Annotated in this window: 220 protein-coding genes, 2 tRNA genes, 2 pseudogenes and 2 riboswitches (1 of these 226 cut by a window edge); of the genes and pseudogenes, 133 read left to right on the top strand and 91 right to left on the bottom strand. The window is 63.1% G+C overall.

The features are described from left to right. From E2A64_RS01105 to E2A64_RS17965, 3 genes are all read left to right on the top strand, one after another. Nucleotides 1-650, top strand: the 3' portion of a protein-coding gene (locus E2A64_RS01105; RefSeq protein WP_133282605.1) for a LysR family transcriptional regulator. It extends 244 nt beyond the left edge of the window; 650 of the gene's 894 nt are visible here — the last part of the coding sequence; the start codon falls outside the window, past its left edge; its stop codon occupies nt 648-650. Between the two features lie 136 nt (nt 651-786). Continuing rightward, nucleotides 787-1,491, top strand: a complete 705-nt coding sequence (locus E2A64_RS17970) for a hypothetical protein (protein WP_206662410.1) — start codon at nt 787-789, stop codon at nt 1,489-1,491. A 46-nt stretch (nt 1,492-1,537) separates the two neighbouring features. Beyond that, complete coding sequence (locus tag E2A64_RS17965; protein ID WP_244598106.1) at nt 1,538-1,921, top strand: DUF4268 domain-containing protein; 384 nt, start codon at nt 1,538-1,540, stop codon at nt 1,919-1,921. Nucleotides 1,922-2,133: 212 nt separating this feature from the next. Here E2A64_RS17965 and E2A64_RS01095 read toward each other — a convergent pair. Further along, nucleotides 2,134-2,208: transfer RNA gene (locus tag E2A64_RS01095), tRNA-Gly, on the bottom strand. A gap of 283 nt (nt 2,209-2,491) precedes the next feature. On the opposite strand from E2A64_RS01095, the gene E2A64_RS01090 reads away from it, so the two are divergent. From E2A64_RS01090 to E2A64_RS01070, 5 genes are all read left to right on the top strand, one after another. Next, the gene (locus tag E2A64_RS01090) at nt 2,492-3,025 is read left to right on the top strand and encodes a prolyl-tRNA synthetase associated domain-containing protein (RefSeq protein WP_133282604.1); all 534 of its coding nucleotides are present in this window, start codon (nt 2,492-2,494) and stop codon (nt 3,023-3,025) included. Nucleotides 3,026-3,103: 78 nt separating this feature from the next. Then, nucleotides 3,104-4,105: a thioredoxin gene (gene trxA / locus E2A64_RS01085; RefSeq protein WP_133282603.1), complete on the top strand. Its 1,002-nt coding sequence runs from the start codon at nt 3,104-3,106 to the stop codon at nt 4,103-4,105. A gap of 87 nt (nt 4,106-4,192) precedes the next feature. Continuing rightward, nucleotides 4,193-4,870 carry an LON peptidase substrate-binding domain-containing protein gene (locus E2A64_RS01080; protein WP_133284198.1) on the top strand — a complete coding sequence of 226 codons (678 nt, stop codon included), beginning with the start codon at nt 4,193-4,195 and terminating at the stop codon, nt 4,868-4,870. A gap of 29 nt (nt 4,871-4,899) precedes the next feature. Continuing rightward, on the top strand, nt 4,900-5,112 hold the full coding sequence (locus E2A64_RS01075; protein ID WP_133282602.1) for a Trm112 family protein: 213 nt from the start codon (nt 4,900-4,902) through the stop codon (nt 5,110-5,112). 87 nt (nt 5,113-5,199) lie between these two features. Continuing rightward, nucleotides 5,200-5,790, top strand: coding sequence for a TetR/AcrR family transcriptional regulator (locus tag E2A64_RS01070; protein WP_133282601.1), 591 nt, complete (start codon nt 5,200-5,202; stop codon nt 5,788-5,790). Nucleotides 5,791-5,802: 12 nt separating this feature from the next. Here E2A64_RS01070 and E2A64_RS01065 read toward each other — a convergent pair whose 3' ends face one another. Continuing rightward, on the bottom strand, nt 5,803-7,029 hold the full coding sequence (locus E2A64_RS01065; RefSeq protein ID WP_133284197.1) for a ubiquinone biosynthesis hydroxylase: 1,227 nt from the start codon (nt 7,027-7,029) through the stop codon (nt 5,803-5,805). 148 nt (nt 7,030-7,177) lie between these two features. Between E2A64_RS01065 and tesB the strand changes: the two genes are divergently transcribed. From tesB to E2A64_RS01020, 9 genes are all read left to right on the top strand, one after another. Beyond that, nucleotides 7,178-8,050, top strand: a complete 873-nt coding sequence (gene tesB, locus E2A64_RS01060; protein WP_133282600.1) for an acyl-CoA thioesterase II — start codon at nt 7,178-7,180, stop codon at nt 8,048-8,050. A 245-nt stretch (nt 8,051-8,295) separates the two neighbouring features. Beyond that, complete coding sequence (locus tag E2A64_RS01055; RefSeq protein WP_174235735.1) at nt 8,296-8,646, top strand: P-II family nitrogen regulator; 351 nt, start codon at nt 8,296-8,298, stop codon at nt 8,644-8,646. A gap of 17 nt (nt 8,647-8,663) precedes the next feature. Beyond that, nucleotides 8,664-9,998, top strand: a complete 1,335-nt coding sequence (locus E2A64_RS01050; RefSeq protein ID WP_133282599.1) for an ammonium transporter — start codon at nt 8,664-8,666, stop codon at nt 9,996-9,998. A 386-nt stretch (nt 9,999-10,384) separates the two neighbouring features. Continuing rightward, nucleotides 10,385-10,723 (top strand): P-II family nitrogen regulator, encoded by a 339-nt coding sequence (locus E2A64_RS01045; RefSeq protein ID WP_133282598.1) that lies wholly within the window; start codon nt 10,385-10,387, stop codon nt 10,721-10,723. 17 nt (nt 10,724-10,740) lie between these two features. Further along, a complete protein-coding gene (locus E2A64_RS01040; protein WP_133282597.1) occupies nt 10,741-12,084 on the top strand; it encodes an ammonium transporter in 1,344 nt (447 codons plus the stop codon). 213 nt (nt 12,085-12,297) lie between these two features. Next, nucleotides 12,298-14,952 (top strand): FtsK/SpoIIIE family DNA translocase, encoded by a 2,655-nt coding sequence (locus E2A64_RS01035; protein ID WP_133282596.1) that lies wholly within the window; start codon nt 12,298-12,300, stop codon nt 14,950-14,952. Between the two features lie 105 nt (nt 14,953-15,057). Continuing rightward, nucleotides 15,058-15,711, top strand: coding sequence for an outer membrane lipoprotein carrier protein LolA (locus tag E2A64_RS01030; RefSeq protein ID WP_133282595.1), 654 nt, complete (start codon nt 15,058-15,060; stop codon nt 15,709-15,711). 70 nt (nt 15,712-15,781) lie between these two features. After that, on the top strand, nt 15,782-16,606 hold the full coding sequence (locus tag E2A64_RS01025; protein WP_133282594.1) for an exodeoxyribonuclease III: 825 nt from the start codon (nt 15,782-15,784) through the stop codon (nt 16,604-16,606). 11 nt (nt 16,607-16,617) lie between these two features. Further along, nucleotides 16,618-17,004, top strand: a complete 387-nt coding sequence (locus tag E2A64_RS01020) for an ester cyclase (RefSeq protein WP_133282593.1) — start codon at nt 16,618-16,620, stop codon at nt 17,002-17,004. A gap of 3 nt (nt 17,005-17,007) precedes the next feature. Here E2A64_RS01020 and E2A64_RS01015 read toward each other — a convergent pair whose 3' ends face one another. Both E2A64_RS01015 and E2A64_RS01010 read right to left on the bottom strand, forming a co-directional pair. Then, a complete protein-coding gene (locus tag E2A64_RS01015) occupies nt 17,008-17,487 on the bottom strand; it encodes a cyclic nucleotide-binding domain-containing protein (protein WP_133282592.1) in 480 nt (159 codons plus the stop codon). 55 nt (nt 17,488-17,542) lie between these two features. Continuing rightward, a complete protein-coding gene (locus tag E2A64_RS01010; RefSeq protein WP_133282591.1) occupies nt 17,543-18,226 on the bottom strand; it encodes a response regulator transcription factor in 684 nt (227 codons plus the stop codon). Nucleotides 18,227-18,447: 221 nt separating this feature from the next. Here E2A64_RS01010 and E2A64_RS01005 point away from each other — a divergent pair, with 221 nt between their 5' ends. Next, on the top strand, nt 18,448-18,903 hold the full coding sequence (locus E2A64_RS01005) for a L,D-transpeptidase family protein (protein ID WP_133282590.1): 456 nt from the start codon (nt 18,448-18,450) through the stop codon (nt 18,901-18,903). 6 nt (nt 18,904-18,909) lie between these two features. Here the strand turns inward: E2A64_RS01005 and E2A64_RS01000 are convergent, their stop codons facing one another. From E2A64_RS01000 to tsaD, 4 genes are read right to left on the bottom strand one after another with little or no spacing between them, the layout of a single operon-like run. After that, a complete protein-coding gene (locus E2A64_RS01000; protein WP_133284195.1) occupies nt 18,910-19,566 on the bottom strand; it encodes a class I SAM-dependent methyltransferase in 657 nt (218 codons plus the stop codon). A 22-nt stretch (nt 19,567-19,588) separates the two neighbouring features. Beyond that, a complete protein-coding gene (locus E2A64_RS00995) occupies nt 19,589-20,026 on the bottom strand; it encodes an EVE domain-containing protein (protein ID WP_133282589.1) in 438 nt (145 codons plus the stop codon). 44 nt (nt 20,027-20,070) lie between these two features. After that, complete coding sequence (locus tag E2A64_RS00990) at nt 20,071-21,072, bottom strand: NAD(P)H-dependent glycerol-3-phosphate dehydrogenase (RefSeq protein WP_133282588.1); 1,002 nt, start codon at nt 21,070-21,072, stop codon at nt 20,071-20,073. Nucleotides 21,073-21,074: 2 nt separating this feature from the next. Beyond that, on the bottom strand, nt 21,075-22,193 hold the full coding sequence (gene tsaD, locus E2A64_RS00985) for a tRNA (adenosine(37)-N6)-threonylcarbamoyltransferase complex transferase subunit TsaD (protein WP_133282587.1): 1,119 nt from the start codon (nt 22,191-22,193) through the stop codon (nt 21,075-21,077). Nucleotides 22,194-22,273: 80 nt separating this feature from the next. Here tsaD and hemC point away from each other — a divergent pair, with 80 nt between their 5' ends. The 8 genes from hemC (at nt 22,274) to E2A64_RS00945 (ending at nt 30,775) form a co-directional block, all read left to right on the top strand. After that, on the top strand, nt 22,274-23,203 hold the full coding sequence (gene hemC, locus E2A64_RS00980) for a hydroxymethylbilane synthase (RefSeq protein WP_133282586.1): 930 nt from the start codon (nt 22,274-22,276) through the stop codon (nt 23,201-23,203). 4 nt (nt 23,204-23,207) lie between these two features. Next, complete coding sequence (locus E2A64_RS00975) at nt 23,208-23,939, top strand: uroporphyrinogen-III synthase (protein ID WP_158285656.1); 732 nt, start codon at nt 23,208-23,210, stop codon at nt 23,937-23,939. Nucleotides 23,940-23,990: 51 nt separating this feature from the next. After that, nucleotides 23,991-25,763: a mitofilin family membrane protein gene (locus tag E2A64_RS00970; protein WP_133282584.1), complete on the top strand. Its 1,773-nt coding sequence runs from the start codon at nt 23,991-23,993 to the stop codon at nt 25,761-25,763. A 12-nt stretch (nt 25,764-25,775) separates the two neighbouring features. Continuing rightward, complete coding sequence (locus tag E2A64_RS00965) at nt 25,776-27,644, top strand: heme biosynthesis protein HemY (protein WP_133282583.1); 1,869 nt, start codon at nt 25,776-25,778, stop codon at nt 27,642-27,644. Between the two features lie 25 nt (nt 27,645-27,669). Continuing rightward, complete coding sequence (locus E2A64_RS00960; protein ID WP_133282582.1) at nt 27,670-28,146, top strand: tellurite resistance TerB family protein; 477 nt, start codon at nt 27,670-27,672, stop codon at nt 28,144-28,146. Further along, nucleotides 28,143-28,898, top strand: coding sequence for a glutamine amidotransferase (locus tag E2A64_RS00955; protein ID WP_133282581.1), 756 nt, complete (start codon nt 28,143-28,145; stop codon nt 28,896-28,898). Before E2A64_RS00960 ends, E2A64_RS00955 begins: the two co-directional genes overlap by 4 nt. Nucleotides 28,899-28,990: 92 nt before the next feature. Continuing rightward, nucleotides 28,991-29,977 carry a D-erythronate dehydrogenase gene (denD, locus tag E2A64_RS00950; protein WP_133282580.1) on the top strand — a complete coding sequence of 329 codons (987 nt, stop codon included), beginning with the start codon at nt 28,991-28,993 and terminating at the stop codon, nt 29,975-29,977. A gap of 15 nt (nt 29,978-29,992) precedes the next feature. Further along, entirely contained in the window at nt 29,993-30,775 is a 783-nt protein-coding gene (locus tag E2A64_RS00945; RefSeq protein WP_133282579.1) for a hydroxypyruvate isomerase family protein, read from the top strand. On the opposite strand, the gene E2A64_RS00940 is transcribed toward E2A64_RS00945, so the two are convergent. After that, nucleotides 30,772-32,043: an MFS transporter gene (locus E2A64_RS00940; RefSeq protein WP_133282578.1), complete on the bottom strand. Its 1,272-nt coding sequence runs from the start codon at nt 32,041-32,043 to the stop codon at nt 30,772-30,774. The two genes, E2A64_RS00945 and E2A64_RS00940, sit on opposite strands and share 4 nt — an antisense overlap. 104 nt (nt 32,044-32,147) lie before the next feature. On the opposite strand from E2A64_RS00940, the gene E2A64_RS00935 reads away from it, so the two are divergent. From E2A64_RS00935 to E2A64_RS00925, 3 genes are all read left to right on the top strand, one after another. After that, on the top strand, nt 32,148-32,819 hold the full coding sequence (locus tag E2A64_RS00935) for a transglycosylase domain-containing protein (protein WP_133282577.1): 672 nt from the start codon (nt 32,148-32,150) through the stop codon (nt 32,817-32,819). A gap of 112 nt (nt 32,820-32,931) precedes the next feature. Beyond that, the gene (locus E2A64_RS00930) at nt 32,932-33,231 is read left to right on the top strand and encodes a YggT family protein (protein WP_133282576.1); all 300 of its coding nucleotides are present in this window, start codon (nt 32,932-32,934) and stop codon (nt 33,229-33,231) included. Between the two features lie 17 nt (nt 33,232-33,248). Continuing rightward, nucleotides 33,249-33,551 (top strand): DUF167 family protein, encoded by a 303-nt coding sequence (locus E2A64_RS00925; RefSeq protein ID WP_133282575.1) that lies wholly within the window; start codon nt 33,249-33,251, stop codon nt 33,549-33,551. A 7-nt stretch (nt 33,552-33,558) separates the two neighbouring features. Here the strand turns inward: E2A64_RS00925 and E2A64_RS00920 are convergent, their stop codons facing one another. Then, nucleotides 33,559-34,728 carry a beta propeller repeat protein gene (locus E2A64_RS00920; protein ID WP_133282574.1) on the bottom strand — a complete coding sequence of 390 codons (1,170 nt, stop codon included), beginning with the start codon at nt 34,726-34,728 and terminating at the stop codon, nt 33,559-33,561. Nucleotides 34,729-34,889: 161 nt separating this feature from the next. Here E2A64_RS00920 and E2A64_RS00915 point away from each other — a divergent pair, with 161 nt between their 5' ends. Then, nucleotides 34,890-35,372: a hypothetical protein gene (locus E2A64_RS00915; protein WP_133282573.1), complete on the top strand. Its 483-nt coding sequence runs from the start codon at nt 34,890-34,892 to the stop codon at nt 35,370-35,372. 54 nt (nt 35,373-35,426) lie between these two features. On the opposite strand, the gene E2A64_RS00910 is transcribed toward E2A64_RS00915, so the two are convergent. The 6 genes from E2A64_RS00910 to E2A64_RS00885 form a co-directional block, all read right to left on the bottom strand. Next, nucleotides 35,427-36,203 carry a succinate dehydrogenase iron-sulfur subunit gene (locus E2A64_RS00910; RefSeq protein WP_133284194.1) on the bottom strand — a complete coding sequence of 259 codons (777 nt, stop codon included), beginning with the start codon at nt 36,201-36,203 and terminating at the stop codon, nt 35,427-35,429. Nucleotides 36,204-36,330: 127 nt separating this feature from the next. After that, nucleotides 36,331-37,101, bottom strand: a complete 771-nt coding sequence (locus E2A64_RS00905) for a sulfotransferase family 2 domain-containing protein (RefSeq protein WP_158285655.1) — start codon at nt 37,099-37,101, stop codon at nt 36,331-36,333. Nucleotides 37,102-37,124: 23 nt separating this feature from the next. Next, a complete protein-coding gene (gene sdhA / locus E2A64_RS00900; protein ID WP_133282571.1) occupies nt 37,125-38,966 on the bottom strand; it encodes a succinate dehydrogenase flavoprotein subunit in 1,842 nt (613 codons plus the stop codon). 6 nt (nt 38,967-38,972) lie between these two features. After that, nucleotides 38,973-39,353 (bottom strand): succinate dehydrogenase, hydrophobic membrane anchor protein, encoded by a 381-nt coding sequence (sdhD, locus tag E2A64_RS00895; RefSeq protein WP_133282570.1) that lies wholly within the window; start codon nt 39,351-39,353, stop codon nt 38,973-38,975. 11 nt (nt 39,354-39,364) lie between these two features. Then, nucleotides 39,365-39,754: a succinate dehydrogenase, cytochrome b556 subunit gene (gene sdhC, locus E2A64_RS00890; RefSeq protein ID WP_133282569.1), complete on the bottom strand. Its 390-nt coding sequence runs from the start codon at nt 39,752-39,754 to the stop codon at nt 39,365-39,367. Between the two features lie 185 nt (nt 39,755-39,939). Continuing rightward, the gene (locus E2A64_RS00885; protein ID WP_133282568.1) at nt 39,940-40,425 is read right to left on the bottom strand and encodes a GNAT family N-acetyltransferase; all 486 of its coding nucleotides are present in this window, start codon (nt 40,423-40,425) and stop codon (nt 39,940-39,942) included. Nucleotides 40,426-40,624: 199 nt separating this feature from the next. Between E2A64_RS00885 and E2A64_RS17945 the strand changes: the two genes are divergently transcribed. Further along, on the top strand, nt 40,625-41,158 hold the full coding sequence (locus tag E2A64_RS17945; RefSeq protein WP_194086910.1) for a hypothetical protein: 534 nt from the start codon (nt 40,625-40,627) through the stop codon (nt 41,156-41,158). Nucleotides 41,159-41,320: 162 nt separating this feature from the next. Here the strand turns inward: E2A64_RS17945 and leuC are convergent, their stop codons facing one another. From leuC to rplS, 5 genes are all read right to left on the bottom strand, one after another. After that, a complete protein-coding gene (gene leuC, locus E2A64_RS00875) occupies nt 41,321-42,727 on the bottom strand; it encodes a 3-isopropylmalate dehydratase large subunit (protein WP_133282567.1) in 1,407 nt (468 codons plus the stop codon). Between the two features lie 83 nt (nt 42,728-42,810). Continuing rightward, the gene (locus tag E2A64_RS17770) at nt 42,811-42,963 is read right to left on the bottom strand and encodes a hypothetical protein (RefSeq protein WP_158285654.1); all 153 of its coding nucleotides are present in this window, start codon (nt 42,961-42,963) and stop codon (nt 42,811-42,813) included. Between the two features lie 59 nt (nt 42,964-43,022). Beyond that, nucleotides 43,023-44,015: a glycosyl transferase family 90 gene (locus E2A64_RS00870; RefSeq protein WP_158285653.1), complete on the bottom strand. Its 993-nt coding sequence runs from the start codon at nt 44,013-44,015 to the stop codon at nt 43,023-43,025. Between the two features lie 50 nt (nt 44,016-44,065). Next, the gene (locus E2A64_RS00865; protein ID WP_244598105.1) at nt 44,066-44,587 is read right to left on the bottom strand and encodes an MgtC/SapB family protein; all 522 of its coding nucleotides are present in this window, start codon (nt 44,585-44,587) and stop codon (nt 44,066-44,068) included. 79 nt (nt 44,588-44,666) lie between these two features. Then, entirely contained in the window at nt 44,667-45,194 is a 528-nt protein-coding gene (rplS, locus tag E2A64_RS00860) for a 50S ribosomal protein L19 (protein ID WP_133282565.1), read from the bottom strand. A 341-nt stretch (nt 45,195-45,535) separates the two neighbouring features. Between rplS and E2A64_RS00855 the strand changes: the two genes are divergently transcribed. Beyond that, entirely contained in the window at nt 45,536-46,276 is a 741-nt protein-coding gene (locus E2A64_RS00855; RefSeq protein WP_133282564.1) for a sulfite exporter TauE/SafE family protein, read from the top strand. Nucleotides 46,277-46,280: 4 nt separating this feature from the next. On the opposite strand, the gene trmD is transcribed toward E2A64_RS00855, so the two are convergent. From trmD to ffh, 5 genes are all read right to left on the bottom strand, one after another. Continuing rightward, a complete protein-coding gene (gene trmD, locus E2A64_RS00850) occupies nt 46,281-46,979 on the bottom strand; it encodes a tRNA (guanosine(37)-N1)-methyltransferase TrmD (RefSeq protein WP_133282563.1) in 699 nt (232 codons plus the stop codon). Beyond that, the gene (gene rimM / locus E2A64_RS00845) at nt 46,976-47,590 is read right to left on the bottom strand and encodes a ribosome maturation factor RimM (RefSeq protein ID WP_133282562.1); all 615 of its coding nucleotides are present in this window, start codon (nt 47,588-47,590) and stop codon (nt 46,976-46,978) included. The genes trmD and rimM overlap by 4 nt, the downstream gene beginning before the upstream one ends. Nucleotides 47,591-47,730: 140 nt before the next feature. After that, entirely contained in the window at nt 47,731-48,144 is a 414-nt protein-coding gene (gene rpsP / locus E2A64_RS00840) for a 30S ribosomal protein S16 (RefSeq protein WP_133282561.1), read from the bottom strand. Between the two features lie 112 nt (nt 48,145-48,256). Next, complete coding sequence (locus E2A64_RS00835) at nt 48,257-48,562, bottom strand: chorismate mutase (protein ID WP_133284193.1); 306 nt, start codon at nt 48,560-48,562, stop codon at nt 48,257-48,259. A gap of 14 nt (nt 48,563-48,576) precedes the next feature. Next, nucleotides 48,577-50,160 carry a signal recognition particle protein gene (ffh, locus tag E2A64_RS00830; protein WP_133282560.1) on the bottom strand — a complete coding sequence of 528 codons (1,584 nt, stop codon included), beginning with the start codon at nt 50,158-50,160 and terminating at the stop codon, nt 48,577-48,579. A 350-nt stretch (nt 50,161-50,510) separates the two neighbouring features. On the opposite strand from ffh, the gene E2A64_RS00825 reads away from it, so the two are divergent. From E2A64_RS00825 to E2A64_RS00800, 6 genes are all read left to right on the top strand, one after another. Beyond that, nucleotides 50,511-51,554 (top strand): MBL fold metallo-hydrolase, encoded by a 1,044-nt coding sequence (locus tag E2A64_RS00825; protein WP_244598104.1) that lies wholly within the window; start codon nt 50,511-50,513, stop codon nt 51,552-51,554. 66 nt (nt 51,555-51,620) lie between these two features. Then, nucleotides 51,621-51,782: a DUF1328 family protein gene (locus E2A64_RS00820; RefSeq protein WP_133282558.1), complete on the top strand. Its 162-nt coding sequence runs from the start codon at nt 51,621-51,623 to the stop codon at nt 51,780-51,782. A gap of 77 nt (nt 51,783-51,859) precedes the next feature. Beyond that, nucleotides 51,860-52,738, top strand: a complete 879-nt coding sequence (gene dapF, locus E2A64_RS00815; RefSeq protein ID WP_133282557.1) for a diaminopimelate epimerase — start codon at nt 51,860-51,862, stop codon at nt 52,736-52,738. 8 nt (nt 52,739-52,746) lie between these two features. After that, nucleotides 52,747-54,069, top strand: a complete 1,323-nt coding sequence (mtaB, locus tag E2A64_RS00810) for a tRNA (N(6)-L-threonylcarbamoyladenosine(37)-C(2))-methylthiotransferase MtaB (protein WP_133284192.1) — start codon at nt 52,747-52,749, stop codon at nt 54,067-54,069. Beyond that, nucleotides 54,060-55,724, top strand: a complete 1,665-nt coding sequence (ftsY, locus tag E2A64_RS00805) for a signal recognition particle-docking protein FtsY (protein WP_133282556.1) — start codon at nt 54,060-54,062, stop codon at nt 55,722-55,724. The genes mtaB and ftsY overlap by 10 nt, the downstream gene beginning before the upstream one ends. Continuing rightward, complete coding sequence (locus tag E2A64_RS00800; protein WP_133282555.1) at nt 55,721-56,395, top strand: septation protein A; 675 nt, start codon at nt 55,721-55,723, stop codon at nt 56,393-56,395. Before ftsY ends, E2A64_RS00800 begins: the two co-directional genes overlap by 4 nt. A 31-nt stretch (nt 56,396-56,426) precedes the next feature. Here E2A64_RS00800 and E2A64_RS00795 read toward each other — a convergent pair whose 3' ends face one another. From E2A64_RS00795 to ccmA, 5 genes are all read right to left on the bottom strand, one after another. Then, nucleotides 56,427-57,044, bottom strand: a complete 618-nt coding sequence (locus E2A64_RS00795; RefSeq protein WP_133282554.1) for a DsbE family thiol:disulfide interchange protein — start codon at nt 57,042-57,044, stop codon at nt 56,427-56,429. Next, a complete protein-coding gene (gene ccmD / locus E2A64_RS00790) occupies nt 57,041-57,229 on the bottom strand; it encodes a heme exporter protein CcmD (RefSeq protein ID WP_133282553.1) in 189 nt (62 codons plus the stop codon). Before ccmD ends, E2A64_RS00795 begins: the two co-directional genes overlap by 4 nt. Continuing rightward, entirely contained in the window at nt 57,226-57,990 is a 765-nt protein-coding gene (locus E2A64_RS00785; RefSeq protein WP_133282552.1) for a heme ABC transporter permease, read from the bottom strand. Before E2A64_RS00785 ends, ccmD begins: the two co-directional genes overlap by 4 nt. 374 nt (nt 57,991-58,364) lie before the next feature. Continuing rightward, nucleotides 58,365-59,027, bottom strand: coding sequence for a heme exporter protein CcmB (ccmB, locus tag E2A64_RS00780; protein ID WP_133282551.1), 663 nt, complete (start codon nt 59,025-59,027; stop codon nt 58,365-58,367). Beyond that, complete coding sequence (gene ccmA / locus E2A64_RS00775; protein ID WP_133284191.1) at nt 59,024-59,674, bottom strand: heme ABC exporter ATP-binding protein CcmA; 651 nt, start codon at nt 59,672-59,674, stop codon at nt 59,024-59,026. Before ccmA ends, ccmB begins: the two co-directional genes overlap by 4 nt. A 319-nt stretch (nt 59,675-59,993) precedes the next feature. Between ccmA and acnA the strand changes: the two genes are divergently transcribed. The 3 genes from acnA to E2A64_RS00760 all read left to right on the top strand — a co-directional run bounded on the left by acnA (nt 59,994) and on the right by E2A64_RS00760 (nt 64,474). Next, nucleotides 59,994-62,687 (top strand): aconitate hydratase AcnA, encoded by a 2,694-nt coding sequence (acnA, locus tag E2A64_RS00770; RefSeq protein WP_133282550.1) that lies wholly within the window; start codon nt 59,994-59,996, stop codon nt 62,685-62,687. Nucleotides 62,688-62,891: 204 nt separating this feature from the next. Continuing rightward, the gene (locus E2A64_RS00765; RefSeq protein WP_133282549.1) at nt 62,892-63,650 is read left to right on the top strand and encodes a DUF1223 domain-containing protein; all 759 of its coding nucleotides are present in this window, start codon (nt 62,892-62,894) and stop codon (nt 63,648-63,650) included. 425 nt (nt 63,651-64,075) lie between these two features. Continuing rightward, nucleotides 64,076-64,474: a DUF2794 domain-containing protein gene (locus tag E2A64_RS00760; protein ID WP_133282548.1), complete on the top strand. Its 399-nt coding sequence runs from the start codon at nt 64,076-64,078 to the stop codon at nt 64,472-64,474. Nucleotides 64,475-64,487: 13 nt separating this feature from the next. Here the strand turns inward: E2A64_RS00760 and E2A64_RS00755 are convergent, their stop codons facing one another. From E2A64_RS00755 to E2A64_RS00740, 4 genes are all read right to left on the bottom strand, one after another. Continuing rightward, nucleotides 64,488-65,042, bottom strand: coding sequence for a GNAT family N-acetyltransferase (locus E2A64_RS00755; protein ID WP_133282547.1), 555 nt, complete (start codon nt 65,040-65,042; stop codon nt 64,488-64,490). Nucleotides 65,043-65,183: 141 nt separating this feature from the next. After that, the gene (locus E2A64_RS00750) at nt 65,184-65,927 is read right to left on the bottom strand and encodes a Bax inhibitor-1/YccA family protein (RefSeq protein ID WP_133282546.1); all 744 of its coding nucleotides are present in this window, start codon (nt 65,925-65,927) and stop codon (nt 65,184-65,186) included. Between the two features lie 188 nt (nt 65,928-66,115). Continuing rightward, a complete protein-coding gene (locus E2A64_RS00745) occupies nt 66,116-68,605 on the bottom strand; it encodes an ABC transporter permease (protein ID WP_133284190.1) in 2,490 nt (829 codons plus the stop codon). A gap of 53 nt (nt 68,606-68,658) precedes the next feature. Continuing rightward, nucleotides 68,659-69,372: an ABC transporter ATP-binding protein gene (locus E2A64_RS00740; protein WP_133282545.1), complete on the bottom strand. Its 714-nt coding sequence runs from the start codon at nt 69,370-69,372 to the stop codon at nt 68,659-68,661. Between the two features lie 70 nt (nt 69,373-69,442). Between E2A64_RS00740 and E2A64_RS00735 the strand changes: the two genes are divergently transcribed. Together E2A64_RS00735 and thpR are read left to right on the top strand one after the other, a co-directional pair. Beyond that, nucleotides 69,443-70,108 carry an arylesterase gene (locus E2A64_RS00735; RefSeq protein ID WP_244598103.1) on the top strand — a complete coding sequence of 222 codons (666 nt, stop codon included), beginning with the start codon at nt 69,443-69,445 and terminating at the stop codon, nt 70,106-70,108. A gap of 80 nt (nt 70,109-70,188) precedes the next feature. Then, nucleotides 70,189-70,782, top strand: a complete 594-nt coding sequence (thpR, locus tag E2A64_RS00730) for an RNA 2',3'-cyclic phosphodiesterase (protein WP_133282543.1) — start codon at nt 70,189-70,191, stop codon at nt 70,780-70,782. Here the strand turns inward: thpR and E2A64_RS00725 are convergent. Further along, complete coding sequence (locus E2A64_RS00725) at nt 70,707-71,225, bottom strand: low molecular weight protein-tyrosine-phosphatase (protein WP_133282542.1); 519 nt, start codon at nt 71,223-71,225, stop codon at nt 70,707-70,709. The genes thpR and E2A64_RS00725 overlap by 76 nt on opposite strands. A 26-nt stretch (nt 71,226-71,251) precedes the next feature. Between E2A64_RS00725 and E2A64_RS00720 the strand changes: the two genes are divergently transcribed. Both E2A64_RS00720 and E2A64_RS00715 read left to right on the top strand, forming a co-directional pair. Further along, nucleotides 71,252-71,554 (top strand): 4a-hydroxytetrahydrobiopterin dehydratase, encoded by a 303-nt coding sequence (locus E2A64_RS00720; protein WP_133282541.1) that lies wholly within the window; start codon nt 71,252-71,254, stop codon nt 71,552-71,554. Between the two features lie 102 nt (nt 71,555-71,656). Next, nucleotides 71,657-72,061, top strand: coding sequence for a YkvA family protein (locus E2A64_RS00715; RefSeq protein WP_133282540.1), 405 nt, complete (start codon nt 71,657-71,659; stop codon nt 72,059-72,061). A gap of 28 nt (nt 72,062-72,089) precedes the next feature. Here the strand turns inward: E2A64_RS00715 and E2A64_RS00710 are convergent, their stop codons facing one another. Further along, nucleotides 72,090-72,662 carry a sigma-70 family RNA polymerase sigma factor gene (locus tag E2A64_RS00710; RefSeq protein ID WP_133282539.1) on the bottom strand — a complete coding sequence of 191 codons (573 nt, stop codon included), beginning with the start codon at nt 72,660-72,662 and terminating at the stop codon, nt 72,090-72,092. A 339-nt stretch (nt 72,663-73,001) separates the two neighbouring features. On the opposite strand from E2A64_RS00710, the gene E2A64_RS00705 reads away from it, so the two are divergent. The 5 genes from E2A64_RS00705 (at nt 73,002) to E2A64_RS00690 (ending at nt 75,971) form a co-directional block, all read left to right on the top strand. Next, nucleotides 73,002-73,505 (top strand): invasion associated locus B family protein, encoded by a 504-nt coding sequence (locus E2A64_RS00705; protein ID WP_133282538.1) that lies wholly within the window; start codon nt 73,002-73,004, stop codon nt 73,503-73,505. 169 nt (nt 73,506-73,674) lie between these two features. Then, nucleotides 73,675-74,916, top strand: a complete 1,242-nt coding sequence (gene rlmN, locus E2A64_RS00700; protein ID WP_133282537.1) for a dual-specificity RNA methyltransferase RlmN — start codon at nt 73,675-73,677, stop codon at nt 74,914-74,916. Between the two features lie 93 nt (nt 74,917-75,009). Beyond that, nucleotides 75,010-75,153 carry a hypothetical protein gene (locus E2A64_RS17765; RefSeq protein WP_158285652.1) on the top strand — a complete coding sequence of 48 codons (144 nt, stop codon included), beginning with the start codon at nt 75,010-75,012 and terminating at the stop codon, nt 75,151-75,153. Beyond that, nucleotides 75,153-75,344: a hypothetical protein gene (locus E2A64_RS00695; protein WP_133282536.1), complete on the top strand. Its 192-nt coding sequence runs from the start codon at nt 75,153-75,155 to the stop codon at nt 75,342-75,344. Before E2A64_RS17765 ends, E2A64_RS00695 begins: the two co-directional genes overlap by 1 nt. A gap of 99 nt (nt 75,345-75,443) precedes the next feature. Further along, entirely contained in the window at nt 75,444-75,971 is a 528-nt protein-coding gene (locus tag E2A64_RS00690; RefSeq protein ID WP_133282535.1) for a hypothetical protein, read from the top strand. 9 nt (nt 75,972-75,980) lie between these two features. Here E2A64_RS00690 and E2A64_RS00685 read toward each other — a convergent pair whose 3' ends face one another. After that, the gene (locus tag E2A64_RS00685; RefSeq protein ID WP_133282534.1) at nt 75,981-76,625 is read right to left on the bottom strand and encodes a LysE family translocator; all 645 of its coding nucleotides are present in this window, start codon (nt 76,623-76,625) and stop codon (nt 75,981-75,983) included. Between the two features lie 160 nt (nt 76,626-76,785). On the opposite strand from E2A64_RS00685, the gene E2A64_RS00680 reads away from it, so the two are divergent. The 5 genes from E2A64_RS00680 (at nt 76,786) to typA (ending at nt 83,875) form a co-directional block, all read left to right on the top strand. Continuing rightward, nucleotides 76,786-78,009 (top strand): argininosuccinate synthase, encoded by a 1,224-nt coding sequence (locus E2A64_RS00680; RefSeq protein ID WP_133282533.1) that lies wholly within the window; start codon nt 76,786-76,788, stop codon nt 78,007-78,009. 153 nt (nt 78,010-78,162) lie between these two features. Then, nucleotides 78,163-78,453: a Dabb family protein gene (locus E2A64_RS00675; RefSeq protein ID WP_133282532.1), complete on the top strand. Its 291-nt coding sequence runs from the start codon at nt 78,163-78,165 to the stop codon at nt 78,451-78,453. A gap of 144 nt (nt 78,454-78,597) precedes the next feature. Further along, nucleotides 78,598-80,655 carry a M3 family metallopeptidase gene (locus tag E2A64_RS00670; RefSeq protein ID WP_133282531.1) on the top strand — a complete coding sequence of 686 codons (2,058 nt, stop codon included), beginning with the start codon at nt 78,598-78,600 and terminating at the stop codon, nt 80,653-80,655. Between the two features lie 225 nt (nt 80,656-80,880). After that, a complete protein-coding gene (locus E2A64_RS00665) occupies nt 80,881-81,870 on the top strand; it encodes an aldo/keto reductase (protein WP_133282530.1) in 990 nt (329 codons plus the stop codon). 172 nt (nt 81,871-82,042) lie between these two features. Beyond that, nucleotides 82,043-83,875 carry a translational GTPase TypA gene (gene typA / locus E2A64_RS00660; protein WP_133282529.1) on the top strand — a complete coding sequence of 611 codons (1,833 nt, stop codon included), beginning with the start codon at nt 82,043-82,045 and terminating at the stop codon, nt 83,873-83,875. A gap of 79 nt (nt 83,876-83,954) precedes the next feature. On the opposite strand, the gene E2A64_RS00655 is transcribed toward typA, so the two are convergent. Beyond that, the gene (locus E2A64_RS00655) at nt 83,955-84,701 is read right to left on the bottom strand and encodes an SDR family NAD(P)-dependent oxidoreductase (RefSeq protein ID WP_133282528.1); all 747 of its coding nucleotides are present in this window, start codon (nt 84,699-84,701) and stop codon (nt 83,955-83,957) included. 103 nt (nt 84,702-84,804) lie between these two features. On the opposite strand from E2A64_RS00655, the gene E2A64_RS00650 reads away from it, so the two are divergent. From E2A64_RS00650 to lpdA, 15 genes are all read left to right on the top strand, one after another. Then, nucleotides 84,805-85,185 (top strand): winged helix-turn-helix transcriptional regulator, encoded by a 381-nt coding sequence (locus tag E2A64_RS00650; protein ID WP_206662407.1) that lies wholly within the window; start codon nt 84,805-84,807, stop codon nt 85,183-85,185. A gap of 200 nt (nt 85,186-85,385) precedes the next feature. Next, a complete protein-coding gene (locus E2A64_RS00645; RefSeq protein ID WP_133282526.1) occupies nt 85,386-85,892 on the top strand; it encodes a GNAT family N-acetyltransferase in 507 nt (168 codons plus the stop codon). Nucleotides 85,893-86,028: 136 nt separating this feature from the next. Continuing rightward, nucleotides 86,029-86,568 (top strand): inorganic diphosphatase, encoded by a 540-nt coding sequence (ppa, locus tag E2A64_RS00640; protein WP_133282525.1) that lies wholly within the window; start codon nt 86,029-86,031, stop codon nt 86,566-86,568. Between the two features lie 193 nt (nt 86,569-86,761). Then, nucleotides 86,762-87,340: a peptide-methionine (S)-S-oxide reductase MsrA gene (msrA, locus tag E2A64_RS00635; RefSeq protein WP_174235759.1), complete on the top strand. Its 579-nt coding sequence runs from the start codon at nt 86,762-86,764 to the stop codon at nt 87,338-87,340. A 214-nt stretch (nt 87,341-87,554) separates the two neighbouring features. After that, a complete protein-coding gene (locus E2A64_RS00630) occupies nt 87,555-88,091 on the top strand; it encodes a protease inhibitor Inh/omp19 family protein (RefSeq protein ID WP_133282523.1) in 537 nt (178 codons plus the stop codon). Between the two features lie 21 nt (nt 88,092-88,112). Beyond that, nucleotides 88,113-89,255 carry a cell division protein ZapE gene (zapE, locus tag E2A64_RS00625; protein WP_133282522.1) on the top strand — a complete coding sequence of 381 codons (1,143 nt, stop codon included), beginning with the start codon at nt 88,113-88,115 and terminating at the stop codon, nt 89,253-89,255. A gap of 186 nt (nt 89,256-89,441) precedes the next feature. Next, the gene (gene mdh, locus E2A64_RS00620; protein ID WP_133282521.1) at nt 89,442-90,404 is read left to right on the top strand and encodes a malate dehydrogenase; all 963 of its coding nucleotides are present in this window, start codon (nt 89,442-89,444) and stop codon (nt 90,402-90,404) included. 50 nt (nt 90,405-90,454) lie between these two features. Next, entirely contained in the window at nt 90,455-91,648 is a 1,194-nt protein-coding gene (gene sucC / locus E2A64_RS00615) for an ADP-forming succinate--CoA ligase subunit beta (protein ID WP_133282520.1), read from the top strand. Between the two features lie 11 nt (nt 91,649-91,659). Beyond that, nucleotides 91,660-92,562, top strand: a complete 903-nt coding sequence (gene sucD / locus E2A64_RS00610) for a succinate--CoA ligase subunit alpha (RefSeq protein WP_133282519.1) — start codon at nt 91,660-91,662, stop codon at nt 92,560-92,562. 287 nt (nt 92,563-92,849) lie between these two features. Further along, nucleotides 92,850-95,747 (top strand): 2-oxoglutarate dehydrogenase E1 component, encoded by a 2,898-nt coding sequence (locus E2A64_RS00605; protein WP_133282518.1) that lies wholly within the window; start codon nt 92,850-92,852, stop codon nt 95,745-95,747. A gap of 49 nt (nt 95,748-95,796) precedes the next feature. Then, a complete protein-coding gene (gene odhB / locus E2A64_RS00600) occupies nt 95,797-97,044 on the top strand; it encodes a 2-oxoglutarate dehydrogenase complex dihydrolipoyllysine-residue succinyltransferase (RefSeq protein ID WP_133282517.1) in 1,248 nt (415 codons plus the stop codon). Between the two features lie 91 nt (nt 97,045-97,135). Further along, on the top strand, nt 97,136-97,774 hold the full coding sequence (locus E2A64_RS00595) for a LysE family translocator (RefSeq protein ID WP_133282516.1): 639 nt from the start codon (nt 97,136-97,138) through the stop codon (nt 97,772-97,774). A gap of 1 nt (nt 97,775) precedes the next feature. Next, the gene (locus E2A64_RS00590; RefSeq protein WP_133282515.1) at nt 97,776-98,267 is read left to right on the top strand and encodes a hypothetical protein; all 492 of its coding nucleotides are present in this window, start codon (nt 97,776-97,778) and stop codon (nt 98,265-98,267) included. Beyond that, complete coding sequence (locus E2A64_RS00585; protein WP_133282514.1) at nt 98,264-99,016, top strand: SDR family oxidoreductase; 753 nt, start codon at nt 98,264-98,266, stop codon at nt 99,014-99,016. Before E2A64_RS00590 ends, E2A64_RS00585 begins: the two co-directional genes overlap by 4 nt. 63 nt (nt 99,017-99,079) lie before the next feature. Further along, nucleotides 99,080-100,519, top strand: coding sequence for a dihydrolipoyl dehydrogenase (gene lpdA, locus E2A64_RS00580; protein ID WP_280177532.1), 1,440 nt, complete (start codon nt 99,080-99,082; stop codon nt 100,517-100,519). A gap of 117 nt (nt 100,520-100,636) precedes the next feature. On the opposite strand, the gene E2A64_RS00575 is transcribed toward lpdA, so the two are convergent. After that, nucleotides 100,637-100,846 (bottom strand): hypothetical protein, encoded by a 210-nt coding sequence (locus E2A64_RS00575; RefSeq protein ID WP_133282512.1) that lies wholly within the window; start codon nt 100,844-100,846, stop codon nt 100,637-100,639. Between the two features lie 186 nt (nt 100,847-101,032). Between E2A64_RS00575 and E2A64_RS00570 the strand changes: the two genes are divergently transcribed. Continuing rightward, nucleotides 101,033-101,536 (top strand): cytochrome b, encoded by a 504-nt coding sequence (locus E2A64_RS00570; protein WP_133282511.1) that lies wholly within the window; start codon nt 101,033-101,035, stop codon nt 101,534-101,536. Nucleotides 101,537-101,539: 3 nt separating this feature from the next. On the opposite strand, the gene E2A64_RS00565 is transcribed toward E2A64_RS00570, so the two are convergent. Together E2A64_RS00565 and E2A64_RS00560 are read right to left on the bottom strand one after the other, a co-directional pair. After that, complete coding sequence (locus E2A64_RS00565) at nt 101,540-102,628, bottom strand: TraB/GumN family protein (RefSeq protein WP_244598101.1); 1,089 nt, start codon at nt 102,626-102,628, stop codon at nt 101,540-101,542. Between the two features lie 124 nt (nt 102,629-102,752). Further along, nucleotides 102,753-103,688 (bottom strand): tyrosine recombinase XerC, encoded by a 936-nt coding sequence (locus E2A64_RS00560; RefSeq protein WP_133282510.1) that lies wholly within the window; start codon nt 103,686-103,688, stop codon nt 102,753-102,755. A gap of 162 nt (nt 103,689-103,850) precedes the next feature. Here E2A64_RS00560 and E2A64_RS00555 point away from each other — a divergent pair, with 162 nt between their 5' ends. Continuing rightward, the gene (locus E2A64_RS00555; RefSeq protein WP_133282509.1) at nt 103,851-104,774 is read left to right on the top strand and encodes a GNAT family N-acetyltransferase; all 924 of its coding nucleotides are present in this window, start codon (nt 103,851-103,853) and stop codon (nt 104,772-104,774) included. An 81-nt stretch (nt 104,775-104,855) separates the two neighbouring features. Here E2A64_RS00555 and fsa read toward each other — a convergent pair whose 3' ends face one another. Next, on the bottom strand, nt 104,856-105,509 hold the full coding sequence (gene fsa, locus E2A64_RS00550; protein ID WP_133282508.1) for a fructose-6-phosphate aldolase: 654 nt from the start codon (nt 105,507-105,509) through the stop codon (nt 104,856-104,858). A 94-nt stretch (nt 105,510-105,603) separates the two neighbouring features. Here fsa and E2A64_RS00545 point away from each other — a divergent pair, with 94 nt between their 5' ends. Continuing rightward, a complete protein-coding gene (locus E2A64_RS00545) occupies nt 105,604-107,808 on the top strand; it encodes a primosomal protein N' (protein ID WP_133282507.1) in 2,205 nt (734 codons plus the stop codon). 100 nt (nt 107,809-107,908) lie between these two features. Here E2A64_RS00545 and E2A64_RS00540 read toward each other — a convergent pair whose 3' ends face one another. Further along, nucleotides 107,909-108,148: a DUF2061 domain-containing protein gene (locus E2A64_RS00540; RefSeq protein ID WP_133282506.1), complete on the bottom strand. Its 240-nt coding sequence runs from the start codon at nt 108,146-108,148 to the stop codon at nt 107,909-107,911. 144 nt (nt 108,149-108,292) lie between these two features. Here E2A64_RS00540 and E2A64_RS00535 point away from each other — a divergent pair, with 144 nt between their 5' ends. The 7 genes from E2A64_RS00535 to E2A64_RS00505 all read left to right on the top strand — a co-directional run bounded on the left by E2A64_RS00535 (nt 108,293) and on the right by E2A64_RS00505 (nt 114,950). Continuing rightward, the gene (locus E2A64_RS00535) at nt 108,293-109,165 is read left to right on the top strand and encodes a helix-turn-helix domain-containing protein (protein ID WP_133282505.1); all 873 of its coding nucleotides are present in this window, start codon (nt 108,293-108,295) and stop codon (nt 109,163-109,165) included. A 66-nt stretch (nt 109,166-109,231) separates the two neighbouring features. After that, nucleotides 109,232-109,621, top strand: a complete 390-nt coding sequence (locus E2A64_RS00530) for an AGROH133_08824 family phage infection protein (RefSeq protein WP_133282504.1) — start codon at nt 109,232-109,234, stop codon at nt 109,619-109,621. Nucleotides 109,622-109,881: 260 nt separating this feature from the next. Continuing rightward, nucleotides 109,882-110,442: a F0F1 ATP synthase subunit delta gene (locus tag E2A64_RS00525; RefSeq protein ID WP_133282503.1), complete on the top strand. Its 561-nt coding sequence runs from the start codon at nt 109,882-109,884 to the stop codon at nt 110,440-110,442. Next, nucleotides 110,442-111,971, top strand: a complete 1,530-nt coding sequence (gene atpA, locus E2A64_RS00520; protein WP_133282502.1) for a F0F1 ATP synthase subunit alpha — start codon at nt 110,442-110,444, stop codon at nt 111,969-111,971. Before E2A64_RS00525 ends, atpA begins: the two co-directional genes overlap by 1 nt. A 28-nt stretch (nt 111,972-111,999) precedes the next feature. After that, nucleotides 112,000-112,884, top strand: a complete 885-nt coding sequence (locus E2A64_RS00515; RefSeq protein ID WP_133282501.1) for a F0F1 ATP synthase subunit gamma — start codon at nt 112,000-112,002, stop codon at nt 112,882-112,884. 24 nt (nt 112,885-112,908) lie between these two features. Beyond that, nucleotides 112,909-114,441 carry a F0F1 ATP synthase subunit beta gene (gene atpD, locus E2A64_RS00510; RefSeq protein WP_133282500.1) on the top strand — a complete coding sequence of 511 codons (1,533 nt, stop codon included), beginning with the start codon at nt 112,909-112,911 and terminating at the stop codon, nt 114,439-114,441. A 101-nt stretch (nt 114,442-114,542) separates the two neighbouring features. Further along, nucleotides 114,543-114,950: a F0F1 ATP synthase subunit epsilon gene (locus E2A64_RS00505; protein WP_133282499.1), complete on the top strand. Its 408-nt coding sequence runs from the start codon at nt 114,543-114,545 to the stop codon at nt 114,948-114,950. Nucleotides 114,951-115,012: 62 nt separating this feature from the next. On the opposite strand, the gene E2A64_RS00500 is transcribed toward E2A64_RS00505, so the two are convergent. The 14 genes from E2A64_RS00500 to rplU all read right to left on the bottom strand — a co-directional run bounded on the left by E2A64_RS00500 (nt 115,013) and on the right by rplU (nt 127,589). Then, entirely contained in the window at nt 115,013-115,528 is a 516-nt protein-coding gene (locus tag E2A64_RS00500) for a GNAT family N-acetyltransferase (RefSeq protein ID WP_158285651.1), read from the bottom strand. Further along, nucleotides 115,528-116,064 (bottom strand): RNA pyrophosphohydrolase, encoded by a 537-nt coding sequence (locus E2A64_RS00495; protein WP_133282497.1) that lies wholly within the window; start codon nt 116,062-116,064, stop codon nt 115,528-115,530. Before E2A64_RS00495 ends, E2A64_RS00500 begins: the two co-directional genes overlap by 1 nt. Before the next feature lie 28 nt (nt 116,065-116,092). After that, nucleotides 116,093-117,316 carry a divergent polysaccharide deacetylase family protein gene (locus E2A64_RS00490; RefSeq protein WP_133282496.1) on the bottom strand — a complete coding sequence of 408 codons (1,224 nt, stop codon included), beginning with the start codon at nt 117,314-117,316 and terminating at the stop codon, nt 116,093-116,095. 151 nt (nt 117,317-117,467) lie between these two features. Further along, nucleotides 117,468-118,790, bottom strand: a complete 1,323-nt coding sequence (locus E2A64_RS00485; RefSeq protein ID WP_133282495.1) for a S41 family peptidase — start codon at nt 118,788-118,790, stop codon at nt 117,468-117,470. Continuing rightward, nucleotides 118,780-120,222 (bottom strand): murein hydrolase activator EnvC family protein, encoded by a 1,443-nt coding sequence (locus E2A64_RS00480; RefSeq protein ID WP_244598100.1) that lies wholly within the window; start codon nt 120,220-120,222, stop codon nt 118,780-118,782. The genes E2A64_RS00485 and E2A64_RS00480 overlap by 11 nt, the downstream gene beginning before the upstream one ends. An 80-nt stretch (nt 120,223-120,302) precedes the next feature. Continuing rightward, nucleotides 120,303-120,785 (bottom strand): 23S rRNA (pseudouridine(1915)-N(3))-methyltransferase RlmH, encoded by a 483-nt coding sequence (gene rlmH, locus E2A64_RS00475; RefSeq protein WP_133282494.1) that lies wholly within the window; start codon nt 120,783-120,785, stop codon nt 120,303-120,305. 99 nt (nt 120,786-120,884) lie between these two features. Then, entirely contained in the window at nt 120,885-121,376 is a 492-nt protein-coding gene (gene rsfS, locus E2A64_RS00470) for a ribosome silencing factor (protein WP_133282493.1), read from the bottom strand. A 97-nt stretch (nt 121,377-121,473) separates the two neighbouring features. Then, on the bottom strand, nt 121,474-122,100 hold the full coding sequence (locus E2A64_RS00465) for a nicotinate-nucleotide adenylyltransferase (RefSeq protein ID WP_133284187.1): 627 nt from the start codon (nt 122,098-122,100) through the stop codon (nt 121,474-121,476). 43 nt (nt 122,101-122,143) lie between these two features. Then, nucleotides 122,144-123,427, bottom strand: coding sequence for a glutamate-5-semialdehyde dehydrogenase (locus E2A64_RS00460; protein WP_174235734.1), 1,284 nt, complete (start codon nt 123,425-123,427; stop codon nt 122,144-122,146). A gap of 111 nt (nt 123,428-123,538) precedes the next feature. After that, nucleotides 123,539-124,678 (bottom strand): glutamate 5-kinase, encoded by a 1,140-nt coding sequence (gene proB / locus E2A64_RS00455; protein ID WP_133282492.1) that lies wholly within the window; start codon nt 124,676-124,678, stop codon nt 123,539-123,541. Nucleotides 124,679-124,683: 5 nt separating this feature from the next. Then, complete coding sequence (obgE, locus tag E2A64_RS00450; RefSeq protein ID WP_133282491.1) at nt 124,684-125,727, bottom strand: GTPase ObgE; 1,044 nt, start codon at nt 125,725-125,727, stop codon at nt 124,684-124,686. A 157-nt stretch (nt 125,728-125,884) separates the two neighbouring features. Continuing rightward, on the bottom strand, nt 125,885-126,517 hold the full coding sequence (locus E2A64_RS00445; RefSeq protein ID WP_133282490.1) for a GNAT family N-acetyltransferase: 633 nt from the start codon (nt 126,515-126,517) through the stop codon (nt 125,885-125,887). A gap of 130 nt (nt 126,518-126,647) precedes the next feature. After that, complete coding sequence (gene rpmA / locus E2A64_RS00440) at nt 126,648-126,917, bottom strand: 50S ribosomal protein L27 (protein WP_133282489.1); 270 nt, start codon at nt 126,915-126,917, stop codon at nt 126,648-126,650. A 60-nt stretch (nt 126,918-126,977) separates the two neighbouring features. Beyond that, a complete protein-coding gene (gene rplU / locus E2A64_RS00435; RefSeq protein ID WP_133282488.1) occupies nt 126,978-127,589 on the bottom strand; it encodes a 50S ribosomal protein L21 in 612 nt (203 codons plus the stop codon). Nucleotides 127,590-127,971: 382 nt separating this feature from the next. On the opposite strand from rplU, the gene E2A64_RS00430 reads away from it, so the two are divergent. The 8 genes from E2A64_RS00430 (at nt 127,972) to E2A64_RS00395 (ending at nt 137,730) form a co-directional block, all read left to right on the top strand. Then, nucleotides 127,972-128,061, top strand: a tRNA-Ser gene (locus E2A64_RS00430). A 612-nt stretch (nt 128,062-128,673) separates the two neighbouring features. Further along, nucleotides 128,674-129,132: a helix-turn-helix domain-containing protein gene (locus tag E2A64_RS00425; RefSeq protein ID WP_133282487.1), complete on the top strand. Its 459-nt coding sequence runs from the start codon at nt 128,674-128,676 to the stop codon at nt 129,130-129,132. Between the two features lie 151 nt (nt 129,133-129,283). Beyond that, entirely contained in the window at nt 129,284-131,482 is a 2,199-nt protein-coding gene (locus E2A64_RS00420) for a TonB-dependent siderophore receptor (RefSeq protein ID WP_133282486.1), read from the top strand. 6 nt (nt 131,483-131,488) lie between these two features. After that, nucleotides 131,489-132,307, top strand: coding sequence for an ABC transporter ATP-binding protein (locus tag E2A64_RS00415; RefSeq protein WP_133282485.1), 819 nt, complete (start codon nt 131,489-131,491; stop codon nt 132,305-132,307). A 9-nt stretch (nt 132,308-132,316) separates the two neighbouring features. Next, complete coding sequence (locus E2A64_RS00410; RefSeq protein WP_133282484.1) at nt 132,317-133,198, top strand: ABC transporter substrate-binding protein; 882 nt, start codon at nt 132,317-132,319, stop codon at nt 133,196-133,198. Beyond that, entirely contained in the window at nt 133,195-135,156 is a 1,962-nt protein-coding gene (gene fhuB / locus E2A64_RS00405) for a Fe(3+)-hydroxamate ABC transporter permease FhuB (RefSeq protein ID WP_133282483.1), read from the top strand. The genes E2A64_RS00410 and fhuB overlap by 4 nt, the downstream gene beginning before the upstream one ends. 48 nt (nt 135,157-135,204) lie before the next feature. Further along, the gene (locus E2A64_RS00400) at nt 135,205-136,911 is read left to right on the top strand and encodes an ABC transporter ATP-binding protein (protein WP_133282482.1); all 1,707 of its coding nucleotides are present in this window, start codon (nt 135,205-135,207) and stop codon (nt 136,909-136,911) included. A gap of 3 nt (nt 136,912-136,914) precedes the next feature. Further along, nucleotides 136,915-137,730, top strand: a complete 816-nt coding sequence (locus E2A64_RS00395) for a ferric iron reductase (RefSeq protein ID WP_133282481.1) — start codon at nt 136,915-136,917, stop codon at nt 137,728-137,730. Between the two features lie 20 nt (nt 137,731-137,750). Here the strand turns inward: E2A64_RS00395 and E2A64_RS00390 are convergent, their stop codons facing one another. Continuing rightward, the gene (locus E2A64_RS00390; protein ID WP_133282480.1) at nt 137,751-138,566 is read right to left on the bottom strand and encodes an IclR family transcriptional regulator; all 816 of its coding nucleotides are present in this window, start codon (nt 138,564-138,566) and stop codon (nt 137,751-137,753) included. 182 nt (nt 138,567-138,748) lie between these two features. Between E2A64_RS00390 and E2A64_RS00385 the strand changes: the two genes are divergently transcribed. Then, the gene (locus E2A64_RS00385; protein ID WP_133282479.1) at nt 138,749-140,200 is read left to right on the top strand and encodes an NAD-dependent succinate-semialdehyde dehydrogenase; all 1,452 of its coding nucleotides are present in this window, start codon (nt 138,749-138,751) and stop codon (nt 140,198-140,200) included. A 75-nt stretch (nt 140,201-140,275) separates the two neighbouring features. Here E2A64_RS00385 and E2A64_RS00380 read toward each other — a convergent pair whose 3' ends face one another. The 11 genes from E2A64_RS00380 to chvE form a co-directional block, all read right to left on the bottom strand. Further along, on the bottom strand, nt 140,276-141,781 hold the full coding sequence (locus tag E2A64_RS00380) for an aldehyde dehydrogenase (NADP(+)) (RefSeq protein ID WP_133282478.1): 1,506 nt from the start codon (nt 141,779-141,781) through the stop codon (nt 140,276-140,278). Between the two features lie 12 nt (nt 141,782-141,793). Continuing rightward, nucleotides 141,794-142,708 (bottom strand): SMP-30/gluconolactonase/LRE family protein, encoded by a 915-nt coding sequence (locus E2A64_RS00375; protein WP_244598098.1) that lies wholly within the window; start codon nt 142,706-142,708, stop codon nt 141,794-141,796. Nucleotides 142,709-142,755: 47 nt separating this feature from the next. Then, complete coding sequence (locus E2A64_RS00370; RefSeq protein ID WP_133282477.1) at nt 142,756-143,673, bottom strand: dihydrodipicolinate synthase family protein; 918 nt, start codon at nt 143,671-143,673, stop codon at nt 142,756-142,758. 11 nt (nt 143,674-143,684) lie between these two features. After that, a complete protein-coding gene (locus E2A64_RS00365; RefSeq protein ID WP_133282476.1) occupies nt 143,685-144,710 on the bottom strand; it encodes an aldose epimerase family protein in 1,026 nt (341 codons plus the stop codon). Beyond that, nucleotides 144,707-145,312, bottom strand: coding sequence for a 2-dehydro-3-deoxy-6-phosphogalactonate aldolase (locus tag E2A64_RS00360; RefSeq protein ID WP_133282475.1), 606 nt, complete (start codon nt 145,310-145,312; stop codon nt 144,707-144,709). Before E2A64_RS00360 ends, E2A64_RS00365 begins: the two co-directional genes overlap by 4 nt. Continuing rightward, the gene (locus tag E2A64_RS00355) at nt 145,309-146,247 is read right to left on the bottom strand and encodes a 2-dehydro-3-deoxygalactonokinase (protein WP_133282474.1); all 939 of its coding nucleotides are present in this window, start codon (nt 146,245-146,247) and stop codon (nt 145,309-145,311) included. The genes E2A64_RS00360 and E2A64_RS00355 overlap by 4 nt, the downstream gene beginning before the upstream one ends. A gap of 7 nt (nt 146,248-146,254) precedes the next feature. Continuing rightward, entirely contained in the window at nt 146,255-147,187 is a 933-nt protein-coding gene (locus tag E2A64_RS00350) for a Gfo/Idh/MocA family protein (RefSeq protein WP_133282473.1), read from the bottom strand. Next, nucleotides 147,187-148,929 (bottom strand): L-arabinonate dehydratase, encoded by a 1,743-nt coding sequence (araD, locus tag E2A64_RS00345; protein ID WP_133282472.1) that lies wholly within the window; start codon nt 148,927-148,929, stop codon nt 147,187-147,189. The genes E2A64_RS00350 and araD overlap by 1 nt, the downstream gene beginning before the upstream one ends. 50 nt (nt 148,930-148,979) lie before the next feature. Then, on the bottom strand, nt 148,980-150,224 hold the full coding sequence (gene mmsB / locus E2A64_RS00340) for a multiple monosaccharide ABC transporter permease (RefSeq protein ID WP_133282471.1): 1,245 nt from the start codon (nt 150,222-150,224) through the stop codon (nt 148,980-148,982). A gap of 12 nt (nt 150,225-150,236) precedes the next feature. Further along, entirely contained in the window at nt 150,237-151,751 is a 1,515-nt protein-coding gene (gene mmsA, locus E2A64_RS00335; protein WP_133282470.1) for a multiple monosaccharide ABC transporter ATP-binding protein, read from the bottom strand. 116 nt (nt 151,752-151,867) lie between these two features. Further along, nucleotides 151,868-152,935: a multiple monosaccharide ABC transporter substrate-binding protein gene (gene chvE, locus E2A64_RS00330; RefSeq protein WP_133282469.1), complete on the bottom strand. Its 1,068-nt coding sequence runs from the start codon at nt 152,933-152,935 to the stop codon at nt 151,868-151,870. 152 nt (nt 152,936-153,087) lie between these two features. Here chvE and E2A64_RS00325 point away from each other — a divergent pair, with 152 nt between their 5' ends. Continuing rightward, on the top strand, nt 153,088-154,014 hold the full coding sequence (locus E2A64_RS00325; protein ID WP_133282468.1) for a LysR family transcriptional regulator: 927 nt from the start codon (nt 153,088-153,090) through the stop codon (nt 154,012-154,014). A 5-nt stretch (nt 154,015-154,019) separates the two neighbouring features. On the opposite strand, the gene E2A64_RS00320 is transcribed toward E2A64_RS00325, so the two are convergent. The 5 genes from E2A64_RS00320 to ytfQ form a co-directional block, all read right to left on the bottom strand. Then, nucleotides 154,020-154,760 (bottom strand): FadR/GntR family transcriptional regulator, encoded by a 741-nt coding sequence (locus E2A64_RS00320; protein ID WP_244598097.1) that lies wholly within the window; start codon nt 154,758-154,760, stop codon nt 154,020-154,022. Between the two features lie 14 nt (nt 154,761-154,774). Beyond that, a complete protein-coding gene (yjfF, locus tag E2A64_RS00315) occupies nt 154,775-155,755 on the bottom strand; it encodes a galactofuranose ABC transporter, permease protein YjfF (protein WP_133282467.1) in 981 nt (326 codons plus the stop codon). After that, nucleotides 155,752-156,777, bottom strand: coding sequence for an ABC transporter permease (locus E2A64_RS00310; RefSeq protein ID WP_133282466.1), 1,026 nt, complete (start codon nt 156,775-156,777; stop codon nt 155,752-155,754). Before E2A64_RS00310 ends, yjfF begins: the two co-directional genes overlap by 4 nt. Then, nucleotides 156,774-158,300 (bottom strand): galactofuranose ABC transporter, ATP-binding protein YtfR, encoded by a 1,527-nt coding sequence (ytfR, locus tag E2A64_RS00305; protein ID WP_133282465.1) that lies wholly within the window; start codon nt 158,298-158,300, stop codon nt 156,774-156,776. The genes E2A64_RS00310 and ytfR overlap by 4 nt, the downstream gene beginning before the upstream one ends. A gap of 116 nt (nt 158,301-158,416) precedes the next feature. Continuing rightward, nucleotides 158,417-159,379: a galactofuranose ABC transporter, galactofuranose-binding protein YtfQ gene (gene ytfQ / locus E2A64_RS00300; protein WP_133282464.1), complete on the bottom strand. Its 963-nt coding sequence runs from the start codon at nt 159,377-159,379 to the stop codon at nt 158,417-158,419. Between the two features lie 211 nt (nt 159,380-159,590). Between ytfQ and E2A64_RS00295 the strand changes: the two genes are divergently transcribed. Continuing rightward, nucleotides 159,591-160,391 (top strand): DUF2189 domain-containing protein, encoded by an 801-nt coding sequence (locus tag E2A64_RS00295; protein WP_133282463.1) that lies wholly within the window; start codon nt 159,591-159,593, stop codon nt 160,389-160,391. Nucleotides 160,392-160,407: 16 nt separating this feature from the next. Here the strand turns inward: E2A64_RS00295 and E2A64_RS00290 are convergent, their stop codons facing one another. Then, the gene (locus tag E2A64_RS00290) at nt 160,408-160,782 is read right to left on the bottom strand and encodes an ArsR/SmtB family transcription factor (protein WP_133282462.1); all 375 of its coding nucleotides are present in this window, start codon (nt 160,780-160,782) and stop codon (nt 160,408-160,410) included. Nucleotides 160,783-160,865: 83 nt separating this feature from the next. Continuing rightward, nucleotides 160,866-161,723 carry a MurR/RpiR family transcriptional regulator gene (locus tag E2A64_RS00285; RefSeq protein ID WP_133282461.1) on the bottom strand — a complete coding sequence of 286 codons (858 nt, stop codon included), beginning with the start codon at nt 161,721-161,723 and terminating at the stop codon, nt 160,866-160,868. Nucleotides 161,724-161,904: 181 nt separating this feature from the next. Between E2A64_RS00285 and E2A64_RS00280 the strand changes: the two genes are divergently transcribed. The 9 genes from E2A64_RS00280 (at nt 161,905) to pyc (ending at nt 174,415) form a co-directional block, all read left to right on the top strand. Beyond that, a complete protein-coding gene (locus E2A64_RS00280) occupies nt 161,905-162,651 on the top strand; it encodes an N-formylglutamate amidohydrolase (protein WP_133282460.1) in 747 nt (248 codons plus the stop codon). 39 nt (nt 162,652-162,690) lie between these two features. After that, a complete protein-coding gene (locus E2A64_RS00275) occupies nt 162,691-163,218 on the top strand; it encodes a TRAP transporter small permease subunit (protein WP_133282459.1) in 528 nt (175 codons plus the stop codon). Continuing rightward, nucleotides 163,215-164,549 (top strand): TRAP transporter large permease, encoded by a 1,335-nt coding sequence (locus tag E2A64_RS00270; protein WP_133282458.1) that lies wholly within the window; start codon nt 163,215-163,217, stop codon nt 164,547-164,549. The genes E2A64_RS00275 and E2A64_RS00270 overlap by 4 nt, the downstream gene beginning before the upstream one ends. 48 nt (nt 164,550-164,597) lie before the next feature. Then, on the top strand, nt 164,598-165,644 hold the full coding sequence (locus E2A64_RS00265; RefSeq protein ID WP_133282457.1) for a TRAP transporter substrate-binding protein: 1,047 nt from the start codon (nt 164,598-164,600) through the stop codon (nt 165,642-165,644). A 98-nt stretch (nt 165,645-165,742) separates the two neighbouring features. Beyond that, entirely contained in the window at nt 165,743-167,107 is a 1,365-nt protein-coding gene (locus E2A64_RS00260) for a glutamine synthetase family protein (RefSeq protein ID WP_133282456.1), read from the top strand. A 136-nt stretch (nt 167,108-167,243) separates the two neighbouring features. Further along, complete coding sequence (locus E2A64_RS00255; RefSeq protein WP_133282455.1) at nt 167,244-168,629, top strand: aldehyde dehydrogenase family protein; 1,386 nt, start codon at nt 167,244-167,246, stop codon at nt 168,627-168,629. Continuing rightward, on the top strand, nt 168,626-169,771 hold the full coding sequence (locus tag E2A64_RS00250; protein WP_133282454.1) for an iron-containing alcohol dehydrogenase: 1,146 nt from the start codon (nt 168,626-168,628) through the stop codon (nt 169,769-169,771). Before E2A64_RS00255 ends, E2A64_RS00250 begins: the two co-directional genes overlap by 4 nt. 252 nt (nt 169,772-170,023) lie before the next feature. Next, entirely contained in the window at nt 170,024-170,764 is a 741-nt protein-coding gene (locus tag E2A64_RS00245) for a helix-turn-helix transcriptional regulator (RefSeq protein ID WP_133282453.1), read from the top strand. 189 nt (nt 170,765-170,953) lie between these two features. Continuing rightward, nucleotides 170,954-174,415 (top strand): pyruvate carboxylase, encoded by a 3,462-nt coding sequence (gene pyc / locus E2A64_RS00240; protein WP_133282452.1) that lies wholly within the window; start codon nt 170,954-170,956, stop codon nt 174,413-174,415. Nucleotides 174,416-174,528: 113 nt separating this feature from the next. Here the strand turns inward: pyc and E2A64_RS00235 are convergent, their stop codons facing one another. Continuing rightward, nucleotides 174,529-174,678, bottom strand: a complete 150-nt coding sequence (locus tag E2A64_RS00235) for a DUF3309 family protein (protein ID WP_133282451.1) — start codon at nt 174,676-174,678, stop codon at nt 174,529-174,531. A gap of 194 nt (nt 174,679-174,872) precedes the next feature. On the opposite strand from E2A64_RS00235, the gene E2A64_RS00230 reads away from it, so the two are divergent. Together E2A64_RS00230 and E2A64_RS00225 are read left to right on the top strand one after the other, a co-directional pair. After that, a complete protein-coding gene (locus tag E2A64_RS00230) occupies nt 174,873-175,643 on the top strand; it encodes a DeoR/GlpR family DNA-binding transcription regulator (protein WP_133282450.1) in 771 nt (256 codons plus the stop codon). Beyond that, the gene (locus E2A64_RS00225; RefSeq protein ID WP_133282449.1) at nt 175,640-176,824 is read left to right on the top strand and encodes an MFS transporter; all 1,185 of its coding nucleotides are present in this window, start codon (nt 175,640-175,642) and stop codon (nt 176,822-176,824) included. The genes E2A64_RS00230 and E2A64_RS00225 overlap by 4 nt, the downstream gene beginning before the upstream one ends. On the opposite strand, the gene E2A64_RS00220 is transcribed toward E2A64_RS00225, so the two are convergent. Further along, nucleotides 176,816-177,721, bottom strand: a complete 906-nt coding sequence (locus E2A64_RS00220) for a LysR family transcriptional regulator (protein WP_133282448.1) — start codon at nt 177,719-177,721, stop codon at nt 176,816-176,818. The genes E2A64_RS00225 and E2A64_RS00220 overlap by 9 nt on opposite strands. Nucleotides 177,722-177,816: 95 nt before the next feature. Here E2A64_RS00220 and E2A64_RS00215 point away from each other — a divergent pair, with 95 nt between their 5' ends. Continuing rightward, a complete protein-coding gene (locus E2A64_RS00215; RefSeq protein WP_158285650.1) occupies nt 177,817-178,770 on the top strand; it encodes an NAD(P)H-binding protein in 954 nt (317 codons plus the stop codon). Between the two features lie 13 nt (nt 178,771-178,783). On the opposite strand, the gene E2A64_RS00210 is transcribed toward E2A64_RS00215, so the two are convergent. From E2A64_RS00210 to E2A64_RS00200, 3 genes are read right to left on the bottom strand one after another with little or no spacing between them, the layout of a single operon-like run. Then, entirely contained in the window at nt 178,784-179,422 is a 639-nt protein-coding gene (locus E2A64_RS00210; protein ID WP_133282446.1) for a hypothetical protein, read from the bottom strand. Nucleotides 179,423-179,433: 11 nt separating this feature from the next. After that, nucleotides 179,434-181,671 carry a xanthine dehydrogenase family protein molybdopterin-binding subunit gene (locus E2A64_RS00205; protein WP_133282445.1) on the bottom strand — a complete coding sequence of 746 codons (2,238 nt, stop codon included), beginning with the start codon at nt 181,669-181,671 and terminating at the stop codon, nt 179,434-179,436. Nucleotide 181,672: 1 nt separating this feature from the next. Then, nucleotides 181,673-182,137 (bottom strand): (2Fe-2S)-binding protein, encoded by a 465-nt coding sequence (locus tag E2A64_RS00200; RefSeq protein WP_174235758.1) that lies wholly within the window; start codon nt 182,135-182,137, stop codon nt 181,673-181,675. A gap of 54 nt (nt 182,138-182,191) precedes the next feature. Between E2A64_RS00200 and E2A64_RS17960 the strand changes: the two genes are divergently transcribed. Both E2A64_RS17960 and ispG read left to right on the top strand, forming a co-directional pair. Beyond that, entirely contained in the window at nt 182,192-182,806 is a 615-nt protein-coding gene (locus E2A64_RS17960; protein WP_206662405.1) for a TetR/AcrR family transcriptional regulator, read from the top strand. 127 nt (nt 182,807-182,933) lie between these two features. Continuing rightward, nucleotides 182,934-184,193 (top strand): flavodoxin-dependent (E)-4-hydroxy-3-methylbut-2-enyl-diphosphate synthase, encoded by a 1,260-nt coding sequence (gene ispG / locus E2A64_RS00190; RefSeq protein WP_133282443.1) that lies wholly within the window; start codon nt 182,934-182,936, stop codon nt 184,191-184,193. 25 nt (nt 184,194-184,218) lie between these two features. Here the strand turns inward: ispG and E2A64_RS00185 are convergent, their stop codons facing one another. Both E2A64_RS00185 and E2A64_RS00180 read right to left on the bottom strand, forming a co-directional pair. Next, nucleotides 184,219-186,699 (bottom strand): response regulator, encoded by a 2,481-nt coding sequence (locus tag E2A64_RS00185; RefSeq protein ID WP_133282442.1) that lies wholly within the window; start codon nt 186,697-186,699, stop codon nt 184,219-184,221. Nucleotides 186,700-186,808: 109 nt separating this feature from the next. Continuing rightward, nucleotides 186,809-187,723 carry a polyprenyl synthetase family protein gene (locus E2A64_RS00180; RefSeq protein ID WP_133282441.1) on the bottom strand — a complete coding sequence of 305 codons (915 nt, stop codon included), beginning with the start codon at nt 187,721-187,723 and terminating at the stop codon, nt 186,809-186,811. A gap of 187 nt (nt 187,724-187,910) precedes the next feature. On the opposite strand from E2A64_RS00180, the gene E2A64_RS00175 reads away from it, so the two are divergent. From E2A64_RS00175 to E2A64_RS00160, 4 genes are all read left to right on the top strand, one after another. After that, nucleotides 187,911-188,630, top strand: coding sequence for a biosynthetic peptidoglycan transglycosylase (locus tag E2A64_RS00175; RefSeq protein ID WP_244598096.1), 720 nt, complete (start codon nt 187,911-187,913; stop codon nt 188,628-188,630). Nucleotides 188,631-188,695: 65 nt separating this feature from the next. After that, complete coding sequence (locus E2A64_RS00170) at nt 188,696-189,343, top strand: glutathione S-transferase family protein (RefSeq protein WP_133282439.1); 648 nt, start codon at nt 188,696-188,698, stop codon at nt 189,341-189,343. 187 nt (nt 189,344-189,530) lie between these two features. Then, nucleotides 189,531-189,716, top strand: a complete 186-nt coding sequence (gene rpmF, locus E2A64_RS00165; RefSeq protein WP_133282438.1) for a 50S ribosomal protein L32 — start codon at nt 189,531-189,533, stop codon at nt 189,714-189,716. Between the two features lie 189 nt (nt 189,717-189,905). Then, on the top strand, nt 189,906-190,310 hold the full coding sequence (locus E2A64_RS00160) for a hypothetical protein (RefSeq protein WP_133282437.1): 405 nt from the start codon (nt 189,906-189,908) through the stop codon (nt 190,308-190,310). On the opposite strand, the gene E2A64_RS00155 is transcribed toward E2A64_RS00160, so the two are convergent. Further along, entirely contained in the window at nt 190,307-190,738 is a 432-nt protein-coding gene (locus E2A64_RS00155) for a GlcG/HbpS family heme-binding protein (RefSeq protein ID WP_133282436.1), read from the bottom strand. The two genes, E2A64_RS00160 and E2A64_RS00155, sit on opposite strands and share 4 nt — an antisense overlap. A 154-nt stretch (nt 190,739-190,892) precedes the next feature. Further along, complete coding sequence (gene phaR / locus E2A64_RS00150) at nt 190,893-191,483, bottom strand: polyhydroxyalkanoate synthesis repressor PhaR (protein ID WP_133282435.1); 591 nt, start codon at nt 191,481-191,483, stop codon at nt 190,893-190,895. Between the two features lie 253 nt (nt 191,484-191,736). On the opposite strand from phaR, the gene E2A64_RS00145 reads away from it, so the two are divergent. The 7 genes and pseudogenes from E2A64_RS00145 (at nt 191,737) to E2A64_RS00115 (ending at nt 200,424) form a co-directional block, all read left to right on the top strand. Next, nucleotides 191,737-192,918, top strand: coding sequence for an acetyl-CoA C-acetyltransferase (locus E2A64_RS00145; RefSeq protein WP_133282434.1), 1,182 nt, complete (start codon nt 191,737-191,739; stop codon nt 192,916-192,918). 84 nt (nt 192,919-193,002) lie between these two features. Then, nucleotides 193,003-193,728 carry a beta-ketoacyl-ACP reductase gene (gene phbB / locus E2A64_RS00140; RefSeq protein ID WP_133282433.1) on the top strand — a complete coding sequence of 242 codons (726 nt, stop codon included), beginning with the start codon at nt 193,003-193,005 and terminating at the stop codon, nt 193,726-193,728. A gap of 636 nt (nt 193,729-194,364) precedes the next feature. Then, entirely contained in the window at nt 194,365-197,394 is a 3,030-nt protein-coding gene (locus E2A64_RS00135) for a helicase-related protein (RefSeq protein WP_133282432.1), read from the top strand. A 14-nt stretch (nt 197,395-197,408) separates the two neighbouring features. Further along, nucleotides 197,409-197,702 (top strand): annotated as a pseudogene (locus E2A64_RS00130) (RNA-binding S4 domain-containing protein); the annotation flags it as partial. A gap of 213 nt (nt 197,703-197,915) precedes the next feature. Beyond that, nucleotides 197,916-198,254 (top strand): ferredoxin FdxA, encoded by a 339-nt coding sequence (gene fdxA, locus E2A64_RS00125; protein WP_133282430.1) that lies wholly within the window; start codon nt 197,916-197,918, stop codon nt 198,252-198,254. Between the two features lie 382 nt (nt 198,255-198,636). Continuing rightward, nucleotides 198,637-199,209 (top strand): CarD family transcriptional regulator, encoded by a 573-nt coding sequence (locus E2A64_RS00120; protein ID WP_133282429.1) that lies wholly within the window; start codon nt 198,637-198,639, stop codon nt 199,207-199,209. 351 nt (nt 199,210-199,560) lie between these two features. Next, complete coding sequence (locus tag E2A64_RS00115) at nt 199,561-200,424, top strand: RNA polymerase factor sigma-32 (RefSeq protein ID WP_133282428.1); 864 nt, start codon at nt 199,561-199,563, stop codon at nt 200,422-200,424. Between the two features lie 81 nt (nt 200,425-200,505). Here E2A64_RS00115 and E2A64_RS00110 read toward each other — a convergent pair whose 3' ends face one another. The 4 genes from E2A64_RS00110 to thiB all read right to left on the bottom strand — a co-directional run bounded on the left by E2A64_RS00110 (nt 200,506) and on the right by thiB (nt 205,634). Further along, the gene (locus tag E2A64_RS00110; protein ID WP_133284183.1) at nt 200,506-202,002 is read right to left on the bottom strand and encodes a M48 family metalloprotease; all 1,497 of its coding nucleotides are present in this window, start codon (nt 202,000-202,002) and stop codon (nt 200,506-200,508) included. Nucleotides 202,003-202,256: 254 nt separating this feature from the next. Then, complete coding sequence (locus E2A64_RS00105; protein WP_133282427.1) at nt 202,257-202,976, bottom strand: thiamine ABC transporter ATP-binding protein; 720 nt, start codon at nt 202,974-202,976, stop codon at nt 202,257-202,259. Further along, the gene (gene thiP, locus E2A64_RS00100) at nt 202,973-204,604 is read right to left on the bottom strand and encodes a thiamine/thiamine pyrophosphate ABC transporter permease (protein ID WP_133282426.1); all 1,632 of its coding nucleotides are present in this window, start codon (nt 204,602-204,604) and stop codon (nt 202,973-202,975) included. Before thiP ends, E2A64_RS00105 begins: the two co-directional genes overlap by 4 nt. A gap of 10 nt (nt 204,605-204,614) precedes the next feature. Continuing rightward, nucleotides 204,615-205,634 carry a thiamine ABC transporter substrate binding subunit gene (gene thiB / locus E2A64_RS00095; RefSeq protein ID WP_133282425.1) on the bottom strand — a complete coding sequence of 340 codons (1,020 nt, stop codon included), beginning with the start codon at nt 205,632-205,634 and terminating at the stop codon, nt 204,615-204,617. A 41-nt stretch (nt 205,635-205,675) separates the two neighbouring features. After that, nucleotides 205,676-205,779, bottom strand: a riboswitch (TPP riboswitch). Nucleotides 205,780-205,795: 16 nt separating this feature from the next. Here thiB and E2A64_RS00090 point away from each other — a divergent pair. Then, nucleotides 205,796-206,491, top strand: coding sequence for a thiamine diphosphokinase (locus E2A64_RS00090; RefSeq protein ID WP_244598095.1), 696 nt, complete (start codon nt 205,796-205,798; stop codon nt 206,489-206,491). A gap of 1 nt (nt 206,492) precedes the next feature. Further along, complete coding sequence (locus tag E2A64_RS00085; RefSeq protein WP_133282424.1) at nt 206,493-208,325, top strand: ABC-F family ATP-binding cassette domain-containing protein; 1,833 nt, start codon at nt 206,493-206,495, stop codon at nt 208,323-208,325. 24 nt (nt 208,326-208,349) lie between these two features. Here E2A64_RS00085 and E2A64_RS00080 read toward each other — a convergent pair whose 3' ends face one another. Next, the gene (locus E2A64_RS00080; protein WP_133282423.1) at nt 208,350-208,721 is read right to left on the bottom strand and encodes a hypothetical protein; all 372 of its coding nucleotides are present in this window, start codon (nt 208,719-208,721) and stop codon (nt 208,350-208,352) included. A gap of 153 nt (nt 208,722-208,874) precedes the next feature. On the opposite strand from E2A64_RS00080, the gene E2A64_RS00075 reads away from it, so the two are divergent. From E2A64_RS00075 to E2A64_RS00005, 15 genes and pseudogenes are all read left to right on the top strand, one after another. Next, nucleotides 208,875-209,717 carry an AAA family ATPase gene (locus tag E2A64_RS00075; RefSeq protein ID WP_133282422.1) on the top strand — a complete coding sequence of 281 codons (843 nt, stop codon included), beginning with the start codon at nt 208,875-208,877 and terminating at the stop codon, nt 209,715-209,717. A 95-nt stretch (nt 209,718-209,812) separates the two neighbouring features. Further along, nucleotides 209,813-210,976 carry a histidine kinase dimerization/phosphoacceptor domain -containing protein gene (locus E2A64_RS00070; protein ID WP_133282421.1) on the top strand — a complete coding sequence of 388 codons (1,164 nt, stop codon included), beginning with the start codon at nt 209,813-209,815 and terminating at the stop codon, nt 210,974-210,976. A 33-nt stretch (nt 210,977-211,009) separates the two neighbouring features. Further along, a riboswitch (SAM riboswitch) is annotated at nt 211,010-211,087 on the top strand. 61 nt (nt 211,088-211,148) lie between these two features. Further along, complete coding sequence (locus E2A64_RS00065; protein WP_133282420.1) at nt 211,149-212,093, top strand: homoserine O-succinyltransferase; 945 nt, start codon at nt 211,149-211,151, stop codon at nt 212,091-212,093. After that, complete coding sequence (locus E2A64_RS00060; protein WP_133282419.1) at nt 212,090-212,545, top strand: GNAT family N-acetyltransferase; 456 nt, start codon at nt 212,090-212,092, stop codon at nt 212,543-212,545. The genes E2A64_RS00065 and E2A64_RS00060 overlap by 4 nt, the downstream gene beginning before the upstream one ends. Before the next feature lie 66 nt (nt 212,546-212,611). Further along, complete coding sequence (locus tag E2A64_RS00055) at nt 212,612-213,127, top strand: hypothetical protein (protein WP_244598094.1); 516 nt, start codon at nt 212,612-212,614, stop codon at nt 213,125-213,127. Nucleotides 213,128-213,192: 65 nt separating this feature from the next. Then, nucleotides 213,193-214,374, top strand: a complete 1,182-nt coding sequence (locus E2A64_RS00050) for a vWA domain-containing protein (protein ID WP_133282418.1) — start codon at nt 213,193-213,195, stop codon at nt 214,372-214,374. A gap of 170 nt (nt 214,375-214,544) precedes the next feature. Continuing rightward, nucleotides 214,545-215,036 (top strand): (2Fe-2S)-binding protein, encoded by a 492-nt coding sequence (locus E2A64_RS00045; protein WP_133282417.1) that lies wholly within the window; start codon nt 214,545-214,547, stop codon nt 215,034-215,036. Nucleotides 215,037-215,171: 135 nt separating this feature from the next. Then, nucleotides 215,172-217,514, top strand: a complete 2,343-nt coding sequence (locus tag E2A64_RS00040; RefSeq protein ID WP_133282416.1) for a xanthine dehydrogenase family protein molybdopterin-binding subunit — start codon at nt 215,172-215,174, stop codon at nt 217,512-217,514. 16 nt (nt 217,515-217,530) lie between these two features. Continuing rightward, nucleotides 217,531-218,325: an FAD binding domain-containing protein gene (locus E2A64_RS00035; protein ID WP_133282415.1), complete on the top strand. Its 795-nt coding sequence runs from the start codon at nt 217,531-217,533 to the stop codon at nt 218,323-218,325. Between the two features lie 232 nt (nt 218,326-218,557). Continuing rightward, nucleotides 218,558-220,150, top strand: a complete 1,593-nt coding sequence (locus E2A64_RS00030; RefSeq protein WP_133282414.1) for an ABC transporter substrate-binding protein — start codon at nt 218,558-218,560, stop codon at nt 220,148-220,150. 62 nt (nt 220,151-220,212) lie between these two features. Further along, on the top strand, nt 220,213-221,217 hold the full coding sequence (locus E2A64_RS00025) for an ABC transporter permease subunit (RefSeq protein WP_133282413.1): 1,005 nt from the start codon (nt 220,213-220,215) through the stop codon (nt 221,215-221,217). Further along, nucleotides 221,214-222,143, top strand: coding sequence for an ABC transporter permease subunit (locus E2A64_RS00020; protein ID WP_133282412.1), 930 nt, complete (start codon nt 221,214-221,216; stop codon nt 222,141-222,143). Before E2A64_RS00025 ends, E2A64_RS00020 begins: the two co-directional genes overlap by 4 nt. A 4-nt stretch (nt 222,144-222,147) precedes the next feature. Continuing rightward, on the top strand, nt 222,148-223,137 hold the full coding sequence (locus E2A64_RS00015) for an ABC transporter ATP-binding protein (protein WP_133282411.1): 990 nt from the start codon (nt 222,148-222,150) through the stop codon (nt 223,135-223,137). Then, nucleotides 223,134-224,078, top strand: a complete 945-nt coding sequence (locus E2A64_RS00010) for a peptide ABC transporter ATP-binding protein (RefSeq protein WP_133282410.1) — start codon at nt 223,134-223,136, stop codon at nt 224,076-224,078. Before E2A64_RS00015 ends, E2A64_RS00010 begins: the two co-directional genes overlap by 4 nt. A 116-nt stretch (nt 224,079-224,194) precedes the next feature. Further along, nucleotides 224,195-224,374, top strand: a pseudogene (locus E2A64_RS00005) (5-aminolevulinate synthase); the annotation flags it as partial.

The raw sequence follows: 224,374 nt of genomic DNA, 5'->3' as shown, positions 1-224,374 counted from the left end.
TCGACGCGCTCAGCGAGCTTCGCGACAAGCCTGCCGGAACGATCAGGATCAACTCGTCGGTCCACGCGATGGAGACGGCCGTGAGGCCGCGCTTGCGGACGTTTCTCGCAGCCTATCCCGACATCAACGTCGAAGTGTCCGTCAATGACGGCTTTGTGGATATCGTCGGAGAGCATTTCGACGCCGGTATCCGGCTGGGAGAGGCGCTCGGCAAGGACATGATCGCCGTCCGCATCGGGCCGGACTGGCGATTTGTCGTGGTCGGTACGGCCGACTATTTCCGCCGCCGTTCAGTGCCCGGGCATCCGGGTGAATTGACTAGTCACCAATGTATCAATCTGCGTTTGGCCTCGTCAGGCGGCCTTTATGCGTGGGAGTTCGAAAAGGACGGTCGCGACATCGAGGTCAAGGTCGGCGGGCAGCTGGTTCTCGACAATATCGTTTCGGTGCTTCACGCCGCGCTCGACGGACTGGGCCTTGCCTTCGTTCCGGAAGATCTGGCGCAACCCCATATCGAATCCGGCCGGCTGATCGCGGCGCTGGAGGACTGGTGCCCGAAGATACAGGGCTATCACCTCTATTATCCGCATCGCCGCCTGGCTTCTCCCGCGTTTGCGCGGTTCGTCGAGGCAATGCGCTATCGCGCCTGATCGGGCGTTCCGCTTCCGGCAAGCCCTCCGCCACAGCCCAAACGCAAAAAAGCCCCGGTAAACCGAGGCCTTGTAAAGCGCAATTCGAAGTTATCCGCAAAGGGTCCGGCAGATTTGGGGGCTGTTGGACGCGGATGTGCTGAAACAAGATATGACGATTGCAATTATCGTGAACCATGAGAGCTTACAAGCTGCAAACAAATTTGGCTGTTTAAAATTCTGTGCAATCGTACTTGGCCTGGCCGAAAGGGGTGAAATGAGCGAATACAATTTGGGAAAGCTCGAAAAGATTGAGCTTCGCGATATTTGGACAAGTGAATCATCCCACTTTACGCCTTGGCTGGCAGGAGAAGAAAATCTTCTTACACTGGGTGAAACGCTCGGACTTGAGCTGGAGTTGGAGGCTCAGGAGCGCGCGGTGGGACCATTCCGAGCCGACATACTTTGCAAGGACATCGGTACAAATGCGTGGGTTCTAATTGAGAATCAGCTTGAGCGCACAGACCATACTCATCTCGGACAACTGCTGACGTATGCTTCTGGACTGGAAGCAGTCACGATCGTTTGGATTGCCGCGCGGTTTACCGAAGAGCATCGCTCGACCCTCGATTGGTTGAACAGGATAACTGACGAAACATTCCGATTTTTCGGCGTGGAAGTGGAGTTGTGGAAGATCGGCGAATCCCAGGCTGCGCCACGCTTCAACGTTGTGTCAAAACCGAATAATTGGAGCAAGCTCGTTACGAAAGCCGCACGAGCAATTGATGAGGCTGAGCTCTCTGATACCAAATCGCTCCAGTTAGCGTATTGGGGGGAAATTTGGTGGCGCACTAGTGGCTAAGGGCGGTCCATTGGCGAGAGAACGGAAGCCGCAACCCCAGTCTTGGATGTCATACCCAATCGGACGGAGTGGTTTTGGCGTCAACGCTGCGATGGTCAGGCCCAAAAGGCAGCTGCGTGCTGAGCTGTACATCTCAAATCCTGATGCAAAAGCTTTTTATCATCTCTTGAATAAGCAGAAATTGGCAATCGAGACTGAACTTGGTTATCTGCTTGATTGGGAAGAGTTGCCGGAAGGCAGAGACACGCGGATTTCGATTTCGCTTGGAAATTGTAATCCTGAGGACCGGAACGACTGGCCCCGCCAACATAATTGGCTAGGCGAGCGCCTTAACGAATTTCACGCAGTGTTTGCCCGCCGCGTGAAGCTCTTGGATCCAGATACATGGGTTCCCGATGTTTCACAGGGCGCCGAAGAGCGCGCTGTTTAAGCATCTCTTGTGAATCCGGAACATGGCGTTGTGAACTACAACGACACCGAAATTTCACGCAGCGTCAAGGCCGAAAACGTGTAGCCGGATGGTAACTCGAGCCCATGACAGACCCTGAGTGGCCTTCGAAACAACAGCCTTCGCCACGCCCCAAACGCAAAAAAAGCCCCGGTAAACCGAGGCCTTGTGCGTCTTTGTCTCTGAAGAGAATTTGGAGCGGGCGAAGGGATTCGAACCCTCGACCCCAACCTTGGCAAGGTTGTGCTCTACCCCTGAGCTACACCCGCTCATCGAACGATCTCCGAGGTAGGTGAGACCGTCGTTCCGGCGCCAGTGGCGTCCGGACGGGCGCTATATGGCGCAAGCCGGATGAGAATGCAACAGGGAATTTCAAATTCGTTGCAGGCAATTCCGGCTTCGGTCGGCACGGGTCGTGCGAGGCGGGACCATGGCGGTTGCATCCTCCCGCATTGCCACGCGTCGCCATGACGGCTAACAAGGCCGGCAACCAGCCAATTGCGGCCTTCATGCCCGGTTCGAGCCGGGTCGCGCATTCGGAGTTCGAGCCAGATGACCAGCGAAACCACGACCGAAATTCCACAAGCCCAGCCGCGCGAGCCGGAGGATCTCTTCGCTGTGCTCGACCAGCTTGGAATCGCGCACAGGACGCATTGGCATGAGCCGGTCTTCACCGTGGCCGAATCGCAATCGCTGCGCGACGAGATCGCCGGCGCGCATACCAAGAACCTCTTTCTCAAGGACAAGAAGGGGCAGTATTTTCTCGTCACGCTCGAGGAAGACGCAAATGTCGATCTCAAGCAGATCCACACCCTGATAGGCGGGTCGGGCCGGGTGTCATTCGGCAAGCCGGACGCGCTGATGGATCTTCTCGGCGTCATCCCGGGTTCGGTGACGGTGTTTGCAGCCCTCAACGATACGGACGGCAAGGTGAAGGTGGTTCTCGACGCGCCGCTGGCCGAAAGTGCGCTGATCAACGGCCATCCCTTGCGCAACAACGCCACCACCACGGTTTCGAGCGCCGACCTGATGAGCTTTCTTGCCCATACGGGTCACGAGCCGCTGGTGGTGAGGGTTTCCTCGTGAGGCCGGGCCTCGAATTTCCTTCTTGAAACCGGCGCCTGCCGCTACAATCTGGGCTGAAACGAAACGGATCCCACACATATGACCAATTCCGACAATCCCTTCGCCCCCGCTCCCGGCTCGCAGATGACCGGCACCGTCAATTTCGGCGGCCAGCAGGCGGCTCCCGCCGCTCCCTCAGTGGCGCCGCAGCAGGGGGGCGCGGGTCCGCTCGTCAGCGATACGACGACCGCGGATTTCTCGCGCGACGTCATCGAGGCCTCGCGCCGGCAGCCGGTGATCGTCGACTTCTGGGCGCCCTGGTGCGGTCCGTGCAAGCAGCTGACGCCGATCATCGAGAAGGTGGTCAACGAGGCCGGCGGTGAGGTCAAGCTCGTCAAGCTCAACATCGACGACCATCCGGCCATTCCCGGCCAGATGGGCGTGCAGTCCATTCCAGCCGTCGTCGCCTTCGTCGATGGCCGTCCGGTCGACGGGTTCATGGGGGCGCTGCCCGAAAGCGAAGTTCGCAATTTCGTCGCCAAGCTCGGCGGCCAGGCCGATCAGGGACCGGATCCGCGCATCGCGGCGGCGATGGAGAAGGCCGACGCCTCGCTCGCCGAAGGTCAGATCGAACAGGCCGCACAGCTTTATTCCGCCGTGCTGCAGGCCGACCAGTCCCATGCCGGAGCCATGGGCGGGCTCGCATCCGCGATGATTGCCGCCGACGCGCTCGACCAAGCCCAGCAGCTCATCGACCAGGCCCCCGAGGACATGCGCGCCAGGCCGGAGATGGCGTCCGCCATCAAGAAGCTCGAACTGGCCCGTGAGGTCGCCTCGCTCGGGAACCCGGCGGAACTGGAAGCGCGGATCGCGGCCGATGAACGCGATTTCGAAGCCCGGTTGCAGCTTGCCAAGATCCTTGCCGCAAGGGGTGAGCGCGAGCAGGCCGTCGAACAGGTCTTCGCCGTGATGCGCCTCGATCGTGGCTGGAACGACGACGCCGCGCGCAAGCAGCTGCTCGAATTCTTCGAGGCCTGGGGCCCCGCCGATCCGGTGACCGCATCCGCGCGGCGTCGGCTTTCGTCGATGCTGTTCTCGTAAGCCGCCTTCGCAGCGCGGCATTTCCGCCCCTTGAGCTTTGGGCTCAACGCTCCACTTGAGGGGTGAAAGGGAACGGAAAACGGAATGATCAAGGTCGGAAACACCGAATATGATGCGGCGTCGGATCTGCCGGGCGAAGTCCCGGTCTTTCCGCTGTCCGGCGCATTGCTGCTGCCGGGTGCCCAGCTGCCGCTCAACATTTTCGAACCGCGCTATATTTCCATGTTCGACGACTGCCTCGCCGGCTCCAGGCTGATCGGGGTGATCCAGCCGTCGCTGGAGCACGACCAGTCGGAGGAGCGCCCGGTCAGGGATCTCTGCACGGTGGGCTGCCTGGGCCGCATTCTCGGCTATGGCGAGACCGGCGATGGCCGCTACGTGCTGACGCTTGGCGGTGTGTGCCGGTTTCGCGTGACCAAGGAGGTTCTCGACCCCGAGCGCGCCTACCGGGTCTGCTCGATCGAGCCTGAAATGGCGGATCTGGCGAGGACCGATATGGGCGAGGAGGTGGACCGGGACGAGCTGCTCCGGAGCTTCCGCGCCTATCTCGACGCCAACGACCTGGAAGTCGACTGGAAGAGCGTCGAGAAGGCCAGCAACGCCACCCTTGTCAATTCGCTGTCGATGATGTCACCCTACGGTCCGGCCGAGAAACAGGCGCTGCTCGAGGCGCGCGACATCAAGGCCCGCGCCGATACGCTGATCGCCATCACCGAAATGGTGCTGGCGCAGAACGACGAGGACACGAGCTGGCGGCTGCAATAGCGCAAAGCAGCGCCAGGTGAAGGTGTGAGATGGACAGCGTTCGCAAGGAACATCCCGACACGAAGCTTCTCGAACTGCTGGTGTGCCCGCTCACCTACGCGCCGCTGACCTATGACGCCGAGAAGGGCGAGCTGATTTCCGAAAAGGCGCGGCTCGCCTTTCCGGTGCGCGACGGCATTCCGATCATGCTCGTCTCCGAGGCTCGCCAGCTGGAAGACAAGGCGCCCGGTTCCGCCGGGTGAAGCGTCTTCCCGGCATCTGGCCTTCCGCCCGCCTGATGAGATAATAAGTCAGTCGAACGACCAATTTTCCGGGGCGACGGGACCAGCATGGCCAAGAAGGGTGATGAACGACGGGAGGCCATCGCCGCAGCGGCGGCCGATCTGTTCTGGCGATGCAGCTTCGCCGGCAGCTCCATCGGCGACATCGCCAGGGCGGCCGGCGTGCCGCAAGGCAACATGTTCTACTACTACAAGACCAAAGCCGACATCGCGCTGGCGGTGGCCGACATCTTTCTCAGCGAGACCAGCGCGCTGGTGGCGGAAGCCGCCAATGTCTCCACCGAGGCAGAGGAGCGCTGCCGCTTTCTTCTGCGCCGGTTGCAGCAATCCAACCGCAGCCGCATGGAACGGGGCTGCCCGATTTCGCTCGCCGTGCGCGACTTCCGCGACGGCGCGCCGGACGCCTCGGCGCGCGCCGCCGAGAGTTTCACCCGGCTGATGGAGTTTCTTGCCGGCGAATTCGGGCGGTCGGGGCAGAGGCCCTCTCAGGCGCTTTCACACGCGCGTTCCCTGATCGCCGAGTGGCAGGGCGGCATCGCGCTGGCGCATGCCTTTTCCGACATGACCATCCTGGCCGAGAGCTTTCGGCGCATGGACGCCACGCTCGGTCGCGCCTTTTCCGGCAATCAGCCGGGCTGACCGGCACACTCCTCAGATGGCTTCGCCGCGCAGAAGCTTCGGCGCATCGGAGCTGGCAAGGCCTGCCGCCTGCTTGATGAAATAGGTCTTCAGGCCCGGCAGACGGTCGACGACCGAGAGACCGAAATCGCGAACCATGCGCAGCGGTGTGAAGTCGTTGGAGAACATGCGGGTCAACACGTCGCTGGTCACACCCATCTGGAAGGTGTCGAAACGGCGCCAGACCTGGTAGCGCTCGAGCACAGAATAGCTGCCGATATCGAGACCGAGACGTGCCGCCTCGACGATGGTTTCGGCAAGTGCCGCGACATCCCGGAAGCCCAGATTGAGGCCCTGGCCGGCGATCGGGTGAATGCCGTGGGCGGCGTCGCCGGCAAGCGCGAAGCGCGGCTTGACGAAATCATGGGCGAGCGTGAGCCCCAGCGGAAAGGCCTTGCGGGCGCCTTCGACGGTCAGCGCGCCGAGGTGATGGCCGAACCGTCGTTCCAGTTCGGCCTCGAAGACCAGATCGTCGCCGTTGACGATCCGCTCGGCATCTTCCGTCCGTTCGGTCCATACCAGCGAGGAGCGATTGTTCCTGAGCGGCAGGATGGCGAAAGGTCCCGAGGGCATGAAGTGCTCCTCGGCGCGGCCGTTATGCGGGCGCTCATGGGCGACGGTGGCCACGATGCCGGACTGGCCGTAATCCCACCGCGTGTGCTTGATGCCCGCGAGATCGCGGAGTTTCGAGCGCACGCCGTCGGCGGCGACAACGAGTTTCGCCGCGAAGGTCCGGCCATCCGCGGTGGTCACAATGCCCTTGTCCGGACCTATTTCGAGGCCGTCGGCGACGGCAGACTGGCAGATCTTGACGCCGAGCTCTTCCGCCTTTGCGCGCAACGGCCCAACCATGGCGACATTCGGAATCATGTGGGCGAAAGGCTCGCCGGGATTCACGTCGCCGCCGAAGGTCAGGAAGGTCGGACGGACGGGATCGGAGGTGCGTGAATCGGTGACGATCATGTCGCGGATCGGTTCGGCTTCAGGAACGATCTCGTCCCAAACGCCGAGCGTTGCCAGCATGCGCGTCGCCGCAGCGGCGATGGCCGACGAGCGCGGATCCTTCTTCCATACGCCTTCCGGGGCGGCATCGATAAGGGTGACCGATAGATCGGGTGCGGACGTCTTCACGGCCACCGCCACGCCAAGGCCGACATATCCGCCGCCGCAGATCAGGAGATCGCTGGTTTCCGTCGTCATCATGTTTCCTTCCCTGTCGACCCTGTATATTCAGTCGATATGGCGCTCTTCCGGTGCTTCGTCCACGGTGCGCGCCCGGTTCGTCCAATTGCTGCCGGTTGGTATATCCCAATGCGGGCCGCTGATACAGATTTGCAATGGAGCGATAATGTCGCGCACCAGGTTCAATTCCGCCGACGGTCTCGTCGAATATCTCGATCTGGAAAAACTCGAGGAGGACCTGTTCCGGGGCCAGAGCCCGCAGGTGGGCTGGCAGCGGGTTTTCGGCGGGCATGTGATCGGCCAGGCGCTGGTTGCGGCGCAAAGGACGGTCGGGTCGGATCGGGGGGTGCACTCGCTGCACGGCTATTTCATGCGGCCGGGCGATCCGTCCCAGCCGATCATCTACGAGGTCGAGCGCATTCGCGACGGATCGAGCTTTTCGACGCGCTGGGTGGTGGCGATCCAGCATGGCAAGGCGATCTTCTCGCTGCAGGCGTCCTTCCAGACGGATGAGGAGGGGCTCGAATATCAGGACAAGATGCCCGAGGTGGCCGCGCCGGAAGATCTTCCCGGTCCGGATGAGATCCGCTCGACCTTTCTCGAGGGCGCTCCCGAGCACATCATAAAATACTGGCGCACCGAGCGCCCGATCGAGGTGCGGCCAATCATGATGGAGCACTATTTCACCGACAAGTCGCTGCCCCCGGTCCAGCATGCCTGGGTCAGAACGCTCGGCCCAATTCCCGACGATCGCGTGGTCCAGGCCTCGGTGCTGGCCTATCTTTCCGACATGCTGCTTCTCGATACGTCGCTGTTCTTTCACGGGCGCAGCGTCTTCAGCAGGGACATCCAGGCGGCCAGTCTCGATCATGCGATGTGGTTCCATCGCCGCTTCGATTTCTCCGACTGGCTGCTCTACACGATGGATTCGCCATCGACATCGGGTGCCCGCGGCTTTTCGCGCGGCAGTCTCTATTCCCGCGACGGAAGGCTGATCGCCTCTGTCGCGCAGGAAGGCCTGATCCGGATGAAAAACTGACCTGCCCATTTCCCGGGCAGGGGTAAATTCGCCGATAATTTATGCACAAAAATTGTGCAAAGAAATGCGCTGCACTGCACACTATTGCAGCGCAAACGGCTGAATTGCGGCTTATTTCCGGCAAAAAACGCTGAATCCCCCCATTCCGCTCAACTGGCACGGCTCTTGTTTGAGAAGGGCAGGCAGGAGTGTGCGGCTGTGCGCGATCCTGTCAGGAGAGGCGGCACGGCCGCAGCTAAAAAAGGATGGGAAACCAGATGAAAATTGTGATGGCCATTATCAAGCCGTTCAAGCTCGATGAGGTGCGCGAAGCCCTCACGGCGATCGGCATCCAGGGCCTTACCGTCACGGAAGTCAAAGGCTACGGGCGGCAGAAGGGGCACACTGAAATCTATCGCGGCACCGAATATGCGGTGAGCTTCCTGCCGAAACTCAAAATCGAAATCGCAGTCGCCAGCTCGGCGGTGGAATCGGTCATTGATGCGGTCGCATCGGCCGCCAAGACCGGCCAGATCGGCGACGGCAAGATCTTTGTCTACTCCATCGACCAGGCCATGCGTATCCGCACTGGCGAAACCGACGCCGACGCGTTGTGATCACGGGGAATCGTTACATGACAACCAAGAAACACCTTCTCCGCGGCGCCCTGACGCTCGTCAGCGTCGCCGCCCTTTCGCTACCGGCGCTTGCCCAGGACGCAGCTCCCGAAGCTGCAGCCGCGCCGGCGGCCGTTTCCCCGGAAGTGGCCTATATCTTCAACACGCTCCTCTTCCTCATCGGCGGTTTCCTCGTCATGTGGATGGCAGCGGGCTTCGCCATGCTCGAAGCGGGCCTCGTGCGTTCGAAGAACGTCTCGATGCAGTCGCTCAAGAACATCGCCCTCTTCGCCGTGGCCGGCATCATGTACTGGCTCATCGGCTACAACCTGATGTACGGCAATGTCGATGGCGGCTATATCGGCACCTTCTCGCTGGGCTATCCGCTCGATGAAGTCGGCGGCGCCGCCCTCGACACCGGTTACTCGACGGCGTCCGACTGGTTCTTCCAGATGGTCTTCGTGGCAACCGCTGCCTCGATCGTCTCCGGCACGCTCGCCGAGCGTATCAAGCTCCTGCCGTTCATGCTCTTCGTGGTCGTTCTGACCGGCTTCATCTACCCGATCGCCGGTTCCTGGCAGTGGGGCGGCGGCTGGCTTTCCGAAATGGGCTTCTCCGACTTCGCCGGTTCGACGCTCGTTCACTCGGTCGGCGGCTGGGCCGCGCTCGCCGGTGCCATTCTTCTCGGCGCTCGCTCGGGCAAGTATGTCGACGGCAAGGTTCATCCGATGCCGGGTTCGTCGATCCCGCTCGCAACTCTCGGCACGTTCATCCTGTGGCTCGGCTGGTTCGGCTTCAACGGTGCATCGCAGCTCGCCATGGGCACCATTAGTGACGTCTCCGACGTGTCGCGCATCTTCGTCAACACCAACATGGCTGCTGCCGGCGGCGTCGTGACCGCGATGATCCTGCTTGCCATCATGTACAAGAAGGTCGACGTGACCATGGTTCTCAACGGCGCGCTTGCCGGCCTGGTCTCGATCACCGCGGAACCGCTGGCTCCGGCCATCTGGCAGGCCATCGTGATCGGCGCCATCGGCGCGGCGATCGTGGTCTTCACCGTTCCGCTTCTCGACAAGCTGAAGATTGACGACGTGGTCGGCGCAATCCCGGTCCACCTCTTTGCGGGTATCTGGGGCACCATCATCGTGGCATGGACCAATGCCGACGCTTCCTTCGTCACGCAGTTCATCGGCGTGATCGCCTATGGCGTCTTCACCCTGGTCTGCTCCTTCGTCGTCTGGGCGATCCTGAAGGCCACCGTCGGCATGCGGGTCTCGCTCGAGGATGAAATGATCGGTCTCGACAAGGCTGAAGTCGGCGTCGAGGCCTATCCGGAGTTCTCCCAGTAGTCGCCGGACCGCCAAACATACGGGCCGCCTTTCGAGGCGGCCCGCTCCCAGGGCAGGGAAAGGGCCTGGTCGCGGCGGCCGGGCCCTTTTCTTTGTCCGATTTCCACCGCCCTGTCCTTCCATGCCGGCGGAAGGCCATGCCCGGGTGGCACGACTCGCGATTGTGCAGGCTGCTCAATTAACGGGCATGTGGCGCAGCAAGTCGATCAAATATTATGCGGTTCTCCCGCCGTATCGCGCAGAAACAGCGCCTTCGGCCCGTTTCGCACGGGTTGATGGGGCTGCGGGCGAACTTGGCACGGCTCTTGATAGCAGTGGATGTGCGAGCCGGCATTTCGCCGACTAGGCGGGCGGCAAATGGCTGCCAACAGGAGGACGCTTCCATCATGAAACTCGTGACGGCAATCATCAAACCGTTCAAGCTCGACGAAGTCCGCGAGGCGCTGACCGCCGTCGGAATCCAGGGCCTGACCGTGACCGAGGTCAAGGGCTACGGCCGCCAGAAGGGCCATACCGAGATCTATCGCGGCACCGAATACTCCGTCAGCTTCCTGCCGAAACTGAAGATCGAGATCGCCGTTTCCGCGGCCTCCGTCGACAGTGTCATCGAAGCGGTCTCGGGCGCGGCCCAGACCGGCCAGATCGGCGACGGCAAGATCTTCGTTTCATCCATCGAGCGCGCACAGCGCATCCGCACCGGCGAGACCGACGCCGAGGCATTGTGACCAAGGGGAATACACACATGTCCGATAAATTCCATTCGCGGCCCTGGGCGGGGGCTGCAGCTCTCGCCGTCGCCGCACTCACCCCGATTGCCGCCTTCGCGCAGGATGCCGCGGAGGCAGCCGCTTCCGTGGTCGACAAGGGCGACACCGCCTGGATGATGGTTTCCACACTGCTCGTGCTGTTCATGATCATCCCGGGCCTCGCGCTGTTTTACGGCGGCCTGGTGCGCGCCAAGAACATGCTGTCGGTTCTCATGCAATGCACGCTGGTTGCCTCGGTGGTGATGATCATCTGGGTTCTGTGGGGCTATTCCTTCGCCTTCGGCGGCTCGACGTCACCCTATTGGGGCGGGATCGGAAAAGTGTTCCTTTCCGGGGTGAACATGGATTCGACGGTCGCGACCTTCACCGACGGCGTCGTCCTGCCGGAATATGTCTTCATCTGCTTCCAGATGACGTTCGCGGCGATCACGCCCGCGCTCATCGTCGGCGCCTTTGCGGAGCGGGCCAAGTTCACCGGTGTCGTCCTCTTCACCGTTCTTTGGGTCACCTTCGTCTATTTCCCGATCGCGCACATGGTGTGGGACGGTGCCGGCCTGATCTTCAACTGGGGCGCGATCGACTTTGCCGGCGGCACGGTGGTGCACATCAATGCCGGTATCGCCGGCCTCGTATGGGCCATCCTTCTGGGCAAGCGAATCGGTTACGGCCGTGACAACATGGCACCGCACTCGATGACGCTGACCATGGTCGGCGCCGCCATGCTCTGGGTCGGCTGGTTCGGCTTCAATGCCGGCTCCAACCTGGAAGCGACGGCCAATGCGACGCTGGCGATGATGAACACCTTCATCGCCACCGCCGCCGCCGTCGTCTCCTGGTCGATCGTCGAAGGGATGATCCGCGGCAAGGCCTCGGGTCTGGGTGCCGCCTCCGGCATGGTCGCGGGCCTGGTGGCCGTGACGCCGGCCTGCGGCACCTCCGGCCCGATCGGGGCGTTGTTCCTGGGTCTTGCCGTTTCGCCGATCTGCTACTTCTTCGTCTCCACGGTGAAGTCCAGGTTCGGCTATGACGACAGTCTCGACGTCTTCGGCGTCCATGGCGTGGGCGGGATCGTCGGCGCCGTCGGAACCGGCATCCTGCTCGCTCCGTCGCTCGGCGGCACCGGCGGCGAGGATTTCGTCATGGCCTCGCAGGTCTGGATCCAGATCAAGGCCGTGCTTCTCACCATCGTCTGGTCGGGCATCGGCTCTTTCGTGATCCTCTACATCACGAAGATCATCGTCGGCATCCGGGCCGCGGAAGAAGACGAGCGGGAGGGCCTCGACCTCGCCTCCCACGGGGAAAGCGCCTATCACTCCTGAGAGTGAAGGCCTTCTCAACCGACAGGCGGCCCGGGCAACCGGGCCGCTTTTTTATTGTTTGCGGCATGGGCGAGAACCTGCCCGCGCGCGGGCCCATGGTTAATGCCTAATTAACCGGGGGCGCGTTAGTCTCACGCCAGAAAGGCGGAATCCGTGCGCGGCTCCGCCCCAAAAGACGAGACAGTACGAGTTCGGCCGAAAGGGCGCCCGATCATGCAGCCAGGTTCCTCAGCTTACGCTTCCGATTCCCGCAGACGCGACGACTATCTGACCGCGCTGGTCCGGCGGCAGCTGCGTTATCTCGGCGGACTGGCGATCTTCATCGCGCTGGCGCTGGCGGCGGTGGCCCTGTCGACCTGGAACGTCAACGATCCGAGTTTCTCGAATGCCAACGGCGCGGTCCCGAGCAACGTGCTCGGCCATGCCGGTGCGAGCTTCTCCGACCTCATCATGCAGTTCTTCGGCCTCGGCGGCATTCTCGGCCTGGTGCCGGCGCTGTTCTGGGGTATCGGCCTGGTGCGCAACCGTCCCGTGGACCAGATGCCCAAGCGAGCGGCTGCATGGTTCGGGGCAGCCTGGCTGTCCTCCGCCTTCTTCGGTCTGATGCCTGTCAGTGAAGCCTGGCCGCTGCCCAACGGGCTTGGCGGGGTGCTCGGAGACATGGCACTGAAGTTGCCGGCCGCATTTACCGGCGGCTTTCCTTCCGGCCTTTTCGCCGTGATCCTCGGCTTGCTGCTGGTGGTCCCGGCGGGCTGGTGCTTCCTGTTTGGTTCGGGGCTGATCGGCCGTCACTATCCGGCGCCCGCAACGGCTGAAGATACGGACGAGGAAGACGAATACGAGGAAGATGGCGGCTTCCTGGCGCTCGGTGCCTTGACACATGCCTGGTACACCACCCGCGCCCGTCTGCGCCGCATGACCGGTCTCGGCCTCCTTGCCCGCCGTCACTCCCGTCCGGAAGATCCGCTCGATCTCAACGAAGACGGCTTCATCTCGCCGGTCGACAATGCCGATCGCTGGGCGGAACCGGTCGCCGTCAGCCGCCGCGCTCCGGTCGAGCGCCGCGAGCCCGGCTTCGATACCGGGATCGTACCCGAAGACGACGAGCCGCCTTTCGACATGGAGGATGACGGTCCGCTGCCCGAAGGTGTGCTGTCGGCCGATTTCGATCCGGAACCCGCACCCGCCCGCCAGACCCGCATCCATCAGCCGCCGGCTGCCGTCCAGCCGCAGACCCATGCGCCGGTCGCCCCGGCAGCTCCACGGGTGGTGGCCCAGGCCGAGCGTGTGCGACCGGGTTCGCGCGTCCAGCGCGAGGCGCAGACATCCTTCATCGAGGACAGCGACTTCACGCTGCCGTCCATGCATCTCCTGAACGAAGCCAAGAGCGTGGCCCGCGATCATACCTTGTCGCCCGAAGCGCTCGAACAGAATGCGCGCATGCTCGAAGGCGTGCTCGAGGATTTCGGCGTCAAGGGCGAGATCATCCATGTCCGTCCAGGCCCGGTCGTCACCCTCTACGAGCTCGAGCCGGCCCCCGGTATCAAGTCCTCCCGCGTTATCGGCCTTGCCGACGACATCGCCCGCTCAATGAGCGCCATCGCCGCGCGTGTGGCCGTGGTGCCGGGGCGCAACGCCATCGGTATCGAACTGCCGAACGAGAAGCGCGAAACCGTTTATCTGCGCGAACTGGTCGCCAGCCGCGATTTCGAGGCGTCCAAGGCCAAGCTCGCACTGACGCTCGGCAAGACGATCGGTGGCGAGGCGGTGATCGCCGATCTCGCCAAAATGCCCCACCTGCTCGTGGCCGGCACCACCGGTTCGGGTAAGTCGGTCGCCATCAACACCATGATCCTGTCGATCCTCTATCGCCTCGATCCGTCGAAGTGCCGGCTGATCATGATCGACCCGAAAATGCTCGAACTCTCCGTGTATGACGGCATTCCGCACCTGCTTTCGCCGGTCGTGACCGACCCGAAGAAGGCGGTCGTGGCGCTCAAATGGACCGTCCGCGAGATGGAAGAGCGCTACAAGAAGATGTCGAAGATCGGCGTGCGCAACATCGACGGGTTCAACAACCGCGTCGAGCAGGCGCTCGCCAAGGGCGAGCAGATCACCCGCACGGTGCAGACCGGCTTCGACCGCGAAACCGGCGAGGCGATCTACGAGACCGAGGAATTCGATCTCGAGCCGATGCCCTACATCGTCGTCATCATCGACGAGATGGCCGACCTGATGATGGTGGCAGGCAAGGATATCGAGGGCGCGGTCCAGCGTCTCGCACAGATGGCGCGCGCCGCCGGCATCCACGTCATCATGGCGACCCAGCGTCCCTCGGTCGACGTCATCACCGGTACCATCAAGGCCAACTTCCCGACCCGCATCTCCTTCCAGGTGACATCGAAGATCGACAGCCGCACGATCCTCGGCGAGCAGGGCGCGGAGCAGCTTCTCGGCATGGGCGACATGCTCTACATGCCGGGCGGCGGCCGTATCCAGCGTGTTCACGGCCCCTTCGTGTCCGACAAGGAGGTCGAGGACGTCGTCAACTACCTCAAGACCCAGGGCGTGCCGGAATATCTCGACGCCATCACCGAGGATGACGACGAGGAAGGCGGCCCGGGCGGCGGCGGCGACGGTGCGACCAGTTTCGAAGACTCCGACGACCCCTATGATCAGGCTGTCGCGGTCGTGCTACGTGACGGAAAGGCATCGACGTCCTATATCCAGCGAAGACTCGGCATCGGTTACAACCGTGCGGCTTCGCTGATCGAGCGGATGGAAGAGGAGGGTGTCATCGGCCCCGCCAACCATGCCGGCAAACGCGAGATCCTGGTTCCGACCGAATCCGACATCGATCCGCGCTAGCGCGCCCTTGCGCCGGCACGCACAGAGCCCGACGGACAGCTGCCCGCCGGGCCAAACTTACGCCTCACTTGCCCGGCAGGGAGGGGTGAAAAGGAGAATGCCGAGATGAAACCGACTTTTTCACGCCTGACTTCGGCAAACCGCCGCGGCTTCATGCTCGGCGCCGCTGCGTCGCTCATGCTTGTTCCGTTCTCGTCGGTTCCGGCCGACGCGCAGAACTCCGCTGCCGCCCAGCGGATCGCCAACCACTTTTCCTCGGTCAAGTCGATGGCCGGCGAGTTCGTTCAGTTCGGGCCGAAGGGCGAGCAGACCGGCGGAAAATTCTTCCTCAGCCGCCCCGGCAAGCTGCGCTTCAACTACGAGGCGCCCGCGTCGATCTACGTGATCTCGGACGGCAAGTCGGTGGCGGTGAGAAACGAAAAGCTCAAGACCTGGGAGATGTATCCGCTCTCCTCGACGCCGTTGAAGCTGCTTCTGTCCAACCAGATCGACCTCAGCCAGCAGATGGTCAAGGATGTGAAGGAAGACCCGGACCTGATCACCATCGTGCTGGGTGACAAGAGCGTCTTCGGCAATTCCACCATCTCGATGATGTTCGACCCGAAGAGCTACGAGCTCAAGCAATGGACGATCCGCGATGCCCAGGGCAAGGATACGTCCGTGATGATCTACAATGTGCAGACCGGCGTGAACTTCGACAACTCGGCTTTCACGATCCCTTACAACGAGGCCCGGCCGGGCGGCACGATGCGCAATTAGTTTTCAAGGGCGGGCTTGAACCGGGACCGCCTATCAAGCAAAAAGGCCCCCTCTCGTCGGGGGCTTTTTCATGTCGTTTTCACTGACCACCTGGAACATCAATTCCGTCCGCCTGCGCATGCCGCTGGTGCAGGATTTCCTGAAGGCGAAAGGGCCGGATGTGCTCTGCCTGCAGGAGACCAAATGCGAAAACGATTCCTTCCCGATGGCCGCCTTCCGGAAAGCCGGCTACGAGCATGCCGCCATCCACGGCCAGAAGGGCTATCACGGCGTCGCAATCCTCTCGAAACTGCCGCTTTCGATGATCGACCGCCGCGACTACTGCAACATGGGTGACAGCCGCCATGTCTCGGCGATCGTGGAGCCGGAAAAGGGCCGCAGGATCCGGGTTCACAATTTCTATGTCCCGGCAGGGGGCGACGAGCCGGATCCCGAGATCAATCCGAAATTCGCGCACAAGCTGAAATTCCTCGACGAGATGCGCCTGCTCCACGCCGAGGCGGAGCGACATGCCGGTGTGTCGACCATTCTTGTCGGCGATCTCAATATCGCGCCGCTCGAGACGGATGTCTGGTCGCACAAGCAGCTTCTCAAGGTCGTCAGCCATACGCCGATCGAGACCGAGACGCTTCTCGACATCCAGTCGTCCGGCGCCTGGGTCGATCTGATGCGCGAGTTCATTCCGCCATCGGAAAAGATCTACACCTGGTGGAGCTACCGCGCGAAAGACTGGAAGGCAGCCAATCGCGGCCGCCGTCTCGACCATATCTGGTCGTCCGCCGATCTCGCGCCGGCGCTCGCCTCGATCGAGGTGCTGGGTGCTGCGCGCGGCTGGGAGCGGCCATCGGACCATGTTCCGGTGACGGCCGCCTTCCAGTTGCGGACCGCGCAATAGGGAGAAGGGATATGGACCGGCAGATGCTCGCCGCAGCCTATCGCGGCTATATCGATTGCCTGAACCGGCAGGACTGGGACAATCTCGGCCTGTTCGTCCATGAGGATGCTCATCACAATGGCGTCCGTGTCGGGCTAAATGGGTATCGCGCGATGCTGGAAGGCGACTTCCGGGCGATCCCGGACCTGTCGTTCAATATCGCGCTTCTCGTCTGCGAGCCGCCCCATGTGGCCAGCCGGCTGTGCTTCGACTGCACGCCCGTGGGCAGTCTCTTCGACCTGGCCGTCGACGGCCGGCGTGTCCGGTTCGACGAGAATGTCTTCTACGAATATCGCGATGGGCGGATTTACGACGTCCGGTCGATTATCGACAAGGCTGCCATCGCCGCGCAGCTCTGAGGCCTATTTGGCGTCGTCGTCGCCGTCGTCTTCGAAGCGCGGCGCCATTTCCTTGAGATTCCGGCTCAGCTGATTGAGGTTCTCGGTAATGCGTTCGCGCACGATATCGGCAATCTCGGGATATTCCTCGAGCATGCGATGAAACAGCGGACGGTTGATCCGCATGACTTCGACATCGCTTTCGGCGGTTGCGGTCATCGAGCGCCTGATCGGCGAGATCAGCGCCAGTTCGCCGAGCAGCGTACCCGGACCGACATCCACGAGCGCGCGGTCGGTGCCGTCACGGGTCTTCTGGCTGAGAGAGACAGTGCCTTCGGCAATCACGAAGGCCGCATCGGCAGGCGCATCCTCGCGAAAGAGGACCTGACCGGACTGGAACCGCCGACGTTCTGCGCCGAAGGCGATCAGGCGCAGCTTTTCATCGCCAATTGAACGCAAAAGCTCGACCTGCGAGAGCAGGGCCATGTCATCCAGCAATGCCAAGCGATTTTCTCCGTGGTCGTATTTTTATTATTTCACGATCGCCGCATATATCTATTTACGGGACTATTTTATAGCCCCCGCTTTCGGTGACAAGAATTTCCGCGTTGGCGGGATCGGATTCGATCTTCTGGCGCAGCCGGTAGACGTGAGTTTCAAGCGTGTGGGTGGTGACGCCCGAATTGTAGCCCCAGACCTCCTCCAGGAGCGTATCGCGGGTCACGACCTTCTGGTCGGCGCGATAGAGATAGCGGATGATGGCCGTTTCCTTCTCGGTCAGGCGTATCTTGCCACCCTTCTCGTCGAGAAGCAGTTTCTGGCTCGGCTTGAAGGTGTAGGGGCCGACGGTGAAGGTGGCATCCTCGCTCTGCTCATGCTGGCGCAACTGCGCGCGGATGCGCGCAAGCAGCACGGCAAAGCGAAACGGCTTGGTGACGTAGTCGTTGGCGCCGGCCTCGAGGCCGAGAATGGTATCGGAATCGGTGTCATGGCCGGTCAGCATGATGATCGGCGCCTTGAAGCCGCCCTTGCGCAACAGCTTCACCGTCTCGCGACCGTCCATGTCGGGAAGGCCCACATCCATGATCAGGATGTCGATCTGGTTGTTCCGCGCGGTCTGGATGCCCTTGGCGGCACTCGATTCCTCGAGGATGGAGAACTCTTCATAGAGCGACAATTGCTCGACGAGCGTTTCCCGAAGATCGTCGTCATCATCAACAATCAGGATGGTGCGCGCTGTCATGCAGTCCTCCAGACAGAAATTCGCGGGATGCGCCGGATAGCCCCATGATTAGGCAGTTTCGGGGCAGGCGCAAAGTGCTAAATACGGACGGTGGATAACATGCAAGGCACAAGCCCGTGAATGGCGCGTCAGAATTGCCCGTGAAATCAACGATACGGCCCGTGATCTCGGTTCGGCCTTCGCCGCTTGATCCGCGGCGGGCGCATCTGCGATTCGGCACCATGACCATCGATGCCGCACTCGGGCGCGGTGCGATCAGCGCCTTCAAACGGGAAGGCGATGGCGCCACGCCGCTCGGCGATCTGGAGGTCGTCGCGGGGTTCCGGAGAGGCGGCAGCCTCACCCATGCGCCCTCCGCCGTCCCGCTGCGCCGTGTCGGCAAGGCGGATGGCTGGTGCGACGCCCCCGCCCACGCCGCCTATAACCGGCCGGTCCGGTTGCCTTTCCCCGCAAGCCACGAGACGCTTCTGCGGTCGGACCGGCTCTATGATTTCGTGCTGGTGCTGGACTGGAACATCCGCTCGCGGCGTCGCGGCAGGGGCAGCGCCATCTTCCTGCATGTGGCGCGGCCCGGATATCAGCCGACGGAAGGCTGTATCGCGCTCGAGCGCCGCGACATGATCCGGCTGCTGCCGTATCTGCGCAAGGGTACGGTGTTTCGGGTCAGCCGGGGTTGAAGACGCTCAGTCGGGAACACATTCGAGCACGGCGGTGCGCTTGACCTCGCTGTCCTCCAGCACCCGGGTCACGGGGACCGAATAGACCGCCCGCTCGATAAAGCCGGTCTTCGGGCGGTAGGCGCGGCCGGGATCACCGACGAGAACGCGGGTGCCATTGCGGGCCAGGCTTTCGAACCAGGGCGCGATCATGCCGGTCATCTCCGCATCGTAGAAGACGTCGCCGGCAAGCACGACATCCCAGGAACCTTCGGTGCCGACGACGTTGCGGCCGGAGACCGAGATCGTGCCGCCGACCTCGTTGACGGCGGCATTCAGCCCGGTCGCCGCGATCGCCCAGGGATCGATGTCGACCGCCTCGACGTGTTTCGCGCCGGCCTTCGCCGCGGCGATGGCGACGAGGCCGGAACCGCATGCGAAGTCCAGGACCGACTTGCCGCTCACAAGATCCGGGTGAGCGAGAATATGGCGCGCGAGCCCCTGACCACCCGCCCAGGCAAAGGCCCAGAAGGGCGGCGGCAGTCCTATCTCGCCCAGTTCCTCCTCGGTCCTGTGCCAGAGGTCATGGGCTTCGTCGGCGAGATGAAGGTAAATCTCCGGCACATGCGGTGGCGCCGAGATCGACGTGTTCATGCGGATGAAATCGGCCGGCGCGGTCTTCATCTCCGACAGACCCGGACCGGTGTCACGCGCCGGAGCGCGGCGGGTTGTCGAGGCCACCCATGCGGCAGACTTCGAGATACTCGTCCTCGGTCACCGGCTGCACCGAGAGCCGCATGGAGGTAACGAGCGACATGTTTTCGAGCTTCGGGTTGGCCTTGACGTCCTTGAGCGTGACTGGCTTCGGCATGTCGGTCACCGCCTTGATGTCGACGCACTCCCAGCGCTCGTCATCGGTGGTGCTGTCGGGATGGGCGAGCTTGCAGACCTCGACGATGCCGACGACCTCCAGCCCCTCGTTGGAGTGGTAGAAGAAGCCCTTGTCGCCGAGTTTCATGGCCCGCATGTTGTTGCGCGCCTGGTAATTGCGCACACCGTCCCACTGCTCGCCTTTTTCGCCTCTGGCCTTCTGCATGTCCCAGGACCATTTGAAAGGTTCGGATTTGAACAGCCAGTAGGCCATGGGGAACTCCAGTTTCTTTTGGCAATCGACGAGGCGGTTTAGACTCAAGCGGTTTCGGAGCGCAAGGGGCGCGACAGCAGGCGGTCGACGACGGTCGCCACATCTTCCTTTCCGGTCACCACCGCCGCTACCGCTTCCGTGACCGGCATCGGCACATGCAGCGCCGCCGCCGCCTTCGCCGCCGTGACCGCCGCATTGGCGCCTTCGACAAGCGGCTGGCCTTCGCCGGAAAGTTCGGAGGGAGACTGGCCACCGCCGACGGCCAGGCCGAAGCGGTAGTTGCGCGATTGCGCGCTGGTGGCTGTGAGCACCAGATCGCCGAGACCGGAAAGCCCGGCTGCGGTTTCCGGCCGGCCGCCGTTCGCGACGACAAAGCGGGTGAGTTCGGCCAGACCCCGGGCAATCAGCGCTGCCCGCGCGCTTTCCCCCAGGCCGGCACCGATCACGATGCCCGCGGCAATCGCCAGGACGTTCTTGAGCGCGCCGCCGAGCTGCACGCCTGTCATGTCGTCGCTGGCATAGAGCCGGAATGCCTTTCGCGAGAGCGTGGCTGCTATGCGGTCCGCGTCGGTCTGGCCGCTGGCCGCCAGGGTCATGGCCGTCGGCAGGCCGGAGGCGATGTCGGCGGCAAAGCCGGGACCGGAGAGGACCGAGATGACATGACCGGGCAGGCGATCGGCAAGCGCATCGGTGATCGTGTGGCCGGTCTCGCGGTCGAGCCCCTTGGCGCACATCACGATGGCTGCCGCAGACGCCAGATGCGGGGCGAGCCTGGTCGCGGTTTCGGCCTGCGCGGCGGAGGGAACGGCAAAAAGCACCGTGCCGTGCGTATGGATCGTGCTGTCATCGGCCGAGGGCACGAGGCCATCCGGCAGGGTCACGGAGGGCAGCCGCGGATTGGTGCGGCGTGCCGCCATCTCTGCCATCAGCCCGGGATCGCGGCCGTACAGGGTGACGGGTGCGTTCCGGTCCGCCAGCACGCAGCCGAGCGCGGTGCCGAAGGCGCCGGCGCCGATGATTCCGATCGAGTTGGTTCTGTCCGTCATCGTCATACTTTCGCGCCGCGCTTGCCGGAGCCCACCACAGTTTCCGCCTGTCGGTCGAGCGGCCAGCGCGAGCGCGGTGCCGTGTCGAGCGGATCGCCTTCGATACCGGCGGCACGCCGTTCGGCTGCAGCCCAGGCGATCATTGCCGCATTGTCGGTGCAGAGTTCCAGGGGTGGTGCCACGAGGCGGAACCCGTGTTTCTCCGCAGCCTCGGCCAAGGTGCTGCGCAAGGCCTTGTTGGCGGCCACGCCGCCGGCAATGACCAGTGCCCTGTCGGCTGTTGCGGGAAACCGTTCCGAGAAACGGGAGAAGGCGATATCGAGCCGGTCGGCCAGGCTCAGGCAGACCGCGCGCTGAAAGCTCGCGCAGATATCGCAAATCGTCTGGTCGGACACCGGCGCCTGGGCTTCGGCGAGCTGGCGGACGGCCGTCTTCAGGCCGGAAAAGGAGAAGTCGGGATCCGGCGTGCCCTTGAGCGGGACCGGCAGGCGGAAGCGTTTGGGGTCGCCGCCGCCGGCCGCCTTTTCGACGGCCGGGCCGCCGGGATAGGGCAGGCCAAGAAGCTTGGCTGTCTTGTCGAAGGCCTCGCCCAGGGCGTCGTCGATGGTGGTGCCCCAGCGCTCGTATTCGTCGACCCCCCTGACCAGTGCGATCTGCGTATGGCCGCCGGAGACGAGAAGCAACAGATAGGGAAAGTCGAGATTGTCGGTGAGGCGGGCGGTGAGCGCGTGGCCTTCGAGATGATTGACCGCATAAAGCGGCTTGCCGGTGACCTGCGCGAGGGCCTTTGCGGTCATCAGCCCGACCATCAGTCCGCCGATCAGGCCCGGCCCTGACGTGGCCGCGATGGCGTCCATGTCATCGAGCGTCCTGCCGGCGTCCGACAGCGCGGCCGCAACCAGCGAATCAAGCACGGAAACATGGGCGCGGGCGGCAATTTCCGGCACCACGCCACCATAGGCCGCGTGTTCCTCCAGCTGGCTGAAGACGACACTGGAGAGAATGTCGCCCGTTCCGTCCGGGCGGCGTAGAACCACCGAGGCGGCGGTTTCGTCGCAGCTCGTCTCAATTCCGAGGATGGTGGTTTCGGGCCCGCGAATGGAGGTTTCGGGGTGCGTCATCTTCTTCTGTCCGCTCCACGGAGTTGCGCCGGATCGCCAAGCGCTTTACGTCTCCTGCAGGTAGCAACCGACAGGATAGCATGCAAATGAAACCTTACCGGATCGGCACGAGGGGCAGTCCGCTGGCGCTGGCCCAGGCCCATGAAACGCGCGATCTTCTGATGAAGGCGCACGGCCTGGCCGAGGAGGATTTCGAGATCGTGGTACTGTCGACCCAGGGCGACCGGATCATCGACAGGTCGCTCTCGGAAATCGGCGGCAAGGGACTTTTCACCTTCGAGCTGGAAGAGCAGCTGGCGGACGGCCGGCTGGATTTCGCGGTCCATTCCTCCAAGGACATGGCGACCGGCCTGCCGGACGGCCTGGGCATCGTGGCCGCCCTCGAACGGGAAGACGTGCGCGACGCCTTCATCGGCAAGGCGGCCCCGACGCTTGCCGAACTGCCCGACAATGCAGTTGTCGGCACGTCGTCGCTGCGGCGGCAGGCGCTGGTCAAGCGGCTTCGTCCGGACATCACCGTGGTCGGCTTCCGCGGCCAGGTGGAAACCCGGCTGCGCAAACTATCCGAAGGGCAGGCGGATGCGACGCTTCTCGCCTATGCGGGCCTGCGGCGACTGGGCCGGCCGGAGATCGCCACCGCGGTGATCGACCCGGAGGATTTTCCCCCCGCGCCGGGGCAGGGCATCATCTGCATCGAAACGCGGCTCGATGACAGGCGCATCCGCGACTTCCTCGAGCCGATCAACCATGCCGCTTCAGCCACGGCCCTTGCCTGCGAGCGCGCATTTCTCGCGGTTCTCGACGGATCCTGCCGGACGCCGATCGCCGCCCATGCGAAGATCGGTGGTGCAGCGCTGAGCTTCCACGGCATGGTGCTGACACCGGACGGCGTGACCGTGCACGAGGTCCGCCTCGACGGCATGGCAGAGGATGCGGTCACCATCGGTCACAAGGCCGGCGAGGACGTCCGCGCCCGTGCCGGCGCCGGTTTCTTCGAAAGCTGGGTCTGAAGCAATGCGGGTGCTCGTAACCCGCCCGGAGCCCGCGGCGTATCGCACCGCAGAACGGCTGGTGGCGCTCGGTCACGAGCCGGTGCTCCTGCCGCTGTATGAAACCAGGCTTCTCGAACCGGAGCCCGGATTCACGGGGCGGCCCTGGCCGGCGCTGGTCTTCACATCCGCCAATGCGGTGAAGGCCGTCGGGAACCGTTTCGCCGCCGCCGGTCGACCGGTCTATACGGTCGGTGCGGCCACCGCTCAAGCGGCGCGCGGGGCCGGCTACGAGACTGTCCGCGCCGGTTCCGGTTCCGGCCGTGACCTCGCGGAACTGATCGCCGGGGAAGCAGCCTCCGGCGTGCTCGCAGCACCGGAAGGCGCACCTGTTCTCTACCTCACGACCGACGATCGCCGCCGGGACCTCGAGGAGGGACTGGCGAAGGCCGGCATTCCCGTCGAGGCCCTGTGCGTGTACCGGATGGAAGAAATAAGTTATACGACTGACTTTGTGCTTTCGGTTAAAATCACGCCACTCCCTGACGCCGTCCTGCTCTATTCGCCAAAGGCGGCGCGCCGCTTTTTCGAGCTTGTCGCCGCGCAAACCCTTGACTCTCCGGCAGGTGGCACGATCGTCAGCTGTCTTTCGGCAGATGTTGCCGCAGCGTGTCCCCGATCGCTCGGCGATGGCATACGAATTGCCGAGGCTCCCAACGAGGCGGCCCTCCTTGAAACCTTGGGTTCACTGCGCTGATTTAAGGGCCATGTTCCCAATTCGCGAGACGCTCGCCTACCTGGAGATTTCATGACCAAGCCGACCACGCCGCGCCATTCTAAAAAGTCCAAGCCGGTCACCATCGATCTCGAGGCGGAAAACGTGACCCGCGCCGAAGAGGGAAGCGACGGCAAGGACGAGGTTTCCGCAACCGCTCCGCAGACGCCCCCTTCCTCGGATGACCGCAGCGCGGCGCCGAAGGGCGAGAACCCCGGCAAGCCGGAGGATGCCAAGCGCGGCAGTGTCGACAAAAGCGCTGCGAGCGGGCTCGGTGCGGCTTCGGCGACAGATGTGAAAAGGGACGCCCCGAAGTCGCAAGATGCAAGGACAGGTGCCGGCGCCACGGCAGCCAGCGGGCTTGCAGCATCCCAGACGGGTCAGGCAGGAAAATCGTCGCCCGGGCATGACACGTCGAGCTTCGACGGCAAGCCGACCACCGCCTCGGCGATGGGGTCGGCCTCTTCGGCTGCGGCGGCCTCCGCCGGCGCAAAGTCGACATCCGTGCCGGGTACCGCCTCCGCGTCGACGACCGGCGACGACACCAGGGCGTCGGCCAGCTCATCCGGGAAAACCTCGGGTTCGTCCGGCGGCCGCTCCGGAGGAGCTTTCGTCGGGGGCGTGGTCGGTGCGGCCCTCGGCGTCGTTGCGCTGTTCGGCCTGCAGGCTGTCAACATGCTTCCCGCTCCCGGCGGATCGTCCGGCGGGACCGAAACGGCATCGCTGGAAAACGAGATTTCGACGCTCCGTGCGAGCCTCGACGACTTGCGTACAAGCGTGGCCGCGGTACCGGGTGCGACCGACAATTCCGATATCACGAGCCGGCTCGATGCGCTCGAAGCCGGCGCCGGGACGACGGATGCCGGCTCCGCGCTGAGCGAACTCTCCAGCCGGCTGGACCAGATTTCCGAAAAGGTCGACGGTCTGACCGGTGCGGCGGGCGGAGATGCGGCAGGTATCCGCGAGGAGATCGCCGGACTTTCGGGCCGTGTGGACGACATGTCGGGGAATGTTGCCGATCTGCAGACCCGGCTCGGCGCGTTGAACGGGCGCATCGATGGTATCGAGAAAGGCCAGTCCGATCTGTCAGCGTCTCTCGGCGACAGGCTCGCGAAGGCCGAGCAGGCCATCGAGGACCCCGGGCGCGAGCTCGAGATGGCCAAGGCGATCGCCGTTTCAGGCCTGAAATCGGCGGTCGATCGCGGCGGTTCCTTCGCGCCTGAACTCGAAGCCTTCGCTTCGGTCGCGCCGGACAATCCGGCGATCGGCAGGCTGCGCGAATTCGCCGCCTCCGGAGTGCCGACGCAGGGCGAACTCGTGGAACGGTTCCCCGATGCCGCCAAAGAGATGATCGCGGCGATGGACCCGGTTTCCGAGAATGCCGGAATCCTCGACCGACTGGCAGCGAGCGCGAAATCCATGGTCACGGTCCGCAAGGTCGGTGATGTGGAGGGCGACAGCACCGAAGCGATCGCCGCGCGGCTCGAATATCAGCTGAAGAACGGCAATCTCGATGCGGCCGTCGCCGAATGGGATGCCCTTCCTGAAAAGGCCAGGGATGCGGCACCCGCGTTCGGCCAGGGCCTCAAGGCCCGTGCGGAGGTGGAGAAGCTCCTGACGGACGTTCAGCTTCCGGCGGTTGCACAGAGCCAGCCCGAGATTGCCCCCGCGCCTGCGGATGAGGCCGCATCTCCGGATGCGACAGGGGAGACCGCGCCGGATGCGGAAGCGCCGGCCGAGAACACTGCGGGTGGATCGTCAGGCAGTGGCGAAATGTCCGGCGATATGCCGGCGCAGAGCGAATAAGGAGAGAACACCATGATCAAGATCCTCTTCTTCGTCGTTCTCGTCTTGGCGCTGGCCTTCGGTTTCGCCTGGGTGGCCGATCATCCGGGCGACCTGACGCTCAACGTGGACGGCAACCAGATCGAGATGTCGCTGATGACCGCGGTGGCGGCCATCGTGTCGATTGTTGCCGCGGTGATGATCCTGTGGTGGATCGTCAAGGTGATCTGGACCTCCCCGCACATGATCCGCCGCTATTTCCGCGCCTCGCGCAGGGATCGCGGCTATCAGGCGCTTTCGACGGGCCTGATCGCCGCAGGGGCGGGCGACGCGCCGACCGCACACAAGATGACCAAGCGCACTAAGAGCTTCCTGAATGCCGATCAGGAGCCTCTGATCCACCTTCTGGAGGTGCAGACCGCGCTGATCGAAGGCCGCAACGACGAGGCCCGCAAGATGTTCGAGGATCTCGCGGAAGATCCCGAGACGCGTCTTCTGGGCCTGCGCGGCCTTTACCTCGAAGCCCGCCGCCAGGGTGCCGACGAAGCTGCCCGTCACTATGCCGATGTGGCGGCCGAACAGGCGCCGCAACTACCCTGGGCGGGCGAAGCGGCACTCTCCAACCGGACGGTGGAAGGCGACTGGAACGCGGCCCTTTCGCTTCTCGACAAGCAGCGTCTTGCCGGAATGTATCCGAAGAACGAAGTGAGCCGTAAGCGCGCGGTGCTTCTGACCGCGCGTGCCAAGGACAAGGCGGAAGCCGATCCGGCGGCCGCGCGCATCGATGCACTGGCCGCGCTCAAGCTCGAGCCGGACTTCGTGCCGGCAGCCCTCATCGCCGCGCAGGCGCTGTTCCGGGAGGACAAGACGCGGCGCGGCGCCAAGCTTCTCGAATCCGCCTGGCGCGCCGAACAGCATCCCGACATTGCCGAAGCCTATGTGAATGCACGGCTCGGCGATACGCCCAACGACAAGCTGAAGCGGGCGCAGAAGCTCGAACAGCTGCGTCCCAACAATGCCGAATCGTTCTATGCGGTGGCCCGGGCAGCGCTCGATGCGCGCCGCTTCGAACTGGCGCGGGAAAAGGCGGAGGCGGCGTCCCGGCTCGCGCCACGGGAAGGGATCTATCTGCTCCTCGCCGATATCGAGGAGGCAGAAACTGGCGACCAGGGCCGTGTCCGGCACTGGCTCTCGGCGGCGCTACGCGCGCCACGCGATCCGGCCTGGACGACCGACGGCCTCGTCTCGGAGGAGTGGGAGCCCGTTTCACCGGTTACCGGCAGGCTCGACGCCTTCGAATGGAAGGTTCCGGTCGCGCGTATCGGCGGCACCATCGATAATCGCGAGGAAGGATCCGCGCCCGCCGACAAGGCGATCGCCAGCCTGCCGCCGCTTGCCGCGGAAGAAGACCATGACGATCTCGACGAAAGCGATGACGAAATCGTCGAGGCGGTTACACCTGTCATCGAAGCCGAGCCGGTCAGCACGGAAAAGCCCAGGCCGTCACGGGTGGCGGTGAAGCCGAGCGAGCCGAAGCGGGAACCTGCGACGGCCGGTGAGCCTGCCAAGGTGACCCCGCTGACCGGTGCGCCGGAGCCGAAGGCATCCGGCCTCGGCATCGAGGAGACCGCCAGGCCGGCGACGAACGTGACGGCTGCCGTCGCTAAAACACCTGCCGCGGACAAAAAGGCCGCCATGCCGGATGAGAAGGCGAAAAAGGTCGAAACCGCCGAGCGGGTACCTATATCGCAGGACAAGCCCGTGCCTTCCGGCGCGAAAAGCAATCAAGAGCCCGGAAAGGCGCAGGAGGAGGACCACGCCTTCCTCAAGCATCTTCCGGACGATCCGGGAATCGACGAGACTGCCGAACCCGAGACGAAACAGAGGTTCCGGCTGTTCTAGCCGGAACCGGGACAAGGCCCGCCGCATGTTCGATATACTTCGTGACTTCATCAACGGCCTCTCGGAAGGAGAGAGCCGCAGCAAATCCCCCCGTGACAATGCCGATGTCGCCGCCGTGGCCCTCTTCTTCTCGGTGATCGGCGCGGACGGTGAGGTGACCTCCGCCGAGCGCGCAATGCTGCGCGATCTGGTTGCGCAGGGTTATGCCGATTCAGATGCCGACATCCGCGATCTTCTGAGGGAGGCCGAGGCGGCGGATCGTGATTCCGTCGATCTCTATTCCTTCACCAGCGTGCTCAATCGCAAACTGGAGCCGGAAGAGAAGATCCATTTCATCGAGCTATTGTGGGAACTCGCCTATGCCGATGGCGAGCGGCACGAGCTCGAGGACCACGTGGTCTGGCGCATTGCCGACCTGATGGGCGTGGATGGCCGCGACCGGGTGTTTGCCCGTCAACGTGTCGCCGAACGCCGGGGCATAACGGGGGAAACGGACGCGTGACACGTCACGATCATTCGCTGGGGCAAAAACCGCGCATTCTCGTCGTTCTCCACCAGGAGAGTTCCAGCGCCGGCCGGGTGGGGCAGGTGCTCATCAGGATGGGCTATGACCTCGATATCCGCCGTCCGGTTCTGGGCGATCCGCTGCCGAGCTCCCTCGAGCGGCATGCCGGCTCGGTGATTTTCGGCGGTCCGATGAGCGCCAATGACGACGACATCGAGGGTATCCGCACAGAGACTGCGTGGATGGAAACGGTTCTCAAATCGGGCAAGCCCTATCTCGGGATCTGTCTCGGCGCGCAGATCCTCGCGCGGCATCTCGGTGCGAAGGTCTATGGGCGCGAGGATGGCCATGTGGAGATCGGCTGGTATCCGATCCATCCCACCGAAGCCGGCAGCGCGCTGATGACCTGGCCATCGATGGTCTACCAGTTCCATCGCGAGGGTTTCGAACTGCCCGAAGGCGGCGAGCTTCTGGCCTGTTCGGAGGCCTATCCCAACCAGGCCTTCCGCTACGGCGAGAACGCCTGGGGCATCCAGTTTCATGCGGAACTGACGCTGGCGATGATGCACCGCTGGGCCGTCCGCGGTGCGCAGCGATTCGAGTTGCCGGGTGCTCAGCTGGGTGCCGCTCACCTGTCCGGCCGCCTTGTCCACGATGCAGCGCTTTTCGAGTGGCTCAACCGCTTCCTCATGCGGGTATACGGCCCGGCCTCTGCGCATGGCCGGACAATCGCGTCCAGTTCGCTCTAGGACCGGCTCGGCGACGGGTATTCAAGAAAAGCCCGAAACATGCGTGACACCTTCGTTCCGACTGGGCTAGTTTTCGGGAGGAGGATTTTTGCATGCATGTCATGATCATTGGAGCTGCGGGCATGATCGGCCGCAAGCTGATGGCCGCTCTGGCTCGACAGGGCGCAATCGGCGGTCAGGCGATCGGGCGGTTGACCGGCGTGGATATCGTCACGCCCGACATGCCGGATTTCTCCGGCGGAGGCGAAGCGATCGCAGCGGATCTTTCGGCCGATGGCGCCGCCGAGCGGCTTGTCGCCTCCCGGCCCGATCTCATCTTCCATCTCGCGGCGATCGTCTCAGGCGAGGCGGAAAGCGATTTCGAAAAAGGCTATCGCATCAACATGGACGGCACGCGGGCGCTGTTCGAGGCGATCCGGCGCGAAGGCGAGAAGCGGGCCTGGTGTCCGAAGGTGGTGTTCACCTCGTCCATCGCCGTCTTCGGCGAGCCGTTGCCGGAAGAGATCGACGACACGTTCGTCCTTGCGCCGCTGACGAGCTACGGAACGCAGAAGGCGATCGGCGAATTGCTGCTGGCCGATTATTCGCGTCGCGGCTTTCTCGATGGAATCGGTATTCGTCTGCCGACGATCACCGTCAGGCCGGGAAAACCCAACCTCGCGGCCTCCAGCTTCTTCTCCTCGATCCTGCGCGAACCGCTTTCCGGCAAGCCGGCAATCCTGCCGGTCGACGAGAGCCTGCGTCACTGGTTCGCCAGCCCGCGCGCGGCCGTCGGCTTCCTCCTGCATGCGGCGGAGCTCGATACCGGAACGCTCGGCGCCCGACGCACGCTTTCGATGCCTGGGCTTTCGGCAACCGTCGGCGAGGCGATCGAGGCGCTCAGGCGGATCGCGGGCGACAGGGCAGCCGATCTCATTCGCCGGGAACCGGACGAAGCCGTTGCGCGGATCGTCGCAAGCTGGCCGAAGAAGTTCGCCGCCCATCGGGCAACCGAACTCGGGTTCAGGGCCGAGACCTCGTTCGACGAGATCATCCACGCCCATATCGAGGATGAGCTGGACGGCAACCTGCCGGCGTAGCGGAGAGGTCAGCGCATGCCGAAATTCTCAGCCAATCTCGGTTTTCTCTGGCCCGGGCTCGACTTGCCCGCGAAGCTGCAGGCGGCCGCAAAGGCAGGCTTCCGGACTGTCGAACTGCATTGGCCCTACGAGATGCCGGCCGCGGATCTGCGCAAACATCTCGATGATGCGGGGCTTGCGCTATTCGGGCTCAACACGCCGGTCGGACATGCCGGGAACGGCGATTTCGGGCTTGCCGCGCAGCCGGGGCGGGAGGACGAGTTTCGCGACACGTTTCGCAATACGCTCGAATACGCGCGCAAGGCGGGGGCCTCGGCGATCCATGTGATGGCCGGGACCGTAACGCCGGAAACGCGAATGAAGGCCAGCGACGTGCTTGTCGGGAATCTCGTTCATGCCGCTGCCTCGGCCCCCGACATGACGCTATTGCTCGAACCGATCAACCAGCGGGACAAGCCGGGCTATTTCTATTCGACGATCGCCGAGGCGGTGAAGATCATCGGCGCAGTGGGCACGGCGAACGTCAAGGTGATGTTCGACTGCTACCATGTCGGCGTCACCGGCGGGGCCGACGATGTGGTTCCGCGGCTCGAGGAATTCATCGACGACATCCACCATGTCCAGATCGCCGCCGTCGACAGCCGCGCCGAGCCGGACGAGGGCGATCTCGATTACCGGACAGTGTTCAGCGCACTCGAGCGGCTCGGCTATGAGGGCCGGATCGGCTGCGAGTACAAGCCGCGCGGGGATACTGACGAGGGACTTGCCTGGGTGAAGACGCTCGGCGTCGCGCTTTAGGGCGCCGAGACTTCCTCCAGCGTCTTGCGTTCGCGTTCGAGTGTCTGGATGGTCCTGAGCTGCGGGAACATCCAGGCCCAAAGGCCGGCCACGCCGACAGCCGCGACGCCGCCGAGCGTGACGGCGGCAACGGGACCGATGAAGGCCGCCATGGTGCCGGCGCGAAACTCGCCCAGCTCGTTGGATGCGCCGATGAAGACCATGTTGACCGCGCTCACGCGGCCGAGCAGTTCGTCGGGCGTCCAGAGCTGGATCAGCGTCTGGCGGACATAAACCGAAATCGTATCGGCGGCTCCGAGACAAGCCAGTGCCAGAAGCGAAACCTCCATATTGGTGGAAAGCCCGAAGACAATCGTCGCCAGCCCGAAAAGTCCGACACCGATGAACATCTTGATGCCGGCACCGGTCTTGATCGGGCGGGAGGCGAGGTAGAGGGCCATCAGCACTGCGCCGACGCCGGGGCTTGCGCGCAACAGGCCGAGCCCGACGGGCCCGAGTTCGAGAATGTCACGGGCATAGACGGGCATCAGCGCAATCGCGCCGCCCAGAAGGACTGCAAACATGTCGAGCGATATGGCGCCGAAGACCACCCGCTCGCGGCGGATGTAGCGGAAGCCCGCCATCAGGCTGTCCCAATTCTGTTTCTCGCGGCTGATCCGGTGCGGTTGGGCGGGGACGAGAGAAATCGCCGTCGCCGCCATGAGCAGGAAGACCATGCCGGTCACATAGGGCACCAGCGGCCCGAGGCCGTAGAGAAGTCCGCCGACCACCGGTCCGACGACCCCTGCGGTCTGCCAGGCGCTGGAATTCCAGGCGACCGCGTTCGGCAGATCCTTCGCCGGCACGAGGTTGGGCGCAAGAGCCTGTGCTGCAGGGCCGAGAAAGGCGCGGGCGATGCCCATCACCAGAAGCACGGCGAAGATCGGCAGCGGCGAGGTGAGCCCCGCCCAGGTGATCAGCAGCAGAACCAGAACGCTGACGGCTTCGACCAGGTCACAGCCGAGAATGATGCCGCGCCGGCTGAAGCGGTCGGCCACCGAACCGGTGACGAGGATCAGGAGAAGAGCGGGCGCGAACTGGATCAGTCCCACGAGGCCCAGGTCGAAAGGGTCGCGGGTCAGATCGTAGATCTGCCAGCCGACCGAGACGATGACGATCTGCAGAGCGAAGTAGGAGAGAAACCGGGCGAGGAAATAGCGCGCATAGGCCTTGTGGCGGAAAGCGGCAAAGCGGTCTTCGACGGGAGCGGCTGCGGGAGATGTTGGCATCGGGGAAAGTTCCGGGGTGAGAGCGGCAGTCTTTGCACCTTTGCGGCGAGAAGTCGAGCGGCCTCATCTTGGCTTTGCCATAAACGCTCGCTAATTCAGCAAGCATGAAAAAGCTTTTGAGGATCTCGCTCCGCCTGCTCGGGCTGCTCATTCTCCTCCTTTTCGCTGTGATCCTGTGGTCCGGCGGAAAGGGCTATTACGATGCGCTGGCCGATTCCGGCGCTCTTGCCGAGCGAGCCGATCGGCTGATCGAGGATGGCAGGGGCGGCACCTCGCTCGGGGAGAGCCAGCTCGCCATTCTCATCAAGGTGCAGGATCCGGGCTTCGGGAACCACAAGGGTGTGGACCTGACCACGCCGGGCGCGGGGTTGACCACGATCACCCAGTCGCTCTCCAAACGCCTCGCCTTCGAGACTTTCCAGCCGGGTTTCGCCAAGATCCGGCAGACCGGCTATGCGCTGGGACTGGAGGCGAGGCTGGGCAAGCAGCAGATTCTCGCCCTGTGGCTTGCCACCGTGCCGATGGGCGAGGGGCCGGATGGCTGGATCACCGGGTTTCATGCGGCAAGCCAGGCGATCTATGACCGCGCGCCCCCGGAGCTCGATCGCGACGAATTTCTGCGGCTGGTCGCGGTGCTTATCGCGCCGGGCGCCTACGATCTTTCAGGTGCGGATACGAAACTCGATGATCGTGTGAGCCGCATCGAGAAACTGATCGCGGGCGAGTGCAGGCCGACCGGCCTGAATGACGTCTGGCTCGAGGCTTGCGGCAACTAGCGATTTGCCTTGCGGCAACAAAGCCCGGCCTTGCGGGCTTGCCGCACCGGAAGTGAATGGCTACATGTCACAAAACTCAGGGGCCTTGCCGCCCCCAAGTCCGGAGCCGAACATGTTTGCCCTTTTCGTGACGATCGACGTTGCCCTGAACCTCTACTCCTGGCTTCTGATCGCCAGCGCCATCTTCTCGTGGCTCTATGCCTTCAACGTCGTCAATCCCAATAACCGCTTTGTCGGCATGATCGGCGAATTCCTCTACCGCGTCACCGAACCGGCGCTGCGGCCGATCCGGCGTATCCTGCCCGATCTCGGCGGCATCGACATCTCGCCGATCGTGCTGCTTCTCATCATCATGTTCCTGCGCACCTTCCTCAGGACCTCGATCGCGCCCGCCTTCGGCGTTCTCTACTAGGCGTGACAGCCGGCTGGATGACGAGGCTCGAGGGCCGCATCCGTTTCGAGGTGCGGCTCACGCCCAATGCCGGTCGCGACGAGGTGTCGGGTCTTGGCGAAGATGCGGATGGCAAGCCGCATCTCAAGATACGTGTGACGGCGATCCCGGAAAAGGGAAAGGCCAACAAGGCGCTCATTGCGCTTCTCTCGAAGAGCCTGCGCGTCCCCAAGGGCGCAATCGCTATCGTCTCGGGCGAGACGAACCGCGTGAAGACCCTCGAGATCGAGGGCCAGCCGGCCGAAATCGAAACCGCGTTGAACGAACTGGTGGCCGGCTAGCGCGGGCTCATGCGACTTCGATGATCTCCACGGACAGGACCGTCGGCAAATGGCGGGCGATTTCCTCCCACCTGTCGCCCTCGTCGAAACTGGCGAAGACGGAGCCGCTATTGGTGCCGAAATAGACGCCGGCCGGCTCCTGACGGTCCGTCGCCATGGCCTGGCGCAGGACGGTGAAATAGCAGCCCTTTTGCGGCAGCCCGTCGCGCAGCGCTTCCCAGCTCGCCCCGCCATCGCGCGAGCGCCAGACGGCCGCCGCGGCGTCGATCGGGAAACGCTGGAAGTCGGTATTGAGCGGCAGCGTCCATAGCGTGTCGGCATCGCGCGGATGAACGGAGACAGGAAAGCCGAAGGTCGAGGGCAGGCCGGCCGTAACGTCCTGCCAGCTGCGCCCGCCGTCCGGGCTGCGATACACGCCGTGATGGTTCTGCTGGTAGAGAATCTCGCTGGTCTCGCCGGGCGCCTTGACCATGTTGTGCACGCAGAGCCCCGTCGCCCCATCCGCCGTCCCGTCCGTCAGTCCGGCAGGATGGTCGTGCCCGTCGCAGGCTTCGGCATTGGCGAGACGGTTGCGGCTTTCCCAGCTTTCGCCGCCGTCCTCGGAGGCGAAGACGCCGGCCGCCGAAATCGCCAGCCAGACTTTCCGCGGGTCGGTACAGTCGGGCACGATCGTATGCAGCGTCAGGCCCGCGCCGCCGGGGTTCCAGCTTCCACGGTCCGGATGCTTGTTGAAACTGTCGACCGGCTGCCATGCCAGGCCGTCGTCGGTGCTCCGGAACAGCGCGCCGGGCTTGCCGCCGGCCCAGAGGACGCCCGGCCCCGGCGCGATCGACCAGATCGTCTGCACCACGTCGTCGAACTCGGTTCCGGGATCGGACCAGCCGATCATCTCGGCGAATTCGGCATCATTGGCCGCCCATTCGTCCATGCTGCCGCGCGAGAGCTTGACGAGCGTCCAGGTCTCGCCGCGATCGGTCGATCGCCATATGCCGGCGCCGGTCCATTCGCTGCCGCCACCGGCCCAGAGCGTGCCGGACGCGGGGTCGCCCTTGATGTGGTTGATCACCCAGCCGTCGCAATAGGGTCCGCGCACGGCCCAGCCGCCGCGCGAGCCGTCATCATCGATGATAAAGGCTCCCTTGGTGGTCCCTATCAGAACGCTCACGCCGCTCGCCATGCCCACTCCTCCCTCGAAAAGACGGGCAAAATATCACGATGCACGGAAAGCGGGTAGTGGGGATTAGAAATTGCTTGAATGTTCGCCATAAGAACCGCATATGTTCTACATCAGTGCATGTTGAGAATATTTGTCCGATTTAAAAAAACGCGGGTGCGAATATGAAACTTGAGAATGCAAAAAAAGCTGTAAAGAGCCGCTTAGCCCAGATAGCCGATACCCTTACACAACAGAATCGATCTTTTACGACTGCCGAGGTCTTTGCGGAATTCAATAAAAGCGTCGATCGACTCAGTGATGAAGAGAGAAGTGTTCTTATTGGTGTGGGTGCAAGAGTGCTGGCTGGGCGACTGCCAACTAGCAGGTCGGCAGTTAATTGGCAAAGTCCAACTATCGCGGGATTAGGCCTTCCCAAATGTATGAGGTTAAAGCTGAAGGGGTCGGATGGAAAATACCATAGCCGTAACTACCCAGTCGGGGACATTACGCGAAGCATGATTGAAGAGCACCTAAGTGCGCCTTCTGCGGCAAAGGAAGAGAAAGATAGCAATCAATCTCAACGGGAAAAGTTGAAAGCGATTTTGGATGATATGAAGAAGGTCAACTATGCCGAAGATGGGAGGCTATTAGATTATCGAGGCTGAAAAACAAAAAAGGGGAGCCTGAGCTCCCCTTCATATTCGCGAATGGCCGAGCCGCTAGACCCTGCGTTCCACCATCATCTTCTTGATTTCCGCAATCGCCTTGGCCGGGTTGAGCCCCTTGGGGCACGCCTGGGTGCAGTTCATGATGGTGTGGCAGCGGTAGAGGCGGAACGGGTCCTCGAGATTGTCGAGGCGTTCGCCGGTGGCTTCGTCTCTCGAGTCGATCAGCCAGCGATAGGCCTGCAACAGCACGGCGGGGCCGAGATAGCGATCGCCGTTCCACCAGTAGCTCGGGCACGAGGTCGAGCAGCAGGCGCAGAGGATGCACTCGTAGAGGCCGTCGAGCTTGGAGCGGTCCTCATGGCTCTGCTTCCACTCCTTGGCCGGTTCCGGCGTGGTGGTCTGCAGCCAGGGCTCGATCGAGCGGTGCTGGGCGTAGAAGGTCGTCAGATCCGGGATCAGGTCCTTGACCACCGGCATGTGCGGCAGCGGATAGACCTTCACGGCCCCGTCGATCTCGTCCATGCCCTTGGTGCAGGCAAGCGTGTTGGTCCCGTCGATATTCATCGCGCAGGACCCGCAGATGCCCTCACGGCAGGAGCGGCGGAGCGTCAGCGTCGAATCGATCTTGTTCTTGATGTACAAGAGCGCGTCGAGGACCATCGGTCCGCAATCGTCGAGATCGATATAGAAGGTGTCGAGACGCGGGTTCTTTCCGTCGTCCGGCGACCAGCGGTAGACCTTGAACTCGCGGACGTTCTTGCCGTCCGGCTTCGGCCAGGTCTTGCCCTCGGAAACAACCGAGTTCTTTGGAAGTGTGAGTTCAACCATCATAGAACCTCATAATTTGAGAGGTGGCGCCGTGTTGCGCCGGTCGCGGCCTGCAGGAAGCGGCATGCCGCTTCTTTACCTGACTTGGCAGCGCAAACATCCCGCACGTCTTGAAGCATCTCAGGCATCAGGCCGTCACCCGTCCCGTCGTCTGCGAACCGAAGTCGAATTCCGCATAATCGAGGAAGTAGAGATCCTTGATCACTTCGATGTCTTCCTCGGAGATCGCCAGAGCCGTTTTCGGCGTGGCATTGAGGCTCGGCAGAGGCAAGATCGCGGCAAGCAGGCCATCCTCCACGCCATAGGCCCGCAGGGTCTCCGGCAACGCCTCGTTCAACTGTTCAAGGTGGAGCACGTCCGTAAAGCGGACTGTTGCCTTGCGAACGGCCAGGGCCTGGGGCACCAGGTGCAAATCCCAGGTCAAGCCGGTCCGTTGAAGGCCGCGGACGAAATCGCCAAACGAAATCGCCGACCAAAGTCTCGCCATTTGCGCCCGGCGGCCATCCTGGCCCTTCAGCCGGGCCGCTGCCTTGAACATGCCGGCCCTGAAATAGGTAAGCTTGTCGAAGAAGCGGGCATAGACATAAAGCCGGTATCGGTAATTCGACATCAGGCGGCCTTCGGGCGCGCGAATAATCGTGAAGGTCCGAAAGCCCTGGTGCATGCCGAGGAACTTCGGCAAATTCGCGTCGGTGAGCCGAAACCATGCCGCATCGGTGACGGGTGCGGCACCCGTCCCGGTCCAGTCTTGCTCCGGCTGAACGCCTTGCTCGCCATATAGCTTGACCAAAACGGTCCGCATCGTGGTCGAACCGCATTTGGGGACGGGAAAATACATGAAACGATGACGATAGGAGACGAACACGGAGATGTTCGCCGTCCGGGGGTCAACGATCATGTATTTCCGGTTTTCCGCTTCCATCAGTAGACGCGCGCCTTTGGCTTGATCTTGTCGTAATCAATTCCGTCGGCGATGAGTTCGGTGTGGACGGGGCGGTAATCGAGCGAAACCTTGCCGGACGCATCGACCCAGGACAGCGTGTGCTTGCGCCAGTTCTCGTCGTCGCGGCCGCCCATCGGGCCGTCCTTGTAATCCTCGCGGGCATGCGCGCCGCGGCTTTCCTTGCGGGCCTCCGCCGAATAGACGGTGGTGATGGCGTTGGCCATCAGGTTCTCGAGTTCCAGCGTTTCCATCAGGTCCGAGTTCCAGATCAGCGAACGGTCGGTGACCTTCACGTCGGGAAGTTCGGTCCAGAGCTCGGAAATGCGCTTGCAGCCTTGTTCGAGCGATTCCTGGGTGCGGAAGACGGCTGCGTCTTCCTGCATGGTGCGCTGCATCTTCTCGCGCAGTTCGGCCGTCGGCGTCGAGCCATCGGCGTAGCGGATGCGGTCGAAGCGCTCGAGAATCTTCTCGGACGCCGACGCATTGATCTGCGGGATGGCGCTCGCGCGGTCGATCACCTCGCCGGCGCGGATGGCGGCGGCGCGGCCGAAGACCACGAGGTCGATCAGCGAGTTGGAGCCCAGACGGTTGGCGCCGTGCACCGAGGCGCAGCCGGCTTCACCCACGGCCATCAGGCCCGGGGTCACGCGGTCGGGTTCGGCTTCGGTCGGGTTCAGCACCTCGCCCCAGAAGTTCGTCGGAATGCCGCCCATGTTGTAGTGGACGGTCGGCAGCACCGGGATCGGCTCGCGGGTCACGTCGACGCCGGCGAAGATCTTGGCGCTTTCCGAGATGCCCGGAAGGCGCTCGGCGAGAACGGCCGGGTCGAGGTGGTCGAGGTGAAGGAAGATGTGGTCCTTGTTCTTGCCCACGCCGCGGCCTTCGCGGATTTCCATCGTCATGCAGCGCGATACGACGTCACGCGATGCGAGATCCTTGGCCGATGGCGCATAGCGCTCCATGAAGCGCTCGCCCTCGGAATTGACGAGATAGCCGCCTTCGCCGCGTGCGCCTTCGGTGATCAGGCAGCCGGCGCCGTAGATGCCGGTCGGGTGGAACTGCACGAATTCCATGTCCTGCAGCGGCAGGCCGGCGCGGGCGATCATGCCGCCTCCGTCGCCGGTGCAGGTGTGCGCCGAGGTGGCCGAGAAATAGGCGCGGCCGTAACCGCCGGTCGCGAGAACCACCATCTTTGCGGCAAAGCGGTGAATGGTGCCGTCATCGAGGTTCCAGGCGATCACGCCGGTGCAGCGCCCATCCTCCTCCATGATGAGGTCGAGGGCGAAATACTCGATGAAGAATTCCGCGTTGTTGCGGAGCGACTGGCCGTAGAGCGTGTGCAGGATGGCATGGCCGGTCCGGTCGGCGGCGGCGCAAGTGCGCTGCACGGGCGGGCCGTCGCCATAATTCTGCATGTGCCCGCCGAAGGGGCGCTGGTAGATGCGGCCGTCCTCGGTGCGCGAGAAGGGCACGCCGTAGTGTTCGAGCTCGTAGACTGCCTTGGGGGCCTCGAGGGCGAGATACTGCATGGCGTCGACGTCGCCGAGCCAGTCGGAACCCTTGACGGTGTCATAGAGGTGCCACTGCCAGCAATCGGGCGTCATGTTCTGCAGGCTGGCCGCAATCCCGCCCTGGGCGGCAACCGTGTGCGAGCGGGTCGGGAAGACCTTCGAGATGCAGGCTGTCTTGAAGCCCTGTTCGGCCATGCCGAGGGTGGCGCGCAGACCGGCGCCGCCGGCACCCACCACCACCACGTCATAGGCGTGGTCGACGATGGTGTAGGCGCGGCCGTTGACGTTCATTTCATTTTTCATTGCCATCGGGGCTCAACCTCCGAAGCCGAGTTTGAGAACGGCGAAGAGGCAAAGTGCGCCGATCATTATCGTGAAGAAGGTGTTGGCCATGACGGCCAGGAACTTGGTCTTCTCGCCATGGACGTAGTCGTCGATGATCTCCTGCATGCCGATGCGCATATGCACGAGGCCGGCAATCAGCATCAGGCCCAGCAGCACAGCGATGAAGGGGTTGGACAGCGAGCCCACGACTTCTTCGTAAGGCGCGCCGGCATGGGCGATCAGGAAGACGACAAAGAAGATGACGAGGGGAATGAAGGCGAGCGCCGTGATGCGCTGTTTCCAGAATGTATCCGTGCCGTCCCTTGCAGAACCCAGGCCGCGAACTTTGCCGAGAGGTGTGCGCATATCCATGATCTGTTCTCCTAGACGGCCAGCACGATGAGCCAGATGACGACGGTCAGCAGCACCGAGGCGACCGGCAGCGCCTTGGCGAGCTTCGTCGTGAAGTGCTTGTCGAAGCCGTAGCCGAGGTCCCACATGAAGTGGCGCAAGCCGCCGAGCATGTGGTGAATGAGCACCCAGGTATAGGCGAACAGAACGATCAGGCCGAACCACGAGCCGTAGATCCCGTTGACCCAGTCGAAGTATTCCTTGCCGCTCGCCGCGGCGATCAGCCACCACGCCACCAGGATGGTGCCGAAATACATCGCGCCGCCGGTGATGCGGTGGATGATCGACATCGCCATGGTGGGAATGAACTTGTAGACCTGCAGATGCGGCGAAAGCGGGCGGTTCTGGCTCATTTCGGACATGAGGATCCCTTTGATCTTCCCGGCCCGCATGAACGACGCGCGGGCGTTGACGGCCTTTTAGTGTGTTATGTGCACCGCGTCAAAGTCGTGATGCATCAGAGGGGGCACATCTTTCGTCCTATATTGCAGGGTGCATCTGCAGGCTGCAACGGACCCGGGCGGTGCCCCTCCGCCCGGTTGTAATCTTATCGGCCGGCGCCTTTCGGCGCCTGGGTCTGGTCGAAGGATATTTGCCAGCTCGTGTGATCGGCGGCGGATGCGATCTTCTCGTAGAGCTTGCGGCCGTCCTCGGGCAGGCGCGGGGCATTCAGCATCAATCGCGACCAGCCATAGGTATCCGCGCGGTCGGCGAGCATGTCGATCATGGCGCGCGCGATGCCGAGACCGCGTCGCGCGTGACTGACATAGATATGATCCACCTGTCCCTGCCGCATGCCCGTCACCGGATCCGGCAGGTCGTAGAACATGACGAAGCCGACCAGTTCGCCGTCGAGCCGGGCGCCGAAGACCTGGGCCGAACGATCCTGAAGAAGCTGTTCGGCATAAAATTCGTCAGGCCGGCGCGGCGCACCGCGCTTGAGCGATTGCACATAGCTTGCCAGAAGCGGCGCAAGCTGGTGCGCATCATTGAGATGAAGAAGCCCGATGTCGATGTTTTCGTCGTCAGTCATGGAATTCCTGTCGCTTTCGGGCTGCATGTTTTTCGCGAATCAGCGGCCCGGTCAAGCTTGCCGCGCCTGTTCCATCTGCGATCTTAAGGTTAAAATCGATCTAATAGCCGCCGGCCTTGGCTGCGGAACCGTTATCAGCGACAATCGTTATTGCTAAAGTACGTCTGTGCGACGCAATCCACGCCTGAAAGGCAGGGTAATGAGTATGTATATAGCGGCGAAAACGAAGATCCTGATCTCCCTGACGGTGCTGGCGTTGGCGGCGCCGTCCTATGCAAGCGCGCAATCGGCTGTTCCTCTTCCGCCGAATGGTGGCCCGACATGGAAGTTCGAGCGTGATCGCGACCGCCATCACCACAAGGGTGGCCACCACGGTCGGGACCGTGACGACTGGAAGAAGCACCGCCGCAGCGACCGGCGTGACCGCGACGAATGGGGACGCCGGGGCTCCGACAAACACCACTGGGGCAAGCGCCGCGACGAGCGCTACGGCAAGGATTTCTACTCCGGCGACGTGCCTGCCGGGACCTATTCCGGCAGCTGGTCGGCCTGGGAAGATCCAGGCAACGGCACCTACACCTATTCGCAGGGCAATGGCGTGGGCGGCGACGGGATGCGCATTTTCGAAGTGCCGACCCGGGCAGGCCCGAAGGTGCTCGGCGTGACCCCGGAAAGCTTCGAAGGCGCCTGCGACACGTCCGGTGGTGTCTGCATCATCCGCCCGGGCAACTAGACTGTCCGGACGAGCGGCCGGATCCAGTCACGCATGTCGAATGCGGTGAATTGCGATCGCTCCCGCGATGCTCATTCGGCCTTGCGGCCCGCATAAGGCAAAGAAAAACCCCCGGCAGCGATGCTTCCGGGGGTTTCCATTTTCAGGTCCCGTCCGTCCGGCCTATTTCCACTCGCGGATGTCGACGAAGTGACCGGCGACGGCCGCAGCGGCGGCCATTGCGGGCGAGACGAGATGAGTCCGGCCCTTGAAGCCCTGGCGGCCCTCGAAATTGCGGTTCGAGGTCGAGGCGCAACGCTCTTCCGGCTTCAGGCGGTCGTCGTTCATCGCCAGGCACATCGAGCAACCCGGTTCGCGCCATTCGAAACCGGCTGCGAGGAAGATCTTGTCGAGCCCCTCGGCTTCAGCCTGTTCCTTCACCAGACCCGAGCCGGGAACGACCATCGCGTTGACGGTCGCGGCAACCTTGCGGCCTTCGATAACCTTGGCGGCGGCACGCAGGTCCTCGATCCGGCCATTGGTGCACGACCCGATGAAGACGCGGTCGATCGCAATGTCGGTGATCGGGGTGCCGGGCTTGAGGCCCATATAGTCGAGCGCGCGCTGCTTGGAGGCGCGCTTGTTCTCGGGCATGTCGGCCGGATCGGGCACGACGCCGTTGACCGAAATCACATCCTCTGGCGAGGAGCCCCAGGACACGATCGGCGGCAGATTGGCGGCATCGAGCTTGACCACCTTGTCGAAATGGGCGCCTTCTTCGGTGTGCAGCGACTTCCAATAGGCGACCGCCTGATCCCAGGCCTCGCCCTTGGGCGCGCGGGGACGGCCCTTGATGTATTCGAAGGTCTTTTCGTCGGGCGCGATTAGGCCGGCACGGGCGCCGCCTTCGATCGTCATGTTGCACACCGTCATGCGGCCTTCCATCGTCAGGTCGCGGATGGCTTCGCCGGCGAATTCGATGACGTGGCCAGTGCCGCCGGCGGTGCCGATCTCGCCGATGATGGCCAGGATGATGTCCTTGGCGGTGACGCCCTCGGGCAGCTTGCCGTCCACCTGGACGAGCATGTTCCTGGCCTTCTTCTGGATCAGCGTCTGGGTGGCGAGCACGTGCTCGACTTCCGAGGTGCCGATGCCATGGGCCAGCGCGCCGAATGCACCATGCGTCGAGGTGTGGCTGTCTCCGCAGACAATCGTCATGCCCGGCAGGGTGAAGCCCTGTTCGGGGCCGACAATGTGGACGATGCCCTGACGCTTGTCCTTCTCGGAATAGTATTCGACGCCGAACTCGGCGGTGTTGGCGGCCAGCGCCTCGACCTGGATGCGGCTTTCCTGGTTCTTGATGCCCTCGACACGGTCCGGCGTGGTCGGCACGTTGTGGTCGACGACGGCGAGCGTCTTCTCCGGTGCGCGGACGGTGCGATTGGCATTGCGAAGGCCTTCGAAAGCCTGCGGGCTGGTGACTTCGTGGACCAGATGGCGGTCGATATAGAGCAGGCAGGTGCCGTCATCCTGGCGGTCGACGACATGGTCGTCCCAGATCTTGTCGTAAAGGGTGCGGGGTGCGCTCATTGTTTTCTCTTCTATGTCAAAAAGTTCGTGGTGGGCCGGGCTCGCACGCTTTGGGGAGCCTCCGGCGGTGACGGGCATGCGGTTCAGCCGAGGAAGCTTCCGTCAGCGCCCGTCAGGGCCGCGAAGAACCGCGCAGGCAGCCGCTTGTGGTCACCGACAGGCAGGAACTCGAGCGAGGTCCGTCCGTGGGTGCGACCGGTAAAGCGCATGCCGTCAAGGATCGAGTAGGTGATCATGGCCGCTCCAATACCAGCGTTTCACGTGAATCGCAATTGAAACGGCAAAACCCGGCATGTCAGCTCTCCCCGAAAAACAGGGGGGAGAAGGTCGATGGCGGGAGTTGTGCCGTCGCCTCGAAATACTTCTGCAGCACCAGAAGCGAAACGATGCGCTCCAGCTTCCTGTCCGCCATGTGGCGGACATAGGCGTTGGCGTTCGCGACGATGCGCAGGGCCCGGTCGGGATCGGCTTCCAGCGCGTCGATCTTCTCGTCGAGATCGGAGAAGTCGTCGGCGAGTTCGACATAGTGCAAGTCGGGGACCAGTCGGCTTTCGAGAAACCAGGTCTCAAAGCGTGGGCGCGTCATCAGGCATACACTGCCCGAGGCCATGATCCATTTGAGGTTGGTCGCCACGTCATTGCCTTCCACGGAGATGATGTAGCGATAGGCCATCTGCTCCTCCCGGGTCATGAACGATTTCGGCGCAATTCCTTCGAAAGGTTCACCGATATGGCCCACATCTGCCGCGGGGTTTCCCGCGTGGCGACGCACAAGCGCGGTTCGCAGGCGGTTATGAATACCGCCGCGCCAGACCGCGCGTCCGGCTTTGTCGTTCCAGGCTCGCCTGTCGCTCGTCAGTTTGAAATGCCTTAGCTTGTCGAGATTGAGCAGAACCGAATTGACGTTTTCCCGGCTGATTGGCCGGCTCTTGACCAGGCTGGCATGGCCGGGGACGTGGGTGATGTCACCGAACAGGTAATCAACGCGAAGATGCGCCGGAAAATACTTCAGATATTCGTTGAGATCGTAGAAATAGCGGCTGCTTCGCCGGCTGATGCGGCGGAGGCTGCATTCCGGGTTTGCCGCAGTGGCGGCGGAGAGCTGGTTGCAGAGGTTGACCCGTTTGAAGATTTCGGGTTGCTCCGAAGCAGCCTCGCCAAGACGGGCAAAAAGCCGTTCCCGATATGCGTAGAACGGAGTTCGAGGCGCGATGTCGCAAACGGCGCCCTTGCCGTAAAAGACGAGCCGCTCAGCAATCGGTTCAAGTTTGCCCCGTATGAATGCCATTTTGCCGCATAACATCCAGGGATCACGATATAAAGAATAATAAGTTCGCCCTATGTGTCGCCCTTGAGTTCCCAGGCGCCTTCGAACCATCTCAGCGCCACGAGGATCAGCAGGCCGAAAACCGCTGCCGCAAGGCCGATGCCCCAATAGCCGAAGCCGACGGACAATCCGGTCGCCGCGGCAAGCCATATGCCGGCACCCGTCGTCATGCCGCGGATCTTGCCCTGGTTGAAGATGATGAAACCGGCGGACAGAAATGCCACGCCCGCCGTGACCGCCTCGATGATGCGCAGCGGATCGAGCCGCACCGTGTCGCCAAAATCAGGGCCTGCGGCGACCTCAATCGCGATGATGGCGAAGAGGGCGGCGGACAGCGAGACAAGCATGTGCGTTCTCAGGCCCGCCGCGCGGGACTTGATCTCGCGCTCGTAACCGATGCCGGCCACCAGAAGCGTCGCTCCGATCAGCCGTGTGACGATGACCGGGTAGGGAATTTTCGTGGGTGTGAAGATATCGGCGATAATGGCGTCGAGCATCTGGTGGAAATGCCGGAGCGCGAGTGTTTGTTCCACCCCGGGCAGCGGGCCCGCAGAACAAAAAACGCCGGAAACCTGCGTTCCCGGCGTTCTCTAAATTCGATGGAAGCAGATCTTATTCTGCGTTGCCTTCGGTGTTTTCTGCAGCGGCAGCCTTCTCGGAGGCTTCGGCAGCGGCCTTTTCAGCGGCGAGAGCCTCGGCTGCTGCGATCTTCTCGGCTTCGATGCGGGCCTTTTCCTCGGCGAAAGCGGCGCGCTCGGCATCGTTGAGCTTGCGGGCGCGGGTGCCGGTGTTCTCGACGATACGGGCCGACTTGCCGCGGCGATCGCGGAGGTAGTAGAGCTTGGCGCGGCGGACGCGGCCGCGGCGGACCACTTCGACGCCCTCGACGAGCGGGGAGTAGACCGGGAACACGCGCTCGACGCCTTCGCCATAGGAGATCTTGCGAACGGTGAAGTTCTCGTGGAGGCCCGAGCCGGAGCGTGCGATGCAGACGCCTTCATAGGCCTGCACGCGGGTGCGGGAGCCTTCCGTCACGCGGACGTTGACGCGCACTGTGTCGCCGGCGGAAAATTCCGGAAGCTTGCGCTTCTCTTCGATACGGGCGGCCTCTTCGGCCTCGAGCTGCTGAATGATGTTCATCGGACGAACCTTTTATTTGTTCTCGACAGCCAGAGCGCTCTGCGTGGACCTGTCGGTTCATGCTCCATCAGGGGAGCCATCCCTTCAAGTCTTGTCCGGTCGAGGTTTGTGACCGCTTCCGGACAGGAGCGAATACGCCATTCATTGATTGACGGTTGCCGGGTAGACCCCGATCCGGGCGGGCATTTACACCAGTTTTCCCCGCTTGTCACGCCCGAACGCCGAGATTCTCGACGGGGCCAGCGTCGTTGTCTATTGCTGGTGCATTGCGAATTCGGCTAAATCCGGGCCTCCGTCCCGACCGGCATTCGGTCGGGCATCCGCTTCCGCAAGGCGCCTTCATGCCGATCTTCGATATCATTCTCCTGTTTTCCGCCGGCTTCGTGGCCAGCGCCGTCAATGCAATCGCCGGTGGCGGCACGTTCCTGACCTTTGGCGCGATGAGCCTGACAGGCGTTCCGCCGATCATGGCGAATGCCACGTCGTCGGTCACACAATTTCCCGGCTATGTGACTTCGGTGCTCGCTTATCGCGACGAGATCCGTCGCGATTTCCGCGAGGTCATGCTGATCGGAGGCCTTTCGATCCTCGGCGCCATCGTGGGTTCGCTGACGCTGCTGTCGCTTTCCAATCCGGCCTTCAAGCAGATCGTTCCGTGGCTGCTGATTGCAGCCACCATGCTGTTTGCGGTCGGACCCTATATCAAGATCAAGCGTGCGCAGGACCGGCCGATGGGAATCGATGGCTGGATCGCGCAATTCGCGACCTCGATCTATGGCGGGTTCTTCGGCGCGGGCATGGGCATCATGATGCTCGCCGTGCTCGGCCTGTCGAAGGGCGGGGACTATCACCGGCTCAACGCCATCAAGAACTTCGCCGCGGTGCTGATCGCGGGGGTTGCCATCTGCGTGTTCTTCACCGGAGGCGTCGTTGCCTGGCTGCCGGCCGCCATCATGATCCCCGCCGGCGCGCTCGGCGGTTATGCCGGGGTATGGGCCGCGCGCCGGGTGCCGCAAGCAATCATCCGGGCGGCCGTCATCGCCGTGGGGCTGGCGCTCAGCTGGTACTATTTCACCAACTGATCAGTCAGTCCGCATCGGGGTGGCCGGCGAGAAGGTCCGGTCTGCGTTCGCGGGTCAGCGCCAGCGACTGCTCGTGCCGCCATTTGCGGATCGCGGCGTGGTTGCCGGACGTGAGGATCTCGGGAATGGTGCGGCCTTCCCATTCGGCGGGCCGCGTGTAGTGCGGATATTCGAGAAGCCCGTTCTCGAAGCTTTCCTCGCCACCGGATTCCGCGGAGCCCATGACCCCCGGCAGCAGACGGATCACCGCGTCGAGCAGGGTGAGCGCCGCCGGTTCGCCGCCCGAGAGAATGTAGTCGCCGATCGAGACTTCCTCGAGGCCGCGCGCGTCGATCACGCGCTGATCGACACCTTCGAAGCGTCCACAGACGATGGTGACACCCGGCCCCTCCGCGAGTTCGCGCACACGTGACTGGGTCAATGGCCTGCCGCGCGGGCTCATCAACAGCCGGGGGCGTCGATCGCTTTCGGCGGAGGCATGGTCGATGGCCGCGGCAAGCACATCGGCCTTGAGCACCATGCCGGCCCCACCGCCGGACGGCGTATCGTCGACCGAGCGATGCTTGTCCGAGGCGAAATCGCGGATCTGCAGCGTCTCGATCGACACATCGCCGCGTTCGATCGCGCGGCCCGCCAGCGAATGGCCGAGGTGACCGGGAAACATCTCGGGATAGAGCGTGAGAACGGTGGCGCGGAAGCTCATGCCGCGCCGTCTCCGCCGGATTTCGGCTTCTGCTTGGGCTTGCGCGGCTTCCTGGCCGGCGCGGGCTGCTCGTTGGCCTGCGCCTCGCTGCCGTCGTCGAGCAGACCGGCTGCGTCGGGGTCGACGAGAATGCGGCCGGCCTCGATATCGATCTCCGGCACCGCTGCGAGCGAGAAGGGGATGACGACGGACTTGCCGTTTGCTCCCCGCAACTCGAGCAGATCGCCGCCGCCGAAATCGAAGATCGCGGTAATGACCCCCCAGGACCTGCCTTCGGCGTCGAAGGCTTCAAGGCCCTCGAGGTCGGCATGGAAGAACTCGTCTTCCTCGAGTTCGTCATCCGGCAGGCTGGAGCGGTCGACAAACAGCTCGATGCCGCGCATCGCCTCGGCCTGGTTGCGGTCGTTGACCCCCATCAGGCGCAGAACGACGACATTGCCGTTGGGGCGGGCCGACAGCACTTCGTAGCGCTCGCCCTTGGCGTCGTGGAGCACGCCGTAGCCGGCAAGGGCTGTCGGTTCGTCGGTATAGGGCTTGACCCGCAGCTCGCCCCGGATTCCCTGCGGGGCACCGATCACGCCGACGAGAACGGGGTTTAGCAAAGACTTCATGGTCCGATGTCCTTCCGGAGGCGCCGTTTCGACAAGTCTGACGTCCCGGACTGTGCGCGGAGAGGTCCGCGAAGGCAAGTCGGGCGGCCGTTCCGTCGCCGGAAGGCCGCCCGATGCAAAGGTTTCGAAAGAGCGCCGGATTACTCGGCGGCTGCTTCCTCGGCCGGTGCTTCTTCAGCCGGAGCGGCGGCTGCTTCGGCAGCGGCTGCAGCGGCTTCTTCCTGCTTGGCCTTGCGCTCGGCTTCGCGTTCCTGAGCCTTCTTGCCCGGCTTCGCCTTGTTGGGGTTGTTGCGGGCATCACGCTCCACCAGGCCGGCCTCGGCGAGGAAGCGGGCAACACGGTCGGTCGGCACGGCGCCGTTTTCGATCCAATGCTTGGCGCGGTCGGTGTCGATCTCGACGCGGTTTTCGGAATCGCGCGGCAGCATCGGGTTCCAGTGGCCGATCTTCTCGATGAAGCGGCCGTCACGCGGGCTGCGGACGTCGGCGATGACGACGTGGTAGTACGGGCGCTTCTTGGAGCCGCCGCGGGCCAGACGAATTTTCAGTGCCATGTTGTTTCTCCTTAGGCAATGTCGCGGGTGCTTCGCACCCATTTCGTGGTCTCGGGCGCTCGGCGCCCATTCTTGTTGACGGGCGCTTGCGCCCGCTTTCTTCGGGTAAGGCTCAGTCGTCGCTCAGTTCGGCGGCGATGGCCTTGTGATGCTGGATGACTTCCTTGATCACGAAGTTCAGGAAAGTCTCGGCGAAGTCCGGATCGAGATCGGCATCGCGGGCCAGCTGGCGCAGCCGTTCGATCTGGTATTTCTCCCGCTCCGGATCGCCGGGAGGAAGATCGTTGGTGGCCTTCAGGCGTCCCACCGCCTTGGTGCAGCGGAACCTTTCGGCCAGAATGTGGATCAGCGCGGCATCGTAATTGTCGATAGACCGCCGGTATTCGGAGAGCTGCTGAATGGCCTCTGCCTGTGTCATCGCGCCATCACCGCTCATTTCTTCTTCGGCAGGCCGGGAAGGCCGCCGCCCATGCCGGGCAATCCACCCGGGCCACCCGGGCCACCGAGACCCGGCAGCTTGCCGCCAGGCATGCCCGGAAGTCCGCCGCCCGGCATCTTGCCGAGACCGACCGCCTCGGCCTGCTTCTGCAGTGCTTCGAGTTCCTTCGGGCTCATCTTGGAAAGATCGGGCATGCCGCCCATTCCACCCATGCCGCCAAGACCCATCTTGCCGGCCATGCCGCCCATCAGGCCCTTCATCATGCCGCCCTTCTTGCCCTTGCCGCCCATGGCTTTCATCATGTCGGCCATCTGCCGGTGCATCTTGAGAAGCTTGTTGATCTGGGCTGCGTCGGTGCCGGAACCGGCGGCAATGCGCTTCTTGCGCGAATGTTTGAGGATGTCGGGATTGGCGCGCTCGGCGCGGGTCATCGAGGAAATGATGGCGAGCTGGCGGTTGAAGATGGAATCGTCCATGCCGGCGGCGGCCATCTGATCCTTCATCTTCCCCATGCCCGGCATCATGCCCATGATGCCACCCATGCCGCCGAGCTTCTGCATCTGGCGAAGCTGGTCGGCGAGGTCGTTGAGGTCGAACTTGCCGGCCTTCATCCGCGCGGCCATCGCCTGCGCCTGTTCGGCGTCGATGGCTTCCGACGCCTTCTCCACGAGCGAGACGATGTCGCCCATGCCGAGGATGCGGTCGGCGATGCGGCGCGGATAGAACTCTTCCAGCGCGTCCATCTTCTCGCCGGTACCGATCAGCTTGACCGGCTTGCCGGTGACCGCGCGCATGGAAAGCGCCGCGCCGCCGCGGCCGTCGCCGTCCATGCGGGTCAGAACGAGACCGGTGATGCCGACGCGTTCGTCGAAATTGCGGGCGAGGTTGACGGCGTCCTGACCGGTCAACGAATCGGCGACAAGCAGGATTTCATGCGGGTTCGAACGGGCCTTGATATCGGCCATCTCGACCATCAGCGGCTCGTCGATATGGGTACGGCCCGCGGTATCGAGAATGACGACGTCATGGCCGCCGAGCCTGGCTGCCTGCACCGCACGCGCGGCGATATCGGTCGGCGACTGGCCGGCGATGACCGGCAGCGTGTCGACGCTGGCCTGCTCGCCGAGCTGCCTGAGCTGTTCCTGGGCAGCCGGACGACGGGTGTCGAGCGAGGCCATCAGGACCTTCTTGCGGTCCCGGGTTTCCAGACGCTTGGCGATTTTCGCCGATGTCGTCGTCTTGCCCGAGCCCTGCAGGCCAACCATCATGATGACCACGGGCGCGGCTGCATGCAGATCTATGCCGATCCCTTCGGATCCCAGCATCTCGACCAGTTCGTCATGGACGATCTTGACGACCATCTGGCCGGGTTTGATCGACTTGACGACCTGCGCGCCGATGGCCTTTTCGCGGACCTTTTCAGTGAAGTCGCGCACCACCTCGAGGGCGACGTCGGCTTCCAGCAAGGCGCGGCGGATTTCGCGCATCGCCTGGGCGACGTCCTTTTCCGACAGCGCACCGCGGCCGGTCAGCCCGTTGAGAATGGATCCAAGGCGATCCTGAAGGTTTTCGAACATCCAATCGTCCTAACGTTCCGGAGTTTCCTCCGGCTCATATGGGCCGCAAAGGGCGCTGCGCCAAACCGCGCGCCTTCCGCGTCTTCGAGGACGGGCCATGCACAAAGCCGAACGGCACCCGAGGGCGCATCGCGCTGTCGGGTGTTGACCTCCGGGATCGGCCCCTTCGGGCGCCCCGGTCGGCGGCTCGCAATAAGCTCGTCGCAGAATTCGCTGCGCTTAAACAGGAGATGGACCGGAAAGTCAAGCTCGGCGGGGTGTTGCGGTCGCCGGGAGGCTTGATCGGCGGGTTGGCGCACCCATATCGTCCAGACGAGCGAAGCATGATCCCCTTGCAGCCGGAGCCGCCTGTGCCGAAGAAAAATCCCTACTACTCCGGGCCGGAGAGCGATCATTTCGACGGCACCCGCTTCTTCAATCCGGAAGGCATGACGCCGCACGGGCTCAAGGACGTCTTCAAGTGGAAGATGCAGCCCATGGCCAAATGGCCGAAGCACACCGAAAACAAGGCGGCACCCGCTGCGCCGCCGGCGCGCGTGGAGGGCGACGGCATCCGGGTGACGGCGATCGGCCATGCCGCCCTGTTGATCCAGACCGCCGGAGTGAACATTCTCACCGATCCCGTCTGGTCCGAACGTGCCAGCCCCGTGCCCTTCATCGGCCCGAAACGCCGGCGTGAGCCGGGCATGCCGCTCGATGATCTGCCGGATATCGATCTGATCCTGCTGTCGCACAATCATTATGACCATCTCGATCTGGCGACCCTGAAACGGCTTCATCAGCGCAACGCCCCGCGGGTCGTCACGCCGCTCGGCAACGACCGGATCATCCATGCCAAGGTTCCGGACATGGACGTCGAGACCGGTGACTGGGATGACGTGACGCAATTCGGACCGCTGACCATCCATTTCGAACGCTGTCACCATTGGTCGGCGCGGGGTGTGGGAGACCGCTCCATGGCCTTGTGGTCGGGCTTCACCGTGGAGACGGGCCAGCGCCGCATCTTCCACATCGGCGATACCGGCTATGACCACGGACGCCCTTATGAGCTGGCCAGGAAAAAGCATGGCGATTTCGATCTCGCGATCCTGCCGATCGGCGCCTACGACCCGCGCTGGTTCATGAAGGACCAGCACCAGAACCCGGAGGAAGCGGTCAAGGGGTTCGAAACGCTCGGCGCAACCCACGGGATCGGCCATCACTGGGGGACCTTCCAGCTCACCAACGAATCCATGCACGATCCGCGCAAGCAGTTGGCCGAGGCGCTGGAAAGCCGCGGCATACTCGCCCATCGCTTCCGGGCGCTCGAGCCGGCCGAACATTGGGACATTCGGGAAACCGGACCCGATCCCAGGCGCGGCGATAGTGCGGATATCCACGCACCGGCCGTGTAAGCAGGGAACCTGCGCCGCTCCGGCCGCGTTTAGCGGGTGGAAAATTTCACGCGGAGGCAATTTCCAATGATTAAATGGATTCTCATTCTACTCGTCGTCGCAGCCGTTGCCGGTCTGCTCGGCTTCAATTCGATTTCCGGTGCGGCCATGACCGGCGCCAAGCTGCTGATCGGCATCGTGCTGATCCTCTTCCTGCTTGTGCTCTTCGGCATAGTGGCGATCGCCTAGACAAGCTCACCCCAGAGACGAGACGTAAAGGGAACCGGCACTGGTAATCAGTGCCGGTTTCAGCCATATAGCAGGGCATGAACACCCAAGCGCCATTCGCCCGCATGAACGGGCTCGGAAACGAAATCCTCGTCATCGACATGCGCGGGCGGAACGACCGCGTCACGCCCGAGGCGGCGATCGCGCTTGCGTCTGGCGAACATACGCATTTCGACCAGATCATGGCCATTCACGACGCCCGGCTTCACGGAACCGATTTTCGTGTCGAGATCCTGAACGCGGACGGCAGCCAGGCGGAAGCCTGCGGCAACGGCACGCGCTGCGTCGTGCAGGCGCTTTCGGCCGAGACGGGCCGCATGTCCTATACATTCGAGACACGGGCAGGCATCGTGAACGCCGAGGAACATGCCGACGGCACGATATCCGTCGACATGGGCAAGCCCGTATTCGACTGGGACAAGATCCCGCTTGCCGAGGAATTCCACGACACCAGCCGCATAGAGTTGCAGATCGGGCCGATCGATGCGCCGATCCTGCATTCGCCGTCGGTTGCCTCGATGGGCAATCCCCATGCGATCTTCTGGGTCGAGAGGGACATCCACGACTACGACATCAGGCGCTTCGGTCCGCTCCTGGAAAACCATCCGATCTTCCCCAACCGCGCCAACATCACCATTGCCCAGGTGACGTCTCCGACGAGCATCGAGATGTGGACCTGGGAGCGCGGCGCGGGGTTGACGAAGGCCTGCGGTTCGGCGGCCTGTGCGACGGCGGTAAGCGCCGCGCGCACCGGGCGCACGGGTCGCAAGATGACGGTGACCGTTCCCGGCGGTCCGCTCGAGATCGAATGGCGCGAGAACGACCACGTCATCATGACGGGCCCCGCCGAATGGGAATGGTCGGGTCATGTCGATCCCGCAACCGGCTCCTGGGAGCGCGAAGGGGAGACGGCGTGAGCGAGACCTTGCGCCCCGTGAAAACCCTCACCTTCGGTTGCCGTCTGAACATCTACGAATCCGAGGCGATCTCGAAAGCTGCCGCCGAGGCCGGGCTTTCCGATACGCTCGTGGTCAATACCTGCGCGGTGACGGCGGAAGCGGTGCGTTCGGCGCGTCAGCAGATCCGCAAGGCGCGGCGCGAGAATCCCGACATCCGCATCGTGGTGTCGGGCTGCGCGGCGCAGACCGAGCCGGAAACCTTCGCCGCCATGCCGGAAGTGGACGCGGTGATCGGCAATGATCTGAAGACAAGGGCCGAAACCTATCGCAGCCTGCCGGATTTCGGCGCGAGGGACAGCGAGAAGATCCGCGTCAACGATATCATGAGCGTGCGCGAGACGGCGCCGCAGATGGTCGATTCCATCGAGGGGCATACACGCGCCTTCGTCCAGGTCCAGAACGGCTGTGACCACCGCTGCACCTTCTGCATCATTCCCTATGGTCGCGGCAATTCCCGCTCGGTCCCGATGGGCGCGGTGGTCGAGCAGGTCGGCAAACTGGTCGACAACGGCTATCGCGAAATCGTGCTGACCGGGGTGGATGCCACGAGCTACGGCACCGATCTTCCGGGAAGGCCGACGCTCGGTCGTCTCGTGCAGACGGTCCTGCGCGAGGTTCCGGATATCGAACGGCTTCGCCTGTCGTCCATCGATTCCATCGAGGTGGACGAGGCGCTGATGGACGCGGTGGCGACCGACCGCCGCTTCATGCCCTATCTCCATCTGTCGTTGCAGCATGGCGACAACCTGATCCTGAAGCGGATGAAGCGGCGGCATTCCCGCGAGGAAGCGCTGGCCTTTGTCGAGACGATGCGCTCGCTGCGTCCCGGTTTCGCCTTCGGCGCCGATCTCATTGCCGGTTTCCCGACAGAAACGGACGCGCATTTCCAGCGCTCGCTCGATCTGGTCGAGGAGGCGGGGATCGCCTTCCTGCATGTCTTCCCCTACAGCCCGCGGCCGGGCACGCCGGCGGCCCGCATGCCGCAGCTCGATCGCGGTCTGATCAAGGACCGCGCCGCGCGGCTGCGCCAGGCCGGTGCCCGCTCGCTCGACCGTCATCTCGATGCGATGGTGGCGCGGGGCGGGGTGCATGACGTGCTCGTCGAGCGCAACGGCATCGCCCGGACCGAGAATTTCACCCCGGTGCGGGTGCAGGCCGATTGGTCGCCGGGTCCGCGCAGCATTCGCATTGCCGGTCATTCGGACGGTATGCTGACCCTCATGGACGAACCGGTGCGTGATCGCGCGCCTGCCGGCGCAAGACAACTCGAGGTCGCGACATGGCGATGAATTTCATCAAGAAGGTCTTCTCCTTCGGCAAGAAACAGGCCGAGGAAAAATCCGAGGAGACAGCGCCGGAGGCCATCCCCGCAAGCGCCGTGCCGGATGCCGAACCAGCGGCTGAAGCGGCCGCCGAAGTCGGTCATTTTCCGCGGGACGGCGGGATGCAGTTCACGCCGGAAACGGCCGCCGGGACCGATCTCGCACCGGCTCCTCCGGCCGACGAGACACATGCTGGCGAAACGCCGCCTGTCGATGACGAAGCAGCAGATGAGCCGGACAGTGTCAGCGATCTGAAAGCCGCCCCGGAAATCGAGGAAGCCGAGGCAACGGAAGCTTTCGCCGTCGATGCGGCGGAGAGTGTGCCGGAAGCGCCAGAAGGCCCAGCAGCGGCGGCCGAGGACACGCCGCTTGCTGAGCCTGCAGCAGACCTCGAAGAGGCGATGGATACGCTCGAGGGTGCGATTGGTGATGTCGAAGCGGCTGTGGAAGCGGTGGTGGAAGAGATGGCCACCGAGCCGGCGGTCGCCGAGCCTGTTTCCGAACCCGAACCCGAACCCGAACCCGAACCCGAACCCGAACCCGAACCCGAACCCGAACCCGAACCCGAACCCGAACCCGAACCCGAACCCGAACCGAAGCCTGTCGGCTATTCGGGATCGTCGCAGGTACGCATCGGACGGGAGCTGACGGATGCGGGTGCGGATGCCGGCGCATCGGTGGAACCCGAAAGCTCCGTCGAGCGGCGGAGCTGGTGGCAGCGCCTGCGTGAAGGCCTGTCGCGCTCGTCGGCTCAACTGTCCAACCAGGTCACCGGCATCTTCACCCGCCGCAAGCTCGACGAGGATACGCTGCAGGATCTCGAGGACGTGCTGATCCAGGCGGATCTCGGGCTCGAGACGGCGCTCAGGATCACCGATACGCTATCTGCGGGCCGCTACGGGCGCGATGTCTCCTCAAAGGAGGTCGCGCAGGTGATGGCGACCGAGATCGAGACCGTGCTGACGCCCGTCGCAAGGCCCCTGGAACTCGATCTGAGCCACAAGCCGCACGTCATTCTCGTCGTCGGCGTCAACGGAACCGGCAAGACCACCACGATCGGCAAGCTGGCCGCCAAGCTGACCGCTGGCGGACTGAAGGTCACGCTGGCCGCAGGCGACACGTTCCGCGCCGCCGCGATCGAGCAGCTGAAGATCTGGGGCGAGCGGACAAATTCCGAAGTGGTGGCGACGAAGCTCGGCGCGGATGCGGCCGGCCTCGCCTATGAGGCGATCGAACGGGCGCGCGAGAACAGGTCGGACGTCGTCATCATCGACACGGCCGGCCGGTTGCAGAACAAGGCCGAACTGATGGACGAGCTCGCCAAGGTCGTCCGCGTGATCGGCAAGCTCGACCCGGACGCTCCGCACACGGTGCTGCAGACGCTCGATGCGACGACCGGACAGAATGCACTCAACCAGGTCGAAATCTTCCGCAATGTCGCGGGCGTCAACGGGCTGGTGATGACCAAGCTCGATGGAACGGCACGGGGCGGCATTCTTGTCGCCATCGCCGCCAAGCACAAATTGCCGGTCTACTTCATCGGCGTGGGCGAGGGGGTCGACGATCTCGAGCCTTTCGAGGCAAAGGATTTCGCGCAGGCGATCGTTGGAGAGACGGAATGAACACCCAGCCCGATAATGACGAGACCATATTCGAGCGCGATCCCGGCGACCCGAAGCGCAAGCACATCAACCCCATGCTCAAGCTGGCGCTGGAACTTGGGCCGCTTCTCGTCTTCTTCTTCGCCAATTTCAGGGGCGAATGGATCGGCGAGAAAATTCCATTTCTCGCCCAGCTCGGCGAACCGATCTTCATCGGCACGGCCTGCTTCATGGTGGCCACCGCGATCGCGCTCACCATCTCCTGGGTGCTTACGCGCACCATTCCCATCATGCCCGTTCTTTCCGGGGCCATCGTGCTCGTCTTCGGCGCGCTGACGCTCTGGCTTCACGACGAAACCTTCATCAAGTTGAAGCCGACGATCATCAACACGATGTTCGGCGTGATCCTGCTCGGGGGGCTCGCCTTCGGAAAGTCGTTTTTGGGCTACGTCTTCGATTCCGCCTTCCGGCTCGATGCCGAAGGCTGGCGCAAGCTGACCTTCCGCTGGGGCCTGTTCTTCCTGTTCATGGCGGTCCTGAACGAATTCATGTGGCGCAATTTCTCGACCGACACCTGGGTCGCCTTCAAGGTCTGGGGCAACATGCCGCTGTCGATCCTGTTCATGGCCGCGCAGATGCCGCTGATGATGCGTCACGCGCTGCCGGAAGAGGGCGAGGCAGAGAAGAAGTGACCGTCACTTTTACGCCTGACGGCCAAGCCGCCTATTTGACCGCATGTTCGGCGATGAGCGGCTCGAGCTTTTCCGCGATCAACTCTTCCGTGAAAGGTCCGATCTGCTTGAACAGGATCGTGCCGTCGGGACCGACGAGATAGGTTTCGGGAATGCCGTAGACGCCCCAGTCTATCGAGGCCTGGCCGCGTGGATCGATGCCGACGGCGGCGTAGGGATTGCCGAGTTCGTCGAGAAATTGCAGCGCGTTCTCGGTCTTGTCCTTGTAGTTGATCGCGACCACTTCGATGCGCGGGTCCTTCGACAGTTCCAGCAGATAGGGGTGTTCCTGCCGGCAGGGTACGCACCAGGATGCAAATACGTTGATGAGCGTCAGCTTGCCGGCGATCTCGCCGTCCGTGAGCGCAGGCACCTGCGAACCGTCATGCATGAGCCCTTCGAGTGGCGGCAGGTCGAGCAAGGGTGCCTTGGTGCCGATCAGCACGGATGGCACCTCATTGGCGTCACGGCCGGAAATGAGCTGCACGTAGAAGAAGATGGCCAGCAGGGCGAAGACGATGAGCGGCAGAAAGGCAAATATGAAGCGGCTGCGGCCGCTTCTGCCTGAGGATGCCTCGTCGTGATGCGGCTCGGAATGATCTGAACTCATGTGTCGGCCTGATCCTGCCCGGGTTCCTGGGCGGCGGACGAGCGACGGCGGATGCCTTGCGCTTCGAGTTCGGCCAGATCGCGCTTGCGGGCGCGCCCGTCGAGAAGGGTCATCAGCACAAGGCCGCCGATCAGAACGACGGCAGCCCCATAGGAGAGGGCGACATAGGTCGCGTGCGTCATCATGATTTCGCTCCGATGCGGCGGGCCGCATTCTGGCGCATCACGTTGACCCTGCGGCGCCAGATCTCGTTGCGCATCGCCATCAGATGCAGGGTGAAGAACAGAAGCGTGAAGCCGATCGCCATGACGAGAAGCGGATAGAGCAGCGTCGGATGAATGGTCGGGCCATCGGCGCGCAAGACGCTTGCCGGCTGGTGCAGCGTGTTCCACCAGTCGACCGAGAACTTGATGATCGGGATGTTGATGAAACCGATGAGCACGAGCACCGCCGAAACGCGGGCCGAGCGGTTCGCATCGTCCATGGCGCGATCGAGCGCTATCAGGCCGAGATACATCAGAAACAGCACGAAAAAGGACGTCAGGCGCGCGTCCCAGACCCACCAGGTGCCCCACATGGGTTTGCCCCAGAGGCTGCCGGTAACCAGGGCGAGCGCGGTGAAGACCGCTCCGATAGGAGCTGCCGCCCTGACCGAGACGTCGGCCAGCGGGTGTCGCCAGACGAGCGATCCGATCGCCGATACCGCCATGATGGAATAGCACATCATGGCAAGCCAGGCCGAGGGCACATGAATGAACATGATGCGCACGGTGGAGCCTTGCTGGTAGTCCTCCGGTGCCGTGAACGCCATGTAGAGGCCGATCACGAGCGTGATCGCCGTGAGGCCGGCAAGCCATGGTGTCAGCCGTCCGGCCAGACCGAGGAAGCGGGTCGGGTTGGCGAGACTGGTGAACCAGCCGGGGCGGGATGCGGTCGTTTCACTCATAAATCACTGCACGTCTTTGCAACGGTTTCCATGGCGTGCGTTGGTCCTGAATTGCCTGCCTATTAGGGTCAGGACCTGTTAATCTGGTTGGAATGGTCTGATCGAATTTGTGCGGATGCGCGAAGCGAGGCCGCAGGAAGGCTCAAGCCTTTCAAGGCCTCGCGACAAAGCAGCCCGTACAAATTCGTCCGATCCGAAGGACGCCTGATCTGGCTGCGATCTGCCGCGTCAAAGTCCTCGACCGGGGCGACGGCCCCGCTCTTCGGACTTTTCCTTACATATCTTGCCACCTCAAGCGCCATTCCAATCATATTAACAGGCCCTGACCCTTAAGCTATCAGGCTTTTCATAACAATGATCTCAATCAAAGGTGATCAATCCGCCGCAGCCCTGAGCGCCAGTGCGGCGGCCAGCGGACCGATGACGGCGAAGAACAGCGTGATCGCGCAGAGGATCAGGAAGGGCGGCATGAAGGGGTCGGGATCGGTGACGGCCGCATAGGCAGCGCTCACCCCGAAGATCAGTACCGGAATCGTCAGCGGCAGGATCAGCACCGAAACCAGAAGTCCGCCGCGCGGCAGCGACACCGCGATCGCAGCACCCGCAGCCCCGATGAGGGCGACCGCCGGCGAGCCGACCAGAAGCGTCAGCAGCACCGCGCCGGATGCTTGCAGGTCCATGTTCATCATCAGCGACAGGAGCGGCGAGGCGACGACCAGCGGCAGGCCGGTCGCGACCCAGTGGGCGGCGGTCTTGACCAGGATCGTGATCACCAGACCGGCAAAATCCTGCATCAGGAGAATGTCCAGGGAACCGTCCTCCCGGTCGGCCTGAAACAGCCGGTCGAGCCCGAGAAGGGAGGCCAGCAGGGCGCCGATCCAGAGAATGGCCGGCCCGATGCGCGCAAGCAGGTTGAGATCGGGGCCGACGCCGAAGGGAATGACCGCGACGACGGCCATGAAGAACAACAGCCCCAGCATGGCGGCGCCACCGGAGCGGCCGGCGATCTTCAGGTCGCGGAAAAAGAGCGCGCTCATATCCAGCCCTCCGCACCGGTCTCGCTGCCGATTGCCGCGGGTGCAATTTCCAGATTGCCGACGCCCGGAATGTCGAGCGGCAGATGGGTGGCCGCAATCATCATCCCGCCATTCGCCAGATGGCCGGAAGCGAGGGAGCCGAACAGCTTGTCGGACCGCCTGTCGAGCGCCGCGGTCGGTTCGTCGAGGATCCAGAGCGGGCGGGCGGTCACCAGAAGCCGGGCGAGAGCGATCCGTCGCTGCTGACCTGCCGAGAGATAGCCGAAAGGCAGATGGCCGATGCCGTCGAGTTCGACCGCCGAAATCGCGTCGGGAACCGAAAGTCCTTCCGCGGTCTCATTGGCCTGGAATGACTTCCAGAAGGCGAGGTTCTCGGAAACGGTCAGTTCGCGCTTCATCGCATTGCGGTGACCCAGATAGTGGACCGCGTCAAGAACGGGAACCGATGTTCCCGCGTCATCCCGGACGGCGAATGTTCCGGCCTCGGCAGGCAGAAGGCCCGCAATGATTCGCAGAAGGGTGGACTTGCCGACGCCGTTGGGGCCGGTGATCGTCAGCCCCTCGCCCGAACAGAGCCTGAAACTCACCTCCGAGAACAGCAGGTTCGCACCCCGTCGCCCCGCCATCCTGTCCGCTTCAGCCCGCATTTCACCCCTCGGATATTCGTCTTCGTCCGGGCGCGACCGGCGCGCCGCAGCGACCCCCAATCTCATACCCAAGTCCTAATGCCAAATCGACAATAAGCTCTGGATCGCTTTTAGGAAATTATCTATAAGGCCAGCAACACGCCAACGGCCGGCGTGATTGTCATTTAGAGCCGAACATGGCGGTTTTTCCCGACCGTCACGGGCGGACAGCGGAAATGGTCGTACCCGCACCCTCGTCACGTTCCCAGCGTGGCAGGTGTTCGCCAGTGATCCTGACGGATCCACAGCTTCGGCCGAACAAGAAGAAAGCGGGTAGCAAGTGGCCAACTCACTCGACAGCTTCAACTGCCGATCCACCCTGACGGTCGACGGCAAGGACTATACCTATTTCAGCCTGACGAAGGCCGAAGAGAACGGATTGAAGGGCATTTCCCGTCTGCCCTATTCGATGAAGGTTCTTCTCGAAAACCTGTTGCGCAACGAAGACGGCAACTCGGTCAAGAAAGCCGACATCGAAGCTGTCGCCTCCTGGCTCAACGACAAGGGCAAGGACGGTTACGAGATCGCCTACCGTCCCGCCCGCGTTCTCATGCAGGACTTCACCGGCGTTCCGGCCGTCGTCGACCTTGCCGCCATGCGCGATGCGATGGTCTCGCTCGGCGGTGATCCGGAAAAGATCAACCCGCTGGTTCCCGTCGACCTCGTCATCGACCATTCGGTCATCGTCGACGAATTCGGCACCCCGCGCGCCTTCGCCCAGAACGTGGAGAAGGAATATGAGCGCAATGGCGAGCGCTACCGCTTCCTCAAATGGGGTCAGCAGGCGTTCAAGAACTTCCGCGTCGTGCCCCCCGGCACCGGCATCTGCCACCAGGTGAACCTGGAATATCTCGGCCAGACCGTCTGGACCAGGGAAGAGGGCGACGAGACGATCGCCTATCCGGATACCTGCGTGGGTACCGACAGCCACACCACGATGATCAATGGCCTGGGCGTTCTCGGCTGGGGCGTCGGCGGTATCGAAGCCGAAGCGGCCATGCTCGGCCAGCCGATCTCCATGCTGCTGCCGGAAGTCATCGGCTTCAAGCTGACCGGCAAGATGAAGGAAGGCGTGACCGCGACCGACCTCGTGCTCACCGTCGTGCAGATGCTGCGCAAGAAGGGCGTGGTCGGCAAGTTCGTCGAATTCTTCGGCGACGGCCTCGATCACCTGACGCTCGCCGATGCGGCCACCATCGGCAACATGGGTCCGGAATATGGCGCAACCTGCGGCTTCTTCCCGATCGATTCGGAAACGCTGAACTACCTCAACATGACCGGCCGCGAATCCGACCGTATCGCGCTCGTGGAAGCCTATGCGAAGGAGCAGGGCATGTTCCGCGAAACCGGTTCGGAACAGCCCGTCTTCACCGACACGCTGGAACTCAATCTCGGCGCCGTCGTGCCCTCGATGGCAGGTCCGAAGCGTCCGGAAGGCCGCCAGTCGCTCGAAGATGTCGGCGCGCGCTACCGCGAAGCCTTCACCGCCGAGTACCGCAAGGATGCCTCCGAGATCGACAGGCGCTACAAGGTCGAAGGTGAGGATTACGATCTCGGTCACGGCGATGTGGCAATCGCGGCGATCACGTCGTGCACCAACACCTCGAACCCGAGCGTGCTGATCGGCGCTGGCCTCCTGGCCCGCAATGCCAACCGCCTCGGCCTCAAGCAGAAGCCGTGGGTGAAGACCTCGCTGGCGCCCGGATCGCAGGTCGTCGCCGAATATCTCGAGAATTCCGGCCTGCAGAAGGAACTCGACCAGATCGGCTTCAACCTGGTCGGCTTCGGCTGCACCACCTGCATCGGCAACTCCGGCCCGCTGCCGGCGCCGATTTCCAAGACCATCAACGACAAGGGTCTGATTGCCGCAGGCGTCCTGTCGGGCAACCGCAATTTCGAGGGCCGCATCTCGCCCGACGTGCAGGCGAACTATCTCGCCTCGCCGCCGCTGGTGGTGGCCTATGCGCTGGCCGGCAACGTCAACATGGATCTGACCAAGGAGCCCCTCGGCCAGGACAAGGACGGCAACGACGTTTTCCTCAAGGATGTCTGGCCCTCGAACGAGGAAATCCAGGAATACATCCTGAAATACGTCACCCGTGCACTGTTCGCGACCAAGTATGCCGACGTGTTCAAGGGCGACGAGAACTGGCAGGCGGTCGAAGCGCCGAAGAGCCAGACCTACGCATGGGACGACAACTCGACCTATGTGCAGAACCCGCCCTACTTCGTGGGAATGGGCAAGAAGGCCGATGCCGTCTCCGACATCAAGGGCGCCCGCATCCTGGGCCTCTTCGGCGACAAGATCACCACCGACCACATTTCGCCGGCCGGTTCGATCAAGGCGCAGTCTCCCGCCGGTGCCTATCTCATGGATCACGGCGTGGGCGTTGCCGACTTCAACCAGTACGGCACGCGTCGCGGCAACCATGAAGTGATGATGCGCGGCACCTTCGCCAATATCCGCATCCGCAACCACATGCTCGGCGCGAATGGCCGTGAAGGCGGCTACACGATCCACTATCCCTCCAAGGAGGAGATTTCGATCTACGACGCCGCCATGCGCTACAAGGAAGAGGGTGTGCCGCTGGTCATCTTCGCCGGTGGCGAATACGGCAACGGATCGTCGCGCGACTGGGCTGCGAAGGGCACCAACCTTCTCGGCGTCAAGGCCGTGATCGCCGAATCCTACGAACGCATCCACCGTTCGAATCTGGTCGGCATGGGCGTCGTTCCCTTCACCCTCGAAGACGGCACGTCCTGGGAATCGCTGGGCCTGAAGGGTGACGAGACCGTCACCATCGATGGTCTGTCGGACATCAAGCCGCGCCAGAAGATGGTCGCCAAGATCACCTTCGCGGACGGCACCACCAAGGATGTTCCGATCCTCTGCCGCATCGATACCGCCGACGAGCTCGGCTACGTCAACAATGGCGGCATCCTGCAGACCGTGCTGCGCGACCTCGCCGCGTAAAATGCACATGCAGGGCTAGAACGCGAAACCCGCCGGGACTGCCCCGGCGGGTTTTTTGATGGGCTCCGACATGCCATGCCGCTGACACGGCAGATGTGATCGCTCTCACCCCAATGTGATTTGGACGTGTGCAGAGGCGGGGCGTAGGAAAAAGGCGATTGCCGGGCTTGCTTCCCGTCCCGGCCGAACACGATAGTGCATGTCATGATCCGTCACCTGCAATCCGCCCTGTTGTTCCTGTCTCTTGCCGTTCCCGCCTTTTCGGCACAGGCCGGAGAGCTGCGCGGCGTGGTGGAGCTGTTTACCAGCCAGGGATGCTCGAGCTGTCCGCGTGCCGATGCCGAGCTGGGGCGTCTGGTTGAGGAGGGCGATATCCTCGCTCTGTCCTATCATGTCGATTACTGGAACTATCTGGGCTGGAAGGACACGTTGTCGGATGCGGCGAATACCGAACGGCAGAAGGGCTATGCCCGCACGCTCGGCAGCGCCTCGGTCTACACGCCGCAGGCGGTCGTCAACGGTCGTGATCACGCCAATGGCGGCGACGATGCTGCAATCAAGGCCCTGCTGGCCGGCTTCGAGAAGAAGGGCATGGGGCTGACCGTCGACGTCGGGCTGAAGCGGAGTGGCGACACGATCGATGTCACAATCGGCGAAATGCCTGCGGGTGGAGATGCTGCGGGCCGCGCCGAAATCGTGGTTGCCTATTTCGACAAGGCAAACACCGTCGAGATTCCACGCGGCGAAAATCGCGGCAAGCGCATCACCTATCACCACAGCGTGCGCAATTTCGAGATTATCGGCATGTGGTCGGGCGAGCAGATGGAAATCAAGCTGCCGCGCTCGGTGCTGGGTGAAGACGGGCAACGCGGTTGCGCCATCATTCTTCAGCGCATGGATGCAAAGGGCCGTCCGGGCGCGATCCTCGGCGCGGCGATGCTTGCTTCCGGCGAGGCCGGCTGAGCCGCCTTCGATCCGAAGACAAAAAAAGACCGGCGCGCGGCCGGCCTCTGAGCAATGATGGGGGTGTTGCCATCCACCGACCCGGGAAAGAATCGGAAGATTTCGACCCGGCCTGATATGGGCTTCGAGGGGGCTGGGGGGCAATTTGGCCGAAGCCCTCAGACCGGGTCGATGAGGCAACACAGACAGAGTGTCGGCGAATTCCGGCGTCGATTTGTTTGAATTACGGCCAAAATGCGTTCCCGCTCATATTCGATCCTCCCCGCGGTAAAGTGACGAAACGAATTGTTTCCGCGCGTGATCGGACTGCAGGAAATCCCCGGGCAGAATCCACACGGAGCGGGAGTATCCGGCATGAAAACGCGCCTCTTGCATTCCCTGGATCATCGGTCACACTGTCACCAGCGAAACAAATCGGATGGAACATGGTAGACAGAGGCAATTCCCACCTGCCGCAGCATGGCGCGGGAGGCGCGGGACAGGCCGACCTGGTCGACTTGTCTGAACATCGCAAGCGCCAGAAGGTCGAGATCGTCACGTTCCAGCGCCGCGAACTCGACCAGATCCTGAGCCTTTACGGCCGAAAGGTTGCCGATGGCGAATGGCGTGATTACGCGATCGACCATCTGAAGGACCGGGCCGTCTTTTCCGTATTCCGCCGAACCAGCGAGGTGGCGCTCTTCCAGATCGTCAAGGATCCGTCGCGGGCGCGCAAGCAGGGTGCGTTCTCCGTCGTGGCCGCCTCGGGCGCCATCCTCAAGCGCGGGCATGACCTCGCACAGGTGCTGAAGGTCTTCGACAAGCCCACGCCCCGTCTCGTCTGAGGCGCCTGCCTCTTCAGGCGCGGTAGAGCGTACCGGGATATGTCCGGGTATCCGGATCGGTGGTCGAACCCTCGCCGAGCGCCTTTTCCATGAAGGTGGTATCGAGCCAGCGGCCGTGCTTGTAGCCGGTCGCCTTCAGCGTGCCCTGATGCTCGAAACCGGCCTTCGCGTGAACCGCCACGGAAGCCGGGTGCGCGCCGCCGATCACCGCGATCATCTGCCGGAAGCCCAGCGCCTCGCAGCGGGCAAGAAGTTCCGACAACAGCGCGGACCCCACGCCCTTTCCTCTGGCTTCGGGCGCGAGATAGATCGAATCCTCGCAGATCCAGTTATAGGCCGGCCGCGTCCTGAACGGTCCGGCATAGGCGTAACCGAGGATCGTTCCGTCGTGTTCGGCCACGATATAGGGATAGCGGTTGCCGGTGACCACACCGAAGCGCGCCGTCATCTCCATGATGCTGGGCGGTTCCAGCTCGTAGGTCGCGACGCCGTTGTTCACGCTCTCGGCATAGATCTCGGTGATGGCCGAAAGGTCGGCCTGGGTGGCGTCTCTGATGATCATGGGAATGGTCCGCAGTGTGGATTGGTCGGCAGGATCTTATGCGAGCAAAACCAGTGGCGGTAAAGAGTGCTCGTGCCTGCCCGGGCGGCAAAGAAAAAGGGCGACCCGCGGGGGCCGCCCTTTCCGATTTTCAGGTTCCGTGTGCGACTACTCGCGATTGCCCATGAACTGGAGCAGGAACATGAAGAGGTTGATGAAGTCGAGGTAGAGGCGGAGCGCGCCCATGATGGCCGCACGGCCGGTCATGGTCTCGTTGGCCTCAACTTCATAGTACATGTCCTTGATCGACTGGGTGTCGTAGGCGGTCAGGCCGGCGAAGATCAGCACGCCGATCGCGGAAATCGCGAACTGCATGGCGCTGGACTGCAGGAAGATGTTGACCACCATGGCGATGATCAGGCCGAACAGGCCCATCATCAGGAACGAACCCATCGCCGAGAGATCACGCTTCGTCGTGTAGCCGTAAAGCGACAGCGCACCGAATGCGGCCGCGGTGACGAAGAATGTCTGGACGATGCTCGTGCCGGTGAACACCAGGAAGATCGAGGAGAGCGAAAGACCCATGAGGGCCGCATAGACCCAGAAGGTCGTCTGGGCCGCAGCTACGCTCATCTTCTGAATGCGGAAGCTCAGGAAGAAGACCATTGCCAGCGGAGCCAGCATGACGACCCACTTCAGCGGGCTCGCGTAGAGCATGGTGCCGAACTGGGTAAGCTGTCCGTTGGAAACCGCGGCGGCGAAGGTGCCGTAGGCGGCAACACCGGTAATGGCGAGGCCGAGGGCCATGAGATTGTAGACCCGCAGCATGTAGGTGCGCAGGCCTTCGTCATAGGCTACACCGGCGGTCTGGCGGGACGCGGTGTGGACGTTCGTATTGCGAAAGTCAGCCATGTTTTCCTCTATCAGCCCCGGATTGAACAGATGGGATATCCCCAGGTGCCGCTGCGGGGCTCAGCATCACTGGTCATAATATGTGCTGTCTGCGGTATGGCCGCAAGGTTATTCGCCTTCAATTTCGCGTCAGAAATCAGCCAAATGGCCGGTTTCGTTAACACCGGACCCCGATTCGGCATTGAATCCTAAAGCTCACGCAGCATCGGCGCGGCTTTTTGTCCCAACACGCGCCAGGTGCCTATCAGGCCTATACCGATGGTGGTGACAAGCGCGGCGATGATCGTCGCGATGGCGATTTCTGGTACGAAACTCGATGGCAGCGACATGATGCGGGTCAGGACGAACCACGAGGCGAGTGCGCCGAAACCAAGCGCGAAGAGCGCCGTCGACAGTCCGATCAGCCCGTATTCGAGCGAATAGGCGCCGATCAGCGTCTTGCGGGTGGCGCCGAGCGTCTTCAGCACCACCGCATCATGGCCGCGGGCGCGATTTCCTGCGGCGAGTGCGCCTGACAGAACCAGGACCGAGGCGATCAGCGCGATCGCGGCTGCGGCGCGGATTGCCGTGCCGATCTGGCCGACAAGCCGATCGGCAAGTTCGATCGCGTCCTTCACGCGAACCGAGGTCACGGTCGGAAAATCGGCGGTGATTGTCCGCAGCAGCTGGCCTTCCTGCTCGTTGGTCGCGCCGGGTTCGGCGAGGGTGGCGAGCCAGGAATGCGGCGCGCCGGCAAAGGCGGATGGCGAGAAGACCATGACGAAATTGATCGACAGCGATTCCCACTCCACCTCGCGCAGATTGGCGATTTTCGCCGTTATGGTGCGGCCGAGCACCGAGACGGAAACCGTGTCGCCGAGCTTCAGTCCCAGTTCGCCGGCTTCCTCGGCGGAGAAGGAAACGAGGGGTTCACCGGTATAGTCTTCCGGCCACCATTCGCCGGCCGTCAGCGCCGAGCCCTCAGGCAGTTTCGGCGCGTAGGTGAGGCCGCGATCGCCGCGCAGCACCCAGCGTCCTTCAGGCGGCACATTCTCGGCATTGGGCGTTTCGCCGTTGAGCGCTGTAATGCGTCCGCGCAGCATGGGCACGGTTTCGATATCGCTTTCGGGGGCGAGTTCGGCGAGACGGGTGCGGAAGGCCTCGATCTCGCTGGCCTGGATGTCGACAAAGAAGAAGTTCGGCGCACGATCGGGAAGGTTTCCGGAAATTTCGCGACGCAGATTGGTATCGATCTGGGCCAGGGTCACGAGAAGGGCGAGGCCGAGGCCGAGCGACAACACCACGGATGGGGTGAGCGCGCCGGGCCGGTGAATATTGCCGATGGCGAGCCGCAGCGGCGTCGAGCGCACCGTGGGAGCACGCCTCGCGATCGCCTGCACCACCCGGCTGACGAGATTGAGGACGACGAAGGCGGCGGCAACGGCGAGCAGGAAGATGCCGGCCACGCGACGATCGTCGGCGAGTGCCACGGCAAGGGCGCAGAGAATGGCGAGCGCGGCACCGGAACCCAGAAGATAGGGCCAGCGCGGCCAGGCCGTGCCGTCGAAACTCAACTGGCGGAAGAGGGCGGTGGCGGGCACGTCTCCGGCACGGCCGAGCGGCGCAAGCGCAAAGGCGAAGGCGACCAGCAGGCCGAAGACGGCCGCCTGCAGGAGTGCCACCGGATAAAGCGCAGCCTTGCCCGCGACGGGCAGGATGGCCGACAGGGCGCCGGCCGCGAGGAAGGGGATGGCGGCGCCGATCACGAGCCCGATCAGTATGCCCGCGGAGGCGATCAGCATCACCTGGATCAGATAGACGAGGATGACGAAGCGGGAGGAGGCGCCGACGCATTTCAGCGTGGCGATGACGCCGCGCTTGCCATCGATGAAGGCGCGCACGGCATTGGCGACGCCGACGCCGCCCACGATCAGCGCGGTCAGTCCGACGAGGGTCAAGAACTGCGAGAAGCGCTCGATATTGTTTGAAAGGGCGGGGGCCGCGTTGTCGCTGGTACGGACGGACCAGCCGGCATCGGGGAAATCGGCCTTGGCGATGTCGGAGACCGCCCGGGCGGTCCGATCGCCAGCAAGGCGCACGCGATAGGAATATTCGACAATGCTGCCGGGGCGGATGAGGCCGGAAGCGTCGAGCCCTTCCATCGAGATCATCAGGCGCGGCGCGAAGCCGAAACCCTCGGACAGCGCATCCGGTTCGTCGGTTATCTGGGCGCGAAGCTCGAATTCCGAGCGTCCCACGGTAATGCGATCGCCGACCTTGATGCCGAGCCGCTCGAAGAAGATCGGCGCCGCGACCGCGCCATAGACGCCGTCTGTCTGCGCCAGTGCGTTTTGCGGCGTCATGTCGGGTGACAGGCCGAGCGCGCCATAGAGCGGATAGGCGCCGTCGAGGGCGCGCAGCTCGATGAGGGTCTGGTCGCTCTCGTCGGCGGTGCGCGCCATCGTGCGAATGCCTGCTCCCTCGGTGACAGTGCCGAGGGAATCGATGAATTCGCGTTCCTTGCCGCCCGCGGGCTGGCCGACGGTCTCGAAGCGAATGTCGCCGCCGAGGATCGTCCGGCCCTCGGAGCGGATGGATTCGGTCATCATCTGCGAGACCGAATTCACGCCGGCAATGGCCATGGTGCCCAGAAGCACGCAGGCTATGAAGATGTAGAAGCCCGAAAGCCCGCCACGCATTTCGCGCAGCGCAAGTCTCAGGGCGAGGGCAAGGCCGGGGCGGGAGGGCGCGTTCACGCGACGACCGTCTTGCGGTCGTCGGCAGGAGCGAGGCTGTCGCCGACCACCTCGCCGGAGCGGACGGAAACCTGCCGGTCACAGCGGTTGGCGAGCGTTTCGTCATGAGTGACGAGGATCAGCGTTCCGCCACGTTCGGCCTGCTTGGAAAACAGAAGATCGGCGATCTGGCGACCCGTATCGCCGTCGAGGTTGCCGGTGGGCTCATCGGCCACGATCAGCGCCGGGTCGGGGGCGAGGGCGCGCGCAATGGCCACGCGCTGCTGTTCGCCGCCGGAAAGCTGCCCGGGGAAGTGGGACAGGCGCTTGCCCAGGCCGACGGCTTCGAGTTCGGCGCGAGCCCGTTCGAACGCATCGGTGCGACCGGCGAGCTCCAGCGGCACGGCGACATTTTCGAGCGCGGTCATGTTGGGAATCAGGTGGAATGACTGGAAGACGATGCCGATGGAGCGTCCGCGCACGGCGGCGAGTTCGTCCTCGGCGAGTTCGTGCAGCGGTTCGCCCGCGACATGGATCTTGCCGGCGTCGAGCCGTTCGAGACCCGCGATCACCATCAGCAGCGTCGATTTTCCGGACCCGGAGGGGCCCACTATGCCAACCGACTGTCCGGCCTGCACCTTGAGGTTCATCCCCTTGAGGACGCGCACGGATGACGCGCCGGATCCGAGGGTGAGATCGGCCGATTCAAGCTCAACGATGGTTTCCGCCACGTTTGGGCTTCCTATATTGTTCGGGAGATGGACCCGGAATTGCGTGAATTCCAAAGTTAGGAGCGGCATCGTGCGTTTTAAAGTCCTTCCCGCCCAATTCCTCGTGATCGCGGGGCTTCTGCTGGCCTTCGCGCTGCCCGTGCGCGCCGAGACGCTCAAGCTCGTAGGCTTTGGCGACAGCCTGATGGCAGCCTATGATCTTTCGAAGGAAGAAGGGTTTCCGGCGCAGCTCCAGGCGGCTTTGCGGGAGCGCGGGCACGACGTCGAGATCGCCGATGCAGGTGTCTCCGGCGATACCACCTCGGGCGGATTGTCGCGGCTGGACTGGTCGATCCCCGACGGCACCGACGGCGTGATCCTGGAACTCGGCGCCAATGACGCCTTGCGCGGCGTATCGCCTGAGAAGACCCGTGAAAACCTGGAGGCCATGATCGAGCGGCTCGGGGAACGCGGCATTCCCGTGCTTCTGGCCGGCATGCTCGCGCCGCCGAACATGGGGCCGGGTTACGAGGACAAGTTCAACGCGATCTATCCCGGCCTCGCTGAAAAATACGATCTCGTCCTCTACCCGTTCTTCCTCGACGGGGTGACGGCCGAGCCCGGCATGGTGCTGGCGGACGGCATGCATCCGAGCGCTGCCGGCGTGGAGGAAATGGTCAAGCGCTTTCTTCCGGTCGCCGAGGAATTCATCGCTCGTATCGGGCAGACCCGTCCACAGGGCGATGGCGGCAACTGAACTCATCTGGCGAATTCGCTTGCCCCGGCGGCGCGGGCGTGATTCGCTCGGTCTATCAGGTTGATTCGGGGGATCTGGCCATGCCAAGGCTCTTTACCGCTCTCGAAATTCCGGCTGACGCGGCCATGTCGCTGTCATTGCTCCGGGGTGGATTACCGGGTGCCCGGTGGATCGACGTCGAGAACTATCACCTGACATTGCGCTTTGTGGGCGACATCGACGGCCCGGCCGCCGACGAGCTGATCCACGCCCTCGACCGCATCGATCGGGCCCCTTTCACGATTTCGCTCAATACGGTGGGTTCCTTCGGCTCGAAGAAGCCTCACTCGATCTGGGCGGGTGTCAGCCCCTCGCCGGAACTGATGGCGCTGCAGGCGGAAATCGCCCGTATCTGCGATCGGCTCGGCATGCCGGCGGATCCGCGCAAGTTCGCGCCGCACGTGACGCTGGCGCGGCTTCGCAATGCCCGTCTCGAGGACGTGGTGAACTACCTCCACGCTTTCGGCAATTTCCGCACGATGCCGTTTACGGTGAACCGGTTCGTGGTCATGTCGTCGAAGGATTCGGTCGGCGGCGGGCCCTATATCGTCGAGGAGCCCTATCCGCTTGTCGAGCGGCGGCCGCCGAACAGGTTCTCGACCAGCGCCGAACTGCCCTCGACCAGCATCCGGTAGACGGCCTCGAAACCGTCGCCCTCGCCGTAATAGGGATCGGGCACATCCTGCGGGATCCCGAGCGCATGCTCCATGAACAGGTGAATCCGGTCCCGGGCCGGGTTCGGTGCGCGCGCCAGAAGCGTGTCGCGGTTGGAGCGGTCCATGGCGAGGATCAGGTCGTGGTCGCGAAAGTCGCTGTCGGTTATCCTTCGGGCGCGCTGGCCGGTGATGTCCAGCCCGTGGCGTGCGGCGGTGGCGATGGAGCGGCGGTCGGGCAGGCCGCCGGCATGCCAGGCGCCGGTGCCCGCGGAATCGATGCGCACCTTGTCCGAAAGCCCGGCTTCCCCGACGTGGTGGCGGAATATGCCTTCCGCGAGCGGCGAACGGCAGATGTTTCCGAGACAGACGAAGAGAACCGATGACGGGGGCTGTGCGTTGGATTGCCGAGACCTATCTGTCATGCAAGCACCAGAAACAGGAGGATATCATGCCGGCCGAAAAGCTCGACGGTGACACCCTTAAAGCGCGGCTGTCCGAGACGCCAGACTGGGAACTCGATGTCAGCGGCAATGCGATATCGCGCACATTCACCTTCAAGGATTTTTCCGAGGCTTTCGGCTTCATGAGCCGGGTGGCGCTGGCGGCCGAAAAAATGGACCATCATCCCGACTGGAAGAATGTCTACAAGACGGTCGAGGTCTCGCTGTCGACGCATGACGCCGGCGGATTGACGGACCTGGATTTCAGGCTCGCCAGGAAGATGGATGCCTATGCCGGCAAGGCCGGTTGAACGGCGCAAGCGCGGCATCCCGTTGATTGGGCGCGTGCCGATGCCCATATTCAACGGATCGGCGTGGTCGCGACGTCATCGCCTGAGGAAGGAGCACACAGCATGCCCGCACTCGACGGAGAAATTCTGCAGCCCGGCGACAAGCCGGATCCCGCGCCGGATCCTGCGGATGAGAAATCCGTGCTCGACGGCTTCTGGGCGACGTTCGGCAAGGCCGCCAAGCGCATCCCCTTCGCCGAGGACGTCGTTGCGTCCTATTATTGCGCCTTCGATCCGCAAACGCCGAGCCGCGTGAAGGCGATCCTGATCGCGGCGCTGGCCTATTTCGTCTTTCCGCTGGACGCTGTCCCGGACATGCTCGCGCTGGTCGGCTTCGGCGACGATATTGCCGTCCTGACGGTGGCGATCTCTTCCATACGGTCGCATATCACCGACGCCCATCGTGAGGCCGCGAAGGCGGCGATCAGGCGCATGGGTGAGGGGCAATCACCGCTCAAGGCGCGCTAGGCACGCCGGGTTTCCGGACTTTCCGGCGCTAGACATCCTCAACGCTTGCCTGCCCCAGATTGCTTCGCATGCGCGTGAATGCAAGGCGGATGCGTGATTTCACGGTACCGAGCGGCAGGCCCGTCTCGGCGGCAATTTCATTGTGTGACTTGCCGAGGAAGAACGCCATCCGCAACAGGTCGTACTGCTCTCGCGGCAGATCGATCATCGCCGCGCGAACCTGCCTGTCGCGATCCCGAGCCTCCAGCATGTTCTGGGCCGATTCGATGGGCTCGGGCAGGATCATCGGGTCGTCGAGATCGGCGGTACTGCGTGATTTCGCCCGTCGGACCGCATCTATGCGCCGGTTCCGCGCGATCCGGAAAAGCCAGGTGGACAGCGAGGATTTGCAGGGATCGTAGAGGTTCGTGCGATGCCACAGGACCATCATCACTTCCTGGACCAGTTCCTCGGCTTGCAGGTGTGGGGTGCCCAGCCGCAGGAGATAGGCCTTCAGCCGCGGGGCGAAATGGTCGAAGATTTCGGCAAAGGCGGTCTGGTCGCGATTCTTCGCGACGCACAGCGCCAGATGCGAAAAATCTCTCTCAACCCTGTCGGTCATGTTGTGTTTGTTATCTCGTTCGGGCCGTGTCTCATTAGGTCCGGTTTTCAACCCTGCGTCAATCTTCGGATGCGAAAAGTTGTGCCCGCCCTTTATTGGTGTGTCGGCAAGGACAAACTCTTGCCTGATTCCAATTGTTACAGAATGTCATGACTAGCGAGGGCATCATGCTCAATTCGCCTTTCAAGCCCGTCCCGATCGGGAACGGAATTTGTGCGCAATTGACGATTTGGTAACCTGAATTAAGTCAAAATGAATTGATCGATCCGGGGCAACGCGTCCTGTGCGCTGCACGGCGCGGTCCGGCCCTCAAAATTCACGACTACCGGTAGGACAGCTATGATTGGGAAAACCATTGCAACCGCGATTACGGCCCTCTTCGCCCTGACGGCCGCCGCCGCCGCGCAATCTCCGACCCGCATCAAGCAATTCGACGCCTGGGGTGCCTATTCCTACAATTCGGGCAACTCCAAGGTTTGCTATGTGCTTTCGGTGCCGACTGCGAAGAACCCGGCAGATGTGGACCATGGCGACATCTTCTTCCTCGTTTCGCAGCGGCCCGGCCAGAACATCAGCTACGAGCCACAGGCCATGATGGGCTATCCGCTCAAGGAAGCCTCGAAGGTCGAGGTCGATGTCGATGGCAACAAGTTCACGCTTTTTACCCGCGGAAATTCCGCCTGGGTGGAAAATGCTGCGCAGGAACCCCAGCTTGTTGCGGCGATGCGCGGTGGTTCGACGATGACCGTGAAGGCCACGTCACGTCGCGGCACCGCCACCTCCTACAGCTACTCGCTGAAGGGTGTGACGGCCGCGCTCAACCAGATCAATTCCTGCAACTAGCCGCATAGCGCCCTTTCGGGCGTCTCCGGCAAACGCAGTTCAGAGAAGAAGCCGGAGAGCCGCTGCGAACCAGCGGCTCTCCGGTATTTTGCGTATTCCCCTTGCCGCGCCCACGGGATGACCTGGGGCGCGAAAGCTGATACAGGGGCGAAAACGGATCATGGATGCCATGGCACTTTCAATCGACATCGATCACAAGACAGACGCCACCAATGCGGCCTCGCCCGCGCCGGCGAAATCCTCCGAGAAGACCGAGCTGATCGGCCTCGACCGCGAGGAACTCGGTGCAGCGCTCGCCGAACTGGGAATCCCGCAGAAGCAGATCCGCATGCGGGTCAGCCAGATCTGGCACTGGCTCTATGTGCGCGGCGCTTCCGATTTCGCCGACATGCACAATGTCGCCCGCGATCTGCGCGAGAGGCTGGATACGGCGTTCACCATCGCCCGGCCGGACATCATCGAGGAGCAGGTTTCCACCGACGGGACCTGCAAATGGCTGATGCGCTTTCCCTCCCGCGGCGCCGGACGCCCGGTTGAGGTCGAGACCGTCTACATTCCCGAGGAAGGCCGCGGCACGCTTTGCATTTCCAGCCAGGTCGGCTGCACGCTTACCTGTTCCTTCTGCCATACCGGCACGCAGAAGCTGGTGCGCAACTTGACCGCCGGCGAGATCCTCGCCCAGCTTCTGGTCGCGCGCGACCGGCTCGGCGACTTCCCGGACAAGGATACGCCCGCCGGAGCCATCGTCCCCTCGGAAGGCCGCAAGGTGTCCAACATCGTGATGATGGGCATGGGCGAGCCGCTCTACAATTTCGAGCATGTGAAGAAGGCGCTGCTGATTGCTTCCGACGGCGACGGGCTGTCGTTGTCCAAGCGCCGGATCACTCTGTCGACATCCGGCGTGGTGCCCGAGATCTACCGTACCGGCGATGAAATCGGCGTGATGCTGGCGATCTCGCTGCATGCCGTGCGCGACGACCTGCGCAACGAACTGGTGCCGATCAACAAGAAGTACCCGCTCGAAAAGCTGATGGAGGCCTGCCGCGCCTATCCTGGGCTGTCCAATGCCCGGCGCATCACCTTCGAATATGTGATGCTCAAGGGCGTCAACGACAGTCTCGAGGATGCGCGCGATCTGGTGAAACTGCTCAAGGGCGTTCCGGCAAAGATCAATCTCATTCCGTTCAACCCGTGGCCGGGTTCGGACTACGAGTGTTCGGACTGGGAGCAGATCGAGAAATTCGCCGATTTCGTCAATCAGGCGGGCTACGCCTCGCCGATCCGCACGCCGCGCGGCCGCGACATCCTCGCGGCCTGCGGCCAGCTGAAGTCGGAATCCGAACGCATGCGCAAATCCGAGCGCCTGGCGCTGGAATCGCTGATGATCGCGGGCCACGGCGCCGACGAATAAAAATCTTTCGGGCGCTGTCGATCGGCTTGTCTTCCGTTCGTTACCGGTCAACCTTCACAATCGTGCGAAGGGGTAACGAACAGGAGATGCCTCATGAAGTACATTGCGCTGATCTATTCCGATCCCGCCCGGCAGACGCCGCCCGACAGCCCCGAGTTCGGCAAGATGATGGCCGGCTACCAGGTCTGTAACTCGCCAACTACCAGCCCTTCCACGCCGCCCACGCGGATCTCCTGATGCGGACCGGGCGGCTGGTCGAGGCGGAGGTGGCGTTCTCGCTGGCGATCGGCCTGTCGCAGAGTTACTCCGAAAAGCTCTTTCTTGCGCGCCGAACGGCTGCCTGCGAGGCTCTCAGGCGCGGCGGCCCGTCCGCAGACCCCGAGACGATACGGCCGGCAGGTGCCGCCGACACCCCTCCGCCGGATTGACCTGCAGCCGGCCGGCCTCTAGTTGCCTATGCAGGGCGGGCGCCGAATGCGGGTCGAACCGCGGCGAGCAATGACAAGTTGGGCGAGGACGAACACATCATGGGATCGATCGGCGACCTCATCATCCGTTTCATCGCGATCGGTTTCGGCTATCTCGTCGCCTGCCTCGGCGCCGGCATTTCCTATGTCTTCCTGTCGGGTCTTGTAAGGCCCGAGGATTTCGGCCGGGTTCCGGGCATCGAGATCACATTCACCCTCATCGTCGGCGTCATCGGGGTCTCGGCCGCCTTTGGCCGGGCCGCCCTTCTGCCCGCCTTTCTCGCGATCGGCATCCTGGAAGTGACCGCGCGGCGCGACTGGCTCTATTTCGTGGTCGGCGGGATGCTGATCGGTGCTGCCACCGGAGCCTTCGCCATTGCCGGTTCCGAGGGTGAGGCGGTCGCCTGGCCGCTTGCAGTCTCCGCCGTCGCGGGTGCGGTGGGTGGAAGCGTCTACTGGTTGTTTGCCGGCCGATCCTCCGGCTCATGGCTGCCGAGCGAGAGGCGTCGCCGTGCGGAACAGTGGATCGTCAAGCAGGATTCCTCCGCCGGGCGCGGTTCCGATAAAGAACCGCCACCGCTTGCCTGATCGAATGCGCTAGCGTGATTGCGCCAGAAGAATCCGCACCGCGAAGAGCGAGAAGACTCCGGCGAACAGCCAGTCAATGGCCCGCGTGACCGAAGGTCTGGCCCTGAGCCAGTTCGTGAGCTGGTGAGCGCCGAGAACGATCGAGATCATCAGCGGGATAGACAGCACCGTGAACAGTCCGCCCAGGAACAAGAGCTTTCCGGTGATATACGGATCGCCGGCGCGCACGAACTGCGGCAGGAACGTCATGAAGAAGAGCACGATCTTCGGATTGAGCAGATTGACTGCCACCCCTTGCGAGAAATGAGACAGGAGGGAGCGTTCCCGTGCCGGCTTTGCCGGGCGAAGATCGAATGTGGAGCCGTGGCGGATGGCCTGAATGGCCAACCAGAAGAGATAGACGGCGCCGCAGATCTTGAGTGCCAGAAAGGCAAGGGGAGCCGCGACCACCAGCGCCGAGATTCCGAGCGCCACCAGCAGCGTGTGAACGGCAAGGCCGGTGATGGCGCCGAAACCGCAGGCGAGCCCGGCAGCGCGCCCGCTCGACATCACCCGGGCGATCTGCAGCGTCATGTCCGGACCGGGCGTGATGCCGATGACGAACCATGCGGCGAGAAAGGCGAGAAGGGTCGGCGCGTCGGGAACATAGGTCATCGGTTTCTCCAGGCGGAGTGGGGACAGCGCCCAATTCCACGCCTTCACGCCGAAAGCAAGCTTGTGTCGGCCAAACTTATGGCTAAAGTGCCGCCCGACCCGCGGCCCAAGGCATTTTGGCCCCCGAATGGAGGCCGCACGACACGACAGGATTTTTGAAATGGCATCGCACAAGGACGTCAAGAAGGTCGTTCTCGCCTATTCGGGCGGTCTCGACACCTCCATCATTCTCAAGTGGCTGCAGACCGAGCTGAACGCCGAAGTGGTGACGTTCACCGCCGATCTGGGGCAGGGCGAAGAGCTGGAACCGGCGCGCAAGAAGGCCGAGATGCTCGGCATCAAGGAAATCTACATCGAGGACGTGCGCGAAGAGTTCGTCCGCGACTTCGTCTTTCCGATGTTCCGCGCCAATGCCGTTTACGAAGGCACCTATCTGCTCGGCACCTCGATCGCCCGTCCGCTGATCTCCAAGCGTCTCGTCGAGATTGCCAGGGAAACCGGCGCGGATGCCATTGCGCACGGCGCGACCGGCAAGGGCAACGACCAGGTTCGTTTCGAATTGTCGGCCTATGCGCTGAACCCGGACATCAAGATCATCGCGCCGTGGCGCGACTGGCAGTTCAAGAGCCGCACCGACCTGCTCGAATTCGCCGAGAAGAACCAGATCCAGGTGACCAAGGACAAGAAGGGCGAGGCCCCGTTCTCGGTCGACGCCAACCTCCTGCACTCCTCGTCCGAAGGCAAGGTTCTGGAAGATCCGGCCGAATCGGCGCCCGAATATGTCCACATGCGCACGATCTCGCCGATGGACGCGCCCGACGCAGTCACCGAGATCCAGATCGGGTTCGAGAAGGGTGATGCCGTTTCGATCAATGGCGAAAAACTCTCGCCGGCCACACTTCTGGCGCGCCTCAACGATCTCGGTCGCGACAACGGCATCGGCCGTATCGACCTCGTCGAGAACCGTTTCGTCGGCATGAAGTCGCGCGGCGTCTACGAGACCCCGGGCGGCACCATCCTGCTCGCCGCCCACCGGGCGATCGAATCGATCACGCTCGACCGGGGTGCCGCGCACCTCAAGGACGAACTGATGCCGCGCTATGCGGAGCTGATCTATAACGGTTTCTGGTTCTCGCCCGAGCGCGAGATGCTGCAGGCGGCCATCGACCACAGCCAGCGCGACGTCGAGGGTACGGTCACGCTGCGGCTTTACAAGGGTAACGTCATGGTCGCCGGCCGTTCGTCGCCGAAGACGCTCTATTCGGATTCCCTGGTGACGTTTGAGGACGATCAGGGCGCCTACGACCAGAAGGACGCGGCAGGCTTCATCAAGCTCAACGCCCTGCGCCTCCGGACACTCGCCGCCCGCAACCGCAAGGGCTGAGTGATCGCCTGACACGGATATCCGGCGGAGCTCGTCCGCCGGATATCCTGTTCTGAACCGGTTCAGCGAAGCAATCTGCCGGCCCGGCGTTTGACGATTGCATCCATGCCGCGAATTTCTATTGTGGTGTCGATTGCACAGGCGGGAATGGGAATGATCAGACATACGGTCGTGTTCACCTTGAAGCATGAAGCCGGTTCGGCGGAAGAACGGGACTTTCTGGAAAGCGCCCGGCAACTGGCGGGCATTGCGACGGTGGAGAAATTCGAGCAGCTCCGGCAAGTCAGTTCCAAATGCGACCATGCCTTTGGGTTCTCGATGGAGTTTGCCGATCAGGCGGCCTACGACTTCTACAATGATCACCCGATGCACCGCGATTTCGTCGAGAATCGCTGGATGCGGGAAGTCGCCGACTTTCAGGAGATCGACTACCAGCCGCTTTAGGCCGGCCGCCATGGTGCACCGGCATGCCGGAGTCCGGCCTGGCCACCTCAGCCGGGCAGGGACTTGCGTGAATTGCTCATGGCCCACCTTGCCGGATCGGCGGCTCATGCCTAAGTCGGGAAGGCCTGAAAGGAAATCTCACCCATGACCACGCACGTTAACGAAGCGCTCTTCACCTGGACCGGCCCCCTCGGCCTTCCCGATTTCAAGGCCATTGCCGACGGAGATTTCGCGCCCGCCTTCGACACCGCGCTCGCCGCTCACGCGGCCGAGATCGAGGCGATTGCTTCGCGGGAGGATGCGCCGACCTTCGACAACACCATCGTGGCGATGGAGCTGGCGGGCGAGGAGCTGTCGCGGGTTTCGGCGATCTTCTGGAACCGTGCCGGTACCGACACCAACGACGCCATCCAGGCGCTCGAGCGCGAGATCGCGCCGAAGATGTCACGGCATTACTCGAAGATTGCAATGAACAAGCCGCTGTTTGCGCGGATCGATGAACTTTACGTGCGGCGCGCCGAGCTCGGCCTTTCCGCCGAAGCGGGCAGGCTGCTCGAAAAGCTCTGGAAGTCCTTCGTCAAGGCCGGCGCCAGGCTCGATGACGCGGGGCAGGCCAGGCTGGCCGAAATCGGCGAAAGGCTTGCGGGTCTGGGCGCGCAGTTCGGCCAGAACGTGCTGGCGGACGAGCGCGACTGGATGATGCTGATCGACGAGGGCGAGGAGCTGGAAGGCCTGCCCGACTATCTGCGCGACGCTATGGCGGCAATTGCCGCCGATCGCGGTCACGAGGGGCGTTTCGCCGTCACCCTTTCCCGCTCGATCATAGAACCTTTCCTGTCCTTGAGCTCGCGGCGCGACCTGCGTGAGAAAGCATTCAATGCCTGGATTGCGCGGGGCGACAATGGTGGCGACACCGACAATTGGGCGATCATCTCCGAGGTGGTCAAGCTGCGCGACGAGAAGGCAAAGCTTCTCGGCTACGGATCCTATGCGGCCTTCAAGCTCGACGACACGATGGCCAAGACGCCGGAAGCCGTGAGCGATCTGCTCGGCGGCGTCTGGAAACGGGCGATCGCCAAGGCCGACGAAGAACGCGAGGCGCTTTCCCGGCTCGTCGCCGAGGACGGTGCCAATCACCCGGTCGCGGCCTGGGACTGGCGCTATTACGCAGACAAGCTGAAGGCGCGGAAGTTCGATTTCTCCGACAGCGAGCTCAAGCCTTACCTTTCGCTCGATCGCGTCATGGATGCCTGTTTCGACGTGGCCGGCCGGCTGTTCGGAATTTCGCTCGAGGAGCGCGCCGATCTGTCGGGGCCGCACCCGGATGCCCGCGTCTTCGAGGTGAAGGACACCTCCGGCGAACGTATTGCCATATTCATCGCAGACTATTTCGCCCGGCCCTCGAAGCGCTCCGGAGCCTGGATGAGCGGGCTGCAGGGCCAGCACAAGCTTGAAACGCCTGACGGACGGGCGGGCCAGAAGCCGATCATCCTCAACGTGATGAACTTCTCCAAGCCTGCGAAGGGGCGCCCCGCGCTTCTCTCTCTCGACGATGCGCGCACGCTGTTCCACGAATTCGGCCATGCGTTGCACGGCATGTTGTCGAACGTGACCTATCCTTCGCTTGCAGGCACGTCCGTGTCGCGCGATTTTGTCGAACTGCCGTCGCAGCTCTACGAGCACTGGCTGACGGTGCCCGAAATCCTTTCGACGCATGCGCGTCACCATGCGACCGGCGAGGCGATGCCCAGGGACTTGCTGGACAAGGTGCTCTCCGCGCGGACCTTCAATTCCGGCTTTGCGACCACGGAATTCACCGCTTCGGCACTGGTGGACATGGCGTGGCACACAGGAGAGGCCGATGGCGCCGAGCCCGCGGCTTTCGAGGCGGCCAAGCTTGCTGAACTCGGCATGCCGGACGCGATGGTGATGCGTCACCGAAGCCCGCATTTCCTGCATGTATTTTCAGGAGAGGGCTATTCGGCCGGCTACTATTCCTACATGTGGTCCGAGGTGCTCGATGCGGATGCCTTCGCCGCCTTCGAGGAAACCGGCGATCCCTTCAATGCCGAGATGGCAGACAGGCTGAAGTCCAATATCTACTCGGCCGGCAACAGTCGGGACCCGGCGGAACTCTATACGGCGTTCCGCGGCCGCATGCCGACCGTCGAGCCGATGTTGGCGAAGAAGGGGCTTGCCTGATCCGGAATTGGATCAGGACGAGGCTGCGCCCGGAGGGTCGAAAGTCTGGGCGAAACTCCGGGCGAACCACGCTATTCGCCAGTTGAAGTAACGGCCTTGCTTCGTATCAATCCTTAAAGATATTTCGACGCCTTAAGAAAGATATTACTAAAGTATTGCAAATCGGACTCTTTCCTTGCGTAATAGCTTACCCTGAGTGAGACTACGTCATTGGCGGGGTAAGTGATGCGAAAAGTCAGACTTGGTGAAAATGGCCCCCTTGTTGGAGCTGTAGGCCTCGGGTGCATGAGCTTCGGGGGGATTTATGGTTCGACGACCCGTGAAGACAGTCATGCGACGCTGAAGACGGCACTTGATCTCGGGGTCAATCACCTCGACGTGGCCAATATCTACGGTGCGGGGGTCTGCGAGGAGGTCATGGGCGACTTCTTCCGCGCCAACGGCAATCGCGATCAATTCGTCATTGCGACAAAGGGCGGAATCCAGACCGGACCGAACCGCGACTTCATCAATACGAAAGCGTATCTCACCGCGTGTATCGACGCCTCGCTGAAACGTCTCGGCACCGATCACGTCGAGCTCTATTATATCCACCGCCGCGATCATCGCGTACCCATCGAGGATGTGATGGAGACCCTCATCGGCTTTATCGAAGCCGGCAAGATCGGGGCTATCGGCTTTTCCGAAATCGCCCCGGCCACACTGGTTCAGGCGGCGGAAATTCACCCCGTAGCGGCGGTCCAGAGCGAATACTCGTTATGGACCCGGCTTCCTGAACTCGGCATGCTTCGAACCTGCAAGTCGCTCGGCACCAGCTTCGTGTCCTTTTCGCCGCTCGGCCGGGGGATGTTGACCGATGTGGAACTCGATCCGGCCTCCTTCGCCGCGGATGATTTCAGAAAGCCGAACCCGCGCTTCACCGAGCCGCACTTCTCCTCCAATGTCGGATCGGTGCGCCAGCTCAATGCGATCGCCAGGCGCGAAGGCATACCGACGGCGACACTGGCCCTGGCCTGGACCTTCCACCGGGCGGAGGATTCGATCGCCATACCCGGAACCCGCAGCGCCGATCACCTGACTGAAAACGCAGCGGCTGCCGATTTCGTGCTGTCGTCCGACCTGCTCGACGAGATCGAGGACCTTCTGCCGTTCGGCTGGGCCGAGGGGTCACGCTATACCGAGGCCCAGAGCCGGGGCGTCGAAAACTCGTACTGACGCTTCTGCAGGTCCGCCGGTGTAGCGAATTCACCACGTCTGCGGGCTTTTGCTGCCACCCCCCATTCCGTTTTGCCGCAAACTGGTTTATGTGCGCTGCAAACAAAACCTGACGCACGCCCATAACCGCTCCCTTTTGGACCCGGCTTGCGCAATCCCGAGACCAAGATCCATGTCCTCCATTCGCAACATCGCGATCATCGCACACGTCGACCATGGCAAGACCACACTCGTCGACGAACTTCTCAAGCAGTCCGGCTCGTTCCGCGAGAACCAGCGCGTCGATGAGCGCGTGATGGATTCCAACGATCTGGAAAAGGAACGCGGCATCACCATCCTCGCCAAGGCGACGTCGGTGATCTGGAAAGACGTCCGCATCAACATCGTCGATACCCCCGGCCACGCCGACTTCGGCGGCGAGGTCGAGCGTATCCTGTCGATGGTGGACGGCGCGATCGTGCTGGTCGATTCCTCGGAAGGCCCGATGCCGCAGACCAAGTTCGTGGTCGGCAAGGCGCTCAAGGTCGGCCTCAAGCCGATCGTGGCGATCAACAAGATCGACCGCCCGGACGGCCGCCACGAGGAAGTCATCAACGAGGTGTTCGACCTCTTTGCAGCCCTCGACGCCAGCGACGAGCAGCTTGACTTCCCGATCCTCTATGGTTCGGGCCGCGACGGCTGGATGAACGTCAATCCGGAAGGGCCGAAGGAAGAGGGCCTCGGCCCGCTTCTCGATCTCGTGCTCAAGCACGTGCCGGAGCCGAGCGTCGGCGACGAGGACGGCGCTTTCCGCATGATCGGTACGCTGCTGGAAGCCAATCCGTTCCTCGGCCGCATCATCACCGGCCGCATCCATTCGGGCTCGATCAAGCCGAACCAGGCGATCAAGGTGCTTTCCGCCGATGGCAAGACCGTCGAGACCGGCCGCATCTCGAAGATTCTCGCTTTCCGTGGCATCGAGCGTCAGCCGATCGATGAAGCCCATGCGGGTGACATCGTGGCGATCGCCGGCCTGTCGAAGGGCACCGTCGCCGACACGTTCTGCGATCCTTCTGTAAGCGCGCCTCTGCAGGCGCAGCCGATTGATCCGCCGACCGTGACCATGTCCTTCATCGTCAATGATAGCCCGCTTGCCGGCACCGAGGGCGACAAGGTGACGAGCCGTGTCATCCGCGACCGTCTCTTCAAGGAAGCCGAAGGCAATGTGGCGCTGAAGATCGAGGAAGCCGAGGGCAAGGATTCGTTCTACGTGTCCGGCCGTGGCGAACTTCAGCTCGCCGTGCTGATCGAAACGATGCGCCGCGAAGGCTTCGAGATCGCCGTCTCGCGTCCGCGCGTCGTCATGCACAAGGACGAAGCCGGCAACCTGATGGAGCCGATCGAGGAAGTCGTCATCGACGTCGACGAGGAACATTCCGGTGTCGTCGTGCAGAAGATGTCCGAGCGCAAGGGCGAGATGACCGAACTTCGTCCCTCGGGCGGCGATCGCGTGCGTCTGGTGTTCCATGCGCCGACGCGCGGCCTGATCGGCTACCAGTCGGAGCTTCTCACCGATACGCGCGGCACGGCGATCATGAACCGCCTGTTCCACAGCTACCAGCCGTTCAAGGGCCAGATCGCGGGCCGCACCAATGGCGTGCTGCTGGCCAACAATCCGGGCGAGGCCGTGGCCTATGCGATGTTCAACCTGGAAGATCGCGGCCCGATGATCATCGAGCCGGGCGACAAGGTCTATGCCGGCATGATCATCGGCATCCACTCGCGCGACAACGATCTCGAGGTCAACGTGCTCAAGGGCAAGCAGCTTACCAACATCCGCTCGGCTGGCAAGGACGAAGCGGTCAAGCTGACCCCGCCGATCAAGATGACGCTCGACCGGGCGCTGTCATGGATCCAGGACGACGAGCTGATGGAAGTCACGCCGAAGTCGATCCGTCTGCGCAAGCTGTATCTCGATTCCAACGACCGCAAGCGCTTCGAAAAGACCCGCGCCGGCGCCGCATAAGCCGGCCGCAGCGGTTTGAGCAGAATGAACCCGGCCGCGAGGCCGGGTTCTTTTTTGCCTGAAGGTCCGGCGGTTGGCCTCAGACCTGAGCCATTCCGCCATCAGCGAAGATCTCTCCGCCGGTCATGAAGCTTGAATCGTCAGAGGCAAGCAGAAGGGCAGCCGCGGCGACTTCCGAAGCGTCCGATATGCGGCCCATGGGAACCTGGGCTGCCAGTGCTGCGAGCATCGCCTCCCGGTCGCCGCTCGATTCTGCCACTCCGAGGAGCGCCGGTGTTTCCGTCGGTCCCGGGGAGATGACGTTGACCCGGATGCCCCTGTCCTTGAGATCCAGTGCCCAGGAGCGGGCGAAATTGCGGATGGCGGCCTTGGTGGCGCTGTAGACGCTGAAGGCCGGCGTGCCCATGACGCCGGTGGTCGAGCCGGTCAGGATGATGGCTCCGCCCGGGCGCATCAGCTGCAGGCCCTTCTGAACGGAGAAAACCATCCCGCGCACGTTGATGCCGAAGACGTGGTCGAAGTGTTCGGGGGTGATGTCTCCCAGCGCGGCGATCTCGCCCACGCCGGCGTTTGCGAACAGCACGTCGATATGCCCGACCTCCTGCCGGATCGTTTCGTAGATCCGGTCGAGATCGTCGAGATCGGTCACGTCACCCTGAACGCCTTTCGCGCCATGGCCGATCTCTGCAACTGCCGCGTCGAGCGCCGATTGCCGGCGGCCGGTGATGTAGACCCGTGCGCCTTCCGCGGCGAAGCGCTTTGCGCTCGCCAGTCCGATGCCGGTCGAGCCGCCGGTGATGACGGCGATCTTGTCTTTCAGTCTCATGTCCGATGTCTCCTCTGTCACGGAGACCGTCATCTGGGTATGCGCTTGTATTTCCTCCAGTATGCACCATTTGGTAAGTGCCAACATTTTTTCGGAGACAATGATGAGCGAAGAGGCTCAGACCTTTACCTGCGGACTTCATGCGACGCTGGCGCTGATCGGATCCAAGTGGAAGCCGCTCATCCTCGCTTTTCTGGGACAGAAGAGCCGGCGCTATGGGGAGTTGAAGCGTTGCGTCAGGGACGCCAGCGACAAGGTTCTGATCCAGCACCTCAAGGAGCTGGAGGCTGACGGGCTGGTGAAACGGACCGATTTCGGCGAAGTGCCGCCACGCGTCGAATATTCGCTGACTCCCTTCGGAGAAAGCCTGGTTGAGGCGCTCAAGCCGCTTTGCGGATGGGGCGAGGACAACCGGAAGGATATCGAAGCCTCCATGGTGTCCAGCCGAACGAGGAAAATTCCCTTCAACCATACCCTGGCGTGACGTTTCATGCCTGCGAGCCGGTGGTCGCAGGATGCCTCGGGGGCAGCGTCCGCGCGAACGCAAATCACCTGCCTCTTGCGCCAAATCTTAACAAAGCGTTAACTTCTCACATGCCCGCCACAGCATAATGCTGTGGGCAACGCATCCGCCCCGCCGTGTGATGGATTCCGGGGAATCGCTGCAAAAGGTAGTGTGATTCGATGACCACGCTGACGATCGATATCAGACCGGCCGAACCCGACGACGCTGTCGACGTCGCGGAGGTGCATCGCGCTTCCTGGCATCATGCCTATACGGGTATCCTGCCCTACAAGACGCTCCGCTCGATGATCGAGCGGCGCAATGCGCGCTGGTGGCAGCGGGCCATCCGGGGATCGACGTCGATCCTCGTTCTCGATGTCGGCGGCATTATCGCCGGCTATGCGACGCTTGGCCTCAACCGGGCGCGTTCCCTGCCGCAGGAAGGCGAGATCTACGAACTCTACCTGCTGCCGGAATATCAGGGCATCGGGCTCGGCAAGCGCCTGTTTGCCGAAACCCGCAAACTGCTCGCCTCGCTTGGCTGCAAGGGGACGGTCGTCTGGTGTCTGGAAGACAATCAGGGCGGTGTCGATTTCTATCGCACCCGCGGCGGGCGCGACATTGCCGAGGGCACGGAAGTGTTCGACGGCCAGCCTGTTCGCAAGGTCGCATTCGTCTGGAAGTAGCCGACAATCCCGGTAGAAGTTGCCCCGCGCGCGTGAGTGCACGGCGAAAGTCCAGTTGCGCTTGGCGGCAATTGACGCTATCCGCGCCTGCAACAGGTTTTATCGCAGCCGCGAAGTAGACAGAAACGGAGTTTCCATGCGTATCGATGCCATCGCAATCGGCAAGAACCCGCCTGAGGACGTCAATGTGGTCATCGAGGTGTCCGTCGGCGGCCACCCGATCAAGTATGAGATGGACAAGGAAGCAGGCACTCTGGTCGTCGATCGCTTCCTCTACACTCCGATGACCTATCCGGGTAACTACGGCTTCGTGCCGCATACGCTCTCCGACGACGGCGATCCGATCGACGTACTGGTCTGCAACACCCGTCCGCTGGTTCCGGGCTGCGTGATCAATGTCCGCCCGATCGGCGTTCTGGTGATGGAAGACAATGCGGGCCAGGACGAGAAGATCATCGCCGTCCCGGCACCGGAACTGACCAAGCGTTACGAGAACGTCCACAACTACACCGACCTGCCGGCGATCACGCTGCAGCAGATCGAGCACTTCTTCGAGCACTACAAGGATCTCGAGCCCGGCAAGTGGGTCAAGATCGGCGGCTGGCAGGATGCGAATGTCGCCAAGCAGCTGATCGTCGAGGCCATCGAACGCAATACCGCGAAGAAGGGCGGCTGATCCTTCCTTCGTGAAGTTCGGACTGTGAAAGCCGGCGCCTGGAGCGCCGGCTTTTCCGTTTTCTCTGGCGCCGGCGCTTATCACGGCGATGTGTGACGGCTTGAATTGATTGCGGCGGCGGCTGGATTAGGTTCATCTCCAGAAGGAGATCACTATGAGCTTCAAGAGCGCGCTTTTCGGCCTTTCGGCCGCCATGACACTGACATTCGCCCCCGTTGGCCTCGGAGCACGTGCGGCTGACAGCGAAACAGCCATTTTTGCCGGCGGGTGCTTCTGGTGCGTCGAAAGCGACTTCGATCACGTCAAGGGCGTGACCAGGACCACATCGGGCTATATCGGTGGCAAGGGTGACAACCCTACCTATGAGGATCATTCGGTTGCCGGCTTCCGGGAGGCGGTCGAGATCGAATTCGATCCTTCCGTCGTCTCCTACGAAGCGCTCCTGAAAACCTTCTTCCGCACGGTCGATCCCACGGATTCGGGCGGGCAGTTCTGCGATCGCGGCCATTCCTATACAACGGCGGTTTACGCGGTGGATGACGCGCAGCTGGCCGAAGCGAAGGAGGCGAAGGCGGAGGCGGGAGAGGCGCTTGGCAAGACCATTGCGACCGAAATCGCTCCCGCGCCAAAGTTCTGGCCCGCCGAGGGGTATCATCAGAATTACTATGAGCGTAATCCCGTTCGCTACAAGTATTATCGCTACGCCTGCGGACGTGACAAACGCATCGAAAACCTGTGGGGCAAGGACGCCCATTTCGGCGTGGGATCCTGATTTTCCGGCATTCCCGACATTCTCCGGCCGTGTGCTCTTCACAGGCGCGATGTGCTGCCTAAATGTCATATGGCGCCAAAAAGCCGGTTGCGAGGCGGCTTCAATCCGTCCGGCTGCTTGCAATTTCGTAATTTAGTCCATTTTATGCGGCTGATTTGGCGCGGCGTCCGGATGCGTTCCGGGGGATTGTGACGCAAGCGAGGGAGCTTACTGGATGAATATCAAGGTATCACTGGCCGTTACGGCGGCGATCGTGCTGGCTGTGAGTGGTTGTCAGCGTTCGGTCGGGCAGCTGGATACACGCCAGCCGACACCGCTTGCGCCCGCGCCGGTGGGCGGAGTCCAGTCCTCGCAGCTTCCGCCGACGACCCCCACCGGGCCGACCAATCCGTCCCAGTTCCCCGATGCGCCGACCCAGCCGGATGCGCAGGCCGGGCTGCAGCAGGAAACGGAACTGGCCGCGGCCGCTCCGGAAGTCACCCGTGAATCGCTGATCGGCCGCTGGTCGGTTTCCTCGGGCGGTTCGAGCTGCGACGTCTTCCTGGCGCTGACCAAGTGGACCGGCGGTTATCGTGCCGCGTCGCGCGGCTGTGCCGGCGATGCCTCCTCGATCTCGGCATGGGATGTGCAGGGCAAGCAGGTGATCCTGTCGGACAATTCCGGCAACCAGGTCGCGCGTCTCTACCAGTCCGGCAACGAGCGCTTCGACGGTACGACGTCGAACGGCGGCTCCATCTCGCTGTCGCGCTGATCTCTCTCGCGGAATCCTGACATGCAGCAGCCCCAGGATGCGGCGCTGCTAGCCGCTTACAAGGCGAAGATCGAACGGGGCGAGATCAAGGACGATCCCGCCCAGCGCGATATCGTCGGGCGGCTGGACGCCATTCTCGAAGATGTCTCGACATATCGTCTGGCTTCGAAGAAGAGCGCGCTCGGCTGGCTTTTCGGCCGGAAGAAGACGAGGCCTTCGCCTCGGGGGCTCTATGTCCATGGCGATGTCGGGCGCGGCAAGACCATGCTGATGGACATGTTCTTCGACAGGCTTCCTGTCAAAAGGAAGCGGCGGGCGCATTTCAACGATTTCATGGCCGACGCGCATGATCGCATCCATGCGCACCGCCAGAAGCTGGCGCGGGGCGAGACCAGGGAGAGCGATCCGGTCCCGCCGGTGGCGGACAGCCTGTTCGAGGAAGCCTGGGTTCTGTGCTTCGACGAATTCGCGGTGACCGACATCGCGGATGCGATGCTTCTGTCGCGGCTGTTCGAGCGATTGTTCGAGCGCGGCGCGGTGCTGGTGGCCACATCGAATGTGGCGCCCGAAAATCTCTATCGTGACGGTCTCAACCGTCAGCTTTTCCTGCCCTTCATCGATCTTCTCAAGCGGCATGCCGATGTCGTCAGTCTCGATGCGCCGACCGACTACCGGCTCGAGAAATCGCGACGCCTGCCGGTCTTTCATCACCTTGGCCAGGGCGAGGGGGAGGCGGGTCTGGACGAGGCCTGGAAGAAGGTCGTCGACGGGCGCGCTGTCAGTGCCGACCGGATCGAGCGCAAGGGCCGGTCGATCGTGGTTCCGCGCGCCACGTCGGATGCGGCGCGGTTCACCTTCTCGCAGCTTTGCGACGCGCCGCTCGGGGCGTCGGACTATCTGGCCATTGCCGACAAGTACCCGACGATCTTCATCGACAAGGTGCCCGAGATCAAACGGGGCGACCGCAACCGTGCCAAGCGCTTCATCCTTCTGGTCGATGTCCTTTACGACAAGCGCAACAGGCTCTTCCTGTCCGCCGAGGTGCCGATAGTCGATATCTATGCGACCGGTACTGGGACCGAGAAATTCGAGTTCTCGCGCACCATTTCACGGCTCTCCGAGATGCAGGATCAGGCCTATCTGGACGCTAGCCGCGCAGCCTGAATGCTCAAATACGTCGGAGGTCGCACGAAAACTTTGACGTTTACGTAAAATATTTAAGTGTTAAACGATTGAAATTTCTGGCCGCCGAAAAATCGGTTGCGCTGTTTTTCCCCTAGGGCTATGCCAACTTCCGGATCCGGAAGCAATCGCCGCTTCCGGAGATTATTGAATCGCGGAGACGAATTCATGGCACGCAACAAGATTGCTTTGATCGGTTCCGGCATGATCGGCGGCACGCTCGCCCACATGGCCGGACTGAAGGAACTGGGCGACGTCGTCCTTTTCGACATCGCCGAAGGCACCCCTCAGGGCAAGGGCCTCGACATTGCCGAGTCCTCCCCGGTCGATGGTTTCGACGCCCGGATGACCGGCGCCAACGACTACTCCGCGATCGAAGGCGCTGACGTCTGCATTGTCACCGCCGGCGTGCCGCGCAAGCCCGGCATGAGCCGTGACGACCTTCTCGGCATCAACCTCAAGGTGATGGAGCAGGTCGGAGCGGGCATCAAGAAATATGCGCCCAACGCTTTCGTCATCTGCATCACCAACCCGCTCGACGCGATGGTCTGGGCGCTGCAGAAATTCTCGGGCCTGCCGACCAACAAGGTCGTGGGCATGGCCGGCGTGCTCGACTCGGCACGTTTCCGCTACTTCCTGGCCGAGGAATTCAACGTTTCGGTCGAGGACGTCACGGCGTTCGTCCTGGGCGGCCACGGCGATTCCATGGTTCCGCTGGCGCGCTATTCGACCGTTGCCGGCATCCCGCTTCCGGATCTCGTGAAGATGGGCTGGACGTCGAAGGAAAAGCTCGAGCAGATCATCCAGCGTACCCGTGACGGCGGCGCCGAGATCGTCGGTCTGCTCAAGACCGGCTCGGCCTATTACGCACCGGCCGCCTCGGCGATCCAGATGGCCGAGTCCTACCTCAAGGACAAGAAGCGCGTGCTGCCTTGCGCTGCCTATCTCTCGGGCCAGTACGGCGTGAAGAACATGTATGTCGGCGTGCCGACCGTGATCGGCGAAGGCGGCATCGAACGCGTCATCGAGATCGAGCTCAACAAGAGCGAGCAGGAAGCCTTCGACAGTTCGGTCGCCTCCGTGGCGGGCCTCTGCGAAGCCTGCATCAACATCGCTCCGAACCTGAAGTAAGCATCAGCCGGGTCCGTCGAGGGCCCGGCCCCGCAAGAGGGATATGCCCGATGAACATCCACGAATATCAGGCCAAGGCACTGCTGAAGGGCTACGGCGCCCCGGTTGCCAACGGCGTACCGATCTTCAAGGCCGAAGATGCCAAGGCTGCCGCCGAAGCGCTTCCGGGACCGCTCTATGTGGTCAAGAGCCAGATCCACGCCGGCGGCCGCGGCAAGGGCAAGTTCAAGGAACTCGGCCCGGATGCCAAGGGCGGCGTCCGCCTCGCCAAGTCGGTCGACGAGGTGGTCAAGAACGCGCAGGAAATGCTCGGCAACACCCTGGTGACCAAGCAGACCGGTGATGCCGGCAAGCAGGTCAACCGCCTCTATATCGAGGACGGCGCCGACATCGACCGTGAACTCTACCTTTCGATCCTGGTCGATCGCTCCACCGGCAAGAACGCCTTCGTGGTGTCGACCGAGGGCGGCATGGACATCGAAGCCGTCGCCGAGGAAACGCCTGAAAAGATCCTGACGCTGCCGATCGATCCGGCGGCAGGCGTGACGGCCGACGACTGCGTCACGCTGTGCGACGCGCTCAAGCTCGATGGCGACGCCCGCGCCGACGCTGCCAGCCTCTTTCCGATCCTCTACAAGGCCTATGTCGAGAAGGACATGAGCCTTCTCGAGATCAACCCGCTGATCGTGATGACCGACGGGCATGTCCGCGTGCTCGACGCCAAGGTCTCCTTCGACGGCAACGCGCTGTTCCGTCATGACGACATCATGGCGCTGCGCGACAAGACCGAGGAAGACGAGAAGGAAATCGAGGCGTCCAAGTACGACCTCGCCTATGTCGCCCTCGACGGCAATATCGGCTGCATGGTCAACGGCGCCGGCCTTGCCATGGCAACCATGGACATCATCAAGCTCTATGGTGCGGAGCCCGCCAACTTCCTCGACGTCGGTGGCGGCGCTTCGAAGGAGAAGGTGACGGCTGCCTTCAAGATCATCACCGCGGACCCGGCTGTCGAGGGTATCCTCGTCAACATCTTCGGCGGCATCATGAAGTGCGATGTCATTGCCGAAGGCGTGGTCGCTGCGGTCAAGGAAGTGGGCCTCAAGGTTCCGCTCGTGGTTCGCCTCGAAGGCACCAATGTCGAGCTCGGCAAGAAGATCATCAACGAGAGCGGCCTGAACGTGATTGCGGCCGACGATCTCGACGATGCCGCGCAGAAGATCGTCAAGGCGGTCAAGGGCTAAGGGACGAAGAGATGAGCATTCTTATCAACAAAGACACCAAGGTCCTCGTCCAGGGCCTGACCGGCAAGACCGGCACGTTCCACACGGAACAGGCACTGGCCTATCACGGCACCAAGATGGTGGGCGGCATTCACCCGAAGAAGGGTGGCGAGACCTGGGAAGGTTCGGCTGGCGACAAGCTGCCGATCTTCGCCTCGGTCGCCGAAGGCAAGGACGCGACCGGCGCGAACGCGTCGGTGATCTACGTCCCGCCGGCAGGCGCAGCCGCAGCCATCATCGAGGCGATCGACGCCGAGATCCCGCTGATCGTCTGCATCACCGAAGGCATTCCGGTTCAGGACATGGTCAAGGTCAAGGCACGGCTCGACGCCAGCGCCTCGCGCCTGATCGGCCCGAACTGCCCGGGTGTGCTGACGCCGGACGAGTGCAAGATCGGCATCATGCCGGGCTCGATCTTCAAGAAGGGCTCGGTGGGCATCCTGTCGCGCTCGGGCACGCTGACCTACGAAGCCGTGTTCCAGACCACCAATGAAGGTCTCGGCCAGTCGACGGCAGTCGGCATCGGCGGCGATCCGGTCAAGGGCACCGAATTCATCGACATGCTCGACCTGTTCCTCGACGATCCGGAAACCGAATCCATCATCATGATCGGCGAGATCGGCGGTTCGGCCGAGGAAGATGCCGCCGAATGGCTGAAGGAACAGGCCAAGAAGGGGCGCAAGAAGCCCATGGCCGGCTTCATCGCAGGCCGTACGGCGCCTCCCGGACGCACCATGGGCCATGCAGGCGCCGTGATCTCCGGCGGCAAGGGCGGCGCAGAAGACAAGATCGCGGCCATGGAATCGGCCGGCATCAAGGTCTCGCCGTCGCCGGCACGTCTCGGCAAGACCCTCGTGGAAGTCCTCAAGGGTTAAGACGCGGCCATGCGCATGAGCGACACCGCATTCGGCATCACGGATCGGGACAGCATCGAACCGGTGCGCCCGCGAGGATAGATCTTCGCGGAAGAGACATTCCCGCCCGGTTCGCCGGGCGGACAGGAACACGCCGGAGCCGGGCCCTTTTTCAAGGGTCCGGCACTGGCGTAAGTTCCGGCATGAAGCCGCCGTGTTTCCGTCAGGTTCGCGGTGCAGACCGAGGGAACGGCCCGCTGCCGGTTTCCCGAGGCGCGGCAAGATGAAACACAAGCGAGGCTGATCTGATGGATCACGATTTTGACGCTTCCCGCCCCGACCTGTCGGCCCTTTCCGGTGACAGCGCCGCCTATCTCGAAGCCCTTTATGGCGAGGAACCCCAGCAACCTTCCTGGAAGCGCGACAACTGGCCGATCGCCGAGGGCGGCGAACTGGTCTCAGCGCTCGACGGCAACTGGGGCGATGTCGAAGCCCATGTCGGCGACAAGCTGAAGGGCAAGGCCGCCAAGTCCGGCGGCACGGTGTCGACCGAGGAAATCCAGCTGGCGACACGCGATTCGGTTCGCGCCATCATGATGATCCGCGCCTACCGCATGCGCGGCCATCTGCACGCCAAGCTCGATCCGCTCAACATCCTGCGCGCTGAGGACGACTACAACGAGCTGTCGCCGTCGAATTACGGTTTCACCGAAGCCGACTATGACCGCAAGATCTTCATCGACCACGTGCTCGGTCTGGAATACGCCACCATCCCCGAGATGCTGGACATCCTCAAGCGCACCTATTGCTCGTCGCTCGGCTTCGAGTTCATGCACATCTCCAATCCGGAAGAGAAGTCCTGGCTGCAGGAGCGCATCGAGGGTCCGGACAAGGGCGTCGACTTCACCGACATGGGCAAGAAGGCGATCCTTCAGAAGCTCATCGAGGCGGAAGGCTTCGAGCAGTTCATCGACGTCAAGTACAAGGGCACCAAGCGCTTCGGTCTCGACGGTGGTGAATCGCTCATTCCGGCGCTCGAGCAGATCATCAAGCGCGGCGGCAATCTCGGTCTCAAGGAGATCGTCTTCGGCATGGCCCACCGCGGCCGCCTCAACGTGCTGACCCAGGTGATGGGCAAGCCGCACCGGGCCGTCTTCCACGAATTCAAGGGCGGTTCTTTCGCGCCCGACGACGTGGAGGGTTCGGGCGACGTGAAGTACCATCTCGGTGCGTCTTCGGACCGCGAGTTCGACCAGAACAAGGTCCATCTGTCGCTGACGGCCAACCCGTCGCACCTCGAAATCGTCAATCCTGTCGTCATGGGCAAGGCGCGTGCGAAGCAGGACCTGCTGGCGATCGACATGGAGAAGGACATCGTTCCGCTCACCGAGCGCGTGAAGGTGATGCCGCTGCTGCTGCACGGCGACGCCGCTTTCGCCGGTCAGGGCGTGGTCGCCGAAATTCTCGGCCTGTCGGGCCTGCGCGGTCACCGCGTCGCCGGCACCGTCCACTTCATCATCAACAACCAGATCGGTTTCACGACGAACCCCGCCTTCTCGCGTTCGTCGCCCTATCCGTCGGATGTGGCGAAGATGATCGAGGCGCCGATCTTCCACGTGAACGGCGACGATCCGGAAGCGGTGGTCTATGCCGCCAAGATCGCCACCGAATTCCGTATGAAGTTCCAGAAGCCGGTCGTCATCGACATGTTCTGCTACCGGCGCTTCGGACACAATGAAGGCGACGAACCGTCCTTCACCCAGCCGAAGATGTACAAGCATATCCGCAGCCACGAGACGGTCGTGACGCTCTATTCGCGCCGGCTGATCGAGGAAGGGCTGATCACCGACGGCGAATTCGAGAAGATGAAGGCCGACTGGCGTTCGACGCTCGAGACCGAATTCGACATCGGCCAGTCCTACAAGCCGAACAAGGCCGACTGGCTGGACGGCGAGTGGGCGGGCCTCAGGACCGCCGACAACCAGGACGAACAGCGCCGCGGCAAGACCGCCATGCCGATCAAGCAGCTGCGCGAAATCGGCAAGAAGCTGTCCGAAGTGCCGGAAGGCTTCACGGCCCACCGCACCATCCAGCGGTTCATGGACAACCGCGCCAAGATGATCGAGACCGGCGAAGGTCTCGACTGGGCCATGGGCGAGGCGCTGGCTTTCGGTTCGCTGTGCACTGAAGGCGTCAAGGTTCGCCTGTCCGGCCAGGACTGCGAGCGCGGCACCTTCTCGCAGCGCCACTCGGTTCTCTACGATCAGGACACCGAAGACCGCTATATTCCGCTGCAGAACCTTTCGGCCAACCAGGCGCCTTACGAAGTCATCAACTCGATGCTGTCGGAAGAGGCGGTGCTCGGCTTCGAATACGGCTATTCGCTGGCACGTCCGAACGCGCTGACGCTGTGGGAAGCCCAGTTCGGCGACTTCGCCAATGGCGCCCAGGTGATCTTCGACCAGTTCATCTCGTCGGGCGAACGCAAGTGGCTGCGCATGTCGGGCCTCGTCTGTCTCCTGCCGCACGGCTATGAGGGACAGGGGCCGGAACACTCCTCGGCTCGCCTGGAGCGTTTCCTGCAGATGTGCGCCGAGGACAACATGCAGGTCGCCAACTGCACCACGCCGGCCAACTACTTCCACATCCTGCGCCGGCAGATGAAACGCGACTTCCGCAAGCCGCTGATCCTGATGACGCCGAAATCGCTCCTGCGCCACAAGCGCGCGGTTTCGACATTGGCCGAGATGTCTGGTGAAAGCTCGTTCCACCGCCTGCTGTGGGACGATGCCGAGATGCAGAAGGACGGGCCGATCAAGCTCGTCAAGGACAACAAGATCCGCCGTGTCGTGATGTGCTCGGGCAAGGTCTATTACGACCTCCTCGAGGAGCGCGAGAAACGCGGCATCGACGACATCTACCTGCTTCGCCTGGAACAGCTCTATCCGTTCCCGGCCAAGGCGCTGATCAACGAGCTGTCGCGCTTCCGCAATGCGGAGATGGTGTGGTGCCAGGAAGAGCCCAAGAACATGGGCTCCTGGGCCTTCATCGATCCCTATCTGGAATGGGTGCTTGCGCATATCGACGCCAAGTACCAGCGTGTACGTTACACCGGACGACCGGCTTCGGCCTCCACGGCCACCGGTCTGATGTCGCGTCACCTGGCGCAGCTGGAAGCCTTCCTGGAAGACGCGCTGGGCGGCTGAGCCCGAGGCGGAACAACAACAGGTCAGAACGAGAGAAACGGAAACACCCATGGCTACTGAAATCCGCGTTCCCACTCTGGGAGAATCGGTCACCGAGGCGACGATCGGAACCTGGCTGAAAAAGGTCGGCGACACCGTCGCCGTCGACGAGGCGATCGTCGAACTGGAAACCGACAAGGTTTCCATCGAAGTGCCGTCGCCGGTTGCCGGCACGCTGAGCGAGATTTCCGCCGAAGAGGGCGACACGGTCGAACTCAACGGTCTTCTGGGCATGATCTCCGACGGCGCGGGTGCTGCCCCCGCCAAGGACGAGGGCAAGGGTGGCGACAAGCCGACGGAAAAGGCCGAAGCCAAGCCTGCCGAGGAAAAGAAGGACGCTCCCGCCAAGTCGGAAGGCACCGACATGCCGCCGGCGCCGTCGGCGTCCAAGATGATGGAAGAAAAGGGCATCAAGGCCGAGAACGTGTCGGGCTCCGGCAAGCGCGGCCAGGTGCTCAAGGGCGACGTGCTCGACGCCATCAACAAGGGCGGTTCGTCCGCCTCTCCGGCTCCGGCCGCGAAGTCCGCGCCGCGTCCTGAATCCAAGCCCGACGATGCCGCCCGCGAAGAGCGCGTGAAGATGAGCCGCCTGCGCCAGACCATCGCGCGCCGCCTCAAGGACGCGCAGAACACTGCCGCGATGCTGACCACCTATAACGAGGTGGACATGCAGGCGGTGATGGACCTGCGCAAGAAGTACAAGGACATCTTCGAGAAGAAGCACGGCGTCAAGCTCGGCTTCATGGGCTTCTTCACCAAGGCCGTGACTCACGCTCTCAAGGAACTGCCCGCGGTCAATGCCGAGATCGACGGCAACGAGATCATCTACAAGAACTTCTGCCACGTCGGCGTGGCCGTCGGTACCGAAAAGGGTCTCGTGGTTCCGGTCGTGCGCGATGCCGACCAGATGTCGATCGCCGAAGTCGAAAAGGAAATCGGCCGTCTCGGCCGCGCGGCCCGCGACGGCGAATTGACCATGGAAGACATGCAGGGCGGTACCTTCACCATCTCCAACGGCGGTGTCTACGGTTCGCTGATGTCCTCGCCGATCCTGAACGCGCCGCAGTCGGGTATCCTCGGTATGCACAAGATCCAGGAGCGTCCTGTCGCCATCGGCGGCCAGGTGGTCATCCGTCCGATGATGTATCTCGCGCTCTCCTATGACCACCGGATCGTCGACGGCAAGGAAGCCGTGACCTTCCTCGTGCGCGTCAAGGAAAGCCTCGAGGACCCGGAACGTCTGGTTCTCGACCTGTAAGATCAAAGGGAACCGGGCCGGTTGTTCGCAGCCGGCCCGGGCCATTTGAAGCCAACCTCTTCCGACAGCTAGATCTTCGGAGACCCGGACGATGGATACCTACCTGATCGAACTGGCCTCCCTGATGGCGGTGTTCTCCTTCGCCATCGTCGTCCCCGGTGCCGATACGGCCATGGTGATGCGTCAGGCGATCGTGCACGGGCGCAAGGCGGCGATCCTGACGAGCTTCGGCGTCGGTACCTCGCTGATGTTCCACGTCACCTATACGATCCTCGGTCTCGGCCTGATCATTTCCCAGTCGATCTTCCTCTTCAACGTGATCAAGTGGGCAGGGGCGGCCTATCTCGTCTATCTCGGAATCCAGTCGCTGCGCGCCGGCCCTGTGAGGATCGACGAGGAACAGCTGGAGACCAAGCCGCGCAAGGCGCAGTCGGGTCTCAGGGCATTCTCGCTCGGCTTTCTCGCCAATGCGCTCAATCCGAAGCCCGTCATCTTCTTCCTGTCGATCTTCTCGGCCGTCGTCAGCCACGAGACCCCTGCCTTGATCAAGTTCGGCTACGGCCTGGTGATGGCAAGCTGCCTGATCGCCTGGTTCACGATGGTTTCGGTGTTTCTCACCGCACCCCGCATGCGCCGGGCTTTTGAGAAGGCCAGCACCTGGATCAACGGCGCAAGCGGCGTCGTCTTCATCGGTTTCGGCCTGAAGCTGGCCACGGAAAGGGCGAGCTGAGATGGCGAACGGTGGGCATATCGTTCTTGCGGCCGGTCTCGCCTTTGCCCTCGCCGGGACGCCGGCCGTCGCGGCCTGTCCGCAGGAACTCGCGGTCTATGAGGGTGCCGACGGCAGCGGGGCACTCGAATTTGCCGGCGGCGGCGCCGGCATGTTGTCGGAGATGCGCCTTCTCTATGACGGTGTCGAGCCGGTCACGGCCTATCTGAGCCATGACGAAGTGCATGACCGAACCGAGGCCATGATCCCCCTCAACTGTCCGGAAGGCGATGTGACGGGCGACGAGCTTGCCGCCTGCCTGGTCTATCAGGGCACGGTCTATTCCATCGACGCGGACAGCGTCGGGCTGCTTCCTCATCCTGGCGAGGCCGCCGCAGCGCAGATATTCCTGCCGAACCTGTTGCCGGCGCTGTGGGAAAATCCGCAATTCGGGGATGCGGGTCCGAAAGAGCCGCCGGCGGAAATCTTCAAGCTGTCGGGTTGTCAGGAATGAGCGGTGCACGCACACTTCTGGTGACCGGCGGTTCGCGCGGCATCGGCGCCGCGATCTGCCGCAAGGCCGCCGATGACGGCTGGCGGGTGGCGGTGAACTACGTCTCCAATGACGCCGCCGCCGCAAAGGTCGTGGCAGACATCGAGGCGAAGGGTGGCGAAGCCTTTGCGGTGAAGGGCGATCTCGGCTCGGAAGAGGACATCCTGTCGATTTACAAGGCGATCGACGATCGCTGGGGCCGGATCGACGGGCTCGTCAACAATGCGGGTGTGCTGGGTGACAAGGCCCGTGTCGAGGATTTCGATGCCGCCCGTATCGAGCGCACCATGCGGGTCAACGTGACGGGGCTGATCCTGTGCTCGCGCGAGGCGGTGCGGCGCATGTCGACCCGCTTCGGCGGCAGGGGTGGGGCGATCGTCAATATTTCCTCGGTAGCAGCCCGGCTCGGCAGCGCCGACGAATATGTCGATTACGCCGCCTCGAAGGCCGCGGTCGATACCTTCACGCGCGGCCTTGCGCTGGAAGTCGCCGAGGACGGCATACGGGTGAATTCGGTGCGCCCCGGCACCACATATACCGATATCCATGCGAGCGGCGGCCAGCCTGACCGGCCGGAGCGCGTGCGTGGCGCGGTGCCGATGAAACGGATCGGGGAGCCGGAGGAGATCGCCGACGGCGTGATCTATCTGCTGTCGGATCGGGCAAGTTACGTGACCGGAACCTTTCTCGAGGTATCCGGCGGGCGATAGAAATTGCGGGATGCGGGTCGCGCATCCCCGAAACAAGATCGATGAAGGGCGCGGAAGAGACTTCTGCGTTCGGCGAGCGAAAGGGAAAAGACAATGGCTTATGATGTCGTCGTTATCGGATCGGGACCGGGTGGATATGTGTGTGCGGTCAAGGCTGCTCAGCTCGGTCTGAAAGTGGCGGTGATCGAAAAGCGCGCCACCTATGGCGGCACATGCCTGAATATCGGCTGCATTCCGTCCAAGGCGCTGCTGCATGCGTCCGAAATGTTCGAGCAGGCTGCCCACAACCTGCCCGATCTCGGTGTGAAGGTCGGCAAGCCGGAACTCGACCTCAAGGCGATGATGGCGCACAAGGACGCGACCGTGAAGTCGAACGTCGACGGCGTGGCCTTCCTCTTCAAGAAGAACAAGATCGACGGGATCATCGGTACCGGCAAGCTGGTCGGTCAGGGCAAGGTGGAAGTGACCGATGCCGACGGCAAGACCTCGACCGTCGAAGGCAAGAACATCATCATCGCCACCGGATCCGATGTCGCGGGCATTCCGGGCGTCGATGTCGATATCGACGAGAAGACGATCGTCTCCTCGACCGGTGCGATCGCACTCGACAAGGTGCCGGAAAAGATGGTGGTCGTCGGTGGCGGCGTGATCGGCCTCGAACTGGGTTCGGTCTGGGCGCGTCTCGGCGCCAAGGTGACCGTCGTCGAATATCTCGACAAGATCCTGGGCGGCATGGATGGCGAGGTCTCCAAGCAGTTCCAGCGCATGCTCGCCAAGCAGGGCATGGACTTCAAGCTCGGCGCCAAGGTCACCGGTGTCGAAAAGAACGGCAAGAAGGGTGCGAAGGTCACGTTCGAGCCGGTGAAGGGCGGTGACGCCGAAACCATCGATGCCGACATCGTGCTGATCTCGACCGGTCGCAAGCCCTATACTGCGGGCCTGGGCCTCGAAGAAGCCGGCGTGGTCCTCGACGAGCGCGGCCGGGTGCGCACCGACCATCACTACCAGACCAATGTCTCCGGCGTTTACGCCATCGGCGACGTGATCGCCGGGCCGATGCTCGCTCACAAGGCCGAGGACGAAGGCGTGGCACTTGCCGAAATTCTCGCCGGCCAGGCGGGACACGTGAACTACGACGTCATTCCGAGCGTGGTCTATACGAGCCCGGAAGTGGCCTCCGTCGGCAAGACCGAGGAAGAGCTCAAGGAAGCCGGCGTGAAATACAAGGTCGGCAAGTTCCCGTTCTCCGCCAATGGCCGGGCGCGCGCCATGCTCGCAACCGACGGCTTCGTGAAGTTCCTGGCCGATGCCGAGACCGACCGTGTCCTGGGCTGCCACATCGTCGGCGTCGGTGCCGGCGAGATGATCCACGAAGTGGCCGTGCTGATGGAATTCGGCGGTTCGTCGGAAGATCTGGGTCGCACCTGCCACGCTCACCCGACCATGAGCGAAGCCGTGCGCGAGGCAGCCCTCGCGACCTTCGCCAAGCCGATCCACATGTGATCGGCAAGCCGGCGCACGACTTTTGCGTCGACGGGCAAGAAAAAACCGCGTCCCGGCAAGACCGTTCGGGGCGCGGTTTTCGTTTCGGGGCCGGAGAGGCTGTGGCCCCGGTGTAGGTTAGTCGGAAACCGGTCTGGAGGTCGCCCCGGTCGCTTCATTTTCCGGAATACTGGCGGTGGCTTCCATGTCGAGACTGTCGGGCACCGTCATGGTCCGAGCGACTTCGACGGGTGCTTCCGACTGGGCCATCCGGTCGTGACCGCACATGGCGAATGCGGGCGCGGTTGCGAGACCGAGAGCGGCAAGCGATACGAGGACGGTCTTCATCGAGATCTCCTTTCGCTGGTTGCACGGCAAAAGCTACAAGAACGAAGGAGATGCGCAATTCACATTTCGGTGTGAGCTGTGGCGGTCCGGCGGGTTAAATCTACGTAATGTGCAGGATTTCCCGTTGTCGGCCCCGTTCGGCAGGTCTACCAATTCGGTACCCGCCGGCTTTCGAGGTGTCTGAATATGACGAAATCGCCGACCATGTCCTACTCCATCTTGCAGCGCGTCCTCCACTGGGCCATGGCGCTGCTGATCTTCTTCAACCTGCTGTTCACCGACGGGATCGAACAGTGGAACCGCATTTCAAAGCGCGGCGGCGAACTGGCGGCTAGCGATGCGTTCAGCGCCAATATTCACGCCTATGTCGGGATATCGATCCTGGCCTTGGCGGTACTGCGGCTGATCCTGCGCAAGGTGCAGGGTGTTCCGCCCGAACAGGCGGAGGAACCGGCCATTGCGCGGCTTGCGGCGAAGGTCACCCACGCCCTGTTGTATCTGATGTTCTTCATCATGCCGCTGAGCGGCATCGCGCGCTACTATTTCGACGTCGACACGGCGGGAGAGCTGCATGCGGAGGTGTTCAAGGTGATCCTCTGGGCGCTGATCGCCGTCCACATCGCCGGCGCGCTGGCGCAGCGCTTCTACTTCAGGACGGATTCGCTGAAACGGATGACGAGCGGGGTCTGACCCTCACTCGACGAGGGTAACCTCGTAGCCGTCCTTCCGGAGAAGGGCGACGACACCTTCTTTGCCGGGCAGGTGCAGCGCGCCAACGGCGATGAAGGCAGCGCCGTCTTCGAGGATGGGGGCGGCGCGCTCCGCCATGACATGATTGCGCATGCGGATGATGCGATCCTCGAACTGGGCATAGCCTTCTGCCTCCTCGTCGAGATCTTCCGGCGAGGCGGCGGTGATGACCGGCATGATCATGGCGATATCGCCCTGGAGGTAGAGATCGGTCATCGTCGCCATGATGTCGGGCATCAGGTCGCCGAGCTTGATGGTTTCCACCAGACCCTGGACATGGAACTCCATCGGCAGGCTGTTCATGGCTTCCAGTTGCTCGCCGATCGATTCCAGACCCTTGAGATCCTTGCCTTCGGCCTTGGCCCTTTCGGCGATCTTCTGGTCGAGAAAGGCGAGGCCGGCCTGCTTGTTGAGGGTTTCGCAGTCGGGCAGGGCGATCATGCCGGCAATCATCCACGGCTTCATCCGCGCCACCAGCGGCAAGGGAATGCCGCGGCGATCGAGCTCCGATTTCACCAGTTCCAGTTCGTTCTCGTCGAGAAGCGTATCGAGCGACGAACCGTCGGTGAACATGGTCAGTTCCGGCTTGCCGAGAAGAGCGAGCTGCGCCTTTTGCGGGTCGAGGATGTCGATCGTCTCGATGACGACCGTTCTCGACCCGTCGAAGGCCTTTTCCGCGGGCGCGGACATTTTCGTCACGCGTGGGTCGGTCACATGCATGGTGCCAAAAAGAAAAGACGGGTCAGTGCCCGCCTTTTCGATCCGCCAGAGCTTGCCATGCCCATTGGGTATGGCTTCGCCTTCGGCAATCGCTTCGGCATAACGTTCGGGCGATTCGGTCTTCAATGACTGGACGAGGCTCTTGCCCTCGCAGGCGACCGGCGCCGCGTTTGCGACACGGGGAGCAAAGAGCATCGCGCTGATGAGCGCAAAGAGCAGCAGATAGGGAAATGCGAGCGCAAAAGCGGTCACGACGTCGCGCAGCCGGAATGTGAAATACATCGGGCGGTGGTCGTTCACAGACAGTCTCATGCGCATGATCCCCATTGGTTCATCCTCGCATCCTATGACCGGATTTCGAGAGGAAAGCGTTAAGGACGCACAGTCAACACGCGGGATGGTTAGCGAATGGTTACTCCGCTCCGGGCGCAGCGGCTCAGGCGCGCGGATGGGCGCGGTCGTAGATCTCCAGAAGTCTTGCGCTGTCGACCCCGGTATAGACCTGCGTGGTCGAGAGGCTCGCATGGCCGAGGAGTTCCTGAATGGTGCGCAGATCCCCGCCTCCGGCCAGAAGGTGGGTGGCGAAGGAGTGCCTCAAGGCATGCGGGGTCGCCGAATCGGGGAGACCGAGAGCGCCGCGCAACAGCCGCATCTGCTTCTGCACGATCGCGGGCTGCAGCGGTCCGCCGCGCGCGCCGCGGAAAAGAGGCTCATGGCTGCCGGGCTTGAACGGCGAGAGGTCGAGATATTCATGGACGGCTTGCAGAGCCTGCGGGAGGAGCGGCACGAGCCGGGTCTTGCCGCCCTTGCCGGTGATACGCAGCGACTGCGCGCCATCCGGAAAATCGGCTGTTGTGAGGCCAAGCGCTTCGGAAATGCGCAGGCCGCAACCGTAAAGAAGCGTGAGCACGGCCGCATCGCGGGCGGCGATCCACGGTTCGGACGCCATTTGCTCCCGGGCGTCGATCACCCGGAGCGCGGCATCGGCGGACAGCGGCTTGGGCAGCGATTTCGGCTGCTTCGGTGCGCGCATGGCAAACACACCCGCCGCATTGGCGAGGCCGCGCTTTTCGAGATGTCTGAGAAACGAGCGGATGCCGGCGAGACCGCGGCCCAGCGTGCGTGCGCCGGCGCCCTCGCGGCGGCGTTCGGCAAGGAAGGCGCGCATGTCGAGCGGCTTGAGATCGGCGAGATCATCGAGTTTCGCCGGTCCGCCGACATGGGTCGTCAGAAATGTGAGGAACTGGCGCAGGTCGCGTTCATAGGCCTCGACGGTCTTGACGGAGAGGCGGCGTTCATGCGCCAATTGCGCCAACCACCGCTGTTTTTCGGCGAGCACATCGGAAGCGGCAAAGATGAGCGGCGCATTCATCGGCAGACCTTCGCGGACGGGCAGTGGCCCGCACCCATTGACAGATACCTGCAAGCTTCGCATTTACAGCTTATCGGGCGGTAAACGGCGGGCGGAACTCATTGACGTCATGCTAGTTTCACAATCCGCTGTAATAGAGCGTCGAGCCCCAAGGGAGCTTTCATGACGAGTCGGCGACCGACCTTTACCGAAGCGATTGCCCAGGTCTCCTTCGGGTGTCCCGGTCATATCATCGACCAGCTGATCACCGAGCGCGGCGAACGGCTGGTGCGCAATCCGGCATGGCCCGTTCTCCGTCCCTTCCTCTATTCGCTCTTCAAGTACCGTCAGGCTATCGAGCTGGCCGACGAGCTGGCCGGCAAGTCCGGCTTCGATGCCTTCGCCTGCCTTTCCGACCTTCTCGATCTCGAAATCCAGGTGCGTCACGCCGATCGCATTCCACGCGAGGGCGGCTTCCTGATGGTGCCGAATCACCCGACGGGAATCGCCGACGGGGTCGCGGTCTTCGATCTTCTCAAGTCGATCCGCCCGGACATGATGTTCTTCGCCAACCGCGATGCGATCCGGGTCAATCCGCGGTTTTCCGAGATGATCATTCCAGTGGAGTGGCGGCAGGAGCACAAGACCCGCGGCAAGGCGCGCGAGACGCTGGTTCTGACCAATCGCGCAGTGCAGGAAGGCAAGGCGACCGTTCTGTTTCCATCAGGCCGCATCGCCTACTGGCACGAGGGCAAGCTCACCGAGCGCCCCTGGAAGATTTCGGCGGTCAGCCTGGCGCGCAAGCATAATCTCACGGTCGTGCCCGTTCACGTGGTGTCGCGCAATTCCGGCCTCTTCTACTGGCTGGCCAAGCACTCGACCGAACTGAGGGACATGACGATCTTCCACGAGCTTCTCAACAAGAAGCGGCAGACCTTCTCCTTCACCATCGGTCATCCGATCTCGCCCGACGACCTCGACGGTGATCCCAACGAGGTGACCAAGGCGCTCGAGGATCATACGGTTCACGCGCTTGCCGCCGACAGCGATGTCCGTTTCGAGCCCGTGGCCGTGGCCGAAGAGGCCGCAAAGCAGGCTGCGGAATAGCCGTCACCTGAGTTCCGGACAAACAAAAACGCCCGCCTTCTTTCGAGGGCGGGCGTATTGCTTGTCTGACTGCCGGAGGTGTCAGCCGATCTTCTGGCCGGTCTTCTTCCAGTCGGCGAGGAAGGCTTCGAGGCCCTTGTCGGTCAGCGGATGCTTGACCAGCGAACGGATGGTCGCCGGCGGCACGGTCGCGACGTCGGCGCCGATGAGGGCGGCTTCCTTGACGTGGTTGACGGTGCGGATCGAGGCCGCGAGAATTTCGGTCTCGAAACCGTAATTGTCGTAGATCACGCGGATTTCGCGGATCAGGTCCATGCCGTCGATCGCCATGTCGTCGAGACGACCGATGAAGGGCGAAATGAAGGTCGCGCCGGCCTTGGCGGCGAGAAGGGCCTGGTTGGCCGAGAAGCAGAGCGTGACGTTGACCGCATGGCCTTCGCCGGAAAGCGTGCGGCAGGCGCGCAGGCCGTCCAGCGTCAGCGGCAGCTTGATGCAGATATTGTCTGCGATCTTGGCAAGCACCTTGCCCTCACGGATCATCTCGTCATATTCCGTCGCAGCCACTTCGGCGGAAACCGGTCCATCGACGATGTCGCAGATTTCCTTGGTGACTTCGGTGATGTCGCGGCCGGATTTGAGGATGAGCGAGGGGTTGGTGGTCACGCCGTCGATCAGCCCCAGTTCCGAGAGTTCGCGAATGTCTTTCACGTCGGCTGTGTCGACAAAGAATTTCATGTTTGACTCCCTGGGTGCGGATGCCGGGCCAAGCCCGGGTCGGTATCTCTTTGCGGCTTTCCTTTAGACCAAAGCGCGGGCAAGGTCACGGTATATGGGAAAAGATTCGCAACAATTGCTCGATCTGCCGGGTGGAGAGGTTTCCGTGCCTGTCCTGGTGCCGACGCCGCTCGACCGCGCCTTCAGTTACGCCGTGCCGCAAGGTCAACATGTCGCGCCCGGCCAGATTGTCCAGATCCCCCTCGGTCCCCGAAAGGTTGCGGGTGTCGTCTGGGACGGCGAGGCCGACATCGTCGACCCGAAGAAGCTCCGGCCCATCGAACTGGTGTTCGACTGTCCGCCACTCGACAAATCGATGCGCAGCTTTATCGACTGGGTGTCGCGCTACACCCTGTCGCCGCCGGGTTACGTTGCCCGCATGGCGCTGCGTGCGCCGGCCGCCTTCGAGCCCGAGCCGCCGGTCCAGGCGTTGCGGCTGACGGACATGCGGCCCGAGCGCCTGACCACGGCGCGCGAACGGGTGATCGAGCAGGCTTCCGACGGTTTTGCCTGGACGAAATCCGGTCTGGCGCACGCCGCCGGCGTTTCGGCGAGCGTGGTCGACGGGCTGGTGACGCAAGGAGTTTTCGAGCCGGTGCAGATGCCGCCGCCTCCGGTGGTGGCTCCTCCGGACCCCGACTATGCCCGGGCCGAGCTCTCGCGCGATCAGGCCGCGGCGGGCGCTCTCCTCCGCGAGGACGTCGAGGCCGGCGGCTTCAAGCCGACGCTGCTCGATGGCGTGACCGGTTCGGGCAAGACCGAAGTCTATTTCGAGGCGGTGGCGGAAGCCGTGCGCCAGGGCCGGCAGGTGCTGATCCTGCTTCCCGAAATCGCGCTCACTTCTGCGTTTCTCGACCGCTTCCACGGCCGGTTCGGCTCCAAGCCGGCGGAATGGCATTCCGAGATGGCGCCGCGGATGCGCGAGAAGGTCTGGCGGCAGGTCATCACCGGCGAGGTCAAGGTGGTGGCGGGCGCGCGTTCGGCGCTGTTCCTGCCGTTCAAGGATCTCGGCCTCATCATCGTCGACGAGGAGCACGACCCCGCCTACAAGCAGGAAGACCGGACCTTCTACAATGCGCGCGACATGGCGGTGGTGCGCGCCCATATCGCCCAGGTCCCGATCGTGCTGGCGTCTGCCACGCCGTCCATCGAGAGCCGGGTGAATGCCCAGTCGGGACGCTATGAGCACCTGAAGCTCCACGCCCGTTTCGCCGAGGCCGCATTGCCGGATCTCAGGCTTGTCGACATGCGCACCCATCCGCCAAAACGCGGCGGGTTCCTCTCCCCTGTCCTGCTTGACGCCATCGGCAAGACGCTCGGGCGCGAGGAGCAGTCGCTGCTGTTTCTCAATCGCCGCGGTTATGCGCCGCTGACGCTATGCCGGGTCTGCGGGCACCGGTTCCAGTGCCCCGACTGTTCGAGTTGGCTCGTCGAGCACCGCTTCCGCAACCAGCTCCAGTGCCATCATTGCGGCCACGGCGAGCCGGTGCCGCAGGCCTGTCCCGAATGCGGAACGCTCGATCACCTGGTCGCCTGCGGCCCGGGGATCGAACGGATCGCCGAGGAAGTCGACAGTCATTTCCCCGAGGCGCGGACCATCGTCCTGTCATCGGACATGGCGGGCGGGACGAAGCGGCTGAGGATCGAGCTCGAGGCCATTGCCAAGGGCGAGGCCGACATCATCATCGGCACCCAGCTCGTGGCCAAGGGACATAACTTCCCGAAGATGACGCTGGTGGGTGTGGTCGATGCCGATCTGGGGCTTGCCAATGGCGATCCCCGTGCAGCGGAACGGACCTACCAGCTTCTGAGCCAGGTGACGGGCCGCGCGGGCCGCACCGGCCTGAAAAGTCATGGCCTGATCCAGACCTACCAGCCGGCACATCCGGTGATGCAGGCCATCGTTTCGGGCGATCCGGAGGCGTTCTACGAACGTGAGGCCGATGAGCGGCGGCGGGCGATCCTGCCGCCCTTCGGGCGCCTTGCCGCGGTCATCGTGTCGGCGGCGACGCGGCCGGAGGCCGAACAGCATGCGCGCGGATTGAGAAATGCCGCGCCGACGGGAACCGCGATCTCGATCCTCGGTCCGGCGGAAGCGCCGCTGGCGCTCATTCGCGGACGCTACCGTTTCCGTCTGCTGGTGCACGGCGACAAGTCCGCCGATCTTCAGTCCTATCTCCGCGCCATGCTGGCGGCCGGGCCGAAAATGCGCGGATCGGTGCAGGTGCAGGTGGATATCGATCCCCAGAGTTTCCTCTAGAGCAGTCCCGGGCTTTTGACGAAATCGGCAAAACCCGGGATGCGCAGCTGAACTCTGTCGCCTGTTGAGGCTGGCCGTCCGCGCCCGAAGGCGAAGCGGCCTAGGCTTCGATGCCCCCTTCGACCTGCGCCGATCCGCGCTCGCCGCGTCCCCACCCGACAAGATCCCAGATGCGTTCGTGGATGATGAAGAAGATCATGCCGCTGGCCGCGGTGGTGAGCGCCAGCGACAGCGCGTTGCCGATCGAGCCCGTATAGAGCCAGGCAAATAGGCTGGTGGTGAAAAGGCCCAATGCCTGCCAGGAAACGGCTTTGACACAGGTTCTCGTTTTCGATTCCATTTATCGGTCCTGAAAAATTGCGCGGTCGCGCAGTGGCGGAATGACCGAGAGATACGCCTGTTTTTGGATCGCCGGAATTCTGTATCTTTGCATCGAAAAGTCCTCTTCATTGACAAAACTCGGCAGATGAGGATTTTTGTCCTCATGAGGAAAGAAGATCGCGCAGACCTGTTTCGTACCCGGCTCAACCAGCGCCTGGCGGCAAGCGGCAAGAGCCGAAGCGCGCTCGCGCGGGAAGCCGGCGTCGACCGCTCGACGATCGCGCAGCTGCTATCGGGCGACGATGTCCGGCTGCCGAATGCACATCTGGCGGCCGAGTGCGCGGCGGCGCTCGGGGTCAGCGCCGACTGGCTGCTGGGGCTCTCCGAGCGCCCGGAGCCCGCGGCGGAAGTGCTTTCGGCGAGTTTCCGCATCGCGAGTGCGCGACGGACACCGGCGGACGAGCAGATCATCGCCTGGCATCAGGAGGCGGCGGGTCACAAGATCCGCTACGTGCCGGCGACCATTCCCGACCTTCTGAAGACCGAGGCTCTCCTCGAATGGGAATATGCAGCCTTTCTCGACAAGACGCCGGAGCAGGCGCGCCGGGCCATGCGCGAGACCGTGGAATGGCTGAGGGCTCCGGGATCCGACTACGAGATCTGCGTGCCGATCGACATGATCCGATCGCTTGCCCGTGGCGAGGGATATTGGGCGGGGCTCGGCGAGGATGTGCGCGCAGCGCAGATCGATTTCATGGCGGAGCGTTGCGAGAAGCTCTATCCGTCGCTCCGGCTTTATCTCTATGACGCGAGGAAAGTCTTTTCGGCGCCGATCACGGTTTTCGGGCGGCTGCTGGCGGTTGTCTATGTGGGGCAGTTCTATCTGGTCTATCGCGAAAGCCGGCAGGTTCAGGCGCTGACCGAGCATTTCGACATTCTTGTCAGGGAATCGGAAGTCGAGGCGCGCAATGCGGGTGCCATCATTCGCGGTTTCATGGACGAGGATCGGGGCAGTCGCCCGGGCGCGCAGGCTTGACCGCCGGATGACGAAACCCAGTTTACGTGCGGACGCGGCAGGGCGCTGCGCCGAAGGAGGAAAGACATGATCGAATTCTACTGGCCGTCGAGCGCGGGTGAATGGCTTGCCTGGACGTCGGCCGCCATCACCATCTTCTTCGGTCTGCTTCTCCTGTTCGCGCCGCGATTGTCCTACCGCATCATGCGGATCACCACCGAACCCGAACATCCCGAAGCCGTGTCCGAGGGCAGGGCGACGATGGCGGGCTTCTATCTCGGGGTCGGTATCTGCGCGATGCTGTTTGCCCAGCCTCTTCTCTACATGGCGCTCGGCGCCGGGTGGGCCTTCACCGCCTTCGGCCGGCTGGTCTCGATATTTCTCGACCGCGGCAACACGACATTCAACTGGATTTCGATAACGTGCGAAGCCGTGCTCGCCATCATGCCGCTCGCCTTCGTCTTCGGGCTGGTATAGGCGCGCGAACGACCGTCAGGCGCAACCCTCGGGCGCGAGCGGCTCCGGCAATCGGCAATTCAGCCTAAAGCAGGGCGGATAAGCTGCCTTGCGCGTGTTGCGAGTCCTTCCGCACTATGCTAGACGAACCGCGAAATTTGGGAATTGGCGGCCTGCCGGTCGTGACTACTCAAAAAAACGATTAATAATTTCAAGAGTTTGCAAACGGATGCCGAATCCAGTTGCAAGGTCTTGAGTTCAGATGAGGGACAAACACGCCCGTGGCCGAAAAATCCCAGCGAATTTCCGGTGTCGCCGAACGTTACGCCTCCTCGCTTTACGAGCTTGCGAGTGCTGCCAAGTCGGTTGACGCCGTTGGCAAGGATCTCGACCTGTTTTCCTCGATCATCGAGGGCAACGATGAACTCAAGCGGCTGGTCTCCAGCCCGGTCTTCGCGTCTTCCGAGCAGCTCGGCGCCGTTGCCGCTCTCGCCGAAAAGTCGAAGATCGGCGAACTCGCCGGCAACTTCCTGAAAGTCGTGGCGCGCAACCGCCGGCTCCAGAGCCTGTCGGAAATCGTCGCCGCCTATCACGAGATCACTGCGCGCGAACGCGGTGAGGCGACTGCCTATGTGCAGACCGCCCGCCCGCTGACGGCCGCGCAGGAAAAAGAACTCGCCGCGACGCTTTCGAGCGCCACCGGCAAGAAGATCGCGACCCGCGTGACCGTCGACCCCGCCCTTCTCGGCGGAATGATCGTCCAGGTCGGTTCGCGCCAGATCGATACATCGCTTCGCACGAAGCTTTCCACGCTTAAGCACGCACTCAAAGAGGTTGGCTGATGGATATCCGCGCGGCGGAAATTTCCGCAATTCTCAAAGACCAGATCAAGAATTTCGGCAAGGAAGCCGAAGTTTCCGAAGTCGGTCAGGTTCTGTCCGTCGGTGACGGTATTGCCCGTGTCTACGGTCTCGACAACGTCCAGGCGGGCGAAATGGTCGAGTTCCCGGGCGGCATCATGGGCATGGCCCTCAACCTCGAAAGCGACAATGTCGGCGTGGTTATCTTCGGTGCCGACCGCGACATCAAAGAGGGTGACACCGTCAAGCGGACCGGTTCCATCGTGGACGTTCCGATCGGTCCGGAACTGCTCGGCCGCGTGGTCGACGGTCTCGGCAACCCGATCGACGGCAAGGGCCCGATCAAGGCCAAGAAGCGTGCCCGCGTGGACGTCAAGGCTCCCGGCATCATGCCGCGCAAGTCGGTGCATGAGCCGATGTCGACCGGCCTGAAGGCCATCGACGCCCTGATCCCGGTCGGTCGTGGCCAGCGCGAGCTCGTCATCGGCGACCGTCAGACCGGCAAGACCGCCATCCTGCTCGACACCTTCCTCAACCAGAAGCCGATCCACGACAACGGCCCGGATGAAGACAAGCTCTACTGCGTCTACGTCGCTGTCGGCCAGAAGCGTTCGACGGTTGCCCAGTTCGTGAAGGTTCTCGAAGAGCGCGGCGCTCTCGATTATTCGATCGTCGTCGCGGCAACCGCTTCCGATCCGGCTCCGATGCAGTTCCTGGCTCCGTTTGCCGGCTGCGCCATGGGCGAATATTTCCGTGATAACGGCCAGCACGCCCTTATCGCCTACGACGACCTTTCCAAGCAGGCCGTCGCCTATCGCCAGATGTCGCTCCTGCTGCGCCGCCCGCCGGGCCGCGAAGCCTATCCGGGCGACGTCTTCTACCTTCACTCGCGCCTTCTCGAGCGCGCCGCAAAGCTCAACGAAGCCAACGGTGCCGGCTCGCTGACCGCACTCCCGGTCATCGAAACGCAGGCGAACGACGTGTCGGCCTACATTCCGACCAACGTGATCTCGATCACCGACGGTCAGATCTTCCTGGAAACGGACCTCTTCTACCAGGGTATCCGCCCGGCCGTTAACGTCGGTCTGTCGGTGTCCCGCGTGGGTTCGTCGGCACAGATCAAGGCCATGAAGCAGGTCGCAGGCTCCATTAAGGGTGAACTTGCGCAGTATCGCGAAATGGCGGCCTTCGCACAGTTCGGTTCCGACCTCGACGCTGCAACCCAGCGCCTTCTGAACCGCGGTGCCCGCCTGACCGAACTCCTCAAGCAGGCGCAGTTCTCGCCGCTGAAGACCGAGGAGCAGGTTGCGGTGATCTTCGCCGGCGTGAACGGCTATCTCGACAAGCTGCAGGTCAGCCAGGTCGGCAAGTTCGAACAGGGTCTGCTCGCCTACATGCGTGGCGAGGGCAAGGACATTCTCGAAGCGATCCGCACCGAAAAGGCGCTGACCGACGAGATCAAGTCGAAGCTGACTGACGCTCTCGACACCTACGCCAAGACCTTCGCCTGATCGAAACGACCGTTAGGACGACGTACGGATGCCTTCACTCAAGGATCTGAAAAACCGGATCGCCTCCGTCAAGGCGACGCAGAAGATCACCAAGGCCATGCAGATGGTGGCCGCGGCGAAGCTTCGGCGTGCGCAGGAGGCGGCCGAGGCCGCGCGGCCGTATTCGCAGCGGATGGCAGCGGTGATGTCGAACATCGCCCAGGCCGTCGGCGGCGGGGACGACGCACCGCGCATCATGACCGGCACCGGCAAGGACGACGTGCATCTGCTCGTCGTCGCTGCCGCGGACCGCGGTTTGTGCGGGGGCTTCAACGGACAGATCGTCCGTCTGGCCCGCGAACATGCCCGCCGCCTTCGCGCCGAGGGCAAGACGGTCAAGATCATCACCGTCGGCAAGAAGTCCTATGACCTTCTTCGCCGCGACTACAGCAGCGCCATCGTCGAACGCATCGATTTCCGCGATGTGCGCAAGATCGGTTTCGCCCAGGCGGAACAGGTCGCTGAGAAGGTCTTCGACATGTTCGAAGCCGGTGAGTTCGACGTCTGCACGCTGTTCTATTCGGAATTCAAGTCCGTCATCAGCCAGGTCCCGACTGCCCAGCAACTCATCCCGGCCGCTCCGGCGGAACAGGTAGAGGGCGAAGGCGAAGGTTCGGCGGCGGTCTACGATTACGAACCCGACGCCTCGGCGATCCTCGCCGATCTGGCGCCGCGTTCCATCAAGGTTCAGATCTTCCGCGCGTTGCTTGAAAACGTCGCCGGCGAGATGGGTGCCAAGATGTCGGCAATGGACAATGCGACCCGCAATGCGGGCGAGATGATCGACAAGCTGTCAATGAGCTACAACCGCCAGCGACAGGCCCAGATCACCAAGGAACTTATCGAAATCATTTCGGGTGCGGAAGCGCTCTAAGGAACGGACAAGAGGGTAAGAATTATGGCTAAGGCAGCTACCCCGGCAACCACGACCGCTGCGGCTAAGAAGCCCGCGGCTCGCAAGGCTCCCGCCAAGAGCGCGGCAACCAAGACCCCGGCGAAATCCGCTGCGGCATCCGGCGCAGCCGGCCGCATCTCGCAGGTCATCGGCGCCGTTGTCGACGTGAGCTTCGACGATCACCTTCCGGCGATCATGAACGCTCTGGAAACCGAAAACATGGGCTCGCGCCTCGTTCTCGAGGTTGCCCAGCACCTCGGCGAGAACACCGTGCGCACCATCGCGATGGACTCCACCGAGGGTCTGGTTCGCGGCCAGGCGGTAACCGACACCGGTTCGCCGATCTCGGTTCCGGTTGGTGACGAGACCCTGGGTCGCATCATGAACGTCATCGGCGAGCCGGTCGACGATGCGGGCCCGATCAAGACCAAGACAACCCGCGCGATCCACCAGGACGCTCCGGAATATGTCGACCAGTCGACCGAAGCCGAAATCCTCGTGACCGGCATCAAGGTCGTCGACCTTCTCGCGCCTTACGCAAAGGGCGGCAAGATCGGCCTGTTCGGCGGCGCCGGCGTGGGCAAGACCGTTCTCATCATGGAACTCATCAACAACGTCGCGAAGGCGCACGGCGGTTACTCCGTGTTCGCGGGCGTGGGTGAGCGTACCCGTGAAGGCAACGACCTTTACCACGAGATGATCGAATCCGGCGTGAACAAGGAAGGCGGCGGCGAAGGCTCTAAGGCAGCCCTCGTTTACGGCCAGATGAACGAGCCCCCCGGTGCCCGTGCCCGTGTTGCTCTCTCCGGTCTGACCGTTGCCGAGCACTTCCGCGATCAGGGCCAGGACGTGCTGTTCTTTGTGGACAACATCTTCCGCTTTACCCAGGCCGGCTCCGAAGTGTCCGCGCTTCTCGGCCGTATTCCTTCGGCCGTGGGTTACCAGCCGACGCTCGGTACCGACATGGGCGCCATGCAGGAACGCATCACCACCACCACCAAGGGTTCGATTACCTCGGTGCAGGCCGTGTACGTTCCCGCCGACGACTTGACCGACCCGGCACCGGCTTCGACCTTTGCCCACCTTGACGCAACGACCGTGCTCTCGCGTTCGATTGCCGAAAAGGGCATCTATCCGGCCGTGGACCCGCTCGACTCGACGTCGCGTATGCTCGACCCGATGATCGTCGGTGAAGAGCACTACGAAACCGCTCGCAAGGTCCAGCAGACCCTGCAGCGCTACAAGTCGCTTCAGGACATCATCGCCATTCTCGGCATGGACGAGCTGTCGGAAGAAGACAAGCTGGTCGTGGCACGCGCCCGCAAGATCGAGCGCTTCCTGTCGCAGCCGTTCTTCGTGGCCGAAGTGTTCACCGGTTCGCCGGGCAAGCTCGTCGACATCGCCGACACCATCAAGGGCTTCAAGGGCCTCGTGGAAGGTGAATACGACCACCTGCCCGAGCCGGCCTTCTACATGGTTGGCAGCATCGACGAAGCCATCGAGAAAGCCCAGAAGCTTGCCGCAGAGGCAGCTTGATTTCAGCGGGAAGCGAATAGGGAGTAGCGAATAGGGATATACGATTGGCCGGCGGGAGAAATCCACTCGCCATGCGCTATGTCGCTATTCGCTAAAATCACATGGCCAACAGCTTCAAATTCGAACTTGTCTCGCCCGAAGAGCTTCTCGTTTCGACGGAAGTCACCTCGGTCGTCGTTCCGGGTTCGGAAGGTGACATGACGGTTATGGCCGACCATGCGCCGACCATGACCACGATCCGTCCGGGCATCGTCTCCTTCACCGGTGACGAAGGCAAGGAAGAGCGCTACGTCGTTTTCGGCGGCTTCGCCGACATCCTGCCGGAAGGCTGCACGGTGCTGGCCGAGAAGGCCATCCATGTCGACGACATGAACTCCGAGATCATCAAGGAACAGATCGCGGCAGCCGAAAAGGCCGTCGAGGATGCCAAGCATGATCAGCAGGCACAGCGCGCACGCGAATTCCTCGACCAGCTGACCACGCTGGAAGGCGCAATCCTTCCGGCCTGATCACGCAGGCAGAGACAACGAGATCGATCGACGGGCCTTCGGGCCCGTTTTTCGTTTGCGGCCTAGACTTTCGAGAAGGGCTCGGGATAGACGAGCGGCCCCGACCAGCCGGCAAGCGCATCGGGCTCGAGTTCCATCGCCAGCAGGAAGGGGCCCTGCCACTCGACCACGGCGGGATCGGCGAGCTCGGAGCGGAAACCGAAGCGGCCGTAATAATTGGGCTCGCCCAGCACGAATACCGATTTCCAGCCGGCTTCGCGCGCCCGCTTCAAGCCATGCCTCACGAGCTCGGTGCCGACATACATCTCGCGAAAATCCGGATCGACGGCGAGCGGGGCGAGGGCCAGGCACCTTTCCGGGCCCTCGATGCGGCTGAACAGGAGATGCCCGACAAGGCGGCCTTCGCGGACGGCGACCAGCGAGAGTGTCTCGACCGGGCCAGCCATGAGATCGAGCGCAAGATCGGCCTCTTCCTCACGTCCGAAGGCGCGGGCCTCAAGTTCGCGGATCGCGGCATCCTCTTCGGGCGCACTGTCCCTGAAGGTGATCTGCGAAATGGCTACGCGCCCGTGCGGCATCAGATCTTTCCTTCCGCCAGATGTCCGAAGGCCTCTAGAACCTCGCGGTAGACGCCCTTCTTGAACGCGACCACCATGTCCGGCAGCCCGGCCATCTCCGTCCATTTCCAGGCATCGAACTCGGCGGAATGTCCGTCCGGCGGCGGATTTATGGCGATCTCGCTGTCGTCCCCCTCGAAGCGATAGGCGAACCAGCGCTGTTTCTGGCCGCGGAACCTGCCCTTCAACCCGATGCCGATCAGGTGATCCGGGAGATCGTATGTGATCCAGTCCGGGGCCTGCTCGATGAGCGTGACCGATTTCATGCCGGTCTCCTCGTAGAGTTCCCGCCGCGCCGCCTCTTCCCAGTCCTCGCCTTCGTCGATGCCGCCCTGGGGCATCTGCCAGAGCTGCGGGTTGCCGTCATATTCGGAGTTGTCGATGGCGCGGCGCTGCCCTACCCAGACCTGGCCATCCCTGTTCAGCACCATGACGCCGACACAGGGGCGATAGGGCAGATCCCTGGGGTCACGCGCGATCTTGTCCTTCTTGGCCACCAGCAGCCTCCCGTATCGGTTCCTTGGTCTATCGTTCCGGATCGTCGGCGACGGCGGCGACGCCCACGAACTCTATGCCGCGGGCCTTGGCCTCGTTGGCCCAGGCCGCGATGGCATCGACCGAAACCTCGAAAGCAGATGCAACGCCGATTGCCTTGCCGTTGCGGCGGGCAATGCGCTCCAGGTCATCGAGCTTTCCCAGAATGTAGCCTCGCTCCTGCGTGCCGTCGAGGATGATGTCGGAGGCGGCGAAGGGAATGCCGAAGGCGCGCGAGTACTGATCGGTCAGCGACTGCGCGGAGGAGCCGTCGTCGAGAAACATGATGCCGCGTTTGGCGATGTCCCGCATCACCGGCTCCAGGGCATCGGGATCGGCGAGAAACCGTCCACCCATGAAATTGGTAATGCCGGTATAGTTGGTGATCTCCCCCATGGCGGCATGAAGATCGGCAATGTTCTTCTCCGCGCCGGCCTCGACGGTCAGCGTGCCGCGGCCGGGATCGTTGCGCGGATAGTCGAAAGGTTCGAACGGCACCTGCAGCATGATCTCGCGACCGTCGCGGCGGGCCTCCTGCATCCAGCGCTGCAGACTGTTGCCATTGGCCGCAAACGCCACGGTGACTTCCGTGGGAAGTTTCTGCAGCGCGTATTGGGTGCCGGTCTGGCTCAGTCCCAGACCACCCACGAGGATCGCAATTCGTGTGCCGCGCGCGCCTGACCAGGGTTTTGCGTAGATATCGAAGGCCCGTTCACCCGAGGCGCCGATGACCGGCAATTCTCCGTCGGGCGTTTCCTCGGTAACGGCAGGGTCCGGCAGGTGAGCAAGGCGCGGGTCCTGGCCGACCCGATCGGGTGGGGACAGCAGAACCGCACCGGGCTGGTCGCGTGTCGCAGGCGTGAATTTGGTGATCGTGCCGCCATTCTCGTCGAGGCTGGTGGTTATGTTGGCGCCCGAATGCCCGGACTGGCTTTGCATGCCGCTGCCGGGCGGAGACCCCGATGCCTTGTCTCCGTCGAAGATCTCGATATCGTCGGTCTCGCGGGTGTCGTCGGCTTCGATCTGCGCCACCGCGACGTCTGTCGGCTGTTGAGTTGGGGCGGGTATCTGGCTTTGCCAGGCGACGAATGCACCGCCGCCGAACACCAGAAGGACCGCAAGCGAGATTGCAATTGCCTTGCCATGGCCTCGGGGGCCGCGCTTGCCGGCCGGCGGCCGGTTCTTCCCCAGTGGATGATGAATGTCCGTGCTCAAGGTCCCGCCAACCGATTCGCGTTATCCCGGCCATTGAATCAATCCGCGCCGATGCAGGCAAGCCCGAACAGCGGCGCGTCGCAAGCCATGAAAATGCCGGCCGCCTGACGGCGACCGGCCCGATTTCAATCCACCCTGGAAGGGGCGGGGATCAGTTCTTGTTCTCTGCGGTTTCCGGGCTCGGGGGGAAGGCCGCATTGGTGGTTTCGCCACGGATCAGCTTGAGTGCCTCGCCGAGCTGGACGTCGTCCTTCGGATCCGGCGGAACATAGGCGATCGAGCCCGAACCTTCGTCATCCTCGTTCTCGCCCTGGATGTGACCACGCAGCTTGGATTCGCCCGAGCTTGCCATCCGGCCGCGCAATTCTTCCGGCACCGGTTCCTCGATCTCGATATCCGGCTTGATGCCGGTACCCTGGATGGAGGTGCCCGACGGCGTGTAGTAGAGCGCCGTGGTCAGCCGCAGCGCGGTCGTTTCATCGAGCGGGATGATGGTCTGGACCGAGCCCTTGCCGAAGGAGCGGGTGCCGAGCACCGTGGCACGGTGATGATCCTGCAGGGCGCCGGCCACGATCTCGGAGGCCGAGGCGGAGCCGCCATTGACCAGAACGATCATCGGCTTGCCGTCGACCAGATCCCCGTCGCGGGCGTTGAAGCGACGGGTTTCCTCCGGGTTGCGCCCACGGGTGGAAACGATCTCGCCCTGGTTCAGGAAGGCGTCGGAGACGCTGATGGCCTGATCCAGAAGGCCGCCCGGGTTGAGGCGCAGGTCGAGCACGAAGCCCTTGAGCTTGTCCTCGCCGATCTCGTCCTTGAGCGTCGAGATGGCATTCTCCAGGTCGCCATAGGTCTTCTCGGTGAAGGAGATCACGCGGAGATAGCCGACATCGCCCTCGGCGCGGAACTTCACGGCCTTCACGGAAATGATGTCGCGTGTGACCTTGATCTTGATCGGCGCATCGGCGCCATCACGCAGGATGGTCAGCTCGATGGCGGTGTTGACCGGTCCGCGCATCTTGTCGACGGCATCGGACAGGCTGAGGCCGCGCACCGGCTCGCCGTCGATCTCCGAAATGAAGTCGCCCGAGAGAACGCCGGCACGCGCGGCTGGAGTATCGTCGATGGGCGCGACGACCTTCACGAGTTCGTCTTCCATGGTGACTTCGATGCCGAGGCCGCCGAACTCGCCGCGCGTCTGCGTGCGCATGTCGGTGGCCGCTTCCTGGTTGAGGTAGCTCGAATGCGGATCGAGCGAGGTCAGCATGCCGTTGATGGCTGCCTCGACCAGCTCCTCCTCTTTCGGCGGGGTGACATACTGGGCGCGAACGCGCTCGAACACATTGCCGAAGATCGCCAGTTGGCGGTAGGTCTCGCTGCCGGCCGCTTCAGCCGAGCCGCTATAGGCCTGAAGCGTTCCCAGCGCCGTCGCACCCATGAGGGCGCCAACGGCCATGTAGGTCACCTTACGTATCATTGCTCGCCCTTCCTTGAGACGCACCATCTCTCCACCAGGGACGTGGATCGACAGCTTTTCCGTCTTTTCTGAATTCAATGTAAAGCGTCGGCTTGTCGGTTGCCAGTGTCAATGCGGCTGCTCCCGCCATTCGCGTCGGCCCCATGGTGGCCACAGGTTCGCCGGCAAGGACGAATTGTCCCTCGGCGACCGAAATTCGATCGAGTCCGGCAAGGACGAGATGGTACTTGTCCCCGGCATCGATAATCAGTGTCTGGCCGTAAGAGCGGAAGCCGCCTGCAAAGACGACCCAGCCATCCACCGGTGCCGAAACCGTTGAACCCTGGCCGGTGGCGACGAGTTCGCCACTCAAGCCATGTCCGCTTCCATCGGCTGCGCCGAAATAGCGGAGCGTTTCGCCCCTGACGGGATAATACAGCGTTCCTTTGAGCGCCGAAAATGCATATGCGGGCGCAATGCGGTTTTTCTCGGGCAGTTTGGCAAGCGCGAGCTTGTGGGCGCGTTCAAGCTGCTCGGCAATGCGCTGCTTGCGCTCTTCCTCGGCGCGCCTCGCCGCAAGTGCTGCCTCGCGCTGACGGGTGATTTCGGCTTCCAGCGACGCGATCACGCTCTCGAGTTCGCCGGACCTTTCGGCCAGCGAAGCGGCGCGCTTGCGCTCGAGTTCGAGGCGGCGCTCGCTTTCCTCCTGCAGTTCCAGCTTTTCGGTGACCAGAGCAGCCAGCCGTTCGCTTTCCCTGTCGTTGTCCTCGAGCGCCGCGGCGAGTTCGGTCCGTTCGGTGGCGATGGACTTGCGCAATCGCGCCAGCTCGTCGAGATCGCGCACCAGGGCGTCGGTCTCCGAGCGGATTTCGGGCACCACAGCACCCAGGAGGATGGCGCTGCGCACCGAGGACAGCGCGTCATCGGGAGAAATCAGCAGGGCAGGGGGGGGATCGCGACCGATTCGCTGCAGGCCGGCCAGGACCTCGGCCAGGACCGCGCGGCGATCGATCAGCGAGCGGCGCAACACAATCTGGCGCTGGTTCAGCGCAGTGAGACGTTCCTGGCCATCGGCAACGCGGCGGTCGAGTTCGGTACGGCGCGCGGTCGTCTTCTGCAGCGAGGATTCCAGTTCCTCCTGCTCGTCTTTCAGTCCGGCCAGATCGCTCTCGAGTGATTCGAGCGCCTTCTGCGCGGCCTCGGCATCGGTCGCCGCAGCCCTGAGTTCCGTGAGGTTTTCGTCGCGCTGTTCGAGGAGCTTCCGCTCCTCCGGGGTCAGCGCATCGGCATCTGCGGGTACGGCCGCTTCGGCCTGAACCGGATCTTCCGTCCCTTTCTCCGTGGCGCCCAGCGGGAGGGCGGCCGTGCCGACCGTCAGCCCGAGCGTCAACGCCGCAATCATGCGCGGAGAGGCAGATGCAAGAACCTTGAGGGACGGGAGGCCGGAGTTCATGAGCAACCCTTAGCTGATTTGCAACTCAATCACCATGAACCTTTCCGTAAGCTGAAACGAAAAGGGGAAGGCCCTCGTGTTCATGAGCGATGATAGGGGTGGCCGGAAAGAATCGTGACCGCGCGGTAGAGCTGTTCGGCGAGCATGATGCGCACCAGCTGGTGCGGCCAGGTCATGCGACCGAAGGAGATGGTAAGGTCGGCACGGCGCAGAAGCGCCTTGTCGAAACCGTCGGGGCCGCCGATCGCGAGCACGATGTCGCGCTGGCCCTCATCACGGATCTGACCCAGCCGTCCGGCGAACTCGACCGAATCAAGCGTCTTGCCGCGCTCGTCGAGCAGAACGAGAAACGCGCCCTTCGGCATGTTCCTCTCAAGCTCGGCGGCCTCGTCGGATTTTCGCTGGTCGGGTGCCTGGGCACGGCTTTCGGTGAGTTCAATCGTGCGGGCGAATTCGATGCCGATCGCCGGTCCGGCCTTGGCCAACCGGTCGATGTAGCGGGCCGCAAGCTCCGCCTCCTGGCCGGCCTTGAGCCGGCCCGTCGCAATGAAAGTCACACGCATGTCGCAACCCGGTCAGTCAGTCAAAATTTCTCATCGGGCGACCGGGGCCGCCCGGACCATGGAGGTTACGACCACGTTCCGCCTTAGCGGGTCAAGCGGTCAGTGCAGCTTTTCGCCATCGATATCCGGGGTCTGCCACATCTTCTCGATGTTGTAGAAATCCCGGATTTCCGGACGAAACACGTGAATGATCACGTCACCCGCATCGATGAGAACCCAGTCACCGGCTTCCAGGCCCTCGACCTGGGGGGCGCCGAAACCGGCATTCTTGAGATCGCGAATGAGGTGATCGCACATCGCCGACACATGACGATTGGACCGGCCCGACGCGACCACCATGTGATCGCCGAGTGCCGATTTGCCCGCAATGTCGATGTGGACGATGTCTTCTGCCTTTGAGTCCGCGAGGCTTTCGCGAACGAGCTCGAGTTGACGGAGTGCTGCCATTGCGCCGCTATCCGCAACCGGTGAGAAATTGCCTTCGGCATTTCCCTTCTGATGTGCTGTCCTCAGTGTCGTTCCTTTCGATTTTCGAACAGACAGGATGCGGCCAACGACATCACTTGCAGCCGCATGGTTAAAGATAGGCATGCATGTGTTAACTTTTCAAGACGTCCGGCCAGGCCGATTTCGGCCGTGAGCGGCCCGCGGCCGCAGACGCACGCCACGCACGCTTCAAAAATATCGGTCAGGGCATCTTGTCCGTCTCGGGCTTCTTGCCCTGAGTGCGCGATGCGCGGGCTTTCCTGATGGCTGTCGATGACAGGGTGGACCGGGGGCCGTGAATGAAGGTCCAGGCCGGTGCGTGTGCGGTCGGCAACCGCCGCGCGTCGCTCTCGTCCAGGCGATGGCGGGAGAAGACCTTGGCCATCGGCGCCGACAGGTAGGAAAGTGTCGAACCGGGTCTGTCGATAACCGCGATCGGGAAGGTCTGCGCGATCCCGCGCCAGTCCTGCCAGCGATGGAAGCTCGCCAGATTATCGGCGCCCATCACCCAGACGAAATGAATGCCGGGATTGTGCCGCTTGAGAAAGTCGAGCGTCTCGGCGGTGTAGCGCAATCCGTAGACGGCCTCGAAGGCCGTCACCTTGACGCGCGGATCCTCGACCATCGAGTTGGAGGCGGTGACGCGCGCCTCCAGCGCTTCGAGGTCGGAATGATCCTTGAGCGGATTGCCCGGCGATACCATCCACCAGATCTGGTCGAGGCCGAGACGGCGGAGCGCAATCTCGGAAACCAGCACATGGCCGGCATGGGGCGGATTGAAGGAGCCGCCGAACAGGCCGACCTTCATCCCGCGCTCGACGTGAGGCATGCGCAGATAGGGAGCCGGATAGGACGCGCGGAAAACGTTCAAGTCACGGCCTGGTCTGCCCGCTGCCGCGGACGCGATACTTGAAGGAGGTCAGCTGCTCCACGCCCACGGGGCCGCGTGCGTGCATCTTGCCGGTGGCGATGCCGATCTCGGCTCCCATGCCGAATTCGCCGCCATCGGCGAACTGGGTCGAGGCATTGTGCAGCAGGATTGCCGAATCGATCTCGTTGAAGAACCTCTCGACGACCGTGGCATCCTCGGCGATCACCGCCTCGGTATGGTTGGACGAGTAGCGGCCGATATGGGCCAAGGCGCCGTCGATACCGTCCACTTCGCGGGCGGAGATGACGGCGTCGAGATATTCCGTCGACCAGTCGGCCTCTTCGGCGGGCCTGACGTCCGGGGACAGCGCCTGAACGGCCTCGTCGCCGCGGACCTCACAGTGGGCCGCGATCAAATCGGCGACGAGCGCCCGCTTGGTGGCCATGTCGAGTGCGCGGTCGAGCAGCAGCGTCTCCGCAGCGCCACAGATGCCGGTGCGGCGCATCTTGGAATTGACGATCAGCCTGCGTGCCATGTCGGGATCGGCCGACTTGTCGACATAGACGTGGCAAAGGCCCTCGAGATGGGCGAACACCGGAACGCGCGCCTCGCTCTGGACGCGGGCAACGAGGCTCTTTCCGCCGCGCGGCACGATGACATCGACAGTGCCGCCGAGCCCCTTGAGCATTTCACCGACGGCGGCCCGGTCGGTGACCGGCACAACCTGAATGGCCTCGGCGGGCAGGCCCGCGGATTTCAGCCCCTCGACGAGGCAGGCGTGAATTGCACGGGTTGATGCAATCGAATCCGAGCCGCCGCGCAGGATCACCGCATTGCCGGCCTTCAGGCACAGGGCGCCGGCGTCCGCTGTCACGTTGGGACGGCTTTCATAGATGACGCCGATAACGCCGAGCGGCGTGCGAACGCGCTCGATCTGGAGGCCGTTGGGGCGATCCCACGCGGCGATCACGTCGCCGACGGGATCCTGCAGCGCCGCCACTTCGCGAATGCCGTTGGCGACACCGGCGATGCGGTCCGCGTCGAGCCTGAGGCGATCCTTGAGCGCAGGCGAAAGGTCGGCTTCCTCGGCGCGTCCCATGTCCTTGGCATTGGCCTCGAGGATCTTGGCGGCATTGGTCTCGATGGCTTCGGCCATGGCAAGAAGGGCCGCGTTCTTGGTCTCGGTCGAGGCAATTGCGAGTGGCTTGGCAGCGGCACGCGCATTGCGGCCGATCTCGGCCATCAGCGTTTCGACGTCTACCACGGTATCTGCCTTGTCCGGCATTGGGCCACTCCCAGAATTGTGCGGGTCCCGAAGGGGACCTGTTACATACGCAATAGGCGGTTAGGGGTAAAGCCGCGCGGAGCGAGCCGCCTGATTGCGCGCGCGAGCGGATCAGCCGCGCGGTCGCGGGCCGGTGATGACGAGATCGTCGCGGTGGATCATGGCGGCGCGTCCGGGATAGCCGAGCAAGGTTTCGATCTCCGCGGACTTGCGGCCGGTGATGCGACCGGCTTCCTCGCTGTCATAGCCGCAGATACCGCGTGCGATCTCGCGGCCCTCCGCCGTCATGACAGCGACCGTGTCACCGCGATGGAAGTCGCCCTGGCAGGCCGTGACGCCCGCCGGAAGCAGGCTTTTGCCGGCATGGAGCGCGCGCTCGGCGCCCGCGTCGATGACCAGGCGGCCGGCGGGCTCGAGCTGGCCCGCAATCCAAGTCTTGCGCGCGGTGACGGGCGTACCCGACGGCGCGAACCATGACGAGCGGCCGCCGGTATCGATGAGCGATAGCGCATGGTCCGGCTTGCCGGAGGCGATGATCATTGCGCAACCGGCACCGGTCGCGATCCGGCCGGCATCGATCTTGGTCTTCATGCCGCCGCGGGAGAGTTCTGATCCCGCACCGCCGGCCATCGCCTCGATCTCGGGCGTGATGGCGGGAATTTCGGAGAGAAATTCGGCGTCGGGATTTGTGGCAGGCGGCGCGGTATAAAGCCCGTCGATATCGGAGAGCAGCACGAGAAGGTCGGCGCCTGTCATGGTGGCGACGCGGGCCGCCAGCCGGTCATTGTCGCCATAGCGGATCTCGGTGGTGGCCACCGTGTCGTTCTCATTGATGACGGGAACAGCACCCCGGCGCGACAATTCGCCGATCGTGGCGCGCGCGTTGAGATAACGTCTGCGCTCCTCGGTATCGGAGAGCGTCAGCAGGATCTGTCCCGCGACGATGCCGTGGCGGGAGAGATTGTCGGCCCAGGCCTGCGCCAGCGCGATCTGCCCGACGGCGGCGGCCGCCTGGCTTTCCTCGAGCTTCAGCGCGGTGGAGGGCAGCCCGAGCACGGTTCGGCCCATGGCGATGGCGCCGGAGGAGACGACCAGCACATCGGCGCCGTTGGTCTTCAACGCGGCGATATCCGCGCACAAGGCTTCAAGCCAGGCGGTCTTGAGGCCCGTGGCTCGATCGACGAGCAACGCCGAGCCGATCTTGATGACGATCCGCTTGTGGGCGGAGAGGGGTTTGCGGCGCGCCGTCATCGTGGTCAGTCGCTTCCGGATACGGCGCCGGTATTTCCGGCCTTCTCGGCCTCTGCCGCCTTGTCGGAATCGATGACCTCGCGCAGCGCCCGCAACAGCCCAGTCATACCCTCTCCGGATACGGCGGAGATTTCGTGCGGTGTCTGGCCGGTCGCCTTCTTCAGCGCCTTGACCTTCTCGCGGCGGGTTTCGGGGTCGAGCACGTCGACCTGGGACAGCGCCACCACTTCGGGCTTGTCGGTGATGCCATGGCCATAGGCCTCAAGCTCGTGACGCACGGTCCTGTAGGCCTTGGCGACATCCTCCTCGACGGAGGAGACCAGATGGCAGAGCACGCGGGTGCGCTCGACATGGCCGAGGAAGCGGTCCCCGATGCCGACGCCTTCATGCGCGCCCTCGATGAGGCCCGGGATATCGGCGAGAATGAACTCGCGGCCATCGATGGTGGCAACGCCGAGATTGGGATGGAGCGTGGTGAAGGGATAGTTGGCGATCTTCGGGCGTGCACGGGTGACGGTCGCCAGGAAGGTCGACTTGCCGGCATTGGGCAGACCCACGAGGCCGCCGTCGGCGATCAGCTTCAGGCGCAGCCAGATGGTCTTTTCCTGCCCCTCCTGACCGGGATTGGCATGACGCGGCGCCTGGTTGGTGGAGGACTTGAAGTGGGTGTTGCCGAAGCCGCCATTACCGCCGGTTGCCAGGCGATAGCGGTCTCCGACATTGACGAGATCGCAAATCAGCGTCTCGCGGTCTTCCTCGAACACCTGCGTGCCGGCGGGGACCTTGAGGGTCACGCTGTCGCCGCCCGCGCCCGTGCGGTTGCGGCCCATGCCGTGCATGCCGGTCTTGGCCTTGAAATGCTGCTGATAGCGATAGTCGATCAGCGTGTTGAGGCCTTCCACGGCCTCTATCCAGACATCGCCGCCACGGCCGCCATCGCCGCCGTCGGGACCACCGAACTCGACAAACTTCTCGCGCCGGAACGAGACAGAGCCCGCGCCGCCATCGCCGGAACGAATGTAGACCTTGGCTTCGTCGAGAAATTTCATCGTGTTCGGTCCTGTCTTTCTGCCGGCGGGTCTCGATCATCAAGCCCCGCCGGGCGCATCGATAGCGGCACATGGAGCCGCGGTCAAAGTCAAAGCGCGGAGGCATGCTCCGGCTTCATGCGAAAACCGGCCGGATCTGTGCCCGGCCGGTGGATTGTCAGCGCCGCGCCGGGCTGGCATGCCAGCTCAGAAGCGAGGCCCAGGTCTTGCGGTCGAGCCGGAACCGTTCCGCGGCGACCGAGGCATTGAGCGCCATGACGTGGATCATGTCGGTGCCCTGGAACTGGAAGCCGGACTTCTGCAGGACGCGGCGCGAGCCTGCATTCGTCACCCGGCAGGCGCCGTCGATATGATCGATCTCGGTCGACTTGAAGGCCATGTCGACCAGCGCGTGGACTGCTTCCGTCGCATAGCCGCCACCCCAGTAGGGCTGGCCGACCCAGTAACCTATCTCGAGGCCGTTGGGACGGTCGCCCTCATGCAGGGCGCAACAGCCCACGAAGGTTCCGGTATCGGCTTCCGCCATCGCATAGACGCTATTACCGTTCCCGCGGGTCGCCGTTTTTCGGACGAACTCGGCGGCATCTTCCCGTGTGTAGGGATGCGGCATGCGCGATACCATGGTGGCGATGGCCGGGTTGTTGGCGAGAAGGGTAATGGCGTCGATGTCCTCGACATGGGGCGCTCTCAGAACGAGCCGTTCGGTCAGCAAGACCGGACAGTCTATTCTCAACCGTTCATCGCTGGGAGGCTGAGGCCTCCGTGAGGGCAATTGCTGTATCATCGTCATTCTCCTTTGGCTGGATGAAAGAAAAAGGGAGGCGGGACCTTCGTCCCACCTCCCGTATCTCTTTTCCGGAGAATGCCGATTTTTAAGCCGGCCGGTCGATGAGACGCCGGCCCGCTTTGTCGGATCGGCTTTATTCTGCGGCTTCCGCGGTCTCCATCACGGAGACGTAAGTGCGGCCATTGGCCTTCTTGCGGAATGCCACGGTGCCCGGTTTGGTCGCAAAAATGGTGTGATCCTTGCCGAGACCGACATTGGTGCCCGGGTGCCACTTGGTGCCGCGCTGACGCACGAGAATGTTGCCGGCGAGAACCTGCTCGCCGCCAAACTTCTTCACGCCAAGACGCTTGGATTCGGAATCGCGACCGTTACGCGAGGAACCGCCAGCTTTTTTGTGTGCCATGGGTCTGCTCCTTTTTCGTCCCTACGGACGGAAACTTTGCCGGATGGGCCGGCCGGTTGATTACTTCGCGAGATCGGCGGCCTGGGCGCGCCAGTCGGTGATCTGGTCGGCGCTGAACGGCAGGTCGGCGTCGATCTTTGCGATTTCGTCGTCGCTGAGAGCGGCGAGCTTGGCGAAGGTGTCGATGCCGTGGTCGGCGAGCTGGCCGGCTGCGACCGGGCCGATGCCCTTGACCTTGGTCAGATCGTCACCCTTGTCGGCCTTGGCCTTCGCCGGCTTCTTTTCGGCGGCCGGCTTCTCGGCAGCCTTGTCCTCGGTCTTGGCCGGCTTTGCAGCGGCCTTCTTCGAGGGCTTGGCGCCACCGGTCAGGATGTCGGTGATCTTCAGCGTGGTCTGGTGCTGACGATGACCGCGGATGCGCTTCGAGTTCTGGCGGCGGCGCTTCTTGAAGGCGATGACCTTGCGGGCGCGGCCCTGGTCGACGACTTCGGCGACAACCATGGCGCCTTCGACGAAGGGTGCGCCGATGGTGGCGGATTCGCCTTCGCCGACCATGAGAACTTCGGTGAATTCAACGGATGCACCGGCGTCGCCTTCAAGGCGCTCGACGGTGAGGACGTCATTGGCGGCAACGCGGTACTGCTTGCCACCGGTCTTGATGACTGCGAACATCGTTTTTCCTTTCGTGTTCAGTCCGGCTCTGAATGTCGTCCGGAAGTCCGGAGCGCCAAACGGCCGTCTTTTTGCCAGTCTGGATACCAATCGGGGCGATCGGGCCCCGGGTGAAAGTCCCTGTCCCTTCATCGTGCCGCCTGCCGCATTTCCGGGGAAGGGCGTGGCACACGCGCGGGGAACAAAAACAAACGGCGCGGAAAGGCTCCACGCCGCCTGCCGGGTCCGATACAAAAGGTTCAGTCCCAAGTCAAGCTTTTACAGGGCTTCCGGGCGCGCAAGCGTGCATTTTCGTGCTTCGCCATGAAAATTGTGCCTTGTGTTCCAAATCATCCGCCGTTATGGAGTGCGCCGATCGCGCCAAGCGATGACCACGCGACGCGGAGAGGTGGCTGAGTGGTCGAAAGCACCGCATTCGAAATGCGGCGTACGGGCGACCGTACCGTGGGTTCGAATCCCACCCTCTCCGCCATACTTCTCCTTCCCTTTACAGTCACACGTTGCTTGCCTGCCGTGCTTCCGCGTCTTGCCGTCGCGTGAGAGGCGGACGGACGAAGCATCGGTTCATGGCTGAGGCTATCAATTTTTAACCTGACAATCCAACTCAACTTATGTATGACGCTGCGCGGGTGGAATAATTGCAGCGGCTTATGAGTTGGAGTGCCCGTGAAGATCAGGCCGTTCGGACCCAGGATGACAAGCGAGATTACCGGCATCACGCCGCTGTGCGATCTCCGGTTCCGTGCCCGTGAGGCCTTCGTCGCCGATATATGGGATGTGGCCTGCACGGAAGGTGCGGGCGGATCCTATGTCTCTCCCGATCCCCGGCTCTTCATTCCGCTGGCGCTGGAAGGCGAAGGCTCGCTCGACATTTTCGACGAGGGTGGCGCGCTCGCCGCCCGGCACGAGCGGGCGATGACGGTGAGCTATGTTCCCGCCGGCCATCATCAAACGGCGAAGGTGACTGGCGCACTCACGCGCATGAAGCATCTCGACATTCACCTGAGCGAGGCGGCGTTTCGGCAAGGCGCTGAGCAGGGAGGCCGTCAACCGGCCACGTTTCCGGCTGGAAGATCCCGCCCTGGTGGCGCTGGCGTCACTGATCGCGAGGGAGATCGAGAGCGACCAGCCTTTTCACGAGCGGCATCTGGACGGGCTGGTGGACGGTTTCCTCACACTCCTCTTCGATATCCGGCTCGAACCGGAGCGCCGGCGGCCGGCGCTGTCGGAGGCGCAGCTGCGTCAGGCCATGGCCTATATCGACGCCCATTGCCTGGAGACGATACGGCTGTCGGATCTCGCCGGCGAGGTGGGGCTGTCGGAAACCTATTTCAGCCATGCCTTCAAGGCCGCGGCGGGCGTCTCGCCGCATCGCTGGGTGATGCAGGAGCGGGTCCGGCGGGCGCAGACGCTGTTGCGCGAGGGCGATCAGCCGGTGAGCTGGGTCGCGGCGCAATGCGGGTTTGCCGATCAGGCCCATTTCAGCCGGGTGTTCCGGTCCGTCACCGGCATGACGCCTGGTGCCTGGAAGCGGGAGCAATGACATTTTTGCATCATTGTTGCGCCGGAAATGCCGTTTTGCGCCAAGAATCGTCAAACCCGTCAAGAATGTTCAATCCGGGCCGGAAAAGTTGAGTTACGCGGTCACCTTTGACGGCGGCTGTGCGCCGCGCGCCTATCGACCGGGGGTCTTCATGTCATTTTCACTTCGTCATCATCGGCTGCTGACGTGCAGCGTCGCCATTCTCGCGCTCGCCGCTAGCGCCGCCAACTCGGCTCATGCCCAGAACGCGACGCAGCTCGAGCAGATCACCGTGGAGGGTGGTGGCGCGGTCGACGGCGCGGGCGGCACCGGCATCGAGCCGGTCGCGGGTGTCGTCGCGAAATCGACGCGCACAGGTTCGAAGACAGCAATGCCGATCACCGAAATCCCGCAGTCGGTCTCCGTCATTGGACGCGAGGAAATCGACGATCAGGGTGCGCAGAAGGCCGACGAGGCGCTGCGCTACACGTCCGGCGTCTTCACCCAGCCCTTCGGCGACGACAGCGACATGAACTGGATGTATATCCGCGGCTTCGACGCGACCCAGACCGGGGTCTATCTCGACGGCCTGCAAAGCTATTCCTACGCCTTCGGCAGCTTCTTCATCGATACCTGGAACCTCGAGCGCATTGAGGTTCTCAAGGGTGCGGCTTCGGTTCTCTACGGCGGTTCGAACCCGGGAGGCGTGATCAATTATGTCAGCAAACACGCCGAATTCGAGCGTATCCGCCAGGTCGAGACAGGCATCAATGATGCGGGCACCGGCTATGTCGCCTTCGATATCGGGGACGCGTTGTCGGACACGCTGGCCTATCGCGTCACCGGCAAGGTGATGGGTGGCGACGGCTACACGGACTATCAGGACGGCTGGCGCGGCTTCATCGCGCCGACCATCACCATCGAGCCGGATGCCGGAACCAGCCTGTCCATCAGCGCCAACTACACGCATTTCGACGAGAGCCACAGCGGCGGCTCGTTCCTGCCCTATGAGGGAACGGTGACCGATCGCATCGTCGGCGGCGTGAACCATGGCCGGATCGATCCGGATTCCAATTTCAGCGAGCCGGATATCGATGCCTATGAGCGCGAACAGGCCTCGATCGGCTACGAATTCTCGCACACTTTCGACAATGACGTGACCTTCAACTCGTCGGCACGTGCCATTCGCGCCGACATCTACGAGCATAATGTCTATGCCAACGGCTGGTCGACGATCGGCGGCGACACCGATCTGGCGCGGGTCAACTTCGCCCACGATTCGACGTCCACCGCCGTCCTGATGGACAACAACATCGAATGGAAGACAGATCTCGGCCCGGTCGAGCACAGCTTCCTGCTGGGGGCGGACTACAAGTACTACAATATCGACCAGGTGCAGTCTTCCGGCCTCTTCGATCCCTCCTACGACAATCCGATCGACGCGTTCGATCCTGTCCATGGCGGGCCGCTGACGCCACTCGCCTCCTATCTCAGCCAGGACCTGACGCTCGATCAGGTCGGCGTCTACGCGCAGGACCAGATGCGCTTCGGCGATGGCTGGATACTGACCGCCAATGCACGCTACGACTATGCCTGGCTCTCGGTCGACAACCGCGAAACCTTCTACGGCACCGGCGCGGATTATGATTATTCCGTCGACAGCGTTTCCGGCCGCATCGGTCTTGCCTATGAGTTCGATAACGGCCTGACGCCCTATGTCAGTGCAGCCACCTTCTTCAATCCGCTTATCGGCACAGACGACAATGGCGATCCCTTCAAGCCGGAAGAGGGCGAACAGTTCGAGGCCGGCATCAAATATGCGCCCGACTTCATCGACGGCCTCTTCACGGTGTCCGTTTTCGATCTGACGCGTCGCAATGTTCCATCCTATGTGACCACCTTCACCCAGATGCAGGTCGGCGAAATCCGCTCGCGCGGCGTGGAAGCCGAAGCCAAGGTCAACGTTACCGAGGATCTCAAGCTCACCGCTGCGATCACGGCCTACGACGTCGACATTACGGCCGATGACGATGCATCTCTGATCGGCAAGACGCCTTACGTCGTGCCGGAAGTCATGGCCTCGGCATGGGTCGACTACACGCTGCGGTCGAATGACTGGTATGACGGCGTGACGCTGGGCGCGGGCCTGCGCTATGTCGGCTCCTCATGGGCGGACAACGCCAACACGCTGAAGGTGCCGGACGTGACGCTGGTCGACTTCAAGGTCGGCTACGAGAAGGACGACTGGGGTGTCGATCTCAACGTCACCAATGCGTTTGACGAGACCTATGTCTCGGCCTGCCAGGGCGAGAATGTCTGCTCCTATGGTGAAGGTCGCGCGTTCAAGCTGAGGGCCTATTCGAAATGGTGAGGTTCCGTGACTGACGCCACGCAGGCACAAGACGGGGTTCAAACCCAAGGCGAAACGCTCTTCGATCTGAAGGGCGTTTCGTTTTGCGTCGGCGGCTCGGAAATCCTGGCCGCGCTCGATCTGCAACTGACAGCCGGGCGGATGACGGGGATCATCGGGCCGAACGGTTCGGGCAAGAGCTCGCTCATCAAGCTGCTGGCGCGCCAGCAGGTGCCGAGCAGCGGAGAGATTGCCTTTCTCGGCCAGCCGCTTTCGGCCCGTTCCAATCGCGATCTCGCCTGCCGGCTTGCCTACATGCCGCAGTTCACCCCCTCGGCGGAAGGCATGACGGTGCGCGAACTGGTGGAACTCGGCCGCTTTCCCTGGCGCGGTGCGCTGGGCCGCATGGACAAGACCGATGCGGCAAAGGTCGCCGAAGCGATCCGCCGCACCGGGCTTGAGGCCTTTGCGGATCGTCTCGTGGACAGTCTGTCGGGTGGCGAGCGGCAACGCTGCTGGCTGGCGATGATGCTGGCGCAGGACGCGAAATGCCTGCTGCTCGACGAGCCGACCTCGGCGCTCGATCTCGCCCATCAGGCCGACATGCTGAAACTGGTGAGCGATCTCACCCGCGAAGGAACTCTCAGCGCCGTCGTCGTGCTTCACGACATCAACATGGCCGCGCGCTATTGCGACGAGATCATCGCGGTCAAGCGCGGCAGGGTCGCGGCACGCGGAACGCCTGCCGAGATCGTGACCACCGAAACCCTCGCCGAACTCTACGACCTGCCGATGGGCGTGATGCCCCATCCTGCAACCGGCCAGCCGCTGGGCTACGTGCTCTAGGGGATGGCGATGATCGGCAGACGTGCTTTTCTTCATGCCGCAATGGCCGGGTCCGTGTTCGGCATGGCGGGCATTCGTCCGGCCATGGCGGCGCCTCAGAAGCGGGTCGCGGTGATCGACTGGGCTCATCTGGAAACCTGCCTGGCGCTTGGCGTGACGCCTGTCGCCGGCAGCGAGCTCAGGCAATACCGCAGGATCGTCGGCGAGCCGAAGATGCCCGAAACGGTCGCCGATCTCGGTCTTCGCGGCACGCCGAATCTCGAAATGCTCCGGCTCGTCGCGCCCGATCTCACGGTCATCTCGCAGTTCTACGACTATCAGCGCCCGGTGCTCGAAGCGATCTCGCCGGTGTTGTCGCTCAAGAGCTATGAAGCGGGTACGGCGCCCTACGGACTTCTCGAACGGTCGACGATGGCGCTCGGCGAGGCGCTGGATGCGCGGGCTGCGGCAGACGGCTTCGTCGCTCGCGTCGCACGCAATATCGGGGCTGCGCGGCAAGCGCTCGGCTCGTTCGCGGCTCGTCCCGTCTATGTGATCAGTCTCGGAGATGCGCGACATTTCCGGGCCTTCGGCGCGGATTCGCTGATGGGAGACGTGCTGGTCCGGCTCGGCTTCGAGAACGCCTGGCGCGACGATACCAGCTACAGTGCAGCAGCCCCCATCGGGCTCGAGGCACTGGCGGATGTGCGCGACGCCGGCATCGTGGTGATCGAGCCGCTGCCGGCCGAAGCGGGGCGCGGCCTGCCTGACAATGCGCTTTGGAATGCGTTGCCGCCGGTCAAGGACGGACGGGTTTCGATCCTGCCGCCGATCAATCATTTCGGTGGCCTGCCGTCAGCCGAGCGTTTTGCCGGGCTGCTTGCCGATGCCGTGAAGGGCTGGTCGGCATGAGGCGGTCCGCCACACTCTTGTGGGCGTGTCTTGCCGTCCTCGCCGCCATTCTCTTCGCGCTGCGGATCGATGCCGCCTGGCCCGGCGTCGTGATGGCCGACGAACTCGACCGCGTGATCCTGTTTCAAACGGTGCTGCCGCGGGCTGCCGTCGCCATTCTGGCAGGCGCGGCGCTGGGACTCTCGGGACTGCTTCTGCAGCGGGTTCTCCGCAATGCGCTCGCCGAACCCTCGACGCTCGGCATTTCCGCCGGGGCGCAGCTGGCGATGGCGCTGGCGACGCTTTTCCTTCCCGGCCTGATGGCAGTCTCGCCGCAGATCGTGGCGTTCGCCGGCGGGGCGCTCGCCGTCTCTCTCTGCCTGCTTCTGACCTGGCGGCGCGGTCTCGAGCCGGTTTCGGTGGTGCTTGCCGGCATGATGGTGGCGCTGACGGCGACCTCCGCCAGCGCGGCCCTCATCCTGGCGAACGGCGATTATCTCTTTTCGCTCTTCATCTGGGGCGGAGGGTCGCTCACCCAGCAGAGCTGGCAGCCGGCGCTCTCCATCCTGCCGGTTCTGGCGATCGGCTTTGTCGCCTCGCTACTGCTCCTGCGCCCGCTGACCATTCTCGGGCTCGACGACCAGACGGCGAAGAGCCTGGGGCTCGCGGTCAATGCGGGTAGGCTTGCCATTCTGGCGCTTGCCGTGTGGCTTGCAACGACGGTGGTCGCGGAAGTCGGCGTCATCGGTTTCATCGGTCTCGCGGCACCGGCGCTGGCCGGCCTGTCGGGTGCGCGAACGCTCGGCGAAAAACTGTTTGCCGCGCCGCTCATCGGGGCGATCCTTCTCTGGACGACCGACGGGCTGGTCCAGCTCTTCGCCGATGGAGGCGGGGAGCGCATCCCGACGGGGGCCGCAACGGCGCTTCTGGGCGGGCCGCTATTGCTCTGGCTTCTTCCGCGGCTCCGGATGATGGAATGGCCTTCGCTGGGGCGGACCGCAAGCCTCGGCCGTCGCGCCAGGCGACCCCTGGCGCTCGCCCTGACGATCGCGCTTGGCGGTTTCGTCATCGCCCTCCTGGCACTGGTCATCGGCAAGGGGCCGGACGGCTGGATGGTCGCCCATGGCACGCTTCTTTCAGATCTCGCGGGTTGGCGCTGGCCGCGCATCCTCGTTGCCGCGAGCGCGGGCGCGATGCTGGCCGGCGCGGGCGTGATGGTGCAGCGGCTGACGGGCAATCCGCTCGCAAGCCCGGAGGTGCTCGGCGTTGGTTCGGGCGCCGGCGCGGGCCTCGCCGGGCTGTTTGCATTCAATGCCGCCGCCGGCATGCCGCTCCAGTTCGTCGCCGCTTCGGCCGGCGCGCTGGGCGCTCTGCTTCTGATCCTCGCCGTCTCGGCACGGGCGAAGTTCGGGCCCGAGCGCCTGCTTCTGGGCGGAATAGCGGTGGGGGCCGCCTGCGGCGCGATCATCACCGCGGTCATCGCGCTCGGCACGATGCAGTCCTATACCCTCCTGAGCTGGCTGACCGGATCGACCGCCCAGACCGGGGGCGATCATGCCGTGGCGGCCCTGATCGCGGCGATCGTCCTCCTCTGCCCTGCCATGCTGACGGTACGCTGGCTCGACATTCTGCAGCTCGGTACGCCGGTGGCCGCAAGTCTCGGCGTGCCCCTCGGCCGGGCGCGGCTGTCCGTCGTGGTGCTCGCGGCGCTGATGACCGCAATCGCCTCGCTCTATGTCGGTCCCCTGAGTTTCGTCGGCCTGATCGCTCCGCATCTGGCGCGGCTGATGGGTTTGACGCGCAGCGGACACCAGCTTGCCGGTGCGGTGGCGCTGGGGGCCGGTCTCCTCGTCCTGTCGGATTGGCTCGCGCGCACGCTCATTTTCCCCTACCAACTGCCGGTGGGTCTATTGGCCTCGCTCATCGGCGGGCCGTATCTCGTCTATCTTCTGTCGCGCGGGGTTCCCTCCCGTGCCTGACAGCCTCTGCAATGCGATGCCGCTTTTCGCGGCACGGAGACTATCTGAATGATGCGTCGGTTCTTCTCGTATTACGGCCAGTGGAAAGGCCTGTTCGTTCTCGATTTTTCCTGCGCCATTCTCGCGGGCCTCCTCGAGCTCGGCTTTCCAGTGGCGGTCAAGTGGTTCGTCGACGACCTGCTGCCCTCGCAGGAATGGGGCCTGATCATCTTTGCGGCGGTGGCGCTGCTTACCGTCTATGCGGTCAATACCGGGCTGATGGCGGTGGTGGTCTATTGGGGTCACATGCTCGGGATCAACATCGAGACCGAGATGCGCCGCAAGGCTTTCGACCACCTCCAGAAGCTCTCCTTTCGCTTCTATGACGAGAACAAGACCGGCCATCTTCTTGCGCGCGTCACCAAGGATCTCGAAGAGATCGGCGAAGTGGCCCATCACGGGCCGGAAGATCTCTTCATCGCGGTCATGACATTGATCGGCGCCTTCGCGTTGATGCTCTGGATCCATCCGCCGCTGGCGCTGATCACGGCCCTGATCGTGCCGTTCATGGTCTGGCTTACCACCCGCTACGGCGGACGGATGACGCAGAACTGGCGGTCGCTCTACAGCCGGGTCGGCGATTTCAACGTGCGGCTCGAGGAGAACATCGGCGGCATGCGCGTGGTGCAGGCATTCGCCAACGAGGAATTCGAGCGCGAGCTCTTCGCCCAAGACAACAATCGCTACCGCTCAACCAAGCTTGCCGCCTACCGGATCATGGCCGCGAGCACGTCGCTGTCCTACATGTCGCTGCGGCTGACCCAGATCGTGGTGATGGTGTCGGGTGCCTATTTCGTGCTCCAGGACAGCTTGACGGCCGGCGGCTTCATCGGCTTCCTGCTGCTCGTCAACGTGTTCATCCGTCCGATCGAGAAGATCAATTCGGTCATCGAGACCTATCCGAAAGGGATCGCCGGCTTCCAGCGCTATGTCGCGCTTCTGGACACCGAGCCCGATGTCGCCGACCGGCCGGACGCCCGGCAGGCAGCCCCCTTCAAGGGCAACATCTCCTATCGTGGCGTGGGATTCGGCTATTCCGGAGCGATCCGGGTGCTTGACGGCGTCGACGTCGACATAAGGGCCGGCGAGACGGTGGCCTTTGTCGGCCCCTCCGGCGCGGGCAAGACCACGCTCTGCTCGCTGCTGCCGCGCTTCTATGACGTCGATGAAGGCTCGATCACCATCGACGGCACCGATATCCGCGACGTGACGCTGGCCTCGCTGCGGGCGCAGATCGGCATCGTGCAGCAGGACGTGTTCCTGTTCGGCGGCACGATCCGCGAGAACATCGCCTATGGCCGGCTCGATGCGAGCGAGGCGGATATCGTGGAAGCAGCACGCCGGGCGCGTCTGGACAATGTGATTGCCGGGCTTCCCGCGGGTCTCGACACGATTATCGGCGAGCGCGGCGTACGGCTGTCGGGCGGGCAGAAGCAGCGTCTGTCCATTGCACGCATCTTTCTCAAGAACCCGCCGATCCTCATCCTCGACGAGGCGACATCGTCGCTCGACACCCAGACCGAGCGCGAGATCCAGCAATCGCTCTCCGAGCTGGCCGAAGGACGCACGACGCTCGTCATCGCGCACCGGCTGGCGACCATCCGCAATGCCGACCGGATCATCGTGATCGACAGTTCGGGTATTGCCGAGGAAGGCCCGCATGGCGAACTCATGCAGCGCGGCGGCATCTACTCGCAGCTTCACGCCGAAGGGTGAGGCATGGCGTGCGCCCGCACCACTCTCCGGACGGCACTTCGGGAGCTTTCGGCATCATGGCCGAAGCCCCGGCTTTCCTGCGGAGCGCCAGGTGAGGACGGGCGCACCGCGGCAGATCTGTTTGCCGACCGGGACTGGCTGAACCGGCTTCTCGCGGCGCAGACGCGGATTACCCCGGGTCTGGATGCGAAGGCGCAGGCCGCCTATCTCGCGAGCTACTACGCCACGACGATCGCCACGGCGGGGGCCGGGCTTCTGGTCGGATACGGCATGGTGCCGGATCTGTCGCCGGACAGGATCGTGCTTTCCATCGATCCGGCCCGCGACGAGCTTGCCTTTCAGGATATCGCCGTGCGGTTTCCCGCAAACCCTGTCGCGGCGGATGGCGGGGATATGGCCGGCGCCTTCCGCCAGCAGGTCGAGGCACATTTCCGGCCGCTGGTCGTTGCGCTCAACCGGATCACCGGCTTGCCGCGCCAGGCGCTGTGGCGCCTTGTCGGAGATGCGCTCGGGTCTGCCTTTCTGGATGCGGGAGAAAAGCTCGATGCGCTCGACGAGGCTGCTGAGACCGGTCTCGCCGTGCTCAAGGAGCCGGGGTCGCCGCTCTTCAATTGCCAGCTTCACTATTTCGAGGTCTCAGTCGTTCGGCCCGATGACGTGCCGGCTACCCGCAAGGTTTTGGCGCGTGGAGGCTGCTGTCGTCTCTATACCGCCCCGGGCGGTGCGCTATGCGCCAGTTGCGTGCTGCAGAAACCCGGCGACCGCGAAAGGCTCGCCGGGGAGGCCTTGCGACGGGAACTGGTGGCGGGAGGGGCCTGAAACCCATCGCCTGGCGGCGTCTAGCCGACCTGTATTCGCTCGATATCGGCGCCCATGCGCGTGGACAGACGGGTGGCAATGCGGCGCACATTGGCGATGATCCGCTCGCGGTTGGCTTCGGTCACGTCGTCGGTCAGCAGGCTGACCGCCACTCCAGCGATCGGCGTATTGCGCGAATCGAGGACCGCTGCGCCGAAGCAGATGATGCCCTCGGCGACTTCCTGATCGTCCACCGAGTATCCGCGCATCCGGATGTCCGACAGTTGGGCGACAAGATCGGCGACGGATGCGACCGAGTGTGCCGTCCGGGGTGCGGGCAGGCCGTCGGCGTAGAGACGCCTGACCTCGAAATCGCTCATGCAGCTCAGGAAGGCCTTACCTGTCGCAGAGAAGGCTGCGGGCAGTTTCATGCCGGCGCGGAAGTCGATCAGCGAGTGGCTGACCTCCGAATTGCGCGCGGCGATATAGACGACCTCGGCGCCCTCCAGAACGGTGAGCGTGATCGTGGCACCCGCCATGCCCGTCTCGCTGTCCCACAGTGCCGCGAACTCGGCCGCCACGTCCGACTGGCGGGTAAAGGCGTTCGACCAGCGCATCAGATGAGGCCCGAGCTGATAGGTCTGGTCGGGCCGGCGGATCAACAGGTTGAGGCTGACCAGCGTACGGCAGAGATTGTGCACGCTGCTCTTGGCGATGCCGAGAGACCGGGCGAGATCGGTGAGGCTCGGATAGGCGGTCGAGCGGGCCACGATGTCGAGAATGCGGGTGGCGCGTTCCACCGCCGGGACCGGCAATTTTTCATCGGCAGGGAGCGGACCGGCGTCAGGACCGTTCATGAGGGGATGACCTTGACAATTTCATCGGGAATTGAGTAGGTTTCATATTCTGAATTGCGTTCAATATACTGAACAAGTATCAGGGTTCTGGCCATGGATCAAGGCCGGTTTTCCGAAGGCGTGGTTCCCCTCCGACAGGATGTCCGCGGCCGTTCAGGCCCGGCGCGATGAAAGGCCTCCCCATGACACTGAAACTTTCCGATCCCTCCCTGCTCGAGACCCGCGGCCTTCTGGGCGGCGAATGGACCAGGGGCAAGAAGACCTTCGAGGTCCTCAACCCGGCGACCGGCGAGAAGATCGCCGACGTGGCCGACCTGACCGCCGAGGACACGAAGAAGGCGATCGAAATCGCCTATGAGGCGCAGAAGGAATGGCGCAGGAAGACCGCCAAGGAGCGCTGCGCGATCCTTCTCAAGTGGAACGACCTGCTTCTGGAGAACCAGGAGGATCTCGGCAGGATCCTGACTGCCGAAATGGGCAAGCCGCTGGCGGAAGCCAAGGGCGAGATTGCCTATGGCGCCTCCTTCATCCAGTGGTTCGCCGAGGAGGCCCGGCGCGTCTATGGCGATGTGATCCCCGGCCACCAGGCCGACAAGCGCATCGTCGTCATCAAGCAGCCGATCGGGGTGGTGGCCTCGATCACGCCATGGAACTTCCCCAATGCGATGATTGCCCGCAAGGTCGCGCCGGCGCTCGCCTCGGGCTGCACCTTTGTGGCGCGTCCGGCCAAGGAAACGCCGCTCTCGGCGATCGCCATGGCGGTTCTCGCCGAACGTGCCGGCGTCCCCAAGGGCGTTCTGTCGATGATCCCCGGCACGGATTCGCGCGGTATCGGCGGCGAGATGTGCTCGAACCCGAAGGTGCGCAAGCTCACCTTCACCGGCTCGACCGAAGTGGGCCGCATCCTGATGAAGCAGTGCGCCCACGACATCAAGAAGCTGTCGCTGGAACTCGGCGGCAATGCGCCGTTCCTGGTCTTCGACGACGCCGATCTCGATGCCGCGGTGGAAGGCGCGATGATCGCCAAGTTCCGCAATTCGGGCCAGACCTGCGTCTGCGCCAACCGCATCTACGTGCAGAGCGGCGTGTCGGAAGCCTTTGCGGAGAAGCTCGCTGCGGCAACCGCCGGGCTCAAGGTCGGCAACGGCATGGATGACGGGGTGCAGATCGGCCCGCTGATCGACGAGGCCGGCGTCGAGAAGGTCGAGGATCATGTCTCCGACGCCGTCAGCAAGGGTGCGAAGGTCATGACCGGCGGCAAGCGCTCGGAACTTGGCGGCACCTATTTCCAGCCGACGGTCCTGAGCGGCGTGACCAAGGGCATGAAGGTCCTGTCGGAGGAAACCTTCGGACCGGTGGCGCCGATCATCACCTTCGACACGATCGACGAGGGTATCGCGCTCGCCAACGACACCGAGTTCGGTCTCGCCGCCTATTTCTATGCGCGCGACATCTCCACGGTCTGGAAGGTCGCCGAGGAGATCGAAAGCGGCATGGTGGGCATCAACACCGGGCTGGTCTCGACCGCCGAAGCGCCCTTCGGCGGCATCAAGTCGTCGGGCCTCGGTCGCGAAGGCTCGAAATACGGCATCGAGGACTTTCTCGAGATCAAATATCTCTGCATGAGCGTCTGACGCCCGGCCGCACACGCAAAAGAAAGCCGCGCTCCCTGAACAGGAGCGCGGCTTTTTCATGTGAGGCCGGCTCGTTTATCGAAGGTCTTCCGGCAGCAATGCGTCGGGCATGTTCTGGTAGCATACCGGCCGCAGGAAGCGTCGGATGGCGAGCGTGCCGACCGAGGTGTGACCGAAATTGGTCGAGGCCGGGTAGGGGCCGCCATGGACCATGGCGTCGGCGACTTCGACGCCTGTCGGGAACCCGTTGACGAGAATGCGGGCGGCCTTGCGTTCGAGCACAGGGACGAGCTTCTTCGCCGCCTCGGTGTCTGCCTCATCCATGTGGATGGTGCAGGTCAGCTGCCCCTCGAGCGATCTGGCGATCGCTTCGACCTGAGCCGCGTCCCGTGCGGTGACGATGATGCCCATGGGCCCGAAGACCTCCTCGGCCAGAACGTGGTTGGCCGTCCAGTCATCTCCCGAGACCTGATAGAGATAGGGAGAGGCATTGCGCAGATCGCAGGTCGAGGTGAGGAGTTCACGCACCCCGGTTTCGCCCGACACACGCTCGACACCCTTGCGGTAGGACGAGGCGATACCGTCGGTCAGCATGGTCTGGGCGTTGACCTCCTTGAGGGAGGCGGTCGCCTGTTCGGCAAACGAATCGGCATCCGCGCCTTCCTGCACCACGGCAATGCCGGGATTGGTGCAGAACTGTCCGGCGCCCATGGTCAGCGAACCGGCCCAGCCCTTGGCGATCTCGATGCCGCGCGCCTTCATGGCTTCGGGCAGCAGGAACATCGGGTTCACCGAACCCAGCTCGCCGAAAAAGGGGATCGGCTCGTCGCGGGCGGCGCAGAGGTCGAAGAGCGCCCGGCCGGCGCCGAGCGAACCGGTGAAGCCGACGGCCTTGATCAGCGGATGCTGGACGAGCGCCTGGCCGACCTCGATACCGTTCGACTGGATGAGCGAAAAGACGCCCGGATGCATGCCGGTTTTCCGTATCGCCGCGGCGATGGCCTGCGCCACGATCTCGCCGGTCCCCGGATGAGCCGGGTGACCCTTGACGACGACCGGGCAGCCGGCCGCGAGCGCCGATGCCGTGTCGCCGCCTGCGGTGGAGAAGGCGAGCGGAAAGTTCGATGCACCGAAGACCGCCACGGGACCGATCGGGCGTTCGATCATGCGCAGGTCCGGACGCGGCAGCGGCGCACGCTCGGGCAGCGCCTCGTCATGACGGCGGTCGAGATAATCGCCCTTCAGGATATGGCTTGCGAAAAGGCGCAGCTGGCCGGTGGTGCGGCCGCGCTCGCCCTGCAGACGCGCTTCCGGCAGGCCGGTTTCGGAAGTGCCGATCGCGGTGATTTCCTCGCCGCGGGCCTCGATCTCGTCGGCAATCGCCTCGAGAAAGGCCGCGCGTTCCCTGCGGCTCGAATAGCCGTAGGACCAGAAGGCGTCTTCCGCGGCCTTCACCGCCTTGTCGACGTCCGCCGCCGTGCCGATCGCGAAGTGGTGCGTATCGCCGTGGGCGGGGCTCGAGGCAAATGTGTCGCTACCGCCGGACCATTCGCCGGCGATCAGATGTTGTCCGGTGAGCATGAAGGCTCCTTGTCAGTTCCCGTTCAGGATGGATTCGTCGATGATGGCGGCGACCGTATCGGTGCCATTGAAGCTGCCGTCTATCATATAGGTAAAGCCCGCGCCGGGGTCGGCGTTCCGCTCCGATTCAGAATATCCGTCCCAGGCGGACGTCACCAGCATGCGGTCGAGCCCGGGGCCGACGAAACAGGGGCAACTCGTCTGCGCTGCCGGAATTTCGACCGTCCTGACGATCGACCGGTCGGGCGCGAAGCCGGTCACCGATCCGCCGCCCCAGGCGGCATTCCAGAGAACGCCGTCGGCATCCATCACCGATCCGTCGTAGTGGCCGCCAAGGGGAAGCTGGGCCTCGGTGAGAAAGACTTCGGGCTCGCCGATCGGCACCGCCGTCTGCGGGTCGAGCGCCACGCGCCAGACGATGTTGGGCGCGGTGTCGGCAAAATAGCCGGTACGCCCGTCCGGCGAGAAACAGATCGAGTTGGGGATCGTCACCTTGCGGAAGAGCGGTGTGATCTCCGTGCCGTCGAAGAGGTAGATGGTGCCTGCCTGCCACTCGGCATTCTTGCCCATGGTGCCCAGCCAGAGGCGGCCCGATGGGTGGAGCCGGCCGTCATTGGACCGGTTGCCCGGCTTGTCGTCCTCGAGCGCCTTGATACGCTTGAGCGAACCGGTCGCGATCTCGCGCAGATAGAGCCCGTCCTCCATTGCGAGAAGCTGACGGTTCTCATCGACGGGCGCGATGACGGAGCCCATGACCGGAAGTTCATGGGCGATGGTGTCGCCGCCGCCGAAACGGTGTTCGAGGAGCTTGTGGCCGACGATGTCGAACCACCAGGCCGTGTCGGTCCGGCGATCGTAAAAGGGGCCTTCACCGAGTTGGCAGCGATGTGTCCCCAGTTTCTCGGCACTTGTCGCAATCTTCTTCACCGGGTCGACTCCTCCTCTGTCCGAGGTGAATTTCCGCCAGAAGTGGTTCACTTACCCCACTTCAGCGCAAGCACGTCGAGTTCACCTGCCAGGCCGAGCAGTCGCGCCTTGGTGCGCTCGGACATCGGCTTGAGCGGGTGACGCACGAAATCGCTCCTGATGACGCCGCCTTCCTTCATCACGGTCTTGGCAGCGCGCAGGCCGCACTGGCGGTTCTCGTGGTTGATCAGCGGCATGCAGAGCTTCCAGTGATCGAGCGCCGCGTCGTGGTTGCCGGCCAGATATTCGGTGACGATCGGCTTGATCTTGTCGGGGAACATGGCCGAAGTCATGGTGCCGGTGGCGCCTGCATCGAGATCCGCGAGCAGGGTGACGGCTTCCTCGCCGTCAAACGGACCGACGATGTCCTTCCCGCCCTGCTCGATGAGGGCTGAGAGCTTGTCGGCCGCGAAAGGCACCTCGATCTTGAAGTAGGAAACGTTCTCGATCTCACGGGCCATCCTGCAGAGCAGATCCACCGGCAGCGGTGCGCCGGACAGCGGTGCGTCCTGAACCATGATCGGGATGGAGATGGCGTCGCTGACGGCCTTGAACTGCTCGTAGATCCCGGTCGGGGCGGGAACCAGGCCGACGCCGTGATAGGGCGGCATCATCATCACCATGGCGGCGCCGAGCGCCGCGGCATCCCTGGCGCGCCGGACGACAATATCGGTCGAGAAATGGCTGATGGTGACGATCATCGGCACGCGACCTGCGGCATGCTCGAGGCTGATCTTCATCAGGAGCGCGCGTTCGTCATCGGAGAGCACGAACTGTTCGGAATAGTTCGCCAGGATGCAGATCGCGTCGACACCCTGGTCGATCATGCAGTCGATGACCCGGCGCATGCCGTCCTCGTCAACGCGGCCATCGTCGTGGAAAGGTGTCGGTGCGACGGGCAGGATGCCGGTGAGGGGGTGTTTCATCGAAGTTCCTTTCAGGAGCCTTGTGCGTTTCTGGCAATGCGGAATTCCGACACCTGCCGATAGGTCTCGCCGGGTCTCAGGACCACGGTCGGGTAATCGGGGCGATTGGGCGCATCGGGCCAGCGTTGGGGTTCGAGTGCAATGCCGGCATAGGGGCCGTAGGGTTCGCCGGTGAGGCCGGGAACCGGCGCGGTATTCATGCGCGCGCCGTCATAGACCTGAAAGCCCGGCTCGGTGGACGCGACATGCAGCGACAGATCGGGCGTCGAAAGGACGGCGAGTTTGCGCAGTTCCCGGGACGGTGCGTCGAAGCAGCAGAAATTGTGATCGACAGCCTCGGTCCCGGGCTGGATCACCGGTTGCGGCTCGCGCAGATCGAAACGCGTGCCGTCGACCGGCCGCGGAGAACCGGTGGGGATCAGGCGCTCGTCGACGGCGAGATAGCGGTCGGCGTGAACCATCAATCTGTGGTTCTCGAGATTCGCCGTTCCGTCGAGGTTCCAGTAGGAATGATGGGCGAAATTGCAGAAGGTCGGCGCGTCGGTCCGGGCCTCGATCTCGATGCGCAGCGTGCCGCCATCGCTCAGCGAATAGGTGACGGCGACGTCGAGCTTGCCGGGAAAACCGGCAAGCCCGTCCGCCATTTGCAGGGTAAACCGGCAATGGGACGCACCATGATCGGCGATGGTCCAGACGAGATTGGAGCTTCCGTCCGATCCGCCGTGGAGCGTGGTTGTTCCATTCTCGTTGCGATCGAAGCGGCATGTCGTCCCGTCGAGTTCGGCGGTCCCGTTGGCGATCCGGTTGGCGACCCGTCCGGCAATCGCGCCGTAATAGCGCATATCGTCGAAATAGGGTTCGAGCGCCGGGCTGCCGAGAACCAGCGGATGATCGATGCCGGAGATGCGGAAATCCTGCAGGCTCGCGCCCCAGCTGATCAGCGTGGCTTCCGCGCCACCTGCGGCAATCGTGACTTTCCCGACCGGCGTCCCGTCCTGCGCATGACCGAAGATTTCAACGTCTCCAGCGTCGCTCATCGCATTGCCTCGTCATAGGCAGCCACCATCCTGGCGGCACGGGAGGCGACGTCAGGGGCGGTCATTCCCGGCTTGAAGAGATAGGAGCCGATACCGAAACCGGCTGCACCGGCGGCAACCCATTCGGTGAGATTGTCGGGGGCTGCGCCGCCGACAGCATAAAGCTCGACATCGGACGGCATCACCGCTTTCAGCGCCTTCAATCCTTCCGGGCCGGCCATGGAGCCAGGGAAGAGCTTGAGCGTGCGTGCGCCGGCTGCGATCGCCTGGAAGCACTCGGTGGCGGTGAAAACGCCGGGCATCGAGATCATTCCCCTTTCGAGCGTATGGGAGATCACCGCCGGATCGCAATTGGGAGAGACCACCAGCTTGCCGCCGACATCGAGAATGCGGTCGACATCGCCTGTGGTCAGGACCGTTCCGGCTCCGATCATCGCTTTGTCGCCGAAACGGGCGGCGAGCCTTCCGATACTGTCGAAGGGTTCGGGCGAATTGAGCGGTACCTCGATAAGGGTAATGCCGGCGTCGATCAGTGCTGCGCCGATCTCCTCGACGTCCTCGGGTTTGATGCCGCGCAGGATGGCAACGAGTTTTCGGGTCATGCGGCAATTTCCTTCATTCCGGCGCGGACCCTGGCGAGACCGGCGAGCGTCAGGCCGGAGCCGTCTTCGACAATGGTCCGGGCACCGGCTCTCTGCAGTGCGGCGGCATATCGCGCCACCAGCGGTCCGGCACCGATCAGGTGAACCGGGCGATCCTGCCAGTATGGCCGGCAGGCTGCGATTTCTGTTCCGATCAGCAGGCCGGAGAGTATGTCGCTGCCATCCTCCGGGCTTGCCTCGGCAAGCAGCGAGCGGGCGCGGATCGAAAAGAGGCTGGATGTAAGGCTCGCCGGATCGGCGATTGCCTGATCGACAGCATCGAGGAAGCCCGGTCCGGGCTCGCGGTCGCCGCTTCCGCCGACAGAATGGCGCAGGATCGACTGACCTCCGATCAGGGCGAAGAGTTCGCCGGTCATGACGGTGGTGAACCGCGCCACCCGGCCCGCGTCGATACTGACCCATTTGCTGTGGGTCCCGGGAAGACAGACGGAGGCGTCCTCGATGGCCCTGCCGGCCAGGAGGCCCGCGAGCTGGGTTTCCTCGCCGCGCATGACATCTTCCGGCTTTGCCTGGCACAGGCCGGGAACGATCCCGACGGTGAGGCGCCTGTCGGCGGTTTCCACCGGAGTGAGCGCTTCGCCCGCGACCGGCTGGCAAGGTACGCTGCGGTAGGCGGCTTCCTTCCAGCCCTGGCGTGCGCCCGCCATCCCGCAGACGATGACCGGGATCGAACCGCTCGCACCTTCGATCCATGGTCCGACGAGTTCGAGAAGAGCGGGTTCGTAATCGGCCCTGCCGATCTTGCCCATTCCCTTGTCCGAGCTGGCCTGGGCGATCACCGAGCCATCGGCCGCAACGGCCCAGGCGCGCAGTGAGGTCGTACCCCAGTCCACGGCGATCCAGTCCAGCGCATGTGATGTGGTCGAAGCGGTCACATCGGCCTCACTCGTGGAAGGGGGCGACGATTTCGCGCTTGCCGAGCAGGAAGGCGTCGGCGACGTGAACCATCGGAGAAAGGTCCATGTCGATCCCGCCCGTCCGCAAGATCTCGGCCATGCGCATGTAAAGGTTCGGGTACTCGCCTTCGAGCGCGACATCCGAGGCCTCGACCATCGCTCCGTCGATCGACAGGTTGGCGCCGCCATCGGAAAGCTCCATCGTGCCCCGGTCGGTTTCCGCCTCGATGTTCCAGAACTGGTCGCCTTCCTTGCGCCAATCGAAGACCGCACTCACCTCTGCGCCGTCAGGATGGCGGAAGGCAAGATCGGCCGCGATCGGCGTCTGGCGGTTCTCCGGAAATTTCAGCGTTGCCCCGGCCAGGTGAACCGGCGTCGGCAGGATGCGGGTCAGGATCGACAGGGCGTTGATACCGGGATCGAAAACCCCGAGGCCGCCGGGCTCCCAGATCCACTCCTGTCCCGGATGCCAGCGCCGGACATCCTCGAGCCAGGTGATCTTCAGACTCTTGAGCCGCTTGTCGGCAAGCCAGTTTCGCGCCGCTTCCACGCTTGCGGCTTCACGCGAGTGCCATGTGGCATAGATCGAGACGCCGGCGTTGCGCGCCATGGCTTCCAGCGCATGGCATTCCGCGAGCGTCGCGCCCGGCGGCTTTTCGAGCATGACATGACGGCCGGCCTTGATGGCAGCCGCGGCATATTCGAAGCGCGGGACGGGCGGCAGGCACAGCGAGACGACCTCGATATCCGGACGCGCCGCGAGCATGGCTTCGATATCGGCATGGTTCTCGACACCGTCCACGCCTTCGTGCCGCGTGACGGTGGCAGCGAGATCGAAGTCACGCGACGCGGCGATCGAGGGAACGTGCTGGTCGCGGGCGATCTTGCCGATGCCCGCCAGAGCGATCTTCCATGCCATCAATGCGAATCCTTGCCGACCGGGGCGCCGCGGCAGCCCTTGAGGAAGGAGAGGTCGGCGCCGGTATCTGCGCCCTCGACATACTGGTGGTGAAGCCACGGATAGCCGGATTCGGCCTGTTCGCCCTGGGGCTTCCATTCGGCCAGGCGCGAGGCCATTTCTTCGTCCGAGATGTCCAGATGAAGCGTGCGGGCGGCCACGTCGAGCTCGATCATGTCGCCATTCCGGACGACCGCCAGGGGGCCGCCGACCGCTGCTTCCGGCGAGGTGTGCAGGATGACGGTGCCGTAAGCGGTGCCGGACATGCGGGCGTCGGAAATACGGACCATGTCGGTGATGCCGCGTTTGAGCACCTTGGGCGGCAGGCCCATATTGCCGACTTCGGCCATGCCGGGATAGCCCTTCGGGCCGCAGTTCTTGAGCACCATGACGCAGGTCTCGTCGATGTCGAGCGCGTCGTCGTTGATCTTGGCCTTGTAGTCGTCGATGTCCTCGAAGACCACGGCGCGGCCGCGATGCTTCATCAGGTGCTCGGAGGCCGCGGACGGCTTCAGGATCGCGCCCTTGGGAGCAAGGTTGCCCTTCAGCACCGCGATGCCGCCCTGATGGGTCAGCGCCTTGTCGACCGGACGGATGACGTCCTCGTTGTGGTTGATCGCGTCCTTGACCTCGTCCCAGATCGGGCCGCCGGAGACGGTCAGTGCGTCCTTGTTCAGAAGGCCGCTCTCGCCCAGGTGACGCAGCACGACGGGCAGGCCGCCGGCATAGAAGAATTCCTCCATCAGGTATTCGCCCGACGGCATCAGGTTGACGATGGTGGCGACGTCGCGTCCGCAACGGTCCCAGTCATCGAGCGTGAGATCGACGCCGACGCGGCCGGCAATCGCCAGCAGGTGGACGACGGCGTTGGTCGAGCCGCCGATCGCGCCGTTGGAGCGGATGGCGTTTTCGAAGGCTGCCTTGGTCAACACGTCGGACGGCTTGAGGTCGTCCTTGACCATCTGCACGATGCGGCGACCGGAAAGCTGCGCCATCACGCGGCGGCGGCTGTCGACGGCCGGGATCGCGGCATTGCCGGACAGCGCCATGCCAAGGGACTCGACCATCGACGCCATCGAGGAGGCGGTGCCCATCGTGTTGCAGCTGCCGGGCGAACGCGACATGCCGGCCTCGGCCTCGAGGAAGTCGTCCTGGGTCATCTCGCCCGCCTTCACGGCCTCGGAGAACTTCCACAGATGGGTGCCGGATCCAACGCGCTGGCCGCGGAAATGCCCGTTGAGCATCGGGCCGCCGGTGACGACGATCGAGGGAAGGTCGCAGGAGGCCGCGCCCATCAGCAGGCTCGGGGTGGTCTTGTCGCAGCCCACGAGCAGGACGCAGCCGTCCATCGGCTGGCCGCGAATGGCTTCCTCGACCGCCATGGCGGCGAGATTGCGGAACATCATAGCGGTCGGGCGGAAAGAGCTTTCGGCCGCCGAGAAGACCGGCACTTCGACCGGGAAGCCGCCGGCTTCGTAGATGCCGTGCTTGACGCGCTCGGCGAGCACGTCGAGATGCGCGTTGCACGGCGTCAGTTCGGACCAGGTGTTGAGAATGCCGATCACCGGCCGACCGTCGAAGAGGTCGTGCGGGAAGCCCTGGTTCTTCATCCAGCCGCGATGGTAGATCTGGTCGCGCCCGGTTCCGCCGAACCATTCCTGCGAGCGCAGGCGGCGGGGCCATTGGGCCGGTTTGAAGGTCATGGTTCGAACTCCTTTGAGCGTGCCGCCCGGAAGCGCCGGGCGGCGGCATCTCATCCCTGTTTCTGCTTGTTGTAGACGTCGAAGATCACGGCGGCGAGCAGCACCAGGCCCTTGATCATCTGCTGGTAGTCGATGCCGATACCCATGATCGACATGCCGTTGTTGAGCACACCCATGAGGAACGCGCCGACGACCGCGCCGATGATGGTTCCGACACCGCCGGACATCGAGGCGCCGCCGATGAAGACGGCAGCGATGACGTCGAGTTCGAGCGCGAAACCGGCTTTCGGGGTCGCGGTGTTGAGGCGGGCGGCGAAGACCAGGCCCGCGGCGGCTGCCAGAACGCCCATATTGGTGAAGGCGAGGAACGTCAGCCTTTCGGTGTTGATACCGGAGAGCTTGGCCGCCTTCTGGTTGCCGCCGAGCGCGTAGACGCGCCGTCCGATCACCGTCGAGGAGGTGAGGAAGGCGTAGATCACCGTCAGCACCGCCATGGTGATGAGCACGTTGGGCAGGCCGCGGAAGGTCGACAGCTTGAAGGTGATGAAGATGAGCGCAGCGGCGACGATGAAGTTGCGTGCCGCAAAGAAGGATGCCGGCTCATCCTCGATGCCGTAGGCCTTGTTGCGGGCGCGCTGGCGCATGCCCATCCAGACGATGAGCGCGGCGGTCACGATGCCGGCGACGAGAGCCAGGACGTTGACCTTGCGGGCATCGAACATGCCGGCCAGCATCTCACCGATACCGGCGGGAAAGATATCGGGCACGAAGCCGTTGGCGATGATCTGGAACTCACGCGGGAAGGGGCCGACCGACTGGCCTTCGAGAAGCCAGAGCGACAGGCCTCGGAAGACCAGCATGCCGGCGAGCGTCACGATGAAGGAGGGGATGCGCCAATAGGCGACCCAATAGCCCTGCGCCGCGCCGATCAGTCCACCCACGGCCAGGCAGGCGATGATGGTGACGTAGATGTTCTGGTCGAAATTGACGATCATCACGGCAGCCAGCGCGCCGATGAACCCCATCACCGAACCGACCGAGAGGTCGATATTGCCCGAGACGATAACGACGAGCATGCCCAGCGCCATGATGACGATGTAGCTGTTCTGGAGGAGCAGGTTGGTGACGTTGACCGCGCGCAGAAGCGTTCCCTCGGTCACGACCTGGAAAAACACCATGATCACGATGAGTGCCAGAAGCAGCCCGTATTCGCGCAGGTGGGAGGCGAGGTAGGCGCCGATGCCCTTGCCGTTGTGTTCCGTACCTTCGTTCTGTTCGCTATCAGCCACGGCCATTAGCGTATCCTCCTAGTCGTTGACGATGAGCGACATGATGCGCTCCTGGCTGGCTTCTGCAGCCGTCAGTTCACCCACAAGCGCGCCTTCGTTCATGACGTAGATCCTGTCGCACATGCCGAGAAGTTCCGGCATCTCCGAGGAGATCATGACGACGCCCTTACCCTGTGCGGCGAGGTCGTTGATGATGGTGTAGATTTCGTATTTCGCGCCGACATCGATACCGCGTGTCGGTTCGTCGAGAATGAGCACCTCGGGCGAGGTGAACAGCCACTTGGCGAGAACCACCTTCTGCTGGTTGCCGCCGGAGAGATTGACCACCTTCTGGAAGACCGAGGGCGTGCGCGTGGCGAGCGCCTCGCGATAGCGCTCGGCTACCCGGGTTTCCTCGTTGCGTTTGAGTACGCCGTTGCTCGAGACACCCTCAAGATTGGCGAGAGTGGTGTTGAAACGGATCGTCTCGTCGAGGACGAGACCCAGCGACTTGCGGTCCTCGGTGACGTAGGAAATGCCGGCGGCGATCGCCTTGGATACGGTCGAGACGTCGACGGCCTCGCCCTTGAGCCTGACCGAGCCGGAAATGTTGCGGCCGTAGGACTTGCCGAAGATCGACATGGCGAGTTCGGTGCGACCCGAGCCCATCAATCCGGCAATGCCCACCACTTCGCCGGCGCGCACGTTGAAACCGGCGTTCCTGATGACGCGGCGGTCGACATGCTCGGGATGCCAGACAGTCCAGTCGTCGACCTCCATCAGGATGTCGCCCGGCGTGCGCTTGTGCTCGGGGAACCGGTTGGTCATGTCGCGGCCGACCATGTCGTGAACGATCTGGTCTTCGCTCAGGCCCTTGGCGTCGAGTGTCGAGACGGTGGTGCCGTCGCGGATCACGGTCACGGTGTCGGCGACGTAGCGGACTTCGCCGAGCTTGTGCGAGATGAGGATCGAGGTGACGCCCTGGGCCTTGAGCTCCAGCAGCAGATCGAGAAGCTTGCGGCTGTCGTTTTCCTGCAGGGCGGCGGTCGGCTCGTCGAGGATGAGCAGCTTGACGTTCTTGGACAGCGCCTTGGCGATCTCGACGAGCTGCTGTTTGCCGACGCCGATGGAATCGACGAGCGTCGTGGGCGCTTCGCTCAGGCCGACCTTCTCGAGCAGTTCCTCGGTGCGCCGGTTGGTCATGCGCCAGTCGATGACGCCGCGGGTGGCGCGCTCGTTGCCGAGGAAGATGTTCTCGGCGATCGAGAGCTGCGGGACGAGCGCCAGTTCCTGGTGAATGATGATGATGCCGCGGTCTTCGCTGTCGCGTATGTCGCGGAATTGGGCCGTCTCGCCCTCATAGACGATCTCGCCGTCATAGCTGCCAGCCGGGTAGACGCCGGAGAGAACCTTCATCAGCGTCGACTTGCCGGCGCCGTTCTCGCCGCAGATCGCGTGGATCTCGCCTTCCTCGACCTTGAGATCGACCCGGTCCAGCGCCTTGACGCCCGGAAACTCCTTGGTGATCTGACGCATTTCGAGAAGTGTGGCCATGGTGGTTCTCGGAATTCTTTTCGGGATTTTCTGTCTGACCGCAGCGGATCGTTACGCGCAGGTCGGGATCCGTTCCGCCGGTGTTCCGGCGAAACGGAGTGTCGGCAAGGAAATTCCTACTTGATCTGGTCTTCGGTGTAGTAACCGCTGTCGATCAGGATTTCCTTGTAGTTGCTCTTGTCGACCGAAACCGGCTCCAGCAGGTAGGACGGAACAACCTTCACACCGTTGTCGTAGGTCTCGGTGTCGTTGATTTCCGGCTCGCCTCCGCCGAGGAGGGCGTCGACCATGCCGACGGTCACGCGGGCCAGCTCACGAGTGTCCTTGAAGACGGTCGAATACTGTTCGTCCGCCAGGATCGACTTGACGGACGGCACTTCGGCGTCCTGACCGCTCACGATCGGCATCTTCATGTCGCCGGAACCGTAGCCCACGCCCTTGAGCGAGGAGAGGATGCCGATCGACAGGCCGTCATACGGCGACAGAACGCCGTGGATCTGCTTGTCGGTGTAGTTGGCCGAAAGAAGGTTGTCCATGCGGGCCTGCGCCACCGCGCCGTCCCAACGAAGGGTGCCGACCTTGTCCATGCCGGTCTGGCCGGAGACGACGTTGATCTTGCCTTCGTCGATCATCGGCTGAAGAACGCTCATGGCGCCGTCATAGAAGAAGTAGGCATTGTTGTCGTCCGGCGAGCCGCCGAAGAGCTCGACGTTCCAGCTTTCCTCGTCCGGGAAGCGCTCCTTCAGGCCGTTCACGAGCGAAGTGGCCTGCTGCACGCCGACCTTGAAGTTGTCGAAGGTGGCGTAATAATCGACGTTTTCGCTATCGCGGATCAGGCGGTCGTAGGCGATGACCTTGATGCCGGAAGCCGCAGCATTTTCCAGAGCGTTGGACAGCGTCGTGCCGTCGATCGCCGCGATGACGAGAACGTCGACACCCTTGGTGATCATGTTCTCGATCTGGGCGAGCTGGTTCGGAATGTCGTCTTCAGCGTATTGAAGGTCGGCATCGTAGCCGGCTTCCTGGAACTGCTTGACCATCGACTCGCCGTCCGAAATCCAGCGTGCCGAAGACTTCGTCGGCATGGCGATGCCGATCGAGCCCTTGTCCTGGGCGAAAGACGGTGCGGTGGCGAGACCTGCGGTAAGCGCAAGCGCCGCCATGGCGGAAACGAGTTTCCTCATGGGTAAATACCTCCCGGTGGTTTCGGCGATCCGGCGACGCGCCGGACCTGCCCCTGTGGACCTCCTGATCCAGCAAGACTCCTAGCCAATGGCCAAGATGTCCGGCAAATGATTAAATTGACAACTGGCATACCAAAATTGATAAGCAGCTTATGGAAAAGCTCATCGCGCGTCTGCAACTCAAGGATTTCAGGTTGATCCACGCAATCGAGCGGACGGGGCAGCTGGCATTGGCTGCCGAGCAGCTGGCGATCACCCAGCCGGCGGCCTCGCGGATGCTGGCAGCCATCGAGAAGGCGGTGGGAACGCGGGTCTTCGATCGCCATCCGAAGGGGATGACCCCCACGGCTGTCGGGCAGGTCCTCGTGCGCAATGCGGCCACGCTGCTGCAGGAGCTCGAAAGGGCGGTCCACGAGGTCGAGGAGATCCGATCCGGACGCGCGGGCTCCGTGCGGGTCGGCTCCGTGACCGGCGGAGCGGTCGCCTTCGTGGTGCCGGCGATCCAGAAGCTCAAGCAGGAGGCGGTCGGCGCCGATATCCATGTCGATGTCGCGCCGAGCCAGGCGCTGATCGAGGGGCTTTTGCGCGGCGACTACGACTTCGTGCTGTCACGCATCCCGCCCGGCGTCGATGCGCGGCAGTTCAACGTGCGTCGAGGCCGTGTCGAGGTGATCCGCTTCATGTGTCGGGCCAGTCATCCGATGGCAGGCGCATCGGGGCTCTCGATCCGCGACCTCGAGGGATATGAATGGGTGGTGCAGGCACCGCTGATGCCGATGCGGCAGGCCGTCGAGGATGCCTTCGTCAATGCGCAGGTGCCGCTCCCGCGGGAAATCGTCAACACGACCTCGCTTCTGGTGATGATCGCCTACCTCAATTCGACGGATGCGATTGCGCCGACCTCACGCGAGGTGGTGGATCTTCTGGCCGGCCGGCAGGAGGTGAGCGACCTCTCGACGATCGATCTCGACGAGCCGATCATCCTTCACGCCTATCATCTGATTTCGCTGAAGAACCACACGCTCAATCCGCTGGCGATCAAGCTCAGGGACCTGGTGTTCGCGGCGGTATCGGCCTGAAGGGTTCAAAGGCTCGACAGATCCCCGGCCTCATCGGTTTCGAACAGCCGGTCGCGACCCTCGATGATGACGACCTCGGTGGCGCGTGCCGCTGCGTCCCCGTCGCCGGCCTCGATGGCTTCCACGATGATCTGGTGGCGATGGCTGGTGCGCTGCTGGCCCCTGGGGTCGCCCATGGGAGACGACAGCCTGAAGGAGGTGACGAGGGCCGCCTCGATCAGGCTCGCGACCGAATACATGAAGGGGTTACGCGCGGCGTCGATCATCGCCATGTGAAGGCTCAGGTCCGCAAGCGCGAACTCTTCCATCGTCCGGGCGACGTACATGCTGTGAACGCATTGCTTCATGGCCGCGATGTCCTGAGGGGTCGCGTTCAGCGTGGCGAGCCGGGCAGCGCTCGGCTCGAAGGACAGGCGCATGTCGGACAGGTGGCGCATGAACTCGGCGTCGAAGCCGGAATCGAGATGCCAGCGCAGCACGTCTGAATCGAAGAAATTCCACTTCTTTGCTTCGGTCACGCGGGTGCCGATGCGGGCCTTGGCAATCACCAGCCCCTTCGCGGCGAGTGTCTTCATGGCTTCGCGCAGCACCGTGCGCGAGACATTGAAACGCTCCGCCAGCTCCGTGTCGCCGGGCACCAGGGACCCTGTCGGATAGGCGCCCGATATGATGGACCTGCCGATCTCGTCGACCACGAGTGCGTGGCTGTTGCGTATCGCGCCTGTCGAAATCGACGTTTTGAGCAAGGTCCTCCCCCTTTTCAGCTGGTCCCCGCCGCTGAGGCTCTGTTCCGTCCGGTGAACCAGACAAGTCCCTTCTGCAATACGATAAATGCAAAAAGCAGCATACCTACAACTATCTTTGTCCACCAACTCGAAAGTGTGCCGTCGAAGATGATGTAGATCTGGATCAGGCCCATGATCAGGACGCCGATCAGGGTGCCGGCGATGAAGCCGCTGCCGCCGGTCAGCAGCGTGCCGCCGATGACCACGGCCGCGATCGCATCGAGTTCGACGCCGACGGTCGCCAGCGAATAGCCTGCCGAGGTGTAGATCGAGAAGACGATCCCGGAGAGGCCTGCCAGGAATCCCGACAGCGCATAGATGGCGATGGTGGTGCGCGCCACCGGTACGCCCATGAGCTGCGCGGTGTGGGTTCCGCCGCCGAGCGCATAGACATTGGTGCCGAAGCGGGTGCGGTGGGCGACCAGCATGCCGGCAATGAAGACCACCAGCATCAGCCCGCCGATGAAGGTGAGGCGCCCCTTGCCGGGCATCAGCCAGTAGAAGCTCTGGATCGCGGAATAGAAGTCGTGGGTGATCGGCACGGAATCGATCGAAAGCACATAGGCCATCCCGCGCGCGAGAAACATGCCGGCAAGCGTGACGATGAAGGCCGGCATTTCGAGGAAGTGAATGGTGGCGCCCATCGCCGCGCCGAAAAGCGTGGTGATGAGGAGCAGCACGGCAAAGACCGGAATGGGATGCAGGCCGGTATCGCGCAGCATCACCGAGATGAACACGCCGGAGAAGGCGATCACCGAGCCGACCGAGAGATCGATGCCGCCGGAAATGATCACGAAGGTCATGCCCACGGCGATGATGCCCAGAAAGGCATTGTCGGTGAAGAGATTGCCGATCACCCGGGTCGAGAGCATGGCCGGAAACTGCGCGTAGCAGACCGCATAGGCGAGAATGAAGATGGCGACGGTGGCCAGAAGCGGAAGAAAGCGCGAGTTCATTGGGTCACGGTCTCCTTCTTGGCGACGTCTGTCTGCCGGGGCTTTCTGAAAAAGGCCATGCCGGTCCGGAGGGCGGGCGACTGGACCACGAGGATGATCAGGATGATGGCTGCCTTGATGACGAGGTTGAACTCCGGCGGGAAACCCGACAGCAGGATGCCGGTATTGACCGCCTGGATGATCATCGCGCCGATCAGCGAGGCAATCAGCGAGAAGCGTCCCCCCAGAAGCGAGGTGCCGCCGATGACGACCGCAAGGATCGCGTCGAGCTCGAGCCAGAGCCCGGCATTGTTGGCGTCAGCCCCCCGGATGTCGGCCGCCGCGATGATGCCGGCCAGCGCGGCGCAGAAGCCGGAGGTGACATAGACGGCAATCAGCAGGACGCGGGAATTGATGCCGGCAAGCGTGGAGGCGCGCAGATTGATGCCGACCGATTCGATGAGCATGCCGAGCGCGGTGCGTCGCACGATCCAGGTGATCAGCAATCCGGTGACGATCCAGATCACGACGGGCATGGGCAGGGTGAAAAGCGAGCCCGAGCCGAAGAAGATCAGGTTCGGGTCATTGAAGGTGAGGATCGCGCCCTCGGTGATCAACTGGGCGATGCCGCGGCCCGCAACCATCAAGATCAGCGTGGCGACAATCGGCTGGATACCGAGAAAGCTCACCAGAATGCCGTTCCAGAGGCCGCAAACGAGCCCTGCCACGACGGCCATGAGCAATGTGCTGCCGAGATCGTAACCCTGGGTAATGCCCCAGGCCGAGACCGCGCCGCAGATCGCCATTACGGCGCCCACCGAGAGGTCGATGCCGCGCGTGGCGATCACCAGCGTCATGCCGATCGCGAGAAGCGCCACCGGCGCGCCGCGGTTCAGGATGTCGATCGGCGAGCCGTAGAGACGGCCGTTGGCGATCGAGATGTTGAAGAAGCCCGGGAACATGACCGAGATGAGGGCAAGAACGAAGGCCAGCGTGATCAGCTGCGGTGCGATCCTGCGGAGAAAACGGGCGGTGCCGCTCATGTTGCGCTCCCGTTATGGGCGGAGGCGATGGCGTCGACCATGTTGTCCGTGGTGATGTCGGCGCCGACGAGTTCGGCCACGTGGTGGCGGTCGCGGACGACGATGACACGATGCGAATAGGCGACGAGTTCATCGAGTTCGGACGAGATGACGAGAAGGGACATGCCTTCCGCGCACAGCTCCTCGATCAGATGGATGATCTCGGCATGGGCGCCGACGTCGATTCCGCGCGTCGGTTCGTCGAGAATGAGGAATTTCGGGTTGGTGGCCAGCCAGCGGGCGAGAAGCACCTTCTGCTGGTTGCCGCCCGACAGGAGCCCCACCGGCTTTTCGGCGTCGGAGGTGCGGATGTCGAGGCGCCGGATGAAGTCCTCGGCCATCTCCGCCTGCCTCCTGCGCGGAACGGGGCGGGCCCAGCCGATGCGGGCCTGCAGGGCGAGTATGATGTTCTCGCGAACGCTGAGGTCGGCGATGATGCCGTCGATCTTGCGGTCTTCGGGGCAAAATCCGAAGCCTGCGGCGACCGCATCGCGCGGGGAGCGCAATTCGATCTCCTCGCCTCTCGACCTCGCCGTTCCGCTGTCATGGGTGACGGCGCCGAAGAGGGTCTCGGCGGTCTCGGTCCGGCCGGACCCGAGAAGGCCGGCCATGCCGACGACCTCGCCGGGGCGGATCTTCAGATCGAAGGGGGCGATGCGCCCCTTCTTGCCGAAATCGTCGAATTCGAGCCAGGGAGCGCCCGGCGCCAGATCGGTCTTGCCGGTTTCACGGGTCTCGTGCTCCAGTTCGCGCCCGAGCATCATGTTGACGAGCTGCACGCGATCGATGTTCGCGGCATCCTCCGTCCCGATCAGGCGGCCATTGCGCAGGACCGTGACACGGTCGGAAATCTCGAAGACTTGATCGAGGAAATGGGAAATGAATATGATCCCGATACCCCGGTCCCTGAGCGAGCGGATGATGTCGAAGAGCATCTTCACTTCGCCGGAATCGAGGCTCGCGGTCGGTTCGTCGAGAATGAGCACCTTGCCCGACAGATTGACGGCGCGGGCAATGGCGATCACCTGCTGCACGGCGACCGAGAAGTCGCCCAGACTGCGGGCCGGATCGATGTCGAGACCGTACTGGGACAGCGTTTCGCGAGCCCGGCGGGTCATCTCGCGACCGGAGATCATGCCGAAGCGGGTCGGCTGATGGCCGAGGAAAAGGTTTTCGGCGACGGAGAGATTGGGGAGAAGATTGACTTCCTGGTAGACGGTGCCGATCCCGTAGCTCTGGGCGTCGAGCGTGCCGCGCGGATCGACCGGCTCCCCGTTGAGCAGGATGTCTCCGTCGTCGCGCCGGTAGGCGCCCGTCAGACACTTGATGAGGGTCGACTTGCCTGCGCCGTTCTCACCGAGAAGGGCGTGGACTTCGGCAGGCTGCAATGTGAAATCGACATGGTCGAGCGCGACCGTGCCGGGGAAGATCTTGGTCACGCCAGTTGCGCGGAGGAGCGGCCGGCTGTTTGCCACCTCGGACATTCTTGACCTCGAATGCAATAAGTCTACGCGGCCGTCGCCGGCACCCGCACGGGGCCGGCGACGCTCATGAAAGACCGGCGGCCAGGCTGGCCGGCCACCGGTTCGTCACCGAAGGATCAGTAGCCGAGGTCCTTCTTTTCCTCGTAGACCTTCTGCGGATCGTCGTTCTGGGTGTAGAGCTTCGATTCTGTCTGAATGAATTTCGCCGGCTTGGTGCCGTCCTTGAAGTAGGCATCCAGTGCGTCGAAAGCGGGACCTGCCATGTTCGGGGTCAGTTCCACGGTCGCGTTGGCTTCGCCCGCGGCCATGGCCTGGAAGATGTCCGGCACGGCGTCGATGGAAACCACGAGGATATCCTCGCCCGGCTTGAGGCCGGCTTCCTTGATGGCCTGAATGGCGCCTACGGCCATGTCGTCATTATGGGCGTAGAGCGCGCAGATGTTCTTGCCGCCGTCCTCGGCCTTGAGGAAGCTTTCCATGACTTCCTTGCCCTTGGTGCGGGTGAAGTCACCGGTCTGGCTGCGGATAAGCTTGATGTTGTCATGGCCGTTGATGGCCTGCTCGAAACCGTTCTTGCGGTCGATCGCCGGCGACGAGCCGGTCGTGCCCTGCAGTTCGACGACGTTGCAATCCTTGCCGCCAAGTTCGTCGACCAGCCACTGGCCGGCCACATTGCCTTCATGGACGAGGTCCGAACCGACGGCCGTCAGGTAGAGGTCATCGGAGGAATCCACCATGCGGTCGAGAAGGACCACGGGGATCTCGGCTTCCTTTGCTTCCTGAAGCACCGCATCCCAGCCCGTGGCGACGACCGGGGCGATGAGGATCGCGTCCACGCCCTGGGCGATGAAGGAGCGCAGGGCCTTGATCTGGTTTTCCTGCTTCTGCTGTGCATCGGCGAATTTGAGATCGATGCCGCGTTCCTCGGCCTGGCTCTTCGTCAACGTGGTTTCGGCGGCGCGCCAGCCCGATTCCGAGCCGATCTGCGAGAAGCCGATGGTCTGAGCAATGGCGCTTGAAGACATGAGTGCGACCGACGCGAGAAGGCTCGCGCCGAGAATTGCTTTTCTCGAAAGCATGAAAGTTCCTCCCTAAAGCTTTCCGGGCGTTTGCCCTGAATGGAAAAAATCATACTATATTATTTTTGTAAATCGTATTACCCCGCTTTTGTGCCGGCAAAGACTGCTGCGCTGCAGCAGAATTTGCGGAAAGTCTTGTTTTTCAAGTCGTTCGGGAGCAGACTCTGCTGAGCCGATCTGGAGGGAGCGGTCGTAATACAGGGAGGAAGGCATGGAAAACCGGCAAGTTGCGGTCCCGCCGACGCTTTCGCGAGTGCCCCGGATGCGTGCGGTCACGTTCGCCGATATTACCGGCAGCCTGAAAGATGGCTGGGCCGATTTCAAGGCATTCCCGTTCTACGGTCTCGCCTTTGGCGGGGTCTATGCGGCCGGCGGCCTTCTCATTCTCTACATCGTCACCCGTATCGGGGCGCCCTGGATGATCATTCCGCTGGCGATCGGATTTCCGCTGATCGCACCCTTCGTCGCGGTGGGGCTTTACGAAATCAGCCGCAGGCGCGCGGCCGGCGAGCCGGTCACGCGGGAGGCGGTCTTCGCCCATGTCTTCCGCCAGCGTGAACGGCAGCTCGGCTGGATGGCCTTTGTGGTCCTGTTCATCTTCTGGATCTGGATCTACCAGGTGCGCCTGCTTCTGGCTCTGTTCCTGGGCTTCAAGTCGTTCTCGAGTTTCCAGGCTTTCGCGCACATCATGACGACGACCTCCGAAGGCTGGGGCTTTCTCATTGTCGGAACGATCGTCGGCGCGGCGCTTGCGACCGCGCTGTTCTCTGTCACGGTCGTGGCCATGCCGATGCTGATGGAGCGCGACATCGATTTCGTGTCGGCGATGATCGCCAGCGTTCAGGCGGTGGTGAAATCGCCCGTTTCGATGCTGGGATTCGGCGCGCTTATCGGTGCATTGACGATCGTCGCGCTCGTGCCGGCATTTCTCGGGCTGATCGTGGTGTTGCCGATTCTCGGGCACGCGACATGGCGGCTTTACGAGCGCATGAGCGAGACGGAAGCCGCCTGAGATCGGGGCGGCATCGTCAGATGGCGTATTCGCCGTATGAATCGTATTTGTTTGAGGTCACCGTTTCACGGTCCAGCTTGCTCAGCAGCTCATGGCAGAGCGTGTTGCTGCCGTTGCAGCAATCCTCGATGACGAAGCGAAGCAACTCGCCAAGTCCCTTGAAGTTGGCGCTGTAGAGAACGGTGCGGCCCTTGCGATGCCGCGTGACCAGTCCCGCATTCAGCAGGATGCCGAGATTTGTGGACATGGTATTCTGGCGAATACCAAGCTGGTCGCCGATTTCCCCGGAAGGAACGCCATCGGGGCCGGCTTGCAGGAGTAATTGAAACGTGGTCAGTCGCGTATCCTGACCAAGGGCTGAAAAAGCTTCGACGGCACGTAATTTATCCATTTCTTATAAATAATTAACTTTAACGCGCCGGGCAAGACTCAAGACTCTACCAGTATGGTTTTATAATGTTTGCGCACAGGCGATTAGTCCTGCTGCGGCGTCTTGTTCCAGTGGATGTCTTCCAGCGCCTGCATCCGGTTCTGGGCGTTACTCCACTGCCGGCGCGAAACGCGATCGATCAAGGCTTCGGCGAGAGCCAGGAGCGGTACGCTCGAATCCCAGGTCCTGCCGGCCTCCACCACACAGGGCAGCACCACATGGGCGGAACGGGCAAGAGGCGAGAGCCAGGGATCGGTGATGAGTACTATTCTGGCACGGCGTTCGAGGAGGATCTCTCCCAGCCGAACGAGATCGGTCTGGTAGCGGCGGATGTCGAACAGGACCACCACGTCCCCGGGCTTCATGTCGAGAAGCTGATCGTGCCATGTCGAGGTCTGTCCGGTGAAACGGCGGACATTGGGCCGGATGATGCGCAGATGGGCCGCCATGTAGCCGGCGATGAAGTCGGTAAAACGTCCGCCGAGAAAATAGCAGGCTGACTTCGGATCGGACATCAGTTCGCAAGCGGCATCGAACTCGCTCTCCGGGATCGCCTTGAGGGTGGCGTCGAGGTTCGCGGCCACGCCTGCAAAGCTCGTGGTGAGCCCCGGCGTATCGGGCTGGATCGACTTGGTGGACCGACCGCGCTCCAATGGCGAAGGGGAGGCCATCTGGGCCTGAACCTCGTCGCGCAGGGCGCGCTGGAATTCCGGATACGACTCGAAGCCCAGGCGCGTGACGAAGCGCAGGACGGTGGGCGCGCTGGTGCCCGCGGCCTTGGCCAGTTCGGCGATTGTCGACAGCCCGGCGCTCGGATAGAGCGCCAGAAATGCATGGGCGACCTTCTTCTCGGCGCCCGGAAGGGCGCCCAGTTTCGCATGGACCTGTTCGCGGATCGTCATGGCGGGCGCCTCCTGTCACCGAAATGTAATAGAAATTACAGGATTGACAAGGCGAGACGTTTCCTAATCATTATTACACAAAGGAATGCCGCAGGCCCTTCTTTGGCCAAAGCGGTGCGGAGTGGGAACAGGTATAGTGTCAGACAGCCCTCTTTTGGGACCCAAGGATATTGCGCCCGCCATGGTCGAGCGACCGGAGGCGGCCGGAGACATCGTGCTGGTGTGCGAGCATGCGTCGAAGACCATGCCCGCGAGCCTCGGCGATCTCGGTCTCGACGCGGAAGCCCTTGAAAGCCACATCGCCTGGGACATCGGCGCGCTGCCCGTTGCACGCGGCCTCTCCGAGGCGCTCGACGGGACGCTGGTCGCGCAGGCCTATTCGCGCCTTGCCTATGACTGCAACCGTCCGCCGGAATCGCCCGGCGCGGTGCCGGAGAAGAGCGAAGTCTTCGTGGTGCCGGGCAATACGGGGCTGACGGGTCCCGAACGTCAGGCGCGCGCCGAGGGGCTTTACGAGCCGTTTCACGCCGCTCTCGAGGGCGTGCTCGACCGCCGCGCCGCACTTGGCCGGCCGACGATCCTGGTCACGGTGCATTCGTTCACGCCTGTCTATTTCGGCGAGAACCGCGACGGTCACCTGGGCATTCTCCATGATGCGGATTCGCGCTTTGCCGATGCGATGCTGCAGGCCGCAGACGAGGCCGGGCTTGAACTCGTGCGCCGCAACTATCCTTATGACGCTTCCGACGGCGTGACCCACACATTGCAGCGCCATGCCATTGCGCGCGGCATCCCGAATGTCATGCTCGAGATCCGCAACGACCTGATCGCGCAAGAGGCCGGCCAGAAGGAATGGACTGGAATCATTGCCGGACTGGTTCGCAGAGCGGCCGAGAAGGGCCGGGAAGGGGAGCGTCTGCATGCCTGAGACAAGGCCTGAAACCTTCAGCGAGCGGGAGGTGCGGTCATGAACGGCGTCATCGCCTATATCCGTTTCGTGGACGCCTTCAACCGGCGCGTCGGACGTTTCGCCATGTACCTCATCTTCGCGCTGATGGGCGTGCTGCTCTGGTCGTCGGTGACCAAGTACGCCGGAATGCCGGCACTCTGGACGCTGGAGGCGGCGCAGTTCGTCATGGTCGCCTACTATACCCTCGGCGGCGCCTATTCGATGCAGCTCGGCGACCATGTGCGCATGGACCTTGCCTATGGCGGGCTGTCGCACCGGCGCAAGGCGATGATCGACGGCCTGTCGATCCTGTTCCTGATCTTCTACCTCGTGGTGCTCCTGTATGGCGGCATCTCCTCGACCACCTATGCAATAGAGTATGGCGAGCGCGCTCACTCGGTCTGGCGGCCTTATATGTGGCCGGTCAAGCTGGTCGCCACGGTCGGTATCTTCTTCATGCTCATGCAGGCCGTCGCCGAGTTCCTCCGCGACATCCTCTTCCTGCGCGGCACCAGCATCAACCACGCAAGCGAGGCGGGCCTGTGAGTTACGAACTGATCGCCCTGTTCATGTTCGCCTCGATGATGGCGCTGCTGCTCACCGGGCAGCGCGTCTTCGGCGTGATCGGCGCCGTCGCCGTCATCGCAGCCCTGCCGCTGTGGGGCACGGGCGGGGTGGAGATCGCCTTCGCGCAGTCGATCAAGCTGATGAAATGGTACCCGCTGCTGACGCTGCCGATGTTCATCTACATGGGCTACATGCTGTCGGAGAGCCGGATCGCCGATGACCTCTACCGGATGTTCCATGTCTGGTTCGGCCCGATTCCCGGCGGTCTCGCCATCGGCACGATCGGTCTGATGGTCATCATCTCGGCGATGAACGGACTTTCGGTCGCCGGCATGGCAATCGGCGCAACCATCGCGCTGCCCGAACTTCTACGCCGGGGCTACGACAAGCAGATGATTACCGGCGTGATCCAGGGCGGTTCGTCGCTAGGCATCCTCATCCCGCCCTCGGTTGTGCTCGTTCTCTACGGCATGATCGCGCGCCAGCCGGTCAGCCAGCTCTGGCTTGCGGGTGTGTTCCCCGGCCTTCTGATGGCGACACTGTTCATCGTCTATATCGCCGTGCGCTGCCGCATCCAGCCGGAACTCGGGCCGCCGCTCAGCCGCGAGGAGCGCGACGCGATCACCTGGAAGGAGCGCTTCGCGCTGCTGCGTGCCGGCATCCTGCCCTTCATGATCTTCTTCCTGATGAACGGCCTGTTCCTGATGGGTATCACCAGCCTGGTGGAAAGCTCGGCCGTCGGCGCGCTCGCGGCCACGCTCGCCGCGGTCATCAAGCGCCGGCTGACCAGGGAGGTCTTCGAAAACACCGTACGCAAGACGCTCGGCATTTCCTGCATGTTCATGTGGATCATTCTGGCGGCACTTTGCTTCGGCGCCGTGTTCGACGGACTTGGCGCGGTGCGGGCCATCGAGAACTTCTTCCTCGGACAGCTTGGTCTGGAGCCCTGGCAGGTCCTCGTCCTGATGCAGCTGAGCTTCCTGCTGATGGGGACGTTTCTCGACGATACGGCGATGCTCGTCATCGTCGCGCCGCTCTACGTGCCGCTGGTCAAGATGCTCGGCTTCGATCTCATCTGGTACGGCGTGCTCTACACGATCACCTGCCAGATCGCCTACATGACCCCGCCCTTCGGCTATAACCTGTTTCTCATGCGTGCGATGTCGCCGCCGGAGGTCAAGCTCAAGGACATTTACATGTCCGTCATCCCATTCGTCGCGGTGATGCTTATCACCCTCATCATCGTGATGGTCTTCCCGGAACTGGCTTTGTGGCTGCCGGAACAGTTCCGCGGCAAACTGCAAGGGTAACAAAAACGACAAAAACAAACGGCAGACCACCAGAAGGAGAACACCAACATGCTTAAACGGCGTCAATTACTTACCAAGGCCGGCATTGCCGGTGCCGCGGCGACGACCACGCTTGCCGCTCCCCCGGTGATCGCTCAGGAACCGATCCGCTGGCGCATGCAGACCTATGCCGGCGCCACGCTCGGCCAGTATGTCACACAGCCCTTCGTCGATGCCTTCAACAAGGCAGCCGACGGCGAGATGGTGATCGAACTCTTCTTCGCCGACCAGATCGTTCCCACCGGCGAACTCTTCCGCGCCATGCAGGCCGGTACCATCGACGCCGTCCACTCGGACGACGATTCGATGGCGTCCCCGGTCGAAGTCGGGGTGTTCGGCGGCTACTTCCCGTTTGCCACGCGTTCGATCCTCGACGTGCCGGTGCTGTTCGAACAGTACGGCCTCAAGGACATCTGGAAGAAGGCCTATGCGGATGCCGGCGGTGTCGTCTGGCTTTCGGCAGCGGGTCAGGACCCCTGCAACTTCAACACAAAGAAGGAAATCACGAGCATCGACGACCTGTCGGGTCTCAAGCTCTACACCTTCCCGACGGCCGGCCGCTTCCTCGCCCAGTTCGGTGTCGTTCCGGTCTCGATCCCCTACGAAGACGCCGAAGTCGCCGTCCAGACGGGCGAGCTCGACGGCATGTCCTGGTCGGGTATCACCGAAGACTACACGGTGGGCTGGGCCGATGTGACCGACTACTTCCTGACCAACAACATCTCGGGCGCCTGGATCGGTTCCTGGTTTGCCAACGAGAAGAAGTGGGCGGACCTGCCGGACCACCTCAAGCAGCTCTACATGTCCTGCATGGAAGGCGGTCACACGTTCCGCAACCAGTGGTACTGGGGCGGCGAGGCAAAGCTGCGCGCCACCGGCGACAAGCTTCAGCTGCGCACCGTTCCGGCCAAGGAATGGAAGGAAGTGGAGAACGCCGCGATCAAGTTCTGGGACGAGATCGCCGCGGAGAGCGAAACCAAGGCCAAGGTGGTCCAGATCTTCAAGGACTACAACAAGGTCATCAACAGCGCCGGATTCCCTTACAACAACGACTAAGGGTATCGGGTCCGAAATCGCCGCCTCCCGGATTTTCCGGGGGGCGGTTTGCAGTCAACGCGGTCCGCGACGGACGAAGCTAAACACAGGTGTCACCCATGGCCGGTAATCTCACGATCGAGGAACTCAGGAAAGCGGCCGAGGCCGGCGGAATCGATACGGTTCTCGTCTGCTGCGTGGACATGCAGGGACGCCTGATGGGCAAGCGCTTCCATGTCACGAACTTCCTCGAAAGCTCCCACGAGGAGACGCATTGCTGCAATTACATGCTTGCAACCGACCTGGAGATGGCGACGCCCGACGGCTATGCGACGACGAGCTGGCAGGCAGGCTACGGCGACTATGTGATGAAGCCGGATCTTTCGACGATGCGCCGGGTTCCCTGGCTCGAAGGCACCGCACTGGTGCTCTGCGACCTCCTCGACCATCACACCCACGAGCCGGTGCCGCAGTCGCCGCGCCAGATCCTCAAGGTCCAGCGCGCGCGCCTCAAGGAACTCGGCTACGAGGCGATGATGGCCACAGAACTGGAATTCTTCCTGTTCGAGCAGAGCTACCGCGATCTTGCCCGTTCGGGCTATCGCGACCTGCAGCCGATCAGCGATTACAACGAGGACTACCATATCCTCCAGACGACCAAGGAAGAGGGCATCATGCGCCCGGTCCGCAATCATCTGGTTGCCGCCGGTGTTCCGGTCGAGAATTCCAAGGGCGAGGCCGAAACCGGCCAGGAAGAGCTCAACATCCGCTATGCCGAGGCGCTCGATTGCGCCGACCACCACACCATCGCTAAGCATGCGGTCAAGGAAATCGCCTGGATGCACGGCAAGGCCGCGACCTTTCTGCCCAAGTGGGACGCCAGGAAGGTGGGCTCCTCCTCGCACGTCCACATGTCGTTGTGGGCTGACGGCAAGCCGGCCTTCTACGACAAGGATGCCGACCACGGCATGTCGGAGCTCATGCGCCACTTCATGGCCGGGCTTATCGAATATGCCGACGAGTACACGGTCTTCCTGGCGCCCTATGTCAACAGCTACAAGCGCTTCATGAAAGGCACCTTCGCGCCGACCCGGCTCGTCTGGTCGGTCGACAACCGCACGGCCGGTTTCCGGCTCTGCGGCGAGGGCTCCAAGGGTGTCCGGGTGGAATGCCGCATCGGCGGATCGGATCTCAATCCGTTCCTCGCGCTTGCCGTCCTGCTGGCTGCCGGCATCGCCGGAATCGAGGAGAAGCTGGAACTGGCAGAGCCCACCCGTGGCGACATCTACCAGAACGAAAAGGCCCGGCACATTCCCTCCTCGCTGCGCGAGGCGACGGAAACGCTGCGCGGGTCGAAGATGCTGCGTGCCGCCCTTGGCGATGCGGTGGTCGACCATTATGTGCGTTGCGCCGAATGGGAGCAGGAAGAGTTCGACAAGGCGGTCACCGACTGGGAACTCAAGAGAGGTTTCGAAAGGGCGTGACGCCGCGATGGACGGGGCGAATGGTCCGCCCGCCTGTCGTGACAGGAAAACCGGCTCGAGCCGGAAATAATAACCGCGTTTCATGCCGGACAGGCCAGGCAAGGCTGCCGTGCGAAACGCTTCTAGGAGACGGAAAATGTCTGTTCTGAAATGTATTTCCCCCGTCGACGGTTCGGTCTTCGCCGAACGCGACACTCTCGACAAGGCGGCCGCGGAAGCCGTTGTCGCAAAGGTACGCGCCGCACAGCCGGCATGGGCCGCCCGCCCGCTCGCCGAGCGCATCGAACTGGTCAAGGCGGGCATCAAGCGCCTCAACGAGATGACCGAGGAAGTGGTGCCCGAGCTGGCCAAGATGATGGGCCGACCGATCCGCTACGGCGGCGAGTTCGGCGGCGTCAACGAGCGCACCGCCTACATGGCCGAGATCGCGGAACGGGCGCTGTCTCCGATCGTCATCGAAGAGTCGGACAAGGCCACCCGGAAGATCGAGCGCGTGCCGCATGGCGTCGTCTTCGTGATCGCGCCGTGGAACTACCCCTACATGACGGCGATCAATACGATCGTGCCGGCGCTGATCGCGGGCAACACGGTGATCATCAAGCATTCGACGCAGACGCTTCTCGTCGGCGAGCGCATCGCGCGGGCCTTCCAGGAAGCCGGCGTCCCCGAGGATGTGTTCACCAATGTCTTCCTCGATCACCCGGTCTCCGAAGCGCTGATCTCCTCTGGCGCCTTCGACTTCATCAACTTCACCGGATCGGTCGGTGGCGGCAAGGCCATCGAGAAGGCGGCTGCCGGCACCTTCACCGGTACCGGGCTCGAGCTCGGCGGCAAGGATCCGGGCTATGTGATGGAAGATTGCGATCTCGACTGGGCCGTCGATACGCTGATGGACGGCGCGCTCTTCAATGCCGGCCAGTGCTGCTGCGGCATCGAGCGCATCTATGTGGCGCGGTCTCTCTACGACGCATTCGTCGAAAAGGCGAAGGCCTGGGCCGAGAACCTCAAGCTGGGCAATCCGCTCGATCCGGAAACCACGATCGGGCCGATGGCCAATGTGCGTTTCGCCAAGGAGGTGCGCGAACAGACCAGCGAAGCCATCGCCGACGGCGCGAAGGCTATCGTCGATCCGGCCAGGTTCCCGGAAGATGACGGCGGCGCCTACCTGATGCCGCAGATCCTCGTCGACGTGAACCACGACATGCGCGTGATGCGGGATGAAAGCTTCGGGCCGGTCGTCGGCATCATGCCCGTCGACAGCGACGAGGAAGCCATCAGGCTGATGAACGACTGCCAGTACGGTCTCACCGTGTCGCTCTGGACCAACGACCCCGAGCGGGCCGAGCGCATCGCCGACGCGATGCAGACCGGGACCGTGTTTCTGAACCGCGCCGACTATCTGGATCCGGCACTCTGCTGGACCGGCTGCAAGGACACCGGCCGCGGCGGCTCGCTGTCCGAGATCGGCTACCACAACCTGACCCGACCGAAATCCTATTACATGAGAAAGAAAAAGGCATGAGTCTCGTCGCCAACTGGTCATATCCCACTGCCGTGCGCTTCGGCGCGGGCCGTATCAGCGAACTAGCCGACGCCGCCAAGGCTGCCGGCATGAAGAAGCCGTTGCTCGTCACCGACAAGGGGCTGGCCTCGCTGCCGATCACGGCAAACGCACTCGACATCCTGGATGCCGCCGGTCTCGGCCGCGGTCTGTTTTCCGACGTCGATCCCAATCCGAACGAGATCAATCTCGCCGCCGGTATCGAGGCCTTCAAGGCAGGCGGCCACGACGGCATCATTGCGTTCGGCGGCGGTTCCGGCCTCGATCTCGGCAAGACGATCGCGCTGATGGTCGGCCAGTCGCGCCCGGTGTGGGATTTCGAGGATATCGGCGATTGGTGGACGCGAGCGGATGCCGATGCCATCGTTCCGATCATAGCCGTTCCGACCACGGCCGGAACCGGTTCGGAAGTGGGCCGCGCGGGCGTGATCACCAATTCGGAAACGCACGTGAAGAAGATCATCTTCCATCCCAAGATGCTTCCGGCAATCACGATCTGCGATCCCGAACTGACCGTCGGCATGCCGAGGATGATCACGGTCGGGACCGGTATGGATGCCTTCGCGCACTGTCTGGAGGCCTATTCCTCGCCCTTCTATCACCCGATGTCGCAGGGTATCGCGCTCGAGGGCATGCGGCTGGTGAAGGAGAACCTTCCGAAGGTCGTGGCCAACCCGAACGATATCGACGCGCGCGCGGAGATGATGAGCGCGGCGGCCATGGGCGCGGTCGCCTTCCAGAAGGGGCTCGGCGCAATCCATTCCCTGTCGCATCCGGTCGGGGCGATCTACAACACTCACCACGGACTGACCAATGCGGTGGTGATGCCAGCCGTACTGGTCTTCAACCGCGCGGCAATCGAGGATCGCATTGCGCGTGCGGCCGCCTATCTGGGTATAGAGGGCGGCTTTGACGGTTTCCTCGACTACGTCATCACGTTGCGCAAGGAGCTTGGCGTGCCGGACAAGCTGTCCGAGATCGGCGTCGGCAGCGACCGGATCGATGAGATGGTGAAGATGGCGCTTGTCGACCCCACGGCAGGTGGAAACCCGGTGAAGCTGACAGAAGAAAATACCAGAGAACTCTTCGTAGCCTGCATCTAACTCTGGATATCTAGATATAATACAATACAGGCCGGTCCCGATGGGGCCGGCTTTTTTGTTGAAATGTCACGAGACCATACGATAATTTTTTGCAATACTTGCATATTGTAACTTACCTTGCATTTCGCTAGTTGACCCGGCGCGCGGTAAGGCCGATTTTCTCCCAATAATTTACAGGGTTTCGGTGCGCCGTGAGGCGTCGCCACGAAGATTTTATAAAATGCCGTCGGCTACTCTAATATTGGTGAGGGAATGGACAAAGCAGCACTATTCCGGTTTCTTGAGCTCGATATTTCAGATGCGAGTTGCGATGAAATCAACGTATTGCTCGAAGATGTGGTCGATGAAGCCGGTTTCGACTTCTTCACTCTGACCCGTCAGCCGCTTCTCCGCGCGGAGCAGGAAAGCCTGGTGCTGGCTGGACGGTGGCCGGATGGCTGGCCGGAAATCTATGTCAAGCGCAAGTACTCGGTCATAGATCCCACCTTGCGATATCTCGGCTATTGCCAGAACGGCTTCCGCTGGCGGGAGGCCGCGGCTTTTTTCGAGGAAGACCCGCAAGCCAAGCGCATCATGCGGATGCTCAAGCAGGCGAAGAAATTCGGGCTGGAGGACGGTTACGTCTTTCCGGTGCATGGCCGCCAGGGGCTGGCCGGCACGTTGACAGTGGCCGGGCGCCCGGTGGAGCTGTCCGCCGGCGAGGTTCTGATGTTCGAGGCGGTTGCCCGCAAGGCTCTCTGGGCGCTCCTCGAAAGCTCAAATCTCGGTGTTCCGGTTTCCGACCCGGCCAATCGCAGCCATAACATGACAAAGCGTGAGATCGAGACGCTGAGCCTCCTTGCCCAGGGCTATACGTCGGGCGAGATGGGGTCGACGCTCGGACTCTCCACCCACACGGTCGACTGGTACATGAACGGCATCCAGAACAAGCTCGATGCGCGCAACCGCCATCATGCGGTGGCGATTGCGTTCAGGCGCGGGCTCATCTCCTAGACCTCCCGCTCGCCTGGCCTGCCGCTGCAAAGCAAAACTCCCGGGGCGGATTCCGCGCCCCGGAACATGACGATCGCTGAATCGTTATGATCAAGCGTTTGGTTGCACTGCACAAAATCTGACTGTAAGATTTTCCCAGCACTGAGCCAGCGTGCATTTTGCATTCTGTGCGAGCTTGGGAGGGTATCTGTGTCAATTTCGAAAATTCTCGTCGCCAACCGGTCCGAAATCGCCATCCGCGTGTTCCGCGCGGCCAACGAGCTCGGCATCAAGACCGTCGCCATCTGGGCCGAGGAGGACAAGCTCGCACTGCATCGTTTCAAGGCTGACGAGAGCTATCAGGTTGGGCGAGGCGACCATCTGGAGCGTGATCTCGGTCCGATCGAAAGCTATCTCTCGATCGACGAAGTGATCCGCGTGGCCAAGCTTTCCGGTGCGGACGCGATCCATCCCGGTTACGGCCTTCTCTCCGAAAGCCCCGAATTCGCGGATGCCTGTGCCGAAGCCGGCATCACCTTCATCGGGCCCAAACCCGAAACCATGCGGCGGCTCGGCAACAAGGTGGCCGCCCGCAACCTCGCCATCGAGATCGGCGTCCCGGTGGTCCCGGCCACCGAGCCGCTGCCGGACGACATGAAGGAAGTCGAGCGTCTTGCGGACGAGGTCGGCTATCCGATCATGCTGAAGGCATCCTGGGGCGGCGGCGGACGCGGCATGCGCGCCATCCGCTCGAAGGACGAACTTGCCCGAGAGGTGACCGAAGCCAAGCGTGAAGCCAAGGCCGCTTTCGGCAAGGACGAGGTCTATCTCGAAAAGCTCATCGAGCGCGCCCGCCATGTCGAGGTGCAGGTTCTGGGCGATACGCACGGCAATGCGGTCCACCTCTTCGAGCGTGACTGTTCGATCCAGCGCCGCAACCAGAAGGTCGTCGAGCGCGCGCCGGCTCCCTATCTCGATGCCGCTCAGCGCGCGGAACTTTCGGGCCATGCGCTGAAGATCGCGAAGGCCACGGACTATATCGGCGCGGGCACGGTCGAATTCCTGATGGATGCCGATACCGGCAAGTTCTATTTCATCGAGGTCAATCCACGTATCCAGGTCGAGCATACGGTGACCGAGGAAGTCACCGGCATCGATATCGTCAAGGCGCAGATCCATATCCTCGACGGGTTCGCGATCGGGACGCCGGAATCCGGTGTCCCTGCGCAGGAAGACATCAAGCTCAACGGCCACGCATTGCAGTGCCGGATCACCACCGAGGATCCCGAGCAGAACTTCATTCCGGATTACGGCCGCATCACCGCCTATCGCGGCGCGACGGGCTTCGGTATTCGTCTGGATGGCGGCACCGCCTATTCGGGCGCGGTGATCACCCGGTTTTACGATCCGCTGCTCGAGAAGGTCACCGCCTGGGCGCCGACGCCCGAGGAAACCATCCAGCGGATGGACCGGGCGCTGCGCGAGTTCCGCATTCGCGGCGTTGCGACGAACCTCACCTTTCTGGAAGCCATCATCGGCCACCCGAAATTCCGCGACAATACCTATACGACGAAGTTCATCGACAACACGCCGGAGCTGTTCAGCCAGGTCAAGCGCAAGGACCGGGCGACCAAGCTTCTCACCTACCTCGCCGACGTCACCGTCAACGGCCATCCGGAAACCCGTGACCGTCCGCGCCCGGCGGAAGATGCCGCCGCGCCGCGCGTGCCCTATACCGATCGCCCGATCGTCGACGGGACCAAGCAAAGGCTCGATGCGCTCGGGCCGGAAAAGTTCGGCGAATGGATGCGGAATGAAAAGCGCGTCCTGATGACCGACACGACCATGCGTGACGGACACCAGTCGTTGCTCGCCACTCGAATGCGCACTGACGACATCGTCAAGATCGCCGGGACCTACGCGCGTGCGCTGCCCGAGCTCCTGTCGCTCGAATGCTGGGGCGGGGCGACCTTCGACGTCGCCATGCGGTTCCTGACCGAGGACCCCTGGGAGCGCCTCGACAAGATCCGCAACAACGCGCCGAACCTGCTTCTGCAGATGCTCCTGCGCGGCGCCAACGGTGTGGGCTACAAGAACTACCCGGACAATGTGGTGAAGTATTATGTCCGCCAGGCGGCTGCGGGGGGTATCGATCTCTTCCGCGTCTTCGACTGCCTGAACTGGGTCGAGAACATGCGGGTGTCGATGGATGCGGTTCGCGAGGAGAACAAGCTCTGCGAGGCGACGATCTGCTATACGGGCGACATCCTCAATTCCGCACGCCCGAAATACGATCTGAAATACTACACCAATCTCGCCGTCGAGCTCGAAAAGGCGGGCGCGCACATCATCGCCGTCAAGGACATGGCGGGGCTTCTCAAGCCCGCTGCCGCCACGCAGCTCTTCAAGGCGCTGCGCGAGGCGACGGATCTGCCGATCCACTTCCATACGCATGATACGTCGGGCATTTCCGCGGCGACGGTCCTCGCGGCAGTCGATGCCGGCGTGGACGCGGTGGACGCGGCGATGGACGCGCTTTCGGGCAATACATCGCAGCCCTGTCTCGGCTCCATCGTCGAGGCGCTGCACGGTCACGAGCGCGATCCCGGTCTCGATCCGGAATGGATCCGCCGCATCTCGTTCTACTGGGAAGCCGTGCGCAATCAGTATGCGGCCTTCGAGAGCGACCTGAAGGGGCCGGCATCGGAAGTCTATCTGCACGAAATGCCGGGCGGGCAGTTCACCAACCTGAAGGAGCAGGCGCGATCGCTGGGGCTCGAGACGCGCTGGCATGAGGTCGCGCAGGCCTATGCCGACGCCAACCAGATGTTCGGCGATATCGTGAAGGTGACGCCGTCCTCGAAGGTGGTGGGCGATATGGCGCTGATGATGGTGAGCCAGGACCTCACTGTCGCTGACGTCGAAAACCCCTCCAAGGACGTCTCCTTCCCGGATTCCGTGGTCTCGATGATGCGGGGCGATCTGGGGCAGCCGCCCTCCGGCTGGCCGAAGGATTTGCAGAAGAAGGTGCTCAAGGGCGAGAAGGCCTACACCGATCGGCCGGGTTCGCTGCTGCCGGACGCCGATCTCGATGCCGAGCGCAAGGAGATCGAGACCAAGCTGGAGCGTGCGGTGAGCGACCTCGAATTCGCCTCCTATCTCATGTACCCGAAGGTCTTCACCGATTATGCCGTTCTGGCCGAAACCTACGGCCCCGTCAGCGCCCTGCCGACGCCCGCCTATTTCTACGGGCTCGATGTCGGCGACGAGATGTTCGTGGAGATCGAACAGGGCAAGACGCTCGTCGTGCGCAATCTCGCCACTGGCGAGACCGATGACAAGGGCATGGTCACGGTGTTCTTCGAGCTCAACGGTCAGCCGCGCCGCGTCAAGGTGCCCGACCGCATCCATGGCGCTTCAGCCGCCGCGGTCCGCCGCAAGGTCGATCCGACCAACGAGGCGCATGTCGGCGCGCCGATGCCCGGCGTGATCTCCACCGTCGCGGTTTCGAGCGGACAGGAGGTCAAGGCCGGCGACGTGCTCGTGTCCATCGAGGCGATGAAGATGGAAACCGCGATCCATGCCGAACGCGACGGCAAGGTTGCGGAGGTTCTCGTCAAGGCCGGCGACCAGATCGATGCCAAGGACCTGATCGTGGTCTACGAAGGGTAGCGCTCCAGGTGAGCCATCGACAGACGCAATGAAGAAGGCCGCCGGGTGACCGGCGGCCTTCTTGCATATCTGCGGGTGGGTGACGCCGATGCGAGACGCGTCGGCGCTTCGGCTTATATGTGCCCAAGCAGCATCAGGATGATGACGATGACGAGCACGACACCGAGGATGCCCATCGGGGCGTTGCCGAAGCGGGCGCGCGTGGGGATCGCGCCGATCAGAAGCAGAATAAGGATGATCAGCAGAATTGTACCGATGGACATATGAAATCTCTCCAGTTTCAAAAAGACCCCGGGGGTTCGGGCTCAGCTTCAACGCGCCGCGGCCAGGGCTGGTTCCAATTTCGCCACATTTCCTCTGACGGTTGCCTGTTCTTGCCGATTTCCGCGTAATTGACACAAAAGGTGAGTCATAATATGCACGCTTTTGCGGTTTTGAGCGTGAAGGTGCATGATTAATGCTGACACGAGAACGCCAGGAGGTGATACGCGCCAGACTTGATCTGTCGGGGCGGGTCGTCGCTGCGGATCTGGCGCGGGAATTTGCCGTCTCGGAAGATACAATTCGGCGGGACTTGCGCGAGCTTGCCGCCGAGGGGATCTGCGAGCGAGTCTATGGCGGTGCGCTTGTTCGCGTGCCGGCGCGACCGTTCAGCGAGAGAATGTCCGAGAACCAGCCGTTGAAGTCGGTGTTCGGCGCGGAGATCGCGTCCCTGCTTCCGGACGGCGGTCTCGTGTTCATCGATGCGGGAACGACCAATCTCTCGGTGGCGGAGGCGATCGGGTCGGGGCGCGACATGACGGTGATGACCAATGCGCCGGCAATCGCTGCAATGCTGACGGTTTCGAGCGATGTGGAAGTTATGCTGACGGGCGGCAGAGTGGACCGGAAAATCGGCGGTGCGATCGATACACGGGCAGTGACCTCGCTCGACGGTATCTATCCCGACGTGTTCGTCCTGGGGACCTGCGGCATCGTGCCGGGCGAGGGGTTGTTCGCCTCCCGCGCCGATGAGCAAACGTTCAAGGCGGAGGTGGCAAGGCGCAGTCGACGGATCATCACAGCGGCCGACACCGCAAAATTCGAGACTGCGGCGCCCTACCGCATCACTGCCTTCTCGCCGGAGGTGACGCTTCTGGTCGAGAACGGGAATTCCAATGACATGTCTGCGATTGCAGAAGCTGGTGCGCGGATCGTGCCAGTGGCCGCCGGGAGAGCAAACACATGAGCACGATCGAGACGGGACGCCGCCCGCTTTTCACGCGCGAGCGCGGGGCAATTGCCCTGTTGTTCCTGCAGAACGGTTACCTGATCGGCAACTGGGCGCCGAAGGTTCCGGAATTCGCCGCGAGGCTGGAATTGCAGGAATCGGTGATCGGGCTGATGGTGCTGTTCTTCGGCCTCGGTTCGATGGCCGCGATGCCGCTTGTCGGGTGGTGGGTGTCGAGATACGGATCGCACGGGCTCTTGCGGGTGATGGTCTTCGTCATCACGCCTGTCTTCATCCTCATCAACCTGGCGCCCGACGCGGTCATGGGTGCATTGGCGCTCGCCGTGATGGGCGCGACGGTCGCCGGAACCGACGTGGCGATGAACGCCAATGCGGTGGAGGTCGAGCGTAGCGAGCGGCGCGCGATCATGTCCTCGTGTCACGGATTCTGGAGCCTCGGTGGCCTGATCGGCTCCGCATCGGGCGGACTGATCATCGATCTCGCGGGCAACTGGGCGCATGCAGGGATCGTCACCATCGTTGCGCTCATACTCGGTTTTCTCGCCTGGCCGCGCATCTACTCCGACCGCCCGCATCCGGATGAGGAAGGCGTCGATGGAGCACCGGTCACCGTGCCGCCCTTCCGTAACATCGCCCTCTGGCTGATGGGGCTGATGTGCCTTTTCTCGATGATCCCGGAAGGTGCGAGCCTCGACTGGAGCGCGCTCTATCTGCGCAATGAATTCGGAGCGGATGCAGCCCTGTCGGGCCTTGCCTTTGCGGCCTTCTCCGCGGGGATGGCGATGATGCGTTTTCTCGGCGATGCCATACGCGACAGGTTCGGCGCGGTCAGGACGGTGCGGGTTTCGGTGGGTTTCACCATTGCCGGGCTGCTGCTTGCCGGCAATGCGCCCGGTGCCGCATGGGCGGTTGCCGGTTTTGCAATCGCCGGGCTCGGTATCGCCAACATGGTGCCGGTGCTGTTTTCGGCGGCGGGAAACATGCCGGGTCTGCGCAAGGGCGTCGGCATCTCCTTCGTCACCTTCTTCGGCTATTCGGGGCTTTTGTTCGCGCCGTCCCTGATCGGGTTGGTGGCCGAGCAGCTCGGTCTTGCGATCGTCTATGTGGGTATCTGTGCTCCGCTTGTCGTCGTGCTCGCCGGCTCGCGGCTGGCGCGCTACGCCGACAGGTCAGAGTGAGCGGGCCCATTCGCCGGCGATATAGGCGGTCAGGCCTTCCTCCAGCCCATCGAGGACGGCGCTGATGCGCGGCGCGTGACGGATGTCACGATGCGCGGTCAGCCAGACGGGGAGGCTCGGGATCCGGAGATCCGGCAGCACCGTCTCGAGATCAGGCTCGGCCTCGAACAGGGGCTTCTGGGCAAAGCCGATACCGGCCCCCTGTCTGAGCGCCTGCCAGAGAACGAGATGATTGTCGCTTCTGATCCTGAAGAAGGAGCGGTCGATCGCAACGCCGAATGCGGCAAAGCCACGCTGTAGCGCATCGTCCCGGTCAAACCCGAGAACATCGTGTTCGAGAAGATCGCTCGCGGTGTTCGGTCTGCCGCGGCGCTCGAAATAATCGCGCCTTGCACCGGCGACCAGCGGGATGTCGCCAATATGGCGAGTGACCAGGTCGACCTGCGCGGGCTTGACCATGCGGATCGCGATATCGGCATCGCGCCTGAGCAGGTTGTCGACGGAATCGGTGGCCACGATCTCGATCTCGAGTTCCGGGTGCTGTCGCCGCAGACCGGCGACAATCCGGGGCAGGACGAGACTTCCGATGACGACGCTCGCCGTGATGCGGACGGTGCCCCTCACGTCCCGGCCGCCGCCCGCCGCCCGGCGGAGGATCGCGTCGGAGGCATCGCGCATGGCGCGGATATCGGCGAGGAATGCCGCACCCGCCTCGGTGACCTCCTGTCCCTGCGGCGTGCGTCTGAGCAGGGTCGCGCCGATCCTGCCTTCCAGTTCGGCGACGTGGCGGCCAAGCGTCGGCTGGCTCGCCTCCAGCCGCCTTGCGGCAGCCGTCAGGCTTCCGGTCTCCACGACGGCGAGAAAACTCTTGAGCAGGTTCCAGTCCAGATCTTGCATGCATTCATTTTTGAATGTCGAGCAAGCAATTGCAAGCAGTTTTCATTCAAAATCAGATGATCCATCTTCCTGTCACACGAACAAGGAGATCGGAAATGTCACTCACAATCGCAGTTCTCGGCGCCAGAGGGCGCCTCGGTCACGTCGTCACGCAAGCGGCCATGGCCGCAGGTCATACCGTTCTCGCGATCACCCGCGACGGACATCTGCCGGACGAACTGGCGGGCGCCGAAGCGCGTCGCGCGGATGCCATGAAGGCCGACGAGCTGATTGTGGCCACTGAAGGCGCGGATGTGATCTTCAACGGGCTCAACCCGCTTTATCCGGACTGGGCCGAGATGTGCCCGGTGCTGACCGAAAACGTCATTGCCGCCGCCAAGGCGCACAAGGCCTTCCACCTCTTTGCCGGCAATGTCTACAATTACGGCCACGAAATCCCGGCGGTTGCGGGGCCGGACACGCCATCGGTCGGTTCGGTGAAAAAGGGTGCGATTCGCATCGCCATGGAAGCCCGGTTCGAAGAGGCCGCGCGCGACGAGGGCGTGCCGACCACCGTGCTTCGGGCCGGTGACTTCTACGGCGGGCCAGGCCGGGGATCATGGTTCGACCTGGTGATCGCCGGCTCGCTGCACAGGCACAAATATGTCTGGCCGGGCCGCAGCGACATCGCCCATTCGTTCGCCTATCTGCCCGATCTGGCGAGGGCTTTCGTGATGCTGGCCGAACGGCACGCCGAGTTGCCGGGCTTCAACGTCTTCACCTTCTCAGGCCATACGATCACCGGCAACGAAATGGGTCGTCATCTCGATATCGCCACCGGCAAGCGGCTGCGTCGCGGTTCGCTGCCCTGGATCGCGCTGCGCGCCGCGGGGCTCTTCCGCCCGATGTGGCGTGAGGTCAGCGAGATGTCCTATCTCTGGTTCACGCCCCATGCGCTGGATGGCTCGAAGTTCGAAGACTTTGTCGGCGGCTTCGAGGCGACGCCTGTGAGCCGGGCAGTATCGGAAGCGGTGCTCGATCTCAAGGCAGAACGTCCCAAGGCCGCATAGCCGGTCCGGGGCATCAGCTGTCGGGGCAGGGTGCCCCGGCGGCGGCCCAGGTTTCGATGGCCTGGTAGGTTTCCTCGGCGCTTCCGGGAGCGGGCTCGCGATTGCCGCCGGGCTTCCAGCCCCAGGCGACCAGCTTGTCGTCGCGGACGTGGAGCGCCATCTCCTCCAGCGACCGGCCGCCGTTCCTCGCGGGATCCTTGAACTGATGGCAGATCTCGGCGGACGATTTGTCGATCCACTGCTGCTCGACGGGGGCGAGATGCCATTCGGGCGCCCCCGGGGCGGCATGCGGTTCGCCCGTCTGGGTTTCCATATGGCAGGTCTGGCACTGGATGAACTCCGCGCCTATGCGGCTTTCTCCGCCGGAAACATGCATGCCGTGCGGCTGGCGCGCGCCATAGCTTGGTCCCGACCAGACAGGAATGTTGTCCGGGCCGACATGGCAGTTGGCGCAACGGGGATGGCTGGCGACGGCGTAGACCGTGTCCCAGGCGGCGAGGCCTTCCTCGACCGGCACCGAAGGTTCGGGCGCCACGGTCTGGGTGGCGGGTGCCTCTGTCGCCGGAGGTCCGGACGCGGGGCTGTCGGTCTGGGCGGCAGCGAAGCTCGAAAGCGTGAGCAGCGCTATCGATGTGAGGAGTGCGGATTTCATGGCCTGTCTCCTCACACGAAGTCGATGTGCTTGTTGAACGGCATCTCGCGGATGCGCTGTCCGGTTGCCGCGAAGATCGCGTTGGCGAGTGCGGGTGCGGCGGGGGGCACGGGCGGTTCTCCGACCCCCTTCACCCGACCGCTGTTTTCGAGCATCCGCACTTCGATTTCGGGGCACTGGTAGAGCCGCATGCCCTCGAAATCGTGGAAGTTCGACTGTTGCGCCATGCCGTCGGAATAGGTGAGTTCGCAATTCATCGCGTGGCCAAGACCCCAGACGACGGCGCCCTGAACCTGGTTTTCGATATTGACCGGATCGATCACGCGGCCGACATCGGCTGCCACCCACACCTTGTCGATGCGGATGCCCTGGTCGGTGTTCGTGACTTCGACGACTTCCGCCGTCGGCACTCCGAAGCTTTCGACCATGGCGATGCCGCGCCCCTTGTTGACGGGAAGTTCCTCGCCCCAGTTCGACATCTCTCCGACCGCTTCAAGCACGCCGCGCGCGACATCCCAGTTGCAGAGCCTGAGGCGTTCCTCGAGAGGGTCTGCACCTGCCGCCGCTATCACCTCGTCGACGAAGCTTTCGATGAAGAAGCCTGCGGTCGAGGCGCCGACGGAGCGCCAGCTCGACGTGGGCGCAAGGCCCTCGACGGCATAGGCGCGGACCCGGAAGTTCGGCACGGCATAGGGGGCATTCCAGGCGCCCGCCGGAAGCTGCGAATCCGATCCCGGAACCGATACGCCGAGGCGGCCCATCTGTGAGCGCACGACGGAAGGGGATGCGATGTCGAGGGCAAGCGTCCGCACCTGGCCGTCGCGGGCGACACCCTGGCCGCGGGCGACGGCGATCTGGCGCGGATAGTCGGTGGCGAAATCCTCTTCGCGCGAGAGCGTGAGCTTGACGGGCGTTCCGCGCATCGCATTGGCGATCTCTGCCGCGGCGGTGATGTTGTGAAACTCCAGCCGGTGACCGAAGGAGCCGCCCGCATACTGGTTATGAAAGATCACCTGATCCTTCTCGTGACCGGTGATGGCGGCGACCTTTTCCTGCACATAGCGCGGGATCTGGTGCCCGGCCCATATCTCGGCCTTTTCGTCCGTCACGAGTGCCACTGCATTCAGCGGTTCGAGCGGCTGGTGGGCGAGATAGGGAGCGCGATACTCGACCTGGGTGACACCGCCCTCTGCGAGCCCGGTGTCGACTTCACCGTCATTACGCCATTCCGCGTCGAGGCTCCCGGAGGTGAAGCTCGCCGCGATCCTGTCCCAATGGCCGTCCTGCTCGGCGGGATAGTCTGATGGCGCCCAGTCGAAGCTGATCGCCTCGGCGGCCTTGAAGGCGCGCCAGGTATTGTCGGCGATCACGGCCACGCCGCCGGTGATTTCCATGACCCTCGCAACACCGCGCATGGTCTCTGCCTTCGCGGCATCGAAGCCGTTGAGCGCGCCGCGCCGCGGGCTCAGCCTGACGGTGGCGTGGACCATGCCGTCGAGCTTCATGTCGATACCGTAATGCAGCGCGCCGGTGGATTTGGCCACGATATCGGGGCGGCGGACATCCTTGCCGATGAGCCGCCATTTCGACGGATCGCGCAGGGCAACGCCGGTCACCGGCGCGATCTTCGCTGCGTCGGCGGCGAGGTCGGTATAGGGGATGGCCGTGCCGTCGGGCAGGATGACCGCGCCTTTCCCGGTTTTCAGTCCGGCGACGTCGACATCATGCTTCTTTGCCGCGGCGGCCTTCAGCGTCTCGCGGGCGATGGCGCCGGCTTCGCGGAGCTTGTCGAAACTGTCGGGTGTCGAGCTCGACCCGCCGGTGATCTGCATGCCGAGCAGCTTGAAGAGCGAGGTCATCGCGCCGCGCACGCCTTCGGCAACGATGCTGTCGTCCTGCGACATGAACGGCGCGGCTTCATTGCCCTGCGCCCTGTTCCAGTAAGCAGCGGAAGGCGGACCGAACTCGATCTCGTAGCCGCCGGGCTCGAGATCCATTTCCTCGGCGATCAGAAGCGACTGCATGCCGGCGGCGCCCTGTCCGAGATCGGCATGGGGTGCAATCAGCACGATCTTCTCGGGCGTGATCTTCACCCAGGGATTGAAGGTCGCGCCGTCGGGGCCGACCTCGCTCTCGAGCGGATTGGCGTGAGGGGTGCTGACGGCATAGACCCCGAAGGCCACGCCGCCGGCGATGACGGCGGAGCCCACGAGGAGCGTGCGGCGCGTGATGGTTCCGGCGCGGCTCATCTCAGGCGCTCCTCAGCTTGCCGGCGGCCGCGTGGATCGCGGCGCGTATGCGCGGATAGGTGCCGCAGCGGCAAAGATTGGCGCTCATGGCGCGGTCTATGTCTTCATCCGTCGGCTCGGGATGGAGATCGAGAAAGCTCGCCGCCTGCATGATCTGGCCGGACTGGCAGTAGCCGCACTGGGCGACCTGGTGTTCGATCCAGGCTTCCTGCACGGCATGCAGGGAATCGGGGGTTCCCAAGCCCTCGATGGTCACGATATCGGAGCCTGCGGCTTCGGAAACGGGCATCTGGCAGGCGCGCACGGCCATGCCGTCGACATGGACAGTGCAGGCGCCGCATTGGGCTATGCCGCATCCATATTTGGGACCGGTAATGCCGAGTTCGTCGCGCAGCACCCACAAAAGGGGCATGTCGGGTTCGACGTCGACCTGATGGATGGTATCGTTGACGCGCAGTTCCATGATTCCCTCCAGACGATCAATCTTGACAAAATAACAAAAAACGTCAGCATGTCAACAATGTCAGATCTCAGCTTCGATCAACTCGACCAGCGCCGCGCCGCCGTTCTGAAAGCCGCGCTCGACGTCTTCACCAGTTACGGATACCGGCGCACGACAATGGATGACATAGCGCGCGCGGCGGGAATGTCGCGTCCGGCCCTCTACACCCATTTCCGCAACAAGGAAGCGATCTTCCGCACCTTCGTGGAAATGTTCCTCGGCGCGATCGTGCAGGATGCGAAGGCGGTGCTCGCGACGAAGACGAATGTAGCGGACGGGCTGGAGGCCTTCTTCGATGCGGCTTTCGTGGCACCCTTCCGCGAGCTGATGGCCACCCAGCACGGCATGGAGCTCGCCGGCGTCAATGCCGAACTCTGCGGCGATCTCACCGAACAGTGGTTCGACGACCTGGAGGCGGTGCTGCGCGACTGGCTCGACGGCGCGGTGGCGGAGGGGCGGCTCAAGCTCGGCGGGCTGCGTTCCGCAGCGCTTGCGCGATTGTTGATCGACGCGGTGGAGGGCATCAAGTCCCGCGGCGGGGAAAAGGGACATCACGCCGATCCCGAGGCGATCACGGCCGAGATGACGCTGCTCGCGCAGATGGCTGCCCGGGCATATGGAGCACGGCCGTAACAGACATCTGTCTGCCACAAGTTCAGCTTATTTCCGGATTGCCGGGCATGCTCGGAGAGTTGACAAGCCGCGCGGAAAGCGCGACCCAGCGCCAGAGCTTTCGCCGCCAAGGAAACAAGAGGCCCCCATGTCCGAAATCGAAGGTCCGCTCGAACGCCGCTCCAGTGTCGCTGTCGATGTCGGTGGCGTGATCGTGGGCGGCGGCGCCCCCGTTGTCGTCCAGTCGATGACCAACACGGATACGGCCGATATCGACGCGACGGTGGCGCAGGTCGCCGCCCTTCACCGCGCGGGCTCGGAAATCGTGCGCATCACCGTGGACCGCGACGAGAGCGCGGCCGCCGTGCCGCGCATTCGCGAGCGGCTGGAACGGCTCGGCATCGACGTGCCGCTGGTCGGCGATTTCCATTATATCGGCCACAAGCTGCTTGCCGATCACCCGGCCTGCGCCGAGGCGCTGGCAAAATACCGCATCAATCCGGGAAATGTCGGCTTCAAGGAGAAGAAGGACAAGCAGTTCATCGAAATCATCGAGAAGGCTATCGAGCATTCCAAACCGGTGCGCATCGGCGTCAACTGGGGTTCGCTCGATCAGGCGCTTCTCACCCGGCTGATGGACGACAACCAGGCCAAGGGCTCGCCGATGAGCGCGCGCGCCGTCATGCGCGAGGCCATCATCCAGTCGGCGCTGCTGTCAGCCGAACTTGCCGAGCAGACGGGTCTGGAGCGAAACCGCATCATCCTCTCGGCAAAGGTCAGCCAGGTACAGGACCTGATTGCCGTCTATCTGGAAATGGCCAAACGCTCGGACCACGCCCTCCATCTCGGTCTCACCGAGGCGGGCATGGGGTCGAAGGGTATCGTCGCCTCTTCGGCGGCGCTCGCCATCATCATGCAGCAGGGCGTGGGCGATACGATCCGCATCTCGCTGACGCCCGAACCCGGCGGCGACCGCACCAAGGAAGTGGTGGTCGCCCAGGAGCTTCTTCAGGTCATGGGATTCCGGCAGTTTCTGCCGGTGGTGGCAGCGTGTCCGGGCTGCGGACGCACGACCTCGACGGTGTTTCAGGAACTGGCGCGCACGATCGAGGACGATCTTCGTCGCAACATGCCGGTCTGGCGCGAGAAATATCCCGGGGTGGAGGCGCTTCAGGTCGCGGTCATGGGCTGCATCGTCAACGGACCCGGCGAATCCAAGCATGCCGACATCGGTATCTCGCTTCCGGGCACCGGTGAATCGCCTGCCGCTCCCGTCTTCGTCGACGGCCAGAAGGCCGCGACCCTGCGGGGTCCGAAGATCGCCGAGGAATTCCAGGAAATGGTGGCCGACTATATCGAGCGTCGCTTCGGCGAGAACGGGGGCAAGCCGCTCGAGAGGGCCGGCTGAGTTCTTCCGGGACCGGGCCGGCGGTCTAGGCGACCGCCGACTGATCCATGGGGACGTCCGGTATCCAGCGCGACAGTTTCTCGTCGAGCTTGTCGACCGAAACCGGCTTGGCGAGATAATCGTCGAAGCCGGCGGCCAGGCACTTGTCCTCGTCGCCCTGCATGGCATGCGCGGTGACCGCAATAATCACGGTGCCCGGCAGGCCTTCCTCCGCCTCGATATTGCGGATCGCAGCCGTCGCTTCGTAGCCGTTCATCTCCGGCATCGAGATATCCATCAGGATCACGCTGGGCTTTGCCTTCTTCCAGGCGGCGACGGCATTGCGGCCGTTCTCGACCAGAACATGCTCCCGTCCCAAGGCCGCCAGTGACTGCTGGAAGACGATCTGGTTGACCGGATTGTCTTCCGCCACAAGGATCTTGCCGCTGGCATCGGGCAGATTGTCCGTCGGCTTTGCTGCCGCTTTCGCGGAGGCCTGCTGCGCGCTCGGCGCGGCATCCTCCGGCTCCGTTGCGGCAGCCTGAGCCGGGGCGGAGTTCGCCGCGGCCTTGCTCATGAGCTTGGAACGATGGAGACGGATGATCTCCTCGGACGCCATCCGGAGATCGCGGTTGCGGGTGGGCTTGGTCAGCGTGGCTTCGATCAGCAGGTCGCTGATGGCGTCGAGCTTGGTCGCCTGGTCCACCGATGACAGAAGCAGGATAGGGGTGTCCGCGATCGCCGGGTTGCTCCGGATATGGCGAATGACCTCGCCGCCCGTCATGTCGGGCATCTGGAAATCGAGGATCACGAGATCGACTTCGATCCCCATTCCGGTCGCCGCATGCTGGAGGAAGTCGAGCGCCATCTGACCGTTGTCGACGGCCACGCAATCCATGCCCCAGCCGCGAAGCTGCTCGGTCAGGATCATGCGGTTGATGGCGATGTCATCGACGATCAGGACCCTGGCGTCATCGATGGACGTGGTGGCGGACGGGATTGCTGCAGCTTCCCTGTCGACATCCATCTGGACTTCGAAGGAGAAGACGGAGCCTTCGCCGCTCTTGGATTCGACTTTGATCTCGCCACCCATCAGAACGACCAGTTTCGAGGCGATCGCCAGGCCGAGGCCCGTGCCCTCGTGCCGGCGGGTCGAGGAGCCGTCGACCTGACTGAATTTCTCGAAGATCACCTTCAGCTTTTCTTCGGGGATGCCGATACCGGTATCGCTCACGCGGACCAGGATGCTGACGCGCTCGCCATTCTCGCTCTCCGGCAGTTCCTTGCAGTCGACGTCAATCATGACGTTGCCGGTCTCGGTGAATTTCACCGCATTGCCGAGGAGGTTCGTGATGACCTGCCGGAAGCGGGAGGGATCGCCCAGAAGACGTGCGGGCAGGCTGGGGCGAAGGCGGACAATGAGTTCGAGATCCTTCTCCGCCGCGCGCGCGGACATGAGCGTCGCCACGTCCTCGACCGTGTCGTTGATGGAGAAGGAGCGCTTGTCGAGAACCATCTGGTTGGCCTCGATCTTGGAGTAGTCGAGGATATCGTTGATGATCTCGAGAAGCGCGTTGCCCGATTTCAGGATGACATTGGTGAAAGTGCGCTGCCGGTTGTCGAGATCCGTGCGCACCAGCAATTCAGCCATGCCCAGAACGCCGTTCATCGGCGTGCGGATCTCGTGGCTCATGGTTGCCAGGAACTCGGACTTGGCGCGGTCGGCGGCGCGTGCCTCGACGACAGCCTTGTCGGCCTCGATGGTCTTGCGCTGAAGGATGCCGACGATGCGGTGAATCAGGAGGTCGATCGGCAGGAAGACGCAGAAGCCGAGGAAGACGAGCGCACCAAAGGTGATCCGCAGGTATTTCTCGAGCGTCTCCCCCGCGGTCTGGGACAGCTTGGCGAGATAGATGCGGATCTGCGACTGCATTTCGCTGTTGGACGGCTCGAGGGTCGTGCCGTAGAGCGAGGCCATCTTGGTGCTGGTCCAGTAGAGGTCGGTCTTGGTCCGCATGGCGCCCGACGCCTGCCTGTCGACGAAATGCCTGTGATTGGCGAAAGGATTGTCCGGGTCCAGCAGCCGCGCGTTGCGCAGGATCTGCGTCTTGAGGGAGTCGGGCAGGCGGCTCCAGATCAGTTCGACGCCGGCCAGGTTCTCGCGTCCCCTGGCGGTGCGGTAATCAAAGGCATTGCGCGCGGAAATGATGTCGGGATCGATTTTCCGGTTCCGCTGATGTTCGAGCTTTTCGGCCAGCGTCATCCCGAAAGTGTCGAATTCCCGGATGTCGGCATAGCTCTTGTACTGTTCGGCGAACCGTTCGGCCTGCATGGCCTGCACCCGCATGGCCGTATCGAGCGAAGCGAGCTGGCGGGAAAAGATGCCGATCTCGGAGATCAGGTTGTTCTGGGTGCGTTGAACAACGGAGAAGTATCCGCACAAAACGACGATGGTGGTCAGAGCCGCGACGTAACCGACCCTGAACATCGTCAGGTATCGCTGCGTGGCAACATTCTTATTGGACATGGTGCGATCACAACCTTGGCGGATTTTCCTCAGTTGCTAATAATCGCCCGGATACCGTTAATAATTCTCCCGCAGTCTTTGAGAATTGAGAAAACGCCTCTCCGGACGGTCAGGAGGTGCGCCGCGCGATGTAGGCGGCGGCCTGCTGGAGCAAGTCGGCACGGCTGCCGTAATGCGCAATGGCCGCGCATGCCTCGGTCACGAGCGCCTCGCAGCGGGCGCGGGTGTCGTCGATTCCGTTGAGCGAGACATAGGTGCCCTTGTTGCGCCCGGCGTCCTTGCCGGTCGCCTTGCCGACCGTCTTCGCGTCCGCGGTCGCGTCGAGCAGGTCGTCGGCAAGCTGGAAGGCGAGGCCGATCATGGTGCCGAAACTGCGCATCCGGGCAATCGTCGCGTCGTCGGCACGGGCGACGATCGCGCCCGCCTCGCAGGCATGGCGCAGAAGCGCGCCGGTCTTCATCGCCTGCATGGACATGATGTCGTCTTCGCCCGGGTTACCCGTTTCGGCCGCGAGATCGAGAACCTGGCCACCGACCATCCCGCCGGCGCCCGAGGCAATCGCCAGTCTGCGGACAAGGTCGAGCTTCGTCTCGGAGGGAGCGGGGTTGGCCGGATCGGTGAGCAGCTCGAACGCAAATGTGAGAAGCGCGTCGCCGGCGAGGATGGCGGTGGCCTCGTCGAAGGCGATGTGAACAGTCGGCTGGCCGCGCCGCATGTCGTCGTCGTCCATCGCGGGCAGATCGTCATGGATCAGGGAATAGCAGTGAATGCATTCAAGCGCGGCAGCCGCATACATCGCCGCGTCTTCGTCGCCGCCGAGCATGCGGGCGGTCTCGACGACCAGAAACGGCCGGATGCGCTTGCCGCCGTTCAGCGCGCCATGGCGCATGGCGGATCTGAGCGTGGCCGGCCAGTCATGGCCGTCGCCGGTCGCTCCACCGAGTTTTTCATCGAGGAACGCGCCGATATCGCGTGCGGTTGCGGAGAGGCGGTCGGTGAAAATGTGGTCAATTCCCGGGGTCATGGCGCTCTCTTGCCACGCGTCGCGAGGCGCTTCAATCCCGGCGTGCAATGTTTGACCTTATCCATGCAGCCCTCTTGCGAGTTCGCGCGTTTAGTCCGCGTATGGTCGTTGCGCACGCCTTGGCAATCGCGGTCGAAGACGGCTATCAACGAACGGCAGGATTCCTCGGGAAGGGCAGGGCGACAGCGTGGCAACTGATACAGCGGGAAGACGCCGCAGCAAGCGGTGGACGGTCTTTCGTATCATCAAGTGGATCGTGATCGTCGCCATTCTCCTGCTCCTGGCGCCCTACGTGCTCGTGCTCGTCTACAAGCCTCACGCCGTCAAGCCGGTCTCGACGCTGATGATCGGCGAGATGCTGACCGGCCGGGCCTATGAGCGGCAATGGGTGGCGTTCGACGATATCGCGCCGGTCCTCGTGCAGTCGGTGATGATGTCGGAGGACGGACAATATTGCGCCCATGACGGTGTCGACTGGAGCGAGCTCAACAGCGTCATCGACGATGCGCTGGACGGCGAGGCCACGCGGGGTGCGAGCACCATTCCCATGCAGACCGTGAAGAACCTGTTCCTGACCAATTCCCGCACCGTCATACGCAAGGGGCTGGAAATCCCGCTCGCGATGTGGAGCAACCAGATCTGGGGCAAGAAGCGGACGATGGAGATCTATCTCAATGTCGCCGAATGGGCGCCCGGGGTCTTCGGCGTCGAGGCTGCCGCTCAGACCTATTTCGGTGTGGCGGCAAAAGATCTGACACGCAGGCAGGCCGCACTTCTTGCCGTGACGCTGCCCAATCCCATCGAGCGCAATCCCGCCAATCCGACGAGAAATCTGGGCAAGCTGGCTTCGACCATTCAGGCGCGCGCGCGCCAGTCGGGCGCATATATCAAATGCCTTTATGATTAGGGCAGCAGAATGAACTGGTCGTCGCCAGGCGCCTGTGAAAAGCTCGGCCCGGATCTGCGCAGAGGATGTCCCGCATGAAGCTCTATATCGGCAACAAGAACTATTCGTCCTGGTCGTTTCGGCCCTGGATCGGCCTGCGCCAAGCGAAGATCGATTTCGAGGAGGTGCAGCTCTGGTTCGATTTTCCGGCGGGCAACCCGGAGATCAAGGCCTTGTCGCCGAGCGGCAAGCTCCCGCTTCTCGAGGACGGCGATCTGCTGATCCCGGAATCCCTGGCGATCCTCGACCATGTGGCGCGGAAGTTCCCGCAATCGGGCCTCTGGCCCGCCGATCCGCTCTGGCACAGCCGCGCGATGGCGATGGCCTGCGAGATGGCGGCGGGTTTCCACGCGCTGCGCGGAACATGCCACATGAACATCCGCCGCGTGCCCTCGAAGATCGAAGTCGCGGATGCGGTTCTCTCCGATGTCGCGCGTATCGAAACGCTCTGGGCCCGGTCCCTCGCCGAGTCCGGCGGGCCTTTTCTCTGCGGGGATTTCTCGATCGCCGACGCGATGTTCGCGCCCGTTGTCAACCGGCTCGACGTCTATGCATTCGACGTCGCGGACACGACGCGCGGCTACATGGACCGGATGAAAGCGCTGGCGGCCTGGCAGGAGTGGGAGACGGCTTCGCGCGCGGAAACCGCCGTCATTGCCGAGGAAGAAGTCTAGAGCCTTGCGTCAGCCCCGCGGCAGGCCCGGAGATGCCGGGCCTGGGGATTGAAAAAAGCGGCAAGAAGAGTCTGGTCAAAGCGTTCTCTTCAATGTATAAGCCGCCCCAATTTCCGAAATTGCACAGGCAAGGCGGGCTTGAAGAGCCGGATGCCGCGTGTGCCGAATTATCGAACTGGAGTACGTCATGGCTGTTCCGAAGCGTAAAACCACCCCGTCCAAGCGCGGTATGCGTCGCGCGGCCGATGCCCTTAAGGCGCCGACCTATGTCGAGGACAAGAATTCCGGCGAACTGCGTCGCCCGCACCATATCGATCTGAAGACCGGTATGTACCGTGGCCGTCAGGTTCTGACGCCCAAGGAAAACGCATAATCCATCCTTCTCGGATGTCGATTTGACGAGCCGGCCCGCTGGGCCGGCTTTTCGCGTTTAATCAGTTCTTGCAGGTGAAAATTGCGGGTGACGCCCTTGTCGCGCCGCATTTGAACAGGCACAGTCTCGCCGCCCGCGCGAGATCCGGCCCGGGCATCGGATACTCCAGAACCGAGCCGGGAGGCCTCAATGCTCGCAGCCATTCCGCTGATGATCATCCCGTTCATCGCCTATAACGTCATCATCGCCGGTTTCGGAGGCGCCGCCCTCGGCAGTCTGACGACTACGCTGGTCGAGGTGCCGATGATGTCCGGCGCGGTCTGGTCGATGAGCGTCGGCGACCTGATGATTGTGGTGGCGCTGGTCCTGCTCTTCGTGGAGATCCTCAAGGCGACGCGGACAGGATCCTGGTCGGTGATGGACCATCTCCTGTCGACCTTCGTCTTCGTGGCCTATCTCGTCGAGTTCCTGCTGGTCGCCAATGCGGCGACCGACATCTTCTTCATCCTGATGGCGATCGCCTTCATCGACGTGATAGCCGGCTTTTCCGTCGCCATCCGCTCCGCGGGACGGGACGTCTCGATCGGGCTTTAGCCTGCGTCGGGCGTGAAACCGGCGGCTTCGATGCCGGCCACGGCACAGGCTTCGTCATTGTCGGACGTGTCTCCGGTCACGCCGACCGCGCCGATGATCGCCCCTTTCCTGTCTCGCACCAGCACACCGCCAGGCACTGGCACCATGCGGCCGCCGGAAACGCCGGACAGGCCCTGGAAGAAATGAGGGCGCTCCACCGCGATGGCGCCGACCTTCCGCGACCCCATGCCGAGCGCCAGCGCAGCCCACGCCTTGCCGGTGGCGATGTCGAAACGCAGCATCGAGGAGCCGTCCTGCCGCTGGACCGAGACCGGCTGGCCGCCGGCGTCGAGAACCACCACCGTCAAAGGTGCGAGTTCCAGTTCCTTGCCCTTGGCGAAGGCTGCGGAAATGATGCGGTTGGCCTTGGAGAGGGTGATCGTCGACATGGTGGAAGGCTCCCTGAGCGGTTCGATAGATTCAGGCCGTCTCGCCGGCCCGTTCACGCCGAAGCTAAAGCGGCCAACGAAAAAGGGCCACACATGAGCGCGGCCCTTTTGGTCAAAGCTGTGTTTCCGGTCCGTTGAAGGCCGGCCCGAGCCGTCAGCCGATGGAGTTGATCTTGTCCTGCAGCGCCTTGAGCTGGGATTTCAGGTCATCGATGTCCTTGTCGACGACAGGCTTCTTCGCCTCGTCCTTCGCCGGCGCCTGAGCCCCCATGGCAAAGGGCGAGAACATGGCCATGGCCTTCTGGAACATCTCCGTGTTGCGGCGTACGGTCTCCTCCATCACCTGCATCGGGATCTGCATGTTCTTCGTCATGGGGTTTTCTCCGAGCTGTCTGGACAGCTGGTCGCGCACCTGTTCCTGCTGCTCGGAAAGGGCGGCCATCGACTGCTCGAGATAGCTCGGCACCACCATCTGGAGCTGGTCGCCGTAAAAGGAGATGAGTTGACGCAGGAAGGAAACGGGCAGCAGCGTGTTGCCGGTCTTGGATTCCTGCTCGAAGATGATCTGGGTCAGCACCGAGTGGGTAATGTCATCGCCGGATTTGGCGTCCTGAACCGTGAAGTCCTCGCCCTTCTTCACCATAACGGCGAGGTCGTCGAGCGTCACGTAGGTGCTCGTACCCGTGTTGTAGAGGCGCCGGTTGGCGTATTTCTTGATGATGACCGGCCCGTCTTTCTTTGACATGCTCACTCCTCCTCGAGGTGAAAGACCCGGCATCCGCCGGGGCAGGAACTGTAGGCGAAAACCCCGGCCCCTGACAAATTCTTTTGTGCGTTGCGGCGAACCAAGTGCGAAGCGCTTGCACATGGTCCGGTTGCTGCGCCGCAAAATATACCATTCTTCCTTCGTCATTCACCAGAAACGCCCGCCGAAATATTTGACATGGTAAAGTTGCTGCGGCACGGTCCGGGATAAATACAAAACAGAGGAAGCGACCATGAGTACAGCTGACATCGTTATCGCAAGCGCTGCGCGGACCCCGGTGGGATCCTTCAATGGTGCGTTTGCGAACGTTCCCGCCCATGATCTCGGCGCTGCAGCGATCAAGGGCGCGCTGGAACGCGCTGGCGTGGACCCCAAGGAAGTGGACGAGGTGATCCTCGGGCAGATCCTTTCGGCTGGCGAGGGGCAGAACCCCGCACGCCAGGCCGCAATGGCTGCCGGTTGCCCGCAGGAGACGACCGCATGGGGCCTCAACCAGCTCTGCGGTTCCGGTCTCCGCACGATCGCCATCGGCATGCAGCAGATCGCGCTCGGCGACGCCAGGATCATTGTCGCCGGCGGTCACGAGTCGATGTCCATGGCTCCGCATTGCGCCCATCTTCGGGGCGGCGTGAAGATGGGCGATTTCAAGATGATCGACACCATGATCAAGGACGGCCTGACGGATGCGTTCTACGGCTATCACATGGGCAATACGGCCGAGAACGTCGCCCGCCAGTGGCAGCTGTCGCGCGACGAGCAGGATTCCTTCGCCGTGGCCTCGCAGAACAAGGCGGAGGCCGCGCAGAAGGCCGGCAAGTTCAAGGATGAGATCATCCCCTTCACCGTCAAGGGCCGCAAGGGCGATACGGTCGTCGAGGAAGACGAGTACATCAAGCATGGCGTGACGCTCGACAGCGTCGGCAAGCTGCGCCCGGCCTTCGACAAGGAAGGTACGGTCACGGCGGCCAATGCATCGGGCATCAATGATGGCGCTGCTGCGGTGGTTCTGATGACCGCCGACGAGGCATCGCGCCGCGGGATCACTCCGTTGGCGCGGATCGTGTCCTGGGCTACCGCCGGCGTCGATCCGCAGATCATGGGCACCGGCCCGATCCCCGCTTCGCGCAAGGCGCTCGAAAAGGCCGGCTGGAAGGTCGACGATCTGGATCTCGTCGAAGCCAACGAGGCCTTTGCCGCGCAGGCCTGTGCGGTCAACAAGGACATGGGCTGGAACCCGGATATCGTCAACGTCAACGGTGGCGCAATCGCCATCGGTCACCCGGTCGGCGCATCGGGCGCGCGCATCTTCAACACCCTGGTCTTCGAGATGAAGCGGCGCGGCGCCAAGAAAGGCCTCGCCACGCTGTGCATCGGCGGCGGCATGGGCGTTGCCATGTGCGTCGAGAGCATGTGATCGGGAACTGAAACTATCGCGACCGGACTGACCCGCCACAGAAACGGGCAGGCCCTCGCTTCAAGCCAAGGGAGGAAGGCTGTTATGGCACGAGTAGCGTTGGTGACCGGTGGTACGCGCGGGATCGGCGAGGCGATATCGCTCGCGCTCCGCGATGCCGGGTACAAGGTGGCCGCGACCTATGCCGGCAATGACGAGAAGGCCAGGGCCTTTTCCGATGCGACGGGCATCAAGACCTACAAATGGGATGTCGCCAGCTACGACGCCTGCAAGGCGGGGATCGAAAAGGTCGAGGCGGAACTCGGTCCGGTCGAGATTCTCGTCAACAATGCAGGCATCACCCGCGACGGCATGTTCCACAAGATGACCCCGGACATGTGGAACGAGGTGATCAACACCAATCTCACCGGCCTGTTCAACATGACGCATCCGGTCTGGACGGGGATGCGAGACCGGAAATTCGGCCGCGTCATCAACATTTCCTCGATCAACGGCCAGAAGGGGCAGGCGGGGCAGGCCAATTATTCCGCGGCCAAGGCGGGCGATATCGGCTTTACCCGGGCGCTCGCCCAGGAAGGCGCGCGCGCCGGCATCACGGTCAACGCCATCTGCCCGGGCTACATCGGCACCGAGATGGTGCGCGCGGTGCCCGAAAAGGTGCTCAACGAGCGCATCATTCCGCAGATCCCGGTGGGCCGGCTCGGTGAGCCCGAGGAAATTGCGCGCTGCGTGGTCTTTCTCGCCTCAGACGATTCCGGCTTCGTCACCGGTTCGACCATCTCCGCCAATGGCGGGCAGTATTTCAGCTGACGGCGCCGTGACGGGTTAACGCGCGAACGCATCTTGCGGGGTGATTTTGGGCAAACTTGTCGTCAATGGTTAACGGATGGCTTCACTCTTCCGACCGCCGCCTCGAAAGGGCGGCGGTTTTTTGTGCACCATGCGTCTCCTGTCGCAAGATGTGGTGTGAACAAAGTCGGAACATCGCGATGTCAGTGATTCGTCGCCGATTCGTTCCTTGGCCGTTCCGAAAGTTAACGGGATTTGCGATTTCCGGGCTTCCGGAGCGTGGAAGAGCTTCAAAACGTTAACAAATCCGCTTCGTGTTTTCGTTCTCGAAAGCGGTCCGGATGCCGGTCGCGAGGAGGCAGCCGGGCTGTTAACCTTTGGTCCGCCGTTTTCACGTTTTGTATCTCGAGGTGATTCAGTATCTGGTGTTCCAATTCGGGAATTTTTCCAGATGTAGCCGTGAACAAAGCAAAAACAACCGAGAGTCAGCGATTCGTCGCCGATTCGTTCCGCCCCTGTTCCAAGCGTTAACTTCGAGGGACGCAAAGCCGCCTTTCAAGATCGGCTGTGACGCTCTATATGAGGCGCAAGGAGAGGCCGCGTGCCATCCGTATTCATCAGAGGTACCGGCCAGGACCGGTGAGACGACACGACCGAATGTCCGCCTTCCCGAACAACAAGCCCCTTGCAGCACACGACCGTCAGCCGTTGATCCTCAGCGGCCGGGGTGTGACCGCCGTTCTGGGGCCGACCAATACCGGGAAAACCCATTTCGCCATCGAGCGCATGGCTGCCCATTCGTCGGGCGTCATCGGTCTGCCGCTGCGATTGCTTGCCCGCGAGGTCTATCAGCGGATGGTCGAGAAGGTGGGCGCCGCCCACGTCTCCCTGGTGACCGGCGAGGAGAAGATCACGCCGCCAAAGGCGCGCTACTCGGTCTGTACGGTCGAGGCCATGCCTCAAAAGGCCGATGTGGCCTTTGTCGCGATCGACGAGGTGCAGCTGGCCGGAGATCTCGAGCGCGGCCATGTCTTCACCGATCGTATTCTTGGCCTCAGGGGGCGCGAGGAGACGCTTCTGCTCGGCTCGTCGAGCGTGCGCGGCATTCTCGAAAACCTTTTGCCGGGACTGACCGTCGTCGAACGGCCGCGGCTGTCGCAGCTCCTTTACGCGGGCTCGAAGAAGATCACCCGGCTGCCGCGCCGGTCGGCCATCGTGGCGTTTTCGGCAGACGAGGTTTACGCGATCGCCGAGCTGGTCCGGCGCCAGCGGGGCGGGGCGGCGGTGGTTCTCGGGGCGCTCAGCCCGCGCACCCGCAACGCCCAGGTCGAACTCTACCAGAACGGCGATGTCGATTTTCTCGTTGCCACCGACGCGATCGGCATGGGGCTCAATCTCGATGTCGACCATGTCGCCTTCGCCCAGGAGCGGAAATTCGACGGCTATACGCACAGAAGGCTGACGACGGGAGAGTTTGCCCAGATCGCCGGTCGTGCCGGCCGTCACCTGCGCGATGGGACATTCGGGGTGACGGCGCGCGTGCCGGCTTTCGAGGACGAGCTGGTCGAGCGGCTGGAAAGCCATGTTTTCGACCCGGTACGTATCCTCCAGTGGCGGTCGAAAGTGCTCGATTTCTCGAGCCTGAAATCTCTGATCGAAAGCCTGGAGCAGACGCCGCCGGTGCAAGGACTGACGCGCGCGCTCCCGGCGGTCGACCAACGCGCGCTCGAACATCTCGCCAGCGACTTCGAGGTTCGCGACATGGCGACCACGCCCAAGGCGGTGGAACTCCTGTGGGACGTCTGCGCGCTCCCCGATTACCGGCGCATTGCGCCGGCCCAGCATGCGGATCTGGTCGCAACGATCTATCGCGACCTTGTGCGGCACGGCGTGGTGGGCGAGGATTACCTCGCCGAACAGGTGCGGCGCTGCGATTCGACAGCGGGCGACATCGACACGCTGGCAGCGCGGATTTCGCAGATCAGAACGTGGACGTATATTTCCAATCGTCCCCACTGGCTTGCCGATCCGACACACTGGCAGGAAAAGGCACGAGAAATAGAGGACCGATTGTCCGATGCGCTGCATGAAAGGTTGACGAAACGCTTCGTTGATCGCAGGACATCGGTGCTCATGAGGCGGTTGAGAGAAAATGCGATGCTCGAAGCGGAAATAAGTGTGAACGGGGACGTCTTCGTCGAAGGCCATCATGTCGGTCAGTTGGCCGGATTCCGGTTCATAGTCGACCAGTCGGCAGAGGCCGCCGATGCCAAGGCTGCTGCGGCTGCCGCGCAAAAGGCGCTGGCGCTCGAATTCGAGGCACGGGCTGCGCGCCTGCATGCATCCGGCAACGGCGATTTCGCGCTCGGCAGCGACGGCACACTGCGCTGGCTCGGCGATCCCGTGGGACGACTGGTCGCCGGCGATCACGTGCTGAAGCCGCGTGTCATCCTTCTGGCGGACGAACAGCTCGAGGGACAAGCGCGCGACGTGGTGGCCGCCCGTCTCGACCGCTACGTCAATCACCAGATCACCAGCGTGCTCAAGCCGCTCGACGATTTGACCCATGCCGAGGATCTGGAAGGTCTGGCGCGCGGGCTTGCGTTCCGGCTGACCGAAAATCTCGGCATCCTGTTCCGCCGCGACGTGTCCGACGTGATCCGCGATCTCGATCAGAACGCGCGCGCGAGCCTGCGCAAATACGGGATCCGTTTCGGCGCCTACCACATCTTCGTCCCGGCGCTCCTGAAGCCAGCCCCGGCGGAGATGATCACGCTGCTCTGGGCTGTCGCCAATGACGGCATGGACAAGGCCGGATATGGTGAAGTCGTGCCGCTTCTGGCAGCCGGACGCACCTCGGTGCAGACCGATCCGTCGTTCGACCGCGAATTCTACCGTCTCGCCGGTTTCCGCTTTCTCGGAAAGCGCGCCGTGCGTATCGATATCCTGGAACGTCTTGCCGACCTCATCCGTCCGGCGCTGCAGTGGACGCCGGGCTCGGGCCCGCGTCCGGAAGCCGGCTATGACGGCCGCCGTTTCATCACCACCACCGGCATGCTGTCGATCCTGGGCGCGACCCAGGACGACATAGAGGAAATCCTCAAGGGCCTCGGCTACCGCGCCGAGCCCGTTCCTGCCGAGGAGGCCTCCGCGCATCTCGCCGAGATCGAGAAGTCCTTTGCCGCCGAAAGCGGTGCGGGCGGCGGGCCGGTGGTCGAAGTGGTGCAGAGCCGCACTGCGGCCGACCGTCCGCAGCCTGAGGCCGAGAAGCCGGCCGATGTCGCCGGGATTTCGGACGAAGCTCCGGCTGAAGCGACGGACGCCCCGCAAGCCGATGGCGAAACGCCGGCGGCAACCGAGACCGAAGAGGTGGCCGAGCCTGCCCCCGTTCTGCTCTGGCGTCCGGCCGGTCGCTCCGACAATGCACGGGGCCGTGGCCGCCAGCAGGGCGGTCGCGACGAGGAGGGCGGCAACCGCCGTCCCGCGCGCGGAAAGGGCAAGGGCGGCGGCAAGCCGCGTCAGGACCGGAACGGCAAGGACAGGAACGGCAAGGATGGCGGCAAGGATGGCGGCAGGGGCCGGCATGACGCGCCGCACCGCGATCGTCCGCCGCGCAAGGACAAGCCGATGGATCCGGACAGCCCCTTCGCGAAGCTTGCGGCCCTCAAGGACCAGCTGAAGAAGTAGGCGGCCCCCTTTCGATGACGACTGCCCCGCCGGATCGGCAACGCATCGACAAGTGGCTCTATTTCGCGCGCGTGGTCAAAACGCGGGGACTGGCAGTCAGCCTCGTCACCTCGGGGCATGTCCGCATCAACGGCGAGAAGAAGCGCACGGCCAGCGCCACCGTCAAACCCGGCGACGTGCTGACGATCGTCATGCCGCGCCGGGTTTTCGTCTACCGGGTAACCGGCTGCGGCGAGAGGCGCGGACCTGCCAGCGAGGCCCAGGCGCTCTACGACGACATGTCCCCGCCGCCGATCGATACGGGGCCGGAGCCAAAATTCTGATGCCGCGATCCGGCGACTTTGGGGCGGATTTTTTCGAAAAACCGTCGAAATGCGCCGCAGATTACCTCGCATGAGCCGACGGTTGGCGGCACATTGGCGCAGAAATCCCCGTGGTGCGGGTCTCCTATTGCCAATGGCGGACAAACGGATTACCTCACCACGCGAACAGCCATTCTTTCCCTTCGGGAGCCGTCCGAAATGACTTACATCGTCACCGACAATTGCATCAAATGCAAATACATGGATTGCGTCGAGGTTTGCCCCGTCGATTGCTTCTATGAAGGTGAGAACATGCTGGTCATCCACCCGGATGAGTGCATCGACTGCGGCGTCTGCGAGCCCGAATGCCCGGCTGAAGCGATCAAGCCGGATACCGAGCCGGGCCTCGACAAATGGCTGCAGCTCAACACCGAATATGCCGACAAGTGGCCCAACATCACCGTCAAGCGCGATGCGCCGGAAGATGCCAAGACGTTCGATGGTGAAGAGGGCAAGCTCGAGAAGTATTTCTCCGCTGAGCCGGGCCAGGGCGACTGAGCCGTCCGGCTTCCACGCGTCTTCCAAAGGCCCTCATTGGCCGGGCTTGCGGGGTCGCGATTTAACCATTTCCTGCCGAATGTTCCGCTGCGTCATGCGGCGGAGCAGCAAATAATTGATTTCTGCGCATAAATATGTTAGGTAAAGCACACTGACATATTCAAAGGCGCCGTCGGGCGAATAAACCAATAAGCACGGAAACGTCCTCATAGCGGTTGCCAATGTCGCAAGCCCTCTTGCGGCATATCGTGTGTCGATCGCCTATTTCCGTTCACCTTGGAAAGAATGTTGTGTCAGCAGCACCGCAGTCCCCGACTGCGCGGAGCTTGCCAAGGTCCACGGGCATGCCTCCGGTACCTATAACAGGGAGTTTTGACCACGTATGACGACTCAGCAAAAGAAGTCTTCTCAGCGCCAGGGTTTCAAAACCGGCGAGTCGATTGTGTATCCCGCTCATGGTGTCGGCCAGATCGTTGCCATCGAAGAGCAGGAAGTTGCAGGCCACAAGCTTGAACTCTTCGTCATCGACTTCGAGAAAGACAAGATGCGTCTGAAGGTGCCGGTCGCCAAGGCCTCCACCATCGGCATGCGCAAGCTGTCGGAAACCGATTATGTCGATCGCGCCCTGAAAGTCGTGACCGGCAAGGCGCGCATCAAGCGCACCATGTGGTCGCGCCGCGCTCAGGAATACGATGCGAAGATCAACTCCGGCGACCTGATCTCGATCGCCGAAGTGGTCCGTGACCTTTTCCGCGCCGAAAACCAGCCCGAGCAGTCCTATTCGGAGCGCCAGCTGTACGAAGCCGCTCTTGACCGGATGGCCCGCGAGATCGCGGCCGTGAACAAGATGTCGGAAACCGAATCCATCCGTCTCATCGAGACCCACCTCGCCAAGGCTCCCAAGCGCGGCAAGGCCAATGACGATGGTGACGACAAGCAGGAAGAAGCTGCCTGATTTCAGGCTTCCTCCGTTCTGCGAGCTTCATGAAAACCCGGTCCTTGCGACCGGGTTTTTTCGTTTCGCGATGACGTGCAAGGCACGTTTCGAACCATCCCGCTATCCGCCGGAGGCCGCCCGAGTTCAGGCCACGCATGTGGGTCCTGCCGCGTCGTTTCGCACGCCGCGGTTCCATTCTGCGGAAAATTGGGAACCAAGCCGGCATCTGCGCGTTGCGCACTTATTGCCGGAGCGACCGCCGGTTCTTTTCATGGGCTCCGAAAGGGCTCTCACGAAACAATTTCATCGCGGTCATCCCGGTTCCGACGGCAGACATTCGCCGCCGCCAGCTGAATGAGGAGATACGAGATGAATTTGGTGTCAGCAGATCGGCAAATGGTGCGCGCGGCAATGGCGGCCCCCTATCTGGAGCGCGGCGAGGAACACGATCTCGCCCTCCGCTGGCGCGACGATCAGGATCAGGTGGCTCTCCACAAGATCACAATGGCCCATATGCGTCTCGTCATCTCGATGGCCGCCAAGTTCAAGAACTTCGGGCTTCCGATGAACGACCTCATTCAGGAGGGTCATGTAGGGCTGCTGGAGGCGGCGGCAAGGTTCGATCCGGAACGCGACGTGCGTTTTTCCACCTATGCCAGCTGGTGGATCCGGGCCTCGATCCAGGACTTCATTCTCCGCAACTGGTCGATCGTCCGCGGCGGCACCAGTTCGGCACAGAAGGCGCTGTTCTTCAACCTGCGCCGGCTGCGCGCGCGGCTCTCCCAGGGACAGGACAATCTCACCGACAGCGCGCTTCATTCGAAAATTGCGGACGCCCTCGGCGTTCATGCAAAGGACGTCGCTATCATGGATGCGCGGCTCTCGGGCTCCGATACATCGCTGAACGCTCCCGTCGGCGGCACCGAGGACGGTTCGTCAGCCGATCGCGTGGAGTTTCTCGAAAGCGAGGAGCCGCTGCCCGACGAGCAGGTGTCCACCATGATCGACGAGGAGCGCCGAAACGTGTGGCTCGGCGATGCGCTCAAGGCGCTCAATCCGCGCGAACTGAGGATCATCAACGAACGGCGTTTGTCGGAAGACAGCGCAACGCTCGAATCCCTCGGGCAGTCGCTGGGTATTTCCAAGGAGCGGGTGCGCCAGATCGAAAACCGGGCGCTTGAAAAGCTGAAAACGGCGCTGGAACGTGAAACGCCGGAAATCGCGACGCTCTGACTTTTACGCCATGCGGAAGTAGAAACGGCGCCCTGAGGCGCCGTTTTTCGTTCCGGAACTCGCGCGTATCGGGCCTTCGGCCTACTGATCGGTGACGATCTTGTAGCGATTGCCGGTAATGACGGAATCCCCAGGGCCGATCGAGTTGAGCAGCTTGAAGAGGTCGACCTTGCGGTCGGTGCCGCGCATCCTGCCGGACAGCGTCGTGATGGAATCCTCCGGCTTGGCCGCGACCACGCGGATGCGCAGAGGCTGCAGGGCGCGGGCTTCGCCGGCCGACAGCTTGCGGAAGGAGGAGCGGAGCTTCTGCGCCGTCGGCTCGAGATCCGGTGAATCGAGCGGTGCCGCGGTGAGGAAGCGATAGATGCGGTCATCGACCTTGATCACGGTTACATCGAAATCCCAGCGGTCGGCGCGCGCGCGCGCGATCGCTGCCGGGAAGCCCGCAATCCGGGTTTCGCGGATCGAGCCCGGAATGAGGCCCGTCACCCAGCCGCTCGCCATGTAATCCGACAGCGACCGCCGCGAGTTCTCGCTCACGCCGTCGAAACGGACGGCGAGGTCGTTCGGGCCGGTTGCCATGACGGCGTCGGCCTTGTTGTCGATGCGGAAACTTTCAGGCACCTCGAAGCTAATGCCGAGCGTGGGATGCAGGAATGTATCGCCCCGCACATAGCCTTCCTGCGGGCTGTCGCCATACAGAAGGCCATCGATGCCCTCGAGATAGAAATCGCGACCGGGATCCACCGAGCCGTCGGCGCCGAATGCGCGGGCGTGCTGCTTGGCAAGCTCGACGCGCTGAGGGGCGTTCGGATGGCTGGAGAGAAAGTCGAGGCTCTGGTCGGAATCGGGGTCCACCGAGGTATAGCGGCCGTAGGCTTCCATCGATTCCAGGAAACGGGACGCAGCATAGGGATCATAACCCGCTTCGCCGAGCATGCGGATGCCGATGGCATCGGCTTCCAGTTCCTGGTTTCGCGAGAATGCCGCGAGCTTCAGCTTGCTCTGGGCCACTTCCTGCTTGGCGGCAAGGCCACCGGAAATGGAGGTCTCCGCCATACGTTCGGCAAGGGCTGCCTCGCGTTCGCGCTGACGGCGTTCGATACCGTGATTGGCGGTGACGTGGCCCATCTCGTGGGCGATGACCGCGGCGACTTCCGAGGCGTCATTGGCAAGCGCGAGAAGTCCGCGCGTCACATAGACATAACCGCCGGGCAGCGCGAAGGCGTTGACGGCAGGCGAATTGAGAACCGTGACGCGATAGGACTGTTTCGGGTTTTCCGACACCAGTGTCAGCTTGCCGATGATGCGGGCGAGCAGTTTCTCCGTGCGCTGATCGCGGTACTCGCCGCCATAGCTCGCGACGATCCGCGGATGCTCTGTGGCACCGATGCGGCTGCGCGGGTCTGAACTGGCGGCGTTTTCCGCCGTCTGCGGCTGGGCGGAGGGCCTGACGTCGGGATTGTAGACGTCGACACCGAGTGTCTGGCAACCCGCAAGCAGGAGCGCAGTGAGGACCGGGAACGCCTTCCGCGGCAGTCGGAGGCGTGAGGATGCCGTCGAAGCAAGCGAATGCATCCGGTCCTGCGCAGCGGCACTCCGGGTCAAAGCTCTGTCCTGATGGAAAATCTTCGGCATACACTCCGAATTCGCGTTCAGCCGGATGGCTTCCGGCTGGTGAGGGGGCCTGCTTGGACGTCGATCCGGTCCGTGGTCGTGGACCGTCAACCGCCGCGCAGGGCATTGGTTGCATTGATTAACCTGATTCATCGGCGTGTGCCAGCTATCAATTGCCAGCTCAGCGCGTCCAAAATATGGCGGTGCATCGGGGACTAAGCCTCGGGTCGTCCACGCAGATAGGCGCTGAGCGCAGGCAGGTCGGAGCGCTCGAAGAAGCCGCTCATGGGGCCGTCGGCGGCTATCCTTCCCTGGTCGATGAAAAGCACTTGGTCGGCAGCGCTCTCGGCCTCGCGCGGATCGTGGGTCACCATCATAACGGTGGCATCGACATCGGCGCGAATTTCCAGCATCAGGGAGATCATGTCCGCGGCGAGGCCGGGTCCAAGCCCGTCAAAGGGTTCGTCGAGCAGCAGCACGGGGCGGGCGCGGGCGAAGGCGCGCGCCAGGGCGACCCGCTGGCGTTCGCCGCCCGACAGGGTGCCCGGAAGACGTTTCTCGTAGCCCGCGAGCCCCACCCTTTCGAGCGAAGCCGCGACGCGATCCTTCTGCGTGCCGTCGAGCTTCAGGGCCGGATCGAGACCGAGGCCGATATTCGTGGCTATATCGAGATGGGCGAAGAGGTTGTTGTCCTGAAAGACCATCGAGACGCCGCGTTCGCCGGGTGGCAGATGGCTGACATCGGTTCCGTCGATGAGCACTTGCCCGCGGTCGGGCGCCAGGAAGCCTGCGATCAGGTTCAGCAGTGTCGATTTGCCGGATCCGGATGGGCCGAGGATCGCGGTGATCGAACCGCGCGGGCGTGAAAAATCGAAGGCCATCTGCCTGTCGCCGAGCTTTCGCTCGACCTTGCGCATGTCGATGGCCGGCTTCATCGGCGGTTCTCGCGGGTTTCGGCAGGCGACCGGTCGGCAATGATCATCAGGGTCACGCAAAGAACTCCGAGAATGAGGGCGAGACCGGCGGCATCGGTCGTCCGGTAGCTGCCCATCGACTGGTATAATAGCCAGGGCAGGGTGGCGAGGTCTTCGTTGCCGAAGAGCGCGATGGCCCCGAGATCGCCGAGCGAGAGGGCCATGGCGAAGGCCAGGGCGGCGCGCAAAGGCCTTGCAAGTGCGGGCAGGTCGACGCGGCGGATCCGGTTCCAGCCGGTGACGCCGAGCGAGAGCGCCAGCCTGCCGTTGCGGTTGAGGACAGCGCGATAGGCGGTCTCCAGCACGCGCATGACGAAGGGCAGCGCCATCATGGCGTTGATCGTGACAATGATGGCGAGCGGCGCCAGCATCGAGGAGCGTCCGCCGCGCAGGAGAAGAAACCAGCCGGCCCCCATCACCACTGGCGGGACGAGAAGCACCAGCGAGCCGGTGGCGCCTGCAAGAGTGTCGACCGCAAGCTTGCCTGCCGTCGGACGATCGGGGGCTGCAAAGCGGGCGCGGATCAGCAACAGCGCGACGAGGATCGACAGAACGGCCGCGGAGGCCGCGATGCCGAGGCTGGTCGCAATCGCCTGCCAGAGCGCCGGGCGGAAGATCAGGCGGGAGAAATCCGCCGACAGGCCGGACACGAGCGTGGCGGCCATGGGCGCGAAGACGAAAGCCGCGCCCGCCGCGATCAGGACGATATCGAGGGATTTGCCGAGCCTGCCGGTCGCATCGAGGCGATCATTGCCAATTGCGAGAAGCTGCGAGCGTTCGTCCTCGCCGCCGATCAGCCGCAGCAGCAGAAGGGCGAGCGAGGTCAGCACGATCTGGATGACGGCGAGCCAGATGGCGCGGGGCGGGTCGAAGTCGAAGCGCAAGGCCTGGAAGATCGCGACCTCGAGCGTGGTCGCGCCGGGGCCGCCGCCGAGGATCAGCACCAGTGTGAACGACGTCACGCACAGCATGAAGACGAGGCCGGCCGCTCCGGCTGCGGGACGCGCCACCGCCGGCCATTCGATCAGCCGGAAGACGGTCCAGCCGCCCATGCCGAGAATGGCGGCGTTCTTCCAGTATTCCTGCGGCTGGCGCTCGAGCCCCATCAGCATGAGCCTGGCGGCAAGCGGAAGGTTGAAGAACACATGGGCAATGAGGATGCCCGAAAGCCCGTAGATGGAAAGCGGCGCGGTGCCGAAGATCTCGCCGAGCATGCGGTTGATGAAGCCGTTGTTTCCCCAGACCGAAAGAAGTCCGAGGGCGGCTACCAGAGGCGGCAGGCCGAGCGGGACGGCAAAGAGCCTCAGGATCCATATGCGCCCGGGGAAGCGGGGGCGGCGGGCCAGTGCGCGGGCCAGCGGAATGGCGAACAGGATCGACAGCGCAGTCGAAAGAGCCGCTTGCCAGAGCGTGAAGCGGGTAATCCGCCAGAGATAGGCGTCCACGCTGAAATCCGGCGGGGTATCGGCGCCGAGAACCAGAAGCGCCGCCACCGGAACGGCTATGCCAAGTCCCACCAATGCGATTGCCGCCACGCCGCCGAAACCGGCGGCGCGGGCTTCCGCGCGGGTGAGATGGGCTGTGGTCATGAAGGACCGGTCAGCGGCTCATCGCCGCGATCCACTCGTCGATCCATGCCTTGCGGTTGTCGGCCACGTCTTCCGGCGGGAAAAGAAGGCTGGTTTCAGGGACGACGAGCTTGTCGAAGGCTTCGGGCAGTTCCATGTCGATCGCTGCGGCCGGAAGCATCCAGTTATGCGTTGGGATCGCGTCCTGGAATGCAGGGCTGGTCATGAAGGCCATGAACTCGCGGGCAAGGTCTTTTTCCGGTGCGGTCTTGAGGATGCCGGCAACCTCGATCTGCATGTAGTGACCTTCGGAGAAGGAGGCCGCCTGATAGCGGTCGCTGTCCTCGGCCACCATGTGGTAGGCCGGCGAGGTCGTGTAGGAGAGCACCATCGGTGCCTCGCCATTGGTGAAGAGGCCATAGGCTTCCGACCATCCGGGGGTGACCGTCAAAATGCGGTCATTGAGCTTTTCCCAGGCATCGGCGGCGCCATCGCCATAGACCGTCTTCATCCAGAGAAGCAGACCGAGACCCGGTGTCGATGTCCGGGGATCCTCGATAACGATCTTCTGCGCCGGATCGCCCTCGACCAGTTCCTTGAGGCTTGCGGGCGGTGTGTCGATCGTCTGCGTGTCGTAGACCACGGCGAAATAGCCGTAATCGAAGGGGACGAAGGTGTCGTCGGAAAAACCGCCGGGCACGTCGACGGCAGCGGTGTCGATGTCGTGCGGCTCGAAAAGGCCGGTGGCCTTGGCTTCTGCGACGAGGTTGGTGTCGAGCCCGAGCACGACACCGGCTTCGGCACTGTCGCCTTCGAGCTTTACGCGGTTCAGGAGCGCAACGCCGTCCTCGACGCCGACCCAGTTCAATGTGCAGTCGCATTCCTTCTCGAAGGCTTCCTTGACGAGCGGGCCGGGTCCCCATTCGGCAATGAAACTCTCATAGGTGTAGACTGTGAGCGTCTTGCCGGCGGCCTGTGCCGCAACGGACGTCAGCGAAACTGTCGCAGCGAGCGGCAGGGCGAGTGAAGCAAAGAATGTCCTGAAACGCATGGCGCGCCTCCTCTGGTTCGTCGTGAAAGGGAAGAAGGCGCAGGACGCTGGCTTCTAATCCCTCCGCCGGTGCTAACCGGATCAGGTTCTTCGGGTTGGCTGCGCCTCTCAGCCCGGCTGACGCCGGGCACCCCGTTAGAGCAATTCCAGACATAGTTTGCATGGCGACCTCTGGCAAGGGGCGCAAAACCTGCTATGTGCGTCAGCCCATGACGACCACTTTCGCAATCCTTCTCGGCGGCGCGCTTTCGGTCGATGACCGCGTGCGCGCGCTCGTCGACGGCGCCCGCGTCATCGCCGCCGACAGCGGCATCCGCCATGCCACGGCTCTGGGGCTGACGCCCGAGCTGTGGATGGGGGATTTCGATTCCGCAGTTCAGAGCGATCACGAGGCCTGGCCAAACGTCGAACGACAGGTCCATCCGGCGGAAAAGAACTACACCGACGGTGAACTCGCCATCGAGGCGGCGCTCGAGCGCGGCGCTCGGAAACTCGTCCTCGTGGGAGCGCTGGAAGGGGAGCGGACCGATCACGCCGGACTGCACATGATCAAGGCGGTCGCGCTGGCCGAGCGCGGGCTGAACATCGTCCTGACCTCCGGCGATGAAGAGGCAGTACCGGTTCTGTCGGGGCGTTTCACTATCGACCTACCCAAGGGGGCGCTGTTCTCGATCCTGCCGTTCTCCGATCTCGAAGGCGTCGTGATCGAGAACGCGCGCTATCCTCTCGACGGCCTGGACATGGCCTTCGGCAGTTCGCGCACCCTGTCCAATATCGCAGAGGGCCCCGTGACCGTGGGCCTCAACTCCGGACGTGGGCTTCTCATTGCCCGTCCGCATGATTTTTCCGGGAGCTGACATGGCGCCGCCCATTCTCAAACTCGAAGATGTTTCGCTGTCCTTCGGCGGTACGCCGTTGCTCGACGGCGTTGACCTGCAGGTCGAACCGGGCGACCGGATCTGTCTCGTCGGGCGCAACGGCTCGGGCAAATCGACGCTTTTGAAGATTGCGGCCGGACAGGTCGAGCCGCAGTCGGGCGAGATCTTCCGGCACCCTTCCTCGACCGTGCGCTATCTCTCGCAGTCGCCCGATTTCGACGGGTTCGAGACGGTGCGTGCCTATGCGGAGGCCGGTCTGGGCCCCGCCGACGATCTGCACCGTGTGACCTATCTGCTCGATCAGTTGGGACTGACCGGTGAAGAGGATCCCGCTTCCCTGTCAGGCGGGGAGGCGCGTCGGGCCGCCCTGGCTCGTGCGCTGGCGCCCGATCCGGATATCCTGCTTCTGGACGAACCGACCAACCATCTCGATCTTCCCGCCATCGAATGGCTGGAAGAGGAAATCCGCCGCATGAAAAGCGCGGTCCTGGTGATTTCCCACGACCGTCGTTTCCTCGAGCGCGTGAGCCGCGTCACCCTCTGGCTCGACCGCGGACGGGCGCAGCGTCTGGAGAAGGACTTCTCCCATTTCGAGGCCTGGCGCGACGAGGTTCTGGAAGCCGAGGCCACCGAGCAGCACAAGCTCGGCCGCCAGATCGAGCGCGAGGAGCACTGGCTGCGCTATGGCGTGACCGCCCGCCGCAAGCGCAATGTGCGCCGTCTCGGCGAACTGCATGCGCTGAGGAAGGAGCACCGCGAGCATCGCGGTCCGCAGGGACGCGCCAGCGTGCAGGTGAGCGAGGCGCGCGATTCCGGCAAGCTGGTGGTCGAAGCGGAAGGGATTGCCAAGACCTATGAGAGCCGCCCGATCGTGCGCGATTTTTCGCTCAGGATCCATCGCGGCGAATGTATCGGCTTCGTCGGGCCCAACGGGGCAGGCAAGACCACGCTTCTCAAGATGCTGACCGGCGAACTCGCGCCGGATGCGGGTTTCGTCAAGCTCGGCACCAATCTGGAGATTGCCCGGCTCGACCAGAAGCGCGCAGCCCTCGATCCGGACGATACGTTGGCGCATTATCTGACAGACGGTCGCGGAGAGAACCTCCTGGTCAACGGCGAGCAGAAGCATGTGACCGGCTACATGAAGGATTTCCTCTTCGCGCCCGAACAGGCGCGCACGCCGATCCGCAACCTTTCCGGTGGCGAGAAGGCGCGGCTGGTCCTGGCCCGCATTCTCGCCAAGCCCTCGAACCTGCTGATCCTCGACGAACCGACCAACGATCTCGACATGGAAACGCTCGATCTGCTCGAGGAGATCGTGACAGGCTATGCCGGCACCGTTCTTCTGGTCAGCCACGATCGTGACTTCCTCGACCGGACGGCAGCGGTCACCATCGCGCCCGCCGATACGATCAACCCGGACGGTCGCTGGATCGTCTATGCCGGCGGCTACACCGACATGCTGGCGCAGCGCCGTGACGAGGCGAAAGCCGAAAAGGCCGCAAACGAAGCGGCGAAGTCGAAGAAATCCGCTGAGAGCGGCAGTAGTGACAAGCCGTCGCCGGGCTCGGGCTCGAAGAAGCTGTCCTACAAGCAGAAATTCGCGCTCGAAACGCTGCCGGGCCGCATTGCGGAGGCAGAGACGAAGATCGCCGAGATCGAGCGCAAGATGGCGGATCCGCAGCTCTTTGCCCGCGATCCCGACGGTTTCGCCAAGCTTGCCAAGACCCTCGAGGCCAGCCGGGCCGAGCATGAGGCGATGGAAAGCGAATGGCTCGAACTCGAAATCCTGCGCGAGGAAATCGAGTCCTGAGCCGCATGGATATCGCGCGACCCGTCAGGCGGGCGTGACCGATCTCACCACGAAGGTGTGCAACTCGTCCGCGCCATGGTCGCGGACCGAGACATATTCGCCCGGCGCGAATTCATGGTCGGCGAAACGGAAGCCGGATTCGTCGTCCTCGTCGGTTCCGGGTTCGTAGTCGAAGGCCCAGCCGCCCTTCCTGTGCCAGACGAGGAGACCGAGCGCGGCCCGTTCACCGTCCCAGAAGCGTGTCACGGTCGCCGAACCGGGCGCTTTCTTCCATGCCTCCCGGTCGAGATGGCGCGCGGCATCGAGGGGCGCCACAATGTCGTAGCCGCGGGCGGGATTGCCGTCCGGAAACTGCTTGTTGCGGGCCATTTCAAGGCGAATGTGGTAGAGAGACATCGTATCCTCCGATGGTCCTGTTGCTCCAGACAAATGATGAGATCGCACCGCGCGGCGCGCCTTGATCTGGCGCAATATCGCCGTCCGGCCGGAACTCCTTGCGTGCAGTGCGGGTTTGTGGTGTGCAGGGAGGGACACAAGGGGATGCCGAGCATGAAATTCGAAGGTACCGAGAGTTACGTCGCCGACAAGGACCTCACGATCGCGGTCAACGCCGCGATCCGCCTCGAGCGTCCGCTCCTCGTCAAGGGCGAGCCCGGTACCGGCAAGACGGAGCTGGCACGGCAGGTTGCAGGCTCCCTCGGTCTGGACCTGATCGAGTGGTCGATCAAGTCGACCACCAAGGCGCAGCAGGGGCTTTACGAATATGACGCCGTCAACCGGCTGCGCGACAGCCAGCTCGGCGACGAGCGCGTCAACGACATCTCCAATTACATCCGCCGCGGCAAGTTATGGGAAGCGTTCGATGCCGACAGGAAAGTCGTCCTGCTGATCGACGAGATCGACAAGGCCGATATCGAGTTTCCGAACGATCTGCTGCAAGAACTCGACCGGATGGAGTTTCACGTCTACGAGACGGGCGAAATGGTGAGAGCGAGGCAGCGGCCGATCGTCATCATCACCTCCAACAACGAGAAGGAATTGCCGGATGCCTTCCTGCGCCGCTGCTTCTTCCATTATATCCGCTTCCCCGAGATGGAGACGCTGCAGAAGATCGTCGACGTTCATTATCCGGGTATCAAGAAGGCGCTGGTCAGCGCGGCGCTGACGCAGTTCTACGAGATCAGGGAAACGGCGGGGCTGAAAAAGCGGCCTTCGACCTCGGAGGTCCTCGACTGGATCCGGTTGCTGGTCGCCGACGATGTCGCCCCCGAGGACCTGCGCGGCGACGTAAAGAATGCGCTTCCCCGGCTCCATGGCGCGCTTCTGAAAAACGAGCAGGACGTCCATCTGTTCGAGAGGCTCGCATTTCTGGCGCGACAGCGGGGTGGATAATGCGCTACCGTTTCCTAGTTACCGAAATACAGAACCTTGCCGATGCGCTGCCGATTGAGGCGTATTGTGAGTACCCATCTTGATAGGACTGCGCATTGAAGGCTGATCTCCACCCCCGCGAGGACGAACGTCTCGAGCGGCTTGCCGATTACGACATTCTGGACACCTTGCAGGAAAGCGAGTTCGACAATCTCGTCGCGCTTGCCTCCAAGATCACCGGCGCGCCGGTCTCGCTCGTCTCGCTGGTGGACCGCGACCGGCAGTGGTTCAAGGCGAAGACCGGTTTTCCCGACAGCGAGACGGGGCTCGAAAACTCCATCTGCGCCCATGGCATGGGCATGGACGGCATTTTCGAGATCAGCGACACGACCAAGGACGCGCGTACCGCGGATATGGACATCGTGACGGCTGCGGAAAGTCCGGTGCGATTTTACGCCGGCGCTCCACTGGTCAGCGATGACGGGTTGCCGCTCGGCATGCTCTGCGTCCTCGACCACAAGCCGCGCGAACTCGATGAGGACCAGAAGTTCGCCCTCCGTGTCCTGGGGGATCAGGTGATGGCGCAGCTGGAACTGCGTCGCCGGCTCAAGACGGAGATCACCATCCGCCGGGAACTCGAGGAGTCGCTTGCCGAGCGCGATCTGCTCGCGCGCGAGGTCGATCACCGGGTGAAGAACTCTCTCGCCATGGTCACGTCGTTCATCACCATGCAGATGCGCCGGGAAGCCAGCCCTGAAGCGAAGAAGGTGCTGGAAGCGGCTGCCGCACGCATCAATGCCATCAGTGCGCTGCACCAGGAACTCTACCTGGCCTCCGAGCATGGTCAGGTCTCGCTTCCGCAGCTTGCGGAACGGCTAAGCAACCTCTTGCGGCAGACCGCGCCGGCGGGAGTTTCGCTGGAAGTCGAAATGGAGCCGATCAGGGTCCAGCCCCAGCGGGCGACGGCCTTCTCGGTCATCTTCAACGAATTCGTCACCAACTCCTTCAAGCATGCGTTCCAGGGCCGCGCCAACGGCCTCGTCCAGGTCATCGGCCGCCAGGAAGGTCCCGACTACAAGATCGTTCTCAGCGACAACGGAACCGGTACGGGTGAAAACGACAACGCAACCACGGAAGGGCTCGGCAACCGTGTGATCATGTCGATGGCGCGGCAATTGGGAGCGACGCCGCGTTTCGGTGGCACCCGGGACGGCTACCGCTTCGAGATCGCCATAAAGGACGATAGTTCCGCCGCCGCGCTTGCCACCGCCGCCGAGTAGCTTTCTTGACCGCCCGGCGGCAAAGGATTATCTGCATTCCACTGTGGTGATTTGGCCGGCCGGCTTGCAGCCACGTTAAACAACTCGCTAAAGGGCCGTGGGCAGTTACCCATCGCACCGGAAGCCAGTTCGGAAGACGAATACGGCCGGCAGCAGATGGAGTGAAAAGCCGATGCCGATCAGGATCCCCGATGGTTTGCCAGCCCGCGACGTGCTCGTGCGCGAAGGCATCCAGATCATGGATGAATCTGCCGCTATCCGGCAGGATATCCGTCCCCTCCAGATCGGCCTTCTCAACCTCATGCCGAACAAGATCGTCACCGAGTCGCAGATCGCCCGCCTGGTCGGGTCGTCGCCGCTGCAGGTGGAGCTGACACTCGTGCGGATCGGCTCGCACCAGGCGAAGAACACCTCCGAGGAGCATCTGTTCAACTTCTACAACACCTGGGACGAGATCAAGGATCGCAAGTTCGACGGCTTCATCATCACCGGTGCCCCTGTCGAGAAACTTCCCTTCGAGGAAGTCGGCTACTGGTCGGAGATGGAGCAGATTCTCGACTGGACGACGACCCATGTCCATTCATCGTTCTTCGTCTGCTGGGGCGCGATGGCGGCCGCCTGGCATTTTCACAAGGTGCCGAAATACGAATTGCCGGAGAAGGCGTTCGGCGTGTTCCGGCACAGCAATCTCGCGCCGGCCTCGCCCTATCTCTCGGGTTTTTCTGACGACTTTCAGGTTTCGGTCTCGCGCTGGACGGAAGTGCGCCGCGACGACCTGCCGTCTAACCTCGACGTGCTGATGGAATCGGAAGAGACCGGCATTTGCCTGCTGCACGAGAAATTCGCCAACCGGCTCTATATCTTCAATCACATCGAGTATGATTCCGGCACGCTTGCGGACGAGTATTTCCGGGACGTGCAGGCGGGCAAGCCGATCAGGGTTCCGAAGAACTACTTCCCCTCCGACGATCCCGAGCGCAAGCCGCTCAACCGCTGGCGCAGCCACGCCTTCCTGCTTTTCGGCAACTGGATCAACCAGGTCTACCAGACCACGCCGTTCGATCTCGTCGACGTGGGCGAGGACAGGCACGCGGCGGAAGGAGAGGCGAGGGTATGACCGACGTGACAATCCGCCCGATAGGGGCCGATGACGAGAGCGAATGGCGCAGGCTCTGGACCGGCTACCTCGAATTCTACGAATCCGAAGTGTCGGAAGAGGTCTATCAAACGACGTTCGGACGCTTGCTCAAGGGCAATGCCGGTGTCGACAACGAGTATCGCGGCTACCTCGCTGAGGTTGACGGCAATCCGGTGGGACTCGTTCATTTCCTGTTCCACCGGCACTGCTGGAAGGTCGAGAATGTCTGCTACCTGCAGGATCTCTATGCCGATCCGGACATGCGCGGGCAGGGCATCGGCCGGGCACTGATCGAAGCGGTGTACAGGGCTGCCGATGATGAAGGCGCGCCGGGCGTCTACTGGATGACGCAGGAGTTCAACGAAGCCGGCCGCAGGCTCTATGATCGCATCGGCAAGCTCACGCCCTTCATCAAGTACAACCGCCCCTAGCGCCGTATTTCTTCGCTGGCTGAACTGCGCTATGCTGAATTCTCTCTTCAGCCGGAGTCCTGCGCAATGGCATACAGGGAAGACAGGACCGCCGAGATGATCGGCATCGGGATGGTGCTGGTCGCGGCGCTCGCCTTCGCCATGGGCTGGGCGACGCGGGACGACCCGACGAAAAAGCCGGCCATCATCATCGCCGGCGGCGGGTTCATCTACAATTATCGTGTCGCCGAAGTGTTCTACGGCTTCACGGCGATGGTCGTCAGGCCGGTCTCCAACGGCTCCCTGCTGGTCGCCGAATTCGAAGATCCCGGAGGCGGACCACCGCTGGTCGTCGAGAAGCGGGTCACTGCCCGCACCAGCCGCTACGGGATGCGCTCGCCCCCGGTGCACGGCGTCGTCGCCCACCAGCCTTATCACGTATCGATCACGCTCTATGACCGGACCCGGACGGAGGTTCTCTTCTCGGCGGAGAAAAGCTATGCGGCGCGGATGAGCGACGACGTCGTGCCGGATCAGCCGCTGACGGTCGGCCCCGGATATCATCCGTTCCCCGGTCCCGCCGCGTCCTCGAACAGGATTTGAGCGTGGCGGGCAGGATTTGAGCGTGGGGCTGGCGGGCGCGCCGCTCAAGCGCTAGTTTCCCTCCCATGTTTTTGCCTTTCTTCCTCGAACTCAAGGCCGCCGGTATCCCGGTCTCGCTGCGCGAATATCTCACGCTGATCGAGGCGCTCGATGACGGCATGGCGCTTTATGACGTGGAGGGCTTCTACTTCCTCGCCCGTTCGGCGCTCGTGAAGGACGAGCGTTTCATCGACCGCTACGACCGCGTCTTCTCGCATTATTTCCGCGGTCTCGAGGCGGTGTCCGGCGACGGGGCGGATCCGCGCGCGCTGCCCGAGGAATGGCTGCGCCGGCTTGCCGAGAAACATCTGACGGATGAGGAGAAGAAGCTCGTCGAAAGTCTCGGTGGCTTCGAGAAACTCATGGAGACGCTGAAGGAGCGGCTCGAGGAGCAGCAGAAGCGGCACCAGGGCGGGTCGAAATGGATCGGCACGGCCGGCACCTCGCCTTTCGGCGCTTACGGCTACAATCCCGAAGACGTGCGGATCGGCCAGGAGCAAAGCCGTCATCGGCGCGCGGTCAAGGTCTGGGACAAGCGTGAATTCAAGAACCTCGACGACAGCGTCGAGCTCTGCACCCGCAACATCAAGGTTGCGCTCAAGCGGTTGCGGCGCTGGGTGCGGGAAGGCGCGCAGGACGAGCTCGATCTCGCCGGCACCATCCGCTCGACCGCCGAGCATGGCTGGCTCGACGTGAAGACGCGGCCAGAGCGACGCAACGCCGTCAAGCTTCTCATGTTCTTCGATATCGGCGGCTCGATGGACGATCACATCCGGGTGGTGGAGGAGATGTTTTCCGCCGCCCGGGCCGAGTTCAGGCACATGGAGTATTTCTATTTTCACAACTGTCTCTACGAGACGGTCTGGCGGGACAATCGCCGGCGGCGTCAGGAGACGTTCCCGACTTTCGATCTCATCCGCACCTACGGGTCGGACTATCGGGTGATCTTCGTCGGCGACGCGGCGATGAGCCCCTATGAGATCGCCATGAAGGGCGGTTCGGTGGAGCACTGGAACGAGGAGGCCGGCGCGGTCTGGCTCGACCGGATGCTGGCGCATTTCCCGAAGGTCGCATGGCTCAATCCTGCGCCCGAACAGCATTGGCAATATACCCAGTCGACCCAGATGATCCGGCAGATCCTGTCCGACCGCATGTATCCGATGACGCTCAAGGGGCTGGAGGCGGCCACGCGCGAGCTTTCGCGCTGAACCCTGACGCGGGCCGGCCGGTTCTTCGCATTCGGTAAGACGAAACTTACTTGAAATCTGCCGCTTGCAGTTTTTGACATGCTTGTTCACAGTATGGGCGAAACGGCTCGACGTCCGGCTCGACCGGACAAGCAAGAGCCGAAAGGCCAGACAGAATAGGGAGGTATTCGATGGCGGAAATCACGATGACCGTGAATGGTCGCACTGTCAGCGGGACGTGCGAGGACCGGACGCTTCTCGTCCAGTTCATTCGCGAGAACCAGGGTCTCACGGGCACCCATGTCGGGTGCGACACCTCCCAGTGCGGGGCCTGTGTGGTCCATGTCGATGGCAAGGCGGTCAAGTCCTGCACCATGCTCGCCGCCCAGGCCAACGGGTCCGAAGTCACCACCATCGAAGGACTTGCCTCCGGCGGTGAACTCCATCCGGTTCAGGCAGCCTTCCGCGAGCATCACGGCCTGCAGTGCGGTTTCTGCACTCCGGGCATGATCATGACGGCGGTCGACATGATCCGTCGCCACGACGGCAAGCTCGACGAGCACACGGTGCGCTCCGAGCTCGACGGCAATATCTGCCGCTGCACCGGCTACCACAACATCGTCAAGGCGATCCTTGCTGCCGCGGAGGAGATGGGCAGCGGATCGAAGGTGGCTGCCGAGTAGCGAGCGGGTAGCGAGCAGGGACTAGCAAACAGGGAAGGAGAAGCGGATAGGGGACAGGGCGAATGAAGCGAACGGTTCACCCCTGTTCGTCCATCGCCACTCGCCATTCGCTCACCCCAACGGGAGGAGATACCCATGGGAGTTGAAGGCATTGGCGCCCGCGTGGCGCGCAAGGAAGACAAGCGTTTCATCACCGGCAAGGGCCGCTATACCGACGACATGGTGGTCGTCGGCATGAAGCATGCGCATTTCGTGCGCTCCCCCTACGCTCACGCCAGGATCAAGTCGATCGACGCCTCTGCCGCGGCCAGGATGCCGGGCGTGATCGGAATTCTCAACGGCAAGCAACTGACCGAGGACGGTATCGGCAACATCATCTGCGGCTGGATGATCCACTCGAAGGACGGCTCGCCGATGAACATGGGCGCCTGGCGTCCGCTGGCCCAGGACACGGTCCGATATGTCGGTGATGCCGTCGCTGTCGTGGTCGCCGACACCAAGGCGCAGGCGCGCGATGCGGCTGAAGCCGTGGTGGTGGACTACGAAGAACTTCCGGTCGTGACCGACGCCGTCAAGGCGATGCAGGACGGTGCGCCGCAGCTCCATCCGGAAGCCAAGAACAATCTCATCTTCGACTGGGAGATCGGCGATTCGGCTGCCGTGGAGGAGGCGCTGAAATCCGCAGCCCATGTGACCAGGATGAAGATCCTCAACAACCGTCTGGTGCCGAACCCGATGGAGCCGCGCGCGGCCCTCGGGATCTACGACGAGGCGGAGGATCACTATACCTGCTACACCACCTCGCAGAACCCGCATGTGGCGCGTCTGGTGATGAGCGCCTTCTACAATGTTGCGCCCGAGAACAAGCTCCGGGTCATCGCGCCCGACGTGGGCGGCGGTTTCGGCTCGAAGATCTATATTTACCCCGAAGAGATCGTGTGTCTGTGGGCGTCGAAGCGCACCGGCGTGCCGGTCAAATGGAATTCGGACCGCACGGAAGCCTTCCTCTCCGATGCGCATGGCCGCGACCACGTGACCGAGGTCGAACTGGCGTTCGACGAAAACAACAACATGACCGCGCTCAAGGTCGACACGATCGCCAATCTCGGCGCCTACATGTCGCTGTTTTCGTCCTCGGTGCCGACCTATCTCTACGCGACGCTGCTGTCGGGCCAGTACAGGATCCCGGCGATCCACGGCAATGTGCGCACGGTCTACACCAACACCGCGCCGGTCGATGCCTATCGCGGCGCCGGGCGGCCGGAAGCGACCTATCTGCTCGAACGCATCGTCGAGACGGCGGCGCGCGAACTGAATGTCGAGCCGGCGGAACTGCGCCGGCAGAACTTCATCCGGGAGTTCCCGTACCAGACGCCGGTGATCATGTGCTACGACGCGGGCGATTACGAAGCTTCGCTGGAAGCCGCGATGAAGGCCGCCGACTACAGGGGCTTTCCGGCCCGGCGCGATGAGGCGAAATCGCGCGGCAAGCTGCGCGGGATCGGCATGAGCTGCTACATCGAAGCCTGCGGCATCGCTCCGTCGCAGGCGGTCGGCTCGCTCGGTGCGGGCGTCGGTCTGTGGGAATCGGCCGAAGTCCGCGTCAACGCGGTGGGCACCGTCGAGGTTCTCACCGGGTCGCACAGCCACGGCCAGGGGCACGAGACCACATTCGCGCAATTGGTCAATGACCGGTTCGGCCTGCCGATCGACCAGGTGTCCATCGTCCATGGCGACACCGACAAGGTGCAGATGGGCATGGGAACCTACGGTTCGCGCTCAGGCGCGGTGGGCATGTCGGCGATCGTCAAGGCGCTCGACAAGGTCGAGGCCAAGGCCAAGAAGATCGCCGCGCATCTCATGGAGGCCGACGAGAGCGACATCGAAATCTCGGGCGGCGAACTCAAGGTCAAGGGGACCGACAAGTCGGTACCCTGGTTCCAGATGGCGCTTGCCGCCTACACCGCTCACAATCTTCCGGAAGGCATGGAGCCGGGCTTGAAGGAGGGGGCTTTCTACGATCCCACCAACTTCACCTTCCCCGCCGGCTGCTATATCTGCGAAGTCGAAGTCGATCCGGAAACCGGAAAGACCGAAGTGGTGCAGTTCGTCGCCGCCGACGACTTCGGAAAGATCATCAACCCGATGATCGTGGAAGGGCAGGTCCATGGCGGTATCGCGCAGGGCATCGGGCAGGCCCTGTTGGAAGGCACGAGCTATGATCCGGAGACCGGTCAGCTTCTGACGGCGAGCTACATGGACTACACGATGCCGCGCGCAGACGATCTGCCGTCGTTCAACATCTCGACCACGGAGACCGTCTGTCCGGGCAACCCGCTGGGGATCAAGGGCTGTGGGGAAGCAGGCGCCATCGGCTCCCCGCCGGCCCTGATGAACGCTATAACCGATGCCATCGGCAACAACGACCTGACCATGCCGGCAACGCCGCAGAAGGTCTGGGCCGCATTGCAGGGCTGAGAAGGAGAACACCACGATGTATGCGACAACCTATCACCGGCCCACATCGGTGGATGAAGCCGCCAAGCTCGCCTCCGAGGAGGCGAAGTATCTGTCCGGTGGGCAGACATTGCTGCCGACCATGAAACAGCGGCTGGCCGCGCCCAGCGACCTCATCGATCTGCGCCATATCGATGCGCTCAAGGGGATCACCGTCGAGGGCGGCAATGTGCGGATCGGCGCGGCCTGCACGCATTCGGAGATCGCCACTTCCGAGGCGATCAAGGGCGTTTGCCCGGGATTCACCTATCTTGCCGGCCATATCGGCGATCCGGCGGTGCGGCACATGGGCACGATCGGCGGCTCGATTGCCAATAACGACCCGGCGGCCGATTATCCGTCGGCACTCCTCGCGCTCGGGGCAACGATCAGGACCAATACGCGTTCGCTCGCGGCGGAGGACTTCTTCACCGGCCTCTTCGAGACGGCGCTGGACGAGAGAGAGATGGTGACGGCGGTGGAATTCACGGCGCCTGACAAGTCCGGATATTCGAAATTCCGCAACCCTGCGTCACGCTATGCGATGACCGGCGTCTTCGTCTGCAAGCGGAGCGACGGTTCGGTCGGTGTGGGCGTGGCAGGCGCCGGATCGGACGGCGCCTTCCGGTCCCCGGACATGGAGCGCGCGCTGGCAGGCGATTTCACGCCGGCCGCGCTCGAGAATATTTCGATCGATCCGTCCGGTCTCATGTCGGACATGCATGCAAGCGCGGAATATCGCGCCAATCTGATCAAGGTCATGGGCAAGCGCGCCGTTCAGCAGGCTGTCTGAGCGCTTTTTGTCCAGCGCTTTAAGGATTTTCCTAAAATGAAAGGGCGCCGTTCGCGGCGCCCTTTTTTCGACCCTTGAAAAAAGTCGTCCGCCGCTATATTCCACCCTCCGATCGGGGCTTGCATTCGGGTTGTGATTGGCGTTTGATCACCACCATGCCGAAGGTCAAGGAACGATCTTCCGGATACGTAGTATGGCTACGATAAAAAAACCTAATTCAAGGGAACATGTTATGAAAAAATTCGGATCACTGCTGGCGACGACGATGCTGGCCTCGGTCCTTGCGACCGGTGCCTATGCCAAAACACTGGTTTACTGCTCCGAGGGATCGCCGGAAGGCTTCGATCCCGGACTGTACACCTCAGGCACCACGTTCGACGCCTCGTCAAAGACCGTCTACAACCGTCTGGTCGAGTTCAAGATCGGCACCACCGAGACCCAGCCGGGTCTGGCCGAGAGCTACGAGGTGTCGGAGGACGGCACCGAGTACACCTTCCATCTCCGCCCGGGCGTGAAGTTCCACAGCACCGATTTCTTCACCCCGTCGCGTGACCTGAACGCCGACGACGTGATCTTCTCGTTCGAACGGCAGATGGATGCCGAGAACCCCTACAATTCGTATGTCGAAGGCGCGAGCTGGGAATATTTCAACGCCATGTCGATGCCGGACCTGATCGAGTCGATCGACAAGGTCGACGACATGACGGTCAAGTTCAAGCTCAAGCGCGCGGAAGCGCCGTTCCTGGCAAACCTCGCCATGGACTTCGCCTCGATCATGTCGAAGGAATATGCCGACAAGCTGGTTGAAGCGGGTTCGGAATCGGACCTCAACCAGAAGCCCGTCGGCACCGGCCCCTTCCAGTTCGTCGCCTACCAGCCCGACGCCGTGATCCGCTACAAAGCCAATCCGGACTACTGGGCAGGCAAGGAAGCCATCGACGATCTGGTGTTTGCCATCACCACCGACGCTTCGGTTCGCCAGCAGAAGCTGACCGTCGGCGAATGCCACGTCATGCCTTATCCGAACCCGGCCGACATCCAGGCTCTCAAGGATGACGATTCTATCGAGGTGATGCAGCAGGAAGGCCTCAATATCGGCTACCTCGCCTATAACGCGACGATCGCTCCGTTCGACAAGGTCGAAGTCCGCAAGGCGCTCAACATGGCCATCAACAAGAAGGCCATTCTCGACGCCGTGTACCAGGGTGCCGGCGAGATCGCCAAGAACCCGATCCCGCCGACAATGTGGAGCTACAACGATTCCATCGAGGACGATCCGTACGATCCGGAAGCCGCCAAGAAGATGCTCGAAGACGCCGGCGTCTCCAACCTGTCGATGAAGATCTGGGCCATGCCGGTTCAGCGTCCGTACAACCCGAACGCCCGCCGCATGGCCGAGCTGATGCAGGAAGACTTCGCGAAGATCGGCGTCACTGTCGAGATCGTCTCCTACGAATGGGGCGAGTATCTCGAAAAGTCGAAGGCGGTTGACCGCGACGGCGCGGTGCTTATCGGCTGGACCGGCGACAATGGTGACCCGGACAACTTCCTTGCCGTGCGTCTCGGATGTGACGCCGTGGGCGGTTCGAACCATGCACAGTGGTGCAACAAGGAGTTCAACGACCTCATCATGAAGGCGAAGACCGGTACCCAGGAAGAGCGCACGAAGCTCTACGAACAGGCCCAGGTCGTCTTCAAGCGCGAAGCCCCGTGGGCAACCATCGCCCATTCGGTGGTCTACATGCCGATGAGCAACAAGGTTTCCGGTTACAAGATGGATCCGCTTGGCGGCCATTGGTTCACCGGCGTCGACATTTCCGAATAACCGCTTGAAAGCGGCATGCCGGGGGCGGCCGAATTCCGCCCCCGGTTTGCTTTTGATCCCCCATGCTCAGATTTCTTTTGCAAAAGCTTGGTCTGCTGATCCCCACCTTCATCGGGGTCTCGATCATTGCATTCGCCTTCATCCGGCTCCTGCCGGGCGATCCCATCACGCTGCTGGCCGGCGAGCGCGGTGTCTCTGCCGAGCGCTACGAACAGCTCCAGGCCACCTACGGTTTCGACAAGCCGATCGTCGTTCAGTATTTCGATTATCTCGGCAATATCCTGCAGGGTGACTTCGGTACGTCGATCGTGACCAAGCGGCCGGTGCTCGAGGAGTTCATGACGCTCTTCCCGGCCACTCTTGAACTGTCGATATGCGCCATCATCCTGGCCACCGCCATCGGCATTCCCGCCGGGATATTCGCGGCCGTCAGGCGCGGCTCGTTCTTCGATCAGTCGATCATGGGGGTGGCGCTTGTCGGCTATTCCATGCCGATCTTCTGGTGGGGTCTTCTGCTGATCATCCTGTTCTCCGGCATCCTGCAATGGACTCCGGTGTCGGGACGCATCTCGCTTCTCTACTTCTTCCAGCCGGTTACCGGGTTCATGCTGATCGATTCACTCCTGTCCGGACAGGCGGGAGCGTTCAAGTCGGCCGTCAGCCATCTCATCCTGCCGACCGTCGTTCTCGCCACGATCCCGCTTGCGGTGATTGCGCGGCAGACCCGTTCGGCAATGCTCGAGGTGCTGAGCGAAGACTATGTCCGGACGGCGCGGTCCAAGGGTCTTGCGCCGATGCGGGTCATCGGGCTTCACGCGCTGCGCAACGCGCTCATTCCGGTGGTCACGACGATCGGCCTGCAGGTGGGTGTGCTGCTTGCCGGTGCAATCCTGACCGAAACCATTTTCTCCTGGCCGGGCATCGGCAAGTGGATGGTCGATTCCGTCTTCAAGCGCGACTACTCGGTCGTCCAGGGCGGCCTTCTGCTCATCGCCGGCATGATCATGCTCGTCAATCTCGTGGTCGATCTCGTTTACGGCCTTATCAATCCGAGGATCAGACGATGACCGATACGTCCCAGATCGTCGAGGAAGACCTCGAACATCTTGAAGAAACCGTAGGCCCCGCCCGTCGCGGACGGCTGAGTGAGTTCTGGTACTATTTCAGCCAGAACAAGGGCGCGGTGATCGGCCTCGTGGTCTTCACGATCGTCGTTCTCGTGGCGGTTTTCGCGCCGCTGATTGCGCCGCACAATCCGAGCATCCAGAACCGCGACGCCTTCCTCGTGCCGCCGTTCTGGATGGAAGGCGGAAATTCGGCCTATGTGCTCGGTACCGATGCGGTGGGGCGCGACATTCTCTCGCGGCTGATCTTCGGTGCGCGGTTCTCGCTCTTCATCGGCCTTTTCGTCGTCGTGCTCGCCATGAGCGTCGGCATTCTCGTCGGCCTGATCGCCGGCTATGCGCGCGGCTGGGTCGATACGGTGATCATGCGGATCATGGATGTCATTTTGGCTTTCCCTTCGCTCCTGCTCGCATTGGTGCTCGTGGCCATTCTCGGTCCTGGCCTGCTCAATGCCATGGTGGCGATCGCACTGGTGCTGCAGCCGCATTTCGTGCGCCTGACCCGCGCATCGGTGATGGCCGAGCGCACCCGCGAATATGTGATCTCGTCGCGTGTGGCGGGTGCCGGCGTCTTCCGGCTGATGTTCATCACCATCCTGCCCAATTGCATGGCGCCGCTCATCGTGCAGGCCACGCTTTCCTTCTCCAATGCAATCCTCGATGCGGCGGCACTGGGCTTCCTCGGCATGGGCGCACAGCCGCCCACACCCGAGTGGGGCACGATGCTGGCCGAGGCGCGCGAGTTCATCCTGCGCGCCTGGTGGGTTGTCACATTCCCGGGTCTTGCGATCCTCGTCACCGTTCTTGCCATCAATCTGATGGGCGACGGCATGCGTGACGCGCTCGATCCGCGCCTGAAAAAGAGCTGATCCGATGTCTCTTCTCGAAATTAGAAACCTGTCGGTCACCTTCGACACAGCCTCGGGTCCGTTCCGGGCGGTGGATGGTGTCGATGTCTCCGTGGACGCCCGCGAGATCCTCTCGATCGTGGGAGAATCGGGTTCCGGCAAATCGGTGTCGATGCTCGCGCTGATGGGGCTTCTGCCTGACACCGCCACGGTGACCGCAGACGTCATGCGCTTCGACGGCCAGGACCTCAAGACCATGTCGAAGCGGGCCAAGCGCTCGATCATCGGCCGGGAGGTCGCGATGATCTTCCAGGAGCCGATGTCGAGCCTCAATCCGTGCTTCACCGTCGAATTCCAGATTTCGGAAATGCTGAGAAAGCACACCGATCTCGACCGTTCGGCGCGGCGCAAGCGGGCCATCGAACTGATGGAGGCCGTGGGCATTCCCTCGCCGGAAAAGCGCCTCGGCACGTTCCCGCATCAGCTTTCGGGTGGCATGAGCCAGCGCGTGATGATCGCCATGGCAACGTCCTGCCGGCCGAAGCTGCTGATCGCCGACGAGCCGACCACCGCGCTCGATGTGACCATCCAGGCGCAGATCCTCGATCTGCTGAAGGAACTCTGCGCCGACAACAACATGGCACTGGTGCTGATTACCCACGACATGGGCGTGGTGGCGCAGATGGCCGATCGCGTGCAGGTGCAGTATGCCGGGCAGAAGGTCGAGGAGCAGAACGTCAATCCGTTGTTCGCCGACCCTCACCATCCCTATACCGCAGCGCTTCTCTCGGCCCTGCCCGAGCGCGCCACGGCACGCGGCCACCTGCCGTCGATCCGTGGCGTCGTGCCCGGCCAGTTCGACCGGCCACCGGGATGTCTCTTCGAGCCCCGCTGCTCGTTTGCAGTGGCCAGTTGCCGCCGCGGCGCCAAGCGTCAGGGTGCCGATCTGGGCCATGCGCTGTGCAACCGTCCGCTGATCAATGGCGTGCCGGCTGACGAGAAGGTAGAGGCATGAGCGATCTCCTGAAAGCCACCGGCCTCACCAAGCATTACGAGGTCAAGAAGGGACTGTTCGGCGAGCCTGACATCGTCAGGGCGCTCAACGGCGTCAGCTTCTCTCTCGAGCCCGGCAAGACACTTGCCGTGGTCGGAGAATCGGGTTGCGGCAAGTCGACGCTCGCGCGTCTCGTCACCATGATCGAAGAGCCGACAGATGGCGAGCTGATCATCGACGGAAAGCCGGCGAAGCCCGGCGACAAGCATCTGCGCCAGACCGTGCAGATCGTCTTCCAGAACCCCTATGGCTCGCTCAATCCGCGCCAGAAGATCGGTTCGATCCTGGAAGAGCCGCTCAAGATCAACATGCCCGACGACGCCAAGACGCGGCGGAAGAAGGCGGAAGCGATGATGGAGCGGGTCGGTCTTCGCCCCGAGCATTACGACCGTTATCCGCACATGTTCTCGGGCGGTCAGCGCCAGCGTATCGCCATTGCGCGTGCTCTGATGCTCAACCCGAAGGTTCTGGTGCTCGACGAGCCGGTTTCCGCCCTCGATCTGTCGATCCAGGCACAGGTGCTGAACCTGCTCATCGACCTGCAGCAGGAATTCGGCCTCGCCTACATGTTCATCAGCCACGACCTGTCGGTGGTCAAGCATATCGCTGACGACGTGATGGTCATGTATCTCGGTCGTGCCATCGAGAAGGGGACGGGCGAGAAGGCCTTCGGCGATCCGCGCCATCCCTACACGAAGGCGCTGATGTCGGCGACGCCGATTGCCGATCCGAACCAGCGGCGCGCGCGCGTGAAGCTCGAGGGCGAATTGCCCTCGCCGCTCAACATTCCCGCCGGTTGCGCATTCCACCCGCGCTGCCCGATTGCCGAGCCGCGCTGCGCACAGGACAAGCCGGAACTGCGCGAGGTCGACGGGCGTCTCGTCTCCTGCCATCTGGCCTGAGGCGCATCAGGCGGCTGACTTGATCCATGTCATGGCCCCGGGGACCCTCCGGGGCCATTTTGCGTGGCATGGACGCGAGGGCCATCCGCCTTTTCCCCTCGCGCAGGAGTGGACGCATGCATTTCGAACATTTTTTCCAGAGCAATCTTGAAGGTCTCCGGAAGGCCGGGAACTATCGCGTATTCGCCGATATCGCCCGCCAGCGGGGTCAGTTTCCTGCGGCCACGCGCTATCGCGAGGACGGTAGCGAACAGGACGTGACCGTCTGGTGTTCGAACGACTATCTCGGCATGGGT

Source organism: Pseudohoeflea suaedae, assembly GCF_004354915.1.
Taxonomy (GTDB): Bacteria; Pseudomonadota; Alphaproteobacteria; order Rhizobiales; family Rhizobiaceae; genus Pseudohoeflea; species Pseudohoeflea suaedae.
This window is presented reverse-complemented; position numbering and strand designations above follow the sequence as displayed.

Bases quoted from the DNA above. Each gene is read 5' to 3' on its own strand.
- E2A64_RS17965 (WP_244598106.1), top strand. From the start codon at position 1,538: ATGTCATACCCAATCGGACGGAGTGGTTTTGGCGTCAACGCTGCGATG.
- E2A64_RS01090 (WP_133282604.1), top strand. From the start codon at position 2,492: ATGACCAGCGAAACCACGACCGAAATTCCACAAGCCCAGCCGCGCGAG.
- trxA (WP_133282603.1), top strand. From the start codon at position 3,104: ATGACCAATTCCGACAATCCCTTCGCCCCCGCTCCCGGCTCGCAGATG.
- E2A64_RS01075 (WP_133282602.1), top strand. From the start codon at position 4,900: ATGGACAGCGTTCGCAAGGAACATCCCGACACGAAGCTTCTCGAACTG.
- E2A64_RS01070 (WP_133282601.1), top strand. From the start codon at position 5,200: ATGGCCAAGAAGGGTGATGAACGACGGGAGGCCATCGCCGCAGCGGCG.
- E2A64_RS01065 (WP_133284197.1), bottom strand. From the start codon at position 7,029: ATGACGACGGAAACCAGCGATCTCCTGATCTGCGGCGGCGGATATGTC.
- tesB (WP_133282600.1), top strand. From the start codon at position 7,178: ATGTCGCGCACCAGGTTCAATTCCGCCGACGGTCTCGTCGAATATCTC.
- E2A64_RS01055 (WP_174235735.1), top strand. From the start codon at position 8,296: ATGGGAAACCAGATGAAAATTGTGATGGCCATTATCAAGCCGTTCAAG.
- E2A64_RS01050 (WP_133282599.1), top strand. From the start codon at position 8,664: ATGACAACCAAGAAACACCTTCTCCGCGGCGCCCTGACGCTCGTCAGC.
- E2A64_RS01045 (WP_133282598.1), top strand. From the start codon at position 10,385: ATGAAACTCGTGACGGCAATCATCAAACCGTTCAAGCTCGACGAAGTC.
- E2A64_RS01040 (WP_133282597.1), top strand. From the start codon at position 10,741: ATGTCCGATAAATTCCATTCGCGGCCCTGGGCGGGGGCTGCAGCTCTC.
- E2A64_RS01035 (WP_133282596.1), top strand. From the start codon at position 12,298: ATGCAGCCAGGTTCCTCAGCTTACGCTTCCGATTCCCGCAGACGCGAC.
- E2A64_RS01030 (WP_133282595.1), top strand. From the start codon at position 15,058: ATGAAACCGACTTTTTCACGCCTGACTTCGGCAAACCGCCGCGGCTTC.
- E2A64_RS01025 (WP_133282594.1), top strand. From the start codon at position 15,782: ATGTCGTTTTCACTGACCACCTGGAACATCAATTCCGTCCGCCTGCGC.
- E2A64_RS01020 (WP_133282593.1), top strand. From the start codon at position 16,618: ATGGACCGGCAGATGCTCGCCGCAGCCTATCGCGGCTATATCGATTGC.
- E2A64_RS01010 (WP_133282591.1), bottom strand. From the start codon at position 18,226: ATGACAGCGCGCACCATCCTGATTGTTGATGATGACGACGATCTTCGG.
- E2A64_RS01005 (WP_133282590.1), top strand. From the start codon at position 18,448: ATGACCATCGATGCCGCACTCGGGCGCGGTGCGATCAGCGCCTTCAAA.
- E2A64_RS01000 (WP_133284195.1), bottom strand. From the start codon at position 19,566: ATGAAGACCGCGCCGGCCGATTTCATCCGCATGAACACGTCGATCTCG.
- E2A64_RS00995 (WP_133282589.1), bottom strand. From the start codon at position 20,026: ATGGCCTACTGGCTGTTCAAATCCGAACCTTTCAAATGGTCCTGGGAC.
- E2A64_RS00990 (WP_133282588.1), bottom strand. From the start codon at position 21,072: ATGACGGACAGAACCAACTCGATCGGAATCATCGGCGCCGGCGCCTTC.
- tsaD (WP_133282587.1), bottom strand. From the start codon at position 22,193: ATGACGCACCCCGAAACCTCCATTCGCGGGCCCGAAACCACCATCCTC.
- hemC (WP_133282586.1), top strand. From the start codon at position 22,274: ATGCAAATGAAACCTTACCGGATCGGCACGAGGGGCAGTCCGCTGGCG.
- E2A64_RS00975 (WP_158285656.1), top strand. From the start codon at position 23,208: ATGCGGGTGCTCGTAACCCGCCCGGAGCCCGCGGCGTATCGCACCGCA.
- E2A64_RS00970 (WP_133282584.1), top strand. From the start codon at position 23,991: ATGACCAAGCCGACCACGCCGCGCCATTCTAAAAAGTCCAAGCCGGTC.
- E2A64_RS00965 (WP_133282583.1), top strand. From the start codon at position 25,776: ATGATCAAGATCCTCTTCTTCGTCGTTCTCGTCTTGGCGCTGGCCTTC.
- E2A64_RS00960 (WP_133282582.1), top strand. From the start codon at position 27,670: ATGTTCGATATACTTCGTGACTTCATCAACGGCCTCTCGGAAGGAGAG.
- denD (WP_133282580.1), top strand. From the start codon at position 28,991: ATGCATGTCATGATCATTGGAGCTGCGGGCATGATCGGCCGCAAGCTG.
- E2A64_RS00945 (WP_133282579.1), top strand. From the start codon at position 29,993: ATGCCGAAATTCTCAGCCAATCTCGGTTTTCTCTGGCCCGGGCTCGAC.
- E2A64_RS00940 (WP_133282578.1), bottom strand. From the start codon at position 32,043: ATGCCAACATCTCCCGCAGCCGCTCCCGTCGAAGACCGCTTTGCCGCT.
- E2A64_RS00935 (WP_133282577.1), top strand. From the start codon at position 32,148: ATGAAAAAGCTTTTGAGGATCTCGCTCCGCCTGCTCGGGCTGCTCATT.
- E2A64_RS00930 (WP_133282576.1), top strand. From the start codon at position 32,932: ATGTTTGCCCTTTTCGTGACGATCGACGTTGCCCTGAACCTCTACTCC.
- E2A64_RS00925 (WP_133282575.1), top strand. From the start codon at position 33,249: ATGACGAGGCTCGAGGGCCGCATCCGTTTCGAGGTGCGGCTCACGCCC.
- E2A64_RS00920 (WP_133282574.1), bottom strand. From the start codon at position 34,728: ATGGCGAGCGGCGTGAGCGTTCTGATAGGGACCACCAAGGGAGCCTTT.
- E2A64_RS00915 (WP_133282573.1), top strand. From the start codon at position 34,890: ATGAAACTTGAGAATGCAAAAAAAGCTGTAAAGAGCCGCTTAGCCCAG.
- E2A64_RS00910 (WP_133284194.1), bottom strand. From the start codon at position 36,203: ATGGTTGAACTCACACTTCCAAAGAACTCGGTTGTTTCCGAGGGCAAG.
- E2A64_RS00905 (WP_158285655.1), bottom strand. From the start codon at position 37,101: ATGATCGTTGACCCCCGGACGGCGAACATCTCCGTGTTCGTCTCCTAT.
- sdhA (WP_133282571.1), bottom strand. From the start codon at position 38,966: ATGGCAATGAAAAATGAAATGAACGTCAACGGCCGCGCCTACACCATC.
- sdhD (WP_133282570.1), bottom strand. From the start codon at position 39,353: ATGGATATGCGCACACCTCTCGGCAAAGTTCGCGGCCTGGGTTCTGCA.
- sdhC (WP_133282569.1), bottom strand. From the start codon at position 39,754: ATGTCCGAAATGAGCCAGAACCGCCCGCTTTCGCCGCATCTGCAGGTC.
- E2A64_RS00885 (WP_133282568.1), bottom strand. From the start codon at position 40,425: ATGACTGACGACGAAAACATCGACATCGGGCTTCTTCATCTCAATGAT.
- E2A64_RS17945 (WP_194086910.1), top strand. From the start codon at position 40,625: ATGAGTATGTATATAGCGGCGAAAACGAAGATCCTGATCTCCCTGACG.
- leuC (WP_133282567.1), bottom strand. From the start codon at position 42,727: ATGAGCGCACCCCGCACCCTTTACGACAAGATCTGGGACGACCATGTC.
- E2A64_RS17770 (WP_158285654.1), bottom strand. From the start codon at position 42,963: ATGATCACCTACTCGATCCTTGACGGCATGCGCTTTACCGGTCGCACC.
- E2A64_RS00870 (WP_158285653.1), bottom strand. From the start codon at position 44,015: ATGGCATTCATACGGGGCAAACTTGAACCGATTGCTGAGCGGCTCGTC.
- rplS (WP_133282565.1), bottom strand. From the start codon at position 45,194: ATGAACATCATTCAGCAGCTCGAGGCCGAAGAGGCCGCCCGTATCGAA.
- E2A64_RS00855 (WP_133282564.1), top strand. From the start codon at position 45,536: ATGCCGATCTTCGATATCATTCTCCTGTTTTCCGCCGGCTTCGTGGCC.
- trmD (WP_133282563.1), bottom strand. From the start codon at position 46,979: ATGAGCTTCCGCGCCACCGTTCTCACGCTCTATCCCGAGATGTTTCCC.
- rimM (WP_133282562.1), bottom strand. From the start codon at position 47,590: ATGAAGTCTTTGCTAAACCCCGTTCTCGTCGGCGTGATCGGTGCCCCG.
- rpsP (WP_133282561.1), bottom strand. From the start codon at position 48,144: ATGGCACTGAAAATTCGTCTGGCCCGCGGCGGCTCCAAGAAGCGCCCG.
- E2A64_RS00835 (WP_133284193.1), bottom strand. From the start codon at position 48,562: ATGACACAGGCAGAGGCCATTCAGCAGCTCTCCGAATACCGGCGGTCT.
- ffh (WP_133282560.1), bottom strand. From the start codon at position 50,160: ATGTTCGAAAACCTTCAGGATCGCCTTGGATCCATTCTCAACGGGCTG.
- E2A64_RS00820 (WP_133282558.1), top strand. From the start codon at position 51,621: ATGATTAAATGGATTCTCATTCTACTCGTCGTCGCAGCCGTTGCCGGT.
- dapF (WP_133282557.1), top strand. From the start codon at position 51,860: ATGAACACCCAAGCGCCATTCGCCCGCATGAACGGGCTCGGAAACGAA.
- ftsY (WP_133282556.1), top strand. From the start codon at position 54,060: ATGGCGATGAATTTCATCAAGAAGGTCTTCTCCTTCGGCAAGAAACAG.
- E2A64_RS00800 (WP_133282555.1), top strand. From the start codon at position 55,721: ATGAACACCCAGCCCGATAATGACGAGACCATATTCGAGCGCGATCCC.
- E2A64_RS00795 (WP_133282554.1), bottom strand. From the start codon at position 57,044: ATGAGTTCAGATCATTCCGAGCCGCATCACGACGAGGCATCCTCAGGC.
- ccmD (WP_133282553.1), bottom strand. From the start codon at position 57,229: ATGATGACGCACGCGACCTATGTCGCCCTCTCCTATGGGGCTGCCGTC.
- E2A64_RS00785 (WP_133282552.1), bottom strand. From the start codon at position 57,990: ATGAGTGAAACGACCGCATCCCGCCCCGGCTGGTTCACCAGTCTCGCC.
- ccmB (WP_133282551.1), bottom strand. From the start codon at position 59,027: ATGAGCGCGCTCTTTTTCCGCGACCTGAAGATCGCCGGCCGCTCCGGT.
- ccmA (WP_133284191.1), bottom strand. From the start codon at position 59,674: ATGCGGGCTGAAGCGGACAGGATGGCGGGGCGACGGGGTGCGAACCTG.
- E2A64_RS00765 (WP_133282549.1), top strand. From the start codon at position 62,892: ATGATCCGTCACCTGCAATCCGCCCTGTTGTTCCTGTCTCTTGCCGTT.
- E2A64_RS00760 (WP_133282548.1), top strand. From the start codon at position 64,076: ATGGTAGACAGAGGCAATTCCCACCTGCCGCAGCATGGCGCGGGAGGC.
- E2A64_RS00750 (WP_133282546.1), bottom strand. From the start codon at position 65,927: ATGGCTGACTTTCGCAATACGAACGTCCACACCGCGTCCCGCCAGACC.
- E2A64_RS00745 (WP_133284190.1), bottom strand. From the start codon at position 68,605: ATGCGTGGCGGGCTTTCGGGCTTCTACATCTTCATAGCCTGCGTGCTT.
- thpR (WP_133282543.1), top strand. From the start codon at position 70,189: ATGCCAAGGCTCTTTACCGCTCTCGAAATTCCGGCTGACGCGGCCATG.
- E2A64_RS00725 (WP_133282542.1), bottom strand. From the start codon at position 71,225: ATGACAGATAGGTCTCGGCAATCCAACGCACAGCCCCCGTCATCGGTT.
- E2A64_RS00720 (WP_133282541.1), top strand. From the start codon at position 71,252: ATGCCGGCCGAAAAGCTCGACGGTGACACCCTTAAAGCGCGGCTGTCC.
- E2A64_RS00715 (WP_133282540.1), top strand. From the start codon at position 71,657: ATGCCCGCACTCGACGGAGAAATTCTGCAGCCCGGCGACAAGCCGGAT.
- E2A64_RS00710 (WP_133282539.1), bottom strand. From the start codon at position 72,662: ATGACCGACAGGGTTGAGAGAGATTTTTCGCATCTGGCGCTGTGCGTC.
- E2A64_RS00705 (WP_133282538.1), top strand. From the start codon at position 73,002: ATGATTGGGAAAACCATTGCAACCGCGATTACGGCCCTCTTCGCCCTG.
- rlmN (WP_133282537.1), top strand. From the start codon at position 73,675: ATGGCACTTTCAATCGACATCGATCACAAGACAGACGCCACCAATGCG.
- E2A64_RS17765 (WP_158285652.1), top strand. From the start codon at position 75,010: ATGAAGTACATTGCGCTGATCTATTCCGATCCCGCCCGGCAGACGCCG.
- E2A64_RS00695 (WP_133282536.1), top strand. From the start codon at position 75,153: ATGCGGACCGGGCGGCTGGTCGAGGCGGAGGTGGCGTTCTCGCTGGCG.
- E2A64_RS00690 (WP_133282535.1), top strand. From the start codon at position 75,444: ATGGGATCGATCGGCGACCTCATCATCCGTTTCATCGCGATCGGTTTC.
- E2A64_RS00685 (WP_133282534.1), bottom strand. From the start codon at position 76,625: ATGACCTATGTTCCCGACGCGCCGACCCTTCTCGCCTTTCTCGCCGCA.
- E2A64_RS00680 (WP_133282533.1), top strand. From the start codon at position 76,786: ATGGCATCGCACAAGGACGTCAAGAAGGTCGTTCTCGCCTATTCGGGC.
- E2A64_RS00675 (WP_133282532.1), top strand. From the start codon at position 78,163: ATGATCAGACATACGGTCGTGTTCACCTTGAAGCATGAAGCCGGTTCG.
- E2A64_RS00670 (WP_133282531.1), top strand. From the start codon at position 78,598: ATGACCACGCACGTTAACGAAGCGCTCTTCACCTGGACCGGCCCCCTC.
- E2A64_RS00665 (WP_133282530.1), top strand. From the start codon at position 80,881: ATGCGAAAAGTCAGACTTGGTGAAAATGGCCCCCTTGTTGGAGCTGTA.
- typA (WP_133282529.1), top strand. From the start codon at position 82,043: ATGTCCTCCATTCGCAACATCGCGATCATCGCACACGTCGACCATGGC.
- E2A64_RS00655 (WP_133282528.1), bottom strand. From the start codon at position 84,701: ATGAGACTGAAAGACAAGATCGCCGTCATCACCGGCGGCTCGACCGGC.
- E2A64_RS00650 (WP_206662407.1), top strand. From the start codon at position 84,805: ATGAGCGAAGAGGCTCAGACCTTTACCTGCGGACTTCATGCGACGCTG.
- E2A64_RS00645 (WP_133282526.1), top strand. From the start codon at position 85,386: ATGACCACGCTGACGATCGATATCAGACCGGCCGAACCCGACGACGCT.
- ppa (WP_133282525.1), top strand. From the start codon at position 86,029: ATGCGTATCGATGCCATCGCAATCGGCAAGAACCCGCCTGAGGACGTC.
- msrA (WP_174235759.1), top strand. From the start codon at position 86,762: ATGACACTGACATTCGCCCCCGTTGGCCTCGGAGCACGTGCGGCTGAC.
- E2A64_RS00630 (WP_133282523.1), top strand. From the start codon at position 87,555: ATGAATATCAAGGTATCACTGGCCGTTACGGCGGCGATCGTGCTGGCT.
- zapE (WP_133282522.1), top strand. From the start codon at position 88,113: ATGCAGCAGCCCCAGGATGCGGCGCTGCTAGCCGCTTACAAGGCGAAG.
- mdh (WP_133282521.1), top strand. From the start codon at position 89,442: ATGGCACGCAACAAGATTGCTTTGATCGGTTCCGGCATGATCGGCGGC.
- sucC (WP_133282520.1), top strand. From the start codon at position 90,455: ATGAACATCCACGAATATCAGGCCAAGGCACTGCTGAAGGGCTACGGC.
- sucD (WP_133282519.1), top strand. From the start codon at position 91,660: ATGAGCATTCTTATCAACAAAGACACCAAGGTCCTCGTCCAGGGCCTG.
- E2A64_RS00605 (WP_133282518.1), top strand. From the start codon at position 92,850: ATGGATCACGATTTTGACGCTTCCCGCCCCGACCTGTCGGCCCTTTCC.
- odhB (WP_133282517.1), top strand. From the start codon at position 95,797: ATGGCTACTGAAATCCGCGTTCCCACTCTGGGAGAATCGGTCACCGAG.
- E2A64_RS00595 (WP_133282516.1), top strand. From the start codon at position 97,136: ATGGATACCTACCTGATCGAACTGGCCTCCCTGATGGCGGTGTTCTCC.
- E2A64_RS00590 (WP_133282515.1), top strand. From the start codon at position 97,776: ATGGCGAACGGTGGGCATATCGTTCTTGCGGCCGGTCTCGCCTTTGCC.
- E2A64_RS00585 (WP_133282514.1), top strand. From the start codon at position 98,264: ATGAGCGGTGCACGCACACTTCTGGTGACCGGCGGTTCGCGCGGCATC.
- E2A64_RS00575 (WP_133282512.1), bottom strand. From the start codon at position 100,846: ATGAAGACCGTCCTCGTATCGCTTGCCGCTCTCGGTCTCGCAACCGCG.
- E2A64_RS00570 (WP_133282511.1), top strand. From the start codon at position 101,033: ATGACGAAATCGCCGACCATGTCCTACTCCATCTTGCAGCGCGTCCTC.
- E2A64_RS00565 (WP_244598101.1), bottom strand. From the start codon at position 102,628: ATGAGACTGTCTGTGAACGACCACCGCCCGATGTATTTCACATTCCGG.
- E2A64_RS00560 (WP_133282510.1), bottom strand. From the start codon at position 103,688: ATGAATGCGCCGCTCATCTTTGCCGCTTCCGATGTGCTCGCCGAAAAA.
- E2A64_RS00555 (WP_133282509.1), top strand. From the start codon at position 103,851: ATGACGAGTCGGCGACCGACCTTTACCGAAGCGATTGCCCAGGTCTCC.
- fsa (WP_133282508.1), bottom strand. From the start codon at position 105,509: ATGAAATTCTTTGTCGACACAGCCGACGTGAAAGACATTCGCGAACTC.
- E2A64_RS00545 (WP_133282507.1), top strand. From the start codon at position 105,604: ATGGGAAAAGATTCGCAACAATTGCTCGATCTGCCGGGTGGAGAGGTT.
- E2A64_RS00540 (WP_133282506.1), bottom strand. From the start codon at position 108,148: ATGGAATCGAAAACGAGAACCTGTGTCAAAGCCGTTTCCTGGCAGGCA.
- E2A64_RS00535 (WP_133282505.1), top strand. From the start codon at position 108,293: ATGAGGAAAGAAGATCGCGCAGACCTGTTTCGTACCCGGCTCAACCAG.
- E2A64_RS00530 (WP_133282504.1), top strand. From the start codon at position 109,232: ATGATCGAATTCTACTGGCCGTCGAGCGCGGGTGAATGGCTTGCCTGG.
- atpA (WP_133282502.1), top strand. From the start codon at position 110,442: ATGGATATCCGCGCGGCGGAAATTTCCGCAATTCTCAAAGACCAGATC.
- E2A64_RS00515 (WP_133282501.1), top strand. From the start codon at position 112,000: ATGCCTTCACTCAAGGATCTGAAAAACCGGATCGCCTCCGTCAAGGCG.
- atpD (WP_133282500.1), top strand. From the start codon at position 112,909: ATGGCTAAGGCAGCTACCCCGGCAACCACGACCGCTGCGGCTAAGAAG.
- E2A64_RS00505 (WP_133282499.1), top strand. From the start codon at position 114,543: ATGGCCAACAGCTTCAAATTCGAACTTGTCTCGCCCGAAGAGCTTCTC.
- E2A64_RS00500 (WP_158285651.1), bottom strand. From the start codon at position 115,528: ATGCCGCACGGGCGCGTAGCCATTTCGCAGATCACCTTCAGGGACAGT.
- E2A64_RS00485 (WP_133282495.1), bottom strand. From the start codon at position 118,790: ATGATACGTAAGGTGACCTACATGGCCGTTGGCGCCCTCATGGGTGCG.
- E2A64_RS00480 (WP_244598100.1), bottom strand. From the start codon at position 120,222: ATGAACTCCGGCCTCCCGTCCCTCAAGGTTCTTGCATCTGCCTCTCCG.
- rlmH (WP_133282494.1), bottom strand. From the start codon at position 120,785: ATGCGTGTGACTTTCATTGCGACGGGCCGGCTCAAGGCCGGCCAGGAG.
- rsfS (WP_133282493.1), bottom strand. From the start codon at position 121,376: ATGCCTATCTTTAACCATGCGGCTGCAAGTGATGTCGTTGGCCGCATC.
- E2A64_RS00465 (WP_133284187.1), bottom strand. From the start codon at position 122,100: ATGCCTCACGTCGAGCGCGGGATGAAGGTCGGCCTGTTCGGCGGCTCC.
- E2A64_RS00460 (WP_174235734.1), bottom strand. From the start codon at position 123,427: ATGCCGGACAAGGCAGATACCGTGGTAGACGTCGAAACGCTGATGGCC.
- proB (WP_133282492.1), bottom strand. From the start codon at position 124,678: ATGACGGCGCGCCGCAAACCCCTCTCCGCCCACAAGCGGATCGTCATC.
- obgE (WP_133282491.1), bottom strand. From the start codon at position 125,727: ATGAAATTTCTCGACGAAGCCAAGGTCTACATTCGTTCCGGCGATGGC.
- E2A64_RS00445 (WP_133282490.1), bottom strand. From the start codon at position 126,517: ATGACGATGATACAGCAATTGCCCTCACGGAGGCCTCAGCCTCCCAGC.
- rpmA (WP_133282489.1), bottom strand. From the start codon at position 126,917: ATGGCACACAAAAAAGCTGGCGGTTCCTCGCGTAACGGTCGCGATTCC.
- rplU (WP_133282488.1), bottom strand. From the start codon at position 127,589: ATGTTCGCAGTCATCAAGACCGGTGGCAAGCAGTACCGCGTTGCCGCC.
- E2A64_RS00420 (WP_133282486.1), top strand. From the start codon at position 129,284: ATGTCATTTTCACTTCGTCATCATCGGCTGCTGACGTGCAGCGTCGCC.
- E2A64_RS00410 (WP_133282484.1), top strand. From the start codon at position 132,317: ATGATCGGCAGACGTGCTTTTCTTCATGCCGCAATGGCCGGGTCCGTG.
- fhuB (WP_133282483.1), top strand. From the start codon at position 133,195: ATGAGGCGGTCCGCCACACTCTTGTGGGCGTGTCTTGCCGTCCTCGCC.
- E2A64_RS00400 (WP_133282482.1), top strand. From the start codon at position 135,205: ATGATGCGTCGGTTCTTCTCGTATTACGGCCAGTGGAAAGGCCTGTTC.
- E2A64_RS00395 (WP_133282481.1), top strand. From the start codon at position 136,915: ATGGCGTGCGCCCGCACCACTCTCCGGACGGCACTTCGGGAGCTTTCG.
- E2A64_RS00390 (WP_133282480.1), bottom strand. From the start codon at position 138,566: ATGAACGGTCCTGACGCCGGTCCGCTCCCTGCCGATGAAAAATTGCCG.
- E2A64_RS00385 (WP_133282479.1), top strand. From the start codon at position 138,749: ATGACACTGAAACTTTCCGATCCCTCCCTGCTCGAGACCCGCGGCCTT.
- E2A64_RS00380 (WP_133282478.1), bottom strand. From the start codon at position 141,781: ATGCTCACCGGACAACATCTGATCGCCGGCGAATGGTCCGGCGGTAGC.
- E2A64_RS00370 (WP_133282477.1), bottom strand. From the start codon at position 143,673: ATGAAACACCCCCTCACCGGCATCCTGCCCGTCGCACCGACACCTTTC.
- E2A64_RS00365 (WP_133282476.1), bottom strand. From the start codon at position 144,710: ATGAGCGACGCTGGAGACGTTGAAATCTTCGGTCATGCGCAGGACGGG.
- E2A64_RS00360 (WP_133282475.1), bottom strand. From the start codon at position 145,312: ATGACCCGAAAACTCGTTGCCATCCTGCGCGGCATCAAACCCGAGGAC.
- E2A64_RS00350 (WP_133282473.1), bottom strand. From the start codon at position 147,187: ATGGCATGGAAGATCGCTCTGGCGGGCATCGGCAAGATCGCCCGCGAC.
- araD (WP_133282472.1), bottom strand. From the start codon at position 148,929: ATGACCTTCAAACCGGCCCAATGGCCCCGCCGCCTGCGCTCGCAGGAA.
- mmsB (WP_133282471.1), bottom strand. From the start codon at position 150,224: ATGGCCGTGGCTGATAGCGAACAGAACGAAGGTACGGAACACAACGGC.
- mmsA (WP_133282470.1), bottom strand. From the start codon at position 151,751: ATGGCCACACTTCTCGAAATGCGTCAGATCACCAAGGAGTTTCCGGGC.
- chvE (WP_133282469.1), bottom strand. From the start codon at position 152,935: ATGAGGAAACTCGTTTCCGCCATGGCGGCGCTTGCGCTTACCGCAGGT.
- E2A64_RS00325 (WP_133282468.1), top strand. From the start codon at position 153,088: ATGGAAAAGCTCATCGCGCGTCTGCAACTCAAGGATTTCAGGTTGATC.
- yjfF (WP_133282467.1), bottom strand. From the start codon at position 155,755: ATGAACTCGCGCTTTCTTCCGCTTCTGGCCACCGTCGCCATCTTCATT.
- E2A64_RS00310 (WP_133282466.1), bottom strand. From the start codon at position 156,777: ATGAGCGGCACCGCCCGTTTTCTCCGCAGGATCGCACCGCAGCTGATC.
- ytfR (WP_133282465.1), bottom strand. From the start codon at position 158,300: ATGTCCGAGGTGGCAAACAGCCGGCCGCTCCTCCGCGCAACTGGCGTG.
- ytfQ (WP_133282464.1), bottom strand. From the start codon at position 159,379: ATGCTTTCGAGAAAAGCAATTCTCGGCGCGAGCCTTCTCGCGTCGGTC.
- E2A64_RS00295 (WP_133282463.1), top strand. From the start codon at position 159,591: ATGGAAAACCGGCAAGTTGCGGTCCCGCCGACGCTTTCGCGAGTGCCC.
- E2A64_RS00290 (WP_133282462.1), bottom strand. From the start codon at position 160,782: ATGGATAAATTACGTGCCGTCGAAGCTTTTTCAGCCCTTGGTCAGGAT.
- E2A64_RS00285 (WP_133282461.1), bottom strand. From the start codon at position 161,723: ATGACGATCCGCGAACAGGTCCATGCGAAACTGGGCGCCCTTCCGGGC.
- E2A64_RS00280 (WP_133282460.1), top strand. From the start codon at position 161,905: ATGGTCGAGCGACCGGAGGCGGCCGGAGACATCGTGCTGGTGTGCGAG.
- E2A64_RS00275 (WP_133282459.1), top strand. From the start codon at position 162,691: ATGAACGGCGTCATCGCCTATATCCGTTTCGTGGACGCCTTCAACCGG.
- E2A64_RS00265 (WP_133282457.1), top strand. From the start codon at position 164,598: ATGCTTAAACGGCGTCAATTACTTACCAAGGCCGGCATTGCCGGTGCC.
- E2A64_RS00260 (WP_133282456.1), top strand. From the start codon at position 165,743: ATGGCCGGTAATCTCACGATCGAGGAACTCAGGAAAGCGGCCGAGGCC.
- E2A64_RS00255 (WP_133282455.1), top strand. From the start codon at position 167,244: ATGTCTGTTCTGAAATGTATTTCCCCCGTCGACGGTTCGGTCTTCGCC.
- E2A64_RS00250 (WP_133282454.1), top strand. From the start codon at position 168,626: ATGAGTCTCGTCGCCAACTGGTCATATCCCACTGCCGTGCGCTTCGGC.
- E2A64_RS00245 (WP_133282453.1), top strand. From the start codon at position 170,024: ATGGACAAAGCAGCACTATTCCGGTTTCTTGAGCTCGATATTTCAGAT.
- E2A64_RS00235 (WP_133282451.1), bottom strand. From the start codon at position 174,678: ATGTCCATCGGTACAATTCTGCTGATCATCCTTATTCTGCTTCTGATC.
- E2A64_RS00230 (WP_133282450.1), top strand. From the start codon at position 174,873: ATGCTGACACGAGAACGCCAGGAGGTGATACGCGCCAGACTTGATCTG.
- E2A64_RS00225 (WP_133282449.1), top strand. From the start codon at position 175,640: ATGAGCACGATCGAGACGGGACGCCGCCCGCTTTTCACGCGCGAGCGC.
- E2A64_RS00220 (WP_133282448.1), bottom strand. From the start codon at position 177,721: ATGCAAGATCTGGACTGGAACCTGCTCAAGAGTTTTCTCGCCGTCGTG.
- E2A64_RS00215 (WP_158285650.1), top strand. From the start codon at position 177,817: ATGTCACTCACAATCGCAGTTCTCGGCGCCAGAGGGCGCCTCGGTCAC.
- E2A64_RS00210 (WP_133282446.1), bottom strand. From the start codon at position 179,422: ATGAAATCCGCACTCCTCACATCGATAGCGCTGCTCACGCTTTCGAGC.
- E2A64_RS00205 (WP_133282445.1), bottom strand. From the start codon at position 181,671: ATGAGCCGCGCCGGAACCATCACGCGCCGCACGCTCCTCGTGGGCTCC.
- E2A64_RS17960 (WP_206662405.1), top strand. From the start codon at position 182,192: ATGTCAGATCTCAGCTTCGATCAACTCGACCAGCGCCGCGCCGCCGTT.
- ispG (WP_133282443.1), top strand. From the start codon at position 182,934: ATGTCCGAAATCGAAGGTCCGCTCGAACGCCGCTCCAGTGTCGCTGTC.
- E2A64_RS00185 (WP_133282442.1), bottom strand. From the start codon at position 186,699: ATGTCCAATAAGAATGTTGCCACGCAGCGATACCTGACGATGTTCAGG.
- E2A64_RS00180 (WP_133282441.1), bottom strand. From the start codon at position 187,723: ATGACCCCGGGAATTGACCACATTTTCACCGACCGCCTCTCCGCAACC.
- E2A64_RS00170 (WP_133282439.1), top strand. From the start codon at position 188,696: ATGTCCCGCATGAAGCTCTATATCGGCAACAAGAACTATTCGTCCTGG.
- rpmF (WP_133282438.1), top strand. From the start codon at position 189,531: ATGGCTGTTCCGAAGCGTAAAACCACCCCGTCCAAGCGCGGTATGCGT.
- E2A64_RS00160 (WP_133282437.1), top strand. From the start codon at position 189,906: ATGCTCGCAGCCATTCCGCTGATGATCATCCCGTTCATCGCCTATAAC.
- E2A64_RS00155 (WP_133282436.1), bottom strand. From the start codon at position 190,738: ATGTCGACGATCACCCTCTCCAAGGCCAACCGCATCATTTCCGCAGCC.
- phaR (WP_133282435.1), bottom strand. From the start codon at position 191,483: ATGTCAAAGAAAGACGGGCCGGTCATCATCAAGAAATACGCCAACCGG.
- E2A64_RS00145 (WP_133282434.1), top strand. From the start codon at position 191,737: ATGAGTACAGCTGACATCGTTATCGCAAGCGCTGCGCGGACCCCGGTG.
- phbB (WP_133282433.1), top strand. From the start codon at position 193,003: ATGGCACGAGTAGCGTTGGTGACCGGTGGTACGCGCGGGATCGGCGAG.
- E2A64_RS00135 (WP_133282432.1), top strand. From the start codon at position 194,365: ATGTCCGCCTTCCCGAACAACAAGCCCCTTGCAGCACACGACCGTCAG.
- fdxA (WP_133282430.1), top strand. From the start codon at position 197,916: ATGACTTACATCGTCACCGACAATTGCATCAAATGCAAATACATGGAT.
- E2A64_RS00120 (WP_133282429.1), top strand. From the start codon at position 198,637: ATGACGACTCAGCAAAAGAAGTCTTCTCAGCGCCAGGGTTTCAAAACC.
- E2A64_RS00115 (WP_133282428.1), top strand. From the start codon at position 199,561: ATGAATTTGGTGTCAGCAGATCGGCAAATGGTGCGCGCGGCAATGGCG.
- E2A64_RS00110 (WP_133284183.1), bottom strand. From the start codon at position 202,002: ATGCATTCGCTTGCTTCGACGGCATCCTCACGCCTCCGACTGCCGCGG.
- E2A64_RS00105 (WP_133282427.1), bottom strand. From the start codon at position 202,976: ATGAAGCCGGCCATCGACATGCGCAAGGTCGAGCGAAAGCTCGGCGAC.
- thiP (WP_133282426.1), bottom strand. From the start codon at position 204,604: ATGACCACAGCCCATCTCACCCGCGCGGAAGCCCGCGCCGCCGGTTTC.
- thiB (WP_133282425.1), bottom strand. From the start codon at position 205,634: ATGCGTTTCAGGACATTCTTTGCTTCACTCGCCCTGCCGCTCGCTGCG.
- E2A64_RS00090 (WP_244598095.1), top strand. From the start codon at position 205,796: ATGGCGACCTCTGGCAAGGGGCGCAAAACCTGCTATGTGCGTCAGCCC.
- E2A64_RS00085 (WP_133282424.1), top strand. From the start codon at position 206,493: ATGGCGCCGCCCATTCTCAAACTCGAAGATGTTTCGCTGTCCTTCGGC.
- E2A64_RS00080 (WP_133282423.1), bottom strand. From the start codon at position 208,721: ATGTCTCTCTACCACATTCGCCTTGAAATGGCCCGCAACAAGCAGTTT.
- E2A64_RS00075 (WP_133282422.1), top strand. From the start codon at position 208,875: ATGAAATTCGAAGGTACCGAGAGTTACGTCGCCGACAAGGACCTCACG.
- E2A64_RS00065 (WP_133282420.1), top strand. From the start codon at position 211,149: ATGCCGATCAGGATCCCCGATGGTTTGCCAGCCCGCGACGTGCTCGTG.
- E2A64_RS00060 (WP_133282419.1), top strand. From the start codon at position 212,090: ATGACCGACGTGACAATCCGCCCGATAGGGGCCGATGACGAGAGCGAA.
- E2A64_RS00055 (WP_244598094.1), top strand. From the start codon at position 212,612: ATGGCATACAGGGAAGACAGGACCGCCGAGATGATCGGCATCGGGATG.
- E2A64_RS00050 (WP_133282418.1), top strand. From the start codon at position 213,193: ATGTTTTTGCCTTTCTTCCTCGAACTCAAGGCCGCCGGTATCCCGGTC.
- E2A64_RS00045 (WP_133282417.1), top strand. From the start codon at position 214,545: ATGGCGGAAATCACGATGACCGTGAATGGTCGCACTGTCAGCGGGACG.
- E2A64_RS00040 (WP_133282416.1), top strand. From the start codon at position 215,172: ATGGGAGTTGAAGGCATTGGCGCCCGCGTGGCGCGCAAGGAAGACAAG.
- E2A64_RS00035 (WP_133282415.1), top strand. From the start codon at position 217,531: ATGTATGCGACAACCTATCACCGGCCCACATCGGTGGATGAAGCCGCC.
- E2A64_RS00030 (WP_133282414.1), top strand. From the start codon at position 218,558: ATGAAAAAATTCGGATCACTGCTGGCGACGACGATGCTGGCCTCGGTC.
- E2A64_RS00025 (WP_133282413.1), top strand. From the start codon at position 220,213: ATGCTCAGATTTCTTTTGCAAAAGCTTGGTCTGCTGATCCCCACCTTC.
- E2A64_RS00020 (WP_133282412.1), top strand. From the start codon at position 221,214: ATGACCGATACGTCCCAGATCGTCGAGGAAGACCTCGAACATCTTGAA.
- E2A64_RS00015 (WP_133282411.1), top strand. From the start codon at position 222,148: ATGTCTCTTCTCGAAATTAGAAACCTGTCGGTCACCTTCGACACAGCC.
- E2A64_RS00010 (WP_133282410.1), top strand. From the start codon at position 223,134: ATGAGCGATCTCCTGAAAGCCACCGGCCTCACCAAGCATTACGAGGTC.